Genomic DNA, 192,007 nt, shown 5'->3' on the forward strand with positions numbered 1-192,007 from the left:
GTAGGTTTTGGTCGTCCAGCGCTCCGTGAAGTCGGTGTTGCTGCGCCATTCGAAGTCGCGAACATTGGTCAGCGTCAACATGTCTCCGTCGCGCGTTCCTGTCATCTGGCGCGAGACATCGGGCGCGAAATCGGCATGTTCGGGCGGCCGGATGGTGCTCCACCAGAGCAGAACTAAAGCGAAAGCGACTATGAAAAGCGCAATCGCATAAAGGTGCAGGCGGCCAAAGAGTGCGATGGAAGTGGCGATGCCGAGCAGCGCGAACAGGCCTGCGGCAAGCGCTCGAACCAGTTCCGGCGCCGGCACCCGGTACCATAGGGCAAGTGAAGCCCAGGCCGTTGCGGCGAGGACGATGAGCATGAGAATGATAGCGGAACCGATCCGCAAGGCGCCGCGCAAACTCACGTCCAGCCAATCCCCCCATGTTCGACGGCCTAGGGCAGCCAATCAGGCCACCATACGCCAATCGCTATCCGACGATGGTCGGGGAGTCGAGAGTAGGCTGACTGTCGCGCAAGACGTGAAGATGTCGTGCCACCTTGCTGCCGGCCAGATTTGACAGTCGACCTTGCCCAGTATTCGAGCCAGGCAGGCCTGCTCGTCAACTCTGCCTTTTGCCTGGCGCCAGAAGTACAACCTGGCAGTGACGGACCGCGGCGGCGTTGTTGTCATAGTCGGGTTGGTTTTTCGTAGCGTCAACGAATGTCAATGAGTCGCCTGACAAGCTATATTTCAGGATGTCGAAATAAATACTGATTCTATATCAGCGATGGACCGAAGCGTTGCTTTGCAACCGTCGCGCGAAAGCCTTCAGCCAATTCTCCTGACTCAAGGTCATTTCCAGAGTTCTGCGTGGAAAAATTGCGTTGTCGCCGGCAATTTCGTCGGTTGTGGGCGCGCGATCTCCACCAAGTTCACCAAACTGATCGGCAAGATTGAGGCAGATATCGCTCCAGCCGACCATCGAGTCGTCAACCAGCAACGGATCGACACGGTCGCAAAATCGGTCGATTCGACTGTCGAACGGCCGCAGCTTGGAGCCAGAGCGACTAGGATTCAGCCTGAGTCGTCCAGCAACTGATCTTCCCATCGGAACAGAATGACTTTGGCGCATCATGAACAGGCGTGGGTACTTACCTCCTATGTACTGTATCGGCGCCGCAGAGACTCATGACGCGTCCAGTAGAGAGGACTCAACGCCTTGAGATCATTACAATTCTTCATATTTGGGTAATTTCTTCTGCCTAGGTGGAGTCAACGAGATTGCTCGGACCTAAACGCGACAGGGAGGGGTTTCCTGTCGGCGTTTTCGGGGAATGTAACGTACAGGCAAGGCATGATTAGCTCTTAAAACGCCACTTTTGAAAAACTGCTTTTAAAACCTGTTTTCAAAACAATTCCGCTCGCGAAGCCGCTGGCGGAGATCCGCCAAATCACAATCTGCATGTCTTCAAGCGGTGGGAAGCTGAAAGCTTTTCGCCGGGCGGCCGGGCTTTGCCGGCACTGAAGACCTGCGGGCAACCAACCAAGTTTCGCTATCTCTACGGCAAGGGACGCCCAATGAGTATCACCTTCGACCAGACATCAGCCCATCACAGCGCGCCGCCGCGGCGAGCAGGGTTCTCGACCACCAATCTCAGTATTGTGCGCAAGCTGGCGCTCGCCTTCTCGGCGATCGTCATCGTCAGCGTCGTCGTCGCGTCCATGCTGACGCGGGCGCTCCAACAGATCGACGACGCCAGTGGGGAACTTCGGGTGGCAAGCAGCGTGCTCGCCACCATCGGAAAGGCGGAGGCGCTTCATCTCGACCGCTCCAACATTGCACGCACTTACGTGCTGGCGCTGCGGCCGGACATCGCGAAGCGCTATCATGATACGTCGCAAAACGTCGACAAGACGATCGCCGACGTCCTGGGCATGCCTATCACCGACAAAGACGTGGTCGATGCCATCGAAAAGTTCAAAGCGGCGGCCAACACTTGGCGCGTCGAAATCGGCGATCCGATGGTAGAACTCGCCCGCAATGCCGCGACCTTCGACCAAGGTCGCGACCTGGCAGCTTCGACCCGGGCGTCGGAAGTGCAGAGCACCGTTCGCAGCGCAGTTGCCGACATGCAGGCCGAAATCACCAAGTGGGAAGACGAGACCGCGGTCCTCAAGGACAATGCTATCGCAACGGCACAGTATCTGCAGCTCGGCGGCGCAGGCGCGACGATCGTCATTCTGCTGATCATCGCGGCTTGGCTATCGAACCAGATCGCCACGCCGGTCAACCGCATGACGCAGGCCATGCGCAGCCTCGCCGCCGGCGACCTCAAGGTCGCTATTCCGGCAGTCGAGCGCATGGACGAGGTCGGCCAGATGGCGTCGGCGGTGCAGACGTTTAAGGACGCCGCCATCGAAAAGGTGCGTCTCGAGGCAGAGGCTGCGGAAACGCGCCGGCGTGCGGACGAAGACAATGCGGCTCGCGCGGCGCAAAAGGCCGAGGAAGACCGCCAGGACAACATCGCCATCGTTGCGCTCGGCAATGGCCTCGACGCCTTGTCGAAGGGCGACCTGATGCACCGCATCGACGCACCGTTCCCCGACAAGCTGGTCAAGCTACGCTCGGACTTCAACGACTCGGTCGAAAAGCTGCAGCAGACGATGCTCAGCATTACTTCGAGCGTTAAGGCCATCCACGCAGGCACCGGCGAGATCTACACCGCTGCCGACGACCTGTCGCGCCGCACCGAACAGCAGGCTGCCAGCCTCGAAGAGACCGCGGCCGCGCTCGACGAGATCACAGCAACCGTCAAGAAGACGGCTGAAGGTGCAGTGCATGCCCGGGAAGTCGTCTCGACGGCCAAGGCCGATGCCGAGACCAGCGGCGTTGTGGTGCGCAAGGCCATCGACGCAATGGGCACGATCGAGAAGTCGTCGGAGCAGATCAGCCGTATCATCGGCGTGATCGACGAGATCGCCTTCCAGACCAACCTTCTGGCGCTCAACGCGGGTGTGGAAGCGGCACGTGCCGGCGATGCAGGGCGCGGCTTTGCTGTGGTTGCCTCGGAAGTGCGTGCGTTGGCCCAGCGTTCGGCCGAAGCGGCTCGCGAGATCAAGAGCCTGATCTCGACGTCTACGACCCAGGTCGGCGAAGGCGTCAAGCTGGTAGCCGAGACCGGCAAGGCACTGGAGCGCATCGTGGTGCAGGTGGCCGAGATCAACTCGGTGGTCACCAACATCGCGGCAAGCGCGCATGAGCAGTCGACGGGGCTCGATCAGGTCAATTCGGCGGTCAACCAGATGGACCAGGTTACCCAGCAGAACGCTGCAATGGTCGAGGAATCGACAGCGGCAAGCCACTCGCTGTCCCAGGAAACCGAAGAGCTGTCGCGTCAGATCAGCACCTTCCGGCTTGGCAAGGCCGTTGCGGTCGAAACAAGCCGCCCCTCAAGCCACAAGGCCCCAGTTCGCGCGCCGCGGCCTGAATTGAAGGTTGCAGTTGCCAGCTACGGGTCCAACGCCGCACGTGCGATCGCTCCGGCGGCCGACGACTGGCAGGAATTCTGAGGCATCCATGACGGCCGTTACCGATCCATCACAGCGGATACTCGAGCTTGCTCCGGTCTTGGACTTCAGGGCCGCAACGCCCCTGGCCGAAGGCTTGCTCGCAATGCGCGGAACCGCGCTGACCATCGATAGCTCGCGTGTGGAGCGGATCGGCGGGCAATGCCTTCAGGTTCTCCTGTCGGCAAAAAAAACCTGGAGCGCGGATGATACCGCGCTCTCCTTCACCAACCTGACGCCCACCTTCATCGAAGGCCTGCGGCTGCTGGGAATAGCGGAAGCGGATTTCACAAGGGAGGAAATGTCGGAATGAGCGCGACCATTTTGACCGTCGATGATTCTCGCACCATGCGCGAGATGCTGAAACTGGCGCTGTCGCAAGCCGGCTACCGAGTCATTCAGGCTGAGGACGGCGTACACGGCCTCGAAGTGCTGAAAGGCGAGTCGCCCCAGGTCATCGTGACCGACATCAACATGCCCAGGATGGATGGCTTCGGCTTCATCGAGCAGGTGCGCAGTGATGCCGCCTATCGGGGGATTCCCATCCTGGTCCTGACAACCGAGAGCGATGCCGAAAAGAAGGATCGCGCGCGGCGTGCCGGTGCAACCGGCTGGATCGTCAAGCCCTTCGACCCCGCCAAGCTGATCGACGCTATCCGCCGCGTGGCGGCTTGAACTGACTGGGAAACATGTCCGTGGACGCAATGGCAACGGTCAAACAGACTTTCTTCCAGGAATGCGAGGAGCAACTCGCTGAACTTGAAGCGGGCCTCCTCGCAATCGAACGCGGGGAAGCCGAACCGGACACCGTGAATGCGGTGTTCCGCGCGGTGCATTCCATCAAGGGCGGCGCGGGCGCCTTCAGCCTCGAAGAGCTGGTGCAATTCGCCCATGTCTTCGAAACCACGCTCGACCATCTCAGGACTGGCGCCCTGGAGCCATCGGCCGACGTGCTCGGGGTCATGCTGCGGGCTGCCGATCTGCTGGCGGATCTCGTGGTCGCAGCGCGCGACGGGCTCGCCGTCGACGGCGAGCGCAGCGATGTTCTCGTCGCCGAGCTCAACGCGCTGAGCCCCGGCGGAGCGGCTGACGCTGAGGCCGAAGAAGACGACATGAGCGACTTCTCCTTCACGCCGGTCACTGTCGCTTTCGACTTTTCCGACTCTGCGGCCGATGCCGGGCGCAGCTTCACCGTCAGCTTCAAGCCCAAGCCCGAACTCTATGCCAAAGGCAATGAGACCGCACTCGTGCTGCGCGAACTGGAACGGCTCGGCCAGATGGAGATCATCTGTGATGCCTCCGATCTGCCGCTCCTGGGCGAACTCGATCCGGAAGGGGCGTATCTCGAATGGGCGATCAAGCTCACGACCGAAAAGGGTGAGGACGCAATCCGCGAGGTGTTCGAGTTCGTGGAGTGGGATTGCAGCCTGAGCATTCAAGCCGACGACGCCGAGACCGGCTCGACGGATGACGCGCTCGCGGCATTGCTGCGCTCGATCCAGGCGGACGAAACCGTCGTTCCTGTGGCTTTACCTGATGCGGCTCCGCCCCCCGCGATCGAGGAGCCCGACCCAAGCGCTGCCGCGGCAAAGACCGGCGCGGCTCGCAACGAGCCGGGCGCCGCCGCACCGCAGACCATTCGCGCCGACCTCGAACGGGTCGATCGCCTGATCGACCTCGTCGGCGAACTGGTGATCAACCAGGCGATGCTGTCGCAGCGCGTGATCGAGGCGGGGCATGTGCCGGGTTCGGCGGTTGCCATCGGCCTCGACGAACTCGAACAGCTGACGCGCGAAATCCAGGAATGCGTCATGGCGATCCGCGCTCAAGCGGTGAAGTCGGTCTTCCAGCGCATGCCGCGCCTGGTGCGCGAAGTTGCGGGCATGACCGGCAAGTCGGTTCGTCTGATCACCGATGGCGAGGGCACCGAGGTCGACAAAACAGTGATCGACCGGCTGACCGATCCACTTACCCACATGATCCGCAATGCGATCGATCACGGGCTTGAGAAGCCGGAAGTTCGTGTTGCCGCCGGCAAGCCGGCGGAAGGTGTCGTGCGCCTTTCGGCGATGCACCGGTCGGGCCGCATCGTCATCGAGGTTGCCGACGACGGTGCCGGTATCGACAGGCAGCGCGTCAAGGCGCTCGCCGCCGGCAAGGGGCTGATCGCCGCCGATGCGCCGCTCACCGATGAGGAGATCGACAACCTGATCTTCCTGCCCGGCTTTTCGACGGCGTCGGAAGTGTCGAACATCTCGGGGCGCGGCGTCGGCATGGACGTTGTCAAGCGCTCGATCCAGTCCCTGGGCGGCCGCCTGTCGATCGCCTCGCGTCCGGGCAAGGGCTCGACCTTCACCATGAGCCTGCCGCTGACGCTGGCCGTACTTGACGGCATGGTGGTTACGGTCGCCGACCAGACGCTCGTCGTTCCGCTGACCGCCATCATCGAGACCTTGCAGCCGAAAGCTGCCGATGTGCATGGGCTTGGTGGCAGTGCCCGTGTCATTGCCATCCGCGACGCTTTCACGCCGCTGGTCGATATCGGCCGCGAGCTCGATTTTCGCAGTGCCGCGACCGATCCACTGGCCGGCGTCGCCATCCTTGTGGAAACGGAGGGCGGCCGGCGCAGCGCGCTGCTCGTCGACACGATCCAGGGCCAGCGCCAGGTCGTCATCAAGAGCCTTGAATCGAACTACAGGCACGTGCCGGGCATCGCCGCCGCCACCATCCTGGGCGATGGCCGTGTCGCCCTGATCCTCGATGTCGATGCGGTGATCGCCAATTCGCAATCCGACGTGACCAATCTTGAACCCGTTCTTGCAGCAGCAGGGTGATGCCATGACCGAGACCATCAAACACGACAACACCACCCGCGAGCTCATCGCGTTCCGCATCGGCGATCAGGAGTTCTGCGTCGACATCATGTCGGTCCGCGAGATCAGAGGCTGGGCGCCCGCGACAGTGCTGCCCAAGTCGCCAGCCTTCGTGCGCGGCGTGATCAACCTGCGCGGCGCCATCCTGCCGATCGTCGACCTTGCGGCACGCCTCGGCTTTCAGCCGCCCGAACCCACTGTCCGCCATGTCATCATGGTGGCTCAGGTTGGCCAGCAGGTGGTGGGGCTGCTGGTCGACGCGGTGTCCGACATCTTGTCGGTGACCGATGACGCGATCCAGCCGACGCCGGACGTTGCCTCCGACATGGCCAAGACCTTCGTGCGTGGGGTGCTGGCCATCGAAGGCCGCATGATCAGCCTGATCGCGCTCGACAACGTCTTGCCGACACTCGAGCCGATCGCGGCATGAGCAACGTCAAAAACATCGACGCGCCGCGCCACCAGCGCCAGAGTCTGGTGGCGGGCGAGTTCGTGCTGACCGGCGAGGATATGCGGCAGATCGCGGCGATGCTTCATGCCGACGCCGGCATCCACCTGACCGAGGCAAAGGCCGCGCTCGTCTATTCCAGACTGTCCAAGCGCCTGCGCGCGCTCGGACTGGAGAGCTTTCGCGACTACTGCGCGCTGATTGCCTCGCGTGAGGGGCTCGACGAACGCCAGAAGATGCTGGCGGCGCTGACCACCAATGTCACCAATTTCTACCGCGAGCCGCATCATTTCGAACATCTGGCCAAGCAGGTGCTGCCGCCGCTGCTAGATGCGGCGCGGCGCGGCGGACGCGTCAGGATCTGGTCGGCCGCCTGCTCGAATGGAGCCGAGCCCTATTCGATTGCGCTGACCATCCTGTCCTTGATGCCCGAGGCCGCCAACTACGACATCAGGGTGCTGGCCACCGACATCGATCCGAACATGGTGGCGATGGGCCGCGAAGGGGTCTACAGCGAGGCCGCGCTGCGCCCTGTGCCGCCGGATCTGCGCCGCCGCTGGTTCACGCCAGTGCGCTCGGGTGAGGGCAACGCGTTCGGCGCCAACGAAGAGATGCGCACGATCGTCGCGTTCCGCGAGCTCAACCTCATTGGCGCATGGCCGATGAAGGGCCTGTTTCAGGCGATCTTTTGCCGTAACGTCGTCATCTACTTCGAAGAAGCGACGCAATCGCGTATCTGGAGCCGTTTCGTGCCGCTTCTGACGGCCGGCGGCCACCTCTATATCGGCCATTCCGAACGGGTATCGGGGCCCGCGACGGCGGACTTCCAGCCCGAGGGTATCACCACCTATCGGCTACGCGAGGCAAGCCCCTCATGAAGCAGGTCCGCGTCCTCATCGTTGACGATTCCGCTACCATGCGCAGCCTGCTTTCGGCGGTGTTGCGGCTTGATCCGGCCATCGAGGTGGTCGGTCATGCCGCCGACCCCCTGGAGGCACGCACCAAGATCAAGGAACTCAATCCCGACGTCATCACGCTCGACGTCGAGATGCCCAACATGAATGGCCTCGAGTTCCTCGAAAAGATCATGCGGCTCAGGCCCATGCCGGTGATCATGGTGTCGAGCCTGACCAGCAGGGATGCGACAGCCACGATCACCGCGCTGGAGATCGGTGCCTTCGATTGCATCTCCAAGGCCTCATTCAGCGACGACCGGGCCTTCGGTGCGTTGCAGGCTACGGTCAAGGCGGCCGCGCGTGCCCAGATCCGCCCGTTGGTGGGGAACACGCAGGCCAATGGACACCGCGAGCAGCCGGCTGGAAATGCCGACTATGTTCCCAATGGCAAGATCGTCGCGATCGGCTCATCGACCGGCGGCGTCGAGGCGCTGATTACGGTGTTGTCGCAGTTTCCCCAGAACTGCCCGCCTACTGTCATTACCCAGCATATGCCGGGAGCCTTCACCAAGAGCTTTGCCGAGCGCCTCAACCGGATGTCGCGGCCGCATGTCAGCGAGGCCGTCGATGGCGCGCCCCTCACGACCGGCCATGTCTATCTCGCCCCCGGAGGCGCCACGCACCTTGAAGTATCGGGGCCTGGTCAGCTGCGCTGCCGGCTGCGCAGCACCGACACCGTCAACGGTCACCGGCCTTCGGTCGACGTGCTGTTTGCCTCCGTCGCCAAAGCGACCGGTTCCAAAGCTGTCGGCGCAATTTTGACCGGCATGGGCCGCGACGGCGCTGCCGGACTTCTGCAGATGCGGCAGGCGGGCGCCAACACGCTTGGCCAGGACGAAGCCACTAGCCTCGTCTACGGCATGCCCAGGGTCGCTTTCGAAATCGGCGCGGTCGAGCGGCAGGCGCCGCTGGACAAGATCGCCGCCCACATCCTGGCGCTCACGCGCTCGAATTCCAATGGAGTAAAAAATGGCATTCCTCGAACACTTTAAGGTTCTCGTGGTCGACGACACGACGACCAGCCGCATCCTCATCACCGATGCGTTGCAGGAAATGGGCATCCGCAAGATCGCCATCGCCAAGGACGGCGAGCAGGCGCTGCGCGCCATGATGGAACAGCCCGCGCATATGGTGATCTCCGATTTCAACATGCCGAAGCTCGACGGCCTGCAGTTGCTCAAGGCCATCCGTTCCTACGGCCCCACCCGCACGACGCCGTTCATCCTTCTGACCGGCAAGGGCGACCGCAAGCTGCTGGAAAGTGCGGTGGCGCTTGGCGTCAACAACTTCCTGACCAAGCCGTTCACCACGCCGGCCCTGAAGAAGGCGATCGAGGCCATCGTCGGAGTGCTTAAGTGACGCTGGTTGCCAAAAGCCACCGCGTCACCGTCATGCGCGGCGAGTACCACGTGGTCCATGAAGGGGACGTCGTGCTGACGACCATTTTGGGGTCCTGCGTCGCCGCCTGTATCCGCGACCCCTACGCCCAGGCCGGCGGCATGAATCATTTCCTGCTGCCGGGCAACAATGTCCGCCAGTCGCTGGATGCCCAAAGCTACGGCGTCCATTTGATGGAGCTTCTCGTCAACGGGCTGCTGCAGCGCGGCGCCCACCGTCACAGGCTGGAGGCCAAGCTGTTCGGCGGCGCGCGCACCATCGAGGGCCTGTCGGACATCGGTGCGATGAATGCGGAGTTCGCCGAAACCTTCCTGCGCAACGAAGGGATCAGCATCGTGGGGGGCGATCTGGGTGGTGATCGCGGCCGCCGTGTCGAATATTGGCCCCTGACCGGCCGCGCCCGCCAGGTCATGCTCTCCGGCGACAAGGGCTTCGTCGCCCCGGTTTCGCCCAGGCAACCGCCGGTCGCGCAATCGGGCGGCTCCGTCGAATTCTTCTGATCCGCAAAAGGTCGTCTCACCATGCAGAAGCATGCCAGCGCACATTCCCAATCAGCGCTCACGCCCGTCACCGACATGCTCGGGCGCGTGAGCGTCGAGTTGCATGACATTGCGGCGGCAGTTGAGCGGATGCATCCGCTGGTCTCCGCCCAAAGCGGGCAGGCCACCATGCACGACCCCACCTATCTGCAAGCGCTGCAGGGTTTCGACCACATCGAACAGAAATTGCACTGCCTCGCCGGCTTCCTCGCCGACCTGAAGCAGGCTGTGCCGCCTGGCTGGCAGCTCGACCTGACGAGCGCTCTTGCTGCCATCACCCTTTCAGACCTGGCTTCCCGGCTGGCAGGCGAGGACGCCCAGATAGCGCAAGATGCATCGTCGTTCGGCGACTACGAACTCTTTTAGGGCAAAACGCGCCTATAGCGGCTCACCGGCTGCTCACCAGCGCAATTTGTAGCCAAGGCCTTGATGTTTGATCCACTGGTGGAGCTGAGGAGGATCGAACTCCTGACCTCGTCATTGCGAACGACGCGCTCTCCCAGCTGAGCTACAGCCCCGTCCAGCGGATGGCCGCATTTATTGGCTGCGCGAGGCGTCTGTCAAGCGAGCAGTTGACGTAGCGGCGATATAGCCCGACCACTCGTCACCATGACATGACGCGGAAAGGTTCCTTGGGGAGAATGGCCCGGTCCCCGGGGGCGAAGTCGAGCCGTCATGATGGGCTGGAGCAAGACAATGGCCGGCTGCGGACCGGGTGCTGCCTGGCCAATGGGGGAAGGAGGCGGAGGAGGTTCGGCCGCGCGGGGCTTGCCGCTCAGGCATGCAATGGCTAAATGTCGGCAATTCATTGGAGAACGGCATGCTCGCCCTTATTCAGACGATCGTTCTGGCCCTCGACCTGTATTGGTGGATCATCATCGCTTCGGCGATCTTCTCCTGGCTCTACGCCTTCAACGTGGTCAATCCGCGTAACCAGGTCGTCGGCACCATCGGCAACATGCTGTTTCGGCTGACAGAGCCGGCGCTGCGGCCGATCCGCCGCTTCATGCCCGACCTCGGCGGGATCGATATCTCGCCGATCATCCTGTTGCTGGCACTGTTCTTCGTCAGGCAGTTCATCCTGACCACCGTGGCACCGCTCGTCATCTGACCACGCTGTGTCCGGCTTCTTCAGGAAGCGTGACGACGGCGTCGAGTTGTTCGTGCGGCTGACGCCACGCTCTTCGAAGGACGCCATCGAAGGCGTTGAACAGACGGCCGACGGGCGTGCCCACCTGTCAGCTCGGGTGCGCGCCGTGCCGGAAAAGGGCGAGGCCAATGGGGCGCTCGAAAAGCTGCTCGCGGCCGCGCTCGACGTTCCCAAGAAATCGGTCTCGGTCGTCGCCGGCGCCACGTCGCGGCTGAAGACCGTACGCATCGCAGGCGATGCCGGCGACCTGGCCAAGCTGTTGACGGGGCTGGCCAGCGGCTGAGCGGGCACACAGGATTGCGCCGCGGCGGGTTTTTCCCTGGCCAAAGGCGTGCCGACGCAGCCGTTCAACGCTGCCCACAGGTCAAAGAAAAAGGGCGCGGCCGGCTGAAAACCGACCGCGCCCGTACCGAATGACCGTAAGGCCGATCTCAGGCCTTGAGCTGCTTGGCGCGCTCGATGGCTTCGACGATCATCTTCTTGGCGTAGGCCGCGTCGTGCCAGCCGCCGATCTTGACCCACTTGCCCGGCTCGAGATCCTTGTAGTGCTCGAAGAAGTGCTCGATCTGCTGGAGGGTGATCTCGGGCAGGTCGGTGTGATTGAACACGTTCTCGTAGCGGCGGGTAAGCTTGGGCGAAGGCACGGCGATGACCTTTTCGTCCTGGCCGGCATTGTCTTCCATGACCAGCACGCCGATGGGGCGCACGTTGATGACGCAGCCGGGGACGAGCTGGCGCGTGTTGCAGACCAGAACGTCGATCGGGTCGCCGTCGCCGGAAAGCGTGTGCGGCACGAAACCGTAGTTACCCGGATAGTGCATCGGGGTGTAGAGGAAGCGGTCGACGACGAGCGTTCCAGCCTCCTTGTCCATCTCGTACTTGATCGGCTGCCCGCCAACGGGCACCTCGATGATCACGTTGACATCTTCGGGCGGGTTCTTGCCGATCGAAATGGCGTCGATGCGCATTGGGAAAGCTCCAGATTAAAGGTGCCTCCCGATAAACGCCTTGGGCCGCGTGTGCAATGCAATATTGATTCGACCAAAGCCATGGCGCTTTGGCCGGCCAAGGGTCATTCCCAGACGAAGGCGACCTTCTTGAGCGCCTTCTGGTCGAAAACCTCGACACCTTCGGCGATGTCGCGGCCGCCGGCACCGGCGTAGAACGACAGCGCGTTCTCGTTTTCTTCGAGCGCCCACACCACCATGCCCTTGAGGCCGTGGTCGGCGAGGCGCTGGCGGGCTGCAGCGAACAGACGGCTGCCGAGCCCGATGCCCTGGCATTCGGGACGGAGGTAAAGTTCGTAGATCTCGCCCTGCTGCTTGAGCTCACGGGCGCGGTTGCGGCCGAGGGTGGCGTAGCCGGCGACCTTGCCGCCGATCTCGATGACCAGGACGGTCGCGGCGCGCCTGATGGCGTTGGCCCACCATTCGCCGCCGCGGCGGTTGATCATTGTCGTCAGGGCGCGATGGGGAATGATGCCGGAATAGGCACCGCGCCAAGCCTCGTGGTGGACCTCTGCGATGGCGTCGGCATCGCGGGGCTCGGCTTTTCTGATGTCGATGGTCAGCGTGTTCATAGTTTCTTAACCATAAACCGCGTTTCGACAGTTGCAAAGAGTCCGCCAGGGGCTGGACCGGCCTTTCACACGATTGGGAACGTGGATCACGGCAAGGTGTGTCCAAATGGACTCACCATCGCGGCAAGCTAGATTTCGACGAGGTGATCGTCGAGTTCGTTGGCGTCGTCGGATGCTATCGGGAAATGCTCGGAAAGCAGGGCGCCGACAGTGGCGATTGCCGACACAAATCCATCGGCGAGGCGGTTTTCGCGCGCCTGTTCGATCAGGTCGCCGACGATACGGTCCCAGGCAGGCTGCGGCACCTTGGCGTTGATGCCGGCGTCGGCGACGACCTCGGCATAACGCTCGGCCAGCGAAACAAAGACCAGCACGCCGGTGCGTGAAGTCGTGAGATGGATGTTGCGGGCGTAGAACTGCCGGAGCGCGTTGGCGTGCGCTGCGCGCCAAAGCAGGCGGCGCGGCACCAGCCAGATGCGCAGGCCAGGTGCCCACCACAAAAGGGCGCAGGCAGCCGCGACCGCAAGCAATTGGACGATGACAAAATGCGGAAGCCTGACCGCGACCCACCAATGTTCGAGCGCGAAGGCGGCCAGCATGCTGACCAGCAGGATGCCGACGGTGACAGCAAAGGCAGAGGCGAAGAAATAGCCGTCGCTGCGGTGAGCGACGACACAATAGATCTCGCCCGCCGTTTGGGCTTCGGCGGCGCGGATGGCAGCGGCGATGCGTTCGTGGTCACCGGGGTTGAGGGTGGTTTGGGTCATGTCTACCAGCTCCCCGACGATCCGCCGCCACCGGAGGAGCCGCCTCCGCCGGAGAAGCCACCTCCGCCCGACGACCAGCCGCCGCCACCGCCCGACCAGCCTCCGCCGCCCGAGCTCCAGCCGCCACCCGAACCGCCCGAGCGCTGGTTGTAGTTGAACGTCATGCCAAGCCAGATGTAGCGACCAGGCCCGAGCTTGCGGCCGTAGATGCGCGGCAGGATCGCCATGGCCATGCCGCCGAAGAACAGGACGATCCAAAGCGCGATGAAGACGAAGAAGATGATGTCGTCTTCGCTCATGCCTGTCAGGGCGGTCTGTTCGTTGCGCTTGGCGCGAGCCTCGAGCTCGGCGCCTTCACCTTCGACCACCATGACGATGTCGTCGACGGCCTTGGAGATGCCGCCGGAAAAGTCACCCGCGCGGAAGGCCGGCACCATGGTGTTTTCGATGATCAGCTTGGTGTGCAGGTCGGTCAGAACGCCTTCGAGACCGTAGCCAACCTCGATGCGCATGCGCCGGTCATTGGGGGCGACGATCACAAGCACGCCATTGTCCTCGCCCGCCTGGCCGAGCTTCCAGGCGCGGTACAGCCGGTTGGCGTAGGGTTCGATCTCTTCACCATCGAGGCTGGGAACGGTGGCGACGACGATCTGGTCCGAAGATTTCTGCTCGAATGCCTGGAGCTTCTGCACCAGATCGGCCTCGGTGGCCGGGTCGATGATGCCGGCATTATCGACGACGCGGCCGGTAAGGGCGGGGAGTTCGGCGGCAAGGGCGGGAAGGGAGATTAGCAATGCCGAAACAATCAGGACCAGCAGCCGAAAAAACGCCCCAAGGAAAGGGTCGCGCCGCCCCTCATCCGCCTGCCGGCACCTTCTCCCCGTAGCGGACGGGGAGAAGGGACAAGCGGCAACGCCGACGCCCCCCTCGCCCCGTTTACGGGGAGAGGGTAAGGGTGAGGGGCATAGCTCGCCCATCCGCGAGAAAAGCACTGCTTTGACGCCTGACCGCTGCGGTCACCCGCCCTGCTTAGTGCCGAAATTGACTTTTGGCGCCTCGAGCTTGTCTTCGGCGACGGTGAAGTTCTGGAATGGCTGATTGCGGAACCACAGGGAGTTCCACAGCATGGAGGGGAAGGTCTTGAGCGAGGTGTTGTAGACGCGAACCGTCTCGATGTAGTCGCGACGGGCGACCGCGATGCGGTTTTCGGTGCCTTCAAGCTGGGCCTGCAGCGCCATGAAGTTCTGGTTGGCCTTGAGATCGGGATAGTTCTCGACAACCGCGAGCAGGCGCGACAGCGCGCTCGTCAGCCCCGCCTGGTTGTCCTGGAAAGCCTTGAAGGCATTGGGGTCGGTCAATGTCTCGGGCGTGACGGTGACCTGGGTTGCCTTGGCGCGGGCCTGGACGACGCCTTCGAGCGTGTCCTGTTCGTGCGAGGCGTAGCCCTTCACCGTTTCGACGAGGTTGGGGATGAGATCGGCGCGGCGCTGGTATTGGTTCAGCACTTCGCTCCAGGCGGCTTTCGCCTGCTCTTCCTGTGTCGGGATGGTGTTGTAGCCGCAGGCCGAAAGCAACGGCACGACGACGGCCAGGAAGACGAACGCTGGAAGCAGGCGGAAAGCAGGAAGTGCCGGCGAAGCTTGCATGCGCATCGGATTGTCCTCGACAAAGCAACTGATGCCACAGCATTATCACAAACATGGCCGGAAAAAACCGGCGTTCGATTTGGCGATGATGCCGGGAGAACTTTGACGATGGCGTCGCCTCGAGACAGCGACGGCGAAAAGGAATCGCGCCGTATCCTCGACCGCATTGCGCGTGAGAGCGATCCCGGCGGGGGATCTTTCGTCGCGCGCAAGACCAGCGAGATGCGCAATCATCTCAGCGCCGCCGACGTGAACAAGGCCGATCCTATCGAGCATATCGGCACGCGCATTGGCCGCATCCTAGGCTTCGTGCTGACCGTTGGCCTGACCCTGTGGCTGATCAACTATCTCGTTCGAGGCGGATAATTCCATGACATCTGAAGCCGGGACAGCCGCGCCACGCGCGGTGATCGTCGTGTCGAGCCATGTCGCGCGCGGGTCGGTGGGCAACCGCGCGGCGGTGTTCGCGCTTGAGACGCTGGGACATCCAGTCTGGGCGGTGCCGACGGTGATCTTGCCCTGGCATCCCGGCCACGGCCGCGCGACCCGCATCGTACCGCCGACCGAACAATTTGCCGCCTTCATGGCCGATCTCGAACGGGCGCCGTGGCTGGGCGAGGTGGCGGCGGTGCTGTCGGGCTATCTCGGCGAGCCAGGCCAGGTGGAGGCCGTGGCCTCGCTGGTCGAGACGGTGAAGGCGAAGAACCCGAAGGCGCTTTATGTCTGCGATCCTGTCATCGGCGATTCCGGCGGACTCTATGTCGCCGAGGCGCTGGCGGCAGGCATTCGTGACCGGTTGCTGCCCTTGGCCGATATCGCGACGCCCAATCGCTACGAGCTGGAGTGGCTGGCGGGCGCCAAGGCCGACGACATGCGCGCGACCATGGCGGCTGCCCTCGGGCTCGGGCCGGCAACGATGCTGGTAACCTCGGCGCATGCGATGATGGCCGGTGGCACCGGCAATCTGCTGGTCACCCAGACGCAGGCGCTGCTGGCCGAACATCGCACGGTCGAGCAGCCACCCAACGGACTTGGCGACCTCAGCGCCGCGGTTTTCCTGGCGCGGTTGCTTGCCGGCCAGACGGCAGGGAAGGCGCTGCAAACGACCACCGCTTCGGTCTACGAAATACTCGCCCGCACCTCCAAACGCGGCGGTGATGAACTGCAGCTGGAGACCGATGCGCAAAGCCTGTCGCATCCGATGGCGATGGTCGAACTGCGGACGCTGATCCATCCATCGCGGAGCCGAAAACCCAGTCTGGATTCAGGGGCGTGACGGTTGCCGGCGTCGATGGCTGCAAGGGTGGCTGGATCGCTGCGATCCGCAGCGACGCCGGGACACTTCCGAGAGCCGAGGTGTTCTCCAGCTTCGAGGGACTTCTGACGGCGTTGCCTGACGAGGCCATTGTGGTGGTCGACATGCCTATCGGCCTGCCTGACTTCACGATCAAGGGAGGGCGTGGACCCGAGGCTTTGGTGCGGCCGCTGCTCGGCCAGCGGCAGTCGAGCGTGTTTTCGATCCCCTCGCGAGCGGCAGTTCATGCCGAGACGGCCGACTTCACAGACCTTGAGGGCTGGTATGCCGCGCATCGCCGGGCGAGCGAGGTTGCAATGCAGACCTCCGAACCGCCACGTGGCGTGTCGATCCAGGCTTTCGACATCTTCTCCAAGATCCGCGAGATCGACGCGCTGATGATGGCGCGGCCGCACTTGCGCGAGCGCGTGATCGAATCGCATCCGGAAGTGGCGTTCTGGCGGTTGAATGACGGGCAGGCGATGAGCCTGCCGAAGAAGGTAAAGGGTCGTGTGAACCTCGCCGGCATGGAAGAGCGGAGGATGCTGCTGGCGCGGTGCGGCCATCACCGTGCTTTTCTCGATCAAACACCGCCGCGCGGCGCTGCACCTGATGATTTTCTCGACGCTTGCGCAATGATGCTGATTGCCGAACGGCACAAGCGCGGGGAGACCACAAGTTTTCCGTCGCCGCCTGGCAGGGATGCCTATGGCATTCCGGTCGCGATCTGGGTTTAATGGCCCGGACGTTCGTTGCGGAGGAAGCGGCGATGAAGGCTGTCAGGGCAATCGTTGCAGGCGCTGTGCTTGCCATGGCCATTTGCGCCGTGCCGCTCCAGGCGCTCGCCCAGCAAAGCATCATCGACCGTTGGTATGATGCCTTGCTGAAAGCCGATCGCGCCGCGCTTTCGGAGCTGCTGGCCGATGATGCGACGATCACGCTCGACGATCTCGACGTGACCCAGTCCAAGGCCGAGTTCATCGCCTCGATGGATGAATGGGAAACGGCGGCCAAGGGCGCCACCATCCGCCACAAGATCGAGAGCGAGGTGGGCGACACCACGATGGTGCTGACCTGCTACGACTTTCCCGGCAACGACATGACGATGCGCGAGATGTTCACGACGAGGGATGGACGCATCGTAGCCAATACGCAATCGACGGTTGGCGACGGTTGCGAAACGCCATGACGCGATTACTTCAGCCGCGTCATCAGTGAGGGTTCGGGCAGGCGGCGCCAGATCAGCCATGACACGATTGCGACAAGGCCCATTGCGGGAATGACCGTGGCGAGAGCGTTGACCGGATCACCCATCCATGCCGCCACCGCGCCGCCGACCATGCCGGCGCCCATCTGGAAGAAGCCCATCATGGAAGAGGCGGCACCTGCATTTTTGGGGAAGGGGGCCATGGCCGCCGTCATCATCGCCGGCGTTACCATGGCGATGCCGAAGGCGTAGGTGCCGACTGGGACCATGACGAGCAGGAACGTGGGCTCATATGTCCTGAGCAGGATGGCCATGGAAATGGCGCCGATGGCAACGAAGGTCAGGCCGACCGGCACCATGCACACGGCGCCGAAGCGGGGCATGAGCATGCGCATGACGACCGCTCCGGCCATGAAATTGGCCGTCTGCATCAGCATGCCGATGCCGAACTGGGTTGGAGTCAGGCCGACACGCTCCATCAGGATGAAGGCGAGCACCGTGGCCTGGGTGTAGATCGCGCCTGTAGTGCCGGCGATGACCAGGCAGCACAGAACGAAATAAGGGCTGCGAAACAGCGAGCCGTACGACGTGATGAGCGCCGTCGGGCGGATGCGGCTCAGGTCGCGCGTCACCGTCTCGCGCAGGACGAACATGGCGACCAGCATGACAACGATGCCGAGCAGCACCATGACGATGAAGATGGCATGCCAGCCGAAGAACTCCATCGTCAGGCCGCCCAGCGTCGGGGCGATGGCCGGGCCGAGCGCCAGAAGGATGCCGATCATGTTCATGATGCGGGCCGAGCGCTCATGGGTGAAGACGTCGCGCACGACCGCGCGCGCCACCGACACGCCCACGGCGGCGCCGACGCCCTGGAGGAAGCGGGCGGCGACCAGTGTTTCGATATTGGGCGCCATCAGCGCCAGCACGCTCGCCGCGAGATAGATCGCCATGAAAACCAGCGTGATCGGGCGGCGGCCGAAACCATCCGACAGCGGGCCGCAGATGAGCTGGGCAAAGGCGAAACCGCCGAAATAGAGCGACAGCGTCATCTTGACCGCCGCCTCGGTGGTGCCGAAGGCTTGGACGATCTCGGGCATGGCCGGGGTGAACAGCGCCAGCGAGATCGGGCCGATGGCGACCATCAGGCCCCCGATCACGGAGACCCGGCGTTCGCTCATGATCGGTGTGGCGGTAACTTCCAATGGTTCGGCCATGGCAATGTCGGTTCGCATGTTCATGCCGCCGCATCCTCGCTCGAAAGCGCTTCGGTGCGAACTGCAAGCAGGTTGGACCGGGCGGTGCGCAGCGCGGCCAGCACGCGCTGCCAGTCGTCGGGATCGATGCCGTGGGCGGCTTCGCTGCGGATCGATGCGGCGATCGGCTCGATCTGCTTGACCACCGTCGAGCCAGCGTCGGTCAGGGTGACGAGCTTGGCGCGACGATCGGCAGGGTCGGGCTGGCGTTCGACAAATCCCTTGGCCTCGAGCCGGTCGACCAAGCCGCTCAGCGTCATTGCCTCGATGCCAAGGCGATCGGCAAGGGCGGTCTGACGGATCGGGCCGGCGCGCAATACGTTGAACAGCGCACGGCCCTCGCCGGTCGTCAGGCCCAGGCCGGCTTCGGTTGTGCGGCGATCCATCTCGGCGCGGATGATGCGCGACAGATCATTGACGATGAACCCGAATGTGTCGGTGTCGAGGCCGGTGGGCATTTTGCTAAGTAATCCTTATTATATGTCTCACTTAGTTTGCCGCAGGCGACGAGTCAATCCGGTTGCGCAGCCTCAGGTACGGCCCTACATCGAGGCTGTTCGCAGTTATCAAGGAATCGCTTCATGTCTGCTCAGATCGATCTCGCGCGTCATCCACTGACCCATTGGGCCGGGCTGCTTGGCCTGCCGGATTTCACCAGGATCGAAGACGGCGATTTCGGGCCGGTGTTCGATGCGGCCCTTGCCGCGCACGCCGCCGAGGTCGAGGCAATCGCCAACAATGCCGAGCCGGCCACGATTGCCAATACGCTCGAAGCGCTGGAATTGGCGGGCGAGCCGCTCGACCATGTCTCGTCGATCTTCTGGTGCCGCGCCGGGGCGCATACCAATGACGCAATCCAGGCCATGGAGCGCGAAATTTCGCCGAAGATGGCCAGGCATTTCTCGGCGATTTCGATGAACGAGAAGCTGTTTGCCCGTATCGACGATCTCTACGCCCGCCGCCTCTCGCTCTGCCTCGATGCCGAGGCGTTGCGTGTGCTTGAAAAGACCTGGAAGGGTTTTGTCCGGTCGGGCGCCAGGCTCGACCCCGAAGGCAAGAAGCGGCTCGCTGCGATCAACGAAGAACTCGCCTCGCTGGGCGCCAAGTTCGGCCAGAACGTGCTCGCCGACGAAAAGGAATGGGTGCTGTTTCTCGACGAGGCCGACCTCGACGGGCTGCCGGACTTCTTACGCGGGGCGATGGCCCAGGCGGCGGAGGCTCGCGGCCAGAAGGGCAAGTATGCCGTCACCCTGTCGCGCTCGATCTACGAGCCCTTCACCACCTTCTCCGAGCGGCGCGACCTGCGCGAAAAGGCGTTCAATGCCTTCGCCGGGCGCGGTGAAACAGGCGGCGAGACGGACAATGCGGCCGTTGTGCGCGACACGCTGAGCCTGCGCGCCGAAAAGGCCAGGTTGCTCGGTTACGGCAGCTATGCCGCGCTCAAGCTCGACGACACCATGGCCAAGACGCCCAAGGCGGTGATGGAGCTTCTGGAGCCGGTGTGGAACAAGGCGCGCGAGAAGGCCGCCGCCGACGAGACCGAATTGCAGCGCCTGGCAGCGAGCGCAGGCAGCAACGACAAGCTCGCCGCCTGGGACTGGCGTTTCTACCAGGAGAAGCTGCGGGCCGAGAAATACGCCTTTGATGAGGCCGAGCTGAAGCCGTATCTCCAGCTCGAAAAGATCATCGATGCCTGCTTCGATGTCGCGACCCGGCTGTTCGGCATTACCTTCAAGGAAGTGCCCGGCATCGCCGCCTGGCATCCCGATGCCAGGGTGTTCGAGGTGTTCAACGCCGACGGCAGCAAGCGCGGGCTGTTCCTCGCCGACTATTTCGCCAGGCAGTCGAAGCGCTCGGGCGCCTGGATGAGCGCGCTCCAGTCGGGCTACAAGCTGGGCAAGGGCTCGACGCCGATCATCTACAACATCATGAACTTCGCCAAGCCTGCGGCAGGCGAGCCGGCGCTGCTGTCGTTGGACGAGGCGAAGACGCTGTTCCACGAGTTCGGCCATGCGCTGCACGGCATGCTGACCGACGTCACCTGGCCGTCGGTCGCGGGCACCTCCGTGAGCCGCGACTTCGTCGAGCTGCCGTCGCAGCTCTACGAGCACTGGCTGACGGTGCCGGCGGTGCTGGAAAAGCACGCGCTGCACTACAAGACGGGCAAGCCGATGCCGAAGGAGTTGCTCGACAAGATGCTGGCGGCCAAGACCTTTGGGGCTGGTTTCGCTACCGTCGAGTTCACCTCTTCGGCGCTGGTCGACATGGCCTATCACGCCCGACCGGATGCTCCTGCCGAGCCAGCGGCGTTCGAGGCCGAGACGCTGGAAAAGCTTGGCATGCCCGAAGCGATCGTCATGCGTCACCGCACGCCTCACTTCCTGCATGTGTTCTCGGGCGAAGGCTATTCCGCCGGCTATTACTCCTACATGTGGTCGGAGGTGCTCGACGCCGACGCCTTCGCCGCCTTTGAGGAGACGGGCGACGCGTTCAACCCTGATATGGCCGAGAAGCTGCGCAAGTATATCTATTCGGCCGGTGGCTCGGCCGATCCGGAAGAACTCTACAAGGCCTTCCGCGGCAAGATGCCGTCGCCCGAGGCGATGATGGAAAAGCGCGGCCTGGTGTAGGTCGCACGCTTCAGGTCAGGCTGGTTTGCTCCGCCGGGCCTGAAACGCCTGAGCTAGTGCGGATCTAAAACGACATATGGAACTACCAGCAACATTGCGGGCTGCCGTCGACCGGGCTCTCGAGGGCGTGGCGCTCGCCGAGCTGCAGCGCGCAGCCGACATTTTGTCGAGCCGTTATCGTGCCGAGACTCGAGACGGGCGGCTGCACCTGTCCGACGAGCTGTTTGCCAATGCCTATCTGGCGACCCGGCTGCCGGCGACGTTCGCCGCTGTTCGAGCCAGCCTGCAAAGCGCTGCCGAGTTGATGCCCTATTTCGAGCCGAAGAGCCTGCTCGATCTCGGTGCTGGTCCCGGCACGGCACTTTGGGCGGCTTCGGACTGCTGGCCGACAATTGCCTCCGCGACCATGCTCGAAGCAAGCCAGTCGATCCGCAAGGTGGGCATGGAATTGTCGGATCGTTCGGGCGTCGAACATGTCGAATGGCGCGCGGCGGATGCCTCCAAGAGTTTCCAGGCAGAAAAAGCCGACCTGGTGACGCTCGCTTATGTGCTGGACGAATTGTCACCGGCCGAAGGCTTGGCGCTGGCCGAGCGGCTGTGGGCGGCAACAACCGGCTTGCTGGTGATCGTCGAGCCGGGCACGCCGGCCGGCTGGCGGCGGATGATGGCGGTGCGCTCGCGCCTCGTCGAATTGGGCGCGCATCTGGCGGCACCTTGTCCGCACAGCCAGGCCTGTCCGATCATCGAACCCGACTGGTGCCATTTTTCACGGCGCGTGGCGCGCTCACGCTTGCATCGCCTGACCAAACGCGGCGACGTGCCGTGGGAAGACGAGAAATATATCTTCGTGGCCGCGTCGCGGACACCGGCCGAGGCATTCCGGTCACGGGTCCTGGCACCAGCGCGCGGCGGATCGGGAAAGATCCAGCTGAAGCTGTGCCAGGAAAATGGCTCGATCGACGAAAAGCTGCTTACCAAGCGTGACGGCGAGCTGTTCAAGACGGCACGGCGAGTCGACTGGGGCGACATTTTGTAGCCTTGCCGGGGCACGGAAAATCAGCCGATTTAACCGCCCCCCTTTCGCATTTGCGAAAAAACCTGTATGAGCCCGCCCACACGAAACGCGGCGCGTCGACAGGCAGTGCCCGCAACGCTCCCGAGTAGACATATGAACCTCCGCAATATCGCGATCATCGCGCACGTTGACCATGGCAAGACCACGCTCGTCGATGCGCTCCTCAAGCAATCCGGTTCGTTCCGTGAAAATCAGCGCGTCATGGAGCGCGCGATGGACTCGGGCGACATCGAAAAAGAACGCGGCATCACCATCCTGGCCAAGGCGACATCGGTCGACTGGAAGGACACCCGCATCAACATCGTCGACACGCCGGGCCACGCCGATTTCGGCGGTGAGGTCGAGCGTATCCTGTCGATGGTCGACAGCGCCATCGTTCTGGTCGACGCCGCCGAAGGCCCGATGCCGCAGACCAAGTTCGTGGTCGGCAAGGCCCTCAAGGTCGGCCTCCGTCCGATCGTCGTCATCAACAAGATCGACCGCCCAGACGCCCGCCACCAGGAAGTCATCAACGAGGTGTTCGACCTGTTTGCGGCGCTCGACGCCACCGACGAGCAGCTCGACTTCCCCATCCTCTACGGTTCGGGCCGCGATGGCTGGGTTTCCGAGAACCCGGAAGGCCCCAAGGACCAGGGCCTGGCGCCGCTGTTCGACCTCGTGCTCAAGCATGTTCCGGCACCGACGGTTCACCCCGGCCCGTTCCGAATGATCGGTACCATCCTCGAGGCTAACCCGTTCCTCGGCCGCATCATCACCGGCCGCATCGAGGCGGGCACGCTGAAGCCGAACCAGGCGGTCAAGGTGCTGCACCATGACGGTTCGCTGCTGGAAAACGGCCGCGTCACCAAGATCCTCGCGTTCCGCGGCATCGAGCGCCAGCCGATCGACGAAGCCCATGCAGGCGACATCGTCGCCATTGCCGGCTTGTCGAAGGGCACCGTCGCCGACACGTTCTGCGATCCGTCGGTGAGCGAACCGATGGCCGCCCAGCCGATCGATCCGCCGACCGTCACCATGTCCTTCATCGTCAACGATTCGCCGCTGGCCGGCACCGAGGGCGACAAGGTCACCAGCCGCGTCATCCGCGACCGCCTGATGAAGGAAGCGGAAGGCAACGTCGCGCTCAGGATCGAAGAATCGGCCGACAAGGATTCGTTCTTCGTCTCCGGCCGTGGCGAATTGCAGCTTGCGGTTCTGATCGAGACCATGCGCCGTGAAGGCTTCGAGCTCGCCGTTTCGCGTCCGCGCGTCGTCATGCAGAAGGACGAGGACGGCAACCTGCTCGAGCCGATAGAAGAAGTCGTCATCGACGTCGACGAGGAGCATGCCGGCGTCGTCGTGCAGAAGATGTCGGAGCGCAAGGCCGAGATGGTCGAGCTTCGTCCTTCGGGTGGCAACCGCCAGCGCCTGGTGTTCCATGCGCCGACGCGGGGCCTGATCGGCTACCAGTCGGAACTTCTGACCGACACGCGCGGCACAGCCGTCATGAACCGCCTGTTCCACTCGTACCAGGGCTACAAGGGCGAACTGCCCGGCCGCACCAACGGCGTCCTGATCTCCAACGAGCAGGGCGAGTCGGTTGCCTACGCCATGTGGAACCTCGAAGATCGCGGCCCGATGGTCATCGACGCCGGCGTGAAGGTCTACCAGGGCATGATCATCGGCATCCACAGCCGTGACAACGACCTCGAAGTGAACGTGCTGAAGGGCAAGAAGCTGACCAACATCCGCGCCGCCGGCAAGGACGAGGCAGTCAAGCTGACCCCGCCGATCCGCATGACGCTGGAACGCGCGCTGGCCTGGATCCAGGACGACGAACTGGTCGAAGTGACGCCGAAGACCATCCGTCTGCGCAAGCTCTACCTCGACCCGAACGAGCGCAAGCGCTTCGAAAAGTCGAAGGGCGCGGCATAAGCCACGCAGCACCAATCAAAAGGGCGTCTCGCTGGAGGCGCCCTTTCTTGCATGCGGCGGCGAGTGCTCTTCGTACTCACATATCAATGATCGGCGCGACCTCGACGGAGCCGCCGGCCACCAGGATCGGGCAACCCTTGGCGATGCGCGCAGCATCCGCAGGATCCTTCGCGTCGACAACGGTATAGCCGCTGACCGGATTGGCGCCGCCGTCATTGGTGACCGCGCCATTGGCTCCAACTGTCTGCGACTTGCCGACCGGAGCCCCGCCGTCGACGACGGATGCGCCAAGCGTGGCGAACCAGTCTGTCCAGGCCTTCATGATTTTCGCGCCTTCGGCCTCGGATGCCGGCTTGCCGCCGCCGTGATAGACGAAGAGAAACTTGCTCATGACATCTCCTCCGTGGCGTGCCGACATGCCGGCCACCCGGCATCGTGCCAGCGCGCGCGCTATTCATTCGCCGATCCCTTGCCATCGGCAACCCGCGCTGGTTCCCGTCGCGGAAAGTTGATGATCGGCAGCCGTGGCAAGCGCTCCGAAGTTCTTTGGTGCTGCTGTCGACATTACCGACCGCGCTTGGGTGTTTGAGGTGGCCAGGCAGCCAATTTCTGCGGCAATCCGGCGATTCGAATCACGAATCGGGTGAGCGCGACGGCCATGGCGGACGCGGCTGCTCCCGTTGCCGCAAGGGAAAGGCGATTTATTTAGTCAGGCTTTGGAATTGGCGTCCCTTTGGGACGCAGCGTAAGCCTAATTTATGGGCACTTTCTGCCCATTGCCTAGGCGTTTTTGCCAACCTTCCGTCAAACCTTTGTCGCTAAAGGCGGGCCATCTGCTACGATAGTCGTAAAAGCATGTGACGGGACGGGAGAAACTAGCGTCATGTCCGAATCAATGAAGTCGACGGCGAAATCCGCCAAGACTGCATCCGCCTCCAAATCCTCCGAGAGACCTCCCCAGCTCCTTGAATTGCTGCTTGCCCGGGCCCCGGCCGAGGACGTGGCCGATTACGAGCCCGGCATGCTGGAACGCGCGGCCGAGCTGGCAGAGCAGGCCGTGCTCCAGCATCGCAAGGGCTCGTCGGTGATCGATATCGCCACCGACGCCGGCATCCTTCGCCACGGTCGACCGGTAGCTGTCGTCACCGTCGTCAACGACAACATGCCCTTCCTGTTCGATTCGGTGCTCGGCGAGATCACCGAGGCGGCCGGCGAGCCGGTTCTGGTCACGCACCCGGTGATCACGGTCCGTCATGGCCGCACCGGCGTCGACGAAATCCTGAGCGACGGCGGTACGCACAGGGGCGAAGACGCTGCCAAGGTCAGTGTCATCCATGTCCATATTCCGGCACAAGGCAAGGAAGCGGCGGAGGCGCTACGCGAACGGCTGAAGAAGCTGCTCGGCCAGGTGCGCGCGGCGGTCGCCGACTGGAAGCGCATGCTGGCGCGGCTCGACCAGGCAATTTCGGAATTCCGCTACGCGCCGATCCCGCTCGACAAGAACCTTGTGACCGAAGCCATCGCCTTCCTCGAATGGCTGCGCGACGACAATTTCACCTTCCTTGGCATGCGCGAGTTCCAGTATTCGGGGGGCGAAAAGAGCGGCATGCTCGAGCGCGCCGACAAGCCCGGGCTCGGCATCCTTGCCGATCCCGATGTGCTGGTGCTGCGCCGCGACACCGTCGATGCGACGTCGACGACGCCTGAAATCCGCGCGTTTCTCCATGGTCCGGAACCGCTGATCGTGACCAAGGCGAATGCCAAGTCGGCGGTGCACCGCCGCGCCTATCTCGACTATATCGGCGTCAAGACCTACGACGCCGAGGGCCAGCTTTCGGGCGAACTGCGCATCGTTGGCCTGTTTACGTCGACAGCCTACACGCGTTCGGTGATGAAGATCCCCTATCTGCGTTCCAAGGCTGAGACGGTGATCCAGAAGTCGGGCTTCGACCCCGCCGACCATTCGGGCAAGGCGCTGACCAACGTGCTCGAATCCTATCCGCGTGACGAACTGTTCCAGATCGCCGTGCCGACGCTGCGCAAGCATGCCGAGGCGATCCTCGGCCTGATCGAGCGGCCACGCGTGCGCGCGCTTGTGCGGGTCGACCAGTTCGACCGCTTCGTCTCCGTGCTGACTTTCGTGCCGCGCGACCGCTACGATTCAGTGGTGCGCGAGAAGATTGGCGCATATCTCAAGAGCGTCTTCGAGGGCCGGCTATCGGCCTATTACCCGGCTTTCCCGGAAGGCGGGCTGGCGCGCGTTCATTTCATCATCGGCCGTTCCGGCGGCAAGACGCCGAAGGTCGAGCAAGCGGCGATCGAGGCGGCTATCCGCGACATCGTGACGACCTGGGAGGACGGGCTGCGCGAGGCTTCGGCTGAAGCAGGCTCACCGGCAGCACTCGTCAGTGTCGCCATGCATTTCCCGCAGGACTATCAAAACAGCTTCTCGCCGGCGGCGGCGCTGCTGGATGCCGAGCGGATCTCGACGGTCGGCCGGAGCAATCCGATCGTCATCGACTGCTATCGCGACACCGGGCAGAAACCGGAACAGGCTTCGCTGAAGATCTATCACCACGGCGCGCCGGTGGCGTTGTCACGGCGCGTGCCGCTGCTCGAGAACATGGGTTTCCGCGTCATCAGCGAACGCACCTTCGAACTCGGCGAGAAGGGCGAAGACCAGATCTTCATCCACGACATGGAACTGGAGAACGCCTACGGCCAACCGATCGACCTCGCCGACGGCGGCCTGCTGTTCGAGGAAGTGTTCCTGTCGGTGTGGAACAGCGATGCCGACAATGATGGCTACAACGCGCTGGCCCAGACGGCGGGGCTCGGTTCCAACCAGATCGTGATCCTGCGTGCCTATGGCCGCTATCTCCAACAGGCAGGCATTCCGCAGAGCCAGGATTTCATAGCCGCGGCACTCAACCGCTATCCCGATATCGCGCGTGGGCTGCATGGGCTGTTCCTGGCCAGGCTCGACCCGGCGCAGGAGAACGATGGGCTCGTCACCGCCAAGCACCTCAAGGCCAAGATCAAGGATGCGCTGGAAACGGTTCCGAATATCGACGACGACACCATCATCAGGCGCTACGTCAACCTGATCGAGGCGTCGCTCCGGACCAACCACTTTGTCTCGGGCAAGAAGGAAAAGGGCCAGTCGCTGGCGATCAAGCTCGATTCGCGCAGCATCGACGGGCTGCCCGAGCCACGTCCATGGCGTGAGATCTTCGTCTATGGCTCCGAAGTCGAGGGCGTGCATCTGCGCTTTGGCTCGGTCGCTCGCGGCGGCTTGCGCTGGTCCGACCGGGCGCAGGACTACCGCACCGAAGTGCTGGGACTGGTCAAGGCTCAGCAGGTCAAGAACGCCGTGATCGTGCCGGTCGGCGCCAAGGGCGGCTTCTTCCCCAAGCGCCTGCCTGTCGGCGGCAGCCGTGACGCCACCTTCGAGGCGGGCAGGGCGGCTTATGTCAACTTCGTCTCCTCGATGCTGTCGATCACCGACAATATCGACGGCGACAAGGTCGTGCCGCCGAAGGGTGTGGTGCGGCGCGATGTCGACGACCCCTATTTCGTCGTCGCCGCCGACAAGGGCACGGCGACTTTCTCGGATACCGCCAACGGCATCAGCGAGGCGCACGGCTTCTGGCTCGACGATGCCTTCGCCTCGGGCGGTTCGGCCGGCTACGACCACAAGAAGATGGGCATCACCGCGCGCGGGGCCTGGGAAGCCGTGAAGCGGCATTTCCGCGAGATGAACCGCGATATCCAGACGACGCCCTTCACCGTCGTCGGCGTCGGCGACATGTCGGGTGACGTGTTCGGCAACGGCATGTTGTTGTCTGAGCAGACACGCCTGATCGCTGCGTTCGACCACCGTGACATCTTCATCGATCCCGATCCGGACATGGCGGCGGCGTTTGCCGAGCGCAAGCGCATGTTCGACCTGCCTCGTTCGAGCTGGCAGGATTACGACAAGTCGAAGCTCTCGGCGGGTGGTGTGATCGTTTCACGCGCGCAGAAGTCGGTGACGCTGCCGACTGCGGCAGCCGCCGCCATCGGTCTCGACAAGACCACTGCTTCGCCGACCGAGATCATGAGCGCCATCCTGCGCGCGCCTGTCGACCTGCTGTGGTTCGGCGGGATCGGCACTTATGTGCGAGCCAGCGGCGAAACCAACCAGGAAGTGGGCGACCGCGCCAATGACGCGATCCGCGCCACCGCAAGCGCGGTGCGCGCCAAGGTAATCGGCGAAGGCGCAAATCTCGGCGCAACCCAGCGGGCGCGCATAGAGTTCGGGCTCAAGGGGGGACGTTGCAACTCCGACGCCATCGACAATTCGGGCGGGGTCAACTCGTCCGACGTCGAGGTCAACATCAAGATCGCGTTGGCGTCCGCCATGCGTAGCGGCGGGCTTCAGCGCCCCGCGCGCAACAAGCTGCTGGCCGAGATGACGGAGGAAGTGGCGGGCCTGGTGCTTGCCAACAACTACGAGCAGACGCTGGCGCTGTCTCTTGCCGCAAGGCGCGGCGTCCAGGACATCGCGCATCAGGGGCGCTTCATAAGCGCGCTCGAGGCGCGTGGACTGCTCGACCGCGCGGTCGAAAACCTGCCAAGTGCCGCAGCACTTGCCGAGCGCCAGACGCGCGGCGAGCCGCTGACCCGGCCCGAGCTCGGCGTGCTTTTGGCCTATGCCAAAATCGTGCTGTTCTCCGATATCGTCGCCAGCGACCTGCCCGACGATGCGCAGTTCGCCCGCGATCTGATGAGCTATTTCCCCGATCGCATGTCGAAGAAATACGAAGCCGAGATCAACGGTCACCGGCTGCGTCGGGAGATCATCACGCGCGTGCTGGTCAACGACCTGGTCAATCGGGGCGGGCCGTCCTTCGTCAACCGACTGCAGGAGGCCAGCGGTCGCTCCGCGGCGGACGTGGCACGTGTCTTCGCCGTGGTGCGCGACGGCTTTGCACTGCCCGCGCTTTATGCGGAGATCGATGCGCTCGACAATATTGTCGACGGCATGACGCAGCTCGACCTTTATCAGGCGGTGAGCCGGCTGCTCTTTGCCACCAGCGGCTGGTATCTCCGCAACCACCACGGCGATGCACCGCTGGCGAGCCGCATAGCCGAGCTGCATGAGGCGCGCGCGGCTCTCGAAAACAAGTTCGCAGGGATGCTGCCCGCCTTCACCCAGGACCGCATCCAGAAGCGCAAGGCGGGCTTCGCCGCGGCCGGGGCACCGGAGAAGCTGGCCGAGCGGCTGTCGCTGCTCGAAGTCGGCGAACTGGTGCCCGACATCGCGCTGGTGGCCAAGACGGCCAAGGCCGACATCGTTGCCGCCGCCAAGGCGTTCTTCGGGGTCAGCGAGGCGTTCCGCATTCCGCGCATCGAAGACGCCGCCAATGCGATATCGAGCTCCGACTATTATGAGGGGCTGGCGCTGTCGCGGGCATCGGACACGATCAGTGCGGCACGTCGCGGCATCGCGGTTGCGGCGCTGACCGGTTTCGGCAGCGCTCCCGATCCTGTCGCGGCCTGGCTCGAAGCGGGTGGTGAACGCATCAACCGCACCCGCGAAAGGCTGCAGGCGCTGACGGAAGGTGGCGACATCTCCGTGTCGCGTCTGACGGTTGCCGCCGGGCTGATGAGCGATCTGTCGGGCCGATAACGGTTTTCGACCTGGCCTGCCGCCATTGAGGCGGCAGGCGTTTTCCCGAGCGAACGAACTGCGCTATAGCTCCAAGCCGCGCTGATGCGGCGTGGTGGAGGGATGATGGCTGATTCGATGGTGGTTCAACGCACGCCGCGGCGCGGCGTCTGGGGCTGGATGTTCTTCGACTGGGCAGCGCAGCCTTTTTTCACCGTGGTGACCACTTTCATCTTCGGGCCCTATTTCGTTGCGCGCATGGCAACCGATCCAGCCATGGGGCAAGCTGCCTGGGGCTACGGTATTGCCGCGGCAGGCTTCGTCATCGCAATATTGTCGCCGGTGCTTGGTTCGATCGCCGACCAGACCGGCCCGCGCAAGCCGTGGATCGCGTTCTTTGCGGCGATCAAGATTACCAGCCTCTGCCTGCTCTGGTACGCGGCTCCGGGCTCGCCGCTCGTGCCGGTGGTGCTGCTGTTTTCGCTCGCTTCGGTGGCGGCGGAATTCTCCATCGTTTTCAATGATTCGATGATGCCGCGCCTGGTTTCCAAAGAAGAGATCGGCAAGGTCTCCAACATCGCCTGGGGCCTTGGCTATCTCGGCGGCATGATCGTGCTGATCTTCGTCGTTGCGTTCATGGCGGCATCGCCTGAAACGGGCAAGACCATCATCGGCGCAACGCCCGTGTTCGGGCTCGATTCCGCGCTCGGCGAGGATGCACGCGCCACAGGCCCTATTGCGGCGCTGTGGTATTTCGTCTTCATCCTGCCGATGTTCTTCTTCACGCCGGACAGCGGCAAGGGCATCGCCATCCGCCCTGCCGTGCGCCTTGGTCTTAGCGAGCTCAAGTCGACGCTGGGTGAAGTGCGCCAGCGCACCGGCATCTTCCGCTTCCTCGTTGCCCGCATGATCTACCAGGACGGCGTCAACGCGCTGCTGGGTCTGGGCGGCGCCTTTGCCGCGGCGATGTTTGGCTGGTCGATCACCGAGATCGGCATTTACGGCATCATCTTGAACGTCGTCGCCATCTTCGGCTGCCTGGTCGCAAGCCGGCTCGATACCGGCTTTGGTTCCAAGGTCGTGGTGGTGGCTTCACTGGTGCTATTGACCATCGCCACGGTCGGAATCGTATCGACCGGACCAGGCTACACGCTTTTCGGCCTGTGGCAGATGCCGGGCGCCGACACCGGAGGGCTGTTCGGAACGGCAGCAGAGAAGGCCTACATCGCCTTCGGGCTTTTGGTGGGCATAGCTTTTGGGCCTGTGCAGGCGTCGTCGCGCTCCTACATGGCGCGAAGCGTGTCGGCCGACGAGGCCGGGCGATATTTCGGGCTCTATGCGCTGTCGGGCAGGGCGACGAGTTTCGTTGCACCCTTCGTGGTTGCCACTGTCACGGCCTTGAGCGGTTCGCCACGCCTCGGCATGGCGACGATCATCATCTTCTTCGCCGTCGGGCTCGCCGTGCTCTTGCGCACGCCCTATCCGGCCGACGAGGTGAAATAGAACACCCTGCTCTGATCCACCGCCGGATCGACCCTCCCCGCAAGGGAGGGTGAAGGCCTCAGTGCCGGAAGTGCCTCACGCCCGTGAAGACCATGGCGATGCCATGCTCGTCTGCTGCTGATATGACGTCGTCGTCCCGCATCGAGCCGCCTGGCTGGATGACGGCGGTTGCGCCTGCCTCGACCGCCGAAAGCAGACCGTCGGCGAAGGGGAAGAATGCGTCGGAAGCGACGACCGAGCCCTTGGTCAACGGCTCCGCCATGCCGGCTGCTTCAGCCGCGTCGAGCGCCTTGCGGGCGGCGATGCGGGCCGAGTCGACGCGGCTCATCTGGCCGGCGCCGACACCAACGGTGGCGAGGTCGCGGGCATAGACGATGGCGTTCGACTTGACGTGCTTGGCGACGCGGAAGGCGAACTTCAGGTCTTCCAGTTCGCTCTGGGTCGGCTGGCGCTTGGTGACCACCTGCAGTTCCAGCGCATCGACGACAGCGTTGTCGCGCGACTGGACGAGCAGGCCGCCGGCAACCGATTTCACGGCCACGCCGGCGCGATCCGGGTCGGGCAGGCCGCCGGTGACGAGCAGGCGCAGGTTCTTCTTGGCGGCGATGATCGCCTGCGCCTGGGGGGTGGCGTCAGGCGCGATGATGACCTCGGTGAAGATCTTGACGATTTCCTCGGCAGCCTCGGCGTCAAGGATGCGGTTGAGCGCGACGATGCCGCCGAACGCCGAAACCGGATCGCAGGCCAGCGCCTTGGCATAGGCCTCGGCGAGGGTGGCGCCTTCGGCGACGCCGCACGGATTGGCGTGCTTGATGATGGCGACCGCCGCGGTGCGGACAGGATCGAACTCGCCGACGAGTTCGAACGCGGCATCGGTATCGTTGATGTTGTTGTAGGAGAGCTGCTTGCCCTGCAACTGGGTTGCCGTGGCAACGCCGGGACGCTTGTCGCCGGTCAGGTAGAAGCCGGCTGACTGGTGGGGGTTTTCGCCATAACGCATGACGCTCTGCAGTTTGCCGCCGAAGGCGCGCCAGTCGGGCGTTTCGATCTCAAGTGCCTCGGCGAACCAGCCCGAGATCGCTGCGTCATAGGCGGCGGTGCGCGCAAAGGCTTTGGCAGCGAGCTTCTTGCGGAACTCGTAGGACAGGCAGCCATTGTTGGCGACGATGCTGTCGAGCACCTCCTTGTAGTCGGCCGGATCGGTGACGATGGCGACATAGGCATGGTTCTTGGCCGAGGCGCGGACCATGGCTGGGCCGCCAATGTCGATGTTCTCGACGATCGAGGCGTAATGCGCGCCGGAATTGCGCACCTCCTCGAAGGGATAGAGGTTCACCACGACAAGGTCGATCGGCTGGATGCCGTGCTCGGACATGGCCGCCACATGTTCGGGATCGTCGCGGACACCCAGAAGCGCCCCATGGACCGAGGGATGCAGCGTCTTGACGCGGCCATCCATGATCTCGGGAAAGCCGGTCAGCTCCGAGACGTCTCGGACCGCGATTCCCTCGGCGGCGATGGACTTGGCCGTGCCGCCGGTGGAGACCAGCTCGACACCGACATTGGCGAGACATTGGGCGAAGCCGATCAGGCCGGTCTTGTCGGAGACCGACAGCAAGGCGCGGCGGATCGGTACCAGGTCGGGAGCGGGGATCTTCTTGGAAATCACGGCCATGGCGAGGGGGCCTTTCACGGCTGGGAGGGAGACGCGGTTACGCGCGGCCTAGCATACGAGGCCTCAAAATCAAGGCGCACGGCGCTTTTCACTCAGTTTTCGAGGCGGCCGATGATGCGGGTGCGCGAGAACTGCCAATGCACCTCGGAGATTTCAGAGGCCTTGAAGTTCAGCACGATCTGGCGCGAGCGGCGCGGCCCGCCGAGACCGGCGAAGTAGATCGATTCTTCAACCTCGGCAGGAACGTCGGGGGAGATGAAGACCCAGGTGTCGATATCGGGACCTGTCAGCACCAGCCGCTCCTTTTGGTCGCGGAACAGCTGGACGTCGGGATGGACATGGAAGCGCACCGTGACGAGGTCGCGGCCTTTCTTGATCGGCGTATTGCCGGCGCGAAGAATGCGGTCGCAGCCCGACAGGATGTTGCCGCCGGCGGCCAGGCTGAGCTCGCGTTCGTGGTGGAGACCGAAGCGCTGCGCGTAGCCGTCATGTCGAGCGGTGAAGCCGTGAATCCCAGGCTTGTCGGTCCGTTGCGACGGCACCGATTTCGGTCCGCCAAAAAGCGGGCTGCCAAGGAGGCCGCTGATACGGTGCGAATGGGCGAAACTTGCCGACGAGGTGTCGTTGATGGTGACGGTGGAGTGCGCGGCAGTGGCTCGTGCCAATGGCTTGAGTTCGGCCAGCCCATAGGTGTCGACGCCGGCATTGACGATGTAGTGCTGGCGGCCCGACGACATCTCGAAGGACAGGCACCCGGCGTGGGCATAGTTCGACACCTCGATGGGAGGTGCGGTGCCCGTGTCGGCAATGACGGTCGTGCCGCCCATCGCAAGGCGCTCGTAGCCCGAATGGGTGGCGTGCAAGGGCGGCGCGCCGGCGGTGTCGTCGTGGCGCAGGATAGCCGCGATGCGGTCATGGATGGTGGCGCCCATGCCGTTGAAACGGGCAAGGCTGCCGTCCTGGTGGCGGAAGAAGCGCAGCGCCGGCAGCATGCGCTCGACCGCGTTGATCAGCGCCAGGGGCGGCTGCTCGGCCTGGTTGGCATAGGTGTGGCGCAGTGGCAGCAGGTCGGCGAGGATTTCGAGCACAGCCATCGGATTGCGTGAGACATGGCCGCCGTCGGGCAGGATCTGGCGGTCGAGTTCGTCGGCGAGATTGCGGGTGGCCGAGCGCAGCGCGGAAACGGGCGCGGGCAGCGATAGGGCGGCAAAGGCGAGTGCGATGCGCGCCCTGAGCCGGTCCTTGCCGGCCGGCATCTCGCGCGCCATCGACCTGAGATAGCGGATCTGCATCGCCAGCGAGCGCAGGAAAGCGCGGTAGAAGGCGAATTCGGCGCCCTGCAGCACGACCGAGGAATGTTGCAGCCAAGCGATAATGCGCTTCGCGGTGGTCGCCGGTTCCCAGGCTGTGCCGGAGATGCGGTTGCCGTGCATGGCGATCCAGTCGGAGACAAGCGCGCGGGCGTTCGCCGCGGCAAGCTCGGTGCCGGCGGCGCGCATGTGGCGCAACCAGCGAAATCCATGCAGGCTGCGCTGCCAGCCTCTGTTGGGTACCTCCACGAGGAAGGGCGACTGGCCGCCCGTCTCGACCAGATGGCCCGACAGTGGAAAGCGGCCATAGTAGATTTCGAGCGCGATCTGGGGGTCGGCAAGGCGCAGATCGGGCGGGGCGATCAGGACGCGTTCGGGCGTGCGCCCGGAGTAGCGCCAGCGGTAAGCCGGGCCGGCGCGCAGACGCCTTCGTGTCTTGCGCCAAAACTCCTTGGCGACGAGTGCCCAAAGGCGCGTCGTGTTGTCCGCCGCGATCGACAAAATCCCTCCTGACGCAACCTACGTCGTGGTCAAATTAGGTTGTTTCAAAGGCGGGCGCGAGGGTGAATTTTCCGTAAACACCGGTTCTTCGCCTCAGGCGAGACGGCGGAACCGCGCGGCAAAGAAGCCGTCGAGACCTGACATGGCGGGGTCACCGAGATCAAATCCGGCCGGGGTGGTACGCAGGAAACCGGCTTCGGTGATGAAATCGTCGATACCTGCGACCTCGCCCCTAGGAATCGGATCCAGTTCGACCTTGCCCTTGTGGTCCGCGAGGAAACTAGCGGCGAGCGCTTCGCCTTCTTCTGGATCGAGCGAGCAGTTGGAAAAGACTATTCTGCCGCCCGGTTTTACCAGCTTCAGCGTCGCGTCGAGCAGGTTGCGCTGAACACCGGCGAGCTTGGTAATGTCGGCCGGAGACTTGGTCCACAATACGTCGGGGTGGCGGCGCACGGTGCCTGTCGACGAACACGGCGCGTCGAGCAGGACCGCGTCGAAGAGTTCTTCGGGCGCATAGGCGAGGATGTCGGCATTGACCTTGTCGGCTTCGAGGCCCAGGCGCTCGAGATTGCCGGCGAGGCGGGCAAGGCGGTTCTTCGAAGCTTCGACGGCCGTAACCCTGGCTCCCGTGAGCACGAGCTGCGCTGTCTTGCCGCCGGGAGCGGCGCAAAGGTCGGCGACACGCTGTCCGGATACGTCGCCGAACAGCTTTGCAGGCAGAGCGGCGGCGGCGTCCTGGACCCACCAGGCGCCCTCTGTGAAGCCGGGCAATTCTGCGACCGGCCCGGCCAAGCGCTCGATGCGTATCGAACCGGTGGGCAGCACGGTGCCGCCCAGTTGCTCAGCCCACTTGTACAGGTCGGATTTGGCCGTGAAATCGACAGGTGCCTCGATGCGGTGGGCGGCGAGGATCTGCTTTGCCTGCTCGGCACCGTAGGCGGCGGTCAGGCGCTCGACGAACCAGTCCGGAGCGTCGTTGGTCGTGGCCAGCATCTCCGGCAGTTCGGCAGCCTTAGCGCGTGCAAGGGTGCGCAGCACGCCATTGACCAGGCCGGAAAAGCGCACGGTACGCGGGTCGGCCTTGGCGTGGGTCACGGCGAGGTCGACGGCGGCACTGTCGGGAATGTCGAGGAACAGGATCTGCGCAGCTGCGACATGCAGGATATGGGTGAGCACCGTCGCATTGGCGGGTAGCGGGTTTTCCAGGCGGCGCGAGATCAGCTTGCCGATGGTGACGCGATGGCGCAGGGCCGTGGCGAGGATGGCGCGGACGAGACCGCGATCGCGCATGTCGAGCGCGCGGAATTGCGGATGGCCATGCTCGTGATCGGTGAGGCCATCGAGCGGTGTCTTGGCGTCGATCGTCGCGGCGAGCAGGCGCGCGGCGGCCATGCGCGCGGCGATGCCGGGGACGTCGGGAACGGCGGACGGGCGGCTGCCCTTGGCGTTATTAGTGCGCGCGCGGTTTCGCTTGGGGTCGCGCTGGTCGCCGCTCACGACCTCGGGCCTTTCGGCCCGGACGGGTTACGCCCCCAGGGGCCGGACGGACGTGGTTGCTCAGGTTGCTTCTGGTCGGCGGGACGGCCGCCCCAAGGACCCTGCTGGCCCGAAGGTGCTGCGCGCTGTGAGGTCGGCTGCTGTGCCGTGCGCTGGGCAGGACGACCGACACCCTCATTCGCCATCGCCTGAAGGGCGGCGATGCGGTTTTCGGTATTGGGGTGGGTCGAGAAAAGATTGTCCATGCGCTCGCCGGAAAGAGGATTGATGATGAAGAGGGGAGCCATCGCTGGATTGCGCTCGGCTTCGGGGTTGTGGATGCGTTCGACGTTGCGGGCGATCTTGTCAAGGGCGGAAGCGAGCCAGAGCGGATTGCCACAGATTTCGGCGCCGCGACGGTCGGCCGAGTATTCGCGCGTGCGGCTGATCGCCATTTGCACCAGCATGGCGGCGAAAGGCGCGACGATCATCGCCACCAGCACGCCGATGAAGCCGAGCGGATTGTTGTTGTCGCGATTGCCGCCGAAGAAAAATGCGAAGTTGCCCAGCATCGAGATCGCGCCGGCAAGGGTCGCGGTGATAGTCATGATCAGCGTGTCGCGGTTTTCGATATGGGCGAGCTCGTGCGCCATGACGGCGGCAACTTCTTCATGCGACAGGCGCTGCAGCAGTCCCGTGGAGGCGGCGACGGCGGCATTTTGCGGATTGCGGCCGGTGGCAAAGGCATTGGGCTGGGGGCTGTCGATCAGATAGACCTTGGGCATCGGCAGGCCGGCATTGGCAGCGAGGCCGCGCACGATGGCGTAGTATTCCGGCGCGTTGCGTTCGTCGACCTCGATGGCATGGTTCATGCGCAGAACCATCTTGTCGGAGTTCCAGTAGCTGAACAGGTTCATGCCCGCCGCCATAAGGAAGGCGATGGTCATGCCGCCTGTTCCGCCGATCAGGTAGCCGACGCCCATGAACAGCGCCGTCATGGTCGCCAGAAGCATCGCCGTCCGCATCATGTTCATCGTCTACTCCGTCCTTTTCCGTGCGCCAGGGTCGATCCTCGCGTCACGCTTCGCTATATGATGGGAGAGACAAGGTTCCGTTTCAATCATTTCCGAGGAATCCCATGAACGACGCCAAGCAGCAGACGGAGCTGGAGACACCCGCACCAAAGGAACTTTCGCCGGCCGCCAGGCGCGCATTGGCGGAAGCCCAGGCGCGGCGCGAGGCATCCGACGCCGAGCAGGCAAAGCTCCCGCGAGAGATCGGTGGGCGTGGCGGCAAGGAGCCCGGACGCTACGGCGATTGGGAAATCAAAGGCCTGACCAGCGATTTTTGAAGCGCCTGTCCAGCGATTGTCTGGCCTGAGCAGGCTGCTGGAACCCAAATCTCGAGCTGATCGTTTGCCTGGGTGTTCTAGAAGGAGCGACCATGATGAAATCGGTGATTGCGGGACTGTTTTTTGCTTCTGTGCTGGGTGGGCTGCCGGCACAGGCCCAGACCAAAGAGCCGCCGGTGCCGCCGGAGAAATCGCTCAAGCTTTCCGAGATCATTGGCAAGATCGAGAAACGTGACCAGTTCCGCTACATCTCCGAGATCGAATGGGAGAGCGAGGGCTATTACGACGTGGTCTACTACACGTTCGACAAGGCCAGGGTGGAAATGAAGATCGACCCGGTCAGCGGCGAGCCGAGGCTTTAGGCCAGCAAGGCTCAATATGAGCAATTGCAACTTGCCTAATATAGGAATAAATACCTTGAATGGATTCGATTTCCTTCAAGGTTGCAGCGATGTTGGCGGTCGTTTTCCTCACCCTCGGCCTGTCAACCACTGCCGAAGCCAAACGGCGCGACAATTTTGCCGGACCTGTGACTGCCCGCGTCGTCGAGGTGCTCGACGGCGACACCTTCCTGGCCGACGCCGAGATCTGGCCGGGCCAGACATTGAGGGTGAACATCCGCATCCGCGGCATCGACGCGCCTGAGATGAAGGCGCGATGCCAGTCGGAGCGCGACGCCGCACACGCGGCACGCGCAGCCTTGGCCCGGCTGATGGCCGAGGGTCCTGTGTCGTTGTCGAACATTGGTGGCGCCAAATATTACGGCCGCGTACTGGCCGACGTCAGCACAGAGGCCGGCGAAGCAATTGCGGCGACAATGCTCGAGAATGGTCTTGTGCGCACTTATGGTGGTGGCAAGCGTGCTGGCTGGTGCGGGTAGCGAGCGCCGTTGCCAGACGAAGGCCTCTTGCAAAGGAAAAGGCCGCTCCCCTTGCAGGGAACGGCCTCCGTGTTTCCGTCCATGGCGCGGCTCAGGCTGATTGAGTCACCAGCCGCGCATCTCGCGCCTTAACGGGAAGACTGCTTCCCGAAAGGGCAATCCGCTGAGGCCACGTTCTGGAAAACGAAATCACTCGACATCGGATCACCTCCTTTCAGTTCGTTGAACACAGATAGCAAGGTGGGGTCTTTCCAGCGTTTTGACAAGTGCGACCATCGCACTATGCGCCAGCCACTTATTTATGCCGCCACAGTGTGCTTTTGCTGGAACACGTCCTTGGCCGCGAAGAGGCCGTCGAGCGCTGCCGGAAAACCGGCATAGACGGCCATCTGCATGATAACCTCGGTGATTTCGTCTTGGCTGAGGCCAACATTCAGCCCCGCCTGGATATGCACCTTGAGCTGCGGGGCAGCGTTTCCGAGCGCGGTCAGGGCCGCAATCGTTGCGATCTCGCGCGACCTCAGGTCAAGGCCGGGGCGCGAATAGATGTCGCCGAACGGGAACTCGATGATGTAGCGGGCAAAATCGGGTGCGATGTCGGCTAGCGAGTCGACGACCTTGCGGCCGCCTTCGCCGTCGATTTCAGAAAGTGCGCGCGCGCCCCGCTCGAAGCGGCTTTCGTTCTGGTTGGCCATTTTCAATCTCGATCCTTTTTTCTGCGTCGGCATAGCCAGCGATCTTGGCGTCGAGAACGAGAAGGTTGGCTTGAAGGTTGGCGACATGCGCCCGCACCTTTTCGCGGTGGGCCACCAGCAATGCGCGCCGCTCCGCGTCCGTGCCCGAACCCTTCTGGCGAAGGTCCGCGTAGCGCAGCATCTCGCGGATCGGCATGCCGGTCGACTTGAGGCGGCCCAGAAATTCGATCCAGGTGAGGATCGATGCGTCATAGTTGCGCTGACCCGATGCATCCTTGTCGGCCAATGGCAGCAGGCCGATCTGCTCGTAGTAGCGGATCGTATAGGCGGTGAGGCCCGAGCGTTTTGCCAGTTCGCCGATCTTCATAATCAACCCAGTCTCGTTACGACGCTCGCAAGGCTAGAAGTTCGAGTGCACTCTAAGTCAAGGCCATTTCGACAAGCGGGTTGCGAACCGCCGGCCAAATGGGCCAACATCAGGTTTCGGACCAAGCTGTCGTTAGGCGCATTGGGGGCGGGACATGGATGCAGCAGACAAAGCCGCACGGATCGTTCGAACCGTTGTCGAAAGCCTGAACCCAGGATTTGCGGTCAAGTTGTGGACCGGAGAACGGATCGGTCCCGCTACCGGCCCCGTGCTCGCCATCAACGATCAGGATATCGTCTGGCAGGTGCTGCGCCGTCCCTCGCTGTCGACGCTGATCGAGATGTGGATTGCCAAGACGATCGACGTGGAAGAGGGATCGCTGTTCGATTTCTACGCGCTGCCATCAGGCAAGCTGAAGACGAAGCTCAAGTCGCTGCCGAAGCTCGCAATCCTTCGCGACCTGCCAGCCGTGTTGTTTTCGCGAAAACAGATGGCCGCGCAGGCCGGTCTTGCAGGACGCAATCCCTTCGTCAGCGGCTCAAGCAAGGAAGCGATCCAGCACCACTACGACATTTCGAACGCCTTCTACCGGCTCTTCCTCGACGAGCGCATGGTCTACAGTTGCGGCTATTTCACGGATTTCGCCAACAGCATCGACCAGGCGCAGGCCGACAAGCTCGACCATATCTGCCGCAAGCTTCGGCTGAAGCCGGGCGAGAGATTGCTCGACATTGGCTGCGGCTGGGGGGCGATGCTCATCCATGCCGCCAAACATTACGGTGTCGTGGGACACGGCGTCTCACTATCGGAAGCGCAGACCGAACTGGCGCGCGAACGCATCCGCGCCGAAGGGCTGGAAGATCGCATCACGATCGAGATCAAATCCTACACGGAACTCTCGGGATCGTTCGACAAGATCTCGTCGATCGGCATGTTCGAGCATCTGGGCCTTGCCAATCACGATGCCTATTTTTCGGCCGTCCATCGCCTGCTCGAGCCAGGCGGCATCTACCTGCATCACGCCATCACCAAGCGCAGCAAAGGCAGCGTGAAAAAGACCCTGCACAAGGGGGCGGAATTCAAGGCGCTGGTCAAATACATCTTTCCCGGCGGCGAACTCGACACGATCGGCATGACACTCGGCAATCTCGAGGCCCATGGTTTCCTCGTCTACGATGCCGAGAACCTCAGGGAGCATTATGCGCAAACGTGCCGTCTGTGGGCCGAGCGCCTGCACGCGCGCTTTGACGAGGCGATCGCCGAGGTCGGCGAGGCCAGGGCACGGCTTTGGCTGCTGTATCTGACTGGCTGCTCGGTGACTTTCGAGCGCGGTTCGACGCAGATTTTCCAGACCGTTGTCACCAAACGGGCGCGTGGGCCAAGCGGCTTGCCGCCGACGCGGGCGGATCTTTACCGCTGACCGAACTGCGCCAGAAGACCGGCTTGGGGGGCTCCCTCGCGCCTTTCGCCGCGAGGGTTGGGCTGTGCCGTCTATTACTCGGCTAGATCTACTGCCTCGAAGCGGTGCGATCCCAGCGGGTCCATCACATAGCCGCTGACCTTCTTCGACATCGGCAAGGAAACGGTCGAGTGATCGAGCGTCGCCCAAGGTGCCTGTTCCTTGAAGATGAGCTGGGCCTGCTCGTAGAGCTTTGCACGTTCTCCCTGGTCAACCGTCGTGCGCGCCTTCTGGAGCAGGTCCTCGAACGGCTGGTGGCACCAGTTGGCCATGTTCGCGCCGCCAACGCCGGCGCAGGAGAAGAAATAAGACAGCAGGTTGTCTGGGTCGCCATTGTCGCTGGTGCCGCCCAGGATGATTGCGCCGTCACGTTCCTTGTCGCGGGCACGCTTCAGATATTCGGCCCATTCATAAGACACGACTTCGACGCTGACGCCGACCTTTTGGAAATCGGACTGGATCAGTTCGGCCACCCGGCGCGCATTGGGCATATAGGGCCGGCTGACCGGCATCGCCCAGACCTTCATCTTGAGGTCCTTGACACCTGCGTCGTCGAGCATCTTCCGGGCGGTTTCCGGATCGTAAGGGTCATCGACGACCGCGTTGTTGTATCCCCACATCGCCGGCGGGATCGGGTTCTTGGCGACTTCGCCAAGATCCTGGAACACCGCCTGCAGGATGGCCTTCTTCTCGATGGCCATGTTGAGCGCCTTGCGCACTTCGATCTTGTCGAAAGGCGGGGTCAGCGTGTTGTAGGCGAGATAGGCGACGTTGAGGCCCGGCTTTTCCATGACTACAAGGTTGGGGTCGGCCTTGAGGCCAGGAACCTCCGCCGGCGCTGGGTAGGCCGCGATCTGGCATTCGCCAGCCTTCAGACGTTGCATCCGCGTGGTCTGGTCGGCAGTGATGGCGAAGACGAGTTCGTCCAGTTTAGGCTTGGTTCCCCAAAATGTCGGGTTGGCCTTGAAGCGCACTACAGCGTCCTGCTGGTAGCCTACGAACTGGAACGGCCCGGTGCCGACCGGCTCCGAATTCAGCTTTTCCGGAGTTCCCGCCGCCGCGAGCTTGTCGGCATATTCCTTGGAGACGATGGAACCCAGATCCATCGCAAGGTTGGAGAGGATCGAGGCGTTCGGCTGGCTCAAGACGAGCTTGACGGTGAGGTCGTCGACCTTGGTGATGTCCTTTACCGACGACTGCATGTCCATGCCGGCATACATTTCGTAGTTCGCGCCGGTGACATATGCGTGCCAGGGATTGTCGGTGAGGCGCTGACGGTCGAAGGAAAACACTACGTCGTCGGCGTTCATGTCGCGCGTCGGGGTGAAATAGTCGGTGGTCTGGAATTTCACGCCGGGGCGAAGCTTGAACGTATAGGTCAGCATGTCGTCGGAAACGGTCCAGCTCTCGGCGAGGCCGGGAACAAGGTTTGTCGTCCCGTTTTCGAATTCAACCAGCCGCCCATAAATCGGTTTCGAGGACGCATCCCAGGTGCTGTTGGTCGAGTAGAGGGCTGGGTCAAATCCCTCGGGTGCGGCCTCCGAGCAATAGACGAGGGTCTTGGCTGACGCCTGGCCGCCGAGCAGTATGGTCGCCGCCGCGGCAGCGGAAAAGTACATTGCGGCCCGAACCGAGCCGCGCTTCAAGGACTTCATCAGGTTCTCCCTATGGTTTTCTGACACCAGATCAGTGTTTGATTGGGTGCCGTTCAGGCCGTGCGCCCATCGCGTGTGTCGAGACCGCGGCCTGGCCTCCAGACCGGATCGGGCTGGGTCCAGAGGACTGGGTCGATGATCAGTTTCGCAAGTTCCCTGGCCTGCAGGTCGAGGAAACGTTCGCCCTTTTCCGCAGTCCCCTTTGCCGGGACGCCCCATGTGCCGGTGTTGGGCGCCCGTTCGGAAAACGAGTAGAAGCGATGCGCGCCATGCGGCGCCTCGTGTTTTCCGGCCTCGGCGGTGAACGCCTCTTCGAACTTGTCTGTCTTGACGGTGTCGGGCGAGATTGCCAGCATCACCGAAGCTTCGCCTTCGCACGCATGCTTGGGGCCATCGTCCGATTCAAACAGTGCAGATGTTTCCTCGGGCGCCAGGAACCATGGTGTCGTGTAGACGATCGGCATGTTGAATTCGACAGTCAGTTCGCGCGTCGACATGGCCAGCGGATCGATGTTGCCGCCGTGGCCATTGACGATGAGCAAGCGCGCAAAACCGATTGCCTTGAGCGAGCGGACGATCGACTTCAGGACGTGGAAATAGGCGGTGTAGTCGAGGCTGATCGTGCCGCCGAACGGCAAATGATGCTCGCTCATGCCAAGCCATAGCCCAGGAAGCACGGCGAGCGGCACTTGCTCGTCGACCAGGCGCGCCGCGCGCCGTGCTGCGGCCTCGGCACTCGCGGTGTCGGTGATGACGGGCAAATGGGGACCGTGCTGTTCCAGCGAGCCAACCGGCAGGATGGCGATGGCGTTTCCACGCGCCGCGATTTCGCGCAGTTCGGGCGCGGTCATTCGCGTCCATTCGATTTCCCGGGCCATGAAGCGTCCTAATTCGTATCTGAAAGATTTTTCCGATACGAAAATATTTTTCCTTAGGAGGCAGTTGTCAATAGCTAGTGCAAGCTAACGCATGGACCAAGCCCGGCGCTTGCCGGATCGTTTGTGGCCCGGACGCGGCGTCTCGCCCTTGGGTGCCGACTGCGCAGGGGATTTGATTGTCTGGATCGCAAGGTTATCGTGCGTCGGGCTTTGGGGGGCAGTGTTGCTTCAGACGTGCATGCGGATCGGATCGATCTTGGATTTATTGTAGTTGGTGAGGGCGCTGGCGGCATCTCGCGTGGAGTTCGGGGGAAATGAGGGCTCGCCGATTGTGATGGCCCAGGCACGAACTGCAAGCAGGTGAGCTCTTGTGCCGAGGCGGTGGAGCTCAGGTGCAGCGGCTATCGGCGTGCCGACGCCGACAATGACGGCATTCCGTGCGAAAATGTTTGTCCGTCGAAACAACTGATCGACGAATTGCGTCAGCAGATCGGCTGCTGACGCGGAAGGCGATCCCCTCGCACCTTGTGATGCGAGGGGACGGGCTGGATCAGCCCCGCTTGTTCTGCCTGTTGGCGACGAGGTCGTCGACGACGGCCGGATCGGCCAGCGTCGAGGTGTCGCCGAGTGCGCCGAAATCGTCCTCGGCGATCTTGCGCAGGATGCGGCGCATGATCTTGCCCGAACGCGTCTTGGGCAGGCCCGGCGCGAACTGGATCTTGTCGGGCGAGGCGATGGCGCCGATCTCCTTGCGGACATGGGCGACGAGTTCCTTGCGCAGGTCCTCGGTGGCCTCGATGCCCGACATCAGCGTCACGTAGCTGTAGATGCCCTGGCCCTTGATGTCGTGCGGATAGCCAACGACGGCTGCCTCGGAGACCTTGTCGTGGCTGACAAGTGCCGACTCGACCTCGGCGGTACCCATGCGGTGGCCCGAGACGTTGATGACGTCGTCGACACGCCCGGTGATCCAGTAGTAGCCGTCGGCATCGCGGCGGCAGCCGTCGCCGGTGAAATACTTGCCCTTGTAGGTGGCGAAGTAGGTCTGGATGAAGCGCTCATGGTCGCCATAGACGGTGCGCATCTGGCCCGGCCAGGAGTCGGTGATGCAGAGGTTGCCGTCGGCCGCGCCCTCAAGCGGGTTGCCCTCGTTGTCGACCAGTTCCGGCTTGACGCCGAAGAAGGGGCGCGTCGCCGAGCCGGGCTTGAGATCGGTGGCGCCCGGCAGCGGCGTGATCAGGATGCCGCCGGTCTCGGTCTGCCACCAGGTGTCGACGATCGGCACCTTCTTTTCGCCGACGACGTTGAAGTACCACTCCCAGGCTTCCGGATTGATCGGCTCGCCGACCGAACCCAGAACGCGCAGGCTCTTGCGCGAGGTCTTGGTCACGTGGTCGTCGCCGGCACCCATCAGGGCGCGGATGGCGGTGGGGGCGGTGTAGAAGATATTGACCTTGTGCTTGTCGACGACGTCCCAGAAGCGCGACGCGGACGGGTAGTTCGGCACGCCTTCGAACATCAGCGTGGTGGCGCCATTGGCGAGCGGGCCATAGACGATATAGCTGTGGCCGGTGACCCAGCCGACATCGGCGGTGCACCAGTAGATGTCGCCGTCATGGTAGTCGAAGACATACTGATGGGTCATCGAGGCGTAGACGAGATAGCCGCCCGTGGTGTGCAGCACGCCCTTGGGCTTGCCGGTCGAACCCGAGGTGTAGAGGATGAACAACGGATCCTCGGCCTTCATCTTCTCGGGCTTGCATTCGGCTTTCACCGAACGGACCTCGTCGTGGTACCAGTGGTCGCGGCCCGGCGCCCAACCGACTTTGCCGCCGGTGCGGCGCACCACCAGCACGTCCTTGACCATGACGTGATGCCTGGCGGCGATGTCGATCGCCTTGTCGGTGTTTTCCTTGAGCGGAATGGCCTTGCCGCCGCGCAGACCTTCATCTGCGGTGATCACGAAGGTCGACTCGCAGTCGACGATGCGGCCAGCCAGCGCGTCGGGCGAGAAGCCGCCGAAGACGATCGAATGGATGGCGCCGATGCGCGTGCAGGCGAGCATCGCGTAGGCAGCTTCCGGGATCATCGGCATATAGATGGTGACGCGGTCACCCTTCTTGACGCCGTGCTTCTTCATCACATTGGCGAGCCGGCAGACGTGCTCGTAGAGCTCGTTGTAGGTGATCTTCTTGTCGTCGTAGGGGTTGTCGCCTTCCCAGATGATGGCGGTCTGGTTGCCGCGCTTCTTCAGGTGGCGGTCGATGCAGTTGTAGGAGACGTTGGTCAGGCCGTCCTCGAACCACTTGATCGAAACCTTGCCGTCGAAGGAGGTGTTCTTGACCTTGGTGTAGGGCTTGAACCAATCGATGCGCTTGCCGTGCTTGCTCCAGAACTTGTCGGGGTTCGTGACGCTCTCGCCATACCATTTCAAGTAGGTGTCGTTGTCGATGAGCGCATTCTTCTTCCACGCCGGCTGGACGCGGTGGACACGGACTTCGGACATTTCTTTCCCTTCCTCCCGAATACGATCCGGCGGCGACTGAAGGCCGGCGGACGGCGACCTCAGGGCCGCACGTTGGGGCGCATTATTATCAATTCGCGGCGCGCCACAATATTAGACATTGGATTTGCCTCGCGTCATTCCGTAGCGGCAAATCGACGCCGGTATCCGGCGATTAGCAATACTCGCTGCCGGCTGCTAAAGTGCTGATATCTTGGAACTATCGCACCAGGATTTCGTTGTTTTTAGTAGACAGTTAACCGGCTCGGCGCAGACTCATGCCGTGGAGAACTGTTCGACACGGAAGGCTTGCGATGCGCGACGCTTCTGAACTGGAACTGATGCTCAAGGGCTACGGCCTGACCACAGCCGAGATACTCTACCATCTCCCCGACCACCCCCATGTGCTGCAGACATTCATCTGGCAGGACTACGACCTGGCGCCCAAATTCCCGATCCTGTTCGGCTTCATCGAGTTCTGGCGTGCCAAGCTCGACGGCCCGCTGCATTCGGTGCACTACACCCATCGTAAGCTGATCGCCCCCAACGAATGGCGCAAGGTCGACGGTGAGTTCGTGCTGCACTAGGCTGGCCCCGATGTTCCCTGGTGCGATCGATGACGCGCAATCTTGGGTGCGTCATCGGGAGCTCATGATAGTGTATTCTCATAAGATGGGCTCTTCTCAGAGAGAATTGACATGCCTGGAGCAGGGGATGCTTGGGTTCTGATCTTTTCCGATGGAACCGGTCAACGCGGTGTCCGAGCCGATCAGGTTGAAGAAGTCGAGGGCCAGCGGGTCAAGAACACCAATGTGTTTCAGATGTACTCGGCCGTCGATGGCAAGGCGGGGTTCAAGGCCTTCTACGACGCCGGGCTGGGAGCGCCGGAAGAGGGCAGTTGGGATTGGTTACGCACGCTACGTAATCTCTGGAGCAAGGCCACCGGCTGGGGCATCACCGCGAACATCGTCGATTGCTATGAAGCGCTGATCATTGCGTGGGAGCCGGGCATGAAGGTCGGCTTCTTCGGCTTCAGCCGAGGGGCCTACACCGTGCGTTGCCTTGGCGGCGTGCTGGCTACCTGCGGCATCGCCCAGGTGGACAAGGGCGCCCCCATTTCCAAGGACAAGGAGGGTGCCGGCGCCAAGAGGCGCCGCGCCATCGCCGCAGAGGCGGTTGCAGCCTACAAGATCAAGGAAAAGGCTGAGCGGCAAAAGGCGGGCGCCTATTTCACCATCAAATATGTCGCCGCGCCAGTGATGCCCACTGTGATCGGCGTGTTCGACACGGTGCGGGCGCTCGGCTTGCCTGGTATCATGAACATGGTTAATCCATACAAGCAGGAGTTCCACGACAACGAATTGTCGATACGAATACCCGTCGGGCTGCACGCGCTTTCGATCGACGAGAACCGCAAGACATTTGCGCCTGTGCCATGGGTAGATGTCGATGCCCGCGGGCGGGCGGCGGGGCAGGTGGTAGAGCAATGCTGGTTTCCAGGCGTGCATTCCGACATCGGCGGCGGATACGAGGACGACGACAATCTCGCCGCGCTCAGTCTTGGCTGGATGCTGGACAGGCTGCGCAAGCTGGCCAATCTCGACCTGCCCATGACCATCGACCTCAAGGACAAGGTGTTGGGCGAGGCCCATGACGAGCGAACGGGGTTTGGAGTTTTCTGGCTGCCCGGCGAACGCATCGTGCGGGGCGAGACCCGGGACATCGACATGCTGTGCCCCGATATCGAGGAGCGCTTCGACAGCTACGTGCCGTCCTATCGGCCGCCACCCCTGCGGCTGCATCCACGCGTGAAACGCTACTATTGACGGCAAGCTACGCATGGCGAGGCCGCTGGCACAACCAATTGCGGCCTCCAACCAGGCTGGGCCGATTGCAGCGCGGGGCGAGGACGGGTATTCCGCCACTAGAACTTTCCGCCAGCCCTTCACGGCTTGGCGAGTTAGAGGGAGAGTACCATGAACATGAAAACCTTTGCGGGCGTCACGCTTGCAGCGTCGCTTGCGTTTGCTTCGGCGGCGCGCGCCGACATCACCATCGGGCTTGTCGCACCGCTGACCGGCCCGGTCGCAGCCTATGGCGACCAGGTCAAGAACGGTGCCCAGGCGGCCGTCGATGCCATCAACGAAAAGGGCGGCATCCTTGGCGAAAAGGTCGTGCTGAAGCTCGCTGACGACGCCGGCGATCCCAAGCAGGGCGTTTCGGCCGCCAACCTGCTGGTTGGCGAAGGCGTGAAGTATGTCGTTGGTCCTGTTACGTCGGGTGTCGCGATCCCGGCTTCGGACGTCTTTGCCGAAAACGGCATCCTGATGGTGACGCCGACGGCGACCGCCCCGGACCTGACGTCGCGCGGCCTGACCAACGTGCTCAGGACCTGCGGCCGTGACGACCAGCAGGCCGAGGTCGCCGCCGCCTATGTTCTCAAGAACATGAAGGACAAGCGCGTTGCCGTCATCCACGACAAGGGCACCTATGGCAAAGGCCTGGCTGATGCCTTCAAGGCAGCCATCAATGCAGGCGGCCTGCAGGAAGTGCAGTACAACTCGCTGACACCAGGCGAGAAGGACCTGTCCGCGCTCGTCACCCGCATCAAGTCCGACAATGTCGACGTCATCTACTTCGGCGGCTATCACCCAGAGGGCGGTCTTCTGGCGCGCCAACTCCACGACGGCGGCGTCAAGGCACTCATCATCGGCGGCGAAGGCCTTTCCAACACCGAGTTCTGGGCGATCGCCAATGACGCCGGTGCGGGCACGCTGTTCACCAACGCCTCCGACGCGCTGAAGAACCCGTCCTCGGCGGATGCCGTCAAGGTTCTGAAGGACAAGGGTGTTCCGCCGGAAGCCTTCACGCTCAACGCCTATGCCGCAGTCGAAGTGCTCAAGGCTGGCATCGAAAAGGCTGGCAAGGCCGATGACACTGCGGCCGTCACCGCAGCGCTGAAGTCGGGCGAGCCGATCGCCACCGCCATCGGCAACCTGACTTATGGCGAAAATGGCGACCTGACCTCGCCGAGCTTCTCGCTGTTCAAGTGGGACGGCGGCAAGATCGTCGCCGCTGAGTAATCTCCAAAGCGTCCAATCAAGAAGGCCGGGATGAAAATCCCGGCCTTTTTTTTAACTATGCTCGGGGTCCGCGCGTTAGCGCGTGCCGAAGATCGCGGAGCCGACGCGGACGCTGGTGGCGCCAAAGGCGATGGCTGTTTCGTAGTCGCTCGACATGCCCATCGACAGCTTTTCGACATTCGCCTCACGGGCCAGTTTCTCAAGCAGCGCAAAATGCGGACCGGGATTTTCGTCGGCCGGCGGGATGCACATCAGGCCTTCGATGGCTAGGCCATGGACCTCGCGGCAGCGCTTGACGAAATCCACCGCGTCACGCGGCTCGATTCCCGCCTTTTGCGGTTCCGAACCGGTATTGACCTGGACATAGAGTTTTGGTGCGCGGCCTTGGCGTTGAGTTTCCTTGCTGAGTTCGACGGCGATCTTTTCGCGGTCGACCGTCTCGATGACGTCGAACAGCGCCACCGCCTCCCTGGCCTTGTTGGACTGAAGCGGACCGATGAGGTGAAGCTCGATTTCGGGGAATTCTGCCTTCAGCGCGGGCCACTTGCCTTGCGCTTCCTGGACGCGGTTTTCGCCGAAGACACGCTGGCCGGCCTCGATGACCGGCCGGATATGCTCGGCATCGAAGATCTTGGACACGGCGACGAGCGTGACGACGCCTGCGGGTCGGTTGGCCTCGCGCTCGGTCGCACCTATCTTATGCTTCACCAGCGCGAGCTGTTCGACCGAACTTTCCATACTTTGGCCCTGCTGCTTTTTGACCACCCCCGGCCTACCGGAGTTGACGGGTCCGGGAATCCATGGTGAACACCCGTAACGATTTCCTGAACCGCGGGTTTTCGCCCTGGTCCATGCACGCTTTTAAGTGAAAAACATCCTATGGCAACCGAACGATACAATCCGCGCGCGTCCGAACCCAAATGGCAGAAGGCCTGGGATGACGCAAAGCTCTTCGAAACGAAGAACGACGATCCGCGGCCGAAATATTATGTGCTCGAGATGTTCCCCTATCCCTCGGGGCGCATCCATATCGGCCACACTCGCAACTATACGATGGGCGACGTAGTCGCGCGCTACAAGCGTGCCAAGGGCTTCAACGTCCTTCACCCGATGGGCTGGGACGCGTTCGGCATGCCGGCGGAAAACGCCGCGATGCAAAACAAGGTCCACCCCAAGGACTGGACCTATCAGAACATCGCCACCATGCGGGCGCAGCTCAAGGTGATGGGCCTGTCGATCGACTGGTCGCGTGAATTCGCGACCTGCGACGTCGACTACTATCACCGCCAGCAGATGCTGTTCCTCGACATGGCCGCCAAGGGGCTGGTCACGCGCAAATCTTCCAAGGTCAACTGGGACCCGGAGGACATGACCGTGCTTGCCAATGAGCAGGTGATCGACGGGCGCGGCTGGCGTTCCGGCGCACTGGTCGAACAGCGCGAACTGACGCAGTGGTTCTTCAAGATCACCGACTGCGCGCAGGACCTGCTCGATTCGCTCGATGGTTTGAACGAATGGCCGGAAAAAGTCCGTATCATGCAGCAAAACTGGATCGGCCGTTCGGAAGGCCTGCTGATCCGTTGGCCTCTGTCCGCCGACACCGCACCCGCCGGCGAAACAGAGCTCGAAGTCTACACCACGCGGCCCGACACGATCTTCGGGGCATCGTTCATGGCGATTTCGGCCGATCATCCGCTGGCCAAAAAGGCCGCCGAAAACCGGCCGGAACTCGCCGCCTTCATGGAAGACGTGCGCCGCATGGGTACGTCGGTCGCGGCACTTGAAACGGCCGAGAAGAAGGGCATGGATACCGGCATCCGGGTCGTGCATCCCTTCGATCCGAGCTGGACGCTCCCGGTCTATGTCGCCAATTTCGTCCTGATGGACTACGGCACCGGCGCGATCTTCGGCTGCCCCTCTGGCGATCAGCGCGACCTCGACTTCGCCAACAAGTACGGCCTGCCGGTGGTTCCGGTGGTTATGCCGGAAGGCGGCGACGCCAAGACCTTCCAGGTCACCGAAGAGGCCTATACCGACGACGGCGTGATGATCAATTCGCGCTTCCTCGACGGCATGAAACCGAAGGAAGCCTTCAACGACGTCGCCAGCCGGCTGGAGCAGATCTCGACAGGCAATCGCCCGATGGGTGAACGCAAGGTGCAGTTCCGCCTGCGCGACTGGGGCATTTCGCGCCAGCGCTACTGGGGCTGCCCCATCCCGATGATCCATTGCCAGGAATGCGGTGTCGTGCCGGTGCCGAAGGCCGATCTGCCGGTCAAGCTGCCGGACGATATCGATTTCGACAAGCCGGGCAATCCGCTCGACCGTCACCCCACCTGGCGCCATGTGAAATGCCCGAACTGCGGCAAGGACGGGCGTCGCGAAACCGATACGATGGATACGTTCGTCGATTCGTCGTGGTACTTCGCCCGCTTCACCGCACCTTGGGAAAACGAGCCGACCGATCCGAAGGCTGCGAACGAGTGGCTGCCCGTCGACCAGTATATCGGCGGCATCGAACACGCGATCCTGCATCTGCTCTATTCGCGCTTCTTCACCCGCGCCATGCGCGATACAGGCCATGTCGGCATTGCCGAACCGTTCAAGGGCCTGTTCACGCAGGGCATGGTGGTGCACGAAACCTACCGTGCCGGCAGCGGCCAGAACGGGCGCTGGGTCGGCCCGAGCGAAGTGACGTTCGATGAGAGCGACGGCAAACGCAGCGCCAAGCTGATCGAAACCGGCGAGCCGGTCGAAATCGGCGCGCTGGAAAAGATGTCGAAATCGAAAAAGAACGTCGTCAGCCCGGAAGACATAACCGACGGCTACGGCGCGGATACGGCACGCTGGTTCATGCTCTCGGACTCTCCGCCTGAGCGTGACGTCGAGTGGACCGACGACGGTGCTGCCGGTGCGCATCGCTTCGTCCAGCGCGTCTGGCGACAGGTTTCGATCGCCGGCGAAACGCTTGCCGGCGTGGCTCCGGCTGCCTCGGCCGATGGTGCGGCCGGTGCGGTGTCGAAGGCCGCGCACAAGGCGCTGAAAGCGGTGGGCGAGGACATCGAGAAGCTCGCCTTCAACCGTGGCATCGCGCGCATCTATGAGCTGGTCAACAACGTCGCCGGACCGCTGGGTGAAATCGGCGAAGGCAAGGGCGATGACGCGCTCAAGGCAGCCGCACGTCAGGCGACCGAAATCCTTGTTCACCTGCTGGCACCCTTCATGCCGCACCTCGCCGAAGAGTGCTGGGCGACGCTTGGTGGCAAGGACCTCGTGTCCGATCGGGCGTGGCCGACATTCGACCCCGCGCTCGTCGTCGACAACGAGATCGTCTATCCGGTGCAGATCAATGGCAAGAAACGCGCGGATTTGACAATTGCCCGCGACGCAGATCAAGTGACCGTCGAAAAAGCGGCGCTGGCTCTGGAAGCAGTGCAGAAGGCGCTGGATGGTAAGTCTCCGCGCAAGGTCATCGTTGTGCCCCAGAGGATCGTCAATGTCGTTGCCTGAGGCGCGGAAATCTCCCGGTTCGTTGCGTGTTGCTGCACGAATGGTCCTGCTGGCTTCCCTTGCACTGGCTTCGGCCTGCACTGTGCGTCCGCTTTATTCGGACGGACCGGTGTCGGCCGGCGCCCAGACGGGCACCGCCACGCAGTTGGCCTCGATCAACATCAAGCCGATCAATACCCGTTACGGACAGGAAGTTCGCAACCATCTGATCTTCATGTTCAATGGCGGGGCAGGCCAGCAGGCCACGGCGCCCTACACGATGGATCTCGCAGTCGGGGCAATCAACGAGGCCGCGCTGCTGGAGCAGGTGACAACCAAGGACGACGAGCCGACGGCGGGCACGATGACGCTGACGGGCACCTATGTCATCACCGACATCAAGACCGGCAAGAGTGTCGCTCGCGGCCAGCGCAGCGTTACGGCGTCCTACGATCGACCGCGCCAGGAGTTCGCCAACGTGCGTGCGGAGCGGGATGCGCAAAACCGCGCGGCGCGCGAACTGGCCGAACTGCTCAAGCTCGCCATCGCCCAGGACATGTCCAAGGGCTGAACAAGATGGTTTGGATCGGTCGATGCGGCTGACCTCGTTCTCGGCCGCCGGCTACCGATCGCTCAGGTCGATCCGGCTCGACATCGGCCAGATCGCCGTTTTCGTTGGCGAGAACGGTGTCGGCAAATCCAACCTCTATCGCGCCCTGCAGCTCATCAAGGCGTCTGCCGAAGGAACCCTCGCCCGCGAGATTGCCGGCGAGGGCGGCATGAGCTCGGCCCTATGGTCGGGCCAGCGGCGGGCGGGGCAGCCGGTTCGCGTCGTCATAGACGCCAAATTCATCGATGACGAGACGGCGGCACTCTACGCCTACAAGGTCGAGATCGGCCTGCCGCCGCCACTTTCCGCCGGCTTTGCCTTCGAGCCTCACGTCAAGGAAGAGAGCCTGACCGTCGAGGCCGGCAGACGCCCGGTCGAGATGATGGCACGCAAGGGGCAGGCCGTGTTCGCCCGCGACGGCGACGGCCGGCGGGTGGAGCACCCCGAACGCATTCTGAATTCCGAGACGGCCTTAGCGCTGCTTGGTGGGGCGGGGCGCTATCCCGAGGTTGGCGACATGCGCGCCGCCGTTGCGGGCTGGCGCTTCTATCACGGCTTCAGAACGGACGCGGAGTCGTTGGTGCGCCGGCCGGCCCTGGCAACCACGGCGCCGATACTCGATGAGGATGGCGCCAACCTGGCAGCGGTCTTTGCAACGCTGAGGCATATCCGCGAGGACACTGTCGACCTTGACCGCTGCATCGGTGACGCGCTGGGCGGGGCTCAACTCGACGTTCCAGTCCCGGGCGAAATCGCAACGTTCGGGCTTGTGCTGCCCGAGTTTCCGCAGCGTGTGTTTCGACCGCAGGAACTGTCCGATGGGCAGATCCGGTTCCTGGCGCTGGCGGGAGCGCTGATGTCCTATCGCCTGCCACGATTGATCGCACTCAACGAACCGGAGGCGAGCCTGCATCCACGCATGTTGCCTGCCCTTGCCGACATGATTGCGCGGGCAACCGAACGCACGCAGGTCTGGGTAGTAACGCACTCGCGCGAGCTTGCCGATCTCGTGCGCGACCGCACCGGCTCCCGGGCGCTGACGGTCGTACGCGTCGAGGGCGCGACGATGATCGAGGGCATGAGGTCGAGCGGACTCATGCCCGACGACGACTGAAGTCAGGCGCGTACAACACGCGGCTTCACCACAGACCAGCCAAGCGTCATGCCGGCGGCGGCAATCAGGATCGCGGCGGCGCCAACAAGCTGCAGCGGCTGCAGGCGATGACCGAAGCCCAGGAAATCGGCGAGGATCGCCACTACCGGATAGATGAAGGACAGCGCGCCGACGAGGTTTGTCGGCAGCTTCTGGATCGCCCCATAGAGCAGTATGTACATCGCGCCGGTATGGATGATGCCGACGGCGACAAGCAGGGTCCAGGTCTTCGCGTCGGTCGGGAGTTCCGTGAAGTTGGCGAAGGGCGCAAGCATCACGATGCCGACCGCTACCTGGATCAGCGCGATGAGGTGCGGTGGCACGCCCTTGAGCTTCTTGGTGATGATGGCGGCGATCGCGTAGAAGAACGCCGCGCCAAGCGCCAAAAGCACGCCGCCGAGATAGTCTGTGCCAACCGAACCGGTGCCGGGCTTGGCCTGGACGATCATCAGCATGCCGCCAAAGGCGATGCCCAGCCATGCCAGCTTGGTCAATGTCAGGCGCTCGCCAAGAAACAGCGCGCCCAGCGCCACCAGCATGAAGGGCTGGACGTTGTAGACGGCTGTTGCGATCGAGATCGAAGCGCGTGGGAACGCGGCGAACAGCAGGATCCAGTTCGAAACGATCGCGACGCCACCCACGGCCGCCCAGGCAATCTGGCGGCGTGTCATCACCTCCGGCCGGAACAGGCCGAGCGCAGCGCAGACGATCAGCAACGTTATCGCGCCGAAGGCACAGCGCCAGAACACGACATCCATGACCGGCTGGCCCGAAAGGACCACGAACAGACCGATCGTTCCCGAGATCACCATCGCGGCGGTCATTTCTACGGTTCCGCGCATCCTATCCGACATTTTCGACCCCGTTGGTTTCAGGCTGTATTTGTACGCGTGGGGTCTGAGGGAATATATAGGTTTGCAGAGGCGTTTGCGGGGAGATGCCTAATCCTGTAAGCTCCAACGACAAAATTGCCTAAGAGGTTCGTATGCTGGACGACCTGGACAGGCGCATTGTCGAAATTCTTGTCGACGATGCCCGGATTTCGCTCAAGGAGCTGGCGCAGAGGGTGAACCTGTCGTCGCCAAGTACGTCGGAGCGGTTGCGGAGGCTGGAGGAGCGCGGCGTCATCCGTGCCTTTACCGTCGACATAGACCCACACGCCTTGGGCTATACGCTGCAGGCAATCGTGCGCATCCGGCCGTTGCCCGGCAAACTGCATCAAGTGCAAAAACTGATCGAAGAAATCGCGCAGTTTTCGGAATGCGACAAGGTGACCGGCGACGACTGCTTTATCGCCCGGTTGCATATCCGCTCGATCGACGAGCTCGACAAGATCCTCGACCAGATCACCGACAAAGCCGAAACCAATAGCTCCATCGTCAAGGCTCAGCCAGTGAAGCGGCGCTTGCCGCCGCTGGCCTAAGGTTCTACCAGGCACAAAAAAACCGGCGCATGGGTTGCGCCGGTTTGCGCTTGGAGCTGGAAGTGGTCAGCCGATCTTCTGGCCGGTCTTGGCCCAGTCGGCCAAAAACATCTCGAGGCCCTTGTCCGTCAGCGGGTGCTTGACCAGTGCCTTGAGCGTTGCCGGGGGAATGGTGGCGACGTCGGCGCCGATCAGGGCGGCGCGCTTGACGTGCTCGGTCGAACGGATCGAGGCAGCCAGGATCTCGGTGTCGAAGCCGTAATTGTCATAGATGTGGCGGATCTCGGCGATCAGCTCCATGCCGTCGACGGCCATGTCATCGAGACGGCCGATGAAGGGCGAGATGAAGGTCGCGCCCGCCTTGGCGGCAAGCAGGGCCTGGTTGGCGGAGAAGCACAAGGTGACATTGACCATGCGGCCTTCCGAGGTCAGGGCGCGGCAGGCGCGGAGACCGTCGAGGGTGAGCGGCACCTTGATGCAGATGTTGTCGGCGATCTTCGACAGGACCGCCGCTTCCTTCATCATCTCGGCATATTCGGTGGCAGCGACTTCCGCCGAGACCGGGCCTTCGACGATGTCGCAGATTTCCTTGGTCACTTCGGCGATGTTGCGGCCGGACTTGAGAATCAGCGAGGGGTTGGTGGTGACGCCGTCGAGAAGGCCGAGCTCATTGAGCTCACGGATGTCCTTCACGTCGGCCGTGTCGACGAAAAACTTCATAACTGTCTCCTTGGTCGTGGCGTTGTGCCACCGGGGCACTGAACGTGTCGGCCTTTGCTCTAAACCAAGTTCGGGGCAAGGTCACGCGCCATGACCGCCGATTCGCCAAGAACGAGGGCCGCACCTGTACTGGTGCCGATGCCCGCCGAGCGCGCCTACTCCTATGCAGTGCCCGACGGCATGCAGGTGGTGCCGGGCTCGATCGTGCGTGTGCCGCTGGGGCCGCGCGAAGTGGCCGGCATCGTGTGGGACGGTCCGGTCGAAGCGGTCGATCCCAAGAAGCTTCGCCCCATCGCCCATGTCTTCGATTGCCCGCCCATAACCGACCACATGCGGCGGCTGGTCGATTGGATAGCGCAGTACACGCTGTCGCCGCCCGGCATGGTGGCGCGGATGATCCTGCGCGCGCCCGAGGCCTTCGATCCCGAGCCATGGACGGAAGGCATCAAACGCAGCGACGGCGAACCCGACCGGATGACGGCGGCGCGCGCTCGAGTGCTCGAAATGGCCAATGACGGCATGGCCTGGACGCGCTCCGGGCTGGCCCATGCCGCCGGTGTATCTTCGACGGTCATCGACGGGTTGAGAGCGCAAGGCGTGTTCGAGACGGTAATGATTCCACCGCGCCCGGTGGTGGCCCCGCCCGATACGTCCTACGCAAGTGCCGAACTGACAAACGACCAGGAGGCGGTGGCGGCAAGCTTGCGTTGCCAGGTGGAGGCAGACCGATTCGCCGTCACCCTCATCGATGGCGTCACCGGCTCGGGCAAGACGGAGGTCTATTTCGAAGCTGTGGCGGCCGCACTCGACAAGGGCAAGCAGGTGCTCATCCTGCTGCCTGAAATCGCGCTGACCCAGGCCTTCCTCGAACGCTTCCAGAACCGTTTCGGAGCCAAGCCGGCCGAGTGGCACTCAGATCTCCCGCCAAGGATGCGCGAGCGGGTCTGGCGCCAAGTGGCGGAGGGCGGCGTGCGCGTGGTCGCTGGAGCCCGTTCGGCGCTATTCTTGCCTTTCAACAATCTCGGCCTGATCGTCGTCGACGAGGAGCATGACCCTGCCTACAAGCAGGAGGACCGCGTCTTCTACAACGCTCGCGACATGGCCGTGGTGCGCGGCCATATCGGCGGTTTTCCGGTCGTTCTGGCCTCGGCCACGCCCTCGGTCGAGAGCCGGGTCAATGCCGAACAGGGCAGATATGCACGCGCCGTGCTGTCGGCCCGATTCGCCGAGGCGGCACTGCCAAAGCTTGCCACCATCGACATGCGGCGCTCGCCACCTGCGCGCGGCGGGTTCCTGTCGCCGGTGCTGATCGGCAAGATGCGCGAGACGCTGGCGCGGCAGGAACAATCGCTGCTGTTTCTCAACCGTCGAGGCTATGCGCCGCTGACGTTGTGCCGGGTGTGCGGCCATCGCTTCGGCTGCCCGGTCTGTTCGGCCTGGCTGGTCGAGCACCGCTTCCGCGGCCAGCTCGTTTGCCACCATTGCGGCCACAATGAAAAGCGCCCCGAAGCCTGCCCGGAATGCGGTACCTTCGATCACCTGGTGGCATGTGGTCCCGGCGTTGAACGCATCGCCGAGGAGGTTGTTTCGCATTTCCCCGATGCGCGAACCATCGTGCTGTCGTCCGACATGCTGGGCGGGGTGAAGCGGCTGAGGCTGGAACTGGAGGCGATTGCCAATGGCGACGCCGATATCGTCATCGGCACGCAGCTTGTCGCCAAGGGCCACAACTTCCCCAATATGACACTGGTGGGCGTGGTCGACGCCGATCTTGGCCTGGCCAATGGCGATCCACGCGCCGCTGAGCGGACCTACCAGCTTTTGTCGCAGGTGACGGGCCGCGCCGGGCGCACCGGCAAGAAGAGCCTTGGCTTGCTGCAAACCTTCCAGCCCGACCATCCCGTCATGCGGGCGATCGTGTCGGGCGATTCGGAGGCTTTCTATGACCGGGAGATTTCCGAACGTGAGAAGGCCGCATTGCCCCCCTTTGGCAGGCTGGCCGGCATCATCGTCAGTGCGGCGACAAGGCCTGAAGCAGAGAGCCACGCGCGCGGGCTACGGCGAGCGGCCCAGGTTGCAAGGGACGTCCATGTGCTCGGTCCCGCCGAAGCGCCTCTGGCCTTGATCGGTGGGCGCCACCGCTTCCGGCTGCTGGTGCAGGCGGACCGCAAGGCAGACATTCAGGGCTACATCCGCGCGCTGCTGGCTGCCGGGCCGAAGGTGCGCGGCTCGGTCCGCGTGCAGGTGGATATCGACCCGCAGAGCTTCTTGTGATTCGGCTACGCTGCCGGTCTTGCAACCATTCCAAGCAGCGGCGGTTTCGATGTTGGGCCATGCATCGTTGTTTCAAGCGCGTAACCGGCCGCGCTGAGGCGCACCGCAACCGCGCGCTCGATGGTCGGTATCTGTTCGGCATTTGGCGGCTCGAAGAACAGCAACAGGCGCCCCTGCGGCGCAAGCAAGGAGCGGATCAGCTTGAGCTCGCGCGCGGCTTCGAGCCAGAACAGGTTGACGTTGATGGCGAACACCTTGTCGAAGCGCCGGTCCTGGCCGGACCAGTCCGCGAGAGCACCTTGGACAACGGCCGCCTTGCCCGAAGTGATGGCCGCCCGGTTCTTGTCCTCGGCCGAACTGACTGCGCTGTCTGATCGGTCCAAGCCGGTGATGTGACCGTCGATCAGGAGCGGCGTAATCTCCGCCATGGCGACGCCGCGTCCACAGCCGATTTCCAGCAGCCTGTCGCCTGGCCCGATGTCGAGATGGCCGATCGCCCAGATGATCCTTTCCGGTACTGCCATGGTCCCCTCCAGGGGCTCCTCTAACACAGCATATCCGTTTGTGCTGGCACAGTCAGTTGCGCTCTGGCGCTGGGCACGGCGTCGGCTATGATCGCCGCGGATTCGCCGCAGGTTTGGAGATGCGGCGCACTCATCGGAGGGGGAAGATGGAGTTCGCGTTTCCGTGGCCTACGAGCCAGGGCGAGTGGCTGGCGTGGAGCTCGGCGGCGGTCACGCTGCTGTTCGGCGTCATCTTGTTTTTTGCCCCGAGAATCGCCTTTCGCCTGCTCAGGCTGCAGGCCCGTCCCGACAACCCGGAAGCCATTGCCCAAGGGCGCGCCACCATGGCCGGTTTTTTCCTCGGCGTTGGACTGTGTGCGATTCTACTCGCCCAGCCATGGCTTTACATGGCGCTCGGTGTGTCCTGGCTGTTCACGGCCTTCGGTCGTATCGTCGCGATGATGTCCGACGGCGCCAACACCCCGTACAACTGGGTGGCCATCATTATCGAACTGGCACTGGCTGCCCTTCCGCTGGGGTTTGTTTTCGGCTTCTGGCCGTGAATCGCCATCGAGCAGCGGCCACTTCGCGCAAGATGCGACAATAGTGCCTGAAATGGCTGTTAGAGGAAGTGTTGCGGTCCTCAAAAGCCTGTGCTAGACGGCAATCGACTTTCGGCCGGGGGGATGCGGCTGACGCGAGCTCCGGGGTCAAAAAACGCAGTAAGGTCAAAGATTTAGCTAGAGTCTAACGCTCACGCCAACAATCTTGCGGCCTGTCAGACAAGAGAAAAGACGGTCCGTGACCCAATCTTCCTCGCCAATCTCCGGTGTTGCTGAGCGCTATGCGGGGTCGTTGTTCGATCTCGCGCTCGAAGCAGGCGCTGTTGCAAAGGTAGAAGCCGACCTCGGTCGTTTCGCTGCGCTGCTCGATGGCAGTGCCGAACTCGATCGCCTGATCAAGAGCCCGGTCTTTTCCGGCGAAGAGCAGGAAAAGGCCATTGCCGCGATCGCCGACAAGGCCAAGATCGCCGGTCTGGCTGGCAATTTCCTCCGCCTCGTGGCGCGCAATCGCCGCCTGTTTGCCCTGCCCGGCATGATCAAGGCGTTCCGCCAGATCGCTGCCGAGCATCGTGGCGAGGCTTCGGCTGAAGTGACGTCGGCGCATGCGCTGACGGCCGCTCAGCAGACTGAACTCAAGACGGCGCTGAAAAGCGTCGCCGGCAAGGATGTGGCGATCTCGGTTGCCGTCGATCCTTCGCTGCTCGGCGGCCTGATCGTGAAGATGGGCTCGCGCCAGATCGATACGTCGCTCAAAACCAAACTCAATTCGCTCAAGCTTGCACTGAAAGAGGTCGGCTGATGGACATCCGCGCCGCGGAAATTTCCGCAATTCTGAAAGACCAGATCAAGAATTTCGGCAAGGAAGCCGAAGTCTCCGAAGTTGGTCAGGTTCTGTCGGTGGGTGACGGTATCGCCCGCGTGTACGGTCTCGATAACGTCCAGGCGGGCGAAATGGTCGAGTTCCCGGGCGGCATCCGCGGCATGGCGCTGAACCTTGAAAGCGACAACGTCGGCGTCGTCATCTTCGGTGCCGACCGCGACATCAAGGAAGGCGACACCGTCAAGCGTACCGGCTCGATCGTCGACGTCCCCGTTGGTCCCGAGCTGCTCGGCCGCGTCGTCGACGCGCTCGGCAACCCGATCGACGGCAAGGGCCCGATCAAGGCAAAAGAGCGTCGCCGCGTCGACGTCAAGGCGCCCGGCATCATCCCCCGCAAGTCGGTTCACGAGCCGATGTCGACCGGCCTCAAGGCCATCGACGCGCTCATCCCGGTCGGCCGCGGCCAGCGCGAGCTGGTCATCGGTGACCGTCAGACCGGCAAGACCGCCATCATTCTCGACACCATCCTGAACCAGAAGGCGATCCACGTCGCTGGTCCGGAAAAGGAAAAGTTGTTCTGCGTCTACGTCGCTGTCGGCCAGAAGCGCTCGACCGTCGCGCAGTTCGTGAAGGTGCTCGAAGAGCGCGGCGCGCTCGAATACTCGATCATCATCGCGGCAACCGCTTCCGATCCGGCTCCGATGCAGTTCCTGGCTCCGTTCGCTGGTTGCGCCATGGGCGAATATTTCCGCGACAACGGCATGCACGCGCTGATCGGCTATGACGATCTGTCCAAGCAGGCTGTCGCCTACCGCCAGATGTCGCTGCTGCTGCGCCGCCCGCCGGGCCGCGAAGCCTACCCGGGCGACGTCTTCTATCTGCACTCGCGCCTGCTCGAGCGTTCGGCCAAGCTGAACGACGAGAACGGCTCGGGCTCGCTCACCGCGCTACCGGTCATCGAAACGCAGGCCAACGACGTGTCGGCCTACATTCCGACCAACGTGATCTCGATCACCGACGGCCAGATCTTCCTCGAGACCAACCTGTTCTTCCAGGGCATCCGTCCTGCCGTGAACGTCGGTCTTTCGGTGTCTCGCGTCGGCTCGTCGGCCCAGATCAAGGCGATGAAGCAGGTTGCAGGCTCGATCAAGGGCGAGCTCGCGCAGTACCGCGAAATGGCGGCATTCGCGCAGTTCGGCTCCGACCTCGATGCCGCTACCCAGCGTCTGCTAAACCGCGGTGCGCGTCTGACCGAGCTGCTCAAGCAGCCGCAGTTCTCGCCGCTCAAGACCGAAGAGCAGGTCGCTGTGATCTTCGCGGGCGTCAACGGCTATCTCGACAAGCTGCCGCTGGACAAGGTTGGCAAGTTCGAGCAGGGCCTGCTGTCGCACATGCGCTCGGACGGCAAGGACGTTCTGGACGGCATCCGTACGGAGAAGGCGCTCAGCGACGCTCTCCGCGGCAAGCTGAAGGAACACATCGACGCTTTCGCGAAAAACTTCGCCTGACACTGACGGATAAGGCATGGCCTCGCTAAAAGACCTCCGCAACCGTATCGCCTCGGTCAAGGCGACGCAGAAGATCACCAAGGCGATGCAGATGGTCGCCGCGGCGAAGCTGCGTCGTGCCCAGGAAGCTGCGGAAGCCGCGCGTCCCTATTCGCAGCGCATGGGTGCGGTTCTCGCGAACATCGCCCAGGCTGTCGGCGGCGGTGGCGATGCTCCGGCGCTGATGACCGGCACCGGCAAGGACGACGTGCATCTGCTCGTCGTCTGCACAGCCGAGCGCGGCCTGTGCGGCGGCTTCAATAGCCAGATCTCGCGTCTGGCTCGCGACCATGTCCGCAAGCTCCAGGCCTCGGGCAAGACGGTCAAGATCATCACCGTCGGCAAGAAGGGCTACGATGTCCTGCGTCGCGATTTCGCCTCGCTGATCATCGATCGCGTCGAACTGCGCGATGCCAAGCAGGTTGGCTTTGTTCATGCCGACATGATCGCCAAGAAGGTGATCACCCTGTTCAACCAGGGTGCCTTCGACGTCTGCACGCTGTTCTACTCCGAGTTCAAGTCGGTGATCAGCCAGGTACCGACCGCACAGCAGGTCATTCCGGCGGCAGCGCCGACATCGGCTGCCGACGCTTCGACCAGCGGCGGTGCTGTCTATGAATACGAGCCTGAGCCGGGCGAAATCCTCGGCGATCTCATTCCGCGCAACATTTCGGTGCAGATCTTCCGTGCGCTGCTCGAGAATGCGGCCGGCGAGATGGGTGCCAAGATGAGCGCGATGGACAACGCCACGCGCAACGCAGGCGACATGATCAACAAGCTGACGATCACGTACAACCGCCAGCGTCAGGCCCAGATCACCAAGGAACTGATCGAGATTATTTCGGGCGCCGAAGCGCTCTAGCCACGTGATGGCCCGCCGCAAGGCGGGTCCGCGTGAAACAACGAACGGACACAGAGGTTAGAACGATGGCTAAAGCAGCTACTCCGAAAGCCGCTCCGGCGGCGGAAAAGGCCCCGGCAGCAAAGAAGGCGGCGCCTGCCAAGGCAGCCGCTGCCAAGGTCGAAAAGTCGGCGGTCGTCGCCACGGGCGCCGGCCGCGTCTCGCAGGTCATCGGCGCCGTCGTCGACGTTCAGTTCGACGGCGAACTTCCGCCGATCCTGAACGCGCTCGAGACGATGAACGGCGACAACCGCCTGATCCTCGAAGTGGCTCAGCACCTCGGCGAAAACACCGTTCGCTGCATCGCCATGGATATTTCGGAAGGCCTCGTCCGTGGCCAGGCCGTTCGCGACACCGGTTCGCCGATCATGGTTCCGGTCGGCGACGAGACGCTCGGCCGCATCATGAACGTCATCGGCGAACCCGTCGACGAAGCCGGCCCGGTCAAGACCAAGTCGAAGCGCGCCATCCACCAGGAAGCGCCTGCCTATGTCGACCAGTCGACGGAAGCACAGATCCTCGTCACCGGCATCAAGGTGGTCGACCTGCTGGCACCTTACGCCCGCGGCGGCAAGATCGGCCTGTTCGGTGGTGCTGGCGTCGGCAAGACCGTTCTGATCCAGGAACTGATCAACAACGTCGCCAAGGCGCATGGTGGTTACTCGGTGTTCGCCGGCGTCGGCGAGCGCACCCGCGAGGGCAACGATCTCTATCACGAAATGATCGAGTCGGGCGTCAACAAGGACCCGCACGAAAACAACGGCTCGACTGAAGGCTCCAAGTGCGCCTTGGTGTTCGGCCAGATGAACGAGCCGCCTGGTGCGCGCGCCCGCGTCGCCCTGTCGGGCCTGACGATCGCCGAGCACTTCCGCGACCAGGGTCAGGACGTGCTGTTCTTCGTCGACAACATCTTCCGCTTCACCCAGGCGGGTTCGGAAGTGTCGGCTCTGCTCGGCCGTATTCCTTCTGCCGTGGGCTATCAGCCGACGCTGTCGACCGACATGGGCGCGATGCAGGAACGCATCACCACCACCAACAAGGGCTCGATCACCTCGGTGCAGGCAATTTACGTGCCCGCCGACGACTTGACCGATCCGGCGCCGGCAACCTCCTTCGCGCACCTTGACGCGACGACGGTTCTCAACCGCGCCATCTCGGAAAAGGGCATCTACCCGGCCGTGGATCCGCTCGACTCGACGTCGCGCATGCTCGATCCGCTGATCGTCGGCGAAGAGCACTACTCGGTCGCCCGTCGCGTTCAGGAAATCCTCCAGCGCTACAAGTCGCTGCAGGACATCATCGCCATCCTGGGCATGGACGAGCTGTCGGAAGAGGACAAGATCACGGTCGCCCGCGCCCGCAAGATCGAGCGCTTCCTGTCCCAGCCGTTCTTCGTCGCCGAAGTGTTCACCGGTTCGCCCGGCCAGCTGGTTCCGCTCGAAGACACGATCAAGAGCTTCAAGGGCCTGGTCGACGGCGAGTACGATCACCTGCCGGAAGCTGCCTTCTACATGGTCGGCGGCATCGACATGGCGATCGAGAAGGCCCAGCGCCTGGCTGCTGAAGCGGCATAATCAAAAAAGCAGCAGCGCGGGCCCCAAGGTCCGCGCTGTCGCGCCGATCACTGCCCGACTTTCGGGCAGCTCTGCTCGGAACTCCGTCCAAGCATTTGTGAGACACCATGGCTGAAGCTTTCAAATTCGAACTGGTCTCGCCCGAGCGTCTGCTCGTTTCGGAGCAGGTCGAGTCCGTCGTCATTCCGGGTGCGGAGGGCGAAATGACTGTCATGGCCAACCATGCGCCGGTCATGACCACGATCAAACCGGGTGTGGTGACAGTGAAGACCGTTGCCGGCAAGGAAGAGCGCTACGTCGTGTTCGGCGGTTTCGCCGACATCGTTCCGGCTGGCTGCACGCTGCTCGCTGAATCGGCAACGCCAGTCAAGGATATCGATCGCGCGGAATTGCTGCGTCGTATCCAGGAAGCGCGCGAGGACGTCTCGGACGCCAAGGAAGATCAGGCCCGCACCAAGGCGGAAGCCTATCTCAACCATCTGTCGACGCTGGAAGCCGCGATCTAAGGCTTTCTCGCCTGGGCGCAGTGTCCAGGTCAAAGTATGCTGAAGCCGCCGGTGAACCCGGCGGCTTTTTGCGTTTTTAGCCCCTTAGCTACCAGAGATTATGCAACATATTAGTGTAATGATGATTGACATACGCGTATAAATAGCATGCAATGCTCTAACAAACGCGGGGGAGAGGCAGGGTGCAATCGTCGGAACAGATCCGCAAACCGCGCCTGGAGCTCGTCTGGATCAACAAGGACAAGCGTCCGAAACTCGAGCCTCGCATTCTGCATGACGATCCCGACCGTTCATACCCGCGCCATGCGTCAGGCTACGAGAATCGTCTCATCTTCGGTGACAATCTCCTGGCCCTGAAAGCGCTGGAGCAGGAGTTCGGGGGCAAGGTCAAATGTTGTTTCATCGATCCACCGTACAATACCGGTAGCGCCTTTGAGCAGTATGACGACGGATTGGAGCATTCGCTCTGGCTTGGACTAATGCGGGACCGGCTTGAGTTGATTCGCAACCTGCTGACGCTGGACGGATCGTTGTGGATCGCGATCGACGACAATGAGGCGCATTATCTCAAGGTGATGTGCGACGAGATCTTTGGCCGGCGCAATTTCGTCGCAAATGTTGTCTGGCAAAAGCGGACCTTGCCGGATGCCCGGTTGCGCCTTGGGGGTGCTCACGACCACGTCCTGGTCTATGCGAAGGACTTGGCGCGGCTGGCGTTCAACAGGATTCGGCGAAGCGACAGCCAGCGAAAGGCGTTCAAGAACCCTGATGCGGATCCGCGAGGACCGTGGGCGTCTTCGGACTACTCGGCGCAAGGCTTTCGACCCAACCAGATGTACGAAATCGTGACACCGGGCGGTGCTGCTTACCGGCCGGCCGTGGGCACTTGCTGGAAGAATACCGAGGAGGTCTTTCGCGAGCTAGTCGCCGAAAACCGGATCTGGTTCGGCAAGGACCAGCTGGGTGTTCCTCGACGCAAGACCTTCCTGTCGGAGCACGAGGATGTGACGTCTTGGAGTTGGTGGGAGAATGAGGAGGTCGGGCACAATCAGGAAGCCAAGAAGGAAAGCATCGCGCTCTTTGGCGCGGACAATGCCTTTGCCACGCCCAAGCCGGAACGCCTGGTGAAGCGAATCTTGGAGATTGCGACCTGTACGGGAGATCTGGTCCTGGATTCGTTCGCTGGATCCGGAACCACCGGTGCCGTTGCACATAAGATGGGGCGGCGCTGGATCATGGTCGAACTCGGCGCGCATTGCCACAGCCATATCTTGCCGCGTCTACGCAAGGTGATCGACGGGACGGATGACGGCGGGGTCACCCGTTCTACCGGCTGGAAGGGTGGTGGCTCGTTCCAGTATTGCCGGCTGGCACCGTCACTGTTCGAGTACGATGCCCACGGGCGCCATGTCCTTTCACCCTTGTTCGATGACGAAATGCTCATCGAGGCAGTATGCAAGGCACTTGGTTTCACCCGCATGCCGAGGGATACGACCTATTGGCGGCATGGGTTTTCGACCGAGCGTGACTTCATCTATGTCACGCGCCGCGAGCTTTCGGCCTGCGACTTGAGGCAACTGAGCGAGGAGGTTGGGCCGGGCAATACCCTTCGCGTCATGTGCAGTGCGTTCAACTGGCCAGCGACCGGACGCTTGGACAATCTTGATGTTCGAAAAATCACCAGAGAGCTGGTGCAGCACTTCGATATGGGCTGCGACAACTACAGCTTTGCGCTGGCGTCAGGGAATGGCGTGCAGGCGGACGAGATCTAGGGGCCGATCGATACGGATAATGTTGGAGGCCTGGGAGGCATGTCCGAGCGGAATGTAGAGGCGATTGCCGAACGGATGCGACTGCGGGCGCCGCAAAGGCAGGCGCTCGCCATCCTAGCCCGCCTGACCAAACTGCTCCCGTTGCGCCATATCTCAGCAGGCGTGGCTTCCGACCTCCGCGACGCTCAGGCGGCAGTACAGGCATGCTATCCAGCCTTTGCAGGCTTTGACCGCAACTTTCCCAGTTTCTGCTTTGCGCTTGCCACCGGGGTTGGCAAGACACAATTGATGGGCGCGTCTATTGCCTATCTGCAGTCGCTGCACCGCTTCAGGAACTTCCTGATCGTAGCACCGAACGTGACAATCTACGAAAAATTGATCACCGACTTTGCGCCAACCAGCCCGGAGTACGTCCTCAAAGCTGTTCCTGATTTTGTCGTGTCCCCGCCCAGAGTGATCACGGCTGAAAATCTCGGGCAGGAGATCCGTCGCGGCAGCGGCCTTTTGACCCCGGCGATCTACATCTTCACCATCGCCAAGTTGAATGCCGATTTTCGTGGGGGCAGATATTCGAAGACCACGCGTTTCCGAGAAGAAATCGGCGAAAGCCCATACGACTATCTCTCCGGCCTCAAAGATCTGGTTCTGCTGATGGACGAGGCGCACTGCTATCGTGGCGCGGAGGGAGCGCGCACGCTAAATGCACTGCAGCCGATGCTCGGGCTCGAACTCACGGCAACACCATTCACAGGCAAGGCACCGAGCCGGCGCCCGTTCAAAAACGTCGTCTACGACTATCCGTTTGCGCAGGCCATGGTGGATGGCTTCGTCAAGGAGCCGTCGGTCGTCACCCGCGAGAACTTCAAAGCGGCCAACATGTCCCCCGAAGAGTGCGAGCGTCTCAAGCTAGACGATGCCATCCTTGTCCACGAAAACACCAAATCTGAACTGGTGACCTTTGCGCGGCAGACTGGGCGGGAGTTGATCAAGCCCATCATTCTGGTCCTTGCACGCGATACGTCGCACGCAGCTTCGCTGATGCGTTTGATTGCTTCCCAAGCGTTCTGTGATGGCCGCTATGCCGGCAAGGTCATCCAGGTCGATTCGAGCTTCAGGGAAGAAGAAACAATCAAACGGCTACTTGAGGTCGAGCGCACAGACGAGCCGACCGAGATTGTCATTCACGTCAACATGCTGGGCATAGGATGGGACGTCCGCAATCTCTACACCATCGTGCCGCTGCGGGCGGGGCATTCTTGGACACTGGTGGTGCAGGCCGTGGGACGCGGCTCGCGTCTCCCCTATGGGAAGCGCACCGGCGTTGCGGCGATAGACCGGCTGAACATTGTCGCACATGACCGCTTTCAGGAGTTCGTCGATGAGGCTCGGCGTCCCGGCTCACCTTTCCAGTTGCGCGAAGTTGTCGTTGCCGACGGTGCTTTTACACCAGGTCCTGCGACGGTCGTGTGCGAACCAAACCTGATTGCAGGACTTGGTTTGGGCGAAGGCGAGGCGGCTGAAAGGATACGGGTACGATTCTCGGATGCTGAACGGCCCTATCTGCAATTGATCCTGCGAGCTATCGGCGAGCTCGAAGTCGAACTCGATACCGTCGCCTGCATTCAAGACCTCAACCATCCGTCTGTTCGGCTCATCTTGCGCGACAAGGTTCGCCGCATGCGTCCGCTGCAGGAACACTGCCAGCTCGACCTTGAAGGTTTGATCGAAAGGGTTGTCGGCGACGTCGTCGAGCACTCAATCGGCATACCCAGAATTGTGCCGACAGACCGCCAGCAGGCCGCATTTTCGTATCAGCACTTCAAGTTGGACGTGAGCGTGCTGCCCAACGATGTGCCGAGCGAGGCGCTGTGGCTTGCGCATTTGCGGACAGGGACTGTCGAACGCATCGGCATGCCGCCAGTCATGCATATGAAGACCGGAAGTGCCAAGGATGACCTTGTAGACCTGCTGGCAGAGTTGGATTGCGTCGCTTATGACCTCCACGCCGATCTGCTCTATGACCTCGCTGGCCAATACGTGCGACATTTGCGGACGAGGTTATCCGAAGACGAATTGCGCGGGCTCTTGAACCTGAGGGGCGGTGAGATCGCCCGCGCCATACAGGGGCAAATGCAACAGCATCGCCGAGAGTGCGAGACGCCAAGCGTCAATCTGCAAATCACGCGAGCCTTCACCGCCTTGCGTGCTGTCAGCTTCACCGCCGCTGCTGGGGAAGCACCTGTCGACTACCGCTCGCCGCCGGACAAGACCAATATCGCGCGTCTTTACTTTACCGGCTTCAGTCGGTGTCTTTACCGGTTCCAGAAATTCGACTCCGATGCCGAGCGAAGGATGGCCGTCATCGTTGATCGAGATGCGAACAAGTGGATGCGGCCCGCATGGAACCAGTTGCAACTCGTCTACAGGCTGGGAGCCAACGAGGCGCAGTATGTACCTGACTTCGTCGCGGAAACGGACGCGCAGCTGCTGATCATCGAAATCAAGGCGACGAGGAGCATGGATGACGCCGACGTTCGCGCCAAGCGCGATGCTGCCGTGGCATGGTGTGCGTTTGCGAGCGATCATGCACAACAGCATGGCGGAAAGCCGTGGCGCTATGTTCTTGTGCCGCACTGCGATGTTGCGGAGAATAGGACCCTGATGGGGTTGGTCAGAGCTTACGACCAGGCCGACGCCTGCGCTATTTGCCCGTCCAAGCTTGGATCGCGTCGGCCAGCGATAGCAGGTCGCGAGGACGGGCGCGCGCTTGTGTCGGTGTCGCGGAAAAGCGCGGTGCAGGAGCCGGCTGAGTGATGCCGTCGAGCTCGACGAAGCTCTGCCGGGCGACAAGATGCGGATGTTCTGCCGCCTCGTAGAGGTCGAGCACCGGCGAAACGCAGGCGTCGGAATGTTCAAGCAAGGCCAGCCATTCAGTGCTTTTGCGGGTGCGGATCAGCGTTGCGATGTTATCGCGAAGGGCTGGCCAGTTGCGTGGGTCCGCGCGCAGAAGGTGCGCATCTTCGCTCAGGCCGATCGCCTCGCGAAACAGCTCGAAGAATTGCGGCTCGATCGGTCCAACGGCGATATGCACGCCATCTGCGCATTCATAGGTGCCGTAGTAGGGGGCGCCGCCGTCAAGCAGATTGGCCTCGCGCTCAGCTCTCCAATGCCCTGCGGCAGCCATGTCATGGGCCATGGTCATCAGCTGAATGGTGCCGTCGCAGATCGCACTGTCCACCACTTGCCCGGTTCCGTTGCGTTGCGCGCAAACAAGTGCCGCCAGCATGCCACTGACAAGGAACATCGCGCCGCCGCCGAAGTCGCCGACAAGGTTGAGCGGCGGCAACGGCCGCTCGGCAGGCCCGATCGCGGCGAGCGCGCCTGTGATCGCGATGAAGTTGATGTCGTGACCGGCTTGAGCTGACAATGGCCCAGACTGGCCCCAACCGGTCATGCGGCCGTAGACGAGGCGAGGATTGCGCTCGAACAGCGGCTCCGGACCAAGCCCAAGCCGTTCCATGACGCCCGGCCGGAACCCTTCGATGAGTGCATCGGCATGATCGACCAGTTTTCGCACCGCCTCGACGTCGCCGGGGCTTTTCAGATCGGCCTCAACCGTAGGCCGTCCACGTCCGGAAATGGGGTCAGGGAGAGCCGGCGTCGCGCCTGGCCGGGCTATACGGATGACGTCCGCGCCCATGTCGGCGAATTGCATGGCGGCGAACGGAGCCGGGCCGAGGCCGATGAATTCGACGATGCGGATACCCGCGAGCGGACCCTTTGCCGGTTCTTGCACGACGCTCCTTTCCTGTTCAGGCGACTGCGGCCGCAGGCGTTGATAGCTTCGTATACCCAGGCTCCTACCGCGCGCCGGCGGCGACCAGGATTTTTTCGATGTCGCCGAAGCCATGCTTGCGCGCGTTTTGAAGCGGCGTCACACCTTCGCCGTCGGCGAGGTTGACGTCCGCGCCCGCATCGACGAGCAGCTTGACGATCGCAACGTGGCGAGGGCCGCCGTCGCCGAGTACGATGGCTTCCAGCAGGGCCGTCCAGTTGAGGTTGTTGACATGGTCTACGTCGACGCCGGCCTCAATCAGAGCGCGCACGGTTTCAACATGGCCGCGTTCGGCGGCCGGGATAAGGGCCGTGCCACCATAACGGTTGGTGCTCTTGAGATCGGCGCCATGCACAAGCGTCATGCGCAGGATTTCCAGATGGCCGCGAGCGCCGGCATAGAGGTAGGGGCTGTCGCTGATGGCGTCTTTGGCGTTGACGTCCGCGCCTGCGTCGATCAGCACCTTTGCAGCCTCGACCTGATTGGCATGGGTAGCGACCAGAAGTGCGGTGCGACCGCTCTGGTCGCGGGCGTCGATGCTGACGCCTTTGGCCAGAAGCTTCTGGATAGCGGGTACGTCGCCCTCCGCCGACATTGCGTGCAGTTCGCGTTCGAGCATTTCATCTCCAGCTGCAGGGGAAATCCACGCAACGACAGCGAGGAACACAAGATAAGCATAAGTAGGTAAAGCCTGAGTCATATTGGTGCCTTTCAATGCGCAGGGCCAGTCCAGGATCGGAGGCGGACTGTTATTCCCCACCTATTGTCTGATGAACCCAAATCCGCGCACCATTGTGGCCGAGGTGTGTGGTGTCTTGTTTGCCGCGGCCATACGGTCTATTGCAAAAGTCAGCCGGACGGGGGTCAAGGCAACGAGATCGGGAATCCAAAATTGAAGGGCATCATACTAGCCGGTGGTAGTGGCACGAGGCTCTACCCAGCCACGCTCGCGGTTTCCAAGCAGATCCTGCCGATCTACGACAAGCCGATGATCTATTACCCGCTCGGCGTTCTGATGCTGGCGGGGATCCGCGACATCCTGATCATCTCGACGCCGCGCGATCTGCCGCAGTTCCAGCAGCTTTTGGGCGACGGCTCGGCCTTTGGCGTGTCGTTTTCTTATGCCGCGCAGCCACAGCCCAACGGGCTCGCCGAAGCCTTCATCATCGGGCGCGAGTTCGTCGGCAACAGTGCGGTGGCACTGATCCTGGGCGACAACATCTTTTACGGCGACGGGCTTTCCGAGCGCTGCCGCACAGCGGTGGGCCGCGAAAGCGGCGCTTCGGTGTTTGCCTACCAGGTCGAGGATCCGCAGCGCTACGGCGTTGTCAGCTTCGACAAGGCGACCCAGCAGGCGCTGACGATCGAAGAAAAGCCGGTTGAGCCGAAGTCGAACTGGGCGGTCACCGGGCTTTATTTCTATGACAATTCGGTCGTCGACATCGCCGCGTCGATCAAGCCGTCGCCGCGTGGCGAACTCGAGATCACCGACGTCAACCGCACCTATCTTGACCAGGGCAAGCTGCATGTGGTGCGGCTGGGCCGCGGTTATGCCTGGCTCGACACCGGAACCCACGACAGCCTGCACGACGCCTCGTCCTTCGTGCGCACGATCGAACATCGCCAGGGCATCAAGATCATGTGTCCCGAAGAGATCGGCTTTGAACTGGGCTGGCTCAGCGACGACGAGGTGCTGCGCCGGGCCGCCTCGCTCGGCAAGACCGAGTATGCGCGTTATCTCGAACGCCGCGTCAGGGAGATTTCCCATGGTTGAGGTGCGCAAGCTTGGCCTGGACGGAGTCTTCGAGATCCGGCCGGCCAAATTCGAAGACGAGCGCGGCTTCTTTTCCGAGACCTGGAACGCCGAGAAGCTTGCCTCTGCCGGCATCGACGTCGACTTCGTCCAGGACAACCAGTCGTTTTCGCGGGCGCGCGGGGTCATGCGCGGCTTGCATTTCCAGACGCCGCCCTTCGCCCAGGACAAGCTGGTGCGGGTGCTCAGCGGCTCGATCTTCGATGTCGCCGTCGATATCCGCAAGGGTTCGCCAAGCTATGGCAAATGGGTCGGGCTGACGCTGTCCGGCAAGGACTGGAACCAGATCCTGGTGCCCAAGGGGTTCGCGCATGGTTTCGTCACGCTCGAGCCCGACACCGAGGTCGTCTACAAGGTGTCGGCGCCCTATTCGCAGCCGCATGACCGCTCGATCCGCTTTGACGACCCCGACATTGCGGTTGACTGGCCGGTGCCAACAGCTGAAATGACCCTGTCGGCGAAGGATGCTGCGGCACCCTTGCTGGCTGAAGTCGAAACCGGATTTGTCTATTCGTGAAGCAAGCTGTCCAAACTGTTCTGGTCACCGGCGGTGCCGGTTTCATCGGTTCGGCCGTCTGCCGCCATCTGGCCGGCACCGGCAACTACCGTGTCGTCAACCTCGACAAGCTGACCTATGCCGGCAACCTGACCTCGCTGCGCGATCTCGACGGCAATCCGAACTATGCCTTTTACCACGCCGACATCTGCGACACCGACACGGTGCGCAAGATCCTGGCCGACGAGAAGATCGAACTGGTGATGCATCTGGCGGCCGAAAGCCATGTCGACCGCTCGATCGACGGGCCGATGGCTTTTGTCACCACCAATGTCGTGGGCACCGCAAGCCTTTTGTCGGCCGTGCTCGACCATTGGCGTGGCCTTAGCGACGAGGCGCGCAGGCGCTTCCGCTTCCATCACGTTTCGACCGACGAGGTTTTCGGCGACCTGCCCTTCGATTCCGGCGTCTTCACCGAGGAATCGCCCTACAAGCCGTCATCGCCCTATTCGGCCTCGAAGGCGGCATCCGATCATTTCGTTCGCGCCTGGCACGAGACCTACGGACTGCCGGTGGTGCTGTCCAACTGCTCCAACAATTACGGACCTTATCATTTCCCCGAAAAGCTGATCCCGCTGGTCATTGCCAATGCGCTGGACGAGCAGCCGCTGCCGGTCTACGGCAAGGGCGCCAATGTGCGTGACTGGCTGTTTGTCGAAGACCACGCCAAGGCGCTGGAAGCGGTGATGACCAGGGGCCGGGTTGGCGAAAGCTACAACATCGGCGGCCGCGCCGAGCGCACCAATCTTGAGGTCGTTGAGACCATCTGCGCCCTGCTCGACGCGCGCCGGCCACGGGCTGGCGGTCAATCCCATCTCGACCTCATCACCTATGTCACCGACCGCCCGGGCCATGACCGCCGTTATGCCATCGACCCGACCAAGAGCGAAAAGGAGCTCGGCTGGACGCCCGAGGAAACCTTCGAGACCGGCCTTGCCAGGACCATCGACTGGTATCTGGCCAATGGCTGGTGGTGGCGGCCGATCCGAACACAGCGCTTCGACGGCACCCGCCAGGGACTGGTCGGCGCCAAGTGAAGATCCTGGTCACCGGAACGTCGGGCCAACTGGCCCGCTCGCTCAGCGAGCAGGCAAAGGGGCAGGCCGAGATCGTGCTTGTCGGGCGGCCCGATCTCGACCTTGAAAATCTCGCGACCTTCGCGCCGGTCCTGAAATCGGTCGCCCCCGACATGGTGATCAATGCGGCGGCGCATACCGGCGTCGACCAGCAGGAGGACGAGCCCGAGCGGGCCTTTCGCCTCAACGCCGAGGCGCCCGCAGACCTTGCGCGGCTGACCAGGCTCGCCGGCATTCCGCTGATCCAGGTCTCCACCGACTATGTCTTCGACGGCAGCTCTGCGCGCCCCTATGTCGAGACCGACTTGCCCAATCCGCAGACCGTCTATGGTCGCAGCAAACTTGCCGGCGAAGACGCGGTGCGCAGCGGCAATCCCGATCATCTGATCGTCCGCACCGCCTGGGTGGTCAGCCGCCATGGCCGCAATTTCGTCAAGACGATGTTGTCATTGGCAGCGACCCGCGATCACCTCAAGGTGGTAGCCGACCAGTTCGGCAACCCGACCGAAGCCCATGATCTGGCCGACGGTCTGTTGGCAGCGGCAACGCTTTGGCGCCGCGAAGGCGGCTTTCCCAAAGGCCTCTACCATCTCGCCGGCCAAGGCCGGGCAAGCTGGCATGAACTGGCAAGCCACGTGTTGGCGGTCAGCGCCTCGCTTGGCGGACCGTCGGCTACGGTCGAGCCGGTCGGCAGCGACCAATGGCCGGCCAAGGCCGCGCGTCCGGCAAACTCGGAACTCAATTCGGACGCCTTCGCCAGCGACTTCGGCTATCGCGCCGGTCAGTGGAAAGACAGGGTGCGAGCATTGGTGGTGGAGTTGAGGGCCAGCACTTGAGCTGTCACCAAGATTGACATTGCCGATTTCCCGGACAATTTGGCTTGGATGTGAGCTGTTTGAGGCGTTGGATTGGCGGCGTCGACTGCCGAACGCGGCGCATATGGAGCGAAGCTGACTAGCGCATGAAGATAGATGTCGATCTGGTTGTCGTTACCCATAACAGTGGGCGCGTAATGGGCGCATTCATGAGAAGCGTTCCCGATTGCGTGAATGTCATTGTTGCCGATAACGCCAGTTCTGACGATTCAGTCGCGCTTGCGTCCGCCAGTGGGGCGACGGTGGTCGAAATCGGCAACAACATCGGCTACGGCGGTGCCTGCAATGTCGGTGCAGCTGCCGGCACCGCGACGTTCCTGCTCTTTGTCAATCCTGACCTCAGGATCAAAGCCGGTGCCGTCGAGGCGCTAGTCTCTGCTGCCAATGCCTATCCCAATGCCGCGTTCAATCCGCAGTTTTTTTCCGGAGCGCGGCGGAGGTTCAAGCGCTGGTCGAGGCTGCTGCCGCAATCGGAGTCCTGGCGCGGAGCGCCGCCTCAAGGTGATTGCATCATCCCGGTTCTGCACGGCGCCTGTATTTTCATTCGCCGCGAACATTTCGAGCAGATCGGTGGCTTCGACCGGGAAATCTTCCTGTTTCACGAAGACGATGACCTCAGTCTGCGGCTGCGTCAGGCCGGCATCGAGTTGCAACTCGCCGCGAAAGCTGTTGTCGACCATGCGGAAGGGAACTCCAGCGCGCGCTCGATCGAGTCCGGCCGGATCAAGGGCGAGGCCATGGGCCGCTCGCTGGTCTATGTCATGAACAAGCATAAGCGCCCGCTGGATCTGCCTGCAGAGCGCTACCGCACGCGGCTGAGATTGCTGATGCCACATGTGCTGTTCAATAAGGCGCGCCGTGCCAAGCTCCAAGGATTCATGCGCGGGCTGAACGGCGACCCCATCGGTAACTTTGGAAAACATTCATGAATGCTCAGTCTGGCGCACCGTGGCGCGAGAAGCCCTCAGTGCTGCGCAGGCTGTGGACGGCACTTCGCGGGGCTGCGAAATCCGCGACCGCCAACCGGCCGGCGGCCAGCAGCCTCTACGACTGCTACGTCGACAACGCGCAGGCGAACTATCCGCCATCGGACTATGTGCCGATCGCCAGCAAAGGGCCATCGCCCGTCGATGTGCGCCTGATCGCCTACTACCTGCCGCAATTCCATCCAATCCCGGAAAACGACGAGTGGTGGGGCAAGGGTTTTACCGAGTGGCGCAATGTCGCGCGTGCATTCCCGGTCTTTGAGGGGCATTATCAGCCGCGTCTGCCAGGCGAACTGGGCTATTACGACCTGCGCGTGCCCGAGGTCATGCAGCGGCAGGTGGAACTTGCCAAGCTGTATGGCATCTCGGCCTTTTGCTTCCACTTTTATTGGTTTGGCGGCAAGCGCCTGCTTGAAGGTCCGCTTGATCATTACCTGCAAACAGCTGACCTCGATCTGCCATTCTGCCTGTGCTGGGCCAACGAGCCCTGGTCGCGGCGCTGGTCGGGACGTGAGCAAGACCTGCTCATGGCGCAAACACATTCAGCCGAAGACGATGTCGCTGTCATTCGCGGCCTCGACAGATATTTCCGTGACCCACGCTATCTGAAGATCGACGGAAAGCCGGTTTTCACGGTTTATCGCGCGAGCCTGTTTCCCGACCTCAAGGCGACTATAGCGCGCTGGCGTGGCGAAATGGAGCGGTTGGGATATCCGGGCATCTATCTCATCGCGACGAATGCCTTCGACTTCGCTGACCATGCGGAGTCTGGCTTTGATGCCTTGTCGGAGTTTCCTCCGCACGGTGTTAGGACACCGAACATCGAAAGCAGCCTGGCGGTTTCGGCGATCAAGAAAGGCGGGCGAATCCGTCTCTATCCAGACGTCGTGGCGGCCGAAAAGGCCGCGCCGGCCGCTGCTGGGGTGGTTCACCCAGGTGTGATGCCGTGCTGGGACAACAGTGCCCGTCGGCCGACGTCGGCCCAGATCTACCACGGGTCGACGCCTGCCTTGTTTCAGGATTGGCTTGGACACGCGATGCTGCGGGCCAGGGCCAATCCCGCAGCTGAGCGGATGGTGTTCCTCAATGCCTGGAACGAGTGGGGCGAGGGGGCGTATCTAGAGCCCGACATGAGATATGGCTATGCGTATCTCGACGCCTGCGCGTCGGCCGTCAGAGCTTATGCGGCGCAGACCGGCGACGACACGAAAACTGGCTGAGCTTGGCCCACAATGATGTGCGCTGCACAACATTTGGAGTTGCGCCCTAGCTGCTGCGAAAATAGGCTCAACCGTCCCTCGGTGCGCCTCCTGGCGCCAGGGCGTCAAACAACAGAGGCTTTCCATGACACGATTTCACACCCTTCTCGCGGCTGGCGTTGCCGGCCTCGCGACGGCGCTCGTCGCCGCACCGGCCCTCGCCCAGGGCAAGACGCTGACCATCTCCTGGTGGGGCTTCAACGGCGACAAGCTCGATGAGTACATCATCAAGCCGTTCAAGGAGAAATGTGGCTGCGAGGTCGTGTTCGAGACCGGCAACAATGCCGACCGCCTCAACAAGATCAAGATCCGCAATGGCGAGGGCGTCGACGTCGCCTACTTCACCGACGCCTATTCGCAGATCGGCATCAAGGAAGGCCTGTTCCAGCCCATCGACAAGTCGAAGGTGCCGAACCTCGAAGGCCTCTACGACATCGCCAAGGCACCGCAGGGCGAGTACGGCCCGGCCTACACCATCGGCCGCGTCGGCGTGATCTATGACAGCGCCAAGGTCAAGGCGCCGATCACCTCGTGGAACGACCTCTGGAAGGAAGACTTCAAGGCCTCGCTGTCGCTGCCGGGCATCACCACCACCGCCGGCCCGATGGCCGTGATGGTGGCTGGCACCCATGCCGGCGTCGACGCCTTCGCCGACGCAGACGCCGCCTTCAAGGCGATCGAGGATCTCAAGCCGAACGTCGTCAAGAACTACAACACCGGTTCCGAACTGGTGAACCTGTTCTCGACCGGCGAGATCTCGGCGGCCATCGCGCAGGACTTCACGCTGGCCCAGATCCAGGCCGCCGTGCCGACCGCCGCTTGGGCCAACCTGTCGGATGGCGCCATCGCCACGTTGAACACCATCAACATCCCCAAGGGCGCTGCCAACGTCGAGCTCGCCCATGAGTTCATCAACTTTGTGCTGTCGAAGGAAGTCCAGCAGAAGACCGCCGAGAACGGTGTTGATGCGCCGGTCGTCAAGGCGGTCGAGCTGACCCCTGAGCAGGCCAAGCTGTGGACCTACGGCGCCGACATGATCGCTTCGCTGAAGCAGGTCGATTACGAGAAGATGAACACGGCCAAGACCGAGTGGGTCGATCGCTGGAACGAAGTGTTCGGCATGTAAGACTGCGGAAGGAGGGGCCTCGCGCCCCTCCTTTTTTCTGTGCGTTTCCGGTGGCATCCGCCCCAATTTCCGCCTTGCATCTCACTTTGCGGCAATCTGCACCTTTCGCGATTGGTCAATGAAGGCTAGCAAGCTCGCAAGTGCCGCCGCCTCCGTGCCGCGCACCCTGGTAACTGGAAGAGATCGGACTTCATGCTGAAACGATATGCCGGATGGTGGCTCGCTGCGCCGGCCACGCTGGCGGTGCTGGTATTCCTGATACTGCCGGTGGCCGCTACGATCGCCACGACCTTCGGCGAGGATGGCGGCATCTTCGCGCCCTACGTCGCCTTCTTCAACAGCGGCTTCCGCCGCACCGTGCTCTGGCGCACCATCGAGATTTCGCTGGCGACAACCGCCATCTCGCTGGTCGTCGGCTTCCTCACCGCCTATGTCGTGTCGAAGTCGCCTGGCAAGCTGAAGAGCCTCCTGATCATCGCAGCCGTCTTCCCGCTCTTGACCGGCGTCGTCGTGCGCTCCTTTGCCTGGCTGATCATCCTCGGCAAGAACGGCATCCTGAACAACTTCCTCGTCAGCATCGGCGCGATCAGCGAGCCGCTGTCGATGCTCTACACCCAGGGCTCCGTTATCGTCGCGATGGTCTACCTGTTCGTGCCGCTGATGATCCTGACGCTGGTCGGCGTACTCGAAAACATCCCCGACGACGTCGTCCAGGCCTCGGCCTCGCTCGGCGCTACGCCGGCCGGAACGTTCCGCCAGGTGATCCTGCCGCTCGCCGTGCCGGGCCTCATCGTCGGTGCAGTGCTCGTCTTCACCGGTTCCTTCACCGCCTACGCCACGCCGCAGCTGCTCGGCGGCGAGCGCCAGATGGTCATGGGCACGCTGATGTACCAGCGTGCCATGGTCTCGTTCGACTGGGTCGGCGCCTCCACAATCGCAGCAATCATGGTGGTGATCACTGTCACTGTGGTTCTTGCCATGAGCCGCATCGCGCGGCGCCTCAACCCGATGGCGACATGATGACCAGCCGTATCAATCCCCTGCTGATCCTGTTCACCGTCCTGGTCTACATCTTCCTGATGGGGCCGCTGATCATCGTGCTCGGCGCCTCGGTCAGCGACACCACCTACCTGACCTTCCCGCCGCAAGGTCTGACGCTGCGCTGGTTCGAAAACATCTTCGCCATCAGCGCCTTCAAGCGCACGATCATCACCAGTCTGGAGCTTGCGTTCCTTGCGACCGGCCTGGCACTGCTGATCGGTATTCCTGCTGCCTATGCGCTCAACCGCTACCGCATCAAGCTGCCAACCTGGCTGTCGACCGTGTTCGTGCTGCCGATCCTGGTGCCCGAGATCGTGCTCGGCTTCTCGCTGCTGAAGTCGGTCGCCGTCGGCATGCAGACGCCGATCTTCCTGACGCTGCTCGTCGGCCACATGCTGCTCGTATTGCCCTATTGCGTGCGCGTCGTCTCGGCCAGCCTCGCCTCCTTCGACTTCTCGATCGAGGAGGCCGCCGTCAGCCTCGGCAGCCCGCCGATGAAGACCTTCTTCACCATCGTGCTGCCCAATGTCCGCTCCGGCGTGATCGCGGCCTTCATCCTGGCCTTCATCACCTCGATCAACGACGTGTCGACGTCGCTCTTCCTCACCGGACCCGGGGTCTCGACCCTGCCTATCCAGATCCTCGCCCATGTCGAGCAGTTCTTCGATCCGACGATCGCGTCGGTTTCGGTGCTGCTGATGCTGCTGACCGTCGCAGTCATGGCCATCGTCGAGCGCACGCTCGGCCTCACCTTCCTTGCGAAGTAGAACCTTATGACCCAGGCACTTACAGTCCAGAATCTCACCGCCCACTACGGCGCCACCAAGGTGCTGGAGGACCTGTCGCTGTCGGTCGGCAAAGGCGAGCTCGTCTCGCTGCTCGGCGCCTCTGGCTGCGGCAAGACAACGACGCTGCGCCTCATCGCGGGCTTCCTCGAACCGACCTCGGGCTCGATCCGCCTCGGCGACAAGGACCTGACCCGTCTGCCGGCTTACAAGCGCGACATTGGCCTGGTGTTCCAGAACTACGCGCTGTTCCCGCATCTTTCCGTGCTCGACAATGTCGGCTTCGGCCTCAAGCAGCGTGGTATCGCTCCTGCCGAGCGCGAAAAACGCGCCAAGGCGATGCTCGAACGCGTCGGCCTGTCGCAGCTCGCCGACCGTCTGCCGGGCGCGCTCTCGGGCGGCCAGAAGCAGCGCGTCGCACTTGCCCGTGCGCTGGTCATCGAGCCGCCGCTCCTGATGTTCGACGAGCCGCTGTCCAACCTCGACGCCAAGCTGCGTGTCGACATGCGCGTCGAGATCCGCCAGCTGCAGCGCGCCAACGGCACGACCTCGGTCTACGTCACCCACGACCAGGAAGAGGCGTTTTCGATCTCCGACCGTGTCGCCATCATGAATGCCGGCCGCATCATGCAGTTCGATACGCCCGAGACGCTGTACCAGCGCCCGGCCAACGCGTTCGTTGCCCGTTTCGTCGGCTTCGAGAACCTTGTGCCGATGAAAGTTTCGGCGCGTGACGGTGCGACCGTCACAGCAACGACGCCCGACGGCTCGCAACTCAAGCTGTCGCAGGATCGCTTTGGCGCGATCCCGGATGCCTTCGTTCTTGCTGCTCGTGCCGATGGCCTTGCCGTCAGCACTGATCCCAACGCTGAAGGCATTCCGGCGAAGCTGGGGCTCAGGACCTATCTCGGCCGCGCCTACCAGTATCAGAGCGATACGGCGGCGGGCATGCTGATCGCCAATGGCGCGCTGTCGAGCCCGCTTGAGCCGGGCAGCACCGCCAAGCTCGTGCCGGTGCCCGACCAATGCTGCGTGCTGAAGCCGGAGTAACTGAGGAGCGACCATGTCCATCCTCATTTCCAACGCCACCGTCCTGCCCTGCACCGAAGACATGCCCGTCCTCGACAGGGGCTGGGTCCATGTCGAGGGCGGCATCATCAAGGCGGTCGGAGCGGGCGAGGCGTCCGCAGTCGCCGGCGCTGAAACGCTCGATGCCGGCGGCGATCTCGTCATGCCCGGCATGGTCAACCCGCACTGCCACATGGCGATGACGCTGTTTCGCGGCCTTGGCGAGGACGTCGACGACCGGCTCTATCGCTACATCCTGCCCTTGGAGCGCAAGTTCGTGCGGCCCGAGGCGGTGCGTGCCGGCACGGCGCTGGCGGCGCTCGAACTGATCGAGGGCGGGGTCACCTCGGTCGCCGACATGTATTATTTTGAGACCGAGGTTGCCCGCGTTGTCGCCAGTGCCGGCATCCGTGGCGTGCTTGGGCAGACCATCGCCGACTTCGACCCGCCCGACCACAAGAACGCCGACGAAGGCTTCGCGCTGACCGAGGCGCTGGTCGCCCAATTCACCGGCCACACCCGCGTCAGGCCGTCCATCGCTCCCCACGCGCCCTATTCCACCGGCATGGCCGTCATGGAGCGCATCGCGCGCTGGTCGGACGATCATCCCGACGTGCCCGTGCAGATGCATCTCGCCGAGAGCGACCAGGAGATGGAGTGGGCGCACAAGACCCACGGCATGCGCCCGGTCGAGGTGGTCGAGAAGGCCGGGCTGCTTCGCAAGGGCCTGATCTGCGCCCATTGCCTGCATGTCGATTCGTCCGACATCGAGCGCATGGCCCATGCCCAGGTCTGCGTCGCCCACAACGCGCGCTCCAACGGCAAGGCCGGTCGCGGCATCGCGCCCGTCGAGGCGATGCGCAAGGCTGGCATTCCCGTGGGCATCTCGACCGATGGCGCGATGAGCGGCAACACGCTCGACCTGTTCTCGCAGTTCGCGCCGGTGTCGATGTTCGCCAAGCTGCTCGGCCACAGCCGCAAGCCGATGGCCTCGGTCGACGTCGTGCGCATGGCCACGCGAGACGGCGCCAAGGTGCTCGGGCTGGACGCAAAAATCGGTTCGCTCGAACCGGGCAAGCAGGCCGACCTCATCCGCCTCAGCCTGGCCGCGCCGCGCCAGCAGCCGATCTACGACATCTATTCGACGCTGGTCTTCGCCACCATGCCGACCGACGTGCGCGACGTCATGGTTGGCGGCGACTGGCTGATGCGCGATCGCGAGGTGCTTAGCCTCGAGCGCAAGAAGGTGCTGCGCGACGCGCTGCAGGTGGCCAAGAGCTTCAAGGCCGAGATGGCCCGCATCGACGCGGGCGGTTGAAAGGAAAAGACATGAACAAGACCGCAGCCACGGCGCGCCTCGATGAGGTGCTTGCCAATGTCGACGCCAACATCGACAACAGCCTTGAGCGCCTGTTCGACCTGATCCGCATCCCCTCTGTTTCAACCGATCCGGCGCATGCCGCAGACTGCAAGCGCGCCGCCGAATGGCTGACCAAGGAACTCGGCGAGCTCGGCTTCGACGCCTCGGTGCGCCCGACCGCGCGCCACCCGATGGTGGTCGGCCACGACCGCACGGGGCAGGGGGCGCATGTGCTGTTTTACGGCCACTACGACGTCCAGCCTGTCGATCCGCTCAATCTGTGGCACTCCGATCCGTTCGAGCCCATGCTGGTGCCCCAGCCCGACGGGGAGACCCATATCGTTGCCCGCGGCGCATCCGACGACAAGGGCCAGCTCTTGACCTTCGTCGAGGCGTGCCGCGCCTGGAAGGCCGTCTCCGGCAGCCTGCCGATCCAGGTGTCGGTGCTGTTCGAGGGCGAGGAGGAGATTTCCAGCCCAAGCCTGCCGCCCTTCCTCGACAGCACCGGCGCCGAACTCAAGGCCGACGTCGTGCTGGTCTGCGACACCGACATGTGGGACGCCGAGACGCCCGCCGTCACCACCATGCTGCGCGGCGTGCTGAAGGAGGAGATCGTCATCTCCTGCTCCAACCGCGACTTGCATTCGGGCATCTACGGCAACGCCGCGCGCAACCCGCTGCAGGTTCTGTCCGATATCGTCTCCAGCCTGCGCACGCCTGACGGCGGCGTCGCGGTCGAAGGCTTCTATGACGGCGTCACCGAACTGCCCGACGCCATCAAGGCGCAGTGGCAGCGCCTGCCCTTCGACGACAAGGGCTTTTTGGGCGACATCGGGCTGTCGATCCCTGCGGGCGAAAACGGCCGCTCGGTGCTTGAGCAAGTCTGGGCGCGCCCGAGCTGCGAGATCCACGGCATCATCGGCGGCTACACCGAAGAGGGCTTCAAGACCGTCATCCCGGCCAAGGCGCAGTCCAAGATCTCGTTCCGGCTCGTCGCCGGCCAGGACCCGGCGAAGATCCGCGACGCCTTCCGCGCCCATGTCCGCGCCCGCATCCCGGCAGACTGCTCGGTCGAGTTCATCGACCATGGCGCAAGTGCGGCGACCGTCATGCCCATCGACGGCGCTTTCCTGACCAAGGCGCTCGGTGCGTTGACCGAGGAATGGGAGCGCGAAGCGGCCGTCGCCGGCAGCGGCGGCTCGATCCCGATCGTCTCCGCCTTCAAGGAAAAGCTTGGCATGGATTCACTGCTGATCGGCTTCGCCCGTTTCGACAACCGCATCCATAGCCCGAACGAGAAGTACGACCTGACCAGCTTCCGCAAAGGCATCCGCTCCTGGGCGCGTATCCTTGCGGCGTTTGCCGAAGACAAGGGCTGAGGGGCGGTCGCTCCCCGCTAGCACCCCCTTACCGGTTCGCTGCGCGAACCGCCTCTCCCACTGCCTGGGGGAAAGGAATCGCCAATCTTGCAGGTCTGGCCTCTCAGAACTTGTTCCTCTCCCCCACGCAGTGGGGGAGAGGTGGCACGGCGAAGCCGTGACGGTGAGGGGCTTTCGAGCGAAACCGCTTCAGTAGCCCTCATGGTGAGCCTGTCGAACCACGAGGGCGCTAGACGCTACCTCCGTCAGCGCCAAGTCCCTCATGGTTCGACAAGCTCACCATGAGGGTGCGTGGTCGCTACCAGACCACCTTGTGGCTCTCGCCCGTCTGCACGTTCACAAACCCCTCGGGGACTGCATCCGTCGGCGCCACAAGCACCCAGCGCCACGGCGCGCAGGTCAGCGTGGCGAATTGCAGGCGCTCGGGGAAGCCGGGGAACCAGCGCGGCGAGAATGTAGGCTCGTAGAGCCAGTCGATCCTGTTGGCCTCGGCGTAGAGCTTTTCCATGTCGGCATCGAGCGCTTCGGCCGGCCGGTTGGTCATCAGCCCGCCGACCTCGTAATGCACGTCGGCCACCACCTTGCCATCCGTCACCAGCGCCCAGCCGCCCTGGTTCTCCGAAATGCGGTTGACCACCTCGGCCATGGCAGCATCGGACGAGCCGACGACCCAGATATTGTGCTGGTCGTGCGCCACGGTGCAGCCCACCGCGGTGTCAGGCGTCTTCGGGCCACAGCCGAGCCAGAACATCTTGGCCACCCGACCCTTGCCCGAATAACGGTCGACGACGGCGAACTTGGTGATGTTGCGCTCGGTGTCGCGCTGTACCTTGCCATCCGCCACGGGCAACTCCTTGGTGATAAAATTGTCGTCCCAATGGAATGGGCGCAGCAGTGCCGCCTGCATCGTCTCGCGGCCAGGCTTGGCCGGTATCGCGAAGTCCTGGGCGGTCAGCTTGCGGCCGACATTGACGGTTTTCGTCGCCCATTCCGGCCAGTCGATATCTGGCAGGTGGCCGGTGAAGCTCTTGCCCTCGGACACCTGCTCGCCGTCTGCCCAGACCTCTGAGATCGACGCCGTCGCCGCCTTGTCGAGCAGCACCATGTCGGCGAAGCGGCCGGGCGCGATCGAACCGACGAAAGGCGTCAGCCGCATGTGCCGCGCCGGGTTGATCGACACGCACTGGTAGGCGATCTCGGGCGAAAGCCCGCTCTCGATGGCGAGGCGGACATTGTGGTCGGTCGCGCCCATCTTCAGCGTGTCGGAGGCGCTGCGGTCGTCGGTGGCAAACGCCACCTGGCTCCAGTCGCGCAGGCCGCGCTCGAGCAGGCCCTGGATGATGTCGGGCATGGAATGCGGGCGGATCTCGATGAAGATGCCGCGCCTGAGCTTGTCCCACGCTTCCTCGGGCGTCCACGCCTCGTGGTCGGAGGAGAGGCCGGCGGCGGCGAAGGCGTTGATCGAGGCTAGGTCGCGCAGGCCCGCGCCATGGCCTTCGATCACGCCGCGCTTTTCAAAGGTCGCCTGGATCATGCCCCAGAGCCGGCCATAGGACGGGTTCTCGGGGTTCCACACGGCGGGCCAGTCCATGACCTCGTCGAGGCCGGCGACCATGGTGTTTTCGCCAAGGAAGCCGATCTGCTCGGCATAGCCGAAATGCCCGCCGCCGCCTTCATAGGCGGTCGGCGGCACGGCCGAGCCGGGAAGGGGAAAAATCTTCATCGGTGAGCCTGCGCGGCGGGCCGTCAGCCAGAATTCGAGGTTGTTGGGGCCGTTGACGTTGGAGAATTCGTGGCTTGCCTCGCAGGTCCAGGTATTGCCGCGCGGCATGACCAGCGCTGCCTCATGCTCGGGCGTCAAATGCGAGCTCTCGATGTGCTTGTGCACCTCGCCGAAGCCCGGCACGGCGGCGAGATGGGTGCGGTCGATGGTCTCGCGGGCCTTGCCAGGAAAGCTTCCCGCCGGGCCGACATAGGCGATACGCCGGCCACGGATCGCCACCTCGCAATCGTCCATCCAGGTGCAGGTGTGCACGTCGAGCACGCGGCCGAGCTGGACGAGGCGGTCGGCCTCGCGCTTGCCAAGTGCTGTGAGCACCAGATCCTGCCGGATGCGAATTTCGTCGGCGGGATCGATGAGGAGGTCGGCGGGCAGGGGGGCTGTCTTGGTCATGGCCTCGGCTCTACTGCATGCCGGGCGAAATCGGAACCGGTTTCCTCTGTGCCAGCCGGGATCGGCAGACCACTGGCGCAAGCTTTTCGGCTTGATTCACCCGGGGCGATGATGCGAAGCGGGACCGGACTTGATTTGAGACCGGAATGAAAGGCCGCGCCATGCAGCAGACCCAGACCCGCAAGGTGATCATCGACACCGATCCCGGCATCGACGATGCGGTGGCGATCCTGCTGGCGCTGAAGTCGGCCGAGTTCGACGTCATCGGCATCACCACGGTTGCCGGCAACATCGGCATCGCCACCACCACGCGCAATGCCGGCCGCATCCTGGCGCTCGAAGGCCGTGTCGACGTGCCCGTCATCGCCGGCGCCGCCGGGCCGTTGTCGCGCAAGGGTTTCGACACCGCCGACATCCACGGCAACGACGGCCTCGGCGGCGTGGCCTTCCCCGATGCATTGGCCCAACCGGTTGTCGGTGACGCCGTCACCTGGCTGCGCGACAGGCTTAAGGCTGCTGACGCCGGCACCATCGACATCCTGGCGCTCGGCCCGCTCACCAACATCGCGCGCCTCGCCACCGATCATCCAGAGGCTGCAAAGCGCATCGGCCGCGTCATCGCCATGGGCGGGGCGGTCTACGAGCCCGGCAACATCGGCCCGCGTGCCGAGTTCAACATCGCCGCCGACCCCGAGGCCGCCGAGATCGTCTTTGCCGCCGGGCTTGATTTCACGCTGATCCCGCTAGACGTCACCCGCAAGGTGCGCGCCACGCGCGACGACACCGCCATGCTTCAAGCATCCGGCGTGCCGGCGGCTGTCGCATCCGGCGCGCTGATCGACGCCTATTTCCAGTCGACGACGGGTGGCGAGAGCCGGCCGCTGCACGACCCTTGCGTCATGCTTCTGGCGCTCGACGAAGCGCTGTTCACCTGCGAAACGCTGAAGCTTGCGGTCGATACGGGCTCGACGCGGGATGCGGGGGCGCTGAGCGTTTCGGAAGACGGCTCGCCGGTTTCGCTGGCGCTGAAGGTCGAAAGCGCTGCTGTGCTCAGGCTGCTCTATGACAGGCTGAAGGCGGAGTAGCGGTTCGTCATCCAGGAGGCCGGAGGAACGCACAGGCCGTCACCGAATGGGCAGCGGGTAGGGCAGGACATACTACTCGTCGCCTAGCCAGTCGTTTCATACCAAGCCCCTTCACCGTCACGGCTTCGCCGTGCCACCTCTCCCCCACTTCGTGAGGGAGAGGAATCGCCAATCTCGCGACCTCACAGAACGGGAGTTCCTCGCCCCCCACAGAGTGGGGAGAGGTGGCACGGCGAAGCCGTGACGATGAGGGGGCTTTTCAATGCCCGCCTCGTCCAGCCCCTTACGCCTTTGCCAGTTCCTGTTCGACCAAGGTCGTCCAGAACTTCACGCCAGTTGCAATTGCCGCGTCGTTGAAGTCGTAGTGGCTGTTGTGGTGCAGCGCGCCGTCGACGGCGGGGCCGTTGCCGAGCCAGACATAGGCGCCCGGGACCTCCTGGCTGAACATCGCGAAGTCGTCGCCGGCGGTGGAGGGCGGGAACTGGGTCTTCACCTTGTCTGTGCCCAGTGCCGCCTGCGCCGCAGCCAGCGCGCGGCGCGTTGCGTCGCGGTCGTTCACGACCGGCGGCATCTGCCTGAAATAGCGGTATTCCGCCTCGATGCCGTACAGCCGCGCCGAACCTTCGGCCAGCGCCTCGATTTCTTCTTCCAGCTGGTCGCGCACTGCGGCCGAATAGGCGCGTGACGTGCCACCGATCCTGACCAGGTCTGGTATCACGTTGAGCGCCTCGAAGCTGCCGGCATCGATCGCGCAGGCGCTGACCACGGCCGGCTGCAGCGGGTCGACGCGGCGCGCAACGATGGTGTGCAGCGCGGTCAGGAACTGGCCGGCGGCGGTCATCGCGTCACGGCCGAGATGCGGCTTGGCACCATGGGTGCCGATACCCTTGAATGTAACGGTCCAGCGATCGGAGGAGGCGAGCTGCGGGCCCGCCACCACGGCCATGCTGTCGGGCGCGATGCCCGGCATATTGTGCAGGCCATAGACCGCGTCCACGGGGAACTGCTTGAAGAAGCCGTCTTCGATCATCGCCTTGGCACCGCCGCGGCCCTCTTCTGCCGGCTGGAAGATGAAGTGCACGGTGCCGGAGAAGTTGCGGCTGCGGGCGAGCTCGCGCGCAGCGCCAAGAAGCATGACGGTATGGCCGTCGTGGCCGCAGGCGTGCATCTTGCCGGCAACTGTCGACCTGTAGGGCCGCTCCTCGGCCATCTCAGGCATGGCGAGTGCGTCCATGTCGGCGCGCAGGGCGATCCGTCGCGAGCCCTCGCCGACTTTCAGTGTGCCGACCACACCGGTCTTGCCGAGGCCCGTCTGGATGGCGATGCCGGCATCCGTCAGCATCTTCTGCACGATGCCCGACGTCCGCACTTCGTCGAAACCGAGCTCGGGATGGGCGTGGATGTCGCGGCGCAACGCCGTCAGCATCTCGATTTCCGTCTTGTCGTTACCGCCGCCCGATGTCATCACGCTAAACTCCGTCCCCCGCAGCATGAACCGATGCGGCGCGCAGGGCAGGTCTCGCCGCGCCCCCTTTTGCAACAGAAAGCTCCGTAGTGCCACTCGCTCCGCATGAATTCTGGCAAACCGTCTATCCCGCTGGCACGTTCAATGCGGCGCCCGCGAACGGTTTTGGCGAGCTCTATCCGGCAACGCTCGCCGACGGGCGCCAGATCGCCTTGCCGATCCGCATCCTGCCCGGCGGTGACGATAAGGCGGTGGCGTCGCTGATCGTCAACCAGGCGAGCTTTGCCGTCGAGGACGCGCTGACGGATGCGATGACGGCACTTGCTTGTGCTCATGCTCCCGAAGTTGTCATCGGCGTGCCGACGCTCGGATTGCCGCTTGCCAATGGCGTAGCGCGGCGGCTCGGCCATTCCAGGATGGTGGCGCTCGGGACGTCACGCAAATTCTGGTACAGTGAAGAGCTGTCGCAGCCGATGAGTTCGATCACCAGCCCGACGCATGCCAAGCGCCTCTATCTCGACCCGCGCATGCTGCCGCTGCTCGCGGGCAAGCGGGTTGTCGTGGTCGACGACGTCATCAGCTCGGGCACGTCGATGCTGGCTGTGCTTCGGCTCTTGCGGACGGCAGGCATCGAGCCCGTGGCGGCTGTTTTCGCCATGCTGCAAGGCGACAATTGGCGTGCGGCGATCGGTGAGTACGACGCGGCGGTCGTTTCTCGGGTTCATGGCGCGATCAAGTCGCCGCGCCTGAACCGTACGGCCGATGGCAGATGGCAGGAAACAGTCTCGACATATTGACATAAAGATGTCTTTATGTGACAGCGCATTGCTGTCGCCGAAAGGACGTAAAATGTCGCAAAATGCCTCTTCCCTCGACGCCCTGTTCGGGGCCGTTTCCGCCAAGTCGGACGGTTCGGAGGTGATGGCGGCGCTGAAAGCGGCGGCGCGCGAGCGCATCCTGATCCTCGATGGCGCGATGGGCACGCAGATCCAGGGTCTCGGCTTCAACGAAGACCATTTCCGCGGCGACCGCTTCGGCGGCTGCGCCTGCCATCAGCAGGGCAACAACGACCTGCTGATCCTGTCGCAGCCGGCGGCGATCGAGGAGATCCACTACAAATACGCCATCGCCGGCGCCGACATCATCGAGACCAACACATTTTCGTCGACCTCGATCGCCCAGGCCGACTACGGCATGGAGGACATGGTCTACGAACTCAACCGCGACGGTGCGCGGCTGGTGCGCCGTGCCGTCATCCGGGCGCAGCAGGAAGACGGCAAGCGCCGCTTCGTTGCCGGCGCGTTGGGACCCACCAACCGCACCGCGTCGATCTCGCCAGACGTCAACAATCCCGGCTATCGCGCTGTCACCTTCGACGACCTGCGCATCGCCTATGGCGAGCAGTTGCGCGGCCTGATCGACGGCGGCGCCGACATCATCCTGATCGAGACCATCTTCGACACGCTCAACGCCAAGGCCGCGATCTTCGCCTGCGAAGAGATCTTCATCGAAAAGGGCGTGCGCCTGCCGGTGATGATTTCGGGCACCATCACCGATCTGTCCGGCCGGACGCTGTCGGGCCAGACGCCGACTGCCTTCTGGAATTCGATCCGCCATGCCGACCCGTTCACAGTCGGGCTCAACTGCGCACTTGGTGCCGCCGCCATGCGCCCGCATCTGGCCGAACTGTCTGATGTCGCCGAGACGTTCATCTGCGCCTATCCCAATGCCGGCCTGCCCAATGCCTTTGGCCAGTATGACGAGAGCCCCGAATTCATGGCCGCGCAGGTCGAGGAATTCGCGCGCGAGGGCTTCATCAACATCGTCGGCGGCTGCTGCGGCTCGACGCCCGAACATATCCGCGCCATCGCGCAGGCCGTCGCCAAGTATCCGCCGCGCCAGGTGCCGGAACTCAAGCCGCAGATGCGCCTGTCGGGCCTCGAGCCGTTCACGCTCACCGACGAAATTCCCTTCGTCAATGTCGGCGAACGCACCAACGTCACAGGCTCGGCCAAGTTTCGCAAGCTGGTGACCGCCGGCGACTACGCCGCGGCCCTTGAGGTCGCCCGCGACCAGGTCGCCAATGGCGCTCAGATCATCGACATCAACATGGACGAGGGCCTGATCGACTCCAAGAAAGCGATGGTCGAGTATCTCAACCTCATCGCCGCCGAGCCCGACATTGCGCGTGTGCCAGTCATGATCGACAGCTCCAAATGGGAGGTGATCGAGGCAGGGCTGAAATGCGTCCAGGGCAAGCCGATCGTCAATTCGATCTCGATGAAGGAAGGCGAAGAAGCGTTCCTGCATCACGCCAGGCTTTGCCGGGCCTATGGTGCCGCGGTCGTCGTCATGGCGTTCGACGAGCAGGGCCAGGCCGACACAAAGGCGCGCAAGGTCGAGATCTGTACCCGCGCCTACAAACTGCTCACCGAACAGGCCGGCTTCGCGCCGGAAGACATCATCTTCGACCCCAACATCTTCGCAGTCGCCACCGGCATCGAGGAGCACGACAATTACGGCGTCGACTTCATCGAGGCGACGCGAGAAATTACGCAGACGCTCCCGCATGTCCATGTATCGGGTGGCGTCTCCAACCTGTCGTTCTCCTTCCGCGGCAACGAGCCGGTTCGCGAAGCGATGCATGCCGTGTTCCTCTATCACTGCATCCAGGCAGGCATGGACATGGGCATCGTCAATGCCGGCCAGCTCGCCGTCTATGAATCGATCGACCCGGAGCTGCGCGAGGCCTGCGAGGACGTCGTGCTCAACCGCGTGCCCAAGGCGGGCGGAACGGCGACCGAGCGGTTGCTGGAGTTGGCGGAGCGCTACAAGGGCACGGCCGGCAAGGAGGCCAAGGAGCGAGACCTCGCCTGGCGCGACTGGCCCGTCGAACAACGCATCAGCCACGCGCTGGTCAACGGCATCACCGAGTTCATCGACGCCGACACGGACGAGGCGCGGCTGAGGGCCGAGCGTCCGCTGCACGTCATCGAAGGCCCGCTGATGGCCGGCATGAACGTCGTCGGCGATCTTTTTGGCGCCGGCAAGATGTTTTTGCCGCAGGTGGTCAAGTCTGCCCGCGTGATGAAGCAGGCGGTGGCTGGCCTGTTGCCCTACATGGAGGCAGAGAAGCTGGCCAATGCCGCCAACGGCATCGACAATGGCGAGCGCCAGAGCGCCGGCAAGATCCTGATGGCGACGGTGAAGGGCGATGTCCATGACATCGGCAAGAACATCGTCGGCGTCGTGCTTGCCTGCAACAATTACGAGATCATCGACCTCGGCGTCATGGTGCCGGCAACCAAGATCCTGCAGATAGCCAGGGAGCAGAAGGTCGATATCATCGGCCTGTCTGGCCTGATCACGCCGTCTCTCGACGAGATGGCGCATGTCGCCGCCGAAATGGAGCGCGAGGGTTTCGACATTCCGCTTTTGATCGGTGGTGCCACCACCAGCCGCGTGCATACGGCGGTCAAGATCCACCCGCGCTACAACAGCGGCCAGACCGTCTATGTCACCGACGCCAGCCGCGCGGTGGGCGTGGTGTCGAACCTGTTGTCGCCGGAGGCGAAAGGCGGTTACGTCGAGACCGTCCAGGCCGAATACAAGAAGGTTGCCGATGCGCACGCGCGATCGGAGGCCGACAAGCAGCGCTTGCCCTTGGCCAAGGCGCGCGCCAATGCGCACAAGGTCGACTGGACGTCCTACGATCCGCCGAAGCCATCCTTCCTTGGCACCAAGGTGTTCGAGAGCTGGGATCTGGCCGAGCTGGCTCGCTACATCGACTGGACACCGTTCTTCCAGACCTGGGAACTCAAGGGCCGCTATCCGAAGATTCTCGAGGATGAAGCGCAGGGCCCTGCGGCACGGCAGCTGTTCGAGGACGCGCAGGCGATGCTCAAGAAGATCATCGACGAGAAGTGGTTCGCCCCCAAGGCGGTCATCGGCTTTTGGCCGGCCAACGCTGTCGGCGACGATGTCAGGCTATTCAGCGACGATGCGCGCTCGCAGGAACTGGCGACCTTGTTCACGCTGCGCCAGCAGCTGACCAAGCGCGACGGCAAGGCCAACATGGCGCTGTCCGACTTCGTCGCCCCGCTCGACAGTGGCAAGCCGGACTATCTCGGCGGCTTTGTCGTGACCGCCGGCATCGAGGAGGTGGCGATCGCCGAGCGCTTCGAGCGCGCCAATGACGACTATTCCTCGATCATGGTCAAGGCGCTGGCCGACCGTTTCGCCGAAGCCTTTGCCGAGCGTATGCACGAGAAGGTGCGCACGGAGTTCTGGGGCTACGCGCCTGATGAAAATCTGGCACCGGACGATTTGATCGGCGAGCCATATCGCGGCATCCGGCCCGCACCCGGCTATCCCGCCCAGCCTGACCATACCGAGAAGGTGACTTTGTTCCGCCTGCTCGACGCGGAGAAGAATGCCGGCGTCAGCCTGACCGAAAGTATGGCGATGTGGCCGGGCTCGTCGGTCTCGGGCATCTACCTTGCGCATCCAGAGAGTTATTATTTCGGTGTCGCCAAGATCGAGCGCGATCAGGTCGAGGACTATGCCCGGCGCAAGGGTATGACCGTAACCGAGGTCGAACGGTGGCTCGGGCCGATCCTCAACTACGTGCCCGCGTCGTTTGCCGAAGCAGCCGAGTGAGGCACTGCTTCTGAACTGGCGGTGATCGACGCTTCGTTTTGAGGCCTGATGGGGCTCGCCGCTCCGCGTCGACGAGGACGTCGGGGTGGCATGCCCGTTTGAGTGCGGCCGATTCGTTGGCCTCGTCATCTCATCCCATCTTGCCGTCTTCGCTTGAGCGGTTGGCCTCAATGAGTGAGGCCGATACGCCCCGACTTGGTGTCTATCCGTGCTTTTTGGAAGGTGGGATGCTGCTTCACCAGCGGCTGCGCGCACCATGGAGACGCACGATGGAGCCTGACGAAAAAGTCGAGCGAGACATGATGGCCGACCAGGACGATGCGGACGTCGATGAATCCGGCGATCAAAACGACGACACCGTTCAGGATGTGGAGGACATCGACCTCGACCTGAAGCAGGACTCCGATATCGACGACGATGTCGACATCGATGTGCTGGTCATAGGTTCGCACCCCGTCATCGTCGACCTGGATACCGAAGTCGATCAGAACGGCGAGATGGATCAGGACGCCGATGTCGACAGTGACGCCGACGACGGTGAAGGTTACGACATCGGCATTGCGGGTGAGCAAAGACCTGAGGTCGATCAGCGGATCGAGGTCGATGTCGAAGTCAGCGAAGACAGCGACGGCAACATCATCGTCGAGATCGACGCCGAAGTTGAAGACGATGTCGAGATCGAAAGCGATCTCGACATCGACGTGGATGACGATGACCAAGACAGCATCGATGCCGAACTCGACCAGGACACCGAAACTGACGGGAACGTCGATGTCGACATCGAAATCCGCGATGACCTTGATGCCGACGTCGATGTGGACATTGCCTCTCTCATCGACACCTTGGTACGCGGTCTGGTCGATGTCGAAGAAGACGAGGACGGACCCGATATCGATGTCGACCTGGAAGATGAGGCCGGTGCTGACGCCGACGTCGACATCATCGTCGATCTGACCGACATCGACGCCTGAATTCCATTCGCCAGGGGCTGAAGATAGCCGAGTTGCCAGTCGGCTGTCGCTGCGCGTCGAATTCAACGCAGGTTCATCCGGATGACCCGAAGCGGTTCACCTATTCGGGCTACCTCACCGGATCGGGCGAGCCAATTGGTAGCATGGCCGACCCGTTTGGGCATGGTTCATATTGGCGCCTATTCTCCAAAGCTTTGAACAGGGATGCTTGGCCACATCGATGGATTGTCGCCGGGTCTGACTGACCGTCCCGGTAGCTGTCGATCCGCTCCGGAGGCAAACGCTCGCCAGGGCGGCTTTGCTCAACAGGGAGGGTAACCCCATGGCTGACATCAAAGACAATGATTTTGACATCGACATAGATGCCGACATCGATCAGGACCTCGACCAGGACCAAGACCAGGACGTTGACGTCGATACCGACCAGGACTCGGACGTAGATATCGACAACGACAATGACTCGGATGTCGACAACGACACCGACCAAGACGCTGACACCGACAACGACGCAGATGCGGACGCGGATGCCGATGCTGACAAAGACAGCGATGCGGACGCCGATGCCGACGCCGACGCCGACGGCGATGCTGACAATGACAACGACACCGACACCGATGTCACGCAATCCAACGACAACGACGTGGATGTCGATCAGGATCAGGACGTCGACGTGGATGTCGACCAGACTCAAACGGCTGATCAGGACGCTGACATAGACATCAACTTCGACTTCGACTTCGCTTGATTGCACTCGATGACATGAGGCGCCCGGATTCAATCCGGGCGCCGGCTCGCGCCACCATGGCGGCGAGCCGTGCCGGGCCTGACTTGTACGTGCCGCGGGCACCGGACCTTTCGCTGTGACGCCCTCGCGGAGACATTCATGGCTCTATCCAAGGACCGAACGATAACCGAAGTCGAACGTGCCTTTCACCGCTGCAGGGCATCGTTGGCGATGGTCTTCGCGCTCAGCTTCTTCGTGAACCTCCTGGCCCTGACGGTCCCGCTCTACCTCTTGCATGTCTATGATCACGTCCTGTCGAGTCACAGTCTCGATACACTGGTCATGCTGACCTTGATCGTGGTCGTGGCACTTGCCGTGCATGCCACGCTCGAGGCATTGCGCCGGGCGATGCTCGCCAGGATCGGCGTTTGGCTCGACGATCGGGTCCAGCCGTCGGTCCTCATTGCAGCCGTGCAATCGGCCTTGCGCAACGATGCAGCCGCCGCCGCCCAGGCCTGGCGCGACGTCAGCGGCTTGCGCTCGTTTTTCGGCGGTACCGCCAGCACATCCCTGTTTGACCTTCCCTGGACGCCAATCTTCATCCTTGCCATGATCCTCGTGCATCCGTTGCTCGGGACAATCGGTCTCGTCGCGTCGCTTATCTTATTTGGACTGGCGATGCTCAACGAGATGGTGACGCGCAAGCCGTTCGCCCGTGCGAGTGCTGCCTGGGGCGAGAGCCAGCACCGGTTCGAAGCGCTGCTGCGCAATGTCGAGGCGATCAGCGCCATGGGCATGCTCCCAGGGGTCGCCCGACTCTTGCGCAATGGTCAGGCCGAGGCGAAGGAAGCGCAACTCATCGCCGCCGCGCGTGCCAGCACCATTCAGGCGGTTGCCCGTTTTGTCCGGCTTTTCGCCCAGGTCATTGTCATGGCCTGCGCTGCCTGGCTAGTGATCTTGAACAGCGTCAGTCCTGGGGCAATCTTTGCCACGTCGATCCTGCTTGGGCGCTCCCTGGCGCCAGTGGAAGGAGCCATCGGCACCTGGAAAGCCGTTAGCAGTGTACGCCTGGGCTATGGCCGCCTGCGCAAGATACTGGCGTCTGCGTCGCAGCCGCGAAAGGCAATGGAGTTGCCGCGCCCCAATGGGCAACTCTCCATCGAACAGGTGACGTTCGTGCCGCCCGGAGCGTCCGCGCCGGCGCTGCGGCGGGTAACATTCCTCGTCAACCCGGGAGAAATTCTCGGTGTTGTCGGTCCCTCCGGTGCTGGGAAGTCGACCCTTGGTCGCCTTATCGCCGGCACGATCGGACCAACAGCGGGGCATGTGCGTCTCGACAATGCCGACATGGAAATCTGGCTGGCCTCTGGTGGTCACCGCTACTTTGGCTATCTTCCCCAGGATATCGAACTTTTCGGCGGCACGATCAGGGAAAACATCGCCCGCCTGCAGGATGCGTCGGCCGATGAGGTGATCGCAGCCGCATCAATGGTTGGGCTGCACGAAACGATCATGCGGCTTCCCCTGGGCTACGAAACAGATATCGGCGAGAGCGGCACGAGGCTGTCGGGCGGGCAGCGCCAGCGGCTCGGCCTGGCGCGCGCATTCTTCGGCCATCCGCGCATCATCGTCCTGGACGAACCGAACGCCAGCCTCGACGCCGAAGGCGAAGAGGCGCTGCGGGAGGCGATCCAGAACATGAAGGCGCGGGGATCGACGATCATCATCATCGCCCAGCGCCTTCAGATACTTAGCCTGTCCGACAAGATCCTGGTCCTCGACAACGGCATGATCAATGCCTTCGGCGACCGCCGGGAGGTCGCTGGCAAGATCAAGAGTGGGCGGACCGCCATTCCGGTCAGGCGTCCGCAAATCATCACTGCCCGCAAGAGCGTCAAGCAGCTGGGCCACAAGGGCTACCCTGAGATGGCGAATGGGCATGCGTCGGCAGGGGAAGCCGAAAGAGGCGGGGCATGAAGCGTCTGAAAGCCGGCGCCAAGAAAGGTGCCAACACTGCAACTACGGTGGACTACGGTGCCGGCCCAAATTGGCAGCCTGCCAAGTCGCGAGCAGGCCTTTCCAGCATCGTCGCGCGCCTTGCTGCGTTCAAGTCAACGGCGGTGGCAACCGGACAACGCGTTGCCCAGGGAGCCGTCGCCGCATGGGATAAAGCATCAGCGCGCTTCGTCGCGACATTGAAGGCATGTTCTGGAGCCGCCCGAAGCCTGGCCATGGCATTCTTCGCGGCCATGAAGGCGCCGACGCAGAGTTCATTCGAGCGGTGCCGCCCCGTTGCCGTAGGAGCTGCTGCCACCACAGGCGGCTTTGCAACCAATTGCAGCGGAACCATCAGGCGACAGCTGGGCTCTGCCTACAGTTCCCTTGAAGCGTGGCTTTCGTGGACATGGGATGGGCTCACTGTCTTGGCCACGGAGTCTGCATCGTCAGTGGCCTCTAAAACGACAGCAAATTTCAATTGGCTTGCCAACACACATCCCTTCGCAAGGTTTCGACAAGAACGCCTCATCGACGCCTCGAACAGGGCCGGCATGTCCGACCTTGCAATGGCGCCGATGCTGTCTGCTACGCCGTTTCATCGGCTACGTTACCTCGCCGCGAGCGCGTTTTCGATTGTCGGGGTGTTTGTCGTTGGCTTCGGTGTCTGGTCGATCTATGCGCCGCTCGAAAGTGCCGCGATTGCCGGGGGAGCCATCGAGGCGGAGTCGAGCCGCAAGACCATCCAGCATCTCGAGGGAGGGATTGTCGGGCGCATCATGGTGCAGGACGGCGATGTGGTGGCTGCCGGCCAACCCCTCATCGGCCTTGATGACACCAAGGCACGGGCGACCGTCCAGATGCTTCAAGGACAGTTGTGGGACGCGCAAGCCCTCGAGGCGCGCCTTGTCGCCGAGCGTGACAATCGCGAAACCATCCTGTTTCCAAAAGACATGATGTCGGCCGCTCAGCGCAATCCAGCGGTGGCGGGGATAATCGTCGCGCAAGACAAGATATTCGATACGCGGCGCAAGCTTCAGGCGTCTCGTATCGAAATCATCGAGCAGCGCAAGGCACAGACCGAGCAGGAAATCGCGGGCTTACGTTTTCAGGCAAAGGCGGCCGCGACGCGGGCTGCCATCGTCAAGGCAGAAATCGCGGAAGTTGCCCCACTCGTGGCCAAGCGCCTGCAGACGCGCGCGCGCCTGTTGCAGATTGAACGCGAGCAAGCCGAGATCGACGGACGGATTGGCGACACGATGTCCCAGATGTCCCGCGCGGGACAGGCTATTGGCGAGTCGCGGGCGATGATCCTCAAGCTCGAGAGCGACTATCAGACTGAGGTCGCGGAGGATCTTCGCGAGACCCAGTCCCAGATCCTTCAGCTCGCCGAGCGCTTTCAGGCCGCCAGTGACGTTCTCGCCCGGACGATCGTGCGCGCGCCCGAGGCCGGCACAATCACAGACTTGCGTATCCACACGACCGGGGGCGTGGTGGCGGCAGGCGAGCCGCTCCTTGATCTTGTCCCCAGTCAGGATCGCCTGATCGTTACGGCCCAGGTCAAGCCGGAGGATATCGACCTGGTTCATCCCGGTCTCAAGGCGCGCGTGCGCCTGCTTTCCTACAAGCATCGCCGCGTTCCTCCCGTTGAGGGGGTTCTCACCTATGTCTCAGCCGACCGTCTCATCGACACCGAGACGAAGCGGGCATTTTACACAGCGCGCATCCGCATCACCGAGGCATCGCTTCACGCGCTCCCCGAGGTGGAAATCATGGCGGGGATGCCGGTCGAGATATTGATCAACACCGGCACGTTCACCGTCGGCCACTATGCACTCCGTCCCGTTTTCGACAGCTTCAACCGAGCCTTCAGAGAGGACTGAGGCCAGATGGTTCCCTTCGACAGGGGCACACGTGATCTGTTGCCGCTCTTCGACGCGGGGCCGCGGGAAATCATCGGGGCAGTTTCGGAGGCCGGTGGTGGCCCTGCCCATGCCGACAAGTTCCCATCTTCGTCAGCTACCTCAAACGTGCATCGGCCTGCCGATCCACCGGCTGCCACGAATGACGGCGGTGGAGCGCATGGCACAATGCCGGTCAAGGGATCGTCATTGCCGGCCGCTGCGTCCCATGGCCTGGATGCGTCCGGCAAAGAAGCCGGGGGCCTTCACCTCATCACGATTTCCTTGCCTCGCGATTTGCACCCGCCAAAACTTGCCGGCCCTCTCCACTCGGAACCTGGCCGCATTGACGCCCATCACGAAGCAACGCAGGGCGACAAGCCCGCACCGGGCACCGATGTAGATGATGCTGCAAACCCCGAACTGGGCGAGCAAGGCAGCGCGTCGGAGGACGGTCACAGCATTCGCGTGACGCAGTTTGCTGAAGTCGACCAGGACGCCAGTATTATCGTCGAAGGTTATGTCGGCGAGGTCGTCGCGCGGCTGCACATTGACCAGGACCTGATGATGGATCAGGACGTGGACATTTCCTTCACCATCGATGGTGAAGGGCGCTTCGCGATCCTGGTGGATCAAGACATGCGGATCGACCAGGACACCCAGATCGACGTCGATTTCCATGACGACAAGGGGGTGCTCTACGTCGATGTGTTCCTGCATGATTCCATCACAGTGGAACAGGAAACCGCCGTCGACATGCTGATCAGCGATGGAGGTGCCGGTGGCACCGTCGACGTGCAACAAGACATCGAGCTTGATCAGGACGTCAACATTGACATCGACATCGAGGACGAACTGGAGGAGCGCTATGTCATCACGCTGGACGTTGAAGTCGTTCAGGACGTTGACGCAGCCCAAGACGCTGACGTGGATATCACCGACCGAAATGGCGAGATCGAGATGGACGTGGATGCCATCCAGACCGCATCGGTCGATCAGGAGATCATTGTACGAGCCGATTTCGCCCTGGCTTAGGCTGCTCTGGGAATAATCTGGCAGAAGTTATTGATATCTATACCATCGTGAGCCGGCTACTTCCCGGGCATTTGTATAAAATATGACCATTTTAACCATATCCTCAATCGCGGGTAGATTAGTGTCGACTAATTTGATTATATGTTAGCGGGCGGCAATAACGGGGAAGCGATTGACTATCTCGTTTTCGGCCGAACAGAACGGCTTCGCTCACGAAAGCCCCTCCATAGTCGTCGTCGACTGCCATCTCCTGTCGCGAAGTTGTCTCGCCAGGATATTTCGTAGCGAGTTCCACGAATTCGCTGTCGTCGAGGTCGAGACCGTGCACCGCTATGACACCAGCATGGCCGGCAGGCAGGTCTCGCTCGTCAGTCTCAACATACAGGGCTGCGCGATGACGGACATGCGTGTGATCGAGTGTCTCGCACACCTTCGTCAGATGCTTCCTGATGCTCCTACGGTGCTTCTCACGCAACTCGATGAATCAACAATCTCTGATGCCACGATCTCCGAAGTAACCCGATATGGCGTCCGAGGCTATATTACCGCTTCCGCCTCCATCGAGATCGCTCTTGCTGCGGTTCGGCTGGTCATGGCGGGGGGCGTCTACTTTCCACGGTCAGTGCCGACGGATTGCGCGAACGCGGCACCCGCGCAGGTCGAAAACATCTTCGCCTTGCAGCCGCTACCTGCCCTGAACGGCATGGCTACGGATCTTCCCGCCAGCACCGGCCGTACCGACGTCGCATTCACCGAACGAGAGCGTCAAGTGCTGGCGACCTTGTTGCGGGGCCTTTCGAACAAGGTCATAGCGAGCGAGTTGAATCTGTCGCAGAACACCGTCAAATCACACGTATCGCATATCATGCGAAAGCTGCATGCGACCAACCGAACCGAGGCAGTCGTTCTTTCTCAATACAACGGCCCAGCCACGGCGTAGGGAAATAGACCACGTCGGAGTGGCACTCTCATTGCGTTCCACCCGGGTTGCAGCCGTCGCGCGGACGGGCTGAAACGCTTCATGCCGTGGCGCGGCATCGCTATTCGACGTCTATTTAGTTTTCGACGCACATCGGCACGCGTCCTTACTCGTCGAACATCTTGTCGGGATCGTAGACCGGCTGACCCTGCAGCAACGTTGCCACGACTTTCGCCTTGCCGACTTGTTTGATCGGAATTGCCGTGATGTCGCGGTCAATCACCACGATATCGGCGAATTTGCCGACCTCGATCGAGCCGGTGGTCTTCTCCTGGTGCAGCAGCCGAGCCGGGTTGATCGTCATCCACTCGATGGCAGTGGCGACGTCCGGCGCACCGTCGGCCTTGCGCGAAACGGCCGCCTGGATCTTGACCAGCGGCGACAACTCGTCAGCGTCGAAATCGCTGCTCATCACCACCTCCGCGCCCATCGCCGCAAGCGTGCCGGCAGGCATCATGTGATCGGCCCGGTCGCCGATGAACTGGCGGATGAACTTGTTGTATTCGGGATCGAGCGAACTCGGGGCGAGCTGGAAATCGGCGACCGCGCCCAACTCCTTGAACCGGGGATAGTCCGCCTTGTCGAGCAGATAGAGATGGGTCAGGCGATGCGGTCCCGGCTTGGGGTCGGACCGTACGATGGCGTCGAGCGCGAGGCGCGCGCCGCGATCAGCCGTGACGTGATAGTGCAACTGGAAGCCCGCCTTCGACAGCTCCCTGGAGTAGCGGTCCAGCGTGTCGACATCGAAGTACAGGAAGCCGCTGTCGTAGCCATGGTCGATGCCGGCGCCCTTGAGGTAGGGGCGCAGTACCGCGCCGGTGCGTTGTTCGAGAATGCCGTCGACATAGATCTTTGCCTGGTTGAAGCGCAGCAGGCTGGTCGGGTCGTTCGAGTACAGTTTCTTCAGCGATGCCATCTGCTCGTCGAACGGCAGGTCCGGGTAGACATAGAGCGCGTTCGACGCGCGCACCGCCAGCGTGTCGTTGGCCAGGGCCTTCTGCCAGGCCTTGATGTGCCCCTGAGGCCAGAACCCGCCGGCGTCGCTGACCGAGGTGATGCCGTTCTCGGCGACCGTCTCCAGCGTCGGCAAGAGGCTCTCATAACCGAATTCGACATTGTCAGGCGTGTCGGGAAAGGCGAGGTTGCTCAGCTTCTGCTGCGCGTTCTCCAGCACCACGCCGTTGGGCTTGCCGGTCTTGGCATCGCGCAAGATGATGCCGCCGGGCGGATCTTCGGCCAAGGGGTCATAGCCTGCTGCACGCATCGCCACGGAATTCGCCCAGGCGCCGTGCCCGATGTCGTCGAGGATGAGCACCGGCCTGTCAGGCGAGATCTTGTCCAGAAGCGCAATCGGGTTGTCGCTCTGGTCGAGCAGATTGGTCATGCTGACGCCGGAGCCCAGCACCCATTCGGTCTTGCTGGTCTTCATGCAATCCTTGACCGTGGCAAGGGTGTCGTCGAGCTTGTCGAACGGTTCGAACTCGCAGAGGATCTCGTTCACGCCGGCTTCGACCAGGTGCATGTGGGCATCCTGGAATCCGGGTAGGACCATCATGCCCTTGAGGTCGACGACATCGGCGTCTTCTCCGGCGGCAGCCAGCGCCTCTTTTTCCGAACCCACGGCCAGGATCACGCCGTCATCTTCGATGGCAACCGCCTCTGCCTGTGGCGAACTCCGGTTGACGGTGTGAACCTTGGCGTTGGTGAGAACCATGGGCTTTGCCCAGGCTGCCGATGTCGTGGCCACGCCACCGGCAAGAACAGCTGCCAGCAAAGTCTTGGCGCCGTTGAATCTCATCTGTCGTTCTCCAATGGGCGCTCCAAAGTAGGCGTCGTCGGATACACCGTCCATTGCCCAGCGAGCGAAGACCCATTTTCGGGATATGGGAACCTCCGTCCGGCAATCGCTATCGCTGCAGTCGACGATACTTTCACGGCCGAAGCGCCCCTTTTCGGGGTCCGGGTCCGGTGATCAGCTTGGGAGATCAGACGCTGGCACGCAAATTGGGGAGGCGCAGAGAACCGATGGCGGAGAGGGAGGGATTCGAACCCCCGATGGGCTTGCACCCATGCCGCATTTCGAGTGCGGTGCATTCGACCACTCTGCCACCTCTCCGCGGTCGTGATCGGCCGTTGCCGGCGCGGCGCACTAGATAACGGCTCATCGCCCATCGCACAAGGCCAAATGTTGCCGAGATCAGCTATCTTTTCTGTCGAGGCGGAATTAGGCGCAAGACGCTGCGTCAGCTGTGTTGCCGCCATGCCCTTTTCGCTCCCTTTTGGCTCGAATGCTTCGGACCTTTCAGGTGCGGAGTGCCCACAAGACGTTTCCTTTCAGAACCTTCCGGTACCCCATCTGAGCGTTGCCTCATGCGGGTGGACCCAAGCCTTGGTCAACGGGCTGCGGTCGACGGAGGCGGCGGGCCCCGCGCCGCCACACGGGCGGTCCTGGGGTATGATAAGGCTTAGTGGAGTGAGGCCGCGTTTGCGCGATTGTCGGTTCTGGCACAGCCGTGTATCCGAGGGTTGCCCTCCATGACCTGATGGCAGGAGGGACGGCCGGCGGCCCCCGCGAAACGTCGGTTTGCCGGCGTGTTCGCCTTGACTTCATGGCAACCTTCGGTTACGGGACCCCCTGCATTCGGCGTGGAGGGTTCTCTGCGCCGTTTGTCATGAACCCGTAACGACTGACAAAAAGACGGCCCGAACCGCCCAGGTGGTTCAACAAGGCCGACCGAACAGCGAAAGGCATAAAATGTTCGCAGTCATCAAAACGGGCGGCAAGCAGTATCGTGTTGCCGCCAATGATGTGATCAAGGTTGAGAGGCTCGTCGGCGCCGCCGGCGACACCGTGGAATTCATTGAAGTGCTCGCCGTTGGCGAAGGCGACAATGCAGAAATCGGCGCGCCCTTCGTGGCCGGTGCCGTGGTGACGGCGGAAGTGGTCGAGCACGGCCGCAACAAGACCGTCATCGCCTTCAAGAAGCGTCGCCGCCAGAACTCGCGTCGCGCCCGCGGTCACCGCCAGCACCACACCACTGTCCGGATCTCCGAGATCCTGACCGGCGGTGCCAAGCCTTCGAAGAAGGTGGCAGTGAAGGCCGAAGCCGCAGCTGACGTTGCTGCAGAAAAGCCCGCGAAGAAGGCAGCGCCGAAAAAGGCTGCAGCCGTCGCGGAATCAGAGTAATCAGAGCGACTGAAGGAGAACATCCATGGCACATAAGAAAGCTGGCGGTTCGTCGCGCAACGGTCGCGATTCAGAGTCGAAGCGCCTTGGCGTCAAGAAGTTCGGTAGCGAATCCGTGATTCCGGGCAACATTATCGTTCGTCAACGCGGCACCACCTGGCATCCCGGCGTCAATGTCGGCATGGGCAAGGATCATACGCTTTTTGCGCTCGAAGCAGGCGCCGTGACCTTCAATAAAAAAGCCAATGGCCGAACCTACGTATCGGTGAACCCGATTCTCAAGGCCGCGGAGTAGCCGGTTCCGCACTACAACACCGGCGCCCCATCTCGGGAACCGGTGTCTGGCCAAGCCAGGAAAAGGATCAGGGGAGATGGGTTTCCATCTCCCCTTTTTCATTTCCTGGAGGATTTTTGACATGGTTGCCGAGAAGGAAGACAGCGAAGACGAAAGGCTGTCCGTCGATTGCCCGATATTGCTGACCGAGCGGCTGGTCCTGCGCCCGCCGCATGAAGACGACATCCCCGAACTGGTTGAGCTTGCCGACAACCGTCACATCGCCGAGATGCTGGCGCGCATGCCTCACCCCTATGGCGAAGCCGAAGCGCGGGCCTTCCTTTCGATGGCGCGCGCCCAGCGCGGCGGCGTGGTCTATGCGATCACCATTGCAGACACCGGTGCCTTCGTTGGGTCGGCCGGGCTCAATGTCACCGACCGCGGGCTCGAACTGGGCTACTGGATCGGCGAACCCTACTGGAAGTCGGGTTATGCCACCGAGGCCGCGCATGCGCTCGTCGATCTCGCCTTCCGGGCAACCGACACCAACGTTCTCAACGTCTCGTGCCGGGTGATCAACCCGGCGTCGCGGCGGGTGATCCACAAGTGCGGCTTCCAGTATGCCGGCCAGGGCATGCTGAATTCGATCGTCGCCGGCCAGGTGCCGGTCGAGCGCTACAGGCTCGACCGCAAGACCTGGGCGAGCCTCAGGTCGTGGGCACGCAGCTAAGGTTGCTCAGGCCAGTTCAAGCCACACCGGCTGGTGGTCCGAGCCGTTCGCCTCGCTATCGATGCGAACGGATTTGACCTTGGCGGCAAGGCTGGCCTGGACGAAGGCGTAGTCGATGTGGCGGCCCTTTTCCGGATGGGTCGTGTCGGTCCAGGTGACCGACCCGTCCGGGATGCCGCCGGCGAGCGCATAGGCGTCAACAGGGTTGTGGGCGACGATCTGGGGGCCTTCGAGAGGGTCGGGCGCGCCGGTCATCGTGAGATGCTCGGGCGAGCCGGGGATCATGTTGAAGTCGCCCAAAAGCACGAATTCTTCGGGGCAGGGGAGCTCGGGGAATCCGTACTCGGCAGCGCCTGTGATGGCGCCGCCTTCCATCGGATAGGCGTAGACCCGCTCCTTGAGGAAGCGGATCTGCGCCATTCTCTCTTCGAGATTGACGTGGTCGAGATGCACCGAATAGACGCGCAGAGGACCGGACGGCGCCAAGACGAGCGCTTCGAGCGCGGCGCGCTGCAGATTGCCTCGATTGAGCCGTCGGGTGCGCGGCAAAAGCATGCAGCGCGACGACACGATCGGCCAGCGCGACAATATCATGTTGCCGAACTGCAGGCGCTTGTTGGCCGGCTTGCCATCTTCGAGCAGGCCGAAATCGATGTCCATGGCGACTCCGTAGACATGGAAATAGTCGGGCAGCAACTGTGCAAGCCCCGCGACCATGTCCGCCATGTTGTTGCGCATGAAATTGCGGGTGACTTCCTGCAAGGCGATGATGTCGGCACCATCAACGCTGGCAGCGATACGCTCAAGGTCGTAGCGGCCGTCGCGCCCGATGCCATACTGGGTGTTGTAGGTGACCAGCTTCACTGTCGAAAATCTCCGTCATTCCAGGCGGTATTCAATCCGCACTCGCCCTTCGCTGCGCCTTGCGCTATGGCAGGTTCGCTGAAACAAACAAATAACAGCAAGAGACGAACAGTCCGATGAAATTTCTCGATCAAGCCAAGGTATACATCCGCTCCGGCAACGGTGGCGCGGGCGCGGTGTCGTTCCGGCGCGAAAAGTTCATCGAGTTCGGCGGGCCTGACGGTGGCGATGGCGGTCGCGGCGGCGATGTCTGGCTGGAGGTCGTCGACGGGCTCAATACGCTGATCGACTACCGCTACCAGCAGCATTTCAAGGCGCAGACCGGCGTGCACGGCATGGGCCGCAACATGACCGGCGCCAAGGGCTCCGACATCGTGCTGAAGGTTCCTGTCGGCACCCAGGTCTATGAAGAAGACAACGAGACGCTGATCTGCGACCTGACCCAGGTCGGCCAGCGCTATTTGCTGGCCAAGGGCGGCAATGGCGGCTTCGGCAACCAGCATTTCAAGACCTCGACCAACCAGGCGCCGCGCCGTGCCAATCCCGGCCTAGAGGGCCAGGAGATGTGGGTCTGGCTCCGGCTCAAGCTGATCGCGGACGCAGGTCTCGTCGGCCTTCCCAATGCCGGCAAGTCGACCTTCCTTGCCTCGGTAACGGCGGCCAAGCCAAAGATCGCCGACTATCCCTTCACCACCCTGCATCCGGGCCTGGGTGTCGCACGCATTGATGCGCGCGAATTCGTCATCGCCGATATTCCCGGCCTGATCGAGGGCGCGCATGAAGGTGTCGGTATCGGCGATCGTTTCCTCGGTCATGTCGAGCGTACCCGCGTGCTCCTGCACCTCGTCTCGGCGCAGGAAGAGAACCCCGGCAAGGCCTACAAGGTCGTGCGCGGTGAGCTCGAGGCCTATGGCCACGGTCTGGCTGACAAGATCGAGATCGTGGCACTTTCCCAGGTCGACACACTCGACCCGGATACGCGCAAGAAAAAGGCGGCCTCGCTGAAGCGCGCTGCCGGACGCGCGCCGATCATGCTTTCGGCGGTGACCCGCGAGGGCGTCGAGGAGACGCTGCGCGCGCTGATGAGCGTGGTCGAGGAAGCACGGCAGGCGAGCGGCGAAGTGGCGCCCTCCGAAGCGCGCTGGATGAAGTAGGCTGCCGCCATGACGATCCCTTCGCTGAAGAACTACAAGCGGATTACCGTCAAGATCGGATCGGCGCTGCTGGTCGACCGTTCCGCAGGGTTGAAGCGTGAATGGCTCGCTTCCATGGCCGACGACATTGCGGCGTTGGCGGAGGGGGGCGCCGACGTGCTGGTCGTCTCGTCAGGGGCGATTGCGCTTGGCCGTACCATCCTTGGTCTCGGCAAGCGCGCTCTGAAGCTGGAAGAAAGCCAGGCTGCGGCTGCCGTCGGGCAGATCGCGCTATCAGGCGCATGGGCGGAAGAACTTGGCCGCAAGGGGCTGAAGTCGGGCCAGATCCTGGTCACACTCGGCGATACCGAGGAACGCCGCCGCTACCTCAATGCGCGTGCAACGATCTCGACGCTGCTCAAGATGAACGCGGTACCGGTCATCAACGAGAACGACACGGTGGCGACGAGCGAAATCCGCTATGGCGACAATGACCGCCTGGCGGCACGTGTCGCAACGATGATGGGCTCGGACCTTCTGGTGCTGTTGTCCGACATCGACGGGCTCTACACGGCGCCGCCGGCGCGAGACCCGGACGCAAAATTCATCCCTGTCGTTGACCGTATCACACCCGACATCGAGGCAATGGCCGGGGCCGCCGCTTCCGAGTTGTCGCGTGGCGGCATGCGCACCAAGCTCGACGCCGGCAAGATCGCGACTGCCGCGGGTACCGCGATGATCATCACCGCCGGCACCAGGCTGTCGCCCCTGATGGCGATCGAGCGCGGCGAGCGCGCCACCTATTTCCGCCCGAGTGGCAATCCCGTGAAGGGCTACAAGACCTGGATCGCCGGCCAGCTCGAACCTGCGGGCCGACTGACCGTCGACGCCGGTGCCGTGGGCGCGCTGCTTTCTGGCAAGTCGCTGCTGCCGGCCGGCGTGAAGCTGGTCAGCGGCAATTTCTCCCGCGGCGACACGGTGGCGATCCTGTCGCCGGAGGGGCGCGAGATCGCACGCGGACTGGTTGCCTATGACGCAGCGGATGCCGTAAGGATCGCTGGGCTGAAAACGGCTGAAATCGAGACCGTTCTCGGTTACGAGGCGCGATCGGCAATGATCCATCGCGACGACCTCGTGGTCAGCCACACGGACAAGGTTGCGGTGCAAGCGGAAGGGTAAGACATGCTGAAGGCGCATGAGAAGTCCCATGAGGATACGGCGCAGTTGATGGCCGAGATCGGCCGCAAGGCTCGTGCCGCCGCCCGCCCACTCGCCATCGCATCTGCCGAACGCAAGCATGCCGCCCTGATCGGCATGGCCGAAGCTATCTTGCGCCGAGAGCATGAAATCCTCGACGCCAACGCCATTGACGTTTCCAACGGCGAGGAAGCGGGCCTGAGCGGCTCCTTCATGGACCGGCTCAAGCTTACGCCAGCACGCATCCGCGACATGGCCGAGGGTATCCGCGCGATCGCCGATCTGCGCGACCCGGTTAGCGAGGTCATCGCCGAATGGGATAGGCCCAACGGTCTGCATATCGAACGCGTGCGTACGCCGCTCGGCGTCGTCGGCGTGATCTACGAGAGCCGGCCCAATGTGACGGCGGACGCGGGTGCCTTGTGCCTCAAGGCCGGTAATCCGGTGATCCTGCGCGGTGGTTCGGACTCGCTCAATTCGTCGCTGGCGATCCATGCCTGCCTGGTCGAAGGCCTGAAATCCGCCAATCTACCCGAGGACGCGATCCAGCTCGTACCGGTGGCCGATCGCGCCGCCGTCGGCGAGATGCTGAAGGGCCTGTCGGGCAATCTCGATGTCATCATTCCGCGCGGTGGCCGGAGCCTGGTCGAGCGTGTGCAAAACGATGCGCGGGTTCCTGTCTTCGCCCATCTCGAAGGCATCTGCCATCTCTACATCGACAAGTCGGCCAAGCTCGACATGGCGGTGACGATTGCCGTGAACGCCAAGATGCGCCGCACTGGCATTTGCGGTGCAGCCGAGACGTTGCTGGTTGATCGCGCTGTTGCCTCGACCCATCTGGTGCCGGTGCTCGAAGCCCTGCGCAAGGCGGGCTGCGAAATCCATGCCGACGAAGACGTGCTCGTGGCGTTCGCAGACGCCAAGCCGGCTACCCACGCCGACTGGGTGACCGAATATCTCGACGCCATCATTTCGGTGAAGCTGGTCGAAGGCGTTGCCGGTGCCATCGAGCATATCGAGACGTTTTCCTCGCACCACACCGAAGCGATCGTCGCCGAGGACGCCAAGGCCGTCGAGCGCTTCTTCAACGAGATCGACTCGGCGATCCTGCTGCACAACGCCTCTACGCAATTCGCCGATGGCGGCGAGTTCGGCATGGGCGCCGAGATCGGCATCGCCACGGGTAAGATGCATGCGCGGGGACCTGTCGGCGTCGAGCAACTGACTTCTTTCAAATACCGCGTGCGCGGGTCCGGGCAGTTGCGCAGCTAGCTTGCCGCAGCGTTCGATTGTGCTACATTGTGCACATGAGCACACAATCCGAGACTGTGACCGTTCGTCTCGATAGCGAGACGAAATCGAGGCTTGAAGAATTGGCGCAGCACACGCGCCGTACCAAATCGTTTCTCGCCGCCGAGGCCATTGCCGACTATGTCGAGCGCGAATTGGCGATCATATCTGGCATTCAGCACGGGCTCGACGATGTGAAAGCCGGGCGGACAGTCCCGCATGAGGTGGCACGAAAGCGGATCATGAATACGCTTGCACGCAAGCAATGATACGCAGCATCGAATGGTCGGAGGACGCCCTCGCTGATTTCGAGTCAGCCATCGCCTATGTAAGTCGTAAAAACCTAGCTGCAGCTGCCAGGATTGCCGACCGCGTTCTTTCGACCATCGACAATCTAGCGGACCTTCCGACCGGCCATCAAGGCCGAATGGCTGGAACCTACGAGAAACTCGCTCAGAAAACGCCTTACATCGTCGCCTATTCGATGACGGACCTGACCATTTACATCCTGCGTATCATTCACGGCAGCAGGGATTGGCCGGAAGATCAATGGCCGACGGAATGAGTTCTTCCAATGTGTCGACGCCTTACCTCCGCATGCCACATGCGATGAAGGGCATGCAGGTCGGGCTGTTTGGTGGGTCGTTCAACCCGCCGCATGCTGGCCATGGCCTTGTTGCGGAAATCGCCATGCGCCGCCTGCAGCTCGACCAGTTGTGGTGGATGGTCACTCCGGGCAACCCGCTCAAGAGCACGCGCGAGCTTGCGCCGTTGGCAAAGCGCATCGAGCTGTCGGAGGCCATAGCCGAAAATCCTCGCATCAAGGTGACCGCCTTTGAGGCAACGCACAACGTGCGCTATACGGCGGATACCCTGGCCTTGATCAAGGCGCGCAATCCGGGCGTCGATTTCGTCTGGATCATGGGGGCCGACAATCTGCGCGACTTCCACCGATGGCAGCGCTGGCGCCAGATCGTCATGACCTTCCCGATCGCGGTCATCGACCGCCCGGGGGCGACGCTGTCGTTCCTGTCGTCGGTGGTCGCCAAGACCTTCGACTATGCGCGCGTCGATGAGGGCGATGCGCCGCGGCTGGCGCGGATGAAGGCCCCGGCCTGGACCTTCATCCATGGGCCGCGCTCGCTGCTGTCATCGACGGCTTTGCGAAACGGTTCGGCCAAGCAGGACTAGCTCTTGATCGGCAGCCAGAGCTCGTAGCCCCCATTGCCGGTCACCGGGTCGAAGCTTTCCGGGTAGAGCTCGAAATGTGGAGCGTCGGCAGCCTCATGGCCCGAACTCGGAAACCACTTGCTCCACACAGTGTTGGTGATGCGTCTTATCGCTGAAATGTGCTCGGTGGTGGCGAACACGACGTAGCGCTGTGGCGGGATGCGCAGGCGGCTGAATTCCGATGTCAGGCCGGAGAAGTCGGTGACCTCGACACCGGCGATGTATTCGAAGGTGTCATCGTCGAAATTGCAGCAGACGCCGTAGCCGACCATGCCTTTCTGGCCGGGCACGCTGCCGAAATGCGGACCGAAGCGCTGCCATAGCGACGGGATAGCCATGCTGGTCTCGCAGGTGTAGCGCTCGCCAAAGCCGGCGATGAGCAGGGGGCCGCCGTCGACAAAACGCGACGGGACAAGGTTTTCGACAAAGGTTTCGTCCATTTTGAGGTGCTCCACGCATTCGGGTTGGGGAACAGCACCCTTCGCACGCACCGCCTCGGGCGTGAGCCCGAAGCGGTCGCGAAAGGCCCTGGTGAACGCCTCATGCGAGCCGTAGCCGGCGTCGAGCGCGACCGCCAGAATGTCGGGCGCGCCTTTGGCCAGCGTGAACGCCGCGTCGGTAAGGCGGCGGGCTCTGATGTAACCCATGAGCGAATGGCCGGTGGCGGCACCGAAAGCGCGGGACATGTGGAAACGAGAGACACCGCCAATGGCGGCAATCTCGTCCAACCCGATGTCCCTGGAATAGTGGCTTTCGATGAACCAGATGGCTTTTTGAACGGGGGTCATTGGTCTTTCCTGCATGAGAACGCCGCTGGTATGCCCCTTGCCGGCGCGTCCCGTTTGATCGCTGTTGCTGCGACACGCTTTTTGCACGAAATATCGATCGGCATAAACGCGCGCTCGTTCCTTTGATCCAGGCCGGTCAATTGGCCGAGCCAGCCTGCCGATGTCGCTTTTGCCACTACGCATCGCAACCAAGGCAGGTGACAGTGGGGCATGAAACAAAAGCACGCGGCAGGCCAGGACGATGAACGGCCCGCACCAGTGATTGCGGTTGCCGGGGTCATTCTGGCGATGGCACTGGTGGCGGTCGGCAACGGCCTGATGTTCGGCTATATCCCGGTCAGCCTGGGCGCTGCGGGCTACGCGCCGACATGGGCCGGCACTATCCTCACCGGCCTTTCCGCCGGCGGCCTTGCCGGCTGCCTGTTTACCGGGGCGCTGGTGCGCCGGGTGGGGCATGCTCGTGCCTACATGGTGTTCTCAGCCCTGATCGTGCTCTCCAACGTCGCGATAGGGGCAGGAACGTTTCCTGTGGTCTGGATCGCAGCGCGTGTACTCTACGGCTTTGCCATTTGCGGCCTCTTCATTGTCGCCCAGAGCTGGCTCAACGATGCCGTAGGCAACGAGATACGCGGTCGCGTCATGGCGATTTTCTACGTTTCGTATGTCGTGGGCCTCGGTGTCGGCTCATTCCTGCTTGGCTTCATTGACATCGCGACATCCCAGGCGCCGCTTCTGGGCATCGCCTTCAATGCCGTTTCGATTCTGCCGGTTGGATTGACGCGCCTGCGCCAGCCCCCGCCGCCGCAGGCGGCCTCGGTGGTATTGGCGCGTGCCTGGCGTATTTCGCCGGTCGGCGTCGCCGGTATGCTGGCGGTCGGCGGGGTGTCGATGCTGGTCACCGGCTTCGCGCCGATCCATGCCACTGCAAGCGGCTTCAGCCAGCAGCAGGTGGCGACGCTGTTGTTTGCCATGCCGCTCGGCACCTTGCTGTTCCAGATCCCTTTCGGCTGGGTTTCCGACAGGACCGACCGGCGCTATGTGCTTGTGGCTGCAGGCCTGCTGGTGGTGGTCGCTGGTATTGCCGCGAGCCGCTTCGACGGCAGCGCGTTGCCGATCATGGTCGCGATCTACGTCGTGTGGAGCGGGGCAAGCGAGTCGATCTATTCACTGTCGAGCGCGCATGCCTCCGACCGAGCCAGCAAGGACGATCTGGTGGCACTGTCGAGCAGCATGCTGTTTGCCTGGTCGCTGTCGGGTTTCATCGTGCCGGGCCTTGGCACAGTGCTGACCGCTCTCTACGGCACCTACGCCTTCATGTATGTGGCGATTGCCATCGGTGCCATTTTCACGGCCTTTGTCCTGTGGCGGCTGCGAACGACGCGCGCCGTCCCAACGGCTGACACTGGCAGTTTCTCGCCGATGTCGGCGCAATTGCCCCCGCCGGTTGACCCGTAGCAGGTCAAGAAAGATGGGTGCTAACGGCTTGTTGTCAGGTGTTTGCGCCCCTTTGTCTTGAAACTGTAGCCCAACTCTGCCTATCTAAATGGTGTCGTCCGAGTTCAGGGCGATTTGGTTGTTCCTGTCGGAAAGGAAAGACACTGAGAACAGCACTTCGGAAGAGGGCGGAAATCCTGCCTTCGCCGGCCGGGATAGGCGAATTCGACGCCGTTGCCCGCGCCATCAAGACAGTCCTTGCCAGTCTGGAAGACTCCAAGGCCGAAGACATCGTCTCCATCGACATTCAGGGGAAATCGAGCCTGGGCGACTACATGGTCGTTGCCTCGGGGCGGTCTCACCGCCATGTCGCAGCGGTAGCCGATCACCTCCTCAAGGCGCTGAAGGATGCCGGCCTCGGCACCGCCCGCGTCGAGGGGTTGTCGGGCGCCGACTGGGTGCTCATCGATTCAGGCGATATCATCGTCCATATCTTCCGGCCCGAAATCCGCGAGTTCTACAACATCGAAAAGATGTGGCAGGCGCCGGATTTCGAGGAAGAAACGGTTCATTGAACCGTTAGACGTCAGGGATGAAGGTAGCGATACATGCCGTGGGCCGGATGAAAGCCGGCCCTGAGAAGGAACTTGCGGACCGCTATCTCGACCGGTTCGCCAAAAGCGGCAGCGCGCTCGGCTTCGACTTTTCCGGTGTCACCGAGATTGCAGAAAGCCGTGCCCGCGACGTCGATGAGCGGCGGCGCGAGGAGGCCGACAGGCTGCGCGCCCAGATGGGGCCGGGAACGGCGCTCATCCTGCTCGATGAGCGCGGCAAGAATCTCTCCTCGCAACAATTCGCCGACAAGATCGCCTCGCTGCGCGATGGCGGCCAGCGCGGATTGATGATCGGCATTGGCGGCCCCGATGGCCATGATGAGGCGCTGCGCAACGAAGCTCAGCTGCTGATTTCGTTCGGTGCCGCGACCTGGCCGCACCAGATGGTGCGCATCATGCTTGGCGAGCAGCTGTACCGTGCCGCGACCATTTTGTCGGGACATCCCTATCATCGCGCGTGAACGCCCGGAATTCGACAAAATGGCTGGTCAAATGTCCGCTTGCGGTCGTGCCCGACAGCATGGTTGATGGTTCGTTAACGATGCCGCCACTAAGGTCGCTGACATACAACCGGATCATTGCATGGCGCGGAATTCTCCACTGAAGGCGTGGCTATCGCCGTGTCGCGGCATTGTCGCGGCAGGGGCGATCGCGCTTGTCTGCGGAGCGGCTTCCTCCCAGGTCGGTCCTCCACTGCCCGACCCCGACCAGACGCGTTCGGTCTACGAGAGTGTCGCGCGCGACATCGAGTTGTCGGCCGAACGCCGCGAAAAGCTGGCCGCCGAGATCGCGCAGGTCAAAAAGGACCATGCCTCGATCACTGCAGCGCTGATCCAGTCGGCCAAGACCGAGCGCAAGCTCGGCCAGGATATCGAGGACATTGCCGGCAAGCTTGAGGGGCTCAAGGAGCAGGAAGCGGGCATCCGTACCTCGCTCAACATGCGCCGCGGCGTGCTGGCCGAGGTTTTGGGCGCGCTGCAGCGCATGGGCCTCAATCCGCCGCCGGCGATCCTCGTCAAGCCAGAAGACGCGCTGTCGTCGATCCGCAGCGCGATCCTGCTGGGTGCCGTGGTCCCCGAGCTGCGCTCGGAGACCGACATTCTGATGGCCGATCTCAAGGAACTGTCGCGGGTGGTTGCCTCGATCGAGGCCGAGCGTGACCGGCTGACCACGGCGATGACGGCCCAGGCGGGCGAGAAGGCGCGGCTCGATCTGCTGCTGGAAGCCAAGAGCAGGCTACGCGGCGAATCCGAGAACGCTCTGGCAGAAGAGACAAAAAAATCGGCCGAACTGGCGGCGCGGGCTGACAGTCTCAAAGAATTGATCGCAGCGCTAGACAAGCAGGCGGCGAAGAAGACCGCCGACGCGGAGGCAGCGCGAGTGGCTGCTGAGGAGGCCGCCAAGGCAGCAAGCCAACCTCTCGTTCCTGTGGTGCCGGAAGCCAACCAACTCGTTGCTTCCGCACCGTTTTCTCTGCTGCAGGGACAGGTGGCGTTGCCGGTGACCGGGCGCATCAAACGCCGCTTTGGCGGCTCCGACGGCATAGGCGGAACCATGCTTGGGGACATGGTTGCGACACAATCGGGCGCCATCGTGACAGCTCCGGCGGATGGAAGTGTTCTTTATGCGGGGCCTTTCCGCTCCTATGGTCAACTCTTGATCCTCAATGCAGGCGACGGCTATCATGTCGTCTTGGCGGGGATGAGCAGAATCAGCGTCGCGCCGGGTCAGTCCGTACTAGCAGGCGAGCCGATCGGCGCGATGGGTGAGGCGAGGGTGGCGAGCACCTCAGCTTCGGAAAATGCGAATGCGACGCCGGAACTCTATGTCGAGTTCCGCAAGGATGGAAAACCCGTCGATCCGACCCCATGGTGGGCGGACCGCACCTCTGGAAGGACATAAATGATGCGTAAACTGTCGCTTCTGCTTGCCGGGGCGCTGATGGGGGCCTCAGCGATGAGCCTGGTGTATGGTGCACCCGGTTCGACAGCGAATGCGGCGGGCTCCGAGACCTACCGCCAGCTTGCCATCTTCGGCGATATCTTCGAACGCGTGCGTGGCCAGTATGTGACCCCGCCGGACGAGAAGTCGCTGATCGAAAACGCCATCAACGGCATGCTGACCTCGCTCGATCCGCACTCGTCCTATCTCAACGCTGAAGCCGCCAAGGACATGCGCGTCCAGACCAAGGGCGAATTCGGCGGCCTCGGCATCGAGGTGACGATGGAAAACGAGCTGGTCAAGGTCATCACTCCGATCGACGATACCCCGGCCTCCAAGGCCGGCGTCCTGGCCGGCGACTACATCTCCAAGATCGATGGCGAAGAAGTTCGCGGCCTGACGCTGAACGACGCGGTCGAAAAGATGCGCGGTCTGATCAACACGCCGATCAAGCTGACGATCCTTCGCCAGGGTGCCGACAAGCCGATCGAGCTTTCGATCATGCGCGACGTCATCAAGGTCAAGGCGGTCAAGTACCGCGTCGACAATGACGTCGGCTACATGAAGATCACCTCGTTCACCGAGAAGACCTTCGACGACCTGCAGGACGCGATCAAGCAGATCAAGAAGCAGGTTCCGGACGACAAGCTGAAGGGCTATGTGCTCGACTTGCGCCTCAACCCGGGTGGCTTGCTCGACCAGGCGGTCAGTGTTTCGGACACCTTCCTCGACCGCGGTGAGATCGTTTCGACGCGCGGCCGTGACCCGAAGGACATCACCCGCTTCGACGCCCGTTCGGGCGACGACATCGACGGCAAGCCGCTGGTCGTGCTGATCAATGGTGGCTCGGCAAGTGCGTCCGAAATCGTTGCTGGCGCGCTGCAGGATCTGCGTCGCGCAACCGTGGTGGGCACGCAGTCCTTCGGTAAGGGATCGGTGCAGACGATCATCCCGCTGGCCGAGAATGGCGCGCTCAGGCTGACGACGGCGCTCTATTACACGCCGTCGGGCAAGTCGATCCAGGGCAAGGGCATCACGCCTGACATCAAGGTCGACCAGCCGTTGCCGGCCGATCTGCAGGGCCGCGACGTCACGCGTGGCGAATCCGAGCTCAAGGGCCACATCAAGGGCGTTGAAGAGAGCGACAAGGGTTCGGGCTCGGCAGCCTATGTCCCGCCGGAGCCGAAGGACGACCTGCAGCTCAACTACGCGCTCGAACTGCTTCGTGGCCAAAAGACCGATCCGTCTTTCCCGCCCAACCCTGACAAGGCTGTGATGAACCAGCAGTAAATCAGGTCGTCACCGGCCAGCGGGGCTGGTTGCTCGATCGAGGCAATGCCAATCTGCCGGGACCGCAAGGTTCCGGCAGTTTGATTCGGGGAGTTGGCATAGGGCGCGGCGTGGTGCAGATCGAAAAAGAAATCGACCGTCCGCTCGGGCAGGCTGCACGCCGCGAGGGCAGGCGCTTTTCCTGGCTGAGCAAGGGGCCGTTGCTGGCCAGCCTGTGCATTGTGGCAGTTGTCGCTGCGTCCGCGTCGATTGCGCTTCGCCAAAAGCCTTTTCGCACGCCCGAGGTCGTTGCGGTTTCAATACCTGAGACCGTTGCCCCATCCACCCAGCAGGCGGTCCAGCCGAATTCGACGTCCGCTCCAACCGCGAGTGGCCCGGCGATCATCCGCGTCAATCCACCCGCAGGCGAGAACGGTCTCGTTGTGATCCGTGATCCGTCGGCGGTCGGGCAAAATGAACGCATCGCTCACTTGCCCGACAAGGCGCTGATCGAGGACGGCGGCAGTGGGCCGCTGCCGATACGTGCCGCCGATGGACGGCGTCCGTTCGATGTCTATGCTCGCGCCTGGTCGGGCGCGCGGGGCGCACGGGTGGCTATCGTCATAGGCGGCCTTGGGCTTTCGCAGACGGGAACACAACAGGCGATTGGCAAGCTGCCACCGGAGGTCACACTCGGCTTTGCGCCGCAAGGCAACAGTCTTGGCCGTTGGATGCAGGCAGCACGGCGTGAGGGCCACGAAATCGTCATGCAGGTGCCGCTCGAGCCGTTCGACTTTCCCAACGTCAATCCTGGCCGCAATACGCTGACTGTCGATGCAAGCAGCGACGAAAACCTCAAGAACCTACGCTGGACACTGTCGCGGACGACCAACTACACCGCCGTGATGAACTATATGGGCGCGCGCTTCTCGGCGAGCCCGGAGGCGATGGGCACGATGATGGCCGAACTCGGCAAGCGTGGCATCGGCTACATCGACGATGGGTCGTCGGCTCGCAGCCTCGCACCCGAGCAGGCGTTGAAAAACGGCGTTCCTTTCGCGGCGGGCGACGCCATCATAGACACGGTCCAGGATCGTGGCGCGATCCTCAACAAGCTCGACGAGCTTGAGCGGACCGCGCGCGCCAAGGGCTTTGCCATTGGCACAGGCAGCGCGTTCGACGTCACGGTGGACGCCGTGACCTCATGGGCGAGCGAGGCGCGAAAGCGCGGCATAGAGATCGTGCCGATCTCGGCTGTCGCGAGCGACCCCGAACGAGGATAAGACTATGTCGAAGACCAAGGCCGCGCTCGAAGACCTGCCTTACCGCCCCTGCGTCGGCATCATGGTGCTGAACGCCAGTGGACTGGTCTGGGCCGGGCGGCGGATCGCCGAACCTGACAGCGAACTGTCCGATACCGATCAACTGTGGCAGATGCCGCAGGGCGGCATCGACAAGGGCGAGGAACCCTATCCGGCTGCCATGCGCGAGCTCTACGAGGAGACCGGCATGCGCAGCGTCACGCTGCTCGCCGAGGCGCCCCACTGGATCAATTACGACCTGCCGCCGCATCTGCTGGGCATAGCGCTCAAGGGTAAATATCGCGGCCAGACGCAAAAATGGTTCGCCTTCCGCTTCGAGGGCGAGGAAAACGAGATCGCCATCGACCCGCCTCCCGGCGGACATTCTGCCGAGTTCGATCGCTGGGCGTGGAAGCCGATGTTCGATCTGCCGGAACTGATCGTGCCGTTCAAACGCAAGGTCTATGACGAGGTTGTCGCCGCGTTCCGGCATCTGGCCGGATAGGCCTTCAGGCTGCCGCCCTTGACAAGCGAGGCAGGGTCGGCGACTCTTCGCCCATGTGCAGCATCGCTCATATCGGCAGCTTTGCCCTGTTTCGGGTCTGCCCTATCGCGGGATCCTAGCCCCGGCTCGGTCGCTATGCGACTTCCGAGCCCGTGGGGCCCATTCTTCAACGCATGAAATCATGAGCACCGGGGCCGCGTAGCGGCTCGGGCTCCATTTGGACACGTCCGTTCCACGGACGAACCGGTCGCGCGCCCTTCGATATGCGCCGATCGGACGACAACCTATGAGGCTTCCATTGCGCCAGAACATCAAGCAACGCCGCGAGCACGAGATCGTGGTGAGTGAAAACGACTACGCCAGGCTGACCGGCCTCGCTGAATCCAGTCTCGAACGCCTGCCCGGCATTGCCGAGGAACTGCTCTCCGAGATGGAGCGGGCCAAGATCAAGCCGCTGAGCCGCATCCCCGCCAATGTGATCCGCATGGGCTCGACGGTGACGTTTCGTGGCGGCGACGGCGAGGTCAAGACGGTGACTCTAGTCTATCCCGGCAAGGCTGACATCGCCGAGGGCAAGGTCTCGATCCTGACACCGGTGGGGGCTGCCCTGATCGGTCTTCGTGAGGGCCAATCGGTGGCCTGGACCTCGCGCGACGGCCGTCGGCTCGAACTCGAGATCATTACCGTGGAAGCGCCGCGCGAAGACACCAATTGACGGGCGCGAACCTCAACAACCCGATTTCGTACCATGCCAGTGCGGGGGCAAACCCCGGCGCTTGTGGAGATATGCCATGTCCAAATGCCAGCTGACGACCAAGGATTTCGCGATCGTCAAGACGATGCTTGACCGCCTGGCCTGGTCGGGCGGTCCCCTTGTCGCACTTTTGCGCCGCAAGCTGGCCTCGGCGCACGTCGTTTTTTCAAACGAGGCCGATGCCGACGTGGTCACGCTGAACAGCCGCGTGACCTTCAGCGTCGATGGCGGTGCGCCACATACCCGCATCGTCGCTCACGGCCCGATGGACGGCATGGTCGGCCAGATCATCCCGATCACCGTGCCGCGCGGGCTTGCGTTGCTCGGTCTGCGCAAGGGCCAGACGATCGTCGTCGATTGCGGTCGCGGTTCGAGCGAAACCATTCGTGTCGACGAGATCCACTATCAACCGGAGGCCGCGCGTCCCGGAATCGCCACGCCTGAAGGCGACATCAATTCATCTGGCCGCCGCTTCCCGGTGCTGGTGTTCAGCGCGGATGAACCACGAACCCTTGGCGTGCCGAGAAAAATCCGGCACACCTCCACAAACGGCGATGACCCGGGCCCATCTGCAGCCTGACGGGTGCCGCCTGTGAGGTCGCGCATGCCCGGTTCGGGGCGCGCGCGCATGGGGGCGCAATGAAGGTCATAGTCGTAGGCAGCGGCATTATCGGGGTGACGACCGCCTATTATCTTGCCGAGGCAGGACACGAGGTGGTCGTCTACGACCGCCAGGAGGGGCCGGGGCAAGAGACCAGCTACGCCAATTCAGGCGAGATTTCCTCCGGTTATGCCTCTCCTCTGGCGGCACCAGGCGTGCCGGCCAAGGCGCTGAAATGGCTCGCCATGAAGGATGGGCCATTTTCCTTCCGACCGAAATTCGATCCCAAGATGTGGATGTGGCTCGCAAGGACGCTACGCAATTGCACGGCGGAGCGTTATCAGGCGAACAAGGCGCTGATGATGACGCTCGCTGAATACAGCCGCGACATGCTGCGCGTCCTGCGCCAAGGCACCGGCATTTCCTATAACGAGCTCAGCCATGGCACGCTGCAGCTGCTTCGTACTCAAGAGCAACTCGACGGCATCGCATCGGACGTTGCGGTGCTCGACAGGTTCGAGGTGCCCTATGAGATTCTCGATGCGTCTGGCTGCATCACGGCCGAGCCGGGTCTCGCGGGTGCCGGCCACAACATCGTCGGTGGATTGCGCCTGCCCGACGACGAGACCGGCGACTGCCGGCTGTTCGCTGAACGGCTGGCCGAACTTTGCACCGAGCGCGGCGTGGGTTTCCGGTTCGGTAAGCGTGTCTATTCGCTGGAGCATGCGGGTGGGCGTGTTCATCACCTCGTTTCGGACGACGGTATCTCCACTGCCGATGCCTTTGTCCTGGCAGCGGGCAGCTATTCCGAGCGATTCATGCGCAAGCTGCACCAGCGCGTGCCTCTTTATCCGCTCAAGGGCTATTCTCTAACCCTGCCCCTTGTTGACGCCGATCGCGCGCCGGTGTCGACGGTCGTCGACGAAACCTACAAGGTGGCCATCACCCGGCTTGGCGACCGCATCCGTATCGGTGGCACGGTGGAGTTGTCGGGCTTCGACCTGACCTTGCATGAAAAGCGCCGCTTCCCGCTCGAGCGTTCGCTGCGCGAGCTTTTTCCCGGTGCAGGTGATCTGCGCCAGGCAGAATTCTGGTGTGGCTTGCGGGCGATGACGCCGGACGGACCGCCAATCCTGGGCCGGACGAAGCTACCGAACCTGTTCCTCAACACCGGCCATGGCATGCTTGGCTGGACCATGGCCTGCGGCTCTGGGAAAATCCTCGCCGACATGATCTCCGGCCGGGAGCCGGAGATCGACGCCCGCGGGCTAGGCCCCGAGCGCTTTTGGACCTGAGGCTTCAGGGGTTCGCTGTTGCCTTCAGCGATCGCGGCACTTCCGTCGACTGGTACATCGAGATGACGTGGCCGTCGGGATCGGCGAATTCGGACGACCATCCTCCCGGCGCATGACTCACCGGGGTGACGATGGTCACGCCCTTGGCGGCCAGCGACGAGACGACGTCATCGATGCCGCCGTCTGCGATCTCGAAGACGATGATGGGCGAGTTGCCCGCGTGTGATTCCATCCGGAAGAAGATCAGGTCGACGCCGTTGACGGTATTGGCGATGAGCCAGTCGCCCCCTGTCTCCTTGTCGCCGTCCATCCGCTGGACATCCAGCCCCATGACATCGCGATAAAAGGCCTCGGTGTTGTCGATATCGGAGACGTAGTAGCAGATGTTGCCGAGTTTGCTCTTGCCGAACATTTGGTCACTCCGTGATTTCAGTTGCACGTCTGTTGAGTTGCCGTACGGCAGGGTTTTGTGAGGTCCCGATCACAAAAAGATGTCCGTCGGGGTCGTGGCTTGCGAGCATCGCGCCCGGCTGCCTTGCCAGGGCAAGCAAGGCGCGCCTGATGCTGCCGAACTTATGCGCGCCGGCCAGGCCGGGCATTTCCGCGAACGAAGTCCCGCCGAAGGCCAGCCAGCGTCGCCGGATCTCGGCAATGCGCTGGCGAAGCGCCGGATCGGCGAGGCGCTGCAGCCAGGCGATTTCCTGCCGCGTATGACCGGTGAGGGCGAGGAGCGTCGTCGTGCGCAGGCTGGGCGGCAAGGTGGCGACAAAGCGTACTGGCACGGTTTCTCGGTGAGTTGGTTCGTAGCCGACGACGGAATATGGCGCTTCACGCTTCCTGCGCCGCACCGCCGAACGCGCATCAAAGGCCGCGCGGCGGCGAAGTGCCCCTTCCAGCCAGCGCCGGTTCTCGATTTTCGACAGGTCGGTGCGCCCGGCTTCGACCGCGGCTACAAGCACCGTTTGCAACAAGTCCTCGGCTTCCTCGGCGCGTCGCGTGGCGCGCTGGGCCTTGCGCAGCAGTTCTGCGTAGGGGCGGGGCAGCAAATCGGGTTCCTCGCGCGTAAATGCCAGTGTTAGCCGATGTCTGAAGTTGTCGGAAGAGGCGAGGCCGGCTCAGATAAACAACGCCCGCTCGCGTTCCACCGACTTGGTGATGAAGCCTGCTACCGTCTGGATACGGCGCAGCGGGCGGACCGATTCGTGATAGACGAGCCAGTACGCCCGGCGGATCGGCGCGATCGCGGTCACCGGCACGATCTCCGATATGGTGCGGGCAATGAAGGTATGCAGGATGCCGATGCCCGCGCCCGAACGCACCGCTTCGACTTGTCCGAGTGCCGACGAAATCGAAAAAGCGGATTCCCATGAGGGGCTGAACTCGGCGGCGTAGTCGAGCGATGGGCTGACGACGAGATCCGATACGTATCCGATCAGGCGATGGGCCGACAGTTCGTTCCGCGACGACGGCAGACCATACTTCTCGGCATAAGAGCGCGAGGCAAACAGGCCGAGCGAATAGTCGACGAGCTTTGCCGCCACCAGTCGGCCTTCGCTCGGACGCTCGGTTGTGATGGCAATGTCGGCTTCACGCCGCGACAGCGAAAAGGTCCTGGGGACCGGGACGAGTTGGATGCGAAGATCAGCGTGCTGTGCAGTGAGCGTACCCAGTCGCTGGGCCAGGAATGCGACGCCAAAACCGTCGGGCGCGCCGATGCGGACAGTGCCCGACACCTCGTCGCCTTCGCCGGAAATTTCGGCGCGAGCCGTGAGCATTTCGGCTTCCATGCGCTCGGCAATCTCAAGAAAACGTTCGCCGGAAGGCGTCAGTTCGCTGCCGGTGGTCAGCCGCCGGAACAGCTTTGTCTTCAGCGCATCTTCGAGTGCTGCCACGCGGCGCGAAACGGTCGCGTGGTTGAGTTCGAGGCGCCGCGCCGCGCCTAGAATCTGACCAGTACGCGCGACCGCGAGGAAGATGCGGACGTCATCCCAGTTCATCAATGCTTCCATCCCTCGAATGCATGGCGGCGCTGCGATCCACGGACCATACTATGCATGAAATCGCATTCAAGCTCTCCTCGATGTTTATTTCTTGCACAACGGTTGCGTTTGCGCTCGCGTTGCAAAGGCGCGCGTTAAGCGGGACAATGGCCCATCAACAAAGAATTGGGAGTGAAGCAATGGTCGACTACGGTCATTTTATCGGCGGCAAGCATGTCGCTGGCACCAGCGGGCGCAAGCAGGACGTGCTTCAGCCGATGGACGGTTCGGTGCGCGCAACAGTAGCGCTCGCCTCTGCGCAGGAACTGCGCGCCGCTGTCGAAAACGCCAAGGCAGCGCAGCCGGCCTGGGCCGCGACCAACCCGCAGCGCCGCGTGCGCGTGCTGATGCGCTTCCTCGAACTGGTCAACAAGGAATACGACTCGCTGGCCGAACTTCTGGCGCGCGAGCACGGCAAGACCATTGCCGATGCCAAGGGCGACATCCAGCGCGGCCTTGAAGTGGTTGAAGTCTGCATCGGCGCCCCGCACATGATGAAGGGCGAGTTCACCGACGGCGCGGGCCCCGGCATCGACGTCTACTCGATGCGCCAGGCGCTTGGCGTGGTCGCTGGTATCACTCCGTTCAATTTCCCCGCGATGATCCCGCTGTGGAAGATCGCGCCTGCCATCGCCTGCGGCAACGCCTTCATCCTGAAGCCCTCCGAGCGCGATCCCGGCGTGCCGCTGCGTATCGCCGAACTGTTCCTCGAAGCGGGTCTTCCTGCCGGTATCCTCAATGTCGTCAATGGCGACAAGACGGTGGTCGATGCGATCCTCGACGATCCTGATATCAAGGCCGTTGGGTTCGTCGGCTCGACGCCGATCGCGCAGTACATCTACAGCCGTGGCTGTGCCAACGGTAAGCGCGTGCAGTGCTTCGGCGGTGCCAAGAATCACATGATCATCATGCCCGATGCGGACATGGACCAGACCGTCGACGCGCTGATCGGCGCGGGCTACGGCTCGGCCGGAGAGCGCTGCATGGCGATCTCGGTTGCCGTTCCTGTCGGTCACGACACGGCAGAGCGGCTGATGGAAAAGCTGATCCCGCGCGTCGAAAGCCTGAAGGTCGGCCCCTCGACCGACTCGTCGGCCGATTTCGGCCCGGTCGTCACCCGCGAGGCGCTCGAGCGCATCAAGGGCTACGTCGACATCGGCGTCAAGGAAGGCGCCAAGCTCGTCGTCGACGGCCGCGGCTTCAAGATGCAGGGATACGAGAAGGGCTTCTACATGGGCGGCTGCCTGTTCGACCATGTCACCGCCGACATGCGCATCTACAAGGAAGAGATCTTCGGGCCGGTGCTGTCGGTCGTCCGCGCGCCGAGTTACGAGAACGCGATCAAGCTCGCCAACGACCATGAGATGGGCAATGGCGTTGCCATCTTTACCCGCGACGGCGATGCGGCCCGCGACTTCGCTTCGCGCGTGCAGGTTGGCATGGTCGGTATCAACGTGCCGATCCCCGTGCCGATCGCCTACTACACCTTCGGCGGCTGGAAGGCTTCGTCCTTCGGCGACCTGAACCAGCATGGTCCGGATGCATTCCGCTTCTACACCAAGACCAAGACGGTGACCTCGCGTTGGCCGTCGGGCGTCAAGGACGGTGCGGAGTTCGTCATTCCGACGATGAACTGATTGATCCCAAGAGACCGAAAATGAAGCGGGCGCCTGGTGGCGCCCGTTTTTCGTTCTGGCGCGAACGTCTTGTTCGACGCGGATATGCGCCCGCATGCAATCGGGCGCAAATGTAGAAGAAGACGGCCGATGCCCGTGCGTCTGGTCTTTGTCTGTTGTGCTAGTATGGGGCGATACCTTTCCGCGCAGATGCGGCGGCAAGGAGGTGCCAAATGGCACTGGCAACAGCACTTCGCAGATGTGGGCTGGCTTCGTTTGGTCCTATGTTGTCGCTGTCGGCGATGCCGGCTTTCGCCCAGCTGTTTTGCAGCGACCATGACGCAATCATCGCGGACCTGCTGGATAACTTTCAGGAGCGGCGTCTCGGTTATGGCGTCGCCAGCGACGACGCCATAACAGAAGTCCACATCTCGGAAGATGGCACATGGAATGTGCTCATGACCGACGTCAAAGGGCGCAGTTGTGTGATCGCCGCAGGTGACGGATGGGAAAGCGCGATAGACCTCGTGCGCAAATCCGAGCCAAGGCGGTGATTGCCTGCAACGTGTGTCACCGAGTCGCCGCCGTCTCGGCATGGGTGCGCAGCATCGACATCAGCCGCTCGGCCTCGTGGGCCGCCGCATCCTCGTCCTGCTCGAGGATGGAGCGGATCAGTGCGACATGATGCTCGGCCGAGGTTGCCAGTTCCGTGTCGCGCTGGAAGCGAAACCAGAAGCGGCGGCTATGGGGCTGGAGGGGCGCTGCCAGCCGGGCCGCGAAGTCGTTGTCTGCGGCCAACGCAAGTGCCTCGTCGAGTGCCTTGTCGGCTTGGAGGAAGCCAAGCACGTCGCCTGCGATCACTGCTTTTTGCATCGCAAGGGCTGCCGCGTGGAACTGGCTTGCGGCGTCGCGGGTGACGAAACGCGCCGCCGAGCGGGCAAGGACGATCTCGATGCCGCGGCGCGCATCGATCACGCGCAGCCAATCGCCGGGGTGCAGCGGCGTGATCGCGAGGCCCGCCCGTGGCCTGATTTCGACCAGGCCTTCCCAGGCCAGGCGCTGGATCGCTTCGCGCACCGGGGTGCGGCCGAAGCCGAGCAGATCAATCAATCCGCCTTCGGTGGCGACGCTGCCGGGTGCAAGTTCGAGGGTCACGATCAGTCGCTCGAGCTCGTGATAGGCTCGCGGCGCAGCTGGTTGCAGTTTCTCAGCTTGCATGTTGAATCTCTTGAAAATACAATGATATTTTGCTGATATATTAGGATTGGGCGCGGATTCGCAACGTTGGTCGCCAAGTCATATATCGATGATATATCAGCCATCGGTGGCGATATGTGGGCGGGGATGCTGCGCGCTCGCCGTTGTAAATTCCGAGGTTCGGGACCGGCCTTCCCAAGGGAACATGCACCTGCTCACCGGCGCACGGAGTCCTTTGTGCCAATCCCAAAACGTTGATGCTGGCCGCAGGGTGACCATCTTCGGTTCCCCATCTCGAGTTCCGGCATGGTTGGGCACGGGCGAACTCGGCGCGGCGACATGCGCGAATCGGTCATTGGATCGCTGTTCAGGAAGGGTGTCTTGAAAGCCAGATCGAAGTGGCCGGAAAGAGGGCCATCGTTCCGACAATCGGCCGGTGGGCGCGGATGGCCGGATAGGACACGATCGTCATCGAAGACTGCGATCCGCTCGCCATGGTTTCATAGGCAAATAGTCGTATGGCAGGGAGACAGGACAGCCAATATGTCTAGACAATCTTAGAAGGGAGATCAGCGGTAAGGCGCAAGAAACTGTTGCGGTGGGTTGATGGAGCGCTACATTCTTCGATCTTGGCGCGCAAAATCACCGGAATCGGCAAAGACATTGCGTTGAGCCAATGATAGGTTTCGCAATGGTCCAGGGCCTGGACAACATAAAAACAGAGACGGCTTCAAATGCCGTCCGGCAGGCGGCAACGGGTGTAAGAATCACGTTGCAATCCAGGCTTGAAACATTAGGACTAGGGGAAATATCAAAAGGAATGCGTGCTTGGCGCGACATTCCAGGGGAGCCGCATTCTTATGCAGTATTTCGTCCAGCAGATGGTCAACGGGCTGACGCTGGGGTCCATCTATGGCCTCATCGCTATCGGCTACACGATGGTCTACGGCATCATCGGCATGATCAATTTCGCCCATGGCGACATCTTCATGCTCGGGGCCTTTGTCGCACTGATCGTGTTCCTGATCCTGACCAGCATCTTTGTCTCGGTTAATGTGGTGCTGTTCCTGCTCGTCATGATGGTCGTGGCGATGCTGATGACCAGCCTCTACAACTGGACGATCGAAAAGGTCGCCTATCGGCCGTTGCGCGGTTCATTCCGGCTTGCGCCACTGATCACTGCAATCGGCATGTCGATCGCGCTGTCGAACTTCGTCCAGGTGACGCAAGGTCCGCGCAACAAGCCGATCCCGCCGATGGTCTCCACGGTCTACAATGTCGGCGGCATCTCGATCTCGCTGAAGCAGATCATCATCGTGGTGGTAACCGTCGCGCTGCTGGCGCTGTTCTGGTACCTCGTCAACAAGACGTCCCTCGGCCGTGCCCAGAGGGCGTGCGAGCAGGACCGCAAGATGGCCGCTCTGCTCGGCATCGATGTCGACCGCACCATCTCCATCACCTTCATCATGGGCGCAGCCCTGGCCGCTGTCGCCGGCACGCTGTTCCTGATGTATTATGGCGTCGTTGCCTTCTCCGACGGCTTCGTCCCAGGCGTCAAAGCCTTCACCGCAGCCGTCCTGGGCGGCATCGGCTCGCTGCCGGGCGCCATGCTGGGCGGCCTGATGATCGGCTTCATCGAAAGCATGTGGTCGGCTTACTTCTCGATCGACTACAAGGATGTCGCAGCGTTTTCGATCCTCGCCATCGTGCTCATCTTCCTGCCCTCCGGCATCCTTGGCCGGCCCGAAGTCGAGAAGGTCTGAGACAATGGCCAATATCGCACAAGCTGTCCGCGAAGAGACCGCAACGCCGTTCCAGCGTGGCATCAAGGAAGCACTCTATGCGGGTGCCATCTCCTTTGGCCTGTTCTTCCTGTTCATCGGTCTCAGGACCGATCAGAACATCCGCAACGAGTTGATCCTGGTTCCGCGTTGGGGCCTGCTTGCCATAGTCGTGGCGTTGGTGATGGCCGGACGCTTCCTCTATGTCGCCTACGGTCAGCCGTTCATGGCGAGGCAAAATATCGTCGATGCCGCCAGCGGCCTGCTGCCCGACAGTGTGGCGACCCGGTTCTTCCGGCTGCCCTATTTTATCGCGGCACTGGCGATCGTGGCCGTGCTTCTGGTTCTCGCCGGGTCCCTCGACGGAATCTTCGGGCCCCATCTGGCCGGTTACATGCGGTTCCTTCGCGCGCTGGCAATCATCTACGCCCTGGCGTCGGTGCTGTTTTATTTCCGCGCCTTCATCCAGCAGCATTTTTCCGCCCTGGGCATCGGCGTCCTGGCTGTCTATCCCGTTATCGTCGTATTGGGGCTCACGCTTTACACGGGGTCGCTTGCCGGCGGCTTCCAGGGTTCGCTCAAATGGGTGGACAATTTCGGCATCCAGATCCTGATCTATGTGATGCTGGCATGGGGCCTGAACATCGTCGTCGGCCTCGCCGGCCTGCTCGACCTCGGCTATGTCGCCTTCTATGCGGTTGGCGCCTACGCCTATGCATTGCTGGCCACGCATCTCGGCTGGTCGTTCTGGATCCTCTTGCCGGTCGCAGGGTGCATGGCTGCCTTCTGGGGCGTCATGCTCGGCTTTCCCGTGTTGCGGCTAAGAGGTGACTACCTGGCGATCGTGACGTTGGCCTTCGGTGAGATCATCCGCCTCGTGCTGATCAACTGGCGCGAAGTGACCAATGGCGCCGCCGGCATCTCGGGCATTCCGAAGGTCAGCTTCTTTGGCCTGATGTCGTTCAACGTCTCGGATCCCAACTACATCGCCAAGGTGCTTGGCATCGCCCAGTCCGGTGCCTACTACAAGATCTTCCTGTATTACCTCATCCTCGCACTGGCGCTGCTGACGGCCTTCGTCACCATCCGCTTGCGCCGCATGCCGGTCGGTCGCGCCTGGGAAGCGCTGCGCGAGGACGAAATCGCCTGCCGCTCGCTCGGTATCAATACGACGACGACCAAGCTGACCGCCTTCGCCACGGGTGCGATGTTCGGTGGCTTCGCAGGCTCGTTCTTCGCTGCACGCCAGGGGTTCGTTTCGCCTGAATCCTTCGTCTTCCTCGAATCGGCGATCATCCTTGCCATCGTCGTGCTTGGTGGCATGGGCTCTCTTGTCGGCATCGCGGTCGCGGCTGCGGTGATGATCGGAGGCACGGAAATCCTGCGCGAACTGGAGTTCCTCAAGGTCGTCTTCGGGCCCGATTTCACGCCGGAACTCTACCGCATGCTGTTGTTCGGCATGGCGATGGTCATCGTGATGTTGTGGAAGCCGCGAGGTTTCGTCGGCAGTCGAGAACCCACCGCCTTCCTGCATGAGCGAAAGGCTGTCTCCAGTTCCTTCACCAAGGAAGGACACGGCTGATGAACGCGAGCGTTTCCATGAACAAGCCGATCCTGCAGGTCGAGCATCTGTCGATGAAGTTCGGTGGCCTGGTTGCCATCGGCGACCTGTCGTTCGAGGCCAAGCGCGGCGAAATCACCGCGCTGATCGGCCCCAACGGCGCAGGCAAGACCACGGTCTTCAACTGCATCACGGGCTTCTACAAGCCGACCGAAGGCATGATCCGTTTTACCGGACGCGAGGGCGGGGAATTCCTGCTCGAGCGCATGCCCGACTTCCAGATCACGGCCAAGGCCAAGGTGGCGCGTACGTTCCAGAACATCCGGCTGTTTTCGGGCATGACGCTGCTCGAAAACCTCCTGGTGGCGCAGCACAACAAGCTGATGAAGGCCTCGGGCTACACCGTCATGGGCCTGCTTGGGCTCGGCGGCTACCGCAAGGCTTCGGCTGAATCGGTCGATATCGCCAAGCACTGGCTGGAAAAAGCCGAGCTTATCGATCGTGCCGACGATCCGGCCGGCGATCTGCCCTACGGCGCGCAGCGCCGGCTCGAGATCGCGCGGGCCATGTGCACGGGACCGGAACTTCTCTGCCTCGACGAGCCGGCGGCAGGTCTCAATCCAAAGGAGTCATTGGCGCTCAACACGCTGCTCATCGACATCAAGGACACTACCGGGACGTCGATCCTGCTGATCGAGCACGACATGTCGGTGGTCATGCAGATCTCCGACCATGTCGTGGTGCTCGAATATGGCCGCAAGATTTCCGACGGCGACCCGACGTCGGTCAGAACCGATCCGAAGGTCATCGCCGCCTATCTCGGCGTCGACGACGAGGAAGTCACCACCGTCCTGGTCGAGGTCGGCGACGAGCAAGTGATCGAGGAACTCGAGGGCGTGCCCGATCCGGCGCATGGCCCAAGCTCGTCATCGTCGATGATGGCCGGACCGGTGAGCGACACGATCAGCCATAGCGATGGAGACGGCGAGATCGTCACCGTCTCCAAGGGGGCATCGAAGGCGGCACAAGTCGAAGCACTCGACGCCGCGCGTTCGGCAGCCGAAGCAACTCCGGTCAAGCGGAAAACGCCGAAAGCAAAGCCGGTTGCAGCACCTGCGGCCGGATTGATGGCCACGCCCAAGCCGGCAAAGGCAGCACCTGCCGTTCAAACAAAGGCGAAGCCAGCCTCGGCAAAGGCCAAGGCGCCGACAGTGGCGGCAAAAGCGGCCAATGCCCCGGAGAAGAAGGCATCGGCGGCAAAAGATGTGGCGAAGCCGGTAGCAGTGGCATCAAAGACCGCGGCACCCAAGGCAGCAACCAAGGCGGCTGCTGCGAAAACTCCGGTGAAGCCAGCGACCGCGCCCAAGGCCACGAAGGCAACTCCGGCAGCAAAGATCGCAGCGAAGCCTGCCGCGTCGCCGAAGGCAACGGCACCTAAGGCCAAGCCAGCAGAATCTGCCAAGACAACTGCCCCGAAGTCAGCGACTTCGCCGGCAACCAAGGCCGCTGTTGCGAAAATTCCGGTAAAGACAGCGCCCGCACCCAAGGCCGCGGTGAAGCCGGCGACAACGCCAAAAGCTGAGTCCGCCAAGCCTGCCGCGAAGGTTCCAGCCAAGACGAACAAGGCGCCCGCTTCCAAGGCATCAGCCAAGCCTGCGGCAAAGGCGCCGGCCAAGGCGCAGGTCGCCAAGACCATCTCAAATGTGCTTGCCGCACCGCGCGGCGGGGTGCCGGACCGGCTGATCGTGATCAAGGGCATCGGGCCGGTCAACGAACGAAAGCTCAACGAACACGGCATCTTCCATTTCGACCAGGTGGCGGCATGGAAGAAGGCGGATATCGCCGCGGCGGAGGCCTATCTCGCCTTCGACGGGCGGATCGAGCGCGAAGACTGGGTGGGGCAGGCCAAGGCGCTGGCGCGTGAAGCGGCCAAGCCGGCGAAAGCCAAGCGCGGAGGTGGCAAGTGACGGATAAGACCTTGCTCGACATCAAGGGTGTCGAGACCTACTACGGCAATATCCGTGCGCTGAATGGCGTCAATGTCTCGGTCAATGAAGGCGAAATCGTTGCCCTGATCGGCGCCAACGGTGCCGGCAAGTCGACGCTGATGATGACCATCTTCGGCACGCCCAGGGCACGCAGCGGCACAATCACCTTTGCCGGCACCAACATCACCGACCTGCCGACGCATGAGATCGCCAGGCTGCGCATCGCGCAGTCGCCCGAGGGCCGGCGCATCTTCCCGCGCATGACGGTCATGGAAAACCTGCAGATGGGCGCAAGCCTCGACAACCTCAAATACTACAATGAGGACGTCGAGAAGGTGTTCACCTTGTTCCCCAGGCTCAAGGAGCGCATCGCCCAGCGTGGCGGAACGCTTTCGGGCGGCGAGCAGCAGATGCTCTCCATCGGTCGCGCGCTGATGGCACGGCCCAAGCTGCTGTTGCTCGACGAGCCGTCGCTGGGTCTCGCGCCGCTGATCGTCAAGCAGATCTTCGACGCCATCCGCGAGCTCAACCGCGCCCAGGGCCTTACAGTGTTCCTGGTCGAGCAGAACGCCTTCGGCGCGCTGAAGCTCGCCACGCGCGGCTACGTCATGGTCAATGGCGTGGTCACGATGAGCGGCACTGGCAAGGACCTTCTCGCCAATCCAGAGGTTCGTGCGGCCTATCTCGAAGGCGGCCGCCACTAGGAGGATCCATCATGCAGGGTATCATCTACGAGGAACCCTCGATCTGGCAGTTCTTTTTCGTCACCTGCCTTCTGGGAGGTTGGGCGGCCTGGATGACCGGTCGAGCCTGCGCGCAGACGTGGCGGAGCTATGGCAAGCTTGTGCTTTACATATTGGGGCTTGGTATCGCGATACGCTTTATCCACCATGCCCTGTTCAACGGCACGATGTTTACGCTCCAATTCTACATCGTCGACACTATCGTTCTCATGGTGTTCGCAGTGATTGGTTATAAATACACGCGAACAAACCAAATGGTGACACAATACAATTGGCTTTATGAAAAGGTTTCGCCTCTTTCTTGGAGAGCGAAGTCCTGAGGGGAATGGGACAAATATCGGCGCCAATTCGCCAATGAATTGGCGTGACAACTGCCGGAAAATCGGCAAACTCACCTTTCTGCGATATGGGTGGGCATCGCAAGAAAGAAACTCCACGCCCACTCAATTAATGGGAGTGTTTCAATGAAAAAGTCACTTTTGTCGGCTGTTGCACTGACCGCGCTGGTAGCGTTCAGCGGCAGCGCATGGGCCGATATCATCGTTGGCGTTGCCGGTCCGATCACCGGCCCCAATGCTGCCTTCGGAGCGCAGCTCCAGAAGGGCGCAGAGCAGGCTGTTGCCGACATCAACGCCGCGGGCGGCATCAATGGCGAGCAGATCAAGCTTGTGGTTGGTGACGACGTCTCCGATCCTAAGCAGGGCATTTCGGTCGCCAACAAGTTCGTCGCCGACGGCGTCAAGTTCGTTGTCGGTCACTTCAACTCGGGCGTCTCGATCCCGGCCTCGGAAGTCTATGCCGAGAACGGCATCCTCGAAGTCACCCCGGCGGCGACCAATCCGAAGTTCACCGAGCGCGGCCTGTGGAACGTGTTCCGTACCTGCGGCCGTGACGACGCGCAGGGCGGCATCGCTGGCGCGTACCTCGCCGAGAAGTTCAAGGACGCCAAGATTGCCGTCATCCACGACAAGACGCCTTATGGCCAGGGCCTTGCCGACGAAACCAAGAAGGCGATGAACGCCGCCGGCGTGACGGAAGTCATGTATGAAGGCGTCAACATCGGCGACAAGGATTTCTCGGCGCTCATCGCCAAGATGAAGGAAGCCGGCGTTTCGATCATCTACTGGGGCGGCCTTCACACCGAAGCCGGCCTGATCATCCGCCAGTCGGCTGACCAGGGCCTCAAGGCAACGCTGGTTTCGGGCGATGGCATCGTTTCCAACGAGCTTGCCTCGATCGCTGGCGACGCTGTTGCCGGTACGCTCAACACCTTCGGTCCGGACCCGCGCCTGATCCCCGAAAACAAGGATCTGGTCGAGAAGTTCCGTGCTGCCGGCTTCGAGCCGGAAGCCTACACGCTCTATTCCTATGCAGCCATGCAGTCGATCGCCGAAGCCGCAAAGGCTGCTGGCTCGACGGACACGCAGGCCGTGGCAAAGGCTCTCAAGGAAAAGGGTCCGTTCAAGACGGCGCTCGGCGACATCTCCTTCGACGAAAAGGGCGATCCGAAGCTGCCCGGCTACGTCATGTACGAATGGCAGAAGGGTGCCGACGGCAAGTTCACGTACGTGCAGCAGAAGTAATTCTTCAAGCACGGCTGTCCAAAAGATGCCCGGCGTTCGCGCCGGGCATTTTTTTGTGCCGCAGAAAATTTCGCCATATGACGCTGGGGAAATTAAATCGATTTAGGAAGTCGCGTTTTCGGTTGCACCGCAGCATTTTCCCGCTAATCATTCGCCGCCTCTTAAATATCCAGTGCTTGGAGCGTTTTCGTGCCGATCAGCAAGATTCTCGTCGCCAACCGATCCGAAATCGCTATCCGCGTCTTCCGCGCGGCCAATGAGCTGGGGCTCAAAACCGTGGCGATATGGGCGGAAGAGGACAAGTACTCGCTGCACCGGTTCAAGGCCGACGAGTCCTACCAGGTCGGACGCGGTCCATGGCTCACCAAGGACATGGGGCCGATCGAGAGCTACCTGTCGATTGAAGAAATCATGCGTGTTGCCAGGCTGTCGGGCGCTGACGCGATCCACCCCGGCTATGGCCTCTTGTCGGAGAGCCCCGAATTCGCCGAAGCTTGTGTTGCCAATGGCATCACCTTCATCGGCCCGAAGCCTGAAACGATGCGACGCCTCGGCAATAAGGTGGCTGCACGCAATCTTGCCATCGAAGTTGGCGTGCCGGTGATCCCGGCGACCGACCCCTTGCCCGACGATATGGATGAGGTGAAGAAGCTCGCCGCCCAGATCGGTTATCCAGTCATGCTCAAGGCATCGTGGGGCGGGGGCGGCCGCGGCATGCGCGCCATCCGCAGCGAAGCCGACCTTGCCCGCGAGGTCGTCGAAGGCAAGCGCGAGGCAAAGGCGGCGTTTGGCAAGGACGAGGTCTACCTCGAAAAGCTGATCGAGCGTGCCCGCCATGTCGAAGTCCAGGTGCTGGGCGACACTCATGGCAATGCCGTGCACCTATTCGAGCGCGACTGCTCGATCCAGCGCCGCAACCAGAAGGTCGTCGAGCGCGCGCCGGCTCCGTATCTCGGAATGGCCGAGCGCACCGAGCTTTGCGAGCACGCACTGAAGCTCGCCCGCGAAACCGCCTATATCGGCGCCGGCACCGTGGAGTTCCTGCAGGACGCCGACACCGGAAAGTTCTACTTCATCGAGGTCAATCCGCGCATCCAGGTCGAGCACACGGTCACCGAGCAGGTGACCGGCATCGACATCGTCAAGGCGCAGATCCACATCCTCGACGGCTTTGCCATCGGCACGCCGGAATCGGGCGTGCCGGCACAGGCCGACATCCGTCTCAACGGCCATGCCCTGCAGTGCCGCATCACCACGGAAGATCCCGAGCAGAACTTCATCCCCGACTATGGCCGCATCACAGCCTATCGCGGCGCCACCGGCTTCGGCATCCGCCTCGACGGCGGCACGGCCTATTCGGGTGCGGTCATCACCCGTTTCTACGATCCGCTGCTGGAGAAGGTGACGGCCTGGGCCCCGACGCCGGAAGAGGCGATCGCGCGTATGCACCGGGCGCTGCGCGAGTTCCGTATTCGTGGGGTAGCGACCAACCTGACCTTCCTCGAAGCGATCATCACGCACCCGGCCTTTCACGACAATTATTACACCACGAAGTTCATCGACTCGACGCCCGAGCTGTTTGCGCAGGTCAAGCGCCAGGACCGCGCCACCAAGCTGCTCAACTATCTTGCCGACGTCACCGTCAACGGCCACCCCGAGACGCGCGGCCGTGCCGTGCCGAACCCGGAGGCCGTGGCACCCGTCGTGCCATGGTTCACCGGCGCCATCCCGGACGGCACCAGGCAGCGGCTCGATGAGATCGGGCCGGAGAAATTCGCTGCCTGGATGCGCGACCAGAAGCAGGTGCTGATCACCGACACGACAATGCGCGATGGCCATCAGTCGCTGCTTGCCACGCGCGTTCGCACCCACGACATCGCCAAGATCGCCGGCACGTATGCGCGTGCCCTGCCGCAGCTCTTGTCGCTTGAATGCTGGGGCGGGGCGACCTTCGACGTCGCCATGCGCTTTCTGACCGAGGACCCGTGGGAGCGGCTCGACAAGGTGCGCCAGGCAGCGCCCAACATCCTGCTGCAGATGCTGCTGCGCGGCGCCAACGGCGTCGGCTACACCAACTATCCCGACAATGTCGTCCAGCATTTCGTGCGCCAGGCGGCGGCCGGCGGCGTCGACCTGTTCCGCGTCTTTGACTGTCTCAACTGGGTCGAAAACATGCGCGTGTCGATGGACGCCGTGGGAGCCGAGGGCAAGCTCTGTGAAGCGGCGATCTGCTACACCGGCGATATCCTCGACCCGAGCCGGGCGAAGTACGATCTGAAGTATTATGTCGGGCTCGCCAAGGAACTGGAAGCTGCCGGCGCCCACATTATCGCCGTCAAGGACATGGCGGGCCTGCTGAAGCCGGCTGCCGCGCGTGTGCTGTTCAAGGCGCTGCGCGAGGCGACCGACCTGCCGATCCATTTCCACACCCACGACACGTCGGGCCTGTCGGCGGCGACGGTACTGGCGGCGGCGGAGAGCGGGGTCGATGCGATCGATGCGGCGATGGACGCTTTCTCTGGCAATACCTCGCAACCGTGCCTTGGTTCGATTGTGGAAGCACTGCGCGGCTCGGATCGTGATCCAGGGCTCGCGCCCGAATGGATCCGCCGCATCTCGTTCTACTGGGAGGCGGTGCGCAACCAGTACGCAGCTTTCGAGAGCGACCTGAAGGGACCCGCCTCGGAAGTGTACCTGCATGAGATGCCGGGCGGTCAGTTCACCAACCTCAAGGAGCAGGCGCGTTCGCTCGGGCTCGAGACACGCTGGCACGAGGTTGCGCAGGCCTATCACGACGTCAACCTGATGTTCGGCGACATCGTCAAGGTGACGCCGTCGTCGAAGGTGGTCGGCGACATGGCGCTGATGATGGTGAGCCAGGAACTGACTGTCGGCGATGTCGAGAACCCGGCCAAAGATATCGCCTTCCCGGATTCGGTGGTGTCGATGCTGCGCGGCGATCTCGGCCAATCGCCGGGCGGTTGGCCGGCAGCGTTGCAGAAGAAAGTGTTGAAGGGTGAAAAGCCGAACACCGCACGCCCCGGCTCGCTGCTCAAGGCGGCCGACCTCAAGACCAGCCGGAAGGAGGTCGAGGCCAAGCTTGGGCGGAAGCTTTCGGAAAACGAATTTGCCTCGTGGCTGATGTATCCGAAGGTATTTTCGGACTTCGTCGGCGCGCAGGAGAACTACGGCCCAGTCAGCGTCTTGCCGACGCCGGTCTATTTCTACGGCATGGAGCCTGAGGACGAGGTCTTCGTCGATATCGAAAAGGGCAAGACGCTGGTCATCCGCTGCCTCGCGATTGGCGACGTGGACGACAAGGGCATGGTCACTGTGTTCTTCGAGCTCAACGGCCAGCCGCGACGCGTCAAGGTTCCTGACCGCGTACATGGCGCCTTGGCTTCCAAGGCGCGGCGCAAGGCCGAGGCCGGCAACGATACCCATGTAGGGGCGCCGATGCCGGGCGTGGTCTCGACGCTCGCCGTTTCCGCCGGTCAGCCGATCAAGGCGGGCGACGTGCTGTTATCGATCGAGGCAATGAAGATGGAAACCGCGCTGCACGCCGAGCGTGATGGCACGATCGCCGAAGTGCTGGTGCGTGCCGGCGACCAGATCGACGCCAAGGATCTGCTTGTCGTCTACGGCTGAAATCAGGTCAGGCCAGGGGCTAGAACAGCCCTTGGCCGGCCTTAGCTTCGTCCGCCGCGCTGCGGCGGATGAGGTTCTTGTACATGTAGCCGCGCTGGCCCTTGTAGACGACCGTGCACCAGTTGCAGTCGGTTTCGGCGTCGATGGCGGCGTTTGCCGGCACGACCAGGATCACCTTGGACTCGTCGGCGGGGCCGTCGCGCAAATTGCCCCATTTGGCGGCCTTAGCCGGGCGCAGGTCGGGCAGGGGGCCGTCGAGCAAGCTGGTGCTGACCGGAGTGGCGCTTGCGGCGACCATGCCGGTCGATGCTTCCAGCATGGCAATCTCCGCGTCAGTCTCGGCAACTTGCACATCCAGCGAGCCGCGCAGATCGGCCGGGGCGCTCGCGGCTGCCGGTGCGGGATCGGACGTTGCGCTGAAGTCGCCGATGGCTGCATCTGTCATGGCCAAGGGCGTTACCCCTCGCTCGTCGGGACCGGCTGCCGGCTCCTGGTCGGTCGTCCTGAAAGTCGAGGCAATGGCGGCGACCGGAGTATCGGGGTGCGTCGCGGGCATGGCCGGGCTCCATTCGCGGTCGGTCTTGGCGTCGCCAGCTGCGCTCGGCGTAGTGGCTGGGGCCGCGTTGACCCCTGTCACCGAGCTGTTCGCCACGCTTGTGTGGGGCATTGCGGGGGGAGCTGGAACGGCGGCAGTCTGGGTAGGGTCGTGCGCGGAACTTCCGATGAGTATGGCGGATGCCACGACCAAGGCTGCCGTAGCGCTGCCACCGATGAGCAGCGCTTTCGGTGTGTTCAATTGGAGCGCCGGCAGCGAGCGGGCCATCTGCCCAAGGCCCTGGGCCCACTGATGGGATATTCCGGCGAGACGGAACGGTGGGGTGTTCATGGTACAAGACTCCACAACGGTGCGACGCGGCAAACAGCCGGCGTCGACCCCCAACCCATTTTGGTATGCAAAACGCAAAAATGCCTGCGAGCGCTCGGTGTTGCCTGTTCCGCTGCAGTTTCTCTGATTTCGCCTATATCTGCTATTGGACGGAAATCGGGCAGGGCGGTGTCGGCGTGTCCATACTGGCCCAATAAGTACTCGCGGTCGGGCGTTGACGGTTATCTAAATCGATTTAATATGTGGTAATGCGATTGCAGCGCTGCTTGTCTCTGTCGCGAGCAGGCTTGCGGTAACTTTTTGAATCTCCCGATCACGACGGCCTGAAATCGATTTCAGCCGTCGGACTCATATGTTAGGAGTTGCGCCCGATGAACGCCACCAACGCAACCGAAGTCGCAGCACGCATCGTCGCCACACGCGGCCGCTGGGCCGTGGCCGCAGCCTTTTTTATCAATGGCTTCGTCACCGGAAGCTGGGCGCCGCAAATCCCGCTGCTGCTTACCCGGTTGGACATCAGCGAGTTCGTGCTCGGCCTGCTGATCCTGGTTTTCGGCCTAGGGGCACTCACGGCGATGCCGTTCTCAGGATACCTGATGACCAAACGCGGCTCGCGGCCCGTGGTGATCGGCTTTGCCTGGGTCGTGGTCTTTGCGCTGTTGCTGGTCGCGCTCGCCCCCAACGTGTGGCTGGCGGCGCTGACGATGTTCGTCTTCGGCGGCTCGATCGGCGCCATGGACGTCGCCATGAACGCCAATGCGGTCGCCGTTGAAAAGAAGCTGTCGCGTGCGATCATGTCGTCGTCGCACGGTTTCTGGAGCCTTGGTGGCTTCGTCGGCGGTGCGCTTGGCGGCATTCTCATCCAGTATTTCGGCCACCTTCCGCATGCGATGTTCGTCACAGTGACGGCGGCCGTGATGACGGCATTCGCATTGCGTCACCTCGTTGGCGAGGACAGGCCCGTCACACATGAGCACAGGCATTTCCGTCTGCCACGCCTTCCGACCATCTATCTGGTCGGCATCATGGCGCTGTTTTCGATGATCCCCGAAGGTGCGGTGCTCGATTGGGCAGCGCTTTATCTCAAGCAGGAACTCGGTGCTGACATCGCCACCGCAGGTTTTGCCTTCGCCGCCTTCTCAGGCATCATGGCGCTGATGCGCTTCCTCGGCGACGGCGTGCGCAACCGCTTCGGTGCGGTCAACACGCTGCGTTTTTCGGCGTTGCTTGCCGCCAGCGGCATGCTTGCGGCCGGGCTCGCGCCCAATCCATGGGTTGCGATCGCGGCCTTCGCCATGTGCGGACTGGGCGTCGCCAACATGGTGCCGATTGCCTTTTCGGCTGCGGGCAACCAGCCGGGCATCGCACCGAATATCGGCATGAGTGTCGTCACCACCATGGGTTATTCGGGCATTCTGGTAGCGCCCTCTGCCATAGGTTTCGTTGCCGGGCATACCGGCTTCGCGCCGATTTTCGTCACGCTGTCAGGCTTCCTTGTGGTGGTCAGCCTGATGGCGGGTCTTGCGCGCCATGCCGACTTCAGGGCTATGCCGCAGGCAACCCCGGCGGAATAACGCTTCCATATTGCATGGCAAGCCACAGGTGCATGCCAAGCCATTAAGGCGGTGCGCGAAGCGTTGGTTCCGACAGCACGGCTTCGAGAACGGTTCGGTTGCAGGCGCAAAACAAATCACCCGGAACAATTCCGGGTGATTTGGCATACAGCCAAGGGTGTGGCGGTCAGATCCGGCCCATCAGCATCAGCACCAGGAGAATGACGAGCAACACACCGACGATGCCGGACGGTCCGTAACCCCATGCCCGCGAATGCGGCCACGCGGGCACGGCACCCAGCAGGATCAGGATCAGGATAATGAGCAGCAGCGTGGAAATCGTCATTGTTCATGCCTCGGATGGTTGTGTTTCATCGGGGCAGGAACGCAAAAGGCCGCCCGGTTGTTCCTGGGCGGCCTTTGCTCTTGGCGATAGCCGGCTGTTTATTCCGCAGCCTTGGGGAAGGCGATAGCGGGTTTGTCGTCGACCGGAGGTGGCGGTGTCGGGCTCGAAGAACCCTTGCCGAAACGCGCCTTGAACCTGCCGAACCAGCCTTGTTGGCCAGGTTTGCGCTTTTCGCGGGTGAACACCATCAGCATCGCCGGGGTTACTACCAGCGTCAGCACGGTGGCAAAGGACAGGCCGAAGACGATCGCGCTCGACAAGGCGATCCACCATTGCGTCGACGGCGCATTGATCGTCGTTTCGTGATGGAAGATCTCGAGGCCGAGACCGAACGCGATCGGCGCCACGCCCAGGATGGCCGACAATGCGGTCAGCACCACCGGTCGGGCACGCTCGCGGCAGGTTTGCAGCACCGCGTCCATCTTGTTCCAGCCTTCATCGCGCAGTCGGTCGTAGGTGTCGATCAGCACGATGTTGTTGTTCACGACAACGCCCGCCAGAGCGATCATGCCGATGCCTGACATGACGATGACAAAGGCCTGGCCGGTCAACAGCATGCCGAGCAGGGCGCCCACCGTGGCCATCACGACGCAGGACAGCACCAGCACCACGCTGGTGAACTTGTTGAACTGCGCCAGAAGCACGATGAAGATCAGGAAGATCGCCGCTCCGAATGCATTGCCGAGGAACGCGCTTGCTTCGGCACTGTCTTCGTTGGAGCCGGCAAGCTTCCAGTCTATGCCGGGTTGCGCCATGTCGCCGACGACCTTGCTCACTTCGGCCTGCACCGCAGCGACCTGATAGCCGGAGGCGACGTTGCCCTGGATGGTGATCGTGCGTTTGCTGTCGATGCGGTTCAGAATGCCGACAGTCAGCTCGGGCTTGCGCGACACGAAGTTCGAGATCGGCACCGAACCTTGCGGGGTCTCGATGCGCAACTGGTCGAGTGCCGCAAGCGTGCGGCGATCCTCGGGCAGACGAAGCCGGATATCGACGGCGTCATCGGCACCGGCCGGACGATAGTCGGTGAGCTTCAGGCCCGTCGTCACCAACTGGACCACGGTGCCGACAGCCGTCGGGCTGACGCCATATTGAGCAGCCTTGGAGCGGTCGACATCAAGCGCCCAGTCGATGCCGGGAGGCGGCAGGCCGTCGGAGATGTCGATGACACCGGGCACCTTGGCGACCGCCGCGGCGACTTTCTTTGCGTACTCGTTCAGCCCAGCCGGATCGATGGCGGATAGCTGCACCTGGATCGCCTTGCCGCTTGGCGGACCGGCGTCCGGGACGCGGACCTCGACGTCGACACCGGGAATGCCGGCCATCTTGGCGCGCAACTCGTCAAGGATGACGTGCGCCGACTTGCGCTCTCGCCAATCGATGAACTCGTACTGGATCACGCCGACGACGTCTTCGGGGATATCCTGGCCGCCGCGGGTCTTGCCGGAGCGGGTGTACACCGACTTGATGCCGGGCCAGCCCAAAAGCCGGTTTTCGGCCTCGCGCGTCGCACGATCCATCTCGTCGAGCGAGAGGTTGCCGCGCGCATGGACGTAGAGCAAGCCGTAGTCCGGCTCGACGGTCGGGAAAAACTCCACGCCGTTGCCGAACTTGACGTAGGAGTAGAACCCGCCGGCAAGCAGCGCCAGCGTCAGCACAAGCGCTGTGATCGGATAGTGGACGGCCTTCTTGACGACCGCCATGTAGACCCCGTCCTTGTGCTCTTCCTCCGCATGGGCGGGCGCCTTGGCAAACAGGGCTCCGAGCGTCGGCGCAAAGATCAACGCATAGGCCATCGACGCCGCCAGCGTCACGATCAGCGTGATCGGCAGGTACTTCATGAAGTCGCCGATGATGCCGGGCCAGAACAGCAGCGGCGAGAACGCGGCGATGCGGGTCATCGTGGCGGCAATGACAGGGCCTGCCATGCGCTTTGCGGCCAGTTCGAAGGCTTCCGCCTTGGGCATGCCTTCGGACATGCGCCGCTCGGCGAACTCGGTCACGATGATGGCGTCATCGACGAGCATGCCAACCGCCAGGATCAGGCTGAACAGCACGATCATGTTGATCGTGTAGCCCATCAGCGCGAGCGCCAGGATGCCCATCAGGAACGACGACGGAATGGCCAGACCGATGAGCAGCGAGGCTCGGCCCGACAACGCATACAGGATGACGATGAACACCAGGATGACGGCAATCAGAACGTGGTTCTGAAGGTCGTTCAGCAACTGGTTGACGAAGACCGACTTGTCTTGCGTGTAGGTGACCTGCATGCCTTCGGGGGCGGTCTTGACGAAAGCATCCGCCACCGCCTTTGCGCCTTCGATCGTTTGCACGATATTGGCGCCGATGCGTTTCTTGACCTCGATCGCGATCGCCGGTTTTCCGTCGAGGCGGGTGATCGTCTCGGCGTCCTTGAAGGTCGAGCGGACCGTGGCGATGTCTTGTACGCGCACCACCGCGTCGGGTGTCGCCACCACGGGCAGACGCGCAACGTCCTCGGGCGTTTCGATCAGCGCAGGCACCTTGACGGCATACTTGCCTTCCGAACCTTCGATGGTGCCGGCGGCGACAAGGCTGTTGGACTGCCCGATGCCCAGGATCATCTGGTTAAGCTGCAGGCCGTAGGACGACAGCTTGACCGGATCGATGATCGCCTCGACCAGTTCATCGCGCGAGCCCTGGAGCGTGCCTTCCAGAACGCCGGGCACTTCCTCGATCTGGTCGCGCAGCTTCTTGGCGGCGGCCGTCAGCGCGCGTTCGGGCACGTCGCCCGACAGCGTAACGACCAGGACCGGAAACTCCGACAGGTTGACTTCGTTGACGGTCGGTTCCTCGACGCCGGCTGGCAGGTCTCGCTTGGCGTCCTGCACCTTGTTGCGCGTGTCGATCAGCGCGTCGCCGAGATCCGTGGATGGGTCGAATTCAACGATGACGTTGGCGCCGCCCTGGTAGGCGTTGGACCGCATCTCCTTCAAACCCTTGAGGTTCTTGAGCTGCGATTCGACAGGCCTCAGAAGCAGCCGCTCGGCGTCCTCCGGCGAGATGCCTTGATAAACAAGGCTCACATACATGATCGGGATGGCGACGTCTGGTTCGGCCTCCTTCGGGACCGTGCGATACGCGAGCGTACCGGCGATCACCAGAAAGAGCAGGACCGACAGGGTCAGCCGCGCGTTGCGGATCGCAAGCTTGACGATGTCCATTGTTTACTGCGTCCCGGTCGCATCTTCGATGAGCTTCTTGACCATCGCCTCGTCGGCGAGCTGTGCCTTCACTTCGTCGCCATCCTTGACCAGGTCCTGGCCACGAATGATGATTTTGGCGTCGGCGGGAATGCCGCCCAGAACGAGGCCGTTCTGCGTGTCGTCGACAAGGTCGATCGGGTAGAACACCACCTTGGACGAGGCATCGACAGCGCGGATGCCGAGGTCGCCGTTTTCGTTCAACGTCACCACCGAGCGCGGCAGCATCACCGCATCGACAGGCTTGGCGCGCACGGTGATCTCCGCCGTCATGCCCGCGGGTATGGCGCCGTCAGCGTTGGGAATTGCAATCTCGACCGGGAAGGTGCGGGTCTGGGCCGTGGCGTCGCGGCTGATGTAGCGCAGCTTTCCCATTACCACTTCGCCATTGACCAGCTTCACTTCGGCTTCGTCGCCGATCTTGATGTAGCGAAGGTCGCGTTCGCTGATCTCGCCTTTGCCAAGGATCGGATCGAGGTTGAGGATGGTGGCGATTTCAGCGCCCTGAAGCACCGCGCTGCCGATCTCGACACTGACCTTGTCAACGACTCCGTCGAAAGGAGCCTTGACCTGATTGCGCGAAAGCTCGGCTTCGGCGGCCTGGATGAGTGACAGGGCTGTCGCATAGGCGGACCAGGCGCTGTCGGCCTGGAGCTTGGTCCTGGTACCGGCCACGACAAGCTTCTGCGCGGCTTCCCACTCGGCCTTGCGCTGGGCAAGCACGGCCTTTGCCGTATCGAGGGCGGCTGTCTTTTCCTCGGCGTCGAGCATCATCACCAGGTCACCCTGCTTGACGCGATCACCTTGCTTGACGGGCAGCTTGGCGATGACACCGTTGACCCGGCTGGCGAGCGTCGCCCGCTTGTCGGCCTCCGTCTTGCCCGAGACGCGAATGGCGCGGGCGTGCTCGAGGCGCGGCGGCACGACAACTTCCACGGTGCGCAGCGGCGCCTTGGGTTGTTCGGCCTGGGCGGGTTTTGCCTCTGGGTCGGACTGGGCGCTGCCCACCGAAGAGAATTCGCCTGTACCCATCCACGCCGCAAAACCGACGAGCACGACCAAGGCTGCAAGCTTGTGGAACCTAATCTTCGACATTGTCGTTATCCGTTGGGGACGGTTGCGGCCACCGCCATCTTGCTTGGCGCGTCGCCCCGATATGGTGGCGCGCAATGCCGCATTCAAATCCGCCATGGGGGCAAAGTAGCGGACGGGCGTCTTCTACATCAAATGCAGATCGCAAAATAGTGATAAAAAAAAATGGAAACATCATCCTGACAAAACTGGCAGGAGCTGTCAGCACGCTGTGGTTGCCGGTCCAAAATGGCAGGTTTTCGCGGGTTAGTTGTGCTGGCGAACGGCGGCCGGTTTGGTCCTGGTCGCCAAGAACTCGCGAACGCGGCGGCCTGTAGCTGGTCCGCGCAACGGCCTGAAGCCATCATCCAGTTGCCCGGATAGGTCGAGTGTGGCTTGTTTGCCAACCGAATCAAAGTTGTCTTCGAGCCAGTCGCTGGCTGCGGTGCGGCCAAGGTCGCGCAAGTATTCGAGGAACGCCCATTCAGCGTTTACCTTGGACGATGCCGAAAGATCCTTGAAGGCTTCATCGGCGTCGATGCGGTGCATGCGGATGTCGTGAAATTCGCCATGTGGCAGGCGTCCGGCGGCAATCAGTTCCTTGATGAAGGCGATCGCGCGGAATTCACGCAGCAAACCGGCATTGAAGGTAATCTCGTCGATGCGGTTCTGGATTTCGTTGGCGGTTTTTGGAGTCTGTTCACGGACAACCGGGTTGATCTGGACCAGCAGGACGTCGTCGGTCTCGTTGGCCTTGAAGAAAGGGTAAATCGCCGGATTGCCGCCATAGCCGCCGTCCCAATAGGGCACGCCCTTGATCTCCACCGCCTGGAAGACCTGCGGCAGGCAGGCCGAGGCCATCATCGTGTCGAGATCGATCTCGCCGTCGCTGAAGACGTGCAACTGGCCAGTCTCGACGTTGGTCGCCGAGATGAACAGGTCGATGTCCTTGCAGGCGCGTACATTGGCGAAGTCGATCTCTTCGGCGACCACATCGCGCAACGGGTTGAGGTTAAGCGGGTTCGCGACATAGGGCGAAAACACCCGCGACATGGTGTCGAACCAGATATAGCCGGGCGTGTTTTCGATCGACCAGTTGCCCCACAGCATATCCCAGGGCGAACGTTGCACCGGGCTGAAGCGACCCTTGCGCGCCACCGCACGCCAGAAATCATCGAGCTTGGCACGCGCACCTTCGGCGCCGCCACGCATCCAGCCGTCGCCCAGCGCCACGGCGTTCATCGCGCCGGCACTGGTGCCCGACACCGCCTTGATGTCGAGCCGGCCATCCTCCAGCAAGCGGTCGAGCACGCCCCAGGAAAAGGCTCCGTGCGAGCCTCCACCCTGGAGCGCGATATTGATGGGCTTCTTCTCCTCCGCCTTGCCGTTTCCAGTCATGGCGATGTTTTCCTTCTAGGCGGTCACTGAGCGGTCCAGCCGCCATCCACCGAGACATGCGTGCCGTTGATCTGGGCCGCTGCCGGGGAGGCGAGGAATACGGCGGTCGCCGCCACCTGCTCGACGGTGACGAACTCCTTGGTCGGCTGGCGGTCGAGCATGACTTCACGGACCACCGTCTCACGATCCATGTTGTGCGTCTTCATCTGGTCGGGGATCTGTGCCTCGACCAGCGGCGTCAGCACGTAGCCGGGGCAGATGGCATTGCAGGTGATCTTGTCCAGCGCCACTTCCAGGGCCACCGTCTTGGTCAGTCCCATTATGCCGTGTTTGGCCGAGACATAGGCCGACTTGTAGGCCGAGGCGACGAGGCCATGCGCGGAGGCGATGTTGATGATGCGCCCCCCACCAGCCTTCTTCATCAGCGGGATCGCGGCTGCGGTGGTGTGGAACGCAGATGTCAGGTTGATGGCGATGATGGCATCCCATTTCTCGGTCGGGAAATCTTCGACCGGAGCGACGTGCTGGATGCCGGCATTGTTGACGAGGATATCGACGGAACCGAACTTTTCGGCTGTCTTGGCCACCAGCGCACGGCAATCCGCGGCCTTCGACATGTCGGCCTGCAGATAGACGGCGGCGACCTTGTACCGCTCGGCGATCTGTTCGGCGATGGCGTGATCGGCCGGGGTGTCGGAGAACGAGTTGACGACGATGTTGCAGCCCTCGGCCGCAAATGCCTCGGCAATGGAGAGGCCGATGCCGGAAGTCGAGCCGGTGACGATGGCGGTTCTGGGCGCGGTCATGACGAAGTGTCCTGTGTCCGGAATGATGACATGCGACGTATATATTGCATTGCAGCATAAATTGCGAACGCGGCGCGACGGGCCGGGTGATCGTGCTGGCGTCAAATTAGTTGACTCAGTCAACTAATTTGACCATCGTTGAACAGATGCCGATGCGCCGAGGTTGAGCGATGAACGAATATCAAGCCTTGCCGGACAGACAGATCGCCGCAGTGAGGACCTTCAACAGGTTCTACACGCGGCAGATTGGCCTGCTGGAAGAGGGGCTGCTCAAGAGTGATTTCTCCTTGACTGAGGCGCGGGTGCTCTACGAACTGGCCCACCGCGACGGGCTGACGGCGAGCGACCTGGCGCGCGACCTTGGCCTCGATGCGGGGTATCTGAGCCGGCTCTTGAAGAAGCTCGAACTTCGCAAGCTTTTGGTCCGTACGCCGTCGCCGCTCGATGGGCGACAGACAGTGCTGTCGTTGACCGCCGCCGGCCATTCCGCTTTCGCACCGCTGAACCGGGCCTCGGAGGAGGAAGTCACTGCATTGCTTGCCAGACTGCCGCTCGAGGACAGGGCAAAGGTGGTGTCGGCGATGCGGACCGTGCAGCGTTTGCTCGGCGGGGAGCCCCGCCCCCCTTTTCTTTTGCGGCCGTTGCAGGTCGGCGACATCGGCTGGATCACGCACCGCCAAGGCGTACTCTATGCCAACGAATATGGTTGGGACGGAAGTTATGAGGCGCTGGTCGCCGAAATCCTCAGTGCCTTCGTCAGGGATTTCGATCCGAAATGGGAACGTGCCTGGATCGCCGAGCGCGATGGCGAAGTGATCGGCTCGGTGTTTATCGTGCGCAAGTCCGAAACCGTAGCCAAGCTCAGGCTGCTGTACGTCGATCCGTCGGCGCGCGGCCTAGGTATTGGCAGCAGGCTGGTCGAAGAATGCATCGGCTTTGCCCGCGCCAAGGGCTACAAGACCATGACATTGTGGACCAACGACATACTGGTTGCAGCGCGGCGCATCTATCAGGCGGCGGGATTCAGGCTGGTCGATGAAGAACGGCACCATTCCTTCGGCAAGGATCTGGTCGGGCAAACCTGGCAGCTCGACCTTTGAAGATGGTCGACCCACAGCGCTCCACTCTTGGCGGGTGCGGTAACCTGCGATATTGACATGACGCGCCGCGCGCGCCACCTCAGACGCTGATACCTCAAGCTTAAAAAGGCCGTCCGATGACCGGCTACTTTTCATCTCCATTTCCTCGCCGCAAATCGGTTGGCGTCAGCGTCGGCGGTGTGATCGTCGGCGGCGAAGCACCAGTCGTGGTGCAGTCGATGACCAACACCGATACGGCCGATATCGACAAGACTGTGGCCCAGGTCGCAGCGCTTCATCGTGCCGGTTCGGAAATCGTGCGCATCACCGTCGACCGCGACGAGAGTGCCGCCGCGGTTCCCCATATCCGCGACCGGCTTGCCCGGCTCGGCGTCAACGTGCCGCTGGTCGGCGATTTCCACTATATCGGCCACAAGCTCTTGGCCGATCATCCGGCCTGCGCCGAAGCGCTGGCAAAGTACCGCATCAATCCAGGCAATGTCGGCTTCAAGGAAAAGAAGGACAGGCAGTTCGCCGACATCGTCGAGATGGCGATCCGCCACGACAAGCCCGTGCGCATCGGCGTCAACTGGGGCTCGCTCGACCAGGACCTGTTGACACGGCTGATGGACGAAAACCAGGCGAATGGCTCGCCGCTCACTGCCAACCAGGTCATGCACGAGGCGATCGTGCAGTCGGCGCTGATCTCGGCCGACCTTGCCGAAGAAATCGGCCTGCCGCGCGAAAAGATCATCCTGTCGGCCAAGGTCAGCGGCGTTCAGGACCTGATTGCGGTCTACACCATGCTTGCCACTCGCTCCGATCACGCGCTGCATCTCGGCCTGACCGAGGCCGGAATGGGCTCGAAAGGCATTGTCGCGTCGTCTGCCGCCATGGGCATTCTTCTGCAGCAGGGCATCGGCGACACCATCCGCATATCACTGACTCCGGAGCCCAATGGCGACCGCACCCGCGAGGTGCAGGTATCGCAGGAACTGCTCCAGACCATGGGCTTCCGCCAGTTCGTACCGATCGTCGCTGCCTGCCCTGGCTGCGGCCGCACCACTTCGACGGTGTTTCAGGAACTGGCCCAGAGCATCCAGGACGGCATCCGCAAGAACATGCCAGCGTGGCGCGAGAAGTATCCCGGCGTGGAGGTACTGAAGGTCGCCGTCATGGGCTGCATCGTCAACGGCCCCGGCGAATCCAAGCATGCCGACATCGGCATCTCGTTGCCCGGTACCGGCGAGACGCCGACAGCACCCGTCTTCATCGATGGCAAGAAGGCCGCGACGCTGCGTGGTCCCGCCATCGCCGATGATTTCGAAAAGATGGTCGCCGACTATATCGAACAGCGCTTCGGCCGCGCTGGCCGGGCGGCAGCCCAATAGAGATGGTGACAAAAACGAGGACAGCGCTGGCTTTCCTCGTTTCGTCGGTCTTGTGCGCACCGGCATTCGCCGATCCGCCGCGATCACCCAGGAAGACTCATGTCGCGCGTGTCTGCGACCTCATCGATACGCACGCCAGGCGCCATGGCCTGCCGAGCGAGTTCTTCGCTCGCCTGATCTGGAAGGAAAGCCGTTTTGATCCCAATGCGGTGAGCCCCGCGGGTGCCGAAGGCATCGCCCAGTTCATGCCGGGCACCGCCGCCATGCGCGGCCTCGCCAACCCCTTCGACATCGAACAGGCGATCCCGGCTTCGGCAAGCTATCTCGGCGAACTCAAGTCCGGGTTCGGCAATCTGGGCCTGGCTGCTGCAGCCTACAATGCCGGCGAAAACCGCGTGTCGCGTTGGCTGTCGTCGGGCGGTTTTCTCCCGCTCGAAACCGAGGACTATGTGCTCGACATCATGGGCGAGCCGGCCGACAATTTTTCCGACAAGGCCTATGCCGGCACCAACAGGCCCCTCGATCCGAAAATGTCCTTCGCCGTCGCGTGCCAGAACCTGCCGGTCATCATGTCGGCGACTGTGCCGATGGCCAATATCAACATCAAGCCGTGGGGCATCCAGGTCGCCGGCAATTTCCGCCGTTCGGCGGCGATCAAACAGTGGCAGCGCCTGGAAGGGCGTTTTCCGAAGCTGCTTTCATCGCATGAACCGGTCGTCAGTCGAGTGCGCACGCCGATGGGGCGGCGTGGCATTTATGCCGTTCGCATCGGCGCCGACGATCGCAGCGAGGCCGCTGTCATCTGCCAGAGCCTGCACAGTGTCGGCGGCTCCTGCGTCGTGGTAAGGAACCGCTGAAACTTTCGCCTGTTCAGGCCACAGCCGTCATGGCTGTTGGTTGCTGATCGCTCGTGAGCATGCGATGGATGCTCTTGGCATCCTCGGCCTTGCGTAACCGCGCCACGTTGCCGGAATCGCGCAGGAAACGGGCGATCTTGGCCAGTATGTTGAGATGTTTCAGCGGAGCTGCCTCGGGCAGAAGCAGCAGCACGACAAGGTCGACATCCTGATCGTCGATCGCTTCGAACGGGCAGGGCGCTGCGAGCCGCGCAAACGCGCAGAACGGCTCTTGCAGCTCGCGCACCTTGGCATGCGGTATCGCCACGCCCTCACCAAGGCCCGTCGAGCCAAGCTTCTCCCGCCCTGAAAGCACCGACGCTATCTCAGCGGCTGGGCAGCCGGTGCGCTTGGCTGCGTGCACCGCGAGTTCCTTGAGCAACCGCGTCTTGCTGTCGGGCTTGAGGTCGAGGATCACGTCCTCGACCGAAATCACGTCGGAAATGTTCATCGTCAGCTTGAAAGCATCGCGGCAAGCGCCAGCCCGCCCAAAAGCAGGCCGGTGACGAAAAACAGGCGGGTAAACATGAAGGGTTCGGTCTGGCCCCTGACCGGGCTATGGTCGTTTGCCGACCGGGGACTTGCGGTTTCGACCGTCCGCGCGCTGACGAACCTGTCCGGCATCTGGGTGCGAAGCATCTGGGTCTTCCTTTTGTTCGCGCCGGAGCGGCAAGTTGCCGTCATCCGGTCGCGGTCAGGAAGGTAAAAGCCCAGACATCAGTATTCGAGAGAGGCAAATGCCCCAAGAAATAAGAAAGTCATAGCCATACGGCGGCCTTATGCCGACTGCACAAGCTCCGCGCTCTCACTCAACCAGGTGCCTATCTTGGCGCCAAGCTTGTCCGGCGACACCGGTTTGGGCAGATAGTCGTCCATGCCCGCGTCGATGCACTTTTCCCGGTCGCCCTTGAGCGCATGCGCAGTCACGCCGATGATCGGCGTACGGCTGCCACTGGCTGCTTCTTCGGCTCGGATCGCGCGGGTTGCCTCGTAGCCGTTCATCTCGGGCATCGAAACATCCATCAGGACAAGCTTGGGCTTGAAGGTGCGGTACATCTCCACGGCCGTGCGGCCGTTGCCGGCAATGCGATGGCTGAGACCAAGCCCGGAAAGGATCTGGCCGAAGACGAGCTGGTTGACCTCGTTGTCCTCGGCCACCAGCACGTCCAGCCCTCCGCCTTGCAGGGGCGCCGGCTCCGGATGGGCAACGGGCGCCTGCGCGGGGCCACGGATGACGGTGAATGCAGGCGATGCGTGACGAACCGGCTCGCGGACGAATTCCATCCGGCCAGCCTGCGAACGGGCCTTCTGCACCGCCGCAATCACCGTGCCGAGCAGCACCGCCGATCGTGCCGGCTTGGTCAGATGGGCCGAGATGCCAAAATCAAGCACCATGCGCGAGAAATCGACCTGGTCGACCGAAGTCAGCAGCACTACCGGGATTGACGAGATGCGGCTGTCGGCGGCAATCGCCTTGGCAACATCGGCGCCGTTCATGCCCGGCATCTGGTAGTCGAGGATGACACAATCGACGCTGGCGCCGAGCTGGGCCGCGCGGTCCAGGAAGGCAAGACCGATAGCGCCGCTTTCGGCGGCAGCGCAGTCAAAGCCCCAGCTTTTCAGCTGTTCGAGCAGGATTTCGCGGTTGACCGGGTTGTCGTCGATGACCAGGACGCGCGCTCCGGTGACATCGACGGGCACCATGCCGGTTGTCTGCTGCGCTTCATGCCTTGGCAGCATGGCGGTGAACCAGAACACGGAGCCCTTGCCGAGTTCGCTCTCGACGCCAATCTGGCCGCTCATCAAGTCGACGAGGCGCGCGGCGATGGCGAGGCCGAGACCGGTGCCCTCGTGGCGACGGGTCGAGCTGCCATCTACCTGGGCGAACTTTTCGAACACGCTTCTCAGCTTGTCCGAGGGAATGCCGATGCCGGTGTCTTCCACGCAGACCTTGAGCGATACCGTGTCGTCGATGAGTTCACCCGTAACGTCGACAAGTACATGGCCGCGTTCGGTGAACTTCACCGCGTTGCCGAGCATATTGGTGACGATCTGGCGGAAGCGGCCGACGTCGCCAACCACATGGCTCGGCAGGCGCGGATCGACACGGACGATGAGTTCGAGGTTCTTTTCGGCGACACGCGCTGAGATAAGCGTCGCGACATCCTCGACAGCCTCACCGAGATGGAAGGGGGCAGGGTCAAGCGTCAGCTGACCGGCATTGATCTTGGAGAAGTCGAGCACGTCGTTGATGATGGTGAGCAAGGCGTTGCCAGACTTCACGATCACGTCGGTGAAAGTCGTCTGTCGTGGGGTCAGGTCCGTACGCGCCAAAAGCTCGGCCATGCCGAGCACGCCGTTCATCGGCGTGCGGATTTCATGGCTCATATTGGCGAGGAATTCCGATTTGGCGCGGTCGGCGGCTTCGGCCTTCGACAGCGATTCTGCGCTTTCGGCGAAGGCGCGGCGGATGGCATGTTCCATGGGCCGGAACACCCACACGGCGACGCCGCCGATCACCAGGACGAGCAAGGCGGTGGCGGCCATCAGCAGCCGGTCGCTGCGCGCCTCGGCATATCGGCGCTCGTTTGCCATCGCGCTGCTGGCGCGCAGCAGCATCGGCTGCGCGAACAGGTCGTTTTGATTGCGGATTTCGCGCGAGCTCCACTCGTCGGGGGATTGGGCCGTGGCCAGTGCACCCAGGTTGCGGGCGATGTCACGCGCCGACCAGAAAAGGTCGCCGTTGACCGAGGCACTGTCGAGTTCGCGCTGCGACTTTTCCGACAGCTGCGGGCGTACCGAATTGATCGTGTCGGTCAGGGCCTCGATGCCGGCCTCGAGGCGTGCTGCGTGGTTGCGTCCGGCAATCGCGAGCGCCTCTTGGGTTTCAGGGCGCCAGGCGGTGGGTGTCGTTTCGGCGAAATTGGTGGCGTTGCGCAGCTCGCGGGCAAAAGACGCTAGCTCCGACGCAATGCTATCGACATCGCGCCGGTAGGAATTGCCCTGGCTGAAGGCAACCATGACGACCATGGAAGTAAGCGCGAAGATCAACAGACCCGACAGGTATCTGATCCGTATCGAACGGATGAAGGACGAGTGCTCCGGCATGCGCAACCCCAAACACATACGCACAATTTTACAGAGCCGGAATAGACACCATTAACATTAAGAGTTTCTGACCCGCAGATCGTACTGGGCCGGAAGTCGTTCTGGGGATTGTCCGCGGGTTCTCAGCGGAATCAGCTGTTGCGCTCGGCAACAAAACTGGCTGCCGCCTTAAGCATGATGGCGCTTTCGCCGAAGGGCTCGAGCAAGTCATGAGCCTGGCTGACCAGGCCTGAGAGTTGGGCGCGGGCCCAGTCGGCTCCGTGCAGCGAAACCAGCGTTGCCTTGCCGGCGGCCACGTCCTTGCCGGTTGCCTTGCCCATTGTCTGGGCATCGGCGGTGAGGTCGAGCAGGTCGTCGGCGAGCTGGAATGCAAGGCCGATCGCCGAGCCGAACTCGGCAAGCCGTTCGCGCTCATCGGTGGAGGCACCGGCCAGCATTGCTCCGGCCTCGCAGGCAAAGCGGATCAGCGCGCCGGTCTTCATGGCCTGCAAGCGGATGATTCCGGCCTCGTCGGGCTTGTTGCGTTCGGCGTCTAGGTCCAGCGCCTGCCCCCCGACCATGCCGCCCGGGCCGGCAGCACGTGCGAGCGCGAGCACCAGGGCTACCTTCCGTTCCGCCGGCAGCGGCGTCGCCTCGTCGGCAATGATGTCGAAAGCGTGGGTCAACAGCCCGTCCCCGGCCAGGATCGCGCTCGCCTCGTCGAAAGCCTTGTGCACCGTAGGCTGGCCTCGGCGCAGGTCGTCGTCGTCCATCGCGGGCAGGTCGTCGTGGATCAGCGAGTAGCAATGCACGCATTCGAGAGCTGTTGCAACGCGAAGCGCTGCTTCACCGTCGGCGTCAAATAGTGCGGCGCTCTCCAGCACCAGGAACGGCCTGAGCCTCTTGCCGCCGTTGAGTGCGCCGTGGCGCATCGCCGCCATCAAATGTTCCGGACGGGTGATTTCGCCCGTTAGGATGCGCTCGCCGAGCAATTGCCGGAGCTCAGCCTCAACGGCGTCGGCTCGTATGCGAAGGGCGGTTTCGAACATGATATCGCTGTCGATTGTCATGGCGGCGAGCGGTAGCCGACAGTCAGACGTTGCGCAAGAAGCCAAGCGCCTTTATGCCGAAAGGCTGACAGACAAGGGCGGGCGGGTTGGCCGAACCGATCATAGAGCCGGAAACCGAAGGGCTGGAGATGGCAGCTGCACGGCGCGGGGGCTTCTCGCGTGGAGGCCTGCGCCGCTGGGTGCGGCTCGGCGCGCTGATTGCCGCGACCATGGCAGCGCTGCCCATCGTGCTGACCATACTGTACCTGCCGCCCTTCGTCCGGCCGATCTCGACGCTGATGATCAAGGATCTCATCACCCTGCAAGGCTATGACCGGCAATGGGTGCCACTGGACGATATCGCACCGGTCATGGCGCACTCGGTGATCATGTCCGAGGACGGGCAGTTCTGCTCCCACAGGGGAGTCGATCTTGGCGAGTTGAGGGGCGTTATCAGCGACGCGCTGGAGGGCGAGCCGACTCGTGGCGCCTCCACCATTCCGATGCAGACGGTGAAGAACCTTTATCTGTGGAATGGCCGCTCTTTCCTGCGCAAGGTGGTCGAGTTGCCGCTTGCGGTCTATTTCGATGCGCTCATGCCCAAGCGGCGCATCATGGAAATCTACCTGAACATCGCCGAATGGGGCCCCAACATCTACGGCATCGAGGCGGCCTCCCAGCACTATTTCGGCAAGCCGGCGAGCCAGCTTTCCCGGCGCCAGGCCGCACTACTCGCCGTTACCTTGCCAAATCCGGCCGCGCGCAATCCCGCCAAGCCGGGCCCCGGGCTCAAGCGGCTCGCCTCGGTCATTGAGCGCCGCGCTGCCAAGGCTGGCGCTTACGTCCAGTGTCTGGACTAAGCTCGTATCCACGAGACCGAAAAAAGAGTCGCTTCGGGCTGGTCAAGCCAGCTTTCGCCGTGTATAGGCTCGCCAACTTTCTCAGTTTCCGGCCCTGAATGCGGCCCTTTCACGAGGGCGGACAGGGTCATTTGACCGATTGGTGGAGTATATCCATGGCTGTTCCTAAACGAAAAACCTCCCCGTCCAAGCGCGGTATGCGCCGCTCGGCAGACGCGCTGAAGGCCCCGACCTATGTCGAGGACAAGAATTCCGGCGAAATGCGCCGCCCGCACCACATCGACCTGAAGACCGGCATGTACCGCGGTCGCCAGGTTCTGACGCCGAAGGAAAGCTAAGCAGCTTTTCCTCCGCAAGCGTATTGAGAAAGGACCGGCCAGCCGGTCCTTTCTTTTTGCGTGTCTGGATGGATAACGAATCTCTTGACGCCAGGATGGCCGGAGATTCTAGAAGAGACCGGCGCAACGCGGAGACTGGTCCATGCTCGCGGGCATTCCCCTTCTGATCATCCCTTTCATCCTGTTCAATATCGGCCTGGCCGGCCTGTTCGGCGCTGGGCCTGCTGGCGATCCCTGGGCGAACGAAATCCTCTCGCTCAACATGATGTCGGGTGGGGTCTTCACGCTGACGCTCGGCGATCTGTTGATAGTCGTCGCCTTGCTCCTGCTTTTCGTGGAGATCGTGAAGTCGACGCGCACAAGCAGCGCCTCGGTGGTCGACCATCTGTTGTCGACGTTCGTCTTCGTCGCTTTCCTGGTCGAATTCCTTTTGGTGCGCGGGGCCGCGCACTCGGTCTTCTTCACGCTGATGGTCGTGGCTTTGATCGACGTTCTGGCCGGCTTTTCGGTTTCGCTCCGTTCCGCCAGCCGCGACGTCATGTTCGACCGCGAGTAGCTTTGCGCACACATTGGATGCGCAAAGGCTTAGACTTTCGCGACGAAACCGGCGGCTTCGATGCCGGCTATGGCAGCCAGCTCGTCATTGTCCGACGTATCGCCCGAAATGCCGACCGCGCCCAGCACGTCGCCATTCTTGTTGCGGATCAGCACGCCGCCCGGCACCGGCACGATCTTGCCGCCCGATACAGCTGAAAGTCCCTGGAAGAAGTGCGGACGCTCGACAGCGGCAACGCCAAGGGCCCGCGAGCTTGAGCCGACGGCGAGCGCGCCATAGGCCTTGCCGGAGGCGACTTCGGCGCGGATGAAGGGCGAGCCGTCCTGGCGCTGGAAGGCGAGCAGGTGGCCGCCTGCGTCAAGAACCGCCACGCCGAGCGGCTTGAAGTTCTTTTCCGCACCCAGCGCAAGCGCTGTGGCGATGACGGCGTTGGCCTTGGCCAAAGTCAGTTCGGTCATGGTTGGTTCTCCTGTTGATACGTGCATAGCAAGCACGCTTGGGATGCCGGGCAAACCCTGCATCCGGTTGAAACTGCCTTACCTGAATGGGTGGGAGAGGGGGCTTTTCCAGCCCTGGATCTTGAAGTCTCGATTTCACCTTGGGATTTGGCGAGGCTCTCCGGCCCTTTGCGGACGCTCCGGGCGTTCGACGCTCGGATGGCCTGGCAACGGGCTTGCGGCGACCTCGGGTCGACGGCGACTTATCCCATCGAATCGATTTTCCGCTGCATCGCGGCGAGCTGTTCCTTGAGCTCCTTGAGCTCGTTCGGCTTCTCAGAAGCTTCGTTCTTGGCCGGTTCGGCAGGTGCGGCCCCCGTGCCGGGCGCCGGGAAGGGGGTAAACATGCGCATCGCGTTCTGGAACAGCTCCATGTTGCGGCGCGTCTGTTCCTCCAGCGCTTTCATCGGCGTTGCGCCCTTCATCATGTCCATCGGCGTCTTGCCGAAGGCCGACTTCATCTGCTCGCGGAAACGCTCCTGCTCCTTGGAGAAGGCAAGCATCGACTGCTCGAGGAAGCTCGGCACGACCATCTGCATCTGGTCGCCATAATAAGAGATCAGTTGCCTGAGGAACGGGATCGGCAGCATGTTCTGGCCGTCCTTGTTCTCCAATTCGAAGATGATCTGGGTCAGTACCGGATGAGTGATGTCTTCGCCGGTCTTGGCATCCTGAACGGTAAACTCTTCGCCCTTCTTGACCATCTCGGCCAGGTCCTCGAGCGTGACGTAAGTACTCGTGCCGGTATTGTAGAGCCGGCGGTTGGCGTATTTCTTGATTACGATCGGCGTGTCTTTAGCAGCCATCAGCATCCTCCCCCGGAAGACCGGTATGCCATGTAAGCAGCCGGTAACATTTCGCCAGTCAGGAAGATAAGCGCAAAGCAATCGCAAATCCAAGCGGTTTGTGCAGTGCAAGAACGCGAGCCGGCCTGGTGCCGGCAAAAAAATGCTGCGCAGCATTGCTGCACTGCGGCTGCAGCATTGGCCGCCCTGCGATTTTCCGGTTTGACTCGGGTCCTGGAACGGGCAAGAAAAGTCATGAGCGCCAACGTCTTCGACGCGCAACAACCATTCGTCTCACGAAGTCTGGAGAGAAACATGTCCGCCTCATCCTCCATCGTCGTTGCCAGCGCGGCCCGCACGCCGGTCGGCTCCTTCAACGGCGCCTTTGCCAACACCCCGGCACATGAATTGGGCGCCATCGCCGTCAAGGAGGCGCTAGCCCGCGCGGGTGTCGATCCCAGGGAAGTCGATGAGGTCATCCTCGGCCAGATCCTTGCAGCAGGTGCCGGCCAGAACCCGGCCCGCCAGGCCGCGATGGCCGCAGGCGTTCCGCAGGAGGCGACCGCCTGGGGTCTCAACCAGCTTTGTGGCTCGGGCCTGCGCACCATCGCGATCGGCATGCAGCAGATCGCCATGGGCGACGCCAAGATCATCGTCGCCGGCGGCCAGGAATCGATGTCGATGGCCCCGCATTGCCAGCATTTGCGCGGCGGCGTGAAGATGGGCGACTTCAAGATGATCGATACGATGATCAAGGACGGCCTGACCGACGCTTTCTACGGCTACCACATGGGCAACACCGCCGAGAACGTCGCCCGCCAGTGGCAGCTTACGCGCGACGAGCAGGACCAGTTCGCGGTTGCCTCGCAAAACAAGGCCGAGGCCGCGCAGAAGGCCGGTCGCTTCGCCGATGAGATCGTGTCCGTCACCATCAAGGGGCGCAAAGGCGACACCATCGTCGACCAGGACGAATACATCCGTCACGGCGCCACCATGGACTCGGTCGCCAAGCTGAAGCCCGCCTTCGACAAGGAAGGCACTGTCACCGCTGGCAACGCATCTGGTATCAATGACGGCGCTGCTGCTGTCGTTTTGATGACCGAAGCAGAAGCCGTGCGCCGCGGCCTCACCCCGCTCGTGCGTATCGTTTCGTGGGCGACCGCGGGTGTCGATCCGCAGATCATGGGCACCGGCCCGATCCCCGCTTCGCGCAAGGCGCTGGAAAAAGCTGGCTGGTCGGTCGGCGATCTCGACCTGGTCGAGGCCAACGAAGCCTTTGCCGCGCAGGCCTGCGCGGTCAACAAGGACATGGGCTGGGATCCGGCGATCGTCAACGTCAATGGCGGCGCGATTGCGATCGGTCATCCTGTCGGCGCTTCGGGTGCGCGCGTGTTCAACACGCTGGTCTACGAGATGCGGCGACGCAGCGCCAAGAAGGGTCTCGCGACCCTGTGCATCGGCGGCGGCATGGGCGTCGCGATGTGTGTCGAGACGATGTAGACCGAAAAGAAAAAGGGCGGCCAATGTGCCGCCCTTTTCGTCTCTAAAAGCCTGTCGCAAGGGCACTTCATCCAGCAGCAGAAAAGGGGAAACGCATGAGCAAGGTTGCACTCGTCACCGGAGGATCGCGCGGCATTGGCGCTGCGATTTCAATCGCCCTGAAGGAGGCTGGCTATTCCGTCGCTGCCAATTACGCCGGCAATGACGAAGCGGCACAGAAGTTCAAGGCGGAGACGGGCATTCCGGTCTACAAATGGTCGGTCGCCGACTACGACGCCTGCGAGGCGGGCATCAGGCAGGTCGAGGCCGATCTCGGGCCGGTGTCGGTGCTGGTCAACAACGCCGGCATCACGCGTGACTCGATGTTCCACAAGATGACGCGCGAACAGTGGAAGGAAGTCATCGACACCAATCTGCATGGCGTCTTCAACATGACCCACCCGCTTTGGAGCGGCATGCGCGACCGCAAGTTCGGCCGTGTCGTCACCATCTCCTCGATCAATGGTCAGAAAGGCCAGGCAGGCCAGGCCAATTATTCGGCGTCGAAGGCTGGCGACATCGGCTTCACCAAGGCACTAGCCCAAGAGGGCGCGCGCGCCGGCATTACCGTCAACGTCATCTGCCCGGGCTATATCGGCACCGACATGGTCATGGCCGTGCCGGAAAAAGTGCGCGAGTCGATCATTGCGCAGATTCCGGTCGGTCGCCTGGGCGAGCCGGAGGAGATCGCGCGCTGCGTGGTGTTCCTGGCGTCGGAGGATTCCGGCTTCATCACCGGGGCCACGCTGACCGCCAATGGCGGGCAGTATTTCGCCGGGTAGTCGGCAATCTGCTGGCTTGAAAAGAAACGGCGCCGAAAGGCGCCGTTTCCATGTGTCTTATCGCTAGGGTTCAGTCTTTTTCCAGCATCGTCTTGCGAACAATGCCGGCGAATGCGGCGCCAACAATCGGAGCGACCCAGAACAGCCAAAGCTGCTGCAAAGCGACACCGCCGACAAACAGAGCCGGGCCGGTCGAGCGGGCAGGGTTGACCGACGTGTTGGTCACCGGGATCGAGATCAGGTGGATCAAGGTCAGCGCGAGGCCAATGGCCAGGGGCGCGAAACCTGCGGGCACGCGGCCATGAGTCGAGCCCAGGATGATCATCAGGAACAGGAAGGTCAGCACGATTTCGATGATCAGTGCCGACGCCGGGCTGAACTTGCCGGGCGAAGCATCGCCGTAGCCATTGGTTGCGAAGCCGCCGATGCCGGCAAAGTCGGCCTTGCCGCTGACGATGAGGTAAAGCACCGTCGATGCGAGGATCGCGCCAACCAATTGGGCGATGACATAGGGCAGCAGGTTCTTGCTCTCGAAGCGGCCGGCCACCATCAGGCCGACAGAGACCGCCGGGTTGAAGTGGCCGCCGGAAATGCCGCCCACCGCGTAGCCATGGTCAGGACCGTGAGGCCTAACGCCAACGCAACACCGGCAAAGCCGATGCCGAGTTCAGGAAACGCGGCTGCGAGCACGGCGCTGCCGCAGCCGCCAAAGACGAGCTAGAATGTGCCGAGAAACTCGGCGAATAGCCGTTTGGTCATCATATCCCCCTCCAATATTGCGGACCTGCGGCGCGCACCGCATTTTCGACGGACCCGTCTGGGCAACCCCCGCCGCGCAGACTCAACCCGCAGATGGAGGCATGGCCCAAAGCCGGGCGCAATGGGTGTAATTACCCTTGGGGTATGCAATCACAGGTATTTTGACCAAGCCGACGGTGTACCGGTATGGCACGCAAAAATTAACGGAGCTGTGGAGGAGCTGTGCACTGATCTGTGCGTGGCAAGTGGATAATCGGTGGATTAGCAGGATTGGACACAACATCTAGTGGTGAACAAATCAGGAAACTTATCCTATCAGTGATTCGTAGCCCGTTCGTTCCGTATTTGGTTCAAATCTTAACGAAACGTCGTCCGCAATCGCTCGGCCAGTTAACCGGCCGGTAGGAAACATCAACAAAATCATTATTTTGCGAAGAGGTGGCCGAGGTGTCCCGGTGCCTTGCCAGCAAAAGTTAACGGCCATGCGCCAAAGCATGAGGCCGTCACTTTAGAGAATCTGCATGTGGTGCGGTCTGTCGGCTGGAAATCAACATGTTGGGGTGAACAAAACCTGAATCAGCCGGAGTCAGTGATTCGTCGCTGATTCGTTCCAGACTCGTTCCAACTCTTAAATATGGAACATTCTGCTTTCGCTTCGGCCTACAAATCCCTATGTGTCCACCAGTCGCCACAGGCGGCGCAACGCCGGATGGGCCCGGCGCCGAGGGCGGTTCCCGAGAATGAATGTCCACTCCAAGCAAAATGATCCGCTGATCCTGTCGGGCCGCGATGTCACGGCGGTTTTGGGGCCGACAAATACCGGCAAGACGCATCTCGCCATCGAGCGCATGGTCGCGCATGAAAGCGGCATCATCGGCCTTCCGCTCAGGCTGCTGGCCCGCGAGGTCTATGGCAGGCTTTGCGAAAAGGTCGGCGCCCACAAGGTCGCGCTCGTCACCGGCGAGGAGAAGATCCTGCCGGCGGGTGCGAAATATTCCGTCTGCACGGTCGAGGCGATGCCGCGTCAGACAGACGCCGCTTTCGTCGCGATCGACGAGGTTCAGCTCGCCGGCGATCTCGAGCGCGGGCATATCTTCACCGACCGCATCCTGCATCTGCGCGGCAAACAGGAGACGCTGCTGCTCGGTGCCGCCACCATGCACGGCATCCTGCAACGCCTGCTGAAGGGCGTGTCGGTGGTGACCCGGCCACGGCTTTCGCATCTCGCCTATGCCGGCTCAAAGAAGCTGACGAGGCTGCCGCGCCGTTCGGCCATCGTCGCTTTCTCCGCCGACGAGGTCTACGGCATCGCCGAACTGATCAGGCGCCAGCAAGGCGGTGCGGCCGTGGTGCTCGGGGCGTTGAGCCCGCGTACGCGCAACGCCCAGGTCGCGCTCTATCAATCCGGCGATGTCGACTATCTCATCGCAACGGATGCCATCGGCATGGGACTCAACCTCGATGTCGACCATGTCGCCTTTGCCCAGAACCGCAAGTTCGACGGCTATCAGTATCGCCAGCTCACCGCAGCCGAACTCGGCCAGATTGCCGGCCGCGCCGGCCGCCACCTGCGCGACGGTACTTTTGGCGTCACCGGCCAGGTCGATCCGTTCGACGAGGAGTTGATAGAGAAGATCGAGGGGCATGATTTCGATCCGGTGAAGGTGCTGCAATGGCGCACGGCCTCCTTCGACTTCGCCAGCCTGGATGCGCTCAAGCGCTCGATCGACACAGTGGCACCCGTCGAAGGGCTGACGCGCGCGCTGCCGGCGGTCGACGCCCAGGCGCTGGAGCATCTTTCGCGCGATGAAAACATCCGTTCGCTTGCCACCAGTCGGGAGCGTGTCGCCCTTCTGTGGGAGACGTGCGCGTTGCCCGACTACCGCAGGATCGCGCCGGCCCAGCACGCAGATCTCATCGCCTCGATGTATGACGATCTGGCTCGTCGCGGGCATGTCGATGAGAACTACATGGCCGAGCAGGTGCGTCGTGCCGATTCTACCGAGGGCGACATCGACACGCTTTCGCATCGCATCGCCCAGATCCGAACCTGGACTTTTGTCTCCAACCGCCCTGGCTGGCTTGCCGATCCGGCACACTGGCAAGAAAAAACACGCGACATCGAAGACAGATTGTCCGATGCACTGCATGAACGGTTGACGAAACGCTTTGTAGACCGCAGGACTTCCGTCCTCATGCGCCGCCTTAGAGAAAACACTATGCTTGAAGCCGAAATCAGCCCGTCCGGAACCGTCCTCGTCGAGGGTCACCACGTCGGCGAACTGCAAGGGTTCCGTTTCACCGCCGACCAGAGCGCTGGCGGAGAGGACGCCAAGGCCGTGCGCACGGCAGCGCAAAAGGCGCTGGCCACGGAATTCGATTCCCGAGCTGAGCGTTTCTCGGCTTCGCCCAATGGCGACATCGCGCTCGGCTCCGATGGCGTGCTGCGTTGGATCGGCGCACCGATCGGCACGCTGGTCGAAGGCGAGGACGCGCTCAAGCCGCGCGTCATCCTGCTTGCCGACGAGCAGCTGACTGGCCCGGCACGCGACAAGGTCGCGGCGCGCGCAGAACGTTTCGTCAATTTCCAGGTAGAGTCGCTGCTCAAGCCGCTCGTCGATCTCAAGGCCGCCGAGCAGCTTTCCGGCATCGGCCGTGGCATAGCCTTTCAGTTGGTCGAGAATTTCGGCCTGATCAATCGCCGCGACATCGCCGAAGAGGTGAAGTCGCTCGATCAGGAAGGTCGTGCGTCACTTCGCCGGCTCGGCGTGCGCTTCGGCGCTTACCATGTCTTCGTGCCTGCGCTGATCAAGCCGGCTCCGGCAGGCTTGGTGACGCTGCTTTGGGCGCTCAAGAATGACGGCAAGGACAAGGCGGGCTTCGGCGATGTCGTGCATGCGCTTGCCGCCGGACGCACCTCCGTCGTCATCGACCAGACTTTCGACAAGACCTTCTACAAGCTCGCTGGTTTCCGCAATCTCGGCCGTCGCGCCGTGCGCGTCGACATCCTTGAGCGCCTCGCCGACCTTATCCGCCCGGCACTTGCCTGGAAGCAGGGCGTGGGCGCGCGTCCCGACGGTGCTTATGACGGCAGCTCGTTCATCGTCACGCCGCAGATGATGTCGATCCTCGGCGCCACCGGCGACGACATGGAAGAGATCCTCAAGGGTCTCGGCTATCGCGCCGAGCCGAAGCCGGCTGGCGAGGTCAAGGAAAAGCTCGAAACGATCGACGCCGCTGCCCGCGAAGCCTTGGCCAAGGCCCAGGCCGCAAAGGCGGCAGCAGCGGCCGAGTCGGCTGCCGGCAGCGAAGCTGCGGAAGTCTCCGCCGAGCCCTTCGTCGAGGCGGCCCAAGCCACTGAGCAAGTTGCTTCCGACGTCGCCGAGCAGGCGCCCGAGATCGAACAGGTCGAGCAGGGATCCGAGGCGGTTGCCGAGCAGGCAGAGGCCGTGGCCGAACCTGCGGTTGCAGAGACTTCGGTTGAAGTGGCTGCCGAGGTTGTTGCCGAGTCGGTGCCGGTTGCCCCTGAAGCTGCTATCGCCGAAGCAACTCCGGCTGTGGCTGATGAGGCCGCCGAAGAGCCCAAGCCGATCCTGTTGTGGCGTCAGGGCCGCTTCGAACAGCGCCCGCGTCACCGCCAGGACAACCGTTCGCGCGGCGGCTATCGCGATCAGCGTGCTGCCGGTGCTCCCGCCGCCCGTCAGGGCGAGGGCAATCGCGGTGCTGGACGTGAAGGTGGTGAAGGCCGTGATGGCGGCCGTCCGCGCTTCGATCGCAAGCCTGGCGGCAAGCCGCAGGGCGAGCGTCCAGAAAATCGCGGCCGTGGCGAGCGCCCGGGTGGCGACAAGCACGGTGGCGATCGCGGCGGCTTCAAGGGCAAATCAGCCTTCCAGCCGAAGCCGCGCGAAGAGCGTCCGGTGCGGATCGATCCCGATTCGCCCTTCGCCAAGCTCGCCGCGCTGCGCGACCAGCTCAAGAAGTAAGCGCCTTGGCCGGCGAGGGAAGACAGCGCATCGACAAGTGGCTGTTCTTCTCGCGCGCGGTCAAGTCGCGCTCGCTGGGCGCAAAGCTCGCTCAATCGGGCGGCGTCAGGAACAACGGCCAGAAGCTCAGCCAGGCTTCCGACATCGTCAAGACGGGCGACGTGCTGACAATCACGCTCGACCGCCGCATCCTGGTTTATAAGGTGCTGTCGCCGGGCGAGCGACGCGGCCCCGCCGAAGAGGCGCGCAAGCTCTACGAGGATATCTCGCCTGCTCCCACGCCCAAGGACCAGGCTCCACCCGACGCGAGGCCGCCGCTGCGCGAGGCCGGGAGCGGCCGCCCCACCAAGAAAGAACGACGCGCGACGGACCGTCTGCGCAGCGAATGACGCAAAGGCGTTCGAGTTGCCGCAATCAAGTTGAGAATTGCGTTCCTCCAGCAGCGTTCTGCGCGCAATGGCCGCCCTTGCAAGAGGCCTGTAAAGGGGCTACCTCACCGACAAAGATACAAAATACGGGAAGTCCCGGAGCCTGCCATGACCTATGTCGTCACTGACAATTGCATCAAATGCAAATACATGGATTGCATCGAAGTTTGTCCGGTCGACTGCTTCTATGAAGGCGAGAACATGCTCGTCATCCATCCGGACGAGTGCATCGATTGCGGCGTCTGCGAACCGGAATGCCCGGCCGACGCGATCAAGCCCGATACAGAGCCGGGCCTCGACAAGTGGCTGCAGGTCAACACCGAATATGCTGAAAAATGGCCCAACATCACGGCCAAGAAAGAGCCCCCTGCCGACGCCAAGGAATTCGACGGCGTACCAGGCAAGTTCGAGAAGTACTTTTCGGCGGAACCTGGCGAAGGTAACTGAGAGAGCACTGCTCCAGGAGGCGGTAGATCGTTCGATTGAGTCCGCTGCCGAGTCTTGACGCGGCAACACCTTGGCGTATCCACCAAAATCTTGATTCTTCCGACTTTTTGTGTTAGGGCTAGATCAACATGCCGATGACACAACGTCGATCTATGGCGCGAAGCCTAAATCACTGAAAGGTGACAACCCCAATTCGGACCTGAGTAATCTGGCCCGGAGGCCGCTGCTTTAGCGGTTTGCCGGTCCAAGCTCTCCGGTTGGGGGTCGAATGTCGTGCGGCACAAGGTCGCGTTAGTGACCATCCTCGTTCAGCCGGCCTCGGCGGGCCGGTGTTACAAGAAGGAGTTCAGGGCGTATGGCAACTTCCATCCCGCAGAAGAAATCCGCAGCACGTCACGGTTTCAAGACCGGCGAGTATATCGTCTATCCGGCGCATGGCGTCGGGCAGATCGTATCGATCGACGAGCAGGAAGTGGCGGGACACAAGCTTGAGCTTTTCGTGATCGATTTCCAGAAAGACAAGATGCGCCTCAAGGTGCCGGTCGCCAAGGCGACCTCCATCGGCATGCGCAAGCTTTCTGAAACCGACTATGTCGAGCGTGCATTGAAGGTCGTGCAGGGCCGTGCCCGCGTCAAGCGGACGATGTGGTCGCGTCGCGCGCAGGAATATGATGCGAAGATCAATTCCGGCGATCTGATCTCGATCGCGGAAGTCGTTCGCGACCTCTACCGCGCCGACAATCAGCCGGAGCAGTCCTATTCCGAGCGCCAGCTTTATGAAGCAGCGCTCGACCGCATGGCGCGCGAACTCGCGGCCGTCAATCGCCTGTCGGAAACCGAGGCAGTCCGTCTTATCGAGACCAACCTCAACAAGGGTCCGAAGCGCGGCACCAAGGCCGACAACGAGGAAGCCGAAGAGCAGGAAGAAGCTGCCTGACCTCGCCTTGCCCTGAGATTACGAAAAACCCGGCCATTGGCCGGGTTTTTTGTTCGATGAACAGCCGCAGAGGTTATCCTTCGCCGCCCCCGCCATGCTGATGCGTGATGGTGGCGATGAAGCGCCTGGTGCGTTCATGGGCAGGATTGAAGAAGACCTCGCTTGCCGGGCCTTTTTCGACGACCACACCCGCTTCCAGAAAAACCACCTCATGCGCGATCTTGGACGCCAGGCGCAGATCATGTGTCGCGATCACCATGGTCGTGCCCTCTCGCGCGAGTTGGCCGAGGACGTCGACCACCTCCTGCGCAAGCTCGGGGTCGAGTGCCGACGTCGGTTCATCGCACAACAGCACCTGTGGCTGCGGCGCGAGCGCGCGAGCGATCGCCACGCGCTGCTGCTGGCCGCCTGACAGCGTCGCAGGCCAGGCATCTACCTTGTGTGCCATGCCGACCTTTTCAAGCAGCGACAGGGCCCGTTCGCGCGCCTTGGCTTCCGGCCATTTCAGCACGGTCACCAGGCCTTCCATGACGTTTTCGATTGCCGTGCGATGGGGAAACAGCTGGAAGTTCTGGAACACCATGCCGGTTTGGCGACGCAGTTGCTGGATCGCCTTGGTTGGGACCTTGATGTCCGGGCTGAACTCAAGAGTGTCGTTGCCGATGCGCACGCTGCCGGAGGTCGGGATCTCAAGCAGGTTTATGCAGCGCAAAAGCGTGCTCTTGCCGCCGCCCGAAGGACCGACAAGGGCGGTCACGCTGCCTTCCTTGATGTCGACCGACACGTCCTTGAGCACGGTGTTGTCGCCGAAGCGTTTGATGATGTGGGAGAGCCCGATCATGTCCGTGCCTCCAGGAAGCCGCCATAGCGGTTGAGCCGCTTTTCAAGCCTGACCTGCAGCGACGACAGCACCGAACTCATCGCGAGATAGAGAATGGCCGCCTCAACATAGAGGATCAGCGGTTCATAGGTGGTTGCGACGATACGCTGGGCTGCCTGGAACATCTCCGGCACCGTTATGGCGGCGGCAAGCGAGGTGTCCTTGACCAGCGAGATGAAGGTGTTGGACAGCGGTGGTACGGCAACGCGCATTGCTTGCGGCAGGATCGTGCGGCGCATCGCCTGCGACCAGGTCATGCCGATCGAATAGGCCGCTTCCCATTGCCCCTTGGCTACCGAGCCTATCGCGGCGCGGATGATTTCCGAGGAGTACGCACCGACATTGAGGGTGAAGCCGATCAGGGCGGCGGGGAAGGCGTCGAGCACGATGCCGACGCTGGGCAATCCGTAGAAGATCAGGAACAGCTGCACCAGAAGCGGCGTGCCACGGATGATCCAGACATAGAATCGCACGATCGCCGATAGCCACGACGGTCCAAACAGACGAGCGAGTGCCGCACCAAGCCCGACGGTGAGGCCGAAGGCGAACGACAGGAGTGTCAGCGGCGCGGTGAAGACGAGTGCTGCCCACAACAGGGGGCCGAGCGACTCCAGCATTAGTTGCAGCCAATGTGGCAAGATAATTGCTCCCTCCCCACGACAGAACTTGCCCGGAAAATCGCAGATTTTCCGGGCAAGTTCATGGGAAAAATGAGAGGTGAAGAAATGAGCGCCTGTCAGGCGACGGACTGCCCGCCCGCCGCCTGGCAAGCGATGTGGTTACTGCGAGACGTCCGCGCCGAAATACGTCTCCGAAATCTTCTTGTAGGTGCCGTCGGCCTTGATCTCGGCGAGCGCCTTGTTGATCGCCTCGACGAGCTCGGGCTCGCCCTTGCGCACGATGATGCCGGAGACATCGGCCTTGGCTTCTTCGGCGACGATCTTCACGTCGGCATCGGGCTTGTGCTTCTTGAAGTCGAAGAAGGACAGGGAATCGTTGATCGTGGCGTCGGCGCGGCCGTTGAGCACCAGCTGGATCGACTGGTCGAAGCCGTCGGTGCCGACGAGCTCGGCACCATTGGCCTCGGCGATCTTGCCGAAATTGCTGGTCAGCGACTGGGCCGACTTCTTGCCCTTGAGGTCGGCGAAGCCCTTGATGTCCTCGTTCTTGCCGCTGACGATCAGGACCGCCTTCGAGGCAATGTAGGGCTCGGAGAAGTCGTACTTCGCCTTACGGGCCTCGGTGATGCCGACCTGGTTGATGACGGCGTCGTAGCGCTTGGCGTCGATGCCGGCGATCAGGCCATCCCACTTGCCTTCGAGAAACTCGGCCTTGACGCCGAGGCGCTTGGCGACCTCGCGGCCGATCTCGACGTCGAAGCCGACCAGGGCTCCCGACGCGTCGTGATAGGTGAAGGGCGCATAGGTGCCTTCGGTGCCGATCTTGAGCACGCCGGCGGCCTTGATCTCATTGAGATTTTCACCGGCATGGCCAGCTCCGACGGCAGCAATCTGAAGCGTTGCGGCAACGGCCAGCGATTTCAACCAGTTCATTTAATGTGATCCCGAAATTGTGCCGGCCAAACAGCCGGTGCGTTGTGATTGGGTGCAATCTGTCAGAAGCCCGCGGCAAAGATAAGGAATGAAATTTCAATCATGGCACTATTTGAGAATATGAATCTACAGCGGCCGAGGCCGCGGCAAGCTGCGGGAACATTCGCCGAAATGCCGCGTTAATAACCTTGCGGGCAGCGCCCTATCGCGATGCGCCCGACTTGCTCACGAGACAAGGGGCGAAGCATGTATATGGACCGGGCGGGACTGTCTGGCGAACAGATGATGTTGCGGGCCGCATCGCGGGCACCTTATCTGGAGCGTGGCGAAGAACTCGAACTGGCGATCCGCTGGAAAGAACAGCACGATCAGGACGCGCTCAACCGCATCACCACAGCCCATATGCGCCTGGTCATCGCCATGGCGGTCAAGTTCAGGCGCTACGGTCTGCCCATGGGCGACCTCATCCAGGAAGGACATGTCGGCCTGCTCGAAGCGGCGGCGCGTTTCGATCCCCAGCGAGAAGTACGGTTCTCTACCTATGCCACCTGGTGGATCCGTGCCTCGATGCAGGATTACATTCTGCGCAACTGGTCGATCGTCAGGGGAGGCACCAGTTCGGCCCAGAAGTCCCTGTTTTTCAACTTGCGCCGCATGCGCGCCCGTCTCGCTCAAGGCGCGGGACCGCTCGGCAACAGCTCAGCCTACCAGGAAATCTCAGTGGCACTTGGCGTATCTGAAGCCGATGTCGCGATGATGGACATGCGCCTGTCCGTGCCCGACACATCGCTCAACGCGCCGCTCAGTGATGACGGCGATGCCGGTGAGCGCATGGATCTTCTCGTGTCGGATGCTCCCCTGCCGGATGAACTCGTCGGAGAGGCAATCGACGTCGAGCGGCGCTCTGGTTGGCTGCACGACGCGCTTGGCGTCCTCAACGCACGCGAGTTGCAGATCATCGAAGAGCGTCGGCTGACGGAAGAGGGCGCGACGCTCGAAGAACTCGGCACTTCTCTTGGTATCTCCAAGGAGCGGGTTCGCCAGATCGAGACCAGGGCGATGGAGAAGTTGAGGTTGGCCCTGGTGCGGCAAAACTCGGCGTTCCTTGCCGCCTGACCACTACCTGTCGGTGACGATCTTGACCTTGTCGCCGGCCGACAGCGTCGCGCCGGGCGCGAGCGCGTTCAGCACCCTGAACAGATCAAGCTTTCGGTCGACGCCAACCATGCTTGCCGCAAGCGACCCCATTGTCTGGCCCGGCTGGACGGTGACGACGCGGATGCGCAGCGGCCTGAGCGATGCCTTTTCTGCCGCCGTCATGACATGGAAGCTGGAACTGACCGAACGGGCGATACCTTCGAGCGTCGTGCTGGCGGTGGGAGCTGCCGTGAGCAGGCGATAGACCTGCGCGCCGTTGCGGATCACCACGATGTCGAACTGCCAGCCCTCGGCGCTGGCGCGCGCGAAAGCAGCGTCGTTGCCGTTGATATTCTCAGCACGCACACTTGCCGGATCGAGCCCAGCCACCCAACCGCTCTTGACATAGTCGGAAAGCGACAGCTTGGAGTCGATGGTCACGCCGTCGAAGCGGATGGCTGTATTGTCAGGGCCGGTTGCGGTGACGGCGGCTGCGGTGTTGTCGATAATGAAGCCCTGAGGCACCGAAAACGAGATGCCCAGCTTGGGGTGCATGAAGGTCGTTCCGCGGACATAGCCTTCATCGGGCGTGTCGCCGAAAAGTAGGCCGTCGATGCCGGCGAGGAACGAGTCGCGGTCGCGGGTGCCTATGCCCGGCGCGCCGAACTGGCGGGCGTGGCGCTGGGCAAGGTCGATGCGCTGCGGTGCGTTGGGATGGCTGGCCAGGAAGTCGAGGCTGGCGTCGGTGGCGCCGCTGACCGCGCGCAGGTCGGCGTAGGCGGCCATCGACTGCAGGAAGCGGCCGGCGGCAAATGGATCATAGCCGGCCTGTCCGCTCATCTTGATACCGATGCCGTCGGCTTCCAGTTCCTGGTTGCGCGAGAACTGGGCGAGCCTGAGCTTGCCTCGGATGAGTGCAGCCTTGGCCGTCGGGCTTTCGCCGAGTACGTCGGTGACGACCTTGGTCGCCAACACTTCCTCGGCTTCCTTCTGCTGGCGCTGGATGCCGTGATTGGCGGTGACGTGACCCATCTCATGCGAGATGACGGCTGCCAGCTCGGCCGAATCATTGGCCAGCGCCAGGAGCCCGCGCGTGACGTAGAGATAGCCGCCTGGAAGCGCGAAGGCGTTGACGTTGGGCGAATTGAGGATGGTGATGCGGTAGGTCTGGTTCGGGTTGCTCGACACCGTGGTCAGGCTGCCGACCACCTTGGCCACCATGCGTTCCAGCTTGGGATCGGAATACTCGCCGCCATAGGTTGCCAGGATGCGCGGATGCTGGGCCTTGGCGATCTCGGCAAGCTTGTCGTTGCGGGTGACGTTGTCGACGGTCACCGGATTGTTGGACGGCTGGAAACCGGATTCGCGAATGTCTGACGTGTTGAGCATCTGGCAACCGGAGACGAACGCCGACAGCGCTACGGCGATGGCTAGTCGCGCGTAGCGGGTCGTTCTCGTCTCGATCAGTACGTCGCGGCAGATGGGCAGAGCTCGCGTCCTTTCAAATTCCTTTGGTGGCGGGCGAAGCAGCCGGCCTGCGTCCGAGGACGTAGCCAGACTCAGCATGCCAATACAATAAGGCCATTACCGCCAATGTGGCGATTTGGCTGTAAATTATGTCCGCTTCCGGGCAACTCGGCGTGATCGTCTCATTGCCGTTCACTGCCGATATAGTGTCGGAACCCATCAGGTCCAGAATTGCCAAAGAAATCATCAGTCTTTCCCGTCGCCGCCACCGTGCCGAACTCAACGAAAACCATGTTTTCGGCGAGTTTTCGCGCGTCTTCGGGCTGGTGTGTCACGAAAAGCACGGTCATGCGGCGTTCTGCTTGGACGCTGGCCAAAAGGTCCAGCATGTCGGCCCGCAACGCTGGTCCAAGCGAGGCAAAGGGTTCATCCAGCAACAGAATCGGGCGATCACGTACAAGCACGCGTGCAAGCGCGACGCGTTGACGTTCGCCGCCCGAGAGTTCGCGGGGCAGGCGGTTTTCCATGCCGGCAAGGCCGACGCGCGTGAGCGCCGTGGCAACGTCGTGTCTGTCGGACGCACTCAGCCGCAGCGCTGGCGAACGCCCAAGACCGACATTCTTGGCAACGTCGAGATGGGCGAAGAGATTGTTTTCCTGAAACACCATCGACACCGGCCGGCCGGCTGGTGGGAGCGAGGTTACATCCGCATCGCCGATCAGCACGCGGCCTTCGCGTGGAATCTCGAAGCCGGCGACGAGGTTGAGCAGCGTCGACTTGCCGGCACCGCTCGGCCCCATGATCGCGGTGATCTCGCCGGGCACGAAATTGACGTCGAAGCGCACCATGGTGTCGCTGTAGCTGAACACCACATGCTCGAGGCGTACCGCCGCATTGGTCGAGGTCATTTCGAAGTCTCTTTCCCCAGCCGGTCGGCGAGCATCATCAGGGCAAGGCACAAAAGCCCAAGCATCAGCGCCAGCCCCGCAGCATCGTCGGTGCGGTAGCTGCCCATGCGGGAGAGCAGAAGATAAGGCAAGGTCTGCACCGCGTCGCTGCCGAACAGGGCAATGACGCCGAGATCGCCAAGCGACAGCGCCATGGCGAAGGCGAAGGCCGTGGCAAGGGGGCGGCGCAGCCCCGGCCAGTCGATCAGCCGCAGCCTGTTCCAGCCGGAAATACCGAGTTGGGCGCAAAGCCTTTCGTGACGTTCGCTCGCCGCATCATATGCCGGGCGGACGGCACGCACGGCAAAAGGCATCGCCATGATCGCGTTGACGGTGACGACCATGAACGGCGCCAGCGCAAACACATCGACCGACTGGCGCACCAGCACGAACCAGCCCGCGCCGATGACGATCGGCGGTACGACCAGCACGAAACCTGCGCCCGTGTCGGTGAACCGTTCGAGCAGCGATATCTTGCCACTCTGCCTGCTGCCGGCCAATGCCCGGCGTGCCATGACCAACGACAAAGCCAGTACGGCGGCCAGCGTCGCCGACAGCGTCGCCAGCACGATGCTGGTCAGCGTCGCATGTTGCACCGATGCCTCGCCGGCGAGGCGCGCGAGATCGGCCTCAAGGCCGGAGGCGACGGTCGCCAGCATCGGGCCGCCGACGAAGACAAGGGCAAGCAGGATCACCGCGATGTTGAATGCCTTTTCGCCAGCGCTCGCCTGGATGTAGTTGCGACCCGCCACCGGCAGGTTGGCGTCGCCGGTCGTGTTGGCGCCGAGCCGCATCAAGGCAACGACCACTACGGCGGTGAGTGCGATCTGGAGAAGGGTGAGGGCGACCGCGCGGGCGGGATCGAAGTCGAAACGCAGCGCCTGGTAGATCGCCACTTCCAGTGTCGTTGCCGCCGGTCCGCCGCCGAGTGTCAGGACGATGGTGAAAGAGGTGATGCAGAGCATGAACACCAGTCCGGCGATGCCGGGCAGTGCCGCGCGTATTGCCGGCCATTCGATCAGGCGAAAGCTTGCTCGCGCGCCCATGCCGAGCTGGCTCGCCAGCCGCCACTGGTCTGCCGGCACAGTCTGCAGTGCTTCCAGTATCAGTCGTGTCGCCAGCGGCAGGTTGAAGAAGACATGGGCAACAAGGATGCCCGAAAGGCCGTAGATGCCGGGCCAGGTGCCCCCGGTCAGAGCCGTCAGCGGTTCGGCGAAATAGCCGGCGCGGCCATAGAGCGACAGGATGCCAAGCGCCGCGACGATTGCGGGCAGCGCCAGCGGTACGGCAAACAGGCGAAGGATCACCCCACGGCCTGGAAAGATCGGGTGCCGCGACAAGGCCCGTGCGACGAGGATCGCGGGAGCGACCGAAAGCAAAGTCGATAGCAGCGCCTGCCAAAGCGTGAAGCGGGCGACGCGGAAGAGGTAACCGTCGAAAGCTGCTGCCGCACCTTCAGGGTTGCGCGCGGCCTCCACGCCCAGGCCGGCAAAGGCGCCACCGATCAGCAGGCCGATGGCAGTGAGTGCCGCGATGCCTGCGAGAATGCGAGGGTCGACGGTCGTTTTGGTCAAGGTTGCGCTGCCCCTCACCCTTACCCTCTTCCCGTAAATGGGGCGAGGGGGGCGGCGGCGTTGCCGCTTGTCCCTTCTCCCCGTTCACGGGGAGAAGGTGCCGGCAGGCGGATGAGGGGCAGCGCAGTCATGCCTGAAGAATCTCCGACAAAACGCCTTACTTGCTCATCACGTTGAGCCACTCGTCGACCCAGGCCTTGCGGTTGGCAGCGACCTCGTCGGCACTGAACAACAGTGTCTTGGACGGCTTGACCAGTCTGTCGAAGGCGGGGTCGAGCGGCTTGTCGGTCTTGCCGGCAGGCAGCATCCAGTTGGTCTCGGGCACGACGTCCTGGAAGCCGGGGCTGGTCATGAAGGCCATGAATTTCTCCGACAGCGGGTTCTTGGCGCCCGTGGTCGTGATGCCGGCGACCTCGATCTGCAGATAGTGGCCTTCCTCGAAGGAGGCCGCCTGGTAGCGCTCCGACTTGTCGGCGACCATGTGGTAGGCCGGCGAGGTAGTGTACGACAGCACCATCGGCGCTTCGCCCTTGGTGAACAGGCCATAGGCTTCGCTCCAGCCTGGCGTCACCGTCAGCACGCGGCCCTTGAGCTTGGCCCAGGCATCAGGAGCCTTGTCGCCATAAACCGACTTGACCCACAGCAGCAGGCCGAGGCCCGGCGTCGAGGTGCGCGGATCCTGGATGGCGATCTTTTCTTCCGGGTTGCCCTCGACCAGTTCCTTCAGGCTCTTGGGCGGGTTCTTCAGCTTCTCGGTGTCGTAGACGACGGCGAAGTAGCCGTAGTCGTAAGGCACGAAGGTGTCGTCTTTCCAATCGCCGGGAACCTTGACGTCGGCGCCTGCTGCGCCATGCGGCACGAACAGGCCCGTGGCCTTCGCCTCGGCGGTCAGGTTGGTGTCGAGGCCGAGCACGATGTCGGCCTTGGTCGAGGCCCCTTCGAGCTTGACGCGGTTGAGCAGGGCAACGCCATCGGCAACCGAGACGAAGTCGACCTCACAGCCGCATTCGGCTTCAAAGGCCTTCTTGACCTGCGGACCGGGACCCCACTCCGATGTGAAGCTTTCATAGGTGTAGACGGTGAGCTTGCCTTCGGCGGCGGCCGGAAAGGCAGCGGCAGCGAGTGCCAGTGCGGAAGACAGGGACAGGACGAGCGAGCGCATCGGCGCCTCCTTCATTGGTGTTGAAAGGGAATTTGAAGCGCCGGGCGTCCGAAGCATCTAATCCCTCCGCCGGTACAAACCGGATCAGGTTCAGCGGGTTGGCTGGATTCCCCATGCCTCTCAGCCAGCGCGTGTGAACGCGTCAGGCACCCCGTTAGAGCGGTTCCACAAATAGGGCCGTGAGGCAGGCCACGCAAGCGGTAGTTTGCCGGCCACGGACCATGTCACGGCCTTCCGTTTCGGCTGTCGGACTGGTAATGCGCTTGCCATGACCCGGTTCACCATACTCCTCGGTGGAGAGCTTTTCCGTACACCGCGCCTCGACCGTCAGGTCGCCGGCCGCCGGGTGATCGCGGCTGACGCCGGCATTCGCCACGCCACCACCCTGGAATTGACGCCGGAACTGTGGTTGGGCGACTTCGATTCCGTGCCCACCGATCTCGATCAACGCTTCGCCAGTCTGCCGCGCGAAACCTTTCCCCAGGACAAGGACAAGACCGACGGCGAGCTTGCGATCGCGGCGGCGCTCGATCGCGGAGCTACATCGCTGGTGCTCGTCGGTGCCTTTGGCGGCCCGCGCGCCGATCACGCCTTTCTGCATCTTGCGCTGGCGTTGCGGCTCGCCGAGGCTGGCACGGAAGTGCTGCTGACCAGCGGCCGGCAGGAGGCGCATCCGCTTTTGCCGGGTACGAAAAGCTTCGACTATGCCGACGGTACGCTGTTTTCCGTGCTCGCGTTTTCCGAACTGTCGGGCCTGTCCGAAGCGGGCGCCAAGTGGCCGCTAAACAACGTCGATGTGCCATTCGGCTCGTCGCTGACACTTTCCAACGAAGTGCGGGGCACCTTGCGTGTTTCGCTCGGTAGCGGCCGCGCGCTGCTTCTCGCCCATCCCTTTCCTGCCTCGGATTTCTGAACATGGCGCCACCGCTTCTCAACCTCGACGGCATCCGTCTGACTTTCGGTGGCACGCCACTGCTTGATGGTGCATCGCTGTCGGCAGCTTCGGGCGACAAGATCGCGTTGGTCGGGCGCAACGGCTCGGGCAAGTCGACGCTGCTCAAGATCGCCGCCGGAATGATCGAGCCGCAGGACGGAGAGGTGTTCCGCCAGCCCTCGGCAACCATCCGCTACCTGCCGCAGATGCCAGATATGGAAGGCTTTGCCTCGGTGCGCGCCTATGTCGAAGCCGGCCTCGGACCCGCCGACGATCCGCACCGCGCCACTTACCTGCTCGACCATCTCGGCCTGACCGGCGAAGAATCGCCAGCCGACCTGTCAGGCGGTGAGGCGCGGCGCGCCGCTCTTGCCCGTGTCATGGCGCCCGAGCCGGATATCCTCTTGCTTGACGAGCCGACCAACCATCTCGACCTTGCCGTGATCGAATGGCTTGAAGAAGAACTGATCCGCACTTCGTCGGCGCTGATCGTCATCTCGCACGACAGGCGCTTTCTCGAGCGCGTGAGCCGCAACACGGTGTGGCTCGATCGTGGCCAGACGCGCCGGCTCGACCGTGGCTTTGCCCATTTCGAGGAATGGCGCGACCAGATCCTTGAGGAAGAAGAACGCGACCAGCACAAGCTCGGCCGCCAGATCGTGCGCGAAGAACACTGGCTGCGCTATGGCGTGACCGCGCGGCGCAAGCGCAACATGCGCCGGCTCGGCGAACTGCAGACGATGCGCCAGCGCTTTCGCGGCCATCGCGGCGCCGAAGGCGTGGCGACGATGGTGGCGAGCGAGGCAGCTGAATCGGGCAAGCTGATCATCGAGGCCAAGAACATCGACAAGAGTTTTGGCGACCTTGTCGTGGTCAAGGGCTTTTCCACCCGCATCCAGCGCGGCGACCGTGTTGGTCTGGTAGGTCCCAATGGCGCCGGCAAGACGACCTTGCTCAAGATGCTGACCGGCGAGCTTGAGCCGGACGCGGGCACGATCCGGCTCGGCGTCAATCTCGAGATCGCAACGCTCGACCAGAAGCGCGAGGCCGTCGATCCGCACGAAACGCTGTCGAGCTATTTGACAGACGGGCGCGGCGAGAACCTCGTCATCAATGGCGAGCAGCGCCATGTCGTGTCCTACATGAAGGACTTCCTGTTCAAGCCGGAGCAAGCGCGCACGCCGGTGCGCGAACTCTCGGGCGGCGAGCGCGCGCGCCTCATCCTGGCACGTGTTCTCGCACGTCCGGCCAATCTTCTGGTGCTCGACGAACCGACCAACGATCTCGACATGGAGACGCTGGAGCTGTTGCAGGAATTGGTCGCCGGTTTTGCCGGCACCGTCATCCTGGTCAGCCACGATCGTGACTTCCTAGATCGTACGGTCACCAGCATCATCGCGCCGGATGGTGAGGGCCGCTGGATCGAGTATGCCGGCGGTTATGCCGACATGCTGGCCCAGCGCGGCGGCACCAAGCTCGATGACCGGAAATCGCGCAAGGCCGCCAACGCCCAGGCGTCAGCTGGCCGCAGTGAAGCAGAAGCCCCGAAAGCCGCATCCAAGAAGCTGTCGTTCAAGCAGAAGTTCGCGCTCGAAAACCTGCCCAAGAAAATGGAAGCGGTGACCGCGTCGATCTCGCGTCTGGAAAACCAGATAGCTGATCCAGCCTTCTACGAGCGCGATCCGCATGGCTTCCAAAAGACCATCGCCGCCCTCGACAAGGAGCGCGCGACGCTTGCAGCGCTTGAGGAGGAATGGCTGGAACTGGAGATGCTGCGCGAGGAACTCGAGGGATAGCACCAGTTGCCTTGGTTGGGTCATGCGCATATCATATGTGCATGACTTAGGAGGGCTTCATGCTCCAGAAAGCACCTAAACCTACGCGCAAGCCGACAAATGTGTCCCTCGATTCCAGGTTGGTCGAGGAGGCCAAGGCGTTGGGCATCAACATGTCGCAAGCCGCCGAAGAGGCGCTGATGAAAGCAATTTCCGAGGAGAAGTCGCGGCGTTGGCTTGAGGAAAATAAGGAAGCTATCGAGAGTTCGAACGAGTATGTGGAACGCAACGGATTGCCGCTAGCCAAGTACCGGCTGTTCTGATGGCGAGATTCGATCTGTATCGCAATGCAGACGCCGACGCATACATCCTCGATGTTCAGGCCGATCTCCTTCGGCATCTCAACACCCGTGTCGTGGTTCCAGTATTGCCGCCAAACTTGGCGCCCAAGCCGGGCTACAGACTGAACCCAATATTCGCGATTGGCGGCCAGGACTACGTCATGGTGACGCAATTCATTTCGGCCGTCATGACTTCCGAACTGCCCGCGGCAGTCGAAAATCTATCCGCGCACGGCGACAAGATCACCGACGCCTTGGACATGCTGTTCCAGGGGTTCTGACGCGAACTGTCGTTCGCGTCAGCTGGACTGCAAAGCCTGGCTTATCCCGCCGCCTTGGCCTGCCAGGCCTTCATCGCTTCTTCGAACACCTTATCGCCGGGGATGCCCTTTTCGAGGGTGAACAGCGCGCGGCGGCCTGACTTGTAGACCACGGGCACGTCTATCCAGCTCTGGCGACGCAAGAGGTTCAGGTTGGCGTCGACTTCGGCCTTGGTGTCATTGAGAGCGACAAGGAAGAAGCCGTCGGCGATCTTGGCCGGAATGCCGAGCAGCGAATTGCCGGCGTCCTGTTCGGAGCTCTTCATCGCCACGCGCAGGATGTTCTCGATGCCGCCGCCCTCGAAACCGTCTGGCGTCAGGAAGATCATCTCGAGGATATGGCTAGCCGGCAGCGTCTTGTCCGCGTTGCGGCGGATCGTCATGCGCAGCTGGATGTCCTTGCCCGGAATGGTCGCCTCGGCACGAATCGCAGGCTCCGGAGGAAGGTCTCCGCCAGGCGATTCCTGCACAACGGTCCACACAACCGAGCCGGGTTCTGCCGAACCCTGCGCCACATTGGTGCGCTCTTCGTAGAAAATGGCCTTTTGACCGACGGCAACCGACGCGTTTGCTGCCGGTGGCGTGGTCGCCGCCGCGCCCTCGGCGGGTACAGCAGGGGTCGCGGGCGTTGCAGGTGTCGGTTCGGGCGTGGCCGGGGGTGTCGCGGGCGGCGGCTGGGTCAAAGCGGCGACGGAAGTGCCTTCGCCGACGCCGTTGTTGGTGCCGCTCGCCGGACCCGGGTCGACTTCCTTGCCGTCGACGGTCATACGCTGGGTGAACTTGCCAGGCTCGTCATTGGCCGGAGCCTGGGCCGCCTGCCCGCCATTGGCCGGCGGTGGTGCTGGCGTCTCGTTTGCCGGCGGGGCCGTCTCCGCGGGCTTGTCGGCGCTGGAACCAGAAAAGGCGGCGCGGTTTGTCCATAAGCCATAGCCGCCGGCACCGACAACCACCACTGCCAGGGCAGCGGCGATGAGGCCGCCGCTGATGCGCTTGCGTGGGCGCTGCCGGGCGTTCTGGAATGGGTCGGCATCCTCGCTGGCCGTGTCTGCCACGCGGTCGTCGTCGCCGGTTGCCGGAACGTCGTCGTCCTGATCGTGGTTCGCGGAGAAGTCGGGCAGCGGATCGCGTGGTTGCGGCACGTAGGCCGGAGCAGGGGCGGCCGCGGGAGGCGGCGCAACCGGCGTTACCGGGGAGTGGCGGACTTCCGGCTCAGGTGCAGGACGGCTATGGGCCGGCTGGTCCTTGTTGCGAGCGATCGAAGTAAAGACGTTTTCCAGCTCGGCCAGCGGATCGTCTTCAGCCGGCCTTGCGTTGAACTCCGCTTCGACGACCGCGATGGCGTCCTCAAGCGATTTCGTCTGGCGTTCGGCGACGGCTGCGGGCGGCTGCGGATTTAGGGCGGCGAGCTTGGCCGCGATCGTGCTGCGGGCCTTGTCGTAAACCCGCGCGCGCATCGCCGGCGTGGTGTCGCCCATGCCATCCAGCGTCTTCTTCAGAACCGCTACGAAGTCTGCCATTCTCTCGTCGACCTATCTCTTCTTCTGGGCCGCGCTGCGTCCGGCGGCAAATCAGCCGCCGGAACACTGCCAAAACTAGTCTTCAAACGGGTCGGTCACAAGTATGGTGTCGTCCCGCTCCGGGCTGGTGGAAAGCAGGGCAACCGGCGCGCCGATCAGTTCTTCGATGTAGCGCACATACTTGACCGCCTGGGCCGGCAGCGCGTTCCAGCTGCGGGCGCCCGCAGTGGTGCCCTTCCAGCCCTCGAGCGTCTCATAGACGGGCTCGACGCGCGCCTGCGCGCCCTGGCTGGCCGGCAGGTAGTCGATCAGCTCGCCATCCAGCATGTAGCCGGTGCAGATCTTGATCTCGTCGAGGCCGTCGAGCACGTCGAGCTTGGTCAGCGCGATGCCCTTGATGCCGTTGACTGCAACCGCCTGGCGCACCAGCACTGCGTCGAACCAGCCGCAGCGGCGCTTGCGCCCGGTCACCACGCCAAATTCGTGGCCGCGGGTGCCAAGGAATTCGCCGACTTCGTTCTGCTGCTCGGTCGGGAACGGGCCTTCGCCGACGCGCGTCGTGTAGGCCTTGGTGATGCCGAGCACATAGTTGATCGCGCCTGGGCCTACGCCCGAACCGGCGGCCGCCTGTCCGGCAACGGTGTTGGACGAGGTGACGAACGGGTAGGTGCCGTGGTCGATGTCGAGCAGCGTGCCCTGCGCGCCCTCAAACAGGATGCGCTCGCCAGCACGGCGCTTGTCGTCGAGTACTTTCCAGACGCGGTCCATGTAGGGCAGGATCTTGTCGGCGACCGACGTCAGTTCGGTCATGATGGCGTCGTGGGTCACTTCGGGATGGCCGAGCCCGCGACGTATCGCGTTGTGGTGCGTCAGCAACCGGTCGACCTTCTGAGGAAGGGTGTCCAAATCCGCCAAATCCATCACCCTGACAGCACGGCGGCCCACCTTGTCTTCATAGGCGGGGCCGATGCCGCGACGGGTCGTGCCAATCTTCGTTCCCGAGTTGGATGCCGCGTCTTCGCGGAAACCATCCAGCTCACGGTGCAGCGACAGGATAAGCGCGGTGTTTTCGGCTATTTTCAGGCGATCCGGGCCGATTTCGACGCCCTGGGCGCGGATCTTCTCGAGTTCGGCGACAAAGGCGTGCGGGTCGAAAACCACGCCGTTGCCGATGATCGACAGCTTGCCCTCGCGCACGACGCCGGAGGGCAGCAGCGACAGCTTGTAGACCACACCGTCGACCACCAGCGTATGACCGGCATTATGCCCGCCCTGGAAACGCACGACCACATCGGCGCGCTCCGAAAGCCAGTCCACGATCTTGCCCTTGCCTTCGTCGCCCCACTGGGAACCGACGACCACCACATTGGCCATGATATTTTCCTTCCGACATCGCGGGCCAGCCGCGAACAGTGCAAAATGACAGGCCTCTATAACGCCAAGCAATTGGATGTGCGACCTTTCTTTGCCGTCCGAGGCACAACAAATTCCGCCTTTGTGCGCATTTACTTGTTTGGACCCAGCGCCTAGGCGGGGGCGGAACCCACCGCCAGCGAAAGTACGGTCGCATGAATCGAAAAGCCTATGTACTGCTGTTGCTGACCACGCTGTTCTGGGGCGGCAACGCGGTGGCGGGCAAGCTCGCGGTCGGCCATGCATCGCCGATGCTGCTGACGTCGCTGCGCTGGGCGTTTGCCGCGGCGATCCTCGGCGCTATCGGCTGGCCACGGCTGAGGGTCGACTGGCCTGTCGTGCGCCAACATCTCTGGCTGCTCGTCGCGTTGGGCGCACTTGGCTTCACCGCGTTCAACGCTGCCCTTTACTCGGCACTGAACTTCACCTCGGCGATCAATGCCAGCATCGAACAGGCGGGGATGCCAATGGTCATCTTCGCGGCCAATTTCATCCTGTTTCGCATGCGCGTCACGTTTGGCCAGATCATCGGCTTCCTGCTGTCGCTTGCCGGCATCGCGCTCACTGCCAGCCACGGTGATCTCAGGACGCTCGTTGCGCTCGACATGAACTTCGGCGATGCGCTGATGCTGATCGCGGTGCTAGTCTACAGCGCCTATACGGTGGCGTTGCGCTTCAAGCCCGACATCCACTGGCTCAGCCTGATGATCGTGATGACGTCGGCCGCCTTCATCACCTCGATTCCTTTTGTCGCCTGGGAAATCGCCACTGGCCGGTTGATCGTGCCCAACGCCCTGGGCTGGGCGATCACCGCCTACATGGTGATATTCCCATCGATCCTGGCGCAAATCTTTTACATCAGGGGCGTCGAACTGATCGGCGCCAATCGCGCCGGTCTTTTCATCAACATGGTGCCTATCTTCGGTACGCTGCTATCGGTGATGATCATCGGCGAGGACTTCCAACTCTACCACGCGGTGGCCATCGTGCTCGTGCTCGGCGGCATCTGGCTTGCCGAACACAGTGGGCGCAAGATGGCGCAAGCTTGACGGGAACGTAGGGCGTGGCGCGCATGCAGGGTTTGCGAACGGGGTTGCCGCATGCGAGGTCGCGCTTGCTGTTTGGTGCGCTGCAAGGCTGGAGGCGCGCGGATCTTGGCGGCGACATGGCTGCCGGATTGACGCTTGCGGCAATCGCCATACCCGAGCAGATGGCGACCGCCCGACTTGGTGAATTCTCCCCCGAGATCGGCTTTTTTGCATTTATCGCCGGCGCGGTGGCTTTCGCAGCCTTCGGTGCTAGCCGCTACCTCTCGGCGGGTGCGGACTCCACGATCACCCCGATCTTCGCGGGTGGGCTGGCGCTGGTGGCGACATCAGGTTCGCCGCAATATGCCGAGCTTGCCGCCATGCTGGCGCTGATGGTCGGGGTCATCGTCATTGCCGGCGGGCTGCTGCGGCTCGGCTGGATTGCCGATCTTTTATCCGTGCCGGTCACTGCCGGCTTCCTGGCCGGCATTTCCATCCACATCATCATTTCCCAGCTGCCCGAGTTGCTTGGCTTGCCATCGGGCAGCGGTGACGTCTTTCACAGGCTGGCGGCGATCTACGCCGATCTCGCCCAGGTTAATCTCATCAGCCTGGTGCTTGGCGTCGGCGTGTTCCTCATTGTGTTTGTCGGCGAGCGTATCAGTCCGCGCATCCCCGGTGCGCTGATCGCGCTGGCGCTGGCGATGTTGGCGGTTACTCTGTTTGACTTGCAACAACATGGAGTTGCCGTTCTGGGTGCGCCGCCGGAGGCCCTGCCCAAGTTTGCGATGCCAACCGTCGCGCTCGAGGATATGCGCACACTGGTGCCCATGGCGTTGCTGATCTCGCTGGTCATCATGGTGCAGACGGCGGCAACCACGCGTTCGTTCGCCGGCAAGAGCGGTACCGGGGTGGATGTGAACCGTGACTTTGTCGGCGTCGGTGCGGGCAGTCTCGTATCCGGCCTGTTCGGAGCTTTTCCGGTCAACTCCAGCCCACCGCGCACCGCCATCGTTGCTGAAACGGGCGGACGCTCGCAATTGGCGGGTCTGTTTGCCGCTACCATCGTCTTGCTGCTTTTGCAGTTTGGGACAAGGCTGCTCGCCAACGTGCCCCAGGCGGCCTTGGCCGGCATCCTCATGTTCATTGCGCTGCGGATATTGCGCTGGCCGACCTTCGTCGCGACCTTCCGCGAGGCACCGATGGAGTTCGCGCTCATCGTTGTCACGGCGGTCGCCATCGTGGCCTTGCCGATCGAGATCGGGGTCGCTACCGGCATCGGCCTGTCGCTGCTGCACGGTCTGTGGGGCATGACACAGGCGCAGGCGATCGAGTTCGAGCGTGTGCCTGGCACCTCGATCTGGTGGCCCCCGGCGGATGGTGCCGAGGGCGAGCGCATCGAACACGTGGTCGTCGTCGCGTTCCAGGCACCGCTGTCCTTCGTCAATGCCGAACGCTTCAAGCGTGGCGTCGAAGCTCTGGTCGCCGCGCGCGCCGGGTCGTTGCAACATGTTGTGTTGGAGGCAAACAACGTCACCGACATCGACTACACCGCAGCCGGCGCACTGTCGGAAGTAATCGCCTTTTGCCACGATGCCGGACTGACCTTCTCCATCGCCCGGCTGGAGTCGGTGCGCGCTCAAACCGCGCTTGCGCGTTTCGGCATAACGGTGGCCCTGGGGCCGGACCGGATTTTCCGCAGCGTCGACAATGCGATTGCGGCACTCAACGTCGAGACGCCTGTCAAAGGGAGCGACTGACATGGCGGAAGAAAACAGACCGACGCTGCAACCGGTACTGATCGAGGACCTGCGCCCCACCCAGATAACCGTTGGCCTGCGCGAAGTGGCTCTCAAGCGCCGCGAGCTACGAGCGATACCGGCCGGCAAGGCAGGTGCCTTCCTCGGGCATCATTTCATTCCCGTTGTCCTTGGACCGAAGGGGCGCAATTACATCGTCGACCACCATCATCTGGCGCGAGCCCTGTACGAAGAGGGACTGCGGGACGTTTTTGTCAATGTGATCAGCGATCTCTCGCGGCTCGACAAGGAGGCGTTCCTGGTCGTGCTCGACAATCGCGCCTGGATGCATCCCTTCGATGCATCGGGCAAAAGGCGGGCTCATGCCGATATCCCGAAGTCCGTCGACAAGCTCGTCGACGAGCCCTATCGCAGCCTCGCTGGCGAAGTCAGGCGGCTGGGCGGCTATGCCAAGGACACCACGCCCTTCGCCGAGTTCCTGTGGGCCGATTTCTTCCGACGACGGGTTCCGGCGTCGCTTCTCAACACCGATTTCGACAAGGCTGCGCGGCAGGCCCTGCAACTGGGAAGGCAAGCGGAGGCAAGCTACCTGCCGGGCTGGAGCGGACCGGAGGCTTGAGGATTGGAGACCCAAAATGAAAAAGGCGCGGAACAAGTCCGCGCCCTTTTAGCCTTGGGAGGCAATTTTCAGAACCCGTTGACGTCGAACTGAAGCCGCTTGGCCGACTCGATCGACTGGTGGTTGCGTACCTTGGCAAGCACGTCTTCAGGGAAGGGCGCGTCGAGATAAAGCAGCGCGATGGCATCGCCGCCCGGGCGGTCGCGGCCAAGCGAGAAGTTGGCGATGTTGACGCCGTTCTCTCCGCACACGGTGCCGAGCAGGCCAATGATGCCGGGCGCGTCGGCGTTGGTGGTGTAAAGCATGTGCTGGCCCACCTCGGCGTCGAGATTGATGCCCTTGATCTGGATGAAGCGCGGCTTGCCATCCGAGAAGCAGGTGCCGGCGATCGAACGCGTCATGTGCTCGGTCTTGACCGTCAGCTTGATGTAGCCGTCGAAGACACCCGACTTGTCGCGCTTGACCTCGGCGACGATGATGCCGCGTTCCTTCACCATGATCGGGGCCGACACCATGTTGACGTCGGAGACCTGTGGCCGGATCAGGCCGGCCAGGGCCGCACTGATCAGCGCCTTGGTGTTCATCTGCGCCGTCGAGCCGTCGAAAAGGATTTCGACCTCGGTGATGGGGTCTTCCGTCACCTGGCCGACAAAGCCGCCAAGCACCTCGGCAAGCTTGACGAAGGGCTTCAGCCGCGGCGCTTCCTCGGCGGTGATCGAGGGCATGTTGATGGCGTTGGAGACCGCGCCCTTGACCAGATAATCGGCCATCTGCTCGGCGACCTGGAGTGCGACGTTTTCCTGCGCTTCCGACGTCGAGGCGCCGAGATGCGGCGTGCAGACGACGTTGTCCATGCCGAACAGCTCGTTGTTCTCGGCCGGCTCGACCTCGAAGACGTCGATACCGGCACCGGCCACCTTGCCGCTCTTCAGCGCGGCGATCAGGTCCTTTTCGACCACCAGTCCGCCGCGGGCGCAGTTGATGATGCGCACGCCTGATTTCATCTTGGCGATGGCCTCGGCGTTGATGATGTTGCGCGTCTTGTCGGTCAGCGGCGTATGCAGGGTGATGAAATCGGCACGCGCGAACAACTCGTCGAGCTCAACCTTTTCGACACCCAGTTCCTCGGCGCGATGCTCGGAGAGGAACGGATCGAAGGCAACGACGTGCATCTTGAGGCCGACCGCGCGGGTGGCGACGATCGAGCCGATGTTGCCGCAACCGATCAGGCCGAGCGTCTTGCCGGTGATCTCGACGCCCATGAAGCGGTTCTTTTCCCACTTGCCGGCATGGGTCGAGGCGTTGGCCTCGGGAAGCTGGCGGGCGACCGCGAACATCAGGGCGATGGCGTGCTCGGCGGTGGTGATCGAATTGCCGAAGGGCGTGTTCATCACAATGATACCGCGCCGCGAGGCGGCGGGGATATCGACATTGTCGACGCCGATGCCGGCGCGGCCGATGACCTTGAGATTGGTCGCAGCCGCGATCAGCTTTTCGGTGACCTTGGTCGCCGAGCGGATGGCGAGGCCATCATACTGGCCGATGACTTCGAGCAGCTTTTCCTTGTCCTTGCCGAGGTCGGGCAGATAGTCGACCTCGACGCCACGATCCTTGAAGATCTGGACGGCGGTTGTGGAGAGTTTGTCGGATACGAGAACGCGGGGCGCCATTGCTGCCTCCTTGAAGAGTGTTCAAACTGTTCGGGGAAAGGGCGGCCCGGAGGCCGCCGCAGGTCTGGTCAGGCCGCAGCCTTGACCGCTGCCTTCTGATTGGCAAAGGCCCAGTCGAGCCATGGCATCAGGGCAACGAGGTCGGAGGTCTCGACGGTGGCACCGGCCCAGATGCGCAGACCGGGAGGCGCGTCGCGGTAAGCGCCGATGTCGAAGGCAACGCCTTCCTTTTCGAGTGCTGAAACCATGCCCTTGGCGAATGCCGCCTGGCCGTCCTTGTCCAGTCCGGCGACATCAGGATCGACGATCGACAGGCAGACCGAGGTGTTGGAGCGCGTTTCCGGCACGACGGCCAGATGGCCGAGCCAGTTGGACTTCTGCACGAAACCGTCGATGGCAGCGAAATTGGCGTCCGCGCGGGCGACCAATGCATCGAGTCCGCCCAGGCTCTTGGCCCATTTCAGCGCATCGAGATAATCCTCCACGCACAGCATCGACGGCGTGTTGATGGTCTCGCCCTTGAAGATGCCTTCGATCAGCTTGCCGCCCGAGGTCATGCGGAAGATTTTCGGCAGCGGCCATGCCGGCTTGTAGCTCTCGAGGCGTTCGACGGCGCGGGGGCTGAGGATCAGCATGCCATGCGCGCCTTCGCCGCCCAGCACCTTCTGCCAGGAGAAGGTGACGACATCGAGCTTGGCGTAGTCGAGGCGCTGGGCGAAGGCCGAGGACGTGGCGTCGCAGATGGTCAGGCCCTTGCGGTCAGCCGGAATGAAGTCGCCGTTTTCGACGCGGACGCCCGAGGTCGTGCCGTTCCAGGTGAAGACGACGTCGCGGTCGAAATCGACCTTGGCGAGATCAGGCAGCTCGCCATAGGCGGCTTCGAACTTGCGCACGTCCTCGAGCTTGAGCTGTTTGACCACGTCGGTGATCCAGCCTGCGCCGAAGCTTTCCCAGGCGACCATGTCGACGCCGCGCTCGCCAAGCAGCGACCACAGCGCCATCTCGACAGCGCCCGTGTCGGAGGCCGGAACGATGCCGATGCGGTAGTCGGCGGGAACCTGGAGAATTTCGCGGGTCAGCTCGATGGCCTGCTCGAGCTTGGTCTTGCCGACCTTGGCGCGGTGCGAGCGGCCGAGCGGTGCGTCGGCGAGTGCCTGGAGCGACCAGCCGGGACGTTTGGCACAGGGACCTGAGGAGAAATTGGGGTTTGCCGGACGGAGTCCGGGCTTGGTGACGATCGTCATCGTGGTTCTATCCTTCCAGATAGCTGGCCCCTCGTTGGGGAGGGGTGGCCCACGGACGGCGATATTCCCGGTTGCTTCCGGCGTCAAGAGGAAAGTTTGGGTCGCTGGCGGAACAGTTTTCCAAAAACGAAATCGGCGGGCTTTCGCCCGCCGATTTTATCGCATGTGAAATCAGTCGCTTACCAGAGGTCGTAGCGAAGGCCGACCTTGACTTGGTGGTAGTCGACACCCTTCTTTGTGGTGAGGGTGTTGAAGTCGAAATACTCGAGGTCGGGCGAAGTCAGGTACTGATAGCCGACATCGATGGACGTGTTCTGGGCGACTCTGTAGGCGACGCCGGCACCGACCGAGTACGCTATCTTGTACTGCGTGTCGTGCGAGTAGAAGTCGAGCGTCGGGTCCGGGTCGTTGATACTCACGCGCTGGCTCGAATAGATCAGGCCGAGGCCCGCGCCGACATAGGGCGTGAAGCCGGAGATCGTGCCGAGATCGGCATAGACATTGGCCATGCCGCTCCAGACGTTGTTCTCCAGAGAGATCGTGGTGATGCCATCGGTCGCGTCGTAGCGGTCGTTGGACAGGAAGCCGAGATTTAGCTCGCCGCGGAAGTAGTCAGTGAAGTGGTAGCCAGCGCCGATGCTGCCGGTGACATGCGTGTTGCGCGTATCGACGCCCAACAGCGTGAATTCATATGGTGTATCGTTGAAATTGTAGCCTATGTCGCCGCGCAGGTACCAGCCGGAGCCGACCTCGACAGGCACATATTCGGGCGCCTCCTCCACGACGATCGGCGGTTCGTAGTCGGCTGCGGTCGCAGCAAGCGGCCAGAGCACGGTCGCAGTCAGCGCCAGCGCTATGCGAGACGTCAATGTCATGATCGCATTCTCCCGATTTGGCGCCGGGGTGTTGCCTGAGAAACCAGCCGCCTTTCATGCCATCATTAACCATAGAGGTTAAGTCGCGGTTAAGGATAACAGGTAGTTAGCCGACGTTTCGCAAACAGTTGCGCAAAGAAAAACCGCCCGGCGAGGCGGGCGGTTTGGAAGTACGAAACGACCGAAGAGCTCTAGTTCAGCGAGTAGCGGACGCCAAGCTTCAGATCGTGCGAGACGATGTCCTTGAAATGCATGCCATCGTTTGGCTGGTTGAAGGCCGGATCGTCATTGTACATCGTGCCGGTCCGAGCATCGCCGAGATTGACGAAGCTGTAGCCGAGGTCGACGGTCATCCGTTCGGTCGCCTTTATGCCGAGGCCGGCATGCAGAGCCCAGGCAAAGTTCCACTGCGGATCCGAGCTTGCATAGGCAGCGCCGTTGTTGATGACGTTGACGTCGCGAAAGTTCGAAATCGTGTTGCGCGACGCGCCGATGCCCGCGCCGACATACGGCGTGACGCCGTAGAAGGTGCCCACGTCGGCATAAGCGTTTGCCAAGAACAGCCATTCCGACTTCTTGGCGCTGTAGTCATTCGTCCTGGTCACCACTTCAGTGCCAGTGTTGTAGGTGACGTAGTCGAGCGCGTTGAAGTCGGCTGCGCCGCGATATTCGGCGGTAATGTCACCACGCAGATAGTCGTTGAACTGATAGCCAACGCCGCCGCCGAAGATTGGCGCGGACGAAAAGCCGCCTTCGTCGAGCCAGCCATGCACGATGTCGGGATTATTGAAAGGGATTGAATCGAGGCTGCCGACCTGCTGGTTGCTCATGCCGATATGCCCCCGCAGATACCAGCCGCCAACGGCAATCGGTGCCGGATCGACGATCACAGGATCGGGCAGGTCGGCCGCGAATGCCGGTGCAGAAATGCCCGCAAGAAGCGCGGCGATGAACGCTTTCTTTCCAAAATCAAACATGCTGAAACCCCAAACGTGCGGACCCGCTACGCGCCCGATCATGACTAACCGGCGTGGATAATGCTTGGTATAGGTTAAGGCGCACTTAACCCTGTCGATTAACCACGAATGCTTGCGGACGACTGTTTGCGCCAAGCACAGCTATGTCATTGGCACACAAAAACGCCCGCCGGAGGCGGGCTTTTTGTTGAGGCTGCAGTAGTACCAGGTCAGGCTGCCGTACGGCTCTCCGAAATGACCCCGACAATGTCGTTGACCACTGTCTCGACCAGCTGCGGGTCGTCGCCTTCGGCCATGACACGGATCAAGGGCTCGGTGCCCGAAGGGCGGATCACCAGGCGGCCAGTCTTGCCGAGCCGGTTGCGGCCGTCTTCGATCGCAGCCTTTACCAGCGCTTCCTCAAGCGGCTTGCCGCCGGAGAAACGCACATTCTTGAGCAACTGCGGCACCGGTTCGAAGGTGCGGCTCAATTCGCTCATCGGCTTGTTGGAACGCTTGATGCAGGCCAGCACCTGGAGTGCCGCCACCAGCCCGTCGCCGGTGGTCGAATAGTCGGTCAACACGATGTGGCCCGACTGCTCTCCGCCGATGTTGAGGCCATGGGCACGCATGTGCTCGACGACATAGCGATCGCCAACCTTGGTGCGGTGCAGTTCGAGATCGATGTCGCCGAGGAAACGCTCGAGCCCAAGATTCGACATCACCGTCGCCACCACGCCGCCGCCGGCGAGGCGGCCGCTCTGCTGCCAGGACTGGGCAATCAGCGCCATGATCTGGTCGCCGTCGACGACGGTGCCGTTCTCGTCGACGATGACCACGCGGTCGGCGTCGCCGTCGAGCGCGATGCCGATATCGGCGCGCACCTCGTGTACCTTCTTCTGCAGGCCGGCCGGATGGGTCGAGCCGCATTCCTGATTGATGTTGAAGCCGTTGGGTTCGACATTGAGCGCGATCACCTCGGCGCCGAGCTCCCAAAGGGCAGCGGGCGCCACCTTGTATGCAGCGCCGTTGGCGCAGTCGACGACGATGCGCAGGCCCGACAGAGACATCGAGCGGGGCAGGGTACGCTTGGCGAATTCGATGTAGCGGTCATGCACGCCGTCGACGCGCTTGGCCCGGCCGAGCCCGTCTGAATCGGCAAGCATTGCTTCGACGTCCTGGTCGAGCATCGCTTCGATGCGTTCCTCGATCTCGTCGGACAGCTTGTAGCCGTCGGGGCCGAACAGCTTGATGCCGTTGTCATGGTAAGGGTTGTGCGAGGCCGAGATCATCACGCCGATGTCGGCGCGCAGCGAGCGCACCAGCATGGCGACCGCCGGTGTCGGGATCGGGCCGAGCAGGAACACGTCCATGCCGGCGGCGCACAGACCCGCCACCAGCGCGTTCTCGATCATGTAGCCCGACAGGCGCGTGTCCTTGCCGAGCACGACGCGATGGCGGTGGCTGCCGCGCTGGAACGACAGGCCGGCGGCCATGCCGACCTTCATGGCAATCTCAGCCGTCATCGGAAATTTGTTGGCCCGTCCGCGAATGCCGTCGGTGCCGAAATAGCGTCCAGCCATGTTTAGCCTGTCCCCGTGAAGTCCACCCGCGATTGCTTTGCCACAACCCGAGGCGACCAACGCATCACATTTGGTGAGCTTATGTCACAAAACCTTAGAAAAGGGTTGGGTTTTTGGAGGAGGAAATCTCTCGCTCTTGCTTGTAGGACTATTTTCCTATATCGTATTGTGCGATTTAGGAGGCTCTTGATATATCCGTTACTGAGATCACAGATAGCGACTTGGTAAGGCTCTCAAGAGGAATTCACTCGTTACGAAGTGAAACTCTGTCCCTTCGGCTGCATCTGATCCTTAAGGCTGGATTTCGTCCAGATCAACCACGTGTCCCGTCGGGCCGTCCAGAAGGAGGGCAGTGGACTGATGGCGGAGTGGTTAGAGTCAGTCGACGAACAACAGGAACATCGGGACCAATCCGTATAGGCAATCGCTGGCTGAATCCCACGCCGGCTCAGGAAATTCGCTTAGCCCAAAGCCTAGCCAAGAGCCAAGGTCGTGTCCCATCAGGTGGTGTAGCTGGACGGTTACGGAGCCGCTCGCGAGCGCGCCGTTAGCAGCGCCGTAGCGAGTGAGCGGCGTGTCGGTGGTCATCGGCGCTTTCCGGTAGGGTTTGGTTGTTGACGCCAACCCATTTCGGAAGGAC

Annotated in this window: 171 protein-coding genes, 2 tRNA genes, 4 pseudogenes and 1 riboswitch (1 of these 178 running past the window's edge); of the genes and pseudogenes, 113 read left to right on the forward strand and 64 right to left on the reverse strand. The window is 62.6% G+C overall.

From position 1 onward, the window contains the following. On the reverse strand, window positions 1-360 hold the 5' portion of the coding sequence (locus tag C8K44_RS02995; protein ID WP_109574436.1) for a DUF4105 domain-containing protein. It extends 612 nt beyond the left edge of the window; 360 of the gene's 972 nt are visible here — the first part of the coding sequence; it begins with the start codon at window positions 358-360; the stop codon falls past the left edge of the window. A 403-nt stretch (window positions 361-763) separates the two neighbouring features. After that, window positions 764-1,117, reverse strand: coding sequence for a hypothetical protein (locus C8K44_RS27250; RefSeq protein WP_146203903.1), 354 nt, complete (start codon window positions 1,115-1,117; stop codon window positions 764-766). Window positions 1,118-1,560: 443 nt separating this feature from the next. On the opposite strand from C8K44_RS27250, the gene C8K44_RS03005 reads away from it, so the two are divergent. Genes C8K44_RS03005 through C8K44_RS03050 form a run of 10 tightly spaced genes read left to right on the forward strand, consistent with a single transcriptional unit; the run spans window position 1,561 to window position 10,129 of the window. Beyond that, window positions 1,561-3,552, forward strand: coding sequence for a methyl-accepting chemotaxis protein (locus C8K44_RS03005; RefSeq protein ID WP_245417340.1), 1,992 nt, complete (start codon window positions 1,561-1,563; stop codon window positions 3,550-3,552). Window positions 3,553-3,559: 7 nt separating this feature from the next. Continuing rightward, window positions 3,560-3,862, forward strand: a complete 303-nt coding sequence (locus C8K44_RS03010) for an STAS domain-containing protein (RefSeq protein ID WP_109574270.1) — start codon at window positions 3,560-3,562, stop codon at window positions 3,860-3,862. After that, complete coding sequence (locus C8K44_RS03015; protein ID WP_109574271.1) at window positions 3,859-4,224, forward strand: response regulator; 366 nt, start codon at window positions 3,859-3,861, stop codon at window positions 4,222-4,224. The genes C8K44_RS03010 and C8K44_RS03015 overlap by 4 nt, the downstream gene beginning before the upstream one ends. A gap of 29 nt (window positions 4,225-4,253) precedes the next feature. After that, entirely contained in the window at window positions 4,254-6,383 is a 2,130-nt protein-coding gene (locus tag C8K44_RS03020) for a chemotaxis protein CheA (RefSeq protein WP_109574272.1), read from the forward strand. 4 nt (window positions 6,384-6,387) lie between these two features. Then, window positions 6,388-6,852 (forward strand): chemotaxis protein CheW, encoded by a 465-nt coding sequence (locus C8K44_RS03025; RefSeq protein ID WP_109574438.1) that lies wholly within the window; start codon window positions 6,388-6,390, stop codon window positions 6,850-6,852. After that, window positions 6,849-7,748, forward strand: coding sequence for a protein-glutamate O-methyltransferase (locus tag C8K44_RS03030; RefSeq protein ID WP_109574273.1), 900 nt, complete (start codon window positions 6,849-6,851; stop codon window positions 7,746-7,748). Before C8K44_RS03025 ends, C8K44_RS03030 begins: the two co-directional genes overlap by 4 nt. Continuing rightward, a complete protein-coding gene (locus C8K44_RS03035) occupies window positions 7,745-8,818 on the forward strand; it encodes a chemotaxis response regulator protein-glutamate methylesterase (protein ID WP_109574274.1) in 1,074 nt (357 codons plus the stop codon). The genes C8K44_RS03030 and C8K44_RS03035 overlap by 4 nt, the downstream gene beginning before the upstream one ends. Further along, complete coding sequence (locus C8K44_RS03040; protein WP_109574275.1) at window positions 8,796-9,185, forward strand: response regulator; 390 nt, start codon at window positions 8,796-8,798, stop codon at window positions 9,183-9,185. The genes C8K44_RS03035 and C8K44_RS03040 overlap by 23 nt, the downstream gene beginning before the upstream one ends. Before the next feature lie 32 nt (window positions 9,186-9,217). Further along, complete coding sequence (locus C8K44_RS03045; RefSeq protein WP_245417353.1) at window positions 9,218-9,724, forward strand: chemotaxis protein CheD; 507 nt, start codon at window positions 9,218-9,220, stop codon at window positions 9,722-9,724. Between the two features lie 21 nt (window positions 9,725-9,745). Then, entirely contained in the window at window positions 9,746-10,129 is a 384-nt protein-coding gene (locus tag C8K44_RS03050; protein ID WP_109574277.1) for a hypothetical protein, read from the forward strand. Between the two features lie 76 nt (window positions 10,130-10,205). Here the strand turns inward: C8K44_RS03050 and C8K44_RS03055 are convergent. Then, window positions 10,206-10,281, reverse strand: a tRNA-Ala gene (locus C8K44_RS03055). Window positions 10,282-10,583: 302 nt separating this feature from the next. On the opposite strand from C8K44_RS03055, the gene C8K44_RS03060 reads away from it, so the two are divergent. Both C8K44_RS03060 and C8K44_RS03065 read left to right on the forward strand, forming a co-directional pair. Further along, the gene (locus C8K44_RS03060; RefSeq protein ID WP_109574439.1) at window positions 10,584-10,874 is read left to right on the forward strand and encodes a YggT family protein; all 291 of its coding nucleotides are present in this window, start codon (window positions 10,584-10,586) and stop codon (window positions 10,872-10,874) included. Between the two features lie 7 nt (window positions 10,875-10,881). Continuing rightward, window positions 10,882-11,196, forward strand: coding sequence for a DUF167 family protein (locus tag C8K44_RS03065; RefSeq protein WP_109574278.1), 315 nt, complete (start codon window positions 10,882-10,884; stop codon window positions 11,194-11,196). Between the two features lie 148 nt (window positions 11,197-11,344). On the opposite strand, the gene ppa is transcribed toward C8K44_RS03065, so the two are convergent. From ppa to C8K44_RS03090, 5 genes are all read right to left on the reverse strand, one after another. After that, window positions 11,345-11,881, reverse strand: a complete 537-nt coding sequence (gene ppa, locus C8K44_RS03070) for an inorganic diphosphatase (RefSeq protein WP_109574279.1) — start codon at window positions 11,879-11,881, stop codon at window positions 11,345-11,347. A gap of 104 nt (window positions 11,882-11,985) precedes the next feature. Then, window positions 11,986-12,492 (reverse strand): GNAT family N-acetyltransferase, encoded by a 507-nt coding sequence (locus tag C8K44_RS03075; RefSeq protein WP_109574280.1) that lies wholly within the window; start codon window positions 12,490-12,492, stop codon window positions 11,986-11,988. A gap of 128 nt (window positions 12,493-12,620) precedes the next feature. Then, window positions 12,621-13,259, reverse strand: a complete 639-nt coding sequence (locus C8K44_RS03080) for a TPM domain-containing protein (protein WP_109574281.1) — start codon at window positions 13,257-13,259, stop codon at window positions 12,621-12,623. 2 nt (window positions 13,260-13,261) lie between these two features. Next, window positions 13,262-14,077, reverse strand: a complete 816-nt coding sequence (locus C8K44_RS03085) for a YgcG family protein (RefSeq protein ID WP_109574440.1) — start codon at window positions 14,075-14,077, stop codon at window positions 13,262-13,264. A gap of 198 nt (window positions 14,078-14,275) precedes the next feature. Then, window positions 14,276-14,905 carry a LemA family protein gene (locus tag C8K44_RS03090; RefSeq protein WP_109574441.1) on the reverse strand — a complete coding sequence of 210 codons (630 nt, stop codon included), beginning with the start codon at window positions 14,903-14,905 and terminating at the stop codon, window positions 14,276-14,278. 108 nt (window positions 14,906-15,013) lie between these two features. Here C8K44_RS03090 and C8K44_RS03095 point away from each other — a divergent pair, with 108 nt between their 5' ends. Genes C8K44_RS03095 through C8K44_RS03110 form a run of 4 tightly spaced genes read left to right on the forward strand, consistent with a single transcriptional unit; the run spans window position 15,014 to window position 17,388 of the window. After that, window positions 15,014-15,271, forward strand: a complete 258-nt coding sequence (locus tag C8K44_RS03095) for a hypothetical protein (protein WP_109574282.1) — start codon at window positions 15,014-15,016, stop codon at window positions 15,269-15,271. 4 nt (window positions 15,272-15,275) lie between these two features. Further along, window positions 15,276-16,181, forward strand: a complete 906-nt coding sequence (pdxY, locus tag C8K44_RS03100; protein WP_109574283.1) for a pyridoxal kinase PdxY — start codon at window positions 15,276-15,278, stop codon at window positions 16,179-16,181. Then, entirely contained in the window at window positions 16,178-16,936 is a 759-nt protein-coding gene (locus C8K44_RS03105; RefSeq protein WP_109574284.1) for a DUF429 domain-containing protein, read from the forward strand. The genes pdxY and C8K44_RS03105 overlap by 4 nt, the downstream gene beginning before the upstream one ends. Before the next feature lie 32 nt (window positions 16,937-16,968). After that, window positions 16,969-17,388 (forward strand): nuclear transport factor 2 family protein, encoded by a 420-nt coding sequence (locus C8K44_RS03110; RefSeq protein WP_109574442.1) that lies wholly within the window; start codon window positions 16,969-16,971, stop codon window positions 17,386-17,388. Between the two features lie 5 nt (window positions 17,389-17,393). Here C8K44_RS03110 and C8K44_RS03115 read toward each other — a convergent pair whose 3' ends face one another. Then, on the reverse strand, window positions 17,394-18,647 hold the full coding sequence (locus C8K44_RS03115; protein WP_109574285.1) for a multidrug effflux MFS transporter: 1,254 nt from the start codon (window positions 18,645-18,647) through the stop codon (window positions 17,394-17,396). Then, window positions 18,644-19,120, reverse strand: a complete 477-nt coding sequence (locus C8K44_RS03120) for a MarR family transcriptional regulator (protein ID WP_109574286.1) — start codon at window positions 19,118-19,120, stop codon at window positions 18,644-18,646. Before C8K44_RS03120 ends, C8K44_RS03115 begins: the two co-directional genes overlap by 4 nt. A 123-nt stretch (window positions 19,121-19,243) precedes the next feature. Between C8K44_RS03120 and C8K44_RS03125 the strand changes: the two genes are divergently transcribed. From C8K44_RS03125 to typA, 3 genes are all read left to right on the forward strand, one after another. After that, window positions 19,244-21,292: a M3 family metallopeptidase gene (locus C8K44_RS03125; protein WP_109574287.1), complete on the forward strand. Its 2,049-nt coding sequence runs from the start codon at window positions 19,244-19,246 to the stop codon at window positions 21,290-21,292. A gap of 76 nt (window positions 21,293-21,368) precedes the next feature. Then, complete coding sequence (locus C8K44_RS03130; protein WP_109574288.1) at window positions 21,369-22,328, forward strand: small ribosomal subunit Rsm22 family protein; 960 nt, start codon at window positions 21,369-21,371, stop codon at window positions 22,326-22,328. Between the two features lie 132 nt (window positions 22,329-22,460). Further along, window positions 22,461-24,281, forward strand: a complete 1,821-nt coding sequence (gene typA, locus C8K44_RS03135; protein ID WP_109574289.1) for a translational GTPase TypA — start codon at window positions 22,461-22,463, stop codon at window positions 24,279-24,281. Between the two features lie 76 nt (window positions 24,282-24,357). On the opposite strand, the gene C8K44_RS03140 is transcribed toward typA, so the two are convergent. Further along, a complete protein-coding gene (locus C8K44_RS03140; protein WP_109574290.1) occupies window positions 24,358-24,672 on the reverse strand; it encodes a YciI family protein in 315 nt (104 codons plus the stop codon). A gap of 492 nt (window positions 24,673-25,164) precedes the next feature. On the opposite strand from C8K44_RS03140, the gene C8K44_RS03145 reads away from it, so the two are divergent. Together C8K44_RS03145 and C8K44_RS03150 are read left to right on the forward strand one after the other, a co-directional pair. After that, complete coding sequence (locus tag C8K44_RS03145; RefSeq protein ID WP_109574291.1) at window positions 25,165-29,955, forward strand: NAD-glutamate dehydrogenase; 4,791 nt, start codon at window positions 25,165-25,167, stop codon at window positions 29,953-29,955. Between the two features lie 102 nt (window positions 29,956-30,057). Further along, window positions 30,058-31,437 carry an MFS transporter gene (locus C8K44_RS03150; RefSeq protein ID WP_109574292.1) on the forward strand — a complete coding sequence of 460 codons (1,380 nt, stop codon included), beginning with the start codon at window positions 30,058-30,060 and terminating at the stop codon, window positions 31,435-31,437. A 58-nt stretch (window positions 31,438-31,495) separates the two neighbouring features. Here the strand turns inward: C8K44_RS03150 and purH are convergent, their stop codons facing one another. From purH to htpX, 4 genes are all read right to left on the reverse strand, one after another. Further along, window positions 31,496-33,112, reverse strand: a complete 1,617-nt coding sequence (purH, locus tag C8K44_RS03155) for a bifunctional phosphoribosylaminoimidazolecarboxamide formyltransferase/IMP cyclohydrolase (protein ID WP_109574293.1) — start codon at window positions 33,110-33,112, stop codon at window positions 31,496-31,498. Between the two features lie 92 nt (window positions 33,113-33,204). Further along, on the reverse strand, window positions 33,205-34,923 hold the full coding sequence (locus C8K44_RS03160) for a heparinase II/III family protein (protein WP_109574294.1): 1,719 nt from the start codon (window positions 34,921-34,923) through the stop codon (window positions 33,205-33,207). 93 nt (window positions 34,924-35,016) lie between these two features. Then, a complete protein-coding gene (locus tag C8K44_RS03165; protein WP_245417341.1) occupies window positions 35,017-36,420 on the reverse strand; it encodes an RsmB/NOP family class I SAM-dependent RNA methyltransferase in 1,404 nt (467 codons plus the stop codon). Continuing rightward, the gene (htpX, locus tag C8K44_RS03170) at window positions 36,417-37,433 is read right to left on the reverse strand and encodes a zinc metalloprotease HtpX (protein ID WP_109574295.1); all 1,017 of its coding nucleotides are present in this window, start codon (window positions 37,431-37,433) and stop codon (window positions 36,417-36,419) included. The genes C8K44_RS03165 and htpX overlap by 4 nt, the downstream gene beginning before the upstream one ends. Before the next feature lie 104 nt (window positions 37,434-37,537). Here htpX and C8K44_RS03175 point away from each other — a divergent pair, with 104 nt between their 5' ends. From C8K44_RS03175 to C8K44_RS03185, 3 genes are all read left to right on the forward strand, one after another. Continuing rightward, on the forward strand, window positions 37,538-37,750 hold the full coding sequence (locus C8K44_RS03175) for a DUF1674 domain-containing protein (RefSeq protein WP_109574296.1): 213 nt from the start codon (window positions 37,538-37,540) through the stop codon (window positions 37,748-37,750). A gap of 92 nt (window positions 37,751-37,842) precedes the next feature. Continuing rightward, entirely contained in the window at window positions 37,843-38,112 is a 270-nt protein-coding gene (locus tag C8K44_RS03180; protein WP_109574297.1) for a PepSY domain-containing protein, read from the forward strand. 59 nt (window positions 38,113-38,171) lie between these two features. Further along, on the forward strand, window positions 38,172-38,630 hold the full coding sequence (locus tag C8K44_RS03185) for a thermonuclease family protein (RefSeq protein WP_245417342.1): 459 nt from the start codon (window positions 38,172-38,174) through the stop codon (window positions 38,628-38,630). A 299-nt stretch (window positions 38,631-38,929) separates the two neighbouring features. Here C8K44_RS03185 and C8K44_RS03190 read toward each other — a convergent pair whose 3' ends face one another. Both C8K44_RS03190 and C8K44_RS03195 read right to left on the reverse strand, forming a co-directional pair. Then, window positions 38,930-39,325 carry a carboxymuconolactone decarboxylase family protein gene (locus tag C8K44_RS03190; RefSeq protein ID WP_109574298.1) on the reverse strand — a complete coding sequence of 132 codons (396 nt, stop codon included), beginning with the start codon at window positions 39,323-39,325 and terminating at the stop codon, window positions 38,930-38,932. Then, window positions 39,273-39,692, reverse strand: a complete 420-nt coding sequence (locus C8K44_RS03195; protein ID WP_109574299.1) for a MerR family transcriptional regulator — start codon at window positions 39,690-39,692, stop codon at window positions 39,273-39,275. Before C8K44_RS03195 ends, C8K44_RS03190 begins: the two co-directional genes overlap by 53 nt. Window positions 39,693-39,846: 154 nt before the next feature. Here C8K44_RS03195 and C8K44_RS03200 point away from each other — a divergent pair, with 154 nt between their 5' ends. Further along, window positions 39,847-41,112 (forward strand): cyclopropane-fatty-acyl-phospholipid synthase family protein, encoded by a 1,266-nt coding sequence (locus C8K44_RS03200; protein WP_109574300.1) that lies wholly within the window; start codon window positions 39,847-39,849, stop codon window positions 41,110-41,112. Window positions 41,113-41,186: 74 nt separating this feature from the next. Here C8K44_RS03200 and C8K44_RS03205 read toward each other — a convergent pair whose 3' ends face one another. Together C8K44_RS03205 and C8K44_RS03210 are read right to left on the reverse strand one after the other, a co-directional pair. Then, window positions 41,187-42,770 (reverse strand): ABC transporter substrate-binding protein, encoded by a 1,584-nt coding sequence (locus C8K44_RS03205; protein WP_109574301.1) that lies wholly within the window; start codon window positions 42,768-42,770, stop codon window positions 41,187-41,189. A gap of 89 nt (window positions 42,771-42,859) precedes the next feature. Next, window positions 42,860-43,684, reverse strand: coding sequence for a creatininase family protein (locus C8K44_RS03210; RefSeq protein ID WP_199226996.1), 825 nt, complete (start codon window positions 43,682-43,684; stop codon window positions 42,860-42,862). 381 nt (window positions 43,685-44,065) lie between these two features. On the opposite strand from C8K44_RS03210, the gene C8K44_RS03215 reads away from it, so the two are divergent. Continuing rightward, entirely contained in the window at window positions 44,066-44,185 is a 120-nt protein-coding gene (locus tag C8K44_RS03215) for a hypothetical protein (RefSeq protein ID WP_245417354.1), read from the forward strand. A gap of 49 nt (window positions 44,186-44,234) precedes the next feature. On the opposite strand, the gene acs is transcribed toward C8K44_RS03215, so the two are convergent. After that, window positions 44,235-46,190, reverse strand: coding sequence for an acetate--CoA ligase (gene acs, locus C8K44_RS03220; protein WP_109574303.1), 1,956 nt, complete (start codon window positions 46,188-46,190; stop codon window positions 44,235-44,237). Window positions 46,191-46,501: 311 nt separating this feature from the next. On the opposite strand from acs, the gene C8K44_RS03225 reads away from it, so the two are divergent. The 3 genes from C8K44_RS03225 (at window position 46,502) to C8K44_RS03235 (ending at window position 49,270) form a co-directional block, all read left to right on the forward strand. Further along, a complete protein-coding gene (locus tag C8K44_RS03225) occupies window positions 46,502-46,774 on the forward strand; it encodes an usg protein (protein WP_109574304.1) in 273 nt (90 codons plus the stop codon). 111 nt (window positions 46,775-46,885) lie between these two features. After that, entirely contained in the window at window positions 46,886-48,013 is a 1,128-nt protein-coding gene (locus C8K44_RS03230; protein WP_109574305.1) for a DUF2235 domain-containing protein, read from the forward strand. 150 nt (window positions 48,014-48,163) lie between these two features. Next, window positions 48,164-49,270, forward strand: a complete 1,107-nt coding sequence (locus C8K44_RS03235) for a branched-chain amino acid ABC transporter substrate-binding protein (protein ID WP_109574306.1) — start codon at window positions 48,164-48,166, stop codon at window positions 49,268-49,270. A 75-nt stretch (window positions 49,271-49,345) separates the two neighbouring features. On the opposite strand, the gene C8K44_RS03240 is transcribed toward C8K44_RS03235, so the two are convergent. Beyond that, window positions 49,346-50,008 (reverse strand): YggS family pyridoxal phosphate-dependent enzyme, encoded by a 663-nt coding sequence (locus C8K44_RS03240; protein WP_109574446.1) that lies wholly within the window; start codon window positions 50,006-50,008, stop codon window positions 49,346-49,348. Between the two features lie 141 nt (window positions 50,009-50,149). On the opposite strand from C8K44_RS03240, the gene leuS reads away from it, so the two are divergent. Genes leuS through C8K44_RS03255 form a run of 3 tightly spaced genes read left to right on the forward strand, consistent with a single transcriptional unit; the run spans window position 50,150 to window position 54,483 of the window. Beyond that, complete coding sequence (gene leuS / locus C8K44_RS03245) at window positions 50,150-52,780, forward strand: leucine--tRNA ligase (RefSeq protein ID WP_109574307.1); 2,631 nt, start codon at window positions 50,150-50,152, stop codon at window positions 52,778-52,780. Continuing rightward, window positions 52,767-53,330, forward strand: a complete 564-nt coding sequence (lptE, locus tag C8K44_RS03250; RefSeq protein WP_109574308.1) for an LPS assembly lipoprotein LptE — start codon at window positions 52,767-52,769, stop codon at window positions 53,328-53,330. Before leuS ends, lptE begins: the two co-directional genes overlap by 14 nt. A gap of 22 nt (window positions 53,331-53,352) precedes the next feature. After that, a complete protein-coding gene (locus C8K44_RS03255) occupies window positions 53,353-54,483 on the forward strand; it encodes an AAA family ATPase (RefSeq protein ID WP_109574309.1) in 1,131 nt (376 codons plus the stop codon). Between the two features lie 2 nt (window positions 54,484-54,485). Here the strand turns inward: C8K44_RS03255 and C8K44_RS03260 are convergent, their stop codons facing one another. Beyond that, on the reverse strand, window positions 54,486-55,376 hold the full coding sequence (locus C8K44_RS03260) for a DMT family transporter (RefSeq protein WP_109574310.1): 891 nt from the start codon (window positions 55,374-55,376) through the stop codon (window positions 54,486-54,488). A gap of 131 nt (window positions 55,377-55,507) precedes the next feature. On the opposite strand from C8K44_RS03260, the gene C8K44_RS03265 reads away from it, so the two are divergent. Further along, a complete protein-coding gene (locus C8K44_RS03265) occupies window positions 55,508-55,945 on the forward strand; it encodes an Lrp/AsnC family transcriptional regulator (protein ID WP_109574311.1) in 438 nt (145 codons plus the stop codon). Window positions 55,946-56,011: 66 nt separating this feature from the next. Here C8K44_RS03265 and fsa read toward each other — a convergent pair whose 3' ends face one another. After that, window positions 56,012-56,665, reverse strand: a complete 654-nt coding sequence (gene fsa / locus C8K44_RS03270; RefSeq protein WP_055974926.1) for a fructose-6-phosphate aldolase — start codon at window positions 56,663-56,665, stop codon at window positions 56,012-56,014. A gap of 90 nt (window positions 56,666-56,755) precedes the next feature. On the opposite strand from fsa, the gene C8K44_RS03275 reads away from it, so the two are divergent. Beyond that, window positions 56,756-58,939: a primosomal protein N' gene (locus C8K44_RS03275; protein ID WP_109574312.1), complete on the forward strand. Its 2,184-nt coding sequence runs from the start codon at window positions 56,756-56,758 to the stop codon at window positions 58,937-58,939. A 5-nt stretch (window positions 58,940-58,944) separates the two neighbouring features. On the opposite strand, the gene C8K44_RS03280 is transcribed toward C8K44_RS03275, so the two are convergent. Next, window positions 58,945-59,463 carry a class I SAM-dependent methyltransferase gene (locus tag C8K44_RS03280; RefSeq protein ID WP_109574313.1) on the reverse strand — a complete coding sequence of 173 codons (519 nt, stop codon included), beginning with the start codon at window positions 59,461-59,463 and terminating at the stop codon, window positions 58,945-58,947. A gap of 146 nt (window positions 59,464-59,609) precedes the next feature. Between C8K44_RS03280 and C8K44_RS03285 the strand changes: the two genes are divergently transcribed. The 8 genes from C8K44_RS03285 to C8K44_RS03320 all read left to right on the forward strand — a co-directional run bounded on the left by C8K44_RS03285 (window position 59,610) and on the right by C8K44_RS03320 (window position 69,939). Further along, window positions 59,610-60,005, forward strand: coding sequence for a DUF4345 family protein (locus C8K44_RS03285; protein WP_109574314.1), 396 nt, complete (start codon window positions 59,610-59,612; stop codon window positions 60,003-60,005). Between the two features lie 238 nt (window positions 60,006-60,243). Then, the gene (locus tag C8K44_RS03290; RefSeq protein WP_109574315.1) at window positions 60,244-60,804 is read left to right on the forward strand and encodes a F0F1 ATP synthase subunit delta; all 561 of its coding nucleotides are present in this window, start codon (window positions 60,244-60,246) and stop codon (window positions 60,802-60,804) included. After that, window positions 60,804-62,333: a F0F1 ATP synthase subunit alpha gene (gene atpA / locus C8K44_RS03295; protein WP_109574316.1), complete on the forward strand. Its 1,530-nt coding sequence runs from the start codon at window positions 60,804-60,806 to the stop codon at window positions 62,331-62,333. The genes C8K44_RS03290 and atpA overlap by 1 nt, the downstream gene beginning before the upstream one ends. 16 nt (window positions 62,334-62,349) lie before the next feature. Continuing rightward, complete coding sequence (locus C8K44_RS03300) at window positions 62,350-63,234, forward strand: F0F1 ATP synthase subunit gamma (RefSeq protein WP_109574317.1); 885 nt, start codon at window positions 62,350-62,352, stop codon at window positions 63,232-63,234. Between the two features lie 65 nt (window positions 63,235-63,299). Next, window positions 63,300-64,847, forward strand: coding sequence for a F0F1 ATP synthase subunit beta (gene atpD / locus C8K44_RS03305; RefSeq protein WP_109574318.1), 1,548 nt, complete (start codon window positions 63,300-63,302; stop codon window positions 64,845-64,847). 107 nt (window positions 64,848-64,954) lie between these two features. Beyond that, the gene (locus C8K44_RS03310; RefSeq protein ID WP_109574319.1) at window positions 64,955-65,353 is read left to right on the forward strand and encodes a F0F1 ATP synthase subunit epsilon; all 399 of its coding nucleotides are present in this window, start codon (window positions 64,955-64,957) and stop codon (window positions 65,351-65,353) included. Window positions 65,354-65,535: 182 nt separating this feature from the next. Then, window positions 65,536-67,125 (forward strand): site-specific DNA-methyltransferase, encoded by a 1,590-nt coding sequence (locus C8K44_RS03315; protein ID WP_109574320.1) that lies wholly within the window; start codon window positions 65,536-65,538, stop codon window positions 67,123-67,125. Window positions 67,126-67,164: 39 nt separating this feature from the next. Further along, complete coding sequence (locus C8K44_RS03320) at window positions 67,165-69,939, forward strand: DEAD/DEAH box helicase family protein (protein WP_109574321.1); 2,775 nt, start codon at window positions 67,165-67,167, stop codon at window positions 69,937-69,939. Here C8K44_RS03320 and C8K44_RS03325 read toward each other — a convergent pair. Further along, window positions 69,827-70,921 carry a CaiB/BaiF CoA-transferase family protein gene (locus C8K44_RS03325; RefSeq protein WP_245417343.1) on the reverse strand — a complete coding sequence of 365 codons (1,095 nt, stop codon included), beginning with the start codon at window positions 70,919-70,921 and terminating at the stop codon, window positions 69,827-69,829. The two genes, C8K44_RS03320 and C8K44_RS03325, sit on opposite strands and share 113 nt — an antisense overlap. Window positions 70,922-70,985: 64 nt before the next feature. Continuing rightward, window positions 70,986-71,579: an ankyrin repeat domain-containing protein gene (locus tag C8K44_RS03330; RefSeq protein ID WP_245417344.1), complete on the reverse strand. Its 594-nt coding sequence runs from the start codon at window positions 71,577-71,579 to the stop codon at window positions 70,986-70,988. Window positions 71,580-71,852: 273 nt separating this feature from the next. Here C8K44_RS03330 and rfbA point away from each other — a divergent pair, with 273 nt between their 5' ends. From rfbA to C8K44_RS03390, 12 genes are all read left to right on the forward strand, one after another. Next, entirely contained in the window at window positions 71,853-72,734 is an 882-nt protein-coding gene (rfbA, locus tag C8K44_RS03335) for a glucose-1-phosphate thymidylyltransferase RfbA (RefSeq protein WP_109574324.1), read from the forward strand. Beyond that, the gene (gene rfbC / locus C8K44_RS03340; RefSeq protein WP_109574325.1) at window positions 72,727-73,290 is read left to right on the forward strand and encodes a dTDP-4-dehydrorhamnose 3,5-epimerase; all 564 of its coding nucleotides are present in this window, start codon (window positions 72,727-72,729) and stop codon (window positions 73,288-73,290) included. Before rfbA ends, rfbC begins: the two co-directional genes overlap by 8 nt. After that, on the forward strand, window positions 73,287-74,366 hold the full coding sequence (gene rfbB, locus C8K44_RS03345; protein ID WP_245417345.1) for a dTDP-glucose 4,6-dehydratase: 1,080 nt from the start codon (window positions 73,287-73,289) through the stop codon (window positions 74,364-74,366). The genes rfbC and rfbB overlap by 4 nt, the downstream gene beginning before the upstream one ends. Further along, window positions 74,363-75,241, forward strand: a complete 879-nt coding sequence (gene rfbD, locus C8K44_RS03350) for a dTDP-4-dehydrorhamnose reductase (protein ID WP_109574326.1) — start codon at window positions 74,363-74,365, stop codon at window positions 75,239-75,241. The genes rfbB and rfbD overlap by 4 nt, the downstream gene beginning before the upstream one ends. 125 nt (window positions 75,242-75,366) lie before the next feature. Further along, on the forward strand, window positions 75,367-76,209 hold the full coding sequence (locus tag C8K44_RS03355) for a glycosyltransferase family 2 protein (RefSeq protein WP_109574327.1): 843 nt from the start codon (window positions 75,367-75,369) through the stop codon (window positions 76,207-76,209). Further along, entirely contained in the window at window positions 76,206-77,486 is a 1,281-nt protein-coding gene (locus C8K44_RS03360; protein WP_109574328.1) for a glycoside hydrolase family 99-like domain-containing protein, read from the forward strand. The genes C8K44_RS03355 and C8K44_RS03360 overlap by 4 nt, the downstream gene beginning before the upstream one ends. 124 nt (window positions 77,487-77,610) lie before the next feature. Then, the gene (locus C8K44_RS03365; protein ID WP_109574329.1) at window positions 77,611-78,651 is read left to right on the forward strand and encodes an ABC transporter substrate-binding protein; all 1,041 of its coding nucleotides are present in this window, start codon (window positions 77,611-77,613) and stop codon (window positions 78,649-78,651) included. 195 nt (window positions 78,652-78,846) lie between these two features. Continuing rightward, complete coding sequence (locus tag C8K44_RS03370) at window positions 78,847-79,671, forward strand: ABC transporter permease (protein WP_109574448.1); 825 nt, start codon at window positions 78,847-78,849, stop codon at window positions 79,669-79,671. Next, entirely contained in the window at window positions 79,668-80,459 is a 792-nt protein-coding gene (locus C8K44_RS03375) for an ABC transporter permease (RefSeq protein ID WP_199226997.1), read from the forward strand. Before C8K44_RS03370 ends, C8K44_RS03375 begins: the two co-directional genes overlap by 4 nt. Window positions 80,460-80,465: 6 nt before the next feature. Next, entirely contained in the window at window positions 80,466-81,527 is a 1,062-nt protein-coding gene (locus tag C8K44_RS03380; RefSeq protein WP_109574331.1) for an ABC transporter ATP-binding protein, read from the forward strand. A 13-nt stretch (window positions 81,528-81,540) separates the two neighbouring features. Next, on the forward strand, window positions 81,541-82,863 hold the full coding sequence (locus tag C8K44_RS03385; RefSeq protein ID WP_109574332.1) for an amidohydrolase: 1,323 nt from the start codon (window positions 81,541-81,543) through the stop codon (window positions 82,861-82,863). An 11-nt stretch (window positions 82,864-82,874) separates the two neighbouring features. Then, on the forward strand, window positions 82,875-84,284 hold the full coding sequence (locus tag C8K44_RS03390; RefSeq protein ID WP_109574333.1) for a M20/M25/M40 family metallo-hydrolase: 1,410 nt from the start codon (window positions 82,875-82,877) through the stop codon (window positions 84,282-84,284). Between the two features lie 298 nt (window positions 84,285-84,582). On the opposite strand, the gene C8K44_RS03395 is transcribed toward C8K44_RS03390, so the two are convergent. Further along, the gene (locus C8K44_RS03395; protein WP_109574334.1) at window positions 84,583-86,457 is read right to left on the reverse strand and encodes an adenine deaminase C-terminal domain-containing protein; all 1,875 of its coding nucleotides are present in this window, start codon (window positions 86,455-86,457) and stop codon (window positions 84,583-84,585) included. A gap of 146 nt (window positions 86,458-86,603) precedes the next feature. Between C8K44_RS03395 and C8K44_RS03400 the strand changes: the two genes are divergently transcribed. Beyond that, window positions 86,604-87,542: a nucleoside hydrolase gene (locus C8K44_RS03400; protein WP_109574335.1), complete on the forward strand. Its 939-nt coding sequence runs from the start codon at window positions 86,604-86,606 to the stop codon at window positions 87,540-87,542. A 283-nt stretch (window positions 87,543-87,825) separates the two neighbouring features. On the opposite strand, the gene C8K44_RS03405 is transcribed toward C8K44_RS03400, so the two are convergent. Next, window positions 87,826-89,007 carry a M20 aminoacylase family protein gene (locus C8K44_RS03405; protein ID WP_109574336.1) on the reverse strand — a complete coding sequence of 394 codons (1,182 nt, stop codon included), beginning with the start codon at window positions 89,005-89,007 and terminating at the stop codon, window positions 87,826-87,828. 89 nt (window positions 89,008-89,096) lie between these two features. On the opposite strand from C8K44_RS03405, the gene C8K44_RS03410 reads away from it, so the two are divergent. The 8 genes from C8K44_RS03410 to C8K44_RS03445 all read left to right on the forward strand — a co-directional run bounded on the left by C8K44_RS03410 (window position 89,097) and on the right by C8K44_RS03445 (window position 101,232). Continuing rightward, the gene (locus C8K44_RS03410; protein WP_109574337.1) at window positions 89,097-89,804 is read left to right on the forward strand and encodes a phosphoribosyltransferase; all 708 of its coding nucleotides are present in this window, start codon (window positions 89,097-89,099) and stop codon (window positions 89,802-89,804) included. Window positions 89,805-89,856: 52 nt separating this feature from the next. Then, window positions 89,857-93,666: a methionine synthase gene (metH, locus tag C8K44_RS03415; protein ID WP_109574338.1), complete on the forward strand. Its 3,810-nt coding sequence runs from the start codon at window positions 89,857-89,859 to the stop codon at window positions 93,664-93,666. 269 nt (window positions 93,667-93,935) lie between these two features. Further along, window positions 93,936-94,637 carry a hypothetical protein gene (locus C8K44_RS03420; RefSeq protein WP_146203904.1) on the forward strand — a complete coding sequence of 234 codons (702 nt, stop codon included), beginning with the start codon at window positions 93,936-93,938 and terminating at the stop codon, window positions 94,635-94,637. A 322-nt stretch (window positions 94,638-94,959) separates the two neighbouring features. Next, entirely contained in the window at window positions 94,960-95,382 is a 423-nt protein-coding gene (locus C8K44_RS03425) for a hypothetical protein (protein ID WP_109574340.1), read from the forward strand. Between the two features lie 138 nt (window positions 95,383-95,520). Beyond that, the gene (locus C8K44_RS03430) at window positions 95,521-97,338 is read left to right on the forward strand and encodes a type I secretion system permease/ATPase (RefSeq protein ID WP_109574341.1); all 1,818 of its coding nucleotides are present in this window, start codon (window positions 95,521-95,523) and stop codon (window positions 97,336-97,338) included. A 572-nt stretch (window positions 97,339-97,910) separates the two neighbouring features. Further along, the gene (locus C8K44_RS03435) at window positions 97,911-99,239 is read left to right on the forward strand and encodes an HlyD family type I secretion periplasmic adaptor subunit (RefSeq protein ID WP_245417346.1); all 1,329 of its coding nucleotides are present in this window, start codon (window positions 97,911-97,913) and stop codon (window positions 99,237-99,239) included. 6 nt (window positions 99,240-99,245) lie between these two features. Next, complete coding sequence (locus tag C8K44_RS03440; RefSeq protein ID WP_109574342.1) at window positions 99,246-100,292, forward strand: hypothetical protein; 1,047 nt, start codon at window positions 99,246-99,248, stop codon at window positions 100,290-100,292. Window positions 100,293-100,464: 172 nt separating this feature from the next. Then, complete coding sequence (locus tag C8K44_RS03445) at window positions 100,465-101,232, forward strand: response regulator transcription factor (protein ID WP_109574343.1); 768 nt, start codon at window positions 100,465-100,467, stop codon at window positions 101,230-101,232. 145 nt (window positions 101,233-101,377) lie between these two features. Here the strand turns inward: C8K44_RS03445 and C8K44_RS03450 are convergent, their stop codons facing one another. Both C8K44_RS03450 and C8K44_RS03455 read right to left on the reverse strand, forming a co-directional pair. After that, on the reverse strand, window positions 101,378-103,069 hold the full coding sequence (locus C8K44_RS03450) for an amidohydrolase (RefSeq protein WP_158282703.1): 1,692 nt from the start codon (window positions 103,067-103,069) through the stop codon (window positions 101,378-101,380). A gap of 228 nt (window positions 103,070-103,297) precedes the next feature. Then, window positions 103,298-103,387 (reverse strand) — tRNA-Ser (locus C8K44_RS03455). A 639-nt stretch (window positions 103,388-104,026) separates the two neighbouring features. Between C8K44_RS03455 and rplU the strand changes: the two genes are divergently transcribed. From rplU to C8K44_RS03470, 3 genes are all read left to right on the forward strand, one after another. After that, window positions 104,027-104,458: a 50S ribosomal protein L21 gene (gene rplU, locus C8K44_RS03460; protein ID WP_109574345.1), complete on the forward strand. Its 432-nt coding sequence runs from the start codon at window positions 104,027-104,029 to the stop codon at window positions 104,456-104,458. Between the two features lie 25 nt (window positions 104,459-104,483). Then, window positions 104,484-104,753 carry a 50S ribosomal protein L27 gene (rpmA, locus tag C8K44_RS03465; protein WP_055974797.1) on the forward strand — a complete coding sequence of 90 codons (270 nt, stop codon included), beginning with the start codon at window positions 104,484-104,486 and terminating at the stop codon, window positions 104,751-104,753. 121 nt (window positions 104,754-104,874) lie between these two features. Then, window positions 104,875-105,462 carry a GNAT family protein gene (locus C8K44_RS03470; RefSeq protein ID WP_199226998.1) on the forward strand — a complete coding sequence of 196 codons (588 nt, stop codon included), beginning with the start codon at window positions 104,875-104,877 and terminating at the stop codon, window positions 105,460-105,462. 6 nt (window positions 105,463-105,468) lie between these two features. Here C8K44_RS03470 and C8K44_RS03475 read toward each other — a convergent pair whose 3' ends face one another. Then, window positions 105,469-106,326 (reverse strand): endonuclease/exonuclease/phosphatase family protein, encoded by an 858-nt coding sequence (locus C8K44_RS03475; protein ID WP_109574347.1) that lies wholly within the window; start codon window positions 106,324-106,326, stop codon window positions 105,469-105,471. Between the two features lie 116 nt (window positions 106,327-106,442). On the opposite strand from C8K44_RS03475, the gene obgE reads away from it, so the two are divergent. Genes obgE through C8K44_RS03505 form a run of 6 tightly spaced genes read left to right on the forward strand, consistent with a single transcriptional unit; the run spans window position 106,443 to window position 111,137 of the window. Beyond that, a complete protein-coding gene (gene obgE, locus C8K44_RS03480; protein WP_109574348.1) occupies window positions 106,443-107,480 on the forward strand; it encodes a GTPase ObgE in 1,038 nt (345 codons plus the stop codon). Window positions 107,481-107,495: 15 nt separating this feature from the next. Continuing rightward, window positions 107,496-108,638: a glutamate 5-kinase gene (gene proB, locus C8K44_RS03485; RefSeq protein WP_109574450.1), complete on the forward strand. Its 1,143-nt coding sequence runs from the start codon at window positions 107,496-107,498 to the stop codon at window positions 108,636-108,638. A gap of 3 nt (window positions 108,639-108,641) precedes the next feature. Then, the gene (locus tag C8K44_RS03490; protein WP_109574349.1) at window positions 108,642-109,928 is read left to right on the forward strand and encodes a glutamate-5-semialdehyde dehydrogenase; all 1,287 of its coding nucleotides are present in this window, start codon (window positions 108,642-108,644) and stop codon (window positions 109,926-109,928) included. Window positions 109,929-109,963: 35 nt separating this feature from the next. Next, a complete protein-coding gene (locus tag C8K44_RS03495) occupies window positions 109,964-110,215 on the forward strand; it encodes a CopG family ribbon-helix-helix protein (protein WP_109574350.1) in 252 nt (83 codons plus the stop codon). Next, on the forward strand, window positions 110,212-110,511 hold the full coding sequence (locus tag C8K44_RS03500; RefSeq protein WP_199226999.1) for a type II toxin-antitoxin system RelE/ParE family toxin: 300 nt from the start codon (window positions 110,212-110,214) through the stop codon (window positions 110,509-110,511). The genes C8K44_RS03495 and C8K44_RS03500 overlap by 4 nt, the downstream gene beginning before the upstream one ends. 32 nt (window positions 110,512-110,543) lie before the next feature. Beyond that, window positions 110,544-111,137 carry a nicotinate-nucleotide adenylyltransferase gene (locus C8K44_RS03505; RefSeq protein WP_109574452.1) on the forward strand — a complete coding sequence of 198 codons (594 nt, stop codon included), beginning with the start codon at window positions 110,544-110,546 and terminating at the stop codon, window positions 111,135-111,137. Here the strand turns inward: C8K44_RS03505 and C8K44_RS03510 are convergent. Further along, entirely contained in the window at window positions 111,134-111,964 is an 831-nt protein-coding gene (locus C8K44_RS03510) for an AraC family transcriptional regulator (protein ID WP_109574351.1), read from the reverse strand. The two genes, C8K44_RS03505 and C8K44_RS03510, sit on opposite strands and share 4 nt — an antisense overlap. Window positions 111,965-112,174: 210 nt before the next feature. Between C8K44_RS03510 and C8K44_RS03515 the strand changes: the two genes are divergently transcribed. The 10 genes from C8K44_RS03515 to C8K44_RS03560 all read left to right on the forward strand — a co-directional run bounded on the left by C8K44_RS03515 (window position 112,175) and on the right by C8K44_RS03560 (window position 121,678). Then, on the forward strand, window positions 112,175-113,419 hold the full coding sequence (locus C8K44_RS03515) for an MFS transporter (RefSeq protein ID WP_109574352.1): 1,245 nt from the start codon (window positions 112,175-112,177) through the stop codon (window positions 113,417-113,419). Window positions 113,420-113,595: 176 nt separating this feature from the next. After that, the gene (gene rsfS / locus C8K44_RS03520) at window positions 113,596-113,973 is read left to right on the forward strand and encodes a ribosome silencing factor (protein ID WP_109574453.1); all 378 of its coding nucleotides are present in this window, start codon (window positions 113,596-113,598) and stop codon (window positions 113,971-113,973) included. A gap of 17 nt (window positions 113,974-113,990) precedes the next feature. Further along, window positions 113,991-114,473, forward strand: coding sequence for a 23S rRNA (pseudouridine(1915)-N(3))-methyltransferase RlmH (rlmH, locus tag C8K44_RS03525; protein ID WP_109574353.1), 483 nt, complete (start codon window positions 113,991-113,993; stop codon window positions 114,471-114,473). Window positions 114,474-114,594: 121 nt separating this feature from the next. Beyond that, window positions 114,595-115,914 (forward strand): murein hydrolase activator EnvC, encoded by a 1,320-nt coding sequence (locus C8K44_RS03530; protein ID WP_109574354.1) that lies wholly within the window; start codon window positions 114,595-114,597, stop codon window positions 115,912-115,914. After that, a complete protein-coding gene (locus C8K44_RS03535) occupies window positions 115,915-117,243 on the forward strand; it encodes a S41 family peptidase (protein WP_109574355.1) in 1,329 nt (442 codons plus the stop codon). It begins immediately after the preceding gene. A 110-nt stretch (window positions 117,244-117,353) separates the two neighbouring features. Further along, complete coding sequence (locus C8K44_RS03540) at window positions 117,354-118,505, forward strand: divergent polysaccharide deacetylase family protein (RefSeq protein WP_109574356.1); 1,152 nt, start codon at window positions 117,354-117,356, stop codon at window positions 118,503-118,505. Between the two features lie 4 nt (window positions 118,506-118,509). Continuing rightward, window positions 118,510-119,028, forward strand: coding sequence for an RNA pyrophosphohydrolase (locus tag C8K44_RS03545; RefSeq protein WP_109574357.1), 519 nt, complete (start codon window positions 118,510-118,512; stop codon window positions 119,026-119,028). Between the two features lie 286 nt (window positions 119,029-119,314). Next, window positions 119,315-119,743, forward strand: coding sequence for a nucleoside diphosphate kinase regulator (rnk, locus tag C8K44_RS03550; RefSeq protein WP_109574358.1), 429 nt, complete (start codon window positions 119,315-119,317; stop codon window positions 119,741-119,743). 76 nt (window positions 119,744-119,819) lie between these two features. After that, a complete protein-coding gene (locus C8K44_RS03555) occupies window positions 119,820-120,362 on the forward strand; it encodes a GreA/GreB family elongation factor (protein WP_109574359.1) in 543 nt (180 codons plus the stop codon). A 59-nt stretch (window positions 120,363-120,421) separates the two neighbouring features. Then, window positions 120,422-121,678 carry a D-amino acid dehydrogenase gene (locus C8K44_RS03560; RefSeq protein WP_109574360.1) on the forward strand — a complete coding sequence of 419 codons (1,257 nt, stop codon included), beginning with the start codon at window positions 120,422-120,424 and terminating at the stop codon, window positions 121,676-121,678. Window positions 121,679-121,682: 4 nt separating this feature from the next. Here the strand turns inward: C8K44_RS03560 and C8K44_RS03565 are convergent, their stop codons facing one another. From C8K44_RS03565 to C8K44_RS03575, 3 genes are all read right to left on the reverse strand, one after another. After that, complete coding sequence (locus C8K44_RS03565) at window positions 121,683-122,090, reverse strand: VOC family protein (RefSeq protein ID WP_109574361.1); 408 nt, start codon at window positions 122,088-122,090, stop codon at window positions 121,683-121,685. A 4-nt stretch (window positions 122,091-122,094) separates the two neighbouring features. Continuing rightward, window positions 122,095-122,724 (reverse strand): transcriptional regulator, encoded by a 630-nt coding sequence (locus tag C8K44_RS03570; protein ID WP_109574362.1) that lies wholly within the window; start codon window positions 122,722-122,724, stop codon window positions 122,095-122,097. Between the two features lie 69 nt (window positions 122,725-122,793). Next, entirely contained in the window at window positions 122,794-123,675 is an 882-nt protein-coding gene (locus C8K44_RS03575) for a LysR family transcriptional regulator (protein ID WP_109574454.1), read from the reverse strand. A 182-nt stretch (window positions 123,676-123,857) separates the two neighbouring features. On the opposite strand from C8K44_RS03575, the gene C8K44_RS03580 reads away from it, so the two are divergent. Then, entirely contained in the window at window positions 123,858-125,354 is a 1,497-nt protein-coding gene (locus C8K44_RS03580) for a CoA-acylating methylmalonate-semialdehyde dehydrogenase (RefSeq protein WP_109574363.1), read from the forward strand. A gap of 212 nt (window positions 125,355-125,566) precedes the next feature. Next, window positions 125,567-125,887, forward strand: coding sequence for a hypothetical protein (locus C8K44_RS03585; RefSeq protein ID WP_245417347.1), 321 nt, complete (start codon window positions 125,567-125,569; stop codon window positions 125,885-125,887). A 16-nt stretch (window positions 125,888-125,903) separates the two neighbouring features. Here the strand turns inward: C8K44_RS03585 and C8K44_RS03590 are convergent, their stop codons facing one another. Then, complete coding sequence (locus C8K44_RS03590) at window positions 125,904-126,551, reverse strand: GntR family transcriptional regulator (protein ID WP_109574365.1); 648 nt, start codon at window positions 126,549-126,551, stop codon at window positions 125,904-125,906. Window positions 126,552-127,390: 839 nt separating this feature from the next. Between C8K44_RS03590 and C8K44_RS03595 the strand changes: the two genes are divergently transcribed. The 8 genes and pseudogenes from C8K44_RS03595 (at window position 127,391) to pyc (ending at window position 137,834) form a co-directional block, all read left to right on the forward strand. After that, window positions 127,391-128,293 carry a branched-chain amino acid ABC transporter permease LivH gene (locus tag C8K44_RS03595; protein WP_109574366.1) on the forward strand — a complete coding sequence of 301 codons (903 nt, stop codon included), beginning with the start codon at window positions 127,391-127,393 and terminating at the stop codon, window positions 128,291-128,293. Window positions 128,294-128,297: 4 nt separating this feature from the next. After that, complete coding sequence (gene livM, locus C8K44_RS03600; protein ID WP_109574367.1) at window positions 128,298-129,893, forward strand: high-affinity branched-chain amino acid ABC transporter permease LivM; 1,596 nt, start codon at window positions 128,298-128,300, stop codon at window positions 129,891-129,893. Next, window positions 129,893-130,714, forward strand: a pseudogene (locus tag C8K44_RS28220) (ABC transporter ATP-binding protein); the annotation flags it as partial. The gene livM and the pseudogene C8K44_RS28220, both read left to right, overlap by 1 nt. Window positions 130,715-131,578: 864 nt before the next feature. Next, window positions 131,579-131,839 (forward strand): annotated as a pseudogene (locus C8K44_RS28225) (ABC transporter); the annotation flags it as partial. Further along, the gene (locus tag C8K44_RS03615) at window positions 131,836-132,564 is read left to right on the forward strand and encodes an ABC transporter ATP-binding protein (protein ID WP_109574368.1); all 729 of its coding nucleotides are present in this window, start codon (window positions 131,836-131,838) and stop codon (window positions 132,562-132,564) included. The pseudogene C8K44_RS28225 and the gene C8K44_RS03615, both read left to right, overlap by 4 nt. Window positions 132,565-132,575: 11 nt before the next feature. Next, the gene (locus C8K44_RS03620) at window positions 132,576-132,923 is read left to right on the forward strand and encodes a DUF6867 family protein (protein ID WP_109574369.1); all 348 of its coding nucleotides are present in this window, start codon (window positions 132,576-132,578) and stop codon (window positions 132,921-132,923) included. A 144-nt stretch (window positions 132,924-133,067) separates the two neighbouring features. Beyond that, window positions 133,068-134,186, forward strand: coding sequence for a branched-chain amino acid ABC transporter substrate-binding protein (locus C8K44_RS03625; RefSeq protein ID WP_109574370.1), 1,119 nt, complete (start codon window positions 133,068-133,070; stop codon window positions 134,184-134,186). Between the two features lie 189 nt (window positions 134,187-134,375). Next, window positions 134,376-137,834, forward strand: a complete 3,459-nt coding sequence (gene pyc, locus C8K44_RS03630) for a pyruvate carboxylase (protein ID WP_109574371.1) — start codon at window positions 134,376-134,378, stop codon at window positions 137,832-137,834. Window positions 137,835-137,853: 19 nt separating this feature from the next. Here pyc and C8K44_RS03635 read toward each other — a convergent pair whose 3' ends face one another. Then, window positions 137,854-138,720, reverse strand: coding sequence for an SH3 domain-containing protein (locus tag C8K44_RS03635; protein ID WP_109574372.1), 867 nt, complete (start codon window positions 138,718-138,720; stop codon window positions 137,854-137,856). A 371-nt stretch (window positions 138,721-139,091) separates the two neighbouring features. On the opposite strand from C8K44_RS03635, the gene C8K44_RS03640 reads away from it, so the two are divergent. Continuing rightward, a complete protein-coding gene (locus tag C8K44_RS03640; RefSeq protein ID WP_109574373.1) occupies window positions 139,092-140,294 on the forward strand; it encodes an MFS transporter in 1,203 nt (400 codons plus the stop codon). 166 nt (window positions 140,295-140,460) lie between these two features. Here C8K44_RS03640 and C8K44_RS03645 read toward each other — a convergent pair whose 3' ends face one another. The 5 genes from C8K44_RS03645 to C8K44_RS03665 form a co-directional block, all read right to left on the reverse strand. After that, a complete protein-coding gene (locus C8K44_RS03645; protein WP_109574374.1) occupies window positions 140,461-140,619 on the reverse strand; it encodes a DUF3309 family protein in 159 nt (52 codons plus the stop codon). 98 nt (window positions 140,620-140,717) lie between these two features. Continuing rightward, a complete protein-coding gene (locus C8K44_RS03650; RefSeq protein ID WP_109574375.1) occupies window positions 140,718-143,885 on the reverse strand; it encodes an efflux RND transporter permease subunit in 3,168 nt (1,055 codons plus the stop codon). A 3-nt stretch (window positions 143,886-143,888) separates the two neighbouring features. Next, on the reverse strand, window positions 143,889-145,019 hold the full coding sequence (locus tag C8K44_RS03655) for an efflux RND transporter periplasmic adaptor subunit (RefSeq protein WP_109574455.1): 1,131 nt from the start codon (window positions 145,017-145,019) through the stop codon (window positions 143,889-143,891). Between the two features lie 243 nt (window positions 145,020-145,262). After that, entirely contained in the window at window positions 145,263-146,393 is a 1,131-nt protein-coding gene (locus C8K44_RS03660; RefSeq protein WP_109574376.1) for a patatin-like phospholipase family protein, read from the reverse strand. Window positions 146,394-146,416: 23 nt separating this feature from the next. Continuing rightward, window positions 146,417-147,199 carry a 3-hydroxybutyrate dehydrogenase gene (locus tag C8K44_RS03665; RefSeq protein WP_109574377.1) on the reverse strand — a complete coding sequence of 261 codons (783 nt, stop codon included), beginning with the start codon at window positions 147,197-147,199 and terminating at the stop codon, window positions 146,417-146,419. Between the two features lie 170 nt (window positions 147,200-147,369). Between C8K44_RS03665 and C8K44_RS03670 the strand changes: the two genes are divergently transcribed. The 3 genes from C8K44_RS03670 (at window position 147,370) to C8K44_RS03680 (ending at window position 150,526) form a co-directional block, all read left to right on the forward strand. Beyond that, the gene (locus C8K44_RS03670; RefSeq protein WP_109574378.1) at window positions 147,370-148,299 is read left to right on the forward strand and encodes a helix-turn-helix domain-containing GNAT family N-acetyltransferase; all 930 of its coding nucleotides are present in this window, start codon (window positions 147,370-147,372) and stop codon (window positions 148,297-148,299) included. A gap of 116 nt (window positions 148,300-148,415) precedes the next feature. Continuing rightward, window positions 148,416-149,669 (forward strand): flavodoxin-dependent (E)-4-hydroxy-3-methylbut-2-enyl-diphosphate synthase, encoded by a 1,254-nt coding sequence (gene ispG, locus C8K44_RS03675; protein WP_109574379.1) that lies wholly within the window; start codon window positions 148,416-148,418, stop codon window positions 149,667-149,669. Window positions 149,670-149,671: 2 nt separating this feature from the next. Then, on the forward strand, window positions 149,672-150,526 hold the full coding sequence (locus C8K44_RS03680; RefSeq protein WP_109574380.1) for a lytic transglycosylase domain-containing protein: 855 nt from the start codon (window positions 149,672-149,674) through the stop codon (window positions 150,524-150,526). A 13-nt stretch (window positions 150,527-150,539) separates the two neighbouring features. Here the strand turns inward: C8K44_RS03680 and C8K44_RS03685 are convergent, their stop codons facing one another. From C8K44_RS03685 to C8K44_RS03700, 4 genes are all read right to left on the reverse strand, one after another. Continuing rightward, window positions 150,540-151,016, reverse strand: a complete 477-nt coding sequence (locus tag C8K44_RS03685) for a PTS sugar transporter subunit IIA (protein ID WP_109574381.1) — start codon at window positions 151,014-151,016, stop codon at window positions 150,540-150,542. Between the two features lie 2 nt (window positions 151,017-151,018). Then, on the reverse strand, window positions 151,019-151,204 hold the full coding sequence (locus tag C8K44_RS03690) for a hypothetical protein (protein WP_146203905.1): 186 nt from the start codon (window positions 151,202-151,204) through the stop codon (window positions 151,019-151,021). Between the two features lie 138 nt (window positions 151,205-151,342). Then, a complete protein-coding gene (locus tag C8K44_RS03695) occupies window positions 151,343-153,673 on the reverse strand; it encodes a response regulator (RefSeq protein WP_109574383.1) in 2,331 nt (776 codons plus the stop codon). 131 nt (window positions 153,674-153,804) lie between these two features. Continuing rightward, window positions 153,805-154,722, reverse strand: coding sequence for a polyprenyl synthetase family protein (locus C8K44_RS03700; RefSeq protein WP_109574384.1), 918 nt, complete (start codon window positions 154,720-154,722; stop codon window positions 153,805-153,807). An 86-nt stretch (window positions 154,723-154,808) separates the two neighbouring features. Here C8K44_RS03700 and mtgA point away from each other — a divergent pair, with 86 nt between their 5' ends. From mtgA to C8K44_RS03715, 3 genes are all read left to right on the forward strand, one after another. Next, window positions 154,809-155,561 carry a monofunctional biosynthetic peptidoglycan transglycosylase gene (gene mtgA / locus C8K44_RS03705; RefSeq protein ID WP_245417349.1) on the forward strand — a complete coding sequence of 251 codons (753 nt, stop codon included), beginning with the start codon at window positions 154,809-154,811 and terminating at the stop codon, window positions 155,559-155,561. A gap of 155 nt (window positions 155,562-155,716) precedes the next feature. After that, a complete protein-coding gene (gene rpmF, locus C8K44_RS03710; RefSeq protein ID WP_008834724.1) occupies window positions 155,717-155,899 on the forward strand; it encodes a 50S ribosomal protein L32 in 183 nt (60 codons plus the stop codon). A 142-nt stretch (window positions 155,900-156,041) separates the two neighbouring features. Next, window positions 156,042-156,455: a hypothetical protein gene (locus tag C8K44_RS03715; protein WP_109574385.1), complete on the forward strand. Its 414-nt coding sequence runs from the start codon at window positions 156,042-156,044 to the stop codon at window positions 156,453-156,455. 29 nt (window positions 156,456-156,484) lie between these two features. Here the strand turns inward: C8K44_RS03715 and C8K44_RS03720 are convergent, their stop codons facing one another. After that, window positions 156,485-156,913, reverse strand: a complete 429-nt coding sequence (locus C8K44_RS03720; RefSeq protein WP_109574386.1) for a heme-binding protein — start codon at window positions 156,911-156,913, stop codon at window positions 156,485-156,487. A gap of 242 nt (window positions 156,914-157,155) precedes the next feature. Continuing rightward, complete coding sequence (phaR, locus tag C8K44_RS03725; RefSeq protein ID WP_109574457.1) at window positions 157,156-157,758, reverse strand: polyhydroxyalkanoate synthesis repressor PhaR; 603 nt, start codon at window positions 157,756-157,758, stop codon at window positions 157,156-157,158. Window positions 157,759-158,052: 294 nt separating this feature from the next. Here phaR and C8K44_RS03730 point away from each other — a divergent pair, with 294 nt between their 5' ends. Both C8K44_RS03730 and C8K44_RS03735 read left to right on the forward strand, forming a co-directional pair. Beyond that, window positions 158,053-159,237 carry an acetyl-CoA C-acetyltransferase gene (locus tag C8K44_RS03730; RefSeq protein WP_109574387.1) on the forward strand — a complete coding sequence of 395 codons (1,185 nt, stop codon included), beginning with the start codon at window positions 158,053-158,055 and terminating at the stop codon, window positions 159,235-159,237. A gap of 95 nt (window positions 159,238-159,332) precedes the next feature. Continuing rightward, on the forward strand, window positions 159,333-160,058 hold the full coding sequence (locus tag C8K44_RS03735; RefSeq protein ID WP_109574388.1) for a beta-ketoacyl-ACP reductase: 726 nt from the start codon (window positions 159,333-159,335) through the stop codon (window positions 160,056-160,058). A 70-nt stretch (window positions 160,059-160,128) separates the two neighbouring features. Here the strand turns inward: C8K44_RS03735 and aqpZ are convergent. Then, window positions 160,129-160,817 (reverse strand): annotated as a pseudogene (gene aqpZ / locus C8K44_RS03740) (aquaporin Z). A 740-nt stretch (window positions 160,818-161,557) separates the two neighbouring features. Here aqpZ and C8K44_RS03745 point away from each other — a divergent pair. From C8K44_RS03745 to C8K44_RS03760, 4 genes are all read left to right on the forward strand, one after another. Beyond that, a complete protein-coding gene (locus C8K44_RS03745; protein ID WP_109574389.1) occupies window positions 161,558-164,800 on the forward strand; it encodes a helicase-related protein in 3,243 nt (1,080 codons plus the stop codon). Between the two features lie 5 nt (window positions 164,801-164,805). Then, window positions 164,806-165,189, forward strand: a complete 384-nt coding sequence (locus C8K44_RS03750) for an RNA-binding S4 domain-containing protein (RefSeq protein ID WP_109574390.1) — start codon at window positions 164,806-164,808, stop codon at window positions 165,187-165,189. 147 nt (window positions 165,190-165,336) lie between these two features. Beyond that, window positions 165,337-165,675 carry a ferredoxin FdxA gene (gene fdxA, locus C8K44_RS03755; protein WP_109574391.1) on the forward strand — a complete coding sequence of 113 codons (339 nt, stop codon included), beginning with the start codon at window positions 165,337-165,339 and terminating at the stop codon, window positions 165,673-165,675. 355 nt (window positions 165,676-166,030) lie between these two features. Next, window positions 166,031-166,612 carry a CarD family transcriptional regulator gene (locus tag C8K44_RS03760; protein ID WP_109574392.1) on the forward strand — a complete coding sequence of 194 codons (582 nt, stop codon included), beginning with the start codon at window positions 166,031-166,033 and terminating at the stop codon, window positions 166,610-166,612. Window positions 166,613-166,685: 73 nt separating this feature from the next. Here C8K44_RS03760 and C8K44_RS03765 read toward each other — a convergent pair whose 3' ends face one another. From C8K44_RS03765 to C8K44_RS03775, 3 genes are all read right to left on the reverse strand, one after another. After that, a complete protein-coding gene (locus tag C8K44_RS03765) occupies window positions 166,686-167,453 on the reverse strand; it encodes an amino acid ABC transporter ATP-binding protein (RefSeq protein ID WP_109574393.1) in 768 nt (255 codons plus the stop codon). Further along, window positions 167,450-168,130, reverse strand: coding sequence for an amino acid ABC transporter permease (locus C8K44_RS03770; RefSeq protein WP_109574394.1), 681 nt, complete (start codon window positions 168,128-168,130; stop codon window positions 167,450-167,452). Before C8K44_RS03770 ends, C8K44_RS03765 begins: the two co-directional genes overlap by 4 nt. 141 nt (window positions 168,131-168,271) lie before the next feature. Continuing rightward, window positions 168,272-169,045, reverse strand: coding sequence for an amino acid ABC transporter substrate-binding protein (locus tag C8K44_RS03775; RefSeq protein ID WP_109574395.1), 774 nt, complete (start codon window positions 169,043-169,045; stop codon window positions 168,272-168,274). A gap of 246 nt (window positions 169,046-169,291) precedes the next feature. Here C8K44_RS03775 and C8K44_RS03780 point away from each other — a divergent pair, with 246 nt between their 5' ends. Then, a complete protein-coding gene (locus tag C8K44_RS03780) occupies window positions 169,292-170,161 on the forward strand; it encodes an RNA polymerase factor sigma-32 (protein ID WP_109574396.1) in 870 nt (289 codons plus the stop codon). Window positions 170,162-170,164: 3 nt separating this feature from the next. Here C8K44_RS03780 and C8K44_RS03785 read toward each other — a convergent pair whose 3' ends face one another. The 4 genes from C8K44_RS03785 to thiB form a co-directional block, all read right to left on the reverse strand. Beyond that, window positions 170,165-171,571 (reverse strand): M48 family metalloprotease, encoded by a 1,407-nt coding sequence (locus C8K44_RS03785; protein WP_245417355.1) that lies wholly within the window; start codon window positions 171,569-171,571, stop codon window positions 170,165-170,167. Between the two features lie 260 nt (window positions 171,572-171,831). Continuing rightward, complete coding sequence (gene thiQ, locus C8K44_RS03790; RefSeq protein ID WP_109574397.1) at window positions 171,832-172,557, reverse strand: thiamine ABC transporter ATP-binding protein; 726 nt, start codon at window positions 172,555-172,557, stop codon at window positions 171,832-171,834. Next, window positions 172,554-174,170: a thiamine/thiamine pyrophosphate ABC transporter permease gene (gene thiP, locus C8K44_RS03795; protein WP_245417350.1), complete on the reverse strand. Its 1,617-nt coding sequence runs from the start codon at window positions 174,168-174,170 to the stop codon at window positions 172,554-172,556. Before thiP ends, thiQ begins: the two co-directional genes overlap by 4 nt. 157 nt (window positions 174,171-174,327) lie before the next feature. After that, the gene (thiB, locus tag C8K44_RS03800) at window positions 174,328-175,332 is read right to left on the reverse strand and encodes a thiamine ABC transporter substrate binding subunit (RefSeq protein WP_109574459.1); all 1,005 of its coding nucleotides are present in this window, start codon (window positions 175,330-175,332) and stop codon (window positions 174,328-174,330) included. Between the two features lie 44 nt (window positions 175,333-175,376). Further along, a riboswitch (TPP riboswitch) is annotated at window positions 175,377-175,496 on the reverse strand. A 104-nt stretch (window positions 175,497-175,600) separates the two neighbouring features. On the opposite strand from thiB, the gene C8K44_RS03805 reads away from it, so the two are divergent. From C8K44_RS03805 to C8K44_RS03820, 4 genes are read left to right on the forward strand one after another with little or no spacing between them, the layout of a single operon-like run. Next, window positions 175,601-176,245, forward strand: coding sequence for a thiamine diphosphokinase (locus C8K44_RS03805; RefSeq protein WP_109574399.1), 645 nt, complete (start codon window positions 175,601-175,603; stop codon window positions 176,243-176,245). A gap of 2 nt (window positions 176,246-176,247) precedes the next feature. Next, a complete protein-coding gene (locus C8K44_RS03810) occupies window positions 176,248-178,062 on the forward strand; it encodes an ABC-F family ATP-binding cassette domain-containing protein (protein WP_109574400.1) in 1,815 nt (604 codons plus the stop codon). 59 nt (window positions 178,063-178,121) lie between these two features. Beyond that, complete coding sequence (locus C8K44_RS03815; RefSeq protein ID WP_109574401.1) at window positions 178,122-178,364, forward strand: type II toxin-antitoxin system CcdA family antitoxin; 243 nt, start codon at window positions 178,122-178,124, stop codon at window positions 178,362-178,364. Then, window positions 178,364-178,663, forward strand: coding sequence for a CcdB family protein (locus C8K44_RS03820; RefSeq protein ID WP_109574402.1), 300 nt, complete (start codon window positions 178,364-178,366; stop codon window positions 178,661-178,663). The genes C8K44_RS03815 and C8K44_RS03820 overlap by 1 nt, the downstream gene beginning before the upstream one ends. Window positions 178,664-178,704: 41 nt before the next feature. Here the strand turns inward: C8K44_RS03820 and C8K44_RS03825 are convergent, their stop codons facing one another. Together C8K44_RS03825 and C8K44_RS03830 are read right to left on the reverse strand one after the other, a co-directional pair. Then, window positions 178,705-180,219 carry a hypothetical protein gene (locus C8K44_RS03825; RefSeq protein ID WP_109574403.1) on the reverse strand — a complete coding sequence of 505 codons (1,515 nt, stop codon included), beginning with the start codon at window positions 180,217-180,219 and terminating at the stop codon, window positions 178,705-178,707. A gap of 75 nt (window positions 180,220-180,294) precedes the next feature. Continuing rightward, the gene (locus C8K44_RS03830; protein WP_109574404.1) at window positions 180,295-181,593 is read right to left on the reverse strand and encodes an adenylosuccinate synthase; all 1,299 of its coding nucleotides are present in this window, start codon (window positions 181,591-181,593) and stop codon (window positions 180,295-180,297) included. Window positions 181,594-181,787: 194 nt separating this feature from the next. Between C8K44_RS03830 and C8K44_RS03835 the strand changes: the two genes are divergently transcribed. From C8K44_RS03835 to C8K44_RS03845, 3 genes are read left to right on the forward strand one after another with little or no spacing between them, the layout of a single operon-like run. After that, window positions 181,788-182,681: a DMT family transporter gene (locus C8K44_RS03835; protein ID WP_109574405.1), complete on the forward strand. Its 894-nt coding sequence runs from the start codon at window positions 181,788-181,790 to the stop codon at window positions 182,679-182,681. 23 nt (window positions 182,682-182,704) lie between these two features. Then, window positions 182,705-184,420 (forward strand): SulP family inorganic anion transporter, encoded by a 1,716-nt coding sequence (locus C8K44_RS03840; protein ID WP_109574406.1) that lies wholly within the window; start codon window positions 182,705-182,707, stop codon window positions 184,418-184,420. Between the two features lies 1 nt (window position 184,421). Next, window positions 184,422-185,039 carry a ParB-like protein gene (locus tag C8K44_RS03845; RefSeq protein ID WP_109574407.1) on the forward strand — a complete coding sequence of 206 codons (618 nt, stop codon included), beginning with the start codon at window positions 184,422-184,424 and terminating at the stop codon, window positions 185,037-185,039. Window positions 185,040-185,107: 68 nt separating this feature from the next. Here C8K44_RS03845 and serA read toward each other — a convergent pair whose 3' ends face one another. The 6 genes and pseudogenes from serA to C8K44_RS03875 form a co-directional block, all read right to left on the reverse strand. After that, complete coding sequence (gene serA, locus C8K44_RS03850; protein WP_109574408.1) at window positions 185,108-186,709, reverse strand: phosphoglycerate dehydrogenase; 1,602 nt, start codon at window positions 186,707-186,709, stop codon at window positions 185,108-185,110. Between the two features lie 68 nt (window positions 186,710-186,777). Continuing rightward, window positions 186,778-187,953: a phosphoserine transaminase gene (locus tag C8K44_RS03855; RefSeq protein ID WP_109574409.1), complete on the reverse strand. Its 1,176-nt coding sequence runs from the start codon at window positions 187,951-187,953 to the stop codon at window positions 186,778-186,780. Window positions 187,954-188,132: 179 nt separating this feature from the next. Beyond that, complete coding sequence (locus C8K44_RS03860; RefSeq protein ID WP_109574410.1) at window positions 188,133-188,828, reverse strand: outer membrane protein; 696 nt, start codon at window positions 188,826-188,828, stop codon at window positions 188,133-188,135. A 191-nt stretch (window positions 188,829-189,019) separates the two neighbouring features. Next, window positions 189,020-189,805 (reverse strand): outer membrane beta-barrel protein, encoded by a 786-nt coding sequence (locus tag C8K44_RS03865; protein ID WP_109574411.1) that lies wholly within the window; start codon window positions 189,803-189,805, stop codon window positions 189,020-189,022. A gap of 209 nt (window positions 189,806-190,014) precedes the next feature. Continuing rightward, a complete protein-coding gene (glmM, locus tag C8K44_RS03870; protein WP_109574412.1) occupies window positions 190,015-191,367 on the reverse strand; it encodes a phosphoglucosamine mutase in 1,353 nt (450 codons plus the stop codon). Window positions 191,368-191,745: 378 nt separating this feature from the next. After that, window positions 191,746-192,007, reverse strand: a pseudogene (locus tag C8K44_RS03875) (hypothetical protein); the annotation flags it as partial.

This window comes from Aminobacter sp. AP02, assembly GCF_003148805.1.
GTDB lineage: Bacteria > Pseudomonadota > Alphaproteobacteria > Rhizobiales > Rhizobiaceae > Aminobacter.

Excerpts from the sequence above, each read along its gene's own strand:
- C8K44_RS03195 (WP_109574299.1), bottom strand. The coding sequence starts at position 39,692 with ATGAAGATCGGCGAACTGGCAAAACGCTCGGGCCTCACCGCCTATACG.
- C8K44_RS03330 (WP_245417344.1), bottom strand. The coding sequence starts at position 71,579 with ATGCTCGAACGCGAACTGCACGCAATGTCGGCGGAGGGCGACGTACCC.
- glmM (WP_109574412.1), bottom strand. The coding sequence starts at position 191,367 with ATGGCTGGACGCTATTTCGGCACCGACGGCATTCGCGGACGGGCCAAC.
- atpD (WP_109574318.1), top strand. The coding sequence starts at position 63,300 with ATGGCTAAAGCAGCTACTCCGAAAGCCGCTCCGGCGGCGGAAAAGGCC.
- C8K44_RS03515 (WP_109574352.1), top strand. The coding sequence starts at position 112,175 with ATGAAACAAAAGCACGCGGCAGGCCAGGACGATGAACGGCCCGCACCA.
- C8K44_RS03265 (WP_109574311.1), top strand. The coding sequence starts at position 55,508 with ATGCTGGACGACCTGGACAGGCGCATTGTCGAAATTCTTGTCGACGAT.
- fsa (WP_055974926.1), bottom strand. The coding sequence starts at position 56,665 with ATGAAGTTTTTCGTCGACACGGCCGACGTGAAGGACATCCGTGAGCTC.
- C8K44_RS03095 (WP_109574282.1), top strand. The coding sequence starts at position 15,014 with ATGGCGTCGCCTCGAGACAGCGACGGCGAAAAGGAATCGCGCCGTATC.
- C8K44_RS03435 (WP_245417346.1), top strand. The coding sequence starts at position 97,911 with ATGTCCGACCTTGCAATGGCGCCGATGCTGTCTGCTACGCCGTTTCAT.
- C8K44_RS03310 (WP_109574319.1), top strand. The coding sequence starts at position 64,955 with ATGGCTGAAGCTTTCAAATTCGAACTGGTCTCGCCCGAGCGTCTGCTC.
- C8K44_RS03805 (WP_109574399.1), top strand. The coding sequence starts at position 175,601 with ATGACCCGGTTCACCATACTCCTCGGTGGAGAGCTTTTCCGTACACCG.
- C8K44_RS03115 (WP_109574285.1), bottom strand. The coding sequence starts at position 18,647 with ATGAACATGCGAACCGACATTGCCATGGCCGAACCATTGGAAGTTACC.
- C8K44_RS03090 (WP_109574441.1), bottom strand. The coding sequence starts at position 14,905 with ATGCAAGCTTCGCCGGCACTTCCTGCTTTCCGCCTGCTTCCAGCGTTC.
- C8K44_RS03685 (WP_109574381.1), bottom strand. The coding sequence starts at position 151,016 with ATGAACATTTCCGACGTGATTTCGGTCGAGGACGTGATCCTCGACCTC.
- C8K44_RS03205 (WP_109574301.1), bottom strand. The coding sequence starts at position 42,770 with ATGTACTTTTCCGCTGCCGCGGCGGCGACCATACTGCTCGGCGGCCAG.
- atpA (WP_109574316.1), top strand. The coding sequence starts at position 60,804 with ATGGACATCCGCGCCGCGGAAATTTCCGCAATTCTGAAAGACCAGATC.
- C8K44_RS27250 (WP_146203903.1), bottom strand. The coding sequence starts at position 1,117 with ATGATGCGCCAAAGTCATTCTGTTCCGATGGGAAGATCAGTTGCTGGA.
- C8K44_RS03735 (WP_109574388.1), top strand. The coding sequence starts at position 159,333 with ATGAGCAAGGTTGCACTCGTCACCGGAGGATCGCGCGGCATTGGCGCT.
- C8K44_RS03830 (WP_109574404.1), bottom strand. The coding sequence starts at position 181,593 with ATGGCCAATGTGGTGGTCGTCGGTTCCCAGTGGGGCGACGAAGGCAAG.
- ppa (WP_109574279.1), bottom strand. The coding sequence starts at position 11,881 with ATGCGCATCGACGCCATTTCGATCGGCAAGAACCCGCCCGAAGATGTC.
- C8K44_RS03210 (WP_199226996.1), bottom strand. The coding sequence starts at position 43,684 with ATGGCCCGGGAAATCGAATGGACGCGAATGACCGCGCCCGAACTGCGC.
- ispG (WP_109574379.1), top strand. The coding sequence starts at position 148,416 with ATGACCGGCTACTTTTCATCTCCATTTCCTCGCCGCAAATCGGTTGGC.
- C8K44_RS03140 (WP_109574290.1), bottom strand. The coding sequence starts at position 24,672 with ATGAGCAAGTTTCTCTTCGTCTATCACGGCGGCGGCAAGCCGGCATCC.
- C8K44_RS03440 (WP_109574342.1), top strand. The coding sequence starts at position 99,246 with ATGGTTCCCTTCGACAGGGGCACACGTGATCTGTTGCCGCTCTTCGAC.
- C8K44_RS03230 (WP_109574305.1), top strand. The coding sequence starts at position 46,886 with ATGCCTGGAGCAGGGGATGCTTGGGTTCTGATCTTTTCCGATGGAACC.
- C8K44_RS03730 (WP_109574387.1), top strand. The coding sequence starts at position 158,053 with ATGTCCGCCTCATCCTCCATCGTCGTTGCCAGCGCGGCCCGCACGCCG.
- C8K44_RS03505 (WP_109574452.1), top strand. The coding sequence starts at position 110,544 with ATGCCACATGCGATGAAGGGCATGCAGGTCGGGCTGTTTGGTGGGTCG.
- C8K44_RS03450 (WP_158282703.1), bottom strand. The coding sequence starts at position 103,069 with ATGAGATTCAACGGCGCCAAGACTTTGCTGGCAGCTGTTCTTGCCGGT.
- obgE (WP_109574348.1), top strand. The coding sequence starts at position 106,443 with ATGAAATTTCTCGATCAAGCCAAGGTATACATCCGCTCCGGCAACGGT.
- C8K44_RS03715 (WP_109574385.1), top strand. The coding sequence starts at position 156,042 with ATGCTCGCGGGCATTCCCCTTCTGATCATCCCTTTCATCCTGTTCAAT.
- C8K44_RS03060 (WP_109574439.1), top strand. The coding sequence starts at position 10,584 with ATGCTCGCCCTTATTCAGACGATCGTTCTGGCCCTCGACCTGTATTGG.
- C8K44_RS03075 (WP_109574280.1), bottom strand. The coding sequence starts at position 12,492 with ATGAACACGCTGACCATCGACATCAGAAAAGCCGAGCCCCGCGATGCC.
- thiQ (WP_109574397.1), bottom strand. The coding sequence starts at position 172,557 with ATGACCTCGACCAATGCGGCGGTACGCCTCGAGCATGTGGTGTTCAGC.
- C8K44_RS03010 (WP_109574270.1), top strand. The coding sequence starts at position 3,560 with ATGACGGCCGTTACCGATCCATCACAGCGGATACTCGAGCTTGCTCCG.
- C8K44_RS03185 (WP_245417342.1), top strand. The coding sequence starts at position 38,172 with ATGGATTCGATTTCCTTCAAGGTTGCAGCGATGTTGGCGGTCGTTTTC.
- C8K44_RS03745 (WP_109574389.1), top strand. The coding sequence starts at position 161,558 with ATGAATGTCCACTCCAAGCAAAATGATCCGCTGATCCTGTCGGGCCGC.
- C8K44_RS03530 (WP_109574354.1), top strand. The coding sequence starts at position 114,595 with ATGGCGCGGAATTCTCCACTGAAGGCGTGGCTATCGCCGTGTCGCGGC.
- C8K44_RS03490 (WP_109574349.1), top strand. The coding sequence starts at position 108,642 with ATGCTGAAGGCGCATGAGAAGTCCCATGAGGATACGGCGCAGTTGATG.
- C8K44_RS03780 (WP_109574396.1), top strand. The coding sequence starts at position 169,292 with ATGTATATGGACCGGGCGGGACTGTCTGGCGAACAGATGATGTTGCGG.
- C8K44_RS03500 (WP_199226999.1), top strand. The coding sequence starts at position 110,212 with ATGATACGCAGCATCGAATGGTCGGAGGACGCCCTCGCTGATTTCGAG.
- C8K44_RS03690 (WP_146203905.1), bottom strand. The coding sequence starts at position 151,204 with ATGCTTCGCACCCAGATGCCGGACAGGTTCGTCAGCGCGCGGACGGTC.
- typA (WP_109574289.1), top strand. The coding sequence starts at position 22,461 with ATGAACCTCCGCAATATCGCGATCATCGCGCACGTTGACCATGGCAAG.
- C8K44_RS03785 (WP_245417355.1), bottom strand. The coding sequence starts at position 171,571 with ATGCTCAACACGTCAGACATTCGCGAATCCGGTTTCCAGCCGTCCAAC.
- C8K44_RS03405 (WP_109574336.1), bottom strand. The coding sequence starts at position 89,007 with ATGACATCGGGCGGCGGTAACGACAAGACGGAAATCGAGATGCTGACG.
- C8K44_RS03320 (WP_109574321.1), top strand. The coding sequence starts at position 67,165 with ATGTCCGAGCGGAATGTAGAGGCGATTGCCGAACGGATGCGACTGCGG.
- C8K44_RS03560 (WP_109574360.1), top strand. The coding sequence starts at position 120,422 with ATGAAGGTCATAGTCGTAGGCAGCGGCATTATCGGGGTGACGACCGCC.
- C8K44_RS03020 (WP_109574272.1), top strand. The coding sequence starts at position 4,254 with ATGGCAACGGTCAAACAGACTTTCTTCCAGGAATGCGAGGAGCAACTC.
- C8K44_RS03860 (WP_109574410.1), bottom strand. The coding sequence starts at position 188,828 with ATGACATTGACGTCTCGCATAGCGCTGGCGCTGACTGCGACCGTGCTC.
- C8K44_RS03395 (WP_109574334.1), bottom strand. The coding sequence starts at position 86,457 with ATGACCAAGACAGCCCCCCTGCCCGCCGACCTCCTCATCGATCCCGCC.
- C8K44_RS03375 (WP_199226997.1), top strand. The coding sequence starts at position 79,668 with ATGATGACCAGCCGTATCAATCCCCTGCTGATCCTGTTCACCGTCCTG.
- fdxA (WP_109574391.1), top strand. The coding sequence starts at position 165,337 with ATGACCTATGTCGTCACTGACAATTGCATCAAATGCAAATACATGGAT.
- C8K44_RS03810 (WP_109574400.1), top strand. The coding sequence starts at position 176,248 with ATGGCGCCACCGCTTCTCAACCTCGACGGCATCCGTCTGACTTTCGGT.
- C8K44_RS03190 (WP_109574298.1), bottom strand. The coding sequence starts at position 39,325 with ATGGCCAACCAGAACGAAAGCCGCTTCGAGCGGGGCGCGCGCGCACTT.
- C8K44_RS03390 (WP_109574333.1), top strand. The coding sequence starts at position 82,875 with ATGAACAAGACCGCAGCCACGGCGCGCCTCGATGAGGTGCTTGCCAAT.
- acs (WP_109574303.1), bottom strand. The coding sequence starts at position 46,190 with ATGTCCGAAGTCCGTGTCCACCGCGTCCAGCCGGCGTGGAAGAAGAAT.
- rpmF (WP_008834724.1), top strand. The coding sequence starts at position 155,717 with ATGGCTGTTCCTAAACGAAAAACCTCCCCGTCCAAGCGCGGTATGCGC.
- C8K44_RS03655 (WP_109574455.1), bottom strand. The coding sequence starts at position 145,019 with ATGTCGAAGATTAGGTTCCACAAGCTTGCAGCCTTGGTCGTGCTCGTC.
- C8K44_RS03380 (WP_109574331.1), top strand. The coding sequence starts at position 80,466 with ATGACCCAGGCACTTACAGTCCAGAATCTCACCGCCCACTACGGCGCC.
- C8K44_RS03680 (WP_109574380.1), top strand. The coding sequence starts at position 149,672 with ATGGTGACAAAAACGAGGACAGCGCTGGCTTTCCTCGTTTCGTCGGTC.
- C8K44_RS03025 (WP_109574438.1), top strand. The coding sequence starts at position 6,388 with ATGACCGAGACCATCAAACACGACAACACCACCCGCGAGCTCATCGCG.
- C8K44_RS03835 (WP_109574405.1), top strand. The coding sequence starts at position 181,788 with ATGAATCGAAAAGCCTATGTACTGCTGTTGCTGACCACGCTGTTCTGG.
- pdxY (WP_109574283.1), top strand. The coding sequence starts at position 15,276 with ATGACATCTGAAGCCGGGACAGCCGCGCCACGCGCGGTGATCGTCGTG.
- C8K44_RS03355 (WP_109574327.1), top strand. The coding sequence starts at position 75,367 with ATGAAGATAGATGTCGATCTGGTTGTCGTTACCCATAACAGTGGGCGC.
- thiB (WP_109574459.1), bottom strand. The coding sequence starts at position 175,332 with ATGCGCTCGCTCGTCCTGTCCCTGTCTTCCGCACTGGCACTCGCTGCC.
- C8K44_RS03565 (WP_109574361.1), bottom strand. The coding sequence starts at position 122,090 with ATGTTCGGCAAGAGCAAACTCGGCAACATCTGCTACTACGTCTCCGAT.
- C8K44_RS03175 (WP_109574296.1), top strand. The coding sequence starts at position 37,538 with ATGAACGACGCCAAGCAGCAGACGGAGCTGGAGACACCCGCACCAAAG.
- purH (WP_109574293.1), bottom strand. The coding sequence starts at position 33,112 with ATGGCCGTGATTTCCAAGAAGATCCCCGCTCCCGACCTGGTACCGATC.
- metH (WP_109574338.1), top strand. The coding sequence starts at position 89,857 with ATGTCGCAAAATGCCTCTTCCCTCGACGCCCTGTTCGGGGCCGTTTCC.
- C8K44_RS03580 (WP_109574363.1), top strand. The coding sequence starts at position 123,858 with ATGGTCGACTACGGTCATTTTATCGGCGGCAAGCATGTCGCTGGCACC.
- C8K44_RS03815 (WP_109574401.1), top strand. The coding sequence starts at position 178,122 with ATGCTCCAGAAAGCACCTAAACCTACGCGCAAGCCGACAAATGTGTCC.
- C8K44_RS03145 (WP_109574291.1), top strand. The coding sequence starts at position 25,165 with ATGTCCGAATCAATGAAGTCGACGGCGAAATCCGCCAAGACTGCATCC.
- C8K44_RS03005 (WP_245417340.1), top strand. The coding sequence starts at position 1,561 with ATGAGTATCACCTTCGACCAGACATCAGCCCATCACAGCGCGCCGCCG.
- C8K44_RS03650 (WP_109574375.1), bottom strand. The coding sequence starts at position 143,885 with ATGGACATCGTCAAGCTTGCGATCCGCAACGCGCGGCTGACCCTGTCG.
- C8K44_RS03125 (WP_109574287.1), top strand. The coding sequence starts at position 19,244 with ATGTCTGCTCAGATCGATCTCGCGCGTCATCCACTGACCCATTGGGCC.
- C8K44_RS03695 (WP_109574383.1), bottom strand. The coding sequence starts at position 153,673 with ATGCCGGAGCACTCGTCCTTCATCCGTTCGATACGGATCAGATACCTG.
- C8K44_RS03765 (WP_109574393.1), bottom strand. The coding sequence starts at position 167,453 with ATGATCGGGCTCTCCCACATCATCAAACGCTTCGGCGACAACACCGTG.
- C8K44_RS03855 (WP_109574409.1), bottom strand. The coding sequence starts at position 187,953 with ATGACGATCGTCACCAAGCCCGGACTCCGTCCGGCAAACCCCAATTTC.
- C8K44_RS03625 (WP_109574370.1), top strand. The coding sequence starts at position 133,068 with ATGAAAAAGTCACTTTTGTCGGCTGTTGCACTGACCGCGCTGGTAGCG.
- C8K44_RS03130 (WP_109574288.1), top strand. The coding sequence starts at position 21,369 with ATGGAACTACCAGCAACATTGCGGGCTGCCGTCGACCGGGCTCTCGAG.
- htpX (WP_109574295.1), bottom strand. The coding sequence starts at position 37,433 with ATGAACATGATGCGGACGGCGATGCTTCTGGCGACCATGACGGCGCTG.
- C8K44_RS03045 (WP_245417353.1), top strand. The coding sequence starts at position 9,218 with ATGCGCGGCGAGTACCACGTGGTCCATGAAGGGGACGTCGTGCTGACG.
- C8K44_RS03420 (WP_146203904.1), top strand. The coding sequence starts at position 93,936 with ATGGAGCCTGACGAAAAAGTCGAGCGAGACATGATGGCCGACCAGGAC.
- C8K44_RS03645 (WP_109574374.1), bottom strand. The coding sequence starts at position 140,619 with ATGACGATTTCCACGCTGCTGCTCATTATCCTGATCCTGATCCTGCTG.
- C8K44_RS03255 (WP_109574309.1), top strand. The coding sequence starts at position 53,353 with ATGCGGCTGACCTCGTTCTCGGCCGCCGGCTACCGATCGCTCAGGTCG.
- C8K44_RS03280 (WP_109574313.1), bottom strand. The coding sequence starts at position 59,463 with ATGGCAGTACCGGAAAGGATCATCTGGGCGATCGGCCATCTCGACATC.
- C8K44_RS03260 (WP_109574310.1), bottom strand. The coding sequence starts at position 55,376 with ATGTCGGATAGGATGCGCGGAACCGTAGAAATGACCGCCGCGATGGTG.
- C8K44_RS03225 (WP_109574304.1), top strand. The coding sequence starts at position 46,502 with ATGCGCGACGCTTCTGAACTGGAACTGATGCTCAAGGGCTACGGCCTG.
- C8K44_RS03400 (WP_109574335.1), top strand. The coding sequence starts at position 86,604 with ATGAAAGGCCGCGCCATGCAGCAGACCCAGACCCGCAAGGTGATCATC.
- rlmH (WP_109574353.1), top strand. The coding sequence starts at position 113,991 with ATGAAGGTAGCGATACATGCCGTGGGCCGGATGAAAGCCGGCCCTGAG.
- C8K44_RS03845 (WP_109574407.1), top strand. The coding sequence starts at position 184,422 with ATGGCGGAAGAAAACAGACCGACGCTGCAACCGGTACTGATCGAGGAC.
- C8K44_RS03120 (WP_109574286.1), bottom strand. The coding sequence starts at position 19,120 with ATGCCCACCGGCCTCGACACCGACACATTCGGGTTCATCGTCAATGAT.
- C8K44_RS03720 (WP_109574386.1), bottom strand. The coding sequence starts at position 156,913 with ATGACCGAACTGACTTTGGCCAAGGCCAACGCCGTCATCGCCACAGCG.
- lptE (WP_109574308.1), top strand. The coding sequence starts at position 52,767 with ATGTCGTTGCCTGAGGCGCGGAAATCTCCCGGTTCGTTGCGTGTTGCT.
- rpmA (WP_055974797.1), top strand. The coding sequence starts at position 104,484 with ATGGCACATAAGAAAGCTGGCGGTTCGTCGCGCAACGGTCGCGATTCA.
- serA (WP_109574408.1), bottom strand. The coding sequence starts at position 186,709 with ATGGCGCCCCGCGTTCTCGTATCCGACAAACTCTCCACAACCGCCGTC.
- C8K44_RS03495 (WP_109574350.1), top strand. The coding sequence starts at position 109,964 with ATGAGCACACAATCCGAGACTGTGACCGTTCGTCTCGATAGCGAGACG.
- C8K44_RS03110 (WP_109574442.1), top strand. The coding sequence starts at position 16,969 with ATGAAGGCTGTCAGGGCAATCGTTGCAGGCGCTGTGCTTGCCATGGCC.
- C8K44_RS03425 (WP_109574340.1), top strand. The coding sequence starts at position 94,960 with ATGGCTGACATCAAAGACAATGATTTTGACATCGACATAGATGCCGAC.
- C8K44_RS03590 (WP_109574365.1), bottom strand. The coding sequence starts at position 126,551 with ATGCAAGCTGAGAAACTGCAACCAGCTGCGCCGCGAGCCTATCACGAG.
- C8K44_RS03510 (WP_109574351.1), bottom strand. The coding sequence starts at position 111,964 with ATGACCCCCGTTCAAAAAGCCATCTGGTTCATCGAAAGCCACTATTCC.
- C8K44_RS03385 (WP_109574332.1), top strand. The coding sequence starts at position 81,541 with ATGTCCATCCTCATTTCCAACGCCACCGTCCTGCCCTGCACCGAAGAC.
- livM (WP_109574367.1), top strand. The coding sequence starts at position 128,298 with ATGGCCAATATCGCACAAGCTGTCCGCGAAGAGACCGCAACGCCGTTC.
- rfbC (WP_109574325.1), top strand. The coding sequence starts at position 72,727 with ATGGTTGAGGTGCGCAAGCTTGGCCTGGACGGAGTCTTCGAGATCCGG.
- C8K44_RS03275 (WP_109574312.1), top strand. The coding sequence starts at position 56,756 with ATGACCGCCGATTCGCCAAGAACGAGGGCCGCACCTGTACTGGTGCCG.
- C8K44_RS03640 (WP_109574373.1), top strand. The coding sequence starts at position 139,092 with ATGAACGCCACCAACGCAACCGAAGTCGCAGCACGCATCGTCGCCACA.
- C8K44_RS03595 (WP_109574366.1), top strand. The coding sequence starts at position 127,391 with ATGCAGTATTTCGTCCAGCAGATGGTCAACGGGCTGACGCTGGGGTCC.
- C8K44_RS03080 (WP_109574281.1), bottom strand. The coding sequence starts at position 13,259 with ATGACCCAAACCACCCTCAACCCCGGTGACCACGAACGCATCGCCGCT.
- phaR (WP_109574457.1), bottom strand. The coding sequence starts at position 157,758 with ATGGCTGCTAAAGACACGCCGATCGTAATCAAGAAATACGCCAACCGC.
- C8K44_RS03575 (WP_109574454.1), bottom strand. The coding sequence starts at position 123,675 with ATGAACTGGGATGACGTCCGCATCTTCCTCGCGGTCGCGCGTACTGGT.
- C8K44_RS03360 (WP_109574328.1), top strand. The coding sequence starts at position 76,206 with ATGAATGCTCAGTCTGGCGCACCGTGGCGCGAGAAGCCCTCAGTGCTG.
- C8K44_RS03150 (WP_109574292.1), top strand. The coding sequence starts at position 30,058 with ATGATGGCTGATTCGATGGTGGTTCAACGCACGCCGCGGCGCGGCGTC.
- C8K44_RS03015 (WP_109574271.1), top strand. The coding sequence starts at position 3,859 with ATGAGCGCGACCATTTTGACCGTCGATGATTCTCGCACCATGCGCGAG.
- C8K44_RS03180 (WP_109574297.1), top strand. The coding sequence starts at position 37,843 with ATGATGAAATCGGTGATTGCGGGACTGTTTTTTGCTTCTGTGCTGGGT.
- C8K44_RS03585 (WP_245417347.1), top strand. The coding sequence starts at position 125,567 with ATGGCACTGGCAACAGCACTTCGCAGATGTGGGCTGGCTTCGTTTGGT.
- C8K44_RS03620 (WP_109574369.1), top strand. The coding sequence starts at position 132,576 with ATGCAGGGTATCATCTACGAGGAACCCTCGATCTGGCAGTTCTTTTTC.
- C8K44_RS03430 (WP_109574341.1), top strand. The coding sequence starts at position 95,521 with ATGGCTCTATCCAAGGACCGAACGATAACCGAAGTCGAACGTGCCTTT.
- C8K44_RS03660 (WP_109574376.1), bottom strand. The coding sequence starts at position 146,393 with ATGACTGGAAACGGCAAGGCGGAGGAGAAGAAGCCCATCAATATCGCG.
- leuS (WP_109574307.1), top strand. The coding sequence starts at position 50,150 with ATGGCAACCGAACGATACAATCCGCGCGCGTCCGAACCCAAATGGCAG.
- C8K44_RS03840 (WP_109574406.1), top strand. The coding sequence starts at position 182,705 with ATGCAGGGTTTGCGAACGGGGTTGCCGCATGCGAGGTCGCGCTTGCTG.
- C8K44_RS03635 (WP_109574372.1), bottom strand. The coding sequence starts at position 138,720 with ATGAACACCCCACCGTTCCGTCTCGCCGGAATATCCCATCAGTGGGCC.
- C8K44_RS03365 (WP_109574329.1), top strand. The coding sequence starts at position 77,611 with ATGACACGATTTCACACCCTTCTCGCGGCTGGCGTTGCCGGCCTCGCG.
- C8K44_RS03820 (WP_109574402.1), top strand. The coding sequence starts at position 178,364 with ATGGCGAGATTCGATCTGTATCGCAATGCAGACGCCGACGCATACATC.
- C8K44_RS03235 (WP_109574306.1), top strand. The coding sequence starts at position 48,164 with ATGAACATGAAAACCTTTGCGGGCGTCACGCTTGCAGCGTCGCTTGCG.
- C8K44_RS03470 (WP_199226998.1), top strand. The coding sequence starts at position 104,875 with ATGGTTGCCGAGAAGGAAGACAGCGAAGACGAAAGGCTGTCCGTCGAT.
- C8K44_RS03665 (WP_109574377.1), bottom strand. The coding sequence starts at position 147,199 with ATGACCGCGCCCAGAACCGCCATCGTCACCGGCTCGACTTCCGGCATC.
- C8K44_RS03555 (WP_109574359.1), top strand. The coding sequence starts at position 119,820 with ATGTCCAAATGCCAGCTGACGACCAAGGATTTCGCGATCGTCAAGACG.
- C8K44_RS03865 (WP_109574411.1), bottom strand. The coding sequence starts at position 189,805 with ATGTTTGATTTTGGAAAGAAAGCGTTCATCGCCGCGCTTCTTGCGGGC.
- C8K44_RS03035 (WP_109574274.1), top strand. The coding sequence starts at position 7,745 with ATGAAGCAGGTCCGCGTCCTCATCGTTGACGATTCCGCTACCATGCGC.
- C8K44_RS03050 (WP_109574277.1), top strand. The coding sequence starts at position 9,746 with ATGCAGAAGCATGCCAGCGCACATTCCCAATCAGCGCTCACGCCCGTC.
- C8K44_RS03825 (WP_109574403.1), bottom strand. The coding sequence starts at position 180,219 with ATGGCAGACTTCGTAGCGGTTCTGAAGAAGACGCTGGATGGCATGGGC.
- C8K44_RS03535 (WP_109574355.1), top strand. The coding sequence starts at position 115,915 with ATGATGCGTAAACTGTCGCTTCTGCTTGCCGGGGCGCTGATGGGGGCC.
- C8K44_RS03670 (WP_109574378.1), top strand. The coding sequence starts at position 147,370 with ATGAACGAATATCAAGCCTTGCCGGACAGACAGATCGCCGCAGTGAGG.
- C8K44_RS03240 (WP_109574446.1), bottom strand. The coding sequence starts at position 50,008 with ATGGAAAGTTCGGTCGAACAGCTCGCGCTGGTGAAGCATAAGATAGGT.
- C8K44_RS03200 (WP_109574300.1), top strand. The coding sequence starts at position 39,847 with ATGGATGCAGCAGACAAAGCCGCACGGATCGTTCGAACCGTTGTCGAA.
- C8K44_RS03700 (WP_109574384.1), bottom strand. The coding sequence starts at position 154,722 with ATGACAATCGACAGCGATATCATGTTCGAAACCGCCCTTCGCATACGA.
- C8K44_RS03285 (WP_109574314.1), top strand. The coding sequence starts at position 59,610 with ATGGAGTTCGCGTTTCCGTGGCCTACGAGCCAGGGCGAGTGGCTGGCG.
- rnk (WP_109574358.1), top strand. The coding sequence starts at position 119,315 with ATGAGGCTTCCATTGCGCCAGAACATCAAGCAACGCCGCGAGCACGAG.
- C8K44_RS03300 (WP_109574317.1), top strand. The coding sequence starts at position 62,350 with ATGGCCTCGCTAAAAGACCTCCGCAACCGTATCGCCTCGGTCAAGGCG.
- C8K44_RS03760 (WP_109574392.1), top strand. The coding sequence starts at position 166,031 with ATGGCAACTTCCATCCCGCAGAAGAAATCCGCAGCACGTCACGGTTTC.
- rplU (WP_109574345.1), top strand. The coding sequence starts at position 104,027 with ATGTTCGCAGTCATCAAAACGGGCGGCAAGCAGTATCGTGTTGCCGCC.
- C8K44_RS03545 (WP_109574357.1), top strand. The coding sequence starts at position 118,510 with ATGTCGAAGACCAAGGCCGCGCTCGAAGACCTGCCTTACCGCCCCTGC.
- C8K44_RS03030 (WP_109574273.1), top strand. The coding sequence starts at position 6,849 with ATGAGCAACGTCAAAAACATCGACGCGCCGCGCCACCAGCGCCAGAGT.
- C8K44_RS03775 (WP_109574395.1), bottom strand. The coding sequence starts at position 169,045 with ATGAACTGGTTGAAATCGCTGGCCGTTGCCGCAACGCTTCAGATTGCT.
- C8K44_RS03040 (WP_109574275.1), top strand. The coding sequence starts at position 8,796 with ATGGCATTCCTCGAACACTTTAAGGTTCTCGTGGTCGACGACACGACG.